This is a genomic window from Janthinobacterium sp. GW822-FHT07A03 (genome assembly GCF_058798815.1).
The window spans coordinates 1-228,224 of the sequence record NZ_JBXAKW010000008.1; the positions used below are offsets into that span (position 1 = coordinate 1).

General features: G+C 64.3%; 202 protein-coding genes, 2 tRNA genes and 1 pseudogene (1 of these 205 running past the window's edge). 106 read left to right on the top strand and 99 right to left on the bottom strand.

Annotated elements, in window-relative coordinates:
- A partial coding sequence (locus tag AC1RJW_RS21790; protein WP_493046826.1) for a hypothetical protein occupies positions 1-218 on the top strand: 218 nt, incomplete at its 5' end.
- 50 nt (positions 219-268) lie between these two features.
- On the opposite strand, the gene AC1RJW_RS21795 is transcribed toward AC1RJW_RS21790, so the two are convergent.
- Together AC1RJW_RS21795 and AC1RJW_RS21800 are read right to left on the bottom strand one after the other, a co-directional pair.
- Positions 269-2,452 (bottom strand): heparinase II/III domain-containing protein, encoded by a 2,184-nt coding sequence (locus AC1RJW_RS21795; protein ID WP_493046827.1) that lies wholly within the window; start codon positions 2,450-2,452, stop codon positions 269-271.
- 235 nt (positions 2,453-2,687) lie between these two features.
- Positions 2,688-2,772 (bottom strand) — tRNA-Leu (locus tag AC1RJW_RS21800).
- A 387-nt stretch (positions 2,773-3,159) separates the two neighbouring features.
- On the opposite strand from AC1RJW_RS21800, the gene rnr reads away from it, so the two are divergent.
- From rnr to udk, 8 genes are all read left to right on the top strand, one after another.
- Complete coding sequence (gene rnr / locus AC1RJW_RS21805) at positions 3,160-5,730, top strand: ribonuclease R (RefSeq protein ID WP_493046828.1); 2,571 nt, start codon at positions 3,160-3,162, stop codon at positions 5,728-5,730.
- A gap of 3 nt (positions 5,731-5,733) precedes the next feature.
- A complete protein-coding gene (gene rlmB, locus AC1RJW_RS21810) occupies positions 5,734-6,477 on the top strand; it encodes a 23S rRNA (guanosine(2251)-2'-O)-methyltransferase RlmB (protein ID WP_034784003.1) in 744 nt (247 codons plus the stop codon).
- Positions 6,478-6,669: 192 nt separating this feature from the next.
- Complete coding sequence (gene cysE / locus AC1RJW_RS21815; RefSeq protein WP_230540977.1) at positions 6,670-7,419, top strand: serine O-acetyltransferase; 750 nt, start codon at positions 6,670-6,672, stop codon at positions 7,417-7,419.
- A gap of 10 nt (positions 7,420-7,429) precedes the next feature.
- A complete protein-coding gene (locus AC1RJW_RS21820; RefSeq protein WP_493046829.1) occupies positions 7,430-8,128 on the top strand; it encodes a YceH family protein in 699 nt (232 codons plus the stop codon).
- Between the two features lie 13 nt (positions 8,129-8,141).
- On the top strand, positions 8,142-8,645 hold the full coding sequence (locus AC1RJW_RS21825) for a DUF2199 domain-containing protein (RefSeq protein WP_493046830.1): 504 nt from the start codon (positions 8,142-8,144) through the stop codon (positions 8,643-8,645).
- Between the two features lie 84 nt (positions 8,646-8,729).
- Positions 8,730-9,269, top strand: a complete 540-nt coding sequence (locus tag AC1RJW_RS21830) for a hypothetical protein (protein ID WP_493046831.1) — start codon at positions 8,730-8,732, stop codon at positions 9,267-9,269.
- A 179-nt stretch (positions 9,270-9,448) separates the two neighbouring features.
- A complete protein-coding gene (locus AC1RJW_RS21835; RefSeq protein ID WP_493046832.1) occupies positions 9,449-9,799 on the top strand; it encodes a VOC family protein in 351 nt (116 codons plus the stop codon).
- Between the two features lie 131 nt (positions 9,800-9,930).
- A complete protein-coding gene (gene udk / locus AC1RJW_RS21840) occupies positions 9,931-10,575 on the top strand; it encodes a uridine kinase (protein ID WP_493046833.1) in 645 nt (214 codons plus the stop codon).
- Between the two features lie 12 nt (positions 10,576-10,587).
- Here the strand turns inward: udk and AC1RJW_RS21845 are convergent, their stop codons facing one another.
- From AC1RJW_RS21845 to AC1RJW_RS21880, 8 genes are all read right to left on the bottom strand, one after another.
- Positions 10,588-11,757, bottom strand: coding sequence for an HlyD family type I secretion periplasmic adaptor subunit (locus AC1RJW_RS21845; protein WP_493046834.1), 1,170 nt, complete (start codon positions 11,755-11,757; stop codon positions 10,588-10,590).
- Positions 11,754-13,898: an ATP-binding cassette domain-containing protein gene (locus tag AC1RJW_RS21850; RefSeq protein ID WP_493046835.1), complete on the bottom strand. Its 2,145-nt coding sequence runs from the start codon at positions 13,896-13,898 to the stop codon at positions 11,754-11,756. The genes AC1RJW_RS21845 and AC1RJW_RS21850 overlap by 4 nt, the downstream gene beginning before the upstream one ends.
- Before the next feature lie 28 nt (positions 13,899-13,926).
- Positions 13,927-15,150, bottom strand: a complete 1,224-nt coding sequence (locus AC1RJW_RS21855) for a TolC family protein (protein ID WP_493046836.1) — start codon at positions 15,148-15,150, stop codon at positions 13,927-13,929.
- A gap of 180 nt (positions 15,151-15,330) precedes the next feature.
- Complete coding sequence (locus tag AC1RJW_RS21860; protein ID WP_493046837.1) at positions 15,331-22,407, bottom strand: hypothetical protein; 7,077 nt, start codon at positions 22,405-22,407, stop codon at positions 15,331-15,333.
- Between the two features lie 40 nt (positions 22,408-22,447).
- Complete coding sequence (locus AC1RJW_RS21865) at positions 22,448-22,693, bottom strand: hypothetical protein (protein WP_493046838.1); 246 nt, start codon at positions 22,691-22,693, stop codon at positions 22,448-22,450.
- Between the two features lie 474 nt (positions 22,694-23,167).
- Positions 23,168-24,169: a hypothetical protein gene (locus AC1RJW_RS21870; protein ID WP_493046839.1), complete on the bottom strand. Its 1,002-nt coding sequence runs from the start codon at positions 24,167-24,169 to the stop codon at positions 23,168-23,170.
- Positions 24,166-25,038: an ABC transporter ATP-binding protein gene (locus AC1RJW_RS21875; protein WP_493046840.1), complete on the bottom strand. Its 873-nt coding sequence runs from the start codon at positions 25,036-25,038 to the stop codon at positions 24,166-24,168. Before AC1RJW_RS21875 ends, AC1RJW_RS21870 begins: the two co-directional genes overlap by 4 nt.
- Positions 25,035-25,415, bottom strand: coding sequence for a GntR family transcriptional regulator (locus tag AC1RJW_RS21880; RefSeq protein WP_139091276.1), 381 nt, complete (start codon positions 25,413-25,415; stop codon positions 25,035-25,037). The genes AC1RJW_RS21875 and AC1RJW_RS21880 overlap by 4 nt, the downstream gene beginning before the upstream one ends.
- A 166-nt stretch (positions 25,416-25,581) precedes the next feature.
- On the opposite strand from AC1RJW_RS21880, the gene AC1RJW_RS21885 reads away from it, so the two are divergent.
- Positions 25,582-27,897 carry an NHL repeat-containing protein gene (locus AC1RJW_RS21885; RefSeq protein ID WP_493046841.1) on the top strand — a complete coding sequence of 772 codons (2,316 nt, stop codon included), beginning with the start codon at positions 25,582-25,584 and terminating at the stop codon, positions 27,895-27,897.
- Here the strand turns inward: AC1RJW_RS21885 and AC1RJW_RS21890 are convergent.
- The 4 genes from AC1RJW_RS21890 to AC1RJW_RS21905 form a co-directional block, all read right to left on the bottom strand.
- Positions 27,894-28,637, bottom strand: a complete 744-nt coding sequence (locus AC1RJW_RS21890; protein WP_493046842.1) for a DUF72 domain-containing protein — start codon at positions 28,635-28,637, stop codon at positions 27,894-27,896. The genes AC1RJW_RS21885 and AC1RJW_RS21890 overlap by 4 nt on opposite strands.
- Positions 28,638-28,706: 69 nt before the next feature.
- The gene (locus tag AC1RJW_RS21895) at positions 28,707-29,453 is read right to left on the bottom strand and encodes a UDP-2,3-diacylglucosamine diphosphatase (RefSeq protein WP_475417831.1); all 747 of its coding nucleotides are present in this window, start codon (positions 29,451-29,453) and stop codon (positions 28,707-28,709) included.
- A gap of 86 nt (positions 29,454-29,539) precedes the next feature.
- The gene (locus tag AC1RJW_RS21900) at positions 29,540-30,031 is read right to left on the bottom strand and encodes a peptidylprolyl isomerase (RefSeq protein WP_071326571.1); all 492 of its coding nucleotides are present in this window, start codon (positions 30,029-30,031) and stop codon (positions 29,540-29,542) included.
- A gap of 73 nt (positions 30,032-30,104) precedes the next feature.
- Complete coding sequence (locus AC1RJW_RS21905; protein WP_493046843.1) at positions 30,105-30,734, bottom strand: peptidylprolyl isomerase; 630 nt, start codon at positions 30,732-30,734, stop codon at positions 30,105-30,107.
- Between the two features lie 278 nt (positions 30,735-31,012).
- Between AC1RJW_RS21905 and cysS the strand changes: the two genes are divergently transcribed.
- From cysS to AC1RJW_RS21960, 11 genes are all read left to right on the top strand, one after another.
- Positions 31,013-32,407 carry a cysteine--tRNA ligase gene (cysS, locus tag AC1RJW_RS21910; RefSeq protein ID WP_493046844.1) on the top strand — a complete coding sequence of 465 codons (1,395 nt, stop codon included), beginning with the start codon at positions 31,013-31,015 and terminating at the stop codon, positions 32,405-32,407.
- Complete coding sequence (locus AC1RJW_RS21915) at positions 32,407-33,120, top strand: DNA-3-methyladenine glycosylase family protein (RefSeq protein WP_493047071.1); 714 nt, start codon at positions 32,407-32,409, stop codon at positions 33,118-33,120. Before cysS ends, AC1RJW_RS21915 begins: the two co-directional genes overlap by 1 nt.
- A 54-nt stretch (positions 33,121-33,174) precedes the next feature.
- Positions 33,175-34,149: an acetyl-CoA carboxylase carboxyltransferase subunit alpha gene (locus tag AC1RJW_RS21920; RefSeq protein WP_034784047.1), complete on the top strand. Its 975-nt coding sequence runs from the start codon at positions 33,175-33,177 to the stop codon at positions 34,147-34,149.
- Between the two features lie 100 nt (positions 34,150-34,249).
- Positions 34,250-35,668, top strand: a complete 1,419-nt coding sequence (tilS, locus tag AC1RJW_RS21925) for a tRNA lysidine(34) synthetase TilS (RefSeq protein WP_493046845.1) — start codon at positions 34,250-34,252, stop codon at positions 35,666-35,668.
- A gap of 196 nt (positions 35,669-35,864) precedes the next feature.
- Entirely contained in the window at positions 35,865-37,112 is a 1,248-nt protein-coding gene (locus tag AC1RJW_RS21930) for an aspartate kinase (RefSeq protein WP_152252529.1), read from the top strand.
- Between the two features lie 110 nt (positions 37,113-37,222).
- Positions 37,223-37,315: transfer RNA gene (locus tag AC1RJW_RS21935), tRNA-Ser, on the top strand.
- Between the two features lie 350 nt (positions 37,316-37,665).
- Positions 37,666-39,711, top strand: coding sequence for a multicopper oxidase family protein (locus AC1RJW_RS21940; protein WP_493046846.1), 2,046 nt, complete (start codon positions 37,666-37,668; stop codon positions 39,709-39,711).
- 67 nt (positions 39,712-39,778) lie between these two features.
- Positions 39,779-41,488, top strand: a complete 1,710-nt coding sequence (locus AC1RJW_RS21945) for a tyrosinase family protein (protein WP_493046847.1) — start codon at positions 39,779-39,781, stop codon at positions 41,486-41,488.
- The gene (locus AC1RJW_RS21950; RefSeq protein WP_493046848.1) at positions 41,485-41,844 is read left to right on the top strand and encodes a hypothetical protein; all 360 of its coding nucleotides are present in this window, start codon (positions 41,485-41,487) and stop codon (positions 41,842-41,844) included. Before AC1RJW_RS21945 ends, AC1RJW_RS21950 begins: the two co-directional genes overlap by 4 nt.
- Positions 41,845-41,891: 47 nt before the next feature.
- On the top strand, positions 41,892-44,039 hold the full coding sequence (locus tag AC1RJW_RS21955; RefSeq protein WP_493046849.1) for a LodA/GoxA family CTQ-dependent oxidase: 2,148 nt from the start codon (positions 41,892-41,894) through the stop codon (positions 44,037-44,039).
- Entirely contained in the window at positions 44,039-45,187 is a 1,149-nt protein-coding gene (locus AC1RJW_RS21960) for an FAD-dependent oxidoreductase (protein WP_493046850.1), read from the top strand. Before AC1RJW_RS21955 ends, AC1RJW_RS21960 begins: the two co-directional genes overlap by 1 nt.
- Before the next feature lie 5 nt (positions 45,188-45,192).
- On the opposite strand, the gene AC1RJW_RS21965 is transcribed toward AC1RJW_RS21960, so the two are convergent.
- The 4 genes and pseudogenes from AC1RJW_RS21965 to tssK form a co-directional block, all read right to left on the bottom strand.
- Positions 45,193-45,648 carry a hypothetical protein gene (locus tag AC1RJW_RS21965; RefSeq protein ID WP_493046851.1) on the bottom strand — a complete coding sequence of 152 codons (456 nt, stop codon included), beginning with the start codon at positions 45,646-45,648 and terminating at the stop codon, positions 45,193-45,195.
- Positions 45,649-46,870: 1,222 nt separating this feature from the next.
- A pseudogene (locus AC1RJW_RS21970) lies at positions 46,871-49,511 on the bottom strand (type VI secretion system Vgr family protein); the annotation flags it as partial.
- A complete protein-coding gene (icmH, locus tag AC1RJW_RS21975; protein ID WP_493046852.1) occupies positions 49,511-50,293 on the bottom strand; it encodes a type IVB secretion system protein IcmH/DotU in 783 nt (260 codons plus the stop codon). The pseudogene AC1RJW_RS21970 and the gene icmH, both read right to left, overlap by 1 nt.
- Before the next feature lie 9 nt (positions 50,294-50,302).
- Positions 50,303-51,649: a type VI secretion system baseplate subunit TssK gene (tssK, locus tag AC1RJW_RS21980; RefSeq protein ID WP_326459056.1), complete on the bottom strand. Its 1,347-nt coding sequence runs from the start codon at positions 51,647-51,649 to the stop codon at positions 50,303-50,305.
- Positions 51,650-51,937: 288 nt separating this feature from the next.
- On the opposite strand from tssK, the gene AC1RJW_RS21985 reads away from it, so the two are divergent.
- From AC1RJW_RS21985 to tssH, 8 genes are all read left to right on the top strand, one after another.
- A complete protein-coding gene (locus tag AC1RJW_RS21985) occupies positions 51,938-52,513 on the top strand; it encodes a hypothetical protein (protein ID WP_493046853.1) in 576 nt (191 codons plus the stop codon).
- A gap of 73 nt (positions 52,514-52,586) precedes the next feature.
- Positions 52,587-53,096 carry a type VI secretion system contractile sheath small subunit gene (gene tssB / locus AC1RJW_RS21990; RefSeq protein WP_493046854.1) on the top strand — a complete coding sequence of 170 codons (510 nt, stop codon included), beginning with the start codon at positions 52,587-52,589 and terminating at the stop codon, positions 53,094-53,096.
- 1 nt (position 53,097) lies between these two features.
- Entirely contained in the window at positions 53,098-54,582 is a 1,485-nt protein-coding gene (tssC, locus tag AC1RJW_RS21995) for a type VI secretion system contractile sheath large subunit (RefSeq protein ID WP_493046855.1), read from the top strand.
- A 33-nt stretch (positions 54,583-54,615) separates the two neighbouring features.
- Positions 54,616-55,107, top strand: coding sequence for an Hcp family type VI secretion system effector (locus AC1RJW_RS22000; protein WP_035817450.1), 492 nt, complete (start codon positions 54,616-54,618; stop codon positions 55,105-55,107).
- Positions 55,108-55,222: 115 nt separating this feature from the next.
- Positions 55,223-55,714, top strand: a complete 492-nt coding sequence (tssE, locus tag AC1RJW_RS22005) for a type VI secretion system baseplate subunit TssE (protein ID WP_326459060.1) — start codon at positions 55,223-55,225, stop codon at positions 55,712-55,714.
- A 2-nt stretch (positions 55,715-55,716) separates the two neighbouring features.
- Positions 55,717-57,561, top strand: a complete 1,845-nt coding sequence (tssF, locus tag AC1RJW_RS22010; RefSeq protein ID WP_493046856.1) for a type VI secretion system baseplate subunit TssF — start codon at positions 55,717-55,719, stop codon at positions 57,559-57,561.
- Positions 57,525-58,610, top strand: coding sequence for a type VI secretion system baseplate subunit TssG (gene tssG / locus AC1RJW_RS22015; protein ID WP_493046857.1), 1,086 nt, complete (start codon positions 57,525-57,527; stop codon positions 58,608-58,610). The genes tssF and tssG overlap by 37 nt, the downstream gene beginning before the upstream one ends.
- Positions 58,611-58,665: 55 nt before the next feature.
- The gene (tssH, locus tag AC1RJW_RS22020) at positions 58,666-61,326 is read left to right on the top strand and encodes a type VI secretion system ATPase TssH (RefSeq protein ID WP_493046858.1); all 2,661 of its coding nucleotides are present in this window, start codon (positions 58,666-58,668) and stop codon (positions 61,324-61,326) included.
- A 27-nt stretch (positions 61,327-61,353) separates the two neighbouring features.
- Here the strand turns inward: tssH and tssA are convergent, their stop codons facing one another.
- From tssA to AC1RJW_RS22055, 7 genes are read right to left on the bottom strand one after another with little or no spacing between them, the layout of a single operon-like run.
- Complete coding sequence (tssA, locus tag AC1RJW_RS22025) at positions 61,354-62,391, bottom strand: type VI secretion system protein TssA (protein ID WP_493046859.1); 1,038 nt, start codon at positions 62,389-62,391, stop codon at positions 61,354-61,356.
- 48 nt (positions 62,392-62,439) lie between these two features.
- Positions 62,440-63,252, bottom strand: a complete 813-nt coding sequence (locus AC1RJW_RS22030) for an OmpA family protein (protein ID WP_493046860.1) — start codon at positions 63,250-63,252, stop codon at positions 62,440-62,442.
- A gap of 2 nt (positions 63,253-63,254) precedes the next feature.
- On the bottom strand, positions 63,255-64,238 hold the full coding sequence (gene tagF / locus AC1RJW_RS22035) for a type VI secretion system-associated protein TagF (protein WP_493046861.1): 984 nt from the start codon (positions 64,236-64,238) through the stop codon (positions 63,255-63,257).
- The gene (tssM, locus tag AC1RJW_RS22040) at positions 64,235-68,026 is read right to left on the bottom strand and encodes a type VI secretion system membrane subunit TssM (protein ID WP_493047072.1); all 3,792 of its coding nucleotides are present in this window, start codon (positions 68,024-68,026) and stop codon (positions 64,235-64,237) included. The genes tagF and tssM overlap by 4 nt, the downstream gene beginning before the upstream one ends.
- Before the next feature lie 53 nt (positions 68,027-68,079).
- Positions 68,080-69,516: a hypothetical protein gene (locus tag AC1RJW_RS22045; protein ID WP_493046862.1), complete on the bottom strand. Its 1,437-nt coding sequence runs from the start codon at positions 69,514-69,516 to the stop codon at positions 68,080-68,082.
- Positions 69,517-69,547: 31 nt separating this feature from the next.
- Complete coding sequence (locus AC1RJW_RS22050) at positions 69,548-69,817, bottom strand: PAAR domain-containing protein (RefSeq protein WP_436499410.1); 270 nt, start codon at positions 69,815-69,817, stop codon at positions 69,548-69,550.
- 11 nt (positions 69,818-69,828) lie between these two features.
- Positions 69,829-70,671 carry a M15 family metallopeptidase gene (locus AC1RJW_RS22055; RefSeq protein WP_493046863.1) on the bottom strand — a complete coding sequence of 281 codons (843 nt, stop codon included), beginning with the start codon at positions 70,669-70,671 and terminating at the stop codon, positions 69,829-69,831.
- A gap of 221 nt (positions 70,672-70,892) precedes the next feature.
- On the opposite strand from AC1RJW_RS22055, the gene AC1RJW_RS22060 reads away from it, so the two are divergent.
- The 5 genes from AC1RJW_RS22060 to AC1RJW_RS22080 all read left to right on the top strand — a co-directional run bounded on the left by AC1RJW_RS22060 (position 70,893) and on the right by AC1RJW_RS22080 (position 78,274).
- On the top strand, positions 70,893-71,669 hold the full coding sequence (locus tag AC1RJW_RS22060; protein WP_493046865.1) for a hypothetical protein: 777 nt from the start codon (positions 70,893-70,895) through the stop codon (positions 71,667-71,669).
- Complete coding sequence (locus tag AC1RJW_RS22065; RefSeq protein ID WP_493046866.1) at positions 71,666-74,560, top strand: type VI secretion system Vgr family protein; 2,895 nt, start codon at positions 71,666-71,668, stop codon at positions 74,558-74,560. Before AC1RJW_RS22060 ends, AC1RJW_RS22065 begins: the two co-directional genes overlap by 4 nt.
- A gap of 2 nt (positions 74,561-74,562) precedes the next feature.
- Positions 74,563-75,378 (top strand): DUF4123 domain-containing protein, encoded by an 816-nt coding sequence (locus AC1RJW_RS22070; protein WP_493046867.1) that lies wholly within the window; start codon positions 74,563-74,565, stop codon positions 75,376-75,378.
- On the top strand, positions 75,372-76,133 hold the full coding sequence (locus tag AC1RJW_RS22075; protein WP_493046868.1) for a DUF3304 domain-containing protein: 762 nt from the start codon (positions 75,372-75,374) through the stop codon (positions 76,131-76,133). The genes AC1RJW_RS22070 and AC1RJW_RS22075 overlap by 7 nt, the downstream gene beginning before the upstream one ends.
- 851 nt (positions 76,134-76,984) lie before the next feature.
- Positions 76,985-78,274 carry a T6SS phospholipase effector Tle1-like catalytic domain-containing protein gene (locus AC1RJW_RS22080; RefSeq protein WP_493047073.1) on the top strand — a complete coding sequence of 430 codons (1,290 nt, stop codon included), beginning with the start codon at positions 76,985-76,987 and terminating at the stop codon, positions 78,272-78,274.
- 54 nt (positions 78,275-78,328) lie between these two features.
- Here AC1RJW_RS22080 and AC1RJW_RS22085 read toward each other — a convergent pair whose 3' ends face one another.
- From AC1RJW_RS22085 to AC1RJW_RS22130, 10 genes are all read right to left on the bottom strand, one after another.
- Positions 78,329-78,685 (bottom strand): hypothetical protein, encoded by a 357-nt coding sequence (locus AC1RJW_RS22085; protein ID WP_493046869.1) that lies wholly within the window; start codon positions 78,683-78,685, stop codon positions 78,329-78,331.
- Positions 78,686-78,687: 2 nt separating this feature from the next.
- A complete protein-coding gene (locus AC1RJW_RS22090) occupies positions 78,688-79,605 on the bottom strand; it encodes a PoNe immunity protein domain-containing protein (RefSeq protein WP_493046870.1) in 918 nt (305 codons plus the stop codon).
- 1 nt (position 79,606) lies between these two features.
- Positions 79,607-80,488: a PoNe immunity protein domain-containing protein gene (locus tag AC1RJW_RS22095; RefSeq protein WP_493046871.1), complete on the bottom strand. Its 882-nt coding sequence runs from the start codon at positions 80,486-80,488 to the stop codon at positions 79,607-79,609.
- A gap of 2 nt (positions 80,489-80,490) precedes the next feature.
- Positions 80,491-81,321, bottom strand: coding sequence for a type VI immunity family protein (locus AC1RJW_RS22100; protein WP_493047074.1), 831 nt, complete (start codon positions 81,319-81,321; stop codon positions 80,491-80,493).
- Positions 81,207-81,629: a hypothetical protein gene (locus AC1RJW_RS22105; protein WP_493046872.1), complete on the bottom strand. Its 423-nt coding sequence runs from the start codon at positions 81,627-81,629 to the stop codon at positions 81,207-81,209. Before AC1RJW_RS22105 ends, AC1RJW_RS22100 begins: the two co-directional genes overlap by 115 nt.
- 218 nt (positions 81,630-81,847) lie before the next feature.
- Positions 81,848-82,948 carry a PoNe immunity protein domain-containing protein gene (locus AC1RJW_RS22110; protein ID WP_493046873.1) on the bottom strand — a complete coding sequence of 367 codons (1,101 nt, stop codon included), beginning with the start codon at positions 82,946-82,948 and terminating at the stop codon, positions 81,848-81,850.
- Positions 82,949-83,011: 63 nt separating this feature from the next.
- Positions 83,012-83,248: a hypothetical protein gene (locus tag AC1RJW_RS22115; RefSeq protein WP_493046874.1), complete on the bottom strand. Its 237-nt coding sequence runs from the start codon at positions 83,246-83,248 to the stop codon at positions 83,012-83,014.
- Positions 83,235-84,260: a PoNe immunity protein domain-containing protein gene (locus tag AC1RJW_RS22120; protein ID WP_493046875.1), complete on the bottom strand. Its 1,026-nt coding sequence runs from the start codon at positions 84,258-84,260 to the stop codon at positions 83,235-83,237. Before AC1RJW_RS22120 ends, AC1RJW_RS22115 begins: the two co-directional genes overlap by 14 nt.
- Positions 84,261-84,262: 2 nt before the next feature.
- Complete coding sequence (locus AC1RJW_RS22125; protein WP_493046876.1) at positions 84,263-86,023, bottom strand: hypothetical protein; 1,761 nt, start codon at positions 86,021-86,023, stop codon at positions 84,263-84,265.
- Entirely contained in the window at positions 86,020-89,196 is a 3,177-nt protein-coding gene (locus AC1RJW_RS22130; protein WP_493046877.1) for a type VI secretion system Vgr family protein, read from the bottom strand. Before AC1RJW_RS22130 ends, AC1RJW_RS22125 begins: the two co-directional genes overlap by 4 nt.
- Before the next feature lie 291 nt (positions 89,197-89,487).
- On the opposite strand from AC1RJW_RS22130, the gene AC1RJW_RS22135 reads away from it, so the two are divergent.
- The 7 genes from AC1RJW_RS22135 to AC1RJW_RS22165 all read left to right on the top strand — a co-directional run bounded on the left by AC1RJW_RS22135 (position 89,488) and on the right by AC1RJW_RS22165 (position 94,679).
- Entirely contained in the window at positions 89,488-90,090 is a 603-nt protein-coding gene (locus AC1RJW_RS22135; RefSeq protein WP_493046878.1) for a hypothetical protein, read from the top strand.
- A 132-nt stretch (positions 90,091-90,222) separates the two neighbouring features.
- The gene (locus AC1RJW_RS22140) at positions 90,223-90,921 is read left to right on the top strand and encodes a DUF2325 domain-containing protein (RefSeq protein WP_493047075.1); all 699 of its coding nucleotides are present in this window, start codon (positions 90,223-90,225) and stop codon (positions 90,919-90,921) included.
- 70 nt (positions 90,922-90,991) lie between these two features.
- Positions 90,992-91,816 carry a TlpA family protein disulfide reductase gene (locus AC1RJW_RS22145; RefSeq protein WP_493046879.1) on the top strand — a complete coding sequence of 275 codons (825 nt, stop codon included), beginning with the start codon at positions 90,992-90,994 and terminating at the stop codon, positions 91,814-91,816.
- A 76-nt stretch (positions 91,817-91,892) separates the two neighbouring features.
- Positions 91,893-92,168: a metal/formaldehyde-sensitive transcriptional repressor gene (locus AC1RJW_RS22150; RefSeq protein WP_282408506.1), complete on the top strand. Its 276-nt coding sequence runs from the start codon at positions 91,893-91,895 to the stop codon at positions 92,166-92,168.
- Positions 92,169-92,178: 10 nt separating this feature from the next.
- A complete protein-coding gene (gene dmeF / locus AC1RJW_RS22155) occupies positions 92,179-93,150 on the top strand; it encodes a CDF family Co(II)/Ni(II) efflux transporter DmeF (RefSeq protein WP_493046880.1) in 972 nt (323 codons plus the stop codon).
- 91 nt (positions 93,151-93,241) lie between these two features.
- A complete protein-coding gene (locus tag AC1RJW_RS22160; RefSeq protein WP_092799573.1) occupies positions 93,242-93,583 on the top strand; it encodes a zinc ribbon domain-containing protein YjdM in 342 nt (113 codons plus the stop codon).
- Positions 93,584-93,647: 64 nt separating this feature from the next.
- Positions 93,648-94,679 carry an RNA methyltransferase gene (locus AC1RJW_RS22165; protein WP_493046881.1) on the top strand — a complete coding sequence of 344 codons (1,032 nt, stop codon included), beginning with the start codon at positions 93,648-93,650 and terminating at the stop codon, positions 94,677-94,679.
- Here AC1RJW_RS22165 and AC1RJW_RS22170 read toward each other — a convergent pair.
- Positions 94,676-95,080 carry a hypothetical protein gene (locus tag AC1RJW_RS22170; RefSeq protein ID WP_493046882.1) on the bottom strand — a complete coding sequence of 135 codons (405 nt, stop codon included), beginning with the start codon at positions 95,078-95,080 and terminating at the stop codon, positions 94,676-94,678. The two genes, AC1RJW_RS22165 and AC1RJW_RS22170, sit on opposite strands and share 4 nt — an antisense overlap.
- A 73-nt stretch (positions 95,081-95,153) precedes the next feature.
- Positions 95,154-95,381, bottom strand: a complete 228-nt coding sequence (locus AC1RJW_RS22175; RefSeq protein WP_493046883.1) for a protein L — start codon at positions 95,379-95,381, stop codon at positions 95,154-95,156.
- A gap of 126 nt (positions 95,382-95,507) precedes the next feature.
- Between AC1RJW_RS22175 and AC1RJW_RS22180 the strand changes: the two genes are divergently transcribed.
- The gene (locus AC1RJW_RS22180; RefSeq protein WP_493046884.1) at positions 95,508-96,185 is read left to right on the top strand and encodes a phosphoribosylanthranilate isomerase; all 678 of its coding nucleotides are present in this window, start codon (positions 95,508-95,510) and stop codon (positions 96,183-96,185) included.
- Here AC1RJW_RS22180 and AC1RJW_RS22185 read toward each other — a convergent pair.
- From AC1RJW_RS22185 to AC1RJW_RS22215, 7 genes are all read right to left on the bottom strand, one after another.
- Positions 96,182-97,090, bottom strand: coding sequence for a LysR family transcriptional regulator (locus AC1RJW_RS22185; RefSeq protein WP_493046885.1), 909 nt, complete (start codon positions 97,088-97,090; stop codon positions 96,182-96,184). The genes AC1RJW_RS22180 and AC1RJW_RS22185 overlap by 4 nt on opposite strands.
- A 234-nt stretch (positions 97,091-97,324) precedes the next feature.
- The gene (locus tag AC1RJW_RS22190; protein ID WP_493046886.1) at positions 97,325-97,864 is read right to left on the bottom strand and encodes a 4'-phosphopantetheinyl transferase family protein; all 540 of its coding nucleotides are present in this window, start codon (positions 97,862-97,864) and stop codon (positions 97,325-97,327) included.
- A gap of 21 nt (positions 97,865-97,885) precedes the next feature.
- Positions 97,886-101,941, bottom strand: a complete 4,056-nt coding sequence (locus AC1RJW_RS22195) for a Pls/PosA family non-ribosomal peptide synthetase (RefSeq protein ID WP_493046887.1) — start codon at positions 101,939-101,941, stop codon at positions 97,886-97,888.
- Positions 101,942-102,089: 148 nt separating this feature from the next.
- On the bottom strand, positions 102,090-102,797 hold the full coding sequence (locus tag AC1RJW_RS22200) for an anaerobic ribonucleoside-triphosphate reductase activating protein (protein ID WP_493047076.1): 708 nt from the start codon (positions 102,795-102,797) through the stop codon (positions 102,090-102,092).
- Complete coding sequence (nrdD, locus tag AC1RJW_RS22205) at positions 102,787-102,987, bottom strand: anaerobic ribonucleoside-triphosphate reductase (protein ID WP_493046888.1); 201 nt, start codon at positions 102,985-102,987, stop codon at positions 102,787-102,789. Before nrdD ends, AC1RJW_RS22200 begins: the two co-directional genes overlap by 11 nt.
- Positions 102,984-104,732 carry a ribonucleoside triphosphate reductase gene (locus tag AC1RJW_RS22210; protein ID WP_493046889.1) on the bottom strand — a complete coding sequence of 583 codons (1,749 nt, stop codon included), beginning with the start codon at positions 104,730-104,732 and terminating at the stop codon, positions 102,984-102,986. The genes nrdD and AC1RJW_RS22210 overlap by 4 nt, the downstream gene beginning before the upstream one ends.
- Positions 104,733-104,854: 122 nt before the next feature.
- On the bottom strand, positions 104,855-105,265 hold the full coding sequence (locus AC1RJW_RS22215) for a hypothetical protein (protein ID WP_493046890.1): 411 nt from the start codon (positions 105,263-105,265) through the stop codon (positions 104,855-104,857).
- Positions 105,266-105,427: 162 nt separating this feature from the next.
- Between AC1RJW_RS22215 and ubiU the strand changes: the two genes are divergently transcribed.
- The 3 genes from ubiU (at position 105,428) to ubiT (ending at position 108,062) form a co-directional block, all read left to right on the top strand.
- Positions 105,428-106,465 (top strand): ubiquinone anaerobic biosynthesis protein UbiU, encoded by a 1,038-nt coding sequence (gene ubiU / locus AC1RJW_RS22220; protein WP_414654798.1) that lies wholly within the window; start codon positions 105,428-105,430, stop codon positions 106,463-106,465.
- Between the two features lie 140 nt (positions 106,466-106,605).
- Positions 106,606-107,502 (top strand): ubiquinone anaerobic biosynthesis protein UbiV, encoded by an 897-nt coding sequence (gene ubiV / locus AC1RJW_RS22225; RefSeq protein ID WP_493046891.1) that lies wholly within the window; start codon positions 106,606-106,608, stop codon positions 107,500-107,502.
- Positions 107,503-107,522: 20 nt separating this feature from the next.
- Entirely contained in the window at positions 107,523-108,062 is a 540-nt protein-coding gene (gene ubiT / locus AC1RJW_RS22230) for a ubiquinone anaerobic biosynthesis accessory factor UbiT (RefSeq protein WP_493046892.1), read from the top strand.
- A 25-nt stretch (positions 108,063-108,087) separates the two neighbouring features.
- On the opposite strand, the gene AC1RJW_RS22235 is transcribed toward ubiT, so the two are convergent.
- Entirely contained in the window at positions 108,088-108,351 is a 264-nt protein-coding gene (locus AC1RJW_RS22235; protein ID WP_077402408.1) for a heavy-metal-associated domain-containing protein, read from the bottom strand.
- A gap of 249 nt (positions 108,352-108,600) precedes the next feature.
- On the opposite strand from AC1RJW_RS22235, the gene AC1RJW_RS22240 reads away from it, so the two are divergent.
- From AC1RJW_RS22240 to AC1RJW_RS22310, 15 genes are all read left to right on the top strand, one after another.
- On the top strand, positions 108,601-109,464 hold the full coding sequence (locus AC1RJW_RS22240; RefSeq protein WP_493046893.1) for a substrate-binding periplasmic protein: 864 nt from the start codon (positions 108,601-108,603) through the stop codon (positions 109,462-109,464).
- A gap of 250 nt (positions 109,465-109,714) precedes the next feature.
- Positions 109,715-111,397, top strand: coding sequence for an aspartate-alanine antiporter (gene aspT / locus AC1RJW_RS22245; protein ID WP_493046894.1), 1,683 nt, complete (start codon positions 109,715-109,717; stop codon positions 111,395-111,397).
- A gap of 56 nt (positions 111,398-111,453) precedes the next feature.
- The gene (aspT, locus tag AC1RJW_RS22250; RefSeq protein ID WP_493046895.1) at positions 111,454-113,142 is read left to right on the top strand and encodes an aspartate-alanine antiporter; all 1,689 of its coding nucleotides are present in this window, start codon (positions 111,454-111,456) and stop codon (positions 113,140-113,142) included.
- A 69-nt stretch (positions 113,143-113,211) separates the two neighbouring features.
- Positions 113,212-114,822 carry a bifunctional aspartate transaminase/aspartate 4-decarboxylase gene (locus tag AC1RJW_RS22255; protein WP_070289784.1) on the top strand — a complete coding sequence of 537 codons (1,611 nt, stop codon included), beginning with the start codon at positions 113,212-113,214 and terminating at the stop codon, positions 114,820-114,822.
- Positions 114,823-114,999: 177 nt separating this feature from the next.
- Complete coding sequence (locus tag AC1RJW_RS22260) at positions 115,000-116,427, top strand: TolC family protein (protein WP_493046896.1); 1,428 nt, start codon at positions 115,000-115,002, stop codon at positions 116,425-116,427.
- Between the two features lie 2 nt (positions 116,428-116,429).
- Complete coding sequence (locus AC1RJW_RS22265) at positions 116,430-117,404, top strand: HlyD family secretion protein (protein WP_493046897.1); 975 nt, start codon at positions 116,430-116,432, stop codon at positions 117,402-117,404.
- A gap of 6 nt (positions 117,405-117,410) precedes the next feature.
- Positions 117,411-118,592 (top strand): ABC transporter permease, encoded by a 1,182-nt coding sequence (locus AC1RJW_RS22270; protein WP_493046898.1) that lies wholly within the window; start codon positions 117,411-117,413, stop codon positions 118,590-118,592.
- Positions 118,589-119,749: an ABC transporter permease gene (locus tag AC1RJW_RS22275; RefSeq protein ID WP_493046899.1), complete on the top strand. Its 1,161-nt coding sequence runs from the start codon at positions 118,589-118,591 to the stop codon at positions 119,747-119,749. Before AC1RJW_RS22270 ends, AC1RJW_RS22275 begins: the two co-directional genes overlap by 4 nt.
- 159 nt (positions 119,750-119,908) lie before the next feature.
- Positions 119,909-121,489: an AAA family ATPase gene (locus AC1RJW_RS22280; protein ID WP_493046900.1), complete on the top strand. Its 1,581-nt coding sequence runs from the start codon at positions 119,909-119,911 to the stop codon at positions 121,487-121,489.
- Positions 121,486-121,959 (top strand): hypothetical protein, encoded by a 474-nt coding sequence (locus AC1RJW_RS22285; protein ID WP_493046901.1) that lies wholly within the window; start codon positions 121,486-121,488, stop codon positions 121,957-121,959. Before AC1RJW_RS22280 ends, AC1RJW_RS22285 begins: the two co-directional genes overlap by 4 nt.
- A gap of 9 nt (positions 121,960-121,968) precedes the next feature.
- Positions 121,969-122,940, top strand: coding sequence for a hypothetical protein (locus AC1RJW_RS22290; RefSeq protein ID WP_493046902.1), 972 nt, complete (start codon positions 121,969-121,971; stop codon positions 122,938-122,940).
- On the top strand, positions 122,937-124,715 hold the full coding sequence (locus AC1RJW_RS22295; protein ID WP_493046903.1) for a VWA domain-containing protein: 1,779 nt from the start codon (positions 122,937-122,939) through the stop codon (positions 124,713-124,715). The genes AC1RJW_RS22290 and AC1RJW_RS22295 overlap by 4 nt, the downstream gene beginning before the upstream one ends.
- A 1-nt stretch (position 124,716) precedes the next feature.
- A complete protein-coding gene (locus AC1RJW_RS22300) occupies positions 124,717-125,310 on the top strand; it encodes a hypothetical protein (protein ID WP_493046904.1) in 594 nt (197 codons plus the stop codon).
- Positions 125,307-126,686 (top strand): phenylacetate--CoA ligase family protein, encoded by a 1,380-nt coding sequence (locus AC1RJW_RS22305; protein ID WP_493046905.1) that lies wholly within the window; start codon positions 125,307-125,309, stop codon positions 126,684-126,686. The genes AC1RJW_RS22300 and AC1RJW_RS22305 overlap by 4 nt, the downstream gene beginning before the upstream one ends.
- A complete protein-coding gene (locus AC1RJW_RS22310) occupies positions 126,683-127,717 on the top strand; it encodes an AAA family ATPase (RefSeq protein ID WP_493046906.1) in 1,035 nt (344 codons plus the stop codon). The genes AC1RJW_RS22305 and AC1RJW_RS22310 overlap by 4 nt, the downstream gene beginning before the upstream one ends.
- 234 nt (positions 127,718-127,951) lie before the next feature.
- Here the strand turns inward: AC1RJW_RS22310 and AC1RJW_RS22315 are convergent, their stop codons facing one another.
- The 11 genes from AC1RJW_RS22315 to AC1RJW_RS22365 all read right to left on the bottom strand — a co-directional run bounded on the left by AC1RJW_RS22315 (position 127,952) and on the right by AC1RJW_RS22365 (position 143,101).
- The gene (locus AC1RJW_RS22315; RefSeq protein WP_077402463.1) at positions 127,952-129,238 is read right to left on the bottom strand and encodes an O-acetylhomoserine aminocarboxypropyltransferase/cysteine synthase family protein; all 1,287 of its coding nucleotides are present in this window, start codon (positions 129,236-129,238) and stop codon (positions 127,952-127,954) included.
- 94 nt (positions 129,239-129,332) lie between these two features.
- The gene (locus AC1RJW_RS22320; RefSeq protein ID WP_493046907.1) at positions 129,333-130,244 is read right to left on the bottom strand and encodes a carbohydrate kinase family protein; all 912 of its coding nucleotides are present in this window, start codon (positions 130,242-130,244) and stop codon (positions 129,333-129,335) included.
- A complete protein-coding gene (locus tag AC1RJW_RS22325) occupies positions 130,241-131,881 on the bottom strand; it encodes an alpha-amylase family glycosyl hydrolase (RefSeq protein WP_493046908.1) in 1,641 nt (546 codons plus the stop codon). The genes AC1RJW_RS22320 and AC1RJW_RS22325 overlap by 4 nt, the downstream gene beginning before the upstream one ends.
- 2 nt (positions 131,882-131,883) lie before the next feature.
- Positions 131,884-132,774, bottom strand: a complete 891-nt coding sequence (malG, locus tag AC1RJW_RS22330) for a maltose ABC transporter permease MalG (protein WP_070218276.1) — start codon at positions 132,772-132,774, stop codon at positions 131,884-131,886.
- A gap of 10 nt (positions 132,775-132,784) precedes the next feature.
- Positions 132,785-134,296, bottom strand: a complete 1,512-nt coding sequence (malF, locus tag AC1RJW_RS22335; protein WP_493046910.1) for a maltose ABC transporter permease MalF — start codon at positions 134,294-134,296, stop codon at positions 132,785-132,787.
- 94 nt (positions 134,297-134,390) lie between these two features.
- On the bottom strand, positions 134,391-135,611 hold the full coding sequence (malE, locus tag AC1RJW_RS22340) for a maltose/maltodextrin ABC transporter substrate-binding protein MalE (RefSeq protein ID WP_493046911.1): 1,221 nt from the start codon (positions 135,609-135,611) through the stop codon (positions 134,391-134,393).
- A gap of 110 nt (positions 135,612-135,721) precedes the next feature.
- Positions 135,722-136,807: an ABC transporter ATP-binding protein gene (locus AC1RJW_RS22345; protein WP_493046912.1), complete on the bottom strand. Its 1,086-nt coding sequence runs from the start codon at positions 136,805-136,807 to the stop codon at positions 135,722-135,724.
- 84 nt (positions 136,808-136,891) lie between these two features.
- Complete coding sequence (locus AC1RJW_RS22350) at positions 136,892-138,529, bottom strand: alpha-amylase family glycosyl hydrolase (RefSeq protein WP_493046913.1); 1,638 nt, start codon at positions 138,527-138,529, stop codon at positions 136,892-136,894.
- A gap of 239 nt (positions 138,530-138,768) precedes the next feature.
- Positions 138,769-139,779, bottom strand: coding sequence for a substrate-binding domain-containing protein (locus tag AC1RJW_RS22355; protein ID WP_176382885.1), 1,011 nt, complete (start codon positions 139,777-139,779; stop codon positions 138,769-138,771).
- A gap of 324 nt (positions 139,780-140,103) precedes the next feature.
- Complete coding sequence (locus AC1RJW_RS22360) at positions 140,104-141,321, bottom strand: maltoporin (RefSeq protein WP_493046914.1); 1,218 nt, start codon at positions 141,319-141,321, stop codon at positions 140,104-140,106.
- 220 nt (positions 141,322-141,541) lie between these two features.
- The gene (locus tag AC1RJW_RS22365; RefSeq protein WP_493046915.1) at positions 141,542-143,101 is read right to left on the bottom strand and encodes an MFS transporter; all 1,560 of its coding nucleotides are present in this window, start codon (positions 143,099-143,101) and stop codon (positions 141,542-141,544) included.
- 107 nt (positions 143,102-143,208) lie between these two features.
- Between AC1RJW_RS22365 and AC1RJW_RS22370 the strand changes: the two genes are divergently transcribed.
- The 3 genes from AC1RJW_RS22370 (at position 143,209) to AC1RJW_RS22380 (ending at position 147,297) form a co-directional block, all read left to right on the top strand.
- Positions 143,209-144,135, top strand: a complete 927-nt coding sequence (locus AC1RJW_RS22370) for a LysR family transcriptional regulator (RefSeq protein ID WP_493046916.1) — start codon at positions 143,209-143,211, stop codon at positions 144,133-144,135.
- A 313-nt stretch (positions 144,136-144,448) separates the two neighbouring features.
- Entirely contained in the window at positions 144,449-145,570 is a 1,122-nt protein-coding gene (locus tag AC1RJW_RS22375) for a patatin-like phospholipase family protein (protein WP_493046917.1), read from the top strand.
- Positions 145,571-145,662: 92 nt separating this feature from the next.
- Positions 145,663-147,297: a methyl-accepting chemotaxis protein gene (locus tag AC1RJW_RS22380; RefSeq protein WP_493046918.1), complete on the top strand. Its 1,635-nt coding sequence runs from the start codon at positions 145,663-145,665 to the stop codon at positions 147,295-147,297.
- Positions 147,298-147,389: 92 nt separating this feature from the next.
- Here the strand turns inward: AC1RJW_RS22380 and AC1RJW_RS22385 are convergent, their stop codons facing one another.
- Entirely contained in the window at positions 147,390-147,758 is a 369-nt protein-coding gene (locus AC1RJW_RS22385) for a hypothetical protein (RefSeq protein WP_070289735.1), read from the bottom strand.
- 415 nt (positions 147,759-148,173) lie between these two features.
- Here AC1RJW_RS22385 and AC1RJW_RS22390 point away from each other — a divergent pair, with 415 nt between their 5' ends.
- The 7 genes from AC1RJW_RS22390 to AC1RJW_RS22420 all read left to right on the top strand — a co-directional run bounded on the left by AC1RJW_RS22390 (position 148,174) and on the right by AC1RJW_RS22420 (position 153,419).
- On the top strand, positions 148,174-148,536 hold the full coding sequence (locus AC1RJW_RS22390) for a zinc finger Ran-binding domain-containing protein (RefSeq protein ID WP_493046919.1): 363 nt from the start codon (positions 148,174-148,176) through the stop codon (positions 148,534-148,536).
- Positions 148,537-148,974: 438 nt separating this feature from the next.
- Complete coding sequence (locus tag AC1RJW_RS22395; RefSeq protein ID WP_493047077.1) at positions 148,975-149,745, top strand: creatininase family protein; 771 nt, start codon at positions 148,975-148,977, stop codon at positions 149,743-149,745.
- Between the two features lie 57 nt (positions 149,746-149,802).
- The gene (locus AC1RJW_RS22400) at positions 149,803-151,080 is read left to right on the top strand and encodes a YncE family protein (RefSeq protein ID WP_493046920.1); all 1,278 of its coding nucleotides are present in this window, start codon (positions 149,803-149,805) and stop codon (positions 151,078-151,080) included.
- Between the two features lie 12 nt (positions 151,081-151,092).
- Positions 151,093-151,698: a pyridoxamine 5'-phosphate oxidase family protein gene (locus tag AC1RJW_RS22405; RefSeq protein ID WP_493046921.1), complete on the top strand. Its 606-nt coding sequence runs from the start codon at positions 151,093-151,095 to the stop codon at positions 151,696-151,698.
- A 71-nt stretch (positions 151,699-151,769) separates the two neighbouring features.
- The gene (locus AC1RJW_RS22410) at positions 151,770-152,141 is read left to right on the top strand and encodes a VOC family protein (RefSeq protein ID WP_493046922.1); all 372 of its coding nucleotides are present in this window, start codon (positions 151,770-151,772) and stop codon (positions 152,139-152,141) included.
- Between the two features lie 27 nt (positions 152,142-152,168).
- Positions 152,169-152,498 (top strand): DUF2628 domain-containing protein, encoded by a 330-nt coding sequence (locus tag AC1RJW_RS22415; RefSeq protein WP_493046923.1) that lies wholly within the window; start codon positions 152,169-152,171, stop codon positions 152,496-152,498.
- A 282-nt stretch (positions 152,499-152,780) separates the two neighbouring features.
- Complete coding sequence (locus AC1RJW_RS22420) at positions 152,781-153,419, top strand: phasin family protein (RefSeq protein WP_493046924.1); 639 nt, start codon at positions 152,781-152,783, stop codon at positions 153,417-153,419.
- 136 nt (positions 153,420-153,555) lie between these two features.
- Here AC1RJW_RS22420 and AC1RJW_RS22425 read toward each other — a convergent pair whose 3' ends face one another.
- Entirely contained in the window at positions 153,556-154,590 is a 1,035-nt protein-coding gene (locus AC1RJW_RS22425; protein ID WP_493046925.1) for an alpha/beta hydrolase, read from the bottom strand.
- A gap of 105 nt (positions 154,591-154,695) precedes the next feature.
- Entirely contained in the window at positions 154,696-155,586 is an 891-nt protein-coding gene (locus AC1RJW_RS22430; protein WP_493046926.1) for a LysR family transcriptional regulator ArgP, read from the bottom strand.
- A gap of 204 nt (positions 155,587-155,790) precedes the next feature.
- On the opposite strand from AC1RJW_RS22430, the gene AC1RJW_RS22435 reads away from it, so the two are divergent.
- A complete protein-coding gene (locus AC1RJW_RS22435) occupies positions 155,791-156,396 on the top strand; it encodes a LysE/ArgO family amino acid transporter (RefSeq protein ID WP_493046927.1) in 606 nt (201 codons plus the stop codon).
- Here the strand turns inward: AC1RJW_RS22435 and AC1RJW_RS22440 are convergent, their stop codons facing one another.
- Positions 156,397-157,824: a coniferyl aldehyde dehydrogenase gene (locus tag AC1RJW_RS22440; RefSeq protein ID WP_493046928.1), complete on the bottom strand. Its 1,428-nt coding sequence runs from the start codon at positions 157,822-157,824 to the stop codon at positions 156,397-156,399.
- A 147-nt stretch (positions 157,825-157,971) separates the two neighbouring features.
- On the opposite strand from AC1RJW_RS22440, the gene trxC reads away from it, so the two are divergent.
- The 4 genes from trxC to AC1RJW_RS22460 all read left to right on the top strand — a co-directional run bounded on the left by trxC (position 157,972) and on the right by AC1RJW_RS22460 (position 160,436).
- The gene (gene trxC / locus AC1RJW_RS22445) at positions 157,972-158,424 is read left to right on the top strand and encodes a thioredoxin TrxC (protein WP_493046929.1); all 453 of its coding nucleotides are present in this window, start codon (positions 157,972-157,974) and stop codon (positions 158,422-158,424) included.
- 71 nt (positions 158,425-158,495) lie between these two features.
- Positions 158,496-159,005 carry a MarR family winged helix-turn-helix transcriptional regulator gene (locus AC1RJW_RS22450; protein ID WP_493047078.1) on the top strand — a complete coding sequence of 170 codons (510 nt, stop codon included), beginning with the start codon at positions 158,496-158,498 and terminating at the stop codon, positions 159,003-159,005.
- The gene (locus tag AC1RJW_RS22455; RefSeq protein ID WP_493046930.1) at positions 159,002-159,748 is read left to right on the top strand and encodes a HEAT repeat domain-containing protein; all 747 of its coding nucleotides are present in this window, start codon (positions 159,002-159,004) and stop codon (positions 159,746-159,748) included. The genes AC1RJW_RS22450 and AC1RJW_RS22455 overlap by 4 nt, the downstream gene beginning before the upstream one ends.
- 94 nt (positions 159,749-159,842) lie before the next feature.
- Positions 159,843-160,436, top strand: coding sequence for a DUF1287 domain-containing protein (locus AC1RJW_RS22460; protein WP_493046931.1), 594 nt, complete (start codon positions 159,843-159,845; stop codon positions 160,434-160,436).
- Here AC1RJW_RS22460 and pdxR (AC1RJW_RS22465) read toward each other — a convergent pair.
- Positions 160,405-161,877 carry a MocR-like pyridoxine biosynthesis transcription factor PdxR gene (gene pdxR / locus AC1RJW_RS22465; protein WP_493046932.1) on the bottom strand — a complete coding sequence of 491 codons (1,473 nt, stop codon included), beginning with the start codon at positions 161,875-161,877 and terminating at the stop codon, positions 160,405-160,407. The genes AC1RJW_RS22460 and pdxR (AC1RJW_RS22465) overlap by 32 nt on opposite strands.
- A gap of 104 nt (positions 161,878-161,981) precedes the next feature.
- On the opposite strand from pdxR (AC1RJW_RS22465), the gene AC1RJW_RS22470 reads away from it, so the two are divergent.
- On the top strand, positions 161,982-162,422 hold the full coding sequence (locus AC1RJW_RS22470; protein ID WP_070218320.1) for a carboxymuconolactone decarboxylase family protein: 441 nt from the start codon (positions 161,982-161,984) through the stop codon (positions 162,420-162,422).
- An 80-nt stretch (positions 162,423-162,502) separates the two neighbouring features.
- The gene (locus AC1RJW_RS22475) at positions 162,503-162,799 is read left to right on the top strand and encodes a hypothetical protein (protein WP_493046933.1); all 297 of its coding nucleotides are present in this window, start codon (positions 162,503-162,505) and stop codon (positions 162,797-162,799) included.
- Between the two features lie 74 nt (positions 162,800-162,873).
- Here AC1RJW_RS22475 and AC1RJW_RS22480 read toward each other — a convergent pair whose 3' ends face one another.
- On the bottom strand, positions 162,874-164,061 hold the full coding sequence (locus AC1RJW_RS22480) for a multidrug effflux MFS transporter (RefSeq protein ID WP_493046934.1): 1,188 nt from the start codon (positions 164,059-164,061) through the stop codon (positions 162,874-162,876).
- A gap of 189 nt (positions 164,062-164,250) precedes the next feature.
- Here AC1RJW_RS22480 and epsC point away from each other — a divergent pair, with 189 nt between their 5' ends.
- Positions 164,251-165,204, top strand: coding sequence for a serine O-acetyltransferase EpsC (gene epsC / locus AC1RJW_RS22485; protein WP_493046935.1), 954 nt, complete (start codon positions 164,251-164,253; stop codon positions 165,202-165,204).
- Positions 165,205-165,306: 102 nt separating this feature from the next.
- Here the strand turns inward: epsC and AC1RJW_RS22490 are convergent, their stop codons facing one another.
- The 6 genes from AC1RJW_RS22490 to AC1RJW_RS22515 form a co-directional block, all read right to left on the bottom strand.
- Positions 165,307-165,786, bottom strand: coding sequence for an META domain-containing protein (locus AC1RJW_RS22490; RefSeq protein ID WP_493046936.1), 480 nt, complete (start codon positions 165,784-165,786; stop codon positions 165,307-165,309).
- Between the two features lie 73 nt (positions 165,787-165,859).
- A complete protein-coding gene (gene bla / locus AC1RJW_RS22495; RefSeq protein WP_493046937.1) occupies positions 165,860-166,762 on the bottom strand; it encodes a subclass B3 metallo-beta-lactamase in 903 nt (300 codons plus the stop codon).
- A gap of 65 nt (positions 166,763-166,827) precedes the next feature.
- Entirely contained in the window at positions 166,828-167,622 is a 795-nt protein-coding gene (locus AC1RJW_RS22500) for a hypothetical protein (protein ID WP_493046938.1), read from the bottom strand.
- A 65-nt stretch (positions 167,623-167,687) separates the two neighbouring features.
- The gene (locus AC1RJW_RS22505) at positions 167,688-169,079 is read right to left on the bottom strand and encodes an LLM class flavin-dependent oxidoreductase (RefSeq protein WP_493046939.1); all 1,392 of its coding nucleotides are present in this window, start codon (positions 169,077-169,079) and stop codon (positions 167,688-167,690) included.
- A 3-nt stretch (positions 169,080-169,082) separates the two neighbouring features.
- On the bottom strand, positions 169,083-169,910 hold the full coding sequence (locus AC1RJW_RS22510; protein ID WP_493046940.1) for a MetQ/NlpA family ABC transporter substrate-binding protein: 828 nt from the start codon (positions 169,908-169,910) through the stop codon (positions 169,083-169,085).
- A 21-nt stretch (positions 169,911-169,931) separates the two neighbouring features.
- Complete coding sequence (locus AC1RJW_RS22515; protein ID WP_493046941.1) at positions 169,932-171,146, bottom strand: acyl-CoA dehydrogenase family protein; 1,215 nt, start codon at positions 171,144-171,146, stop codon at positions 169,932-169,934.
- 254 nt (positions 171,147-171,400) lie between these two features.
- Here AC1RJW_RS22515 and ssuE point away from each other — a divergent pair, with 254 nt between their 5' ends.
- From ssuE to AC1RJW_RS22540, 5 genes are all read left to right on the top strand, one after another.
- A complete protein-coding gene (gene ssuE / locus AC1RJW_RS22520) occupies positions 171,401-172,021 on the top strand; it encodes an NADPH-dependent FMN reductase (protein ID WP_493046942.1) in 621 nt (206 codons plus the stop codon).
- Between the two features lie 24 nt (positions 172,022-172,045).
- The gene (locus AC1RJW_RS22525) at positions 172,046-173,056 is read left to right on the top strand and encodes a sulfonate ABC transporter substrate-binding protein (RefSeq protein WP_493046943.1); all 1,011 of its coding nucleotides are present in this window, start codon (positions 172,046-172,048) and stop codon (positions 173,054-173,056) included.
- A 12-nt stretch (positions 173,057-173,068) separates the two neighbouring features.
- On the top strand, positions 173,069-174,229 hold the full coding sequence (ssuD, locus tag AC1RJW_RS22530) for an FMNH2-dependent alkanesulfonate monooxygenase (protein WP_070218242.1): 1,161 nt from the start codon (positions 173,069-173,071) through the stop codon (positions 174,227-174,229).
- 1 nt (position 174,230) lies between these two features.
- Complete coding sequence (ssuC, locus tag AC1RJW_RS22535) at positions 174,231-175,031, top strand: aliphatic sulfonate ABC transporter permease SsuC (protein WP_493046944.1); 801 nt, start codon at positions 174,231-174,233, stop codon at positions 175,029-175,031.
- Positions 175,032-175,135: 104 nt separating this feature from the next.
- Positions 175,136-175,891: an ATP-binding cassette domain-containing protein gene (locus tag AC1RJW_RS22540; protein ID WP_493047079.1), complete on the top strand. Its 756-nt coding sequence runs from the start codon at positions 175,136-175,138 to the stop codon at positions 175,889-175,891.
- Here the strand turns inward: AC1RJW_RS22540 and AC1RJW_RS22545 are convergent.
- The gene (locus AC1RJW_RS22545) at positions 175,836-176,558 is read right to left on the bottom strand and encodes an HAD-IA family hydrolase (RefSeq protein ID WP_493046945.1); all 723 of its coding nucleotides are present in this window, start codon (positions 176,556-176,558) and stop codon (positions 175,836-175,838) included. The genes AC1RJW_RS22540 and AC1RJW_RS22545 overlap by 56 nt on opposite strands.
- Before the next feature lie 55 nt (positions 176,559-176,613).
- Positions 176,614-177,069: an META domain-containing protein gene (locus AC1RJW_RS22550; RefSeq protein WP_493046946.1), complete on the bottom strand. Its 456-nt coding sequence runs from the start codon at positions 177,067-177,069 to the stop codon at positions 176,614-176,616.
- A gap of 150 nt (positions 177,070-177,219) precedes the next feature.
- Between AC1RJW_RS22550 and AC1RJW_RS22555 the strand changes: the two genes are divergently transcribed.
- From AC1RJW_RS22555 to AC1RJW_RS22575, 5 genes are all read left to right on the top strand, one after another.
- On the top strand, positions 177,220-178,161 hold the full coding sequence (locus AC1RJW_RS22555; protein WP_493046947.1) for a hypothetical protein: 942 nt from the start codon (positions 177,220-177,222) through the stop codon (positions 178,159-178,161).
- A complete protein-coding gene (pdxR, locus tag AC1RJW_RS22560) occupies positions 178,158-179,627 on the top strand; it encodes a MocR-like pyridoxine biosynthesis transcription factor PdxR (protein ID WP_493046948.1) in 1,470 nt (489 codons plus the stop codon). Before AC1RJW_RS22555 ends, pdxR (AC1RJW_RS22560) begins: the two co-directional genes overlap by 4 nt.
- 176 nt (positions 179,628-179,803) lie before the next feature.
- The gene (locus AC1RJW_RS22565; RefSeq protein WP_493047080.1) at positions 179,804-180,940 is read left to right on the top strand and encodes a benzoate/H(+) symporter BenE family transporter; all 1,137 of its coding nucleotides are present in this window, start codon (positions 179,804-179,806) and stop codon (positions 180,938-180,940) included.
- 88 nt (positions 180,941-181,028) lie between these two features.
- Positions 181,029-181,760 (top strand): CPBP family intramembrane glutamic endopeptidase, encoded by a 732-nt coding sequence (locus AC1RJW_RS22570; RefSeq protein ID WP_493046949.1) that lies wholly within the window; start codon positions 181,029-181,031, stop codon positions 181,758-181,760.
- A gap of 35 nt (positions 181,761-181,795) precedes the next feature.
- Positions 181,796-182,338: a gamma carbonic anhydrase family protein gene (locus AC1RJW_RS22575; RefSeq protein ID WP_493046950.1), complete on the top strand. Its 543-nt coding sequence runs from the start codon at positions 181,796-181,798 to the stop codon at positions 182,336-182,338.
- Here AC1RJW_RS22575 and AC1RJW_RS22580 read toward each other — a convergent pair.
- The 7 genes from AC1RJW_RS22580 to AC1RJW_RS22610 form a co-directional block, all read right to left on the bottom strand.
- Positions 182,311-183,252, bottom strand: a complete 942-nt coding sequence (locus AC1RJW_RS22580; protein ID WP_493046951.1) for an acyl-CoA desaturase — start codon at positions 183,250-183,252, stop codon at positions 182,311-182,313. The genes AC1RJW_RS22575 and AC1RJW_RS22580 overlap by 28 nt on opposite strands.
- The gene (locus tag AC1RJW_RS22585) at positions 183,252-183,569 is read right to left on the bottom strand and encodes a DUF3144 domain-containing protein (protein WP_034782889.1); all 318 of its coding nucleotides are present in this window, start codon (positions 183,567-183,569) and stop codon (positions 183,252-183,254) included. The genes AC1RJW_RS22580 and AC1RJW_RS22585 overlap by 1 nt, the downstream gene beginning before the upstream one ends.
- A gap of 71 nt (positions 183,570-183,640) precedes the next feature.
- Positions 183,641-184,135: a gluconokinase gene (locus tag AC1RJW_RS22590; protein WP_493047081.1), complete on the bottom strand. Its 495-nt coding sequence runs from the start codon at positions 184,133-184,135 to the stop codon at positions 183,641-183,643.
- 8 nt (positions 184,136-184,143) lie between these two features.
- A complete protein-coding gene (yfiB, locus tag AC1RJW_RS22595) occupies positions 184,144-184,647 on the bottom strand; it encodes an outer membrane lipoprotein YfiB (RefSeq protein ID WP_493046952.1) in 504 nt (167 codons plus the stop codon).
- 16 nt (positions 184,648-184,663) lie between these two features.
- Positions 184,664-185,923 (bottom strand): diguanylate cyclase DgcN/YfiN, encoded by a 1,260-nt coding sequence (gene dgcN, locus AC1RJW_RS22600; RefSeq protein WP_493046953.1) that lies wholly within the window; start codon positions 185,921-185,923, stop codon positions 184,664-184,666.
- A gap of 8 nt (positions 185,924-185,931) precedes the next feature.
- Positions 185,932-186,513, bottom strand: coding sequence for a regulatory sequestration protein YfiR (yfiR, locus tag AC1RJW_RS22605; protein ID WP_493046954.1), 582 nt, complete (start codon positions 186,511-186,513; stop codon positions 185,932-185,934).
- Positions 186,514-186,708: 195 nt separating this feature from the next.
- Complete coding sequence (locus AC1RJW_RS22610; RefSeq protein WP_493046955.1) at positions 186,709-188,361, bottom strand: Na+/H+ antiporter; 1,653 nt, start codon at positions 188,359-188,361, stop codon at positions 186,709-186,711.
- 175 nt (positions 188,362-188,536) lie between these two features.
- Between AC1RJW_RS22610 and AC1RJW_RS22615 the strand changes: the two genes are divergently transcribed.
- The 4 genes from AC1RJW_RS22615 (at position 188,537) to AC1RJW_RS22630 (ending at position 193,482) form a co-directional block, all read left to right on the top strand.
- On the top strand, positions 188,537-189,835 hold the full coding sequence (locus AC1RJW_RS22615) for a cytochrome c (protein ID WP_493046956.1): 1,299 nt from the start codon (positions 188,537-188,539) through the stop codon (positions 189,833-189,835).
- 41 nt (positions 189,836-189,876) lie between these two features.
- The gene (locus AC1RJW_RS22620; protein ID WP_493046957.1) at positions 189,877-190,344 is read left to right on the top strand and encodes a (2Fe-2S)-binding protein; all 468 of its coding nucleotides are present in this window, start codon (positions 189,877-189,879) and stop codon (positions 190,342-190,344) included.
- A complete protein-coding gene (locus AC1RJW_RS22625) occupies positions 190,337-192,655 on the top strand; it encodes a xanthine dehydrogenase family protein molybdopterin-binding subunit (RefSeq protein WP_493046958.1) in 2,319 nt (772 codons plus the stop codon). The genes AC1RJW_RS22620 and AC1RJW_RS22625 overlap by 8 nt, the downstream gene beginning before the upstream one ends.
- A 161-nt stretch (positions 192,656-192,816) precedes the next feature.
- Complete coding sequence (locus AC1RJW_RS22630) at positions 192,817-193,482, top strand: dienelactone hydrolase family protein (protein WP_493046959.1); 666 nt, start codon at positions 192,817-192,819, stop codon at positions 193,480-193,482.
- 18 nt (positions 193,483-193,500) lie between these two features.
- Here the strand turns inward: AC1RJW_RS22630 and fghA are convergent, their stop codons facing one another.
- From fghA to AC1RJW_RS22660, 6 genes are all read right to left on the bottom strand, one after another.
- Positions 193,501-194,370, bottom strand: a complete 870-nt coding sequence (gene fghA, locus AC1RJW_RS22635; RefSeq protein WP_493046960.1) for an S-formylglutathione hydrolase — start codon at positions 194,368-194,370, stop codon at positions 193,501-193,503.
- Between the two features lie 56 nt (positions 194,371-194,426).
- Positions 194,427-195,290 carry an NAD-dependent protein deacetylase gene (locus AC1RJW_RS22640; protein ID WP_493046961.1) on the bottom strand — a complete coding sequence of 288 codons (864 nt, stop codon included), beginning with the start codon at positions 195,288-195,290 and terminating at the stop codon, positions 194,427-194,429.
- A 48-nt stretch (positions 195,291-195,338) separates the two neighbouring features.
- Positions 195,339-196,010, bottom strand: coding sequence for a signal peptidase I (gene lepB / locus AC1RJW_RS22645; protein WP_493046962.1), 672 nt, complete (start codon positions 196,008-196,010; stop codon positions 195,339-195,341).
- Positions 196,011-196,171: 161 nt separating this feature from the next.
- Positions 196,172-196,417: a hypothetical protein gene (locus AC1RJW_RS22650; RefSeq protein ID WP_493046963.1), complete on the bottom strand. Its 246-nt coding sequence runs from the start codon at positions 196,415-196,417 to the stop codon at positions 196,172-196,174.
- Positions 196,414-196,665 carry a hypothetical protein gene (locus AC1RJW_RS22655; RefSeq protein WP_493046964.1) on the bottom strand — a complete coding sequence of 84 codons (252 nt, stop codon included), beginning with the start codon at positions 196,663-196,665 and terminating at the stop codon, positions 196,414-196,416. The genes AC1RJW_RS22650 and AC1RJW_RS22655 overlap by 4 nt, the downstream gene beginning before the upstream one ends.
- A 225-nt stretch (positions 196,666-196,890) precedes the next feature.
- On the bottom strand, positions 196,891-197,433 hold the full coding sequence (locus tag AC1RJW_RS22660; protein ID WP_493046965.1) for a GNAT family N-acetyltransferase: 543 nt from the start codon (positions 197,431-197,433) through the stop codon (positions 196,891-196,893).
- Between the two features lie 83 nt (positions 197,434-197,516).
- On the opposite strand from AC1RJW_RS22660, the gene AC1RJW_RS22665 reads away from it, so the two are divergent.
- A complete protein-coding gene (locus tag AC1RJW_RS22665) occupies positions 197,517-197,909 on the top strand; it encodes a VOC family protein (protein WP_493046966.1) in 393 nt (130 codons plus the stop codon).
- A gap of 1 nt (position 197,910) precedes the next feature.
- Here AC1RJW_RS22665 and AC1RJW_RS22670 read toward each other — a convergent pair whose 3' ends face one another.
- Positions 197,911-198,495 carry a DinB family protein gene (locus AC1RJW_RS22670; protein ID WP_493046967.1) on the bottom strand — a complete coding sequence of 195 codons (585 nt, stop codon included), beginning with the start codon at positions 198,493-198,495 and terminating at the stop codon, positions 197,911-197,913.
- Between the two features lie 163 nt (positions 198,496-198,658).
- Here AC1RJW_RS22670 and AC1RJW_RS22675 point away from each other — a divergent pair, with 163 nt between their 5' ends.
- Complete coding sequence (locus AC1RJW_RS22675; RefSeq protein WP_493046968.1) at positions 198,659-199,651, top strand: HDOD domain-containing protein; 993 nt, start codon at positions 198,659-198,661, stop codon at positions 199,649-199,651.
- Positions 199,652-199,665: 14 nt separating this feature from the next.
- Here AC1RJW_RS22675 and AC1RJW_RS22680 read toward each other — a convergent pair whose 3' ends face one another.
- The 8 genes from AC1RJW_RS22680 to AC1RJW_RS22715 form a co-directional block, all read right to left on the bottom strand.
- Positions 199,666-200,367 carry an ABC transporter ATP-binding protein gene (locus tag AC1RJW_RS22680; protein WP_493047082.1) on the bottom strand — a complete coding sequence of 234 codons (702 nt, stop codon included), beginning with the start codon at positions 200,365-200,367 and terminating at the stop codon, positions 199,666-199,668.
- A 16-nt stretch (positions 200,368-200,383) separates the two neighbouring features.
- Complete coding sequence (locus AC1RJW_RS22685; protein ID WP_493046969.1) at positions 200,384-201,097, bottom strand: ABC transporter ATP-binding protein; 714 nt, start codon at positions 201,095-201,097, stop codon at positions 200,384-200,386.
- Positions 201,090-202,064 carry a branched-chain amino acid ABC transporter permease gene (locus AC1RJW_RS22690; RefSeq protein WP_493046970.1) on the bottom strand — a complete coding sequence of 325 codons (975 nt, stop codon included), beginning with the start codon at positions 202,062-202,064 and terminating at the stop codon, positions 201,090-201,092. Before AC1RJW_RS22690 ends, AC1RJW_RS22685 begins: the two co-directional genes overlap by 8 nt.
- Complete coding sequence (locus tag AC1RJW_RS22695; RefSeq protein WP_035817692.1) at positions 202,061-202,933, bottom strand: branched-chain amino acid ABC transporter permease; 873 nt, start codon at positions 202,931-202,933, stop codon at positions 202,061-202,063. Before AC1RJW_RS22695 ends, AC1RJW_RS22690 begins: the two co-directional genes overlap by 4 nt.
- A gap of 104 nt (positions 202,934-203,037) precedes the next feature.
- Positions 203,038-204,204 carry an ABC transporter substrate-binding protein gene (locus tag AC1RJW_RS22700; protein WP_493046971.1) on the bottom strand — a complete coding sequence of 389 codons (1,167 nt, stop codon included), beginning with the start codon at positions 204,202-204,204 and terminating at the stop codon, positions 203,038-203,040.
- Positions 204,205-204,264: 60 nt separating this feature from the next.
- A complete protein-coding gene (locus tag AC1RJW_RS22705; protein ID WP_493046972.1) occupies positions 204,265-205,803 on the bottom strand; it encodes a class I adenylate-forming enzyme family protein in 1,539 nt (512 codons plus the stop codon).
- Positions 205,804-205,814: 11 nt separating this feature from the next.
- Complete coding sequence (locus AC1RJW_RS22710) at positions 205,815-206,969, bottom strand: acyl-CoA dehydrogenase family protein (protein ID WP_034782861.1); 1,155 nt, start codon at positions 206,967-206,969, stop codon at positions 205,815-205,817.
- 50 nt (positions 206,970-207,019) lie between these two features.
- Entirely contained in the window at positions 207,020-207,856 is an 837-nt protein-coding gene (locus tag AC1RJW_RS22715) for an IclR family transcriptional regulator (protein ID WP_493046973.1), read from the bottom strand.
- 257 nt (positions 207,857-208,113) lie between these two features.
- On the opposite strand from AC1RJW_RS22715, the gene AC1RJW_RS22720 reads away from it, so the two are divergent.
- Positions 208,114-210,102, top strand: coding sequence for a TonB-dependent receptor plug domain-containing protein (locus tag AC1RJW_RS22720; protein ID WP_493046974.1), 1,989 nt, complete (start codon positions 208,114-208,116; stop codon positions 210,100-210,102).
- A 30-nt stretch (positions 210,103-210,132) separates the two neighbouring features.
- Complete coding sequence (locus tag AC1RJW_RS22725; RefSeq protein WP_493046975.1) at positions 210,133-210,669, top strand: molybdopterin-dependent oxidoreductase; 537 nt, start codon at positions 210,133-210,135, stop codon at positions 210,667-210,669.
- A gap of 52 nt (positions 210,670-210,721) precedes the next feature.
- Here the strand turns inward: AC1RJW_RS22725 and lipP1 are convergent, their stop codons facing one another.
- From lipP1 to AC1RJW_RS22740, 3 genes are read right to left on the bottom strand one after another with little or no spacing between them, the layout of a single operon-like run.
- Positions 210,722-211,651 carry a LipP1 family hormone-sensitive lipase gene (lipP1, locus tag AC1RJW_RS22730; protein ID WP_493046976.1) on the bottom strand — a complete coding sequence of 310 codons (930 nt, stop codon included), beginning with the start codon at positions 211,649-211,651 and terminating at the stop codon, positions 210,722-210,724.
- Complete coding sequence (locus AC1RJW_RS22735; RefSeq protein WP_077402718.1) at positions 211,648-212,514, bottom strand: alpha/beta fold hydrolase; 867 nt, start codon at positions 212,512-212,514, stop codon at positions 211,648-211,650. Before AC1RJW_RS22735 ends, lipP1 begins: the two co-directional genes overlap by 4 nt.
- A 35-nt stretch (positions 212,515-212,549) precedes the next feature.
- Positions 212,550-213,611 (bottom strand): sugar phosphate isomerase/epimerase family protein, encoded by a 1,062-nt coding sequence (locus tag AC1RJW_RS22740; protein WP_493046977.1) that lies wholly within the window; start codon positions 213,609-213,611, stop codon positions 212,550-212,552.
- A 140-nt stretch (positions 213,612-213,751) separates the two neighbouring features.
- On the opposite strand from AC1RJW_RS22740, the gene AC1RJW_RS22745 reads away from it, so the two are divergent.
- The gene (locus tag AC1RJW_RS22745) at positions 213,752-214,351 is read left to right on the top strand and encodes a TetR/AcrR family transcriptional regulator (RefSeq protein WP_289911585.1); all 600 of its coding nucleotides are present in this window, start codon (positions 213,752-213,754) and stop codon (positions 214,349-214,351) included.
- A 25-nt stretch (positions 214,352-214,376) separates the two neighbouring features.
- Here the strand turns inward: AC1RJW_RS22745 and AC1RJW_RS22750 are convergent, their stop codons facing one another.
- Complete coding sequence (locus AC1RJW_RS22750; protein WP_493046978.1) at positions 214,377-214,748, bottom strand: flagellar basal body protein; 372 nt, start codon at positions 214,746-214,748, stop codon at positions 214,377-214,379.
- A 204-nt stretch (positions 214,749-214,952) separates the two neighbouring features.
- On the opposite strand from AC1RJW_RS22750, the gene AC1RJW_RS22755 reads away from it, so the two are divergent.
- From AC1RJW_RS22755 to AC1RJW_RS22775, 5 genes are all read left to right on the top strand, one after another.
- A complete protein-coding gene (locus AC1RJW_RS22755) occupies positions 214,953-216,104 on the top strand; it encodes a dienelactone hydrolase family protein (protein ID WP_493046979.1) in 1,152 nt (383 codons plus the stop codon).
- Positions 216,105-216,215: 111 nt separating this feature from the next.
- Positions 216,216-217,703, top strand: a complete 1,488-nt coding sequence (locus AC1RJW_RS22760; RefSeq protein WP_493046980.1) for an NYN domain-containing protein — start codon at positions 216,216-216,218, stop codon at positions 217,701-217,703.
- Positions 217,704-217,839: 136 nt separating this feature from the next.
- On the top strand, positions 217,840-218,457 hold the full coding sequence (gene trhA / locus AC1RJW_RS22765) for a PAQR family membrane homeostasis protein TrhA (RefSeq protein WP_230505407.1): 618 nt from the start codon (positions 217,840-217,842) through the stop codon (positions 218,455-218,457).
- A gap of 69 nt (positions 218,458-218,526) precedes the next feature.
- Positions 218,527-219,408, top strand: coding sequence for a LysR substrate-binding domain-containing protein (locus tag AC1RJW_RS22770; RefSeq protein ID WP_493046981.1), 882 nt, complete (start codon positions 218,527-218,529; stop codon positions 219,406-219,408).
- 22 nt (positions 219,409-219,430) lie between these two features.
- On the top strand, positions 219,431-219,655 hold the full coding sequence (locus AC1RJW_RS22775) for a hypothetical protein (RefSeq protein WP_493046982.1): 225 nt from the start codon (positions 219,431-219,433) through the stop codon (positions 219,653-219,655).
- Positions 219,656-219,672: 17 nt separating this feature from the next.
- Here AC1RJW_RS22775 and AC1RJW_RS22780 read toward each other — a convergent pair whose 3' ends face one another.
- On the bottom strand, positions 219,673-222,558 hold the full coding sequence (locus AC1RJW_RS22780) for a bifunctional diguanylate cyclase/phosphodiesterase (protein WP_493046983.1): 2,886 nt from the start codon (positions 222,556-222,558) through the stop codon (positions 219,673-219,675).
- 154 nt (positions 222,559-222,712) lie between these two features.
- Positions 222,713-223,489 (bottom strand): spermine/spermidine synthase domain-containing protein, encoded by a 777-nt coding sequence (locus AC1RJW_RS22785; protein WP_493046984.1) that lies wholly within the window; start codon positions 223,487-223,489, stop codon positions 222,713-222,715.
- Positions 223,490-223,641: 152 nt separating this feature from the next.
- On the opposite strand from AC1RJW_RS22785, the gene AC1RJW_RS22790 reads away from it, so the two are divergent.
- Positions 223,642-223,917: a hypothetical protein gene (locus AC1RJW_RS22790; protein ID WP_086139582.1), complete on the top strand. Its 276-nt coding sequence runs from the start codon at positions 223,642-223,644 to the stop codon at positions 223,915-223,917.
- A 37-nt stretch (positions 223,918-223,954) separates the two neighbouring features.
- A complete protein-coding gene (locus tag AC1RJW_RS22795; RefSeq protein WP_493046985.1) occupies positions 223,955-225,106 on the top strand; it encodes a GGDEF domain-containing protein in 1,152 nt (383 codons plus the stop codon).
- Positions 225,107-225,125: 19 nt separating this feature from the next.
- Here the strand turns inward: AC1RJW_RS22795 and AC1RJW_RS22800 are convergent, their stop codons facing one another.
- Entirely contained in the window at positions 225,126-225,464 is a 339-nt protein-coding gene (locus AC1RJW_RS22800; RefSeq protein ID WP_493046986.1) for a hypothetical protein, read from the bottom strand.
- 294 nt (positions 225,465-225,758) lie between these two features.
- On the opposite strand from AC1RJW_RS22800, the gene AC1RJW_RS22805 reads away from it, so the two are divergent.
- Entirely contained in the window at positions 225,759-226,841 is a 1,083-nt protein-coding gene (locus AC1RJW_RS22805; RefSeq protein WP_493046987.1) for a calcium:cation antiporter, read from the top strand.
- 163 nt (positions 226,842-227,004) lie between these two features.
- Positions 227,005-228,224: the 5' portion of a Ppx/GppA phosphatase family protein gene (locus AC1RJW_RS22810; protein ID WP_493047083.1), read on the top strand. Its footprint extends 238 nt past the window's final position; only the first 1,220 of its 1,458 coding nucleotides appear in the window; its start codon is at positions 227,005-227,007; the stop codon falls past the right edge of the window.

Consider the following 228,224-nt stretch of genomic DNA (forward strand, 5'->3'; position numbering starts at 1 on the left):
CGAAGGGACTCGAACCCCTACACCCGAAGGCACATGGACCTGAACCATGCGCGTCTACCAATTCCGCCACGTGGGCATTGTTACTGCTTGCTGCTTGTCGCTGCGTGTTCTGCAGCGAGGACAAAATCATAAGGGCTGGCGCGCATTCGGTCAATCAACATTTTGCACTTTTCTTCAAGAAACACCCTTTTCACCTGAAAAAAGCCATTTCCCTATGAAAGGGAAGATAAATCTGCCTGTTTTTTTAGCGAAAACAGGCATTTGGCGCTTATTGCGGCAGGGTGATGGTTTGTGTGCCGATCTGCAGCAAGCGTCCGCCAGGCACTGTCTGCAGGGAGGTTGGCACCGATTTGCAGCCGATATCGAGCACGATCAGGAACTCCGCCGCCATGGCCGGGGTGGACTTCACGTAGGCGGCGTGCTGCTGGCTTGCCTCCTGCGGCGGATTGGGGGCGTTGAAGCTGGATAATTGTTCCTCGTCTGGCCGTAATGATTGCAGGCAAAGTGAAGCCGTGCCATTTTCTATGCTGGCCCGGCCATTCGGATACAGGTACAGGGTGTTGAGCGCATGCATGTTCCATTCGAAAGTGCGGGCCGTTGCGGAGTTCAGCTTGTCGAGCACCACCACCACGTCGTTCGAGCGCGAATACCATATTTGGCGCTTGGCCAGGCTCAAGTCGTTGCTGTAGGCGGCACTGGCATCGCCTTCCACGTAGTCGAGGTCCGTGCCATGCATGAATGCCGTGATCTTGCCGTTTTTGTAGCGCATCTCGTAGTGGCCGGCGATGAATTGGCCTTTCCCGCCATCAAATGTGATGGCGTTGTGGGCGCGCGACTGGCGGTACCAGCTTTGCGACAGCGGCGATGCGTAGTAGTCCTGGTAGCCGGCTTCGATCAGCAGTGGCTTGCCGCCGCTGTTGATGACCAGGCTGTTTTGATCGCCGTGGCTGTGATTGAAGGCGCCGAACGGACTCGATTTGAAGTAGACGGAAGTGCGGGCGGCGTTGCTCATGTCGCTGTGCATGGCTGCCCAGCCAATGCTGGGAAAGAGCATGGCGTTGGGCGGTGCTTCGGGCGCGACCGTGTCGGCAGGCAGCGGGTAGGGCGCTTGCAGCAGGGTGATGGGACTTTCCTGCGCGCCCGGCTGGCTGCTGTACCAGGCGGCCGCTGGCGTGGCTTGCCGTGCCACATACGCCTTCAGGAGTGCCGGGTCCGGCTTGCTTTCGTGGACATCGCCGAAGACGTGGCGGGGTGCGTTCGGTGGGATGAACTGCATGAAATAGTCAGAAAAGCCGGCCGCCCACGGTTTGTTGAACAGGTTGACGCCGGTGGCTTCGGCCAGCGGCTGCCATAGTTGCAACTGTATATCGGTGGTGTACTGGCCATACGCCGAGCCGTTGGCAAAGCCGCCTTCCGGGCCGCTCCAGACGTGGACGATATGCATGTACGAGCGCACGGCAAAGTCGAACCAGGCTTGCGCTTCCGGCCTGGCGTCGAGCAGCAGGGTTGAGGCGGCGGCAAGGTAGCCGAGTGCCTCGACGCCGTGCGAGTCCATGGGGGACTGGTCCAGGCGTCCGCCGGCGATGGACAGATCCGCGTAAATGGGCGTCAGCCGCTGCGCAGCGACCGACAGCCAGTGCGCGCGGCGGGGCGCATCCAGATCCAGCCACAGGAAGTCGGCCCCCTTGGCAAGTACCAGGGCAATCATGCGCGCCACCTGGTCCTGCGCTTTATAACTGGTGGGTCCATCCGGGCTCAGCGCGGCCAGCTGGTCGCCGCGCAGTATGGCTTCATCCAGATACCTCCGTTCCTGTGTCAGGCGAAATAGCAAGGCGGCCGCTTCCATTTGCCGGATCACGGCGCCGGCGGCATTGGCGATGTGGCTGTACTGGCCGCCATCGTTGGGCGTGGTCCACATGCCATCGTTGACGCTGGCCACGGCCGTGGTATTCAGATTGACTTCGCTAACGAGGCGGCTCAGGAAGGGGCGCCGTTTGATCTCCATGGCGGCATCCCAGGCGCTCGCTTGCGCGAAGGAGGCTGGCAACTGGCGCGGGCGCGGGTGGGCCCGCACGGTGGCCGCCATATCGGACGATTCGGGAACGACAAAATTGCGTGAATTGCTGTTGATGGTAAATGGGCGCTTGTCGGACCAGTCGCGGGACGTGGAAAGCGGGCTTACGCGCCATTCATACTCGCCGGGCGGCAGTGCGCTCGATGGCAGCAGGAAATTGCGCGAGACGGTAAGGCTGCTCGCGGTGCCGCCAACCGGCAAAATCTCCACGATATATTGCGCCGGATAGCTGGCATGGCGCGGCCAGGCAAAGGACGGCGGATTTTGCACCTGCAATTTCACTTGTTCCGGTGCCGGTTTGACGATTTCAGGGCTGCTGGAGCGGGTGCTTACCCAGTCCGCCGCCTGGCTGGCGCCAGCGCCGAGGCTCAATGCCATAAAGCTGTTGAAAAGAATCCGTTGGTGTTTGCCTGGCCTGCATGTCATGACTTCTCTCCGTAATGCCGTTGCCAGTCACGCGTGATGCGTGGCATGGGGAGATGTCAATATACTATTGAATGGAGTAAAAATGTTCTTTTTTTGGCAATTGCTCGAGGCAGGTTGGTGCCGTGCTGCGGAAATGAAAAAAGCCGCAAACTCGTGAAAGTTTGCGGCTTTTTTGCGAATTAGGTAATGGTGCCCACGAAGGGACTCGAACCCCTACACCCGAAGGCACATGGACCTGAACCATGCGCGTCTACCAATTCCGCCACGTGGGCACTGATGCTGCTTTATTACTTGTCGCAAAATAACTTCGCAACAATTCTGCTATTATAACGGCTTGAAGAGTTTTGCGCCAGATGAGCTTTCGCTCCATACTGCACATCAACCCTGTACCGCTTTCCTGCAACTGCATTCCCGTGAAGGTTTGTCGCTGCAAGAGACCGAGATTATAGAGCAATATTTGCCGAAGTCAAATGCATTGCGCAGCTTTTCTCCTTTTTTTCATCGGCGGGGCACTTGTTCGGTTTCCGCTACGCTGTCCGTTAGGCAAACCAAGGCGTCCTCCGGTACACTACCGGACATCACCGTGTCAATATTGACGGTGATGTCATCGGTCTTTGTCTTCCGTTTGATCACTGTCAATAACAACTATAGAAATACTTTTGAGCCAAAATACCCACACCATCCCCAGCCGGGAGGACATTCTCGGCATATTCCGCAGCGTCAGCGCGCCTCTCGACCCACAGTCTCTCGGGAAAACGCTGCAAGTGCATGCCGATTCCATGGATGTCCTGGTCCGTCGCCTGAAGGCGATGGAGCGCGACGGCCAGCTGAAGTCTGACGCCAGCGGTGTTTTCAGCCTGGCCGACCAGAGCGCGCTCGTCGCCGGTCGCGTCATGAGCCACCGCGACGGCTTCGGTTTCGTCATCCCCGACGACGCCAGCGCCGACCTGTTCCTGCCCGAGAAAGAAATGCAGAAAGTACTGCATGGCGACAAGGTCATGGCCCGCATCGTCGGCACGGACCGCCGCGGCCGCCCGGAAGGCACGATCGTCGAAGTCACCTACCGCGCCAATACCCACGTCATCGGCCGCCTGATCCAGGAAAACGGCACCTGGGTCGTGGCGCCGGAAGATCAGCGCATCGGCCAGGACATCCTCGTCACCGGTTCGGTGGGCAAGGCGAAGGCCGGCCAGATCGTCAGCGTCGAGCTGACCGAGCAACCGATGCGCTTCAAGCAGCCGGTCGGCAAGATCGTCGAAGTGCTCGGTGCCCTGGATGACCCCGGCATGGAAATCGAGATTGCCGTACGTAAATTCAACGTGCCGCACATCTTCTCCGCCGCCGCCCTCAAGCAAGCTGAAAAACTGCCGTTCGAAGTGCGCGCCGCCGACCTGAAAGACCGTGTCGACCTGCGCGATGTGCCATTGGTAACCATCGACGGCGAGGATGCGCGCGATTTCGACGATGCCGTGTATTGCGAACCTGTCAAGATTGGCCGCGCCAACTGCTTCCGCCTGATCGTGGCGATTGCCGACGTCAGCCATTACGTGAAGCCGAACGACGCGCTCGATATCGACGCGCTCGAACGCAGCACGTCCGTCTACTTCCCGCGCCGCGTGATCCCGATGCTGCCGGAAAAGCTGTCGAACGGCCTGTGCTCGCTGAACCCGGCCGTCGACCGTTTGACCCTCGTCTGCGACGCCGTCGTCAGCGACAAGGGCGAACTGAAGGCCTACCAGTTCTACCCGGCGGTCATCCACTCGGCTGCGCGCCTGACGTACGACGAAGTCGCTGCCGTGCTGGGCAACACCAAGGGACCCGAAGCGGCACGCCGCGCGGACATCCTGCCGCACCTGCAAAACCTGGAAGCCGTCTACCGCGCCTTGCTGAAGGCACGCACGGAGCGGGGCGCCATCGATTTCGAGACGACGGAAACGTATATCGTCTGCAATAGCGCGGGCAAGATCGAAAAGATCATCCCCCGCACGCGCAACGAAGCGCACAAGATCATCGAAGAGTGCATGCTGGCGGCCAACGTCTGCGCGGCTGATTTGTTGCTGCGTAACAAGCACCCAGGCACCTACCGCATCCACGCCAGCCCGACCAAGGAAAAGCTCACGCAAGTGCGCACCTTCCTGAAACAGGTTGGCTTGAACCTGACGGGCGGCGACACGCCATCGGCATCCGATTACCAGACCCTGATGCAGCAGATCAAGCTGCGTCCCGACGCGGCCCTGCTGCAAACGATGCTGCTGCGTTCGATGCAGCAAGCCGTCTACAGCCCGGACAATATCGGCCACTTCGGCCTGGCCTATGAGGCGTATGCCCACTTCACCAGCCCGATCCGCCGCTATCCCGACCTGCTGACGCACCGCGCCATCAAGGCCATTTTGCAAGGCAAGAAATACGAGCCGAAGCTGTCCGACAAGGTCGTGCTGAACACCAACGTATCGAACGCCACGCGCAAGCAGCAGGCCAAGGACAAGGCCGACGGCAAGCCGAAGAAGACCGATTTGACCATCTGGGACGCGCTGGGCGTGCATTGCTCGGCCAACGAGCGCCGCGCCGACGAAGCGTCGCGCGACGTGGAAGCCTGGCTGAAGTGCTACTTCATGCAGGACAAATTGGGCGAAGAGTTTACCGGCACGATCACCGGCGTGACCACCTTCGGCGTCTTCGTGCAATTGGACACCCTGTTTGTCGAAGGCCTGGTGCACGTCACCGAGCTGGGTACCGACTACTTCCAGTACGACGATGCGCGCCATGAATTGCGCGGCGAACGCACGGGCAAGCGTTATCAATTGACGGACCGTCTGACGGTGCAAGTGGCGCGAGTCGACCTGGAAACGCGCAAGATCGACCTGCGCCTGGTCACCGATGCGGAACTGGCGGGCGAAGAAGCGCCAGCCAAGCCGAACGGCGGCGGCAAGCGCAAGGGCGAGAAGAAATCGATGGTCAAGCCCGGTCCTGCGACCGAGCAGCGCCATGAGATCAAAGCCGGCGGCAACAACGGCGGCAAACCCGGCAATGGTTCCGGCGGCCGTTCCAACGGCGCCAAGCCTGCCGCCAAGGCGCAAGCCAAGGCAGCCCTGAAGGAAGCCCCCAAGGCGGCAGCTCCCAAGGCAGCTGCGCCGAAGGGCGGCAAGAAACCAGCCGCGGCACCCGCTGCGGCGGCACCACGAGCAGCAAAAACTGTATCTGTATCAAAAACAAGCAAGAAGAAACGATAAATAATGAAGAATAAAATGATTTTCGGCTTCCACGCCGTCACCTCGCGTCTGCGTCATGAAGCGTCGTCCGTGGAAGAAATTTTCGTCGATGCCAGCCGCGTCGACGGCCGCATGAAGGACATGATCGCCGCCGCCAAGGCAGCCAACGTGCGTGTCATGCCCGTTGATTCGTCGCGTCTCGATAAAATCGTCGGCACGCGCCGCCACCAGGGCGTGATCGCGTTTGCCTCGCAATTGTCGCTGGCGCGCAATCTCGATGAGCTGTTGGATGCCATCGACGGTCCGCCGCTGCTGTTGATTCTCGACGGCATCACCGACCCGCACAACCTGGGCGCCTGCCTGCGCGTGGCCGACGGCGTCGGTGCACATGCCGTCATCGTGCCGAAGGACCGCGCCGTGGGCCTCAACGCCACGGCCGCCAAGGTCGCCAGCGGCGCCGCCGAAACCGTCCCGTACATCACCGTGACGAACCTGGCGCGCACCATGCGCGAACTGAAAGAGCGCGGCATCTGGCTGATCGGTACCTCGGACGACGGCGAAAAAGGCTTGTACGAAGCCGATTTCACGGGTCCGACGGCCCTCGTCATGGGTTCCGAAGGCGAAGGCATGCGCCGTTTGACGCGCGATACCTGCGACATCCTCGTCAGCATCCCGATGTTCGGCTCCGTCGAGAGCCTGAACGTGTCCGTGGCATCGGGCGTGTGTCTGTACGAAGCCCGCCGCCAGCGCATCGCGAAAGAAGGCTAAAAAACGTCCAGGGCGGCGTTGCATTGCCTCGCCGTACTTGCGTACTGTCTTCGGCAATGCGCCTTGCCCTGAACGTTTTGTAGCGCTTCTTTGATAAGCCGCCGCCCTTGAGGCGGCGGTTGTTTATCTGCCTCTCCGGCAGCACGCCGCCGAATACGCTACCATTTGCATTCCACCTTATCCATTTTCATTATGTTCCACCACCTGCGCGAAGATATCAACAGCATCATTGAACGTGACCCGGCCGCCCGCAATGGCTGGGAGGTGCTGACCTGTTATCCGGGCCTGCACGCCATCGTCATGCACGGCTGGGCGCACTGGTGCTGGACGCGGCGCATGAAATGGGTGGGGCGCTTCATCTCGTATATCGCCCGCATCATCACGGGCATCGAGATCCATCCCGGCGCCGTCATCGGCCGGCGCGTCTTCATCGACCATGGCTTCGGCGTGGTGATCGGCGAGACGGCCGTCGTCGGCGACGACTGCACCATCTACCAGGGCGTGACCCTGGGCGGCACCTCGCTGCACAGCGGCAGCAAACGCCATCCGACCCTGGAGCGGGGCGTCATCGTCGGCGCCGGCGCCCAGGTGCTGGGCAGTTTTACCGTAGGCGAGTACGCCAAGGTGGGGTCGAACGCCGTGCTGCTCAAACCCGTGCCCTCCGGCGCGACGGCCGTCGGCAACCCGGCGCACATCGTGCAAAAGGATGTCAGCGCCCTGCGCGAAGGCAGCACGGCGCATCTGTTTGCCGCGTATGGCGTGACACCCAACGGCGACGACCCGCTGTCGAAAGCCCTGCAAGGCCTGATCACGCACGCCGTGGCGCAGGAACAGCGCATCGAAACCATCCTCGCCACCCTGAAGGCGGCGGGCATCTGCTGCCAGGGCGTGCCTGAATGTGATAAATTCGACTCCGAGCAAATGAACAAGCTGGTTGATTAAGGATACAGGCATGAACACTGATGTGACGGCAGGCGAAAAAAGCAATGACAATCCGAATCTGCTCGCCCCCTTCGAGATCCGCGTGCTGGCCGTGCTGGCCGAAAAGGAAGCGCTGACGCCGGACAGCTATCCGCTCTCGCTCAACGCCCTGACGAACGGCTGCAACCAGTTGTCGAGCCGCGACCCCGTCATGGCCCTTTCCGAGGAAACCGTGTATGACGTGCTGCAGCGCTTGATGCAGCGCAAATTCGTCAACGGCATCACGCAGGCGGGCGCGCGGGTCGCCAAGTACGAGCACCGCATGCGCATCAAGTGGTCGCTGGAACAGGACAAGCTGGCCATCCTGACGATCTTGATGCTGCGCGGCTTGCAGACGGCGGGCGAAATCCGCAGCCGCAGCGGCCGCGTGCATGAATTCAAGTCCGTGGCGGAAGTGGAATCCTGCCTGCAATTTTTGATCGACAAATACCCGCCGCTGGTGGCGAAACTGGCCGTCGCCCCCGGCGCCAAGGAACCGCGCTACGGCCACCTGCTGGGCGGCGAGGAAGCGCTGGCGCAGATCGAGACGGCGGCAGGTTACGCCGGCGCCGTCAGCGCGCCGCAGCAGGGCAGCCGCGTGGCCCAGTTGGAACAGGAAGTACTGCAATTGCGCAGCGACTTCGATGGCCTGGCGGCGCAGTTCGAGGCGTTCCGCAAGCAGTTCGAATAAGCGGTCTTCACGCATGAGTTTTTCCTTCCTGTGCCGCGCCTGCGGGGAGACCCACACGGGCATGCCCAGCTTCGGCGCCGATGCGCCGTGGCTGTACGAGCAGATGGCGCCCGCCGAGCGCGAAACGCGTTGCCAGCTCGACAGCGACGCCTGCATCGTCGACGAAGAACACTGCTTCGTGCGCGCCACCATCGACATCCCCGTGCATGGCTCGGATGAACCATTCAGCTGGGGCGTGTGGGTGTCGCTGAGCAGCGAGAGCTTCGACGCGTGGGATGCCTGTTTCAATGACGCCAGGCGCGCGCACATCGGCCCCTTCTTCGGCTGGCTCAGCACGCAGCTGCCCGTGTATCCGGCTACCCTGAACCTGAAAACCCGCGTGCACCTGCGCGACGACGGCCTGCGGCCCTACCTCGAGCTGGAGCCGACCGGCCATCCGCTGGCCGTGGAGCAGCGCGACGGCATCACGGCCGAGCGGGTGGCCGAGCTGTATGCGCGGCTCGTGCATGGCGCGTGACAAGCCCGCCTCGTGCCGCCATCACAAACTGTCATTCTTATGCGGCGCGCATATGGCGTATCCATCCTCATTCAAAGGAAATTCATGAAATTTGCAATCCGAATCGTACTGGGTCTATCGCTGATCTGTGTCGCCCCCGCATTTGCCGCTGCCACGGCGCCCGCGGCGCAGTCCGGGGTATCCAGCCCGGCACACCTTAAAGCCGTGCAGGATCTGCTTGGCGCGATGCAGATTGAAAAGGTGCTCAAGGGCGTCGCCGCCCGTAGCCGCTATCCTGCCGAAAGCCAGAAGCAGGCAGTGCTGGCCAAACTGGACAAGATTCCGCCTGCGGAGATTTGCCAGCGCCTGGCGCCTGCGCTGACGCGCGCAATTTCCGCCGATACGGCGATCGAGATGACGCGCTTTTATAACACCTCCTACGGCAAGCAGGTGATCTACAAGAAGTACAACTCCGGTGCGCAGCTCATCATGCCGGGCATGACGCCGGCAGTGCCGCCGGAAGAAAAGAAGGAGCGCAAGCGCGCCGCCTATGTCCAGGCCAGCAAGGAGCTTGCGGAGGCTGAGCCGGCGATCGAGCACGAAGCGTTCAAGCTTCTGCAACTGATCAATAAGGAAAAACGCTGAGCTGCCGGGCAATCCGCCTGCCGCCCGTGGGCCTCCGTAAGCGATAGCGGATGCCCGCGCGGCTGAAGTTTGCCTTTGTTGCAATTCAAGGTGGATCGGTGGGACAATGTCTGCGGACGGCCAGGCGCGGAAATGGGAAGGGCAGGCTGAATGTTTTCATCTTGGCATTGAGGGAAAATATGCAAGTCATGCGTATCGTTGCCAATTTTCCCGCGCCGGATCCGGCGCGGGCACGCACCTTTTACGAGGACGTGCTGGGGCTAAGCCTGTTAATGGACCATGGCTGGATCATGACGTACGGTTCGCAAACCCAGATGGGCGTTCAGGTGAGCTTCGCCACGGAAGGCGGCTCGAACACTGCAGTGCCAGACCTTTCCATTGAAGTCGATGACGTGGATACGGCATTTGAAAGAATGGCCGGAGCCGGGTTTCCCATTGAGTATGGGCCTGTCGATGAACCCTGGGGCGTCAGGCGGTTTTTCGTGCGTGACCCCTTCGGCAAGCTCATCAATATTCTGTCGCACACGTAGGCGGGGTATCAACGGCAGCCGGCCGCAGGCAAGCGCCCAGTGGCAAGTATCAGGCTGGCATCACGGGGCTGCGGGTTGCCGTGGATCAAGCGGTCCCTGTCGATCCGGCCCCGTTTCCGGTATCATTCGGCATGAATAATATTTCCTTCCAACCGTTTATCATTGGTGTCGCTGGCGGAAGCGGCAGTGGCAAGTCAACCGTATCACAGCAGGTGCTGGCGTCGTTCGGCGCCGACATGGTCTCGGTCGTGATGCAGGACGATTACTACTGCGACCAAACCCATCTCTCCCCGGAAGTCCGGCGCCAGCAGAATTACGACCATCCGCAGGCGTTCGAGTGGCCCTTGCTGGTGCAGCACATCCAGGCCTTGCGCAATGGCGAGGCGATCGAGATGCCGGAGTACGACTTCACGCTGCACAATCGTTCCAGCAGGACCATTCCCGTCAAGCCGGCGCCGGTGATCGTCATCGAAGGCCTGTTTGCCCTGTATGACGAAGACTTGCGCGACATGATGTCGCTGAAGATCTTTGTCGATACGGCCTCCGACGTGCGCTTCATCCGCCGCATGCAACGCGATATCACGGAACGCGGCCGTTCCGTGGAAAGCGTCATCGAGCAGTATCTGGAAACGGTACGCCCCATGCACAAGCAATTCATCGAACCCACCAAGCGCAATGCCGATGTGATTTTGCCGCATGGCGCCAACGGTCCCGCGGTCGACATGATCACGGCCAAGGTGGCCAGCGTCATCGGCCGCCTGAAGCCGGCCGGCTAAAAGCAGGCTGCTTCAGCGCTCCCCCATTGACTCTGAAAACGTCTTGGTGATCGGTTTCGTCAGGTAGCGCAGGACCGTCTTGCGGCCCGTGTTGATTTCCACGGTGGCCGTCATGCCGGGCTGAATCAGGATCGGCTCGCCATTCTTGCCCATCAGATTGCGCCCGCTGGTCTTGATCTGCACGCGGTAGTAGGGCTGTTCGTTGCCCTTGTTATCCTCGCTCAGGGTGTCGGCGCTGATGTAGCTGACGGTGCCGCGCAGGCGCCCGTAGATGCCGTAGTCGTAGGCGTCGAGTTTCACGGCCGTGGGCAGGCCCGGCTTGATGAAGGCGATGTCGGCCGGTTTCACTTTCGCCTCGATGATCAGGTCATCGTCCGTCGGCACGATCTGCAGGATTTCCTCGCCCGGCTTGGCCACGCCGCCCAGGGTGGTAAGCCGCACGTTGCGCACGATGCCGTCCGTGGGCGCGTAAATGTCGGTGGAACCCAGCTGCTCCTTGCGCTGCGTCACCGTCTGCAGCACGCCGGCCAGGTCTTCCTGGGCTTTCACCAGGTCCGTTTGGCTGTCTTGCAGGTATTTGTTGCGCCGGTTGGTGATCTGCGCCTGGATGTCGACCACCTGCCGCCGCAGTTTCAGCACCTCGGCGCGGCTCACGTCCCCCGTTTCCAGCAGCGGCAGATTCATTTCCAGCTCCTCCTTGATCAGCTTCATGGCGCTGTCCAGCGAGCTTACTTCCGCCTGCACGGCGCCCTGGCGCTTGCTGAACAGGGCCAGCTGGTTGGCGCGAAATTCCGGAAACGCCTGCAGTTCGGGCGGGAACTTCGGCGCGCCGCCAAACACCTCGGCCTGCAGGCGCGCCACGGCCGCCTTCAGCCCGGCCGCCTTGGCCGTGCTTTCCAGGTAGCTCGTCTCGGCCCGCGTGCGGTCGAAACGGGCCAGCAATTCGCCCTTTTTCACGACGCTGCCTTCATGCACGCGCAGTTCGGCCAGCACGCCGCCGTCAGCCACCTGGATGATCTGGTTGCGCGAACTGGCGATCACCTGGCCGTTGGCGCGCGTGACCTGGTCCAGCTCCGCCCACGACGCCCAGGCGATGACGCCCGCCAGCGCCGCCGTGCAGCTCCAGATCAGCACCCGGCCGCGCTTTGCTTCTTCCTTCGTTTCGACCTTGGCCAGTTTCATGCGACGGCTCCTTGCGGCGCGGGCGTGGCCACCGGCGCCGTTGCGAGACTGGGCACGGCCTGCGGCTTGCCCGACAGCTTGGCCAGGACAACGTCGCGCGGGCCGTCCAGCAGTATCCTGCCCGCTTGCAGCACCACCAGACGGTCCAGCAGGGGCAGCAGGGCGTTCTTGTGCGTGGTGGCGACCATGGTCACGCCTTCGGCCGCCAGTTCGCCCAATAAGCCCACGATGCGCGCTTCCGTCTTCGCATCCATGGCGCCCGTCGGCTCGTCGAGCAGCCAGATGCGCGGCTTGGCCAGCAGCAGGCGCGTGACGGCGATCAATTGCCGCTGGCCGCCCGACACGCCCCGTCCGCCCTCGGTAATGGCCAGCGCCAGTCCCCGTGGCTGGCCCAGTATCAGCTCGATCAGGCCCGTGCGCCTGGCCGCCGCCAGGATCGCTTCCTCGCCCGGGTCGGCCAGCCCCAATAACAGGTTGTCGCGCAGGGTGCCGCTGAACAGCCGCGTTTCCTGCGGCAGGTAGCCGACCATTTCGCGCACCACGGCCGGCGCCAGCAGGGCCATGTCGACGTCGCCCAGGTAGACCTTGCCTTCGGCCGGCTGGTACAGGCCCGAGGCCAGTTTCAGCAGGGTGCTCTTGCCCGAGCCGATGGCGCCCACCAGGCCGAGCCGTTCGCCGGGATGGATGGCCAGGCTTTCCACTTCCAGCGCCACCTTTTGCGCGCCGCCATACGTAAAGCGGATGCGTTCGAAGCGCAAGCCCGTATCGAGGCTGCGCGGCGTCAGCGCGAACTGCGCGTTGTCGGCTTCGTTGGGCAGGCTGATGACCTGTTCCAGGCCGTCGATCGAGGCGCGCGCATGCGCCCACTGCACCATCACGGCGGGCAGCTGCACGATGGGCATCAGGGCGCGGTTGCTGATGATGGTGCACGCCATCAGCGCGCCCATGGTCATCTGGTTTTCGGCCACGAACCAGGCGCCCATGGAGATCAGCGCCACGTTGGTCAGCTGCTGGAAGGCGGCCGTGATGTTTTGCGACAGGGCCGCATAGTCGCGGATATTCTGCTCCGCGTGGCTGCTCTCGGCCACCAGTTCGGCCCAGCGCGCCTGCATCATCCATTCTGCGCTGCTGCCCTTGAGCGTTTCGACGCCGTCGACGGCTTCCACCAGCAAGCCGGCCTTGCGGTTGCTGGCGTTGAGGTTCTTGCGCGTATGGCTCTGGATGGCGCGCTGGAACATCAGGCCGCACACGAGGGCCAGCGGCAGCGCTACCAGCGGCACCACCACCAGCCAGCCGCCGATGATGGTGATCATGGCGAGGAAAATCAGCGCGAAGGGCACGTCCGTGAGCACGAACAGCGATGTCGACGTGAGCACGCCGCGCACCATTTCAAAGCCTTTTACCTGCGCCGCCAGGGTGCCGACGGAGGCGGGGCGCGCCTCCATGCGGATGCCCAGCATGCGCTGGAAAAACCACTCGGACAATTCATGGTCGACGTCATTGCACGAGTGGTCGACGATGCGGCTGCGCACCTGCTTGAGGATGAATTCCAGGCCGATCGACAGGGCCACGCCCACCACCAGCACCCACAGCGTGCTGAAGCTCTGGTTCGGGATCACGCGGTCGTACACCTGCATGGAAAACAGCGAGGTGGCCATGGTCAGCAGGGTCACCAGCGCGGTGGCCAGCACGGCGTCGACAAACACGCTTTTCTTCAGCCACAGGGCGTTGCGCACCAGCCCCAGGGCGCCGGGGCGGGCGCCGCTTTTTTCGCTGCGGCGCGGCAGTCCCACGCAAGCCAGGCCTGCCAGCGATTCGAGCTGCAAGGCGCGGCCGTCGATGCCTTCGCCGCGCCAGGCGCCGTCGGTGCCGCGCGACTGCAGCAAGCCCCAGCCCGTGCTGGCGCTGTAGACGGCAAACGGCAGCTCGCCTGGCGTCGGCTCGTGCAGCGGGCGCGCCGCGCCTTCCAGGCCGGCCGCCTGCCAGATGGCGGTCAGGACCATGGCGGGCGCGCCGCTGTCATCGACGTCGTCGAGCTGGCGCTGCAGGTCGGCCAGGCGTGCGGCAGCCAGGTGCTGGCCCGTCAGACGGGCGGCTCGCTCGATGAGTGTCAGCAAGCCATGTTTGATGGAGGTATCCACGCTGTCTCCTGTGTGCATCATGTCGGTGTCAATTCGTGCGTGCCATGCCTGCCGGCGCCGTGCGCCCGGCCAGGGTGCCTGTTTGCGCGGCCAGGCGCAGGCTGGCGGCAATCGCCTGCGCGCGCATGTCTTCCAGCGAAAACTGCGCCTGGGTTGCTTCGCGCACGGCGTTGAGCACATCGTTCCAGCTCTTGCGGCCGATCACGTACTGGCGTGCATACGATTCGAATACCTGTGTCGAGGTGGTGCTGGCCTCGCCCGCATTGCCCAGGCGCTGGCGGCTCGCCTCGGCCTCGTTCCAGTCCAGCGTGAAGCGCTCGCGCACGTCGCGCTCGGCCGCATCGTGCGCCGCGCGCGCGCCTTCGCGCCGGGCCACGGCGGCGTCCACGCCGGCCTTGGCCGACAGGCCGGCGCCCGGCTGCGCCTGCAGCACCAGCATGGCGCGCGTGCGGTTGTCGGCATTCATGCCGCCCGTAGGCTTTTCCATGCGCAGCACGACTTTCGGCATGTAGGCCGAGCGCTGCAGGGTGATCTCGGAATCGGCGGCCTGCGCCTCGAAATCGAGGCGGTGCAGGGTGGGGGAGTAGTCGATGGCCTGGCGCATGACCCGCTCCAGGCTGGCGTCGGGCAAGGGCTCGCCCACGCCGATGCCCGCGCCGGTGACCAGGCGCACCGGTTTGCCGGCCAGTTGCGACAGCTGCGCCAGCGCGTTTTCCTGCGCCTGGCGCGCGTTCGATACGTCGTTGGCCGCCTGGTAGGCGCGCGATTCGGCCAGGCGCTGGTCCGTTTGCGAGCTGACCGACTGCACCACGCGGCGCTTGATCATGTCCAGCAGACGCTGGTGCTCGGCCAGGCCTTCTTCTGCCGAGCGCACGCGGGCCGTCTGGCGCAACGCCTCGGTGTAGGCGGCGATCACGCGCAGCGAGAGGGCCAGGCGTTCTTCCTCGATGGCCGCGCCGGCCGCGTCGACCCGGCTGCCGGCGGCATCGATGCCGGCGTCGATGCGCCCGCCGCTCCACAGGGGCTGCTCGATGCGCACCACGCCGCCCGTCTCCCGGGAACCCGTGGGGACTTCGGCCGACAGGCTGGGGAAGCGCTGCCACTGCGCGCCATCGAGGTCGGCGCGCGCGGCCGCCTGCGCCGAGCGCTTGCCCTGCACGGCGGGATGGCTTTGCAGCGCCTGCTGCAAGACCTGGTCGAAACTCCAGGCCGTGGCACCCTGGGCATGGGCGAAGGAACTGATGGATGCCATGGCAATGGCCGCCAGCAAGGCCGCGCCACGTGGCAGTAAAAACAATGCTGGGAAACCGCGTAATCTCATCCCGTATTTTTCCGGCCCATGGCCTGACGCATTTCAAGGTATGGGCGGGAGCGCGCTGCTGCACGCTCCCGCTGCCGTGCCAGGCGCGGCGCCTGGCGTGGGACCACGCCGTCAGACCACGAAGTTGGCTGCCGTCAGCTGCGTGATGTTCACGCCGCTGAGCAGCACCAGCGCCGTGTCGATGGCATTGGCGTTGCTCAGGTCACTCGAGTGATACACCGTCACGGCGCCGCTGTTTTGCGCATCGGCGATGACGATGTAACCCTGTCCCGACAAGACGCTGTTGTCGGCCGCGATGGCGCTGGCCGCCGCGCCGATCGACACGGACGTGCCGTCGAAGATGAACAGGTTGTTGTTGCTGAAGTCCGTGCCCACGTTGACGCCCACGGCCACCGACGCCGTCAGGTGGGCGATGGCCGACATGTCGATCACGTCGCCGCCGGCGGCCGGCAGGCCCGTGCTGAAGTCGGCCACCGTCAGCGGATTGTGCAGGGCGTTCTGGCTGAGCACGAACAACTGGCTCGCGTCCGTCAGGTCGGCGTGGGCCTGGGCAGCAGCCGCCGCCGCGGCATCGGCGTTCGCCGCCACCGTCAGCGAGCTGGCGTCCGTCAGGTCCGCCTGCGCCTGCGCCTGCAGGGCGGCGGCTGCTGCCGCATCGGCTGCCAGGTGCAGGGCGTTGGCGTCCGTCAGGTCCGCTGTATGGGCCGCCGCCAGCGCCGCCGCCGCTGCCGCATCGGCGGCCTGCGTGAGCGCCACGGCATCGGTCTGGTCGGCCAGCGCTTGCGCGGCGGCGGCGTGGGCCGCGTCCGTCGTCGCCACGACGGCCAGGGCATTGGCGTCGGTTTGCGCGGCGATGGCGTTCGCTTGCGCCAGGGTGACGTCGGCTGCCTGTGCATCGGCCTGGGCCTGTGCCGCCGCCGCGTCATCGGCATATGCGGCGTTCGCGTTGGCATGTGCCTGCGCCGCAGCCGCCGCCGCGCTGGCGGCGGCGGCATCGTCTGCCTGCGCCGCTTGCAGGGCCAGCAGGGAAGCGGCTGCCTGCGCCTGTGCCAGTGACGCCGCTGCATCGTCGGCATGCGCGGCCAGCGCGGCTGCCGCCGCATTGTTGGCGTTGAGCGTGGCAGCCGCCGCAGCCGCATCGTCGGCCTGTGCCTGCTGCGTCAGGGCCAGCGAAGCGGCGGCCTGGGCGGCAGCCGCCGCGGCCGCGTCGTCGTCGTTCTGCGCCGCGGTGGCCGCTGCCAGTGCGCTGGCAGCCGTTGCCGCCGTGCTCACGGCCAGGGCATCGGCTGCGACGGCGGCCGTGTGCGCGGCGGTGGCGGCGGCGGCATTGGCCGCGGCCTGATTGGCTGCCGTGTCGTCGGCCTGCGCCGCCTGGGCTGCGAGCAGCGCCGCTGCCGCTGCGGCGGCGCTGGCGGTTGCCGTGGCGTCGGCCGCTGCGGCGGCCGTGGCTGCCGCTTGCGCGAGCGCCGCGGTGGCGGCGGCATCGGCCGCCGCCTGGTCGTCGGCGACGGCGGCGTTGTGCGCGGCCTGGGCGTTGGCCGCGTTGGCCGCTGCCAGCGCGGCTGCCGCGTCATCGGCTTGCGCTGCCTGCGTGGCTGCCAGGGTGATGGCTGCCGCGACGGTCGCTGCCGCTGCCGCAGCATCGGCGTCATGCGCGTTTTGCGCCGCCAGCTGGGCGGCCGCTGCCGCGGCCGCGGTGGCGGCGACGTTGGCGTCGGCGGCCAGGGCCGCGTCCAGCGCCAGCTGCGCATTGGCGGCGGCTATGGCAGCCGCTGCCGCGGTGGCGTCGTCCGCCTGGGCATTGAGGGTGGCGGCCATGGAAATGGCCGCTTGCGCTGCCGCAGCTGCCGCGGCGGCATCGGCATTTTGCGCTGCGACGGCCGCCGTATGCGCGGCCGTCGCATTGGCTGCCGCGGTGGCGGCGGCTGCATCGTCGGCCTGGGCCGCCGCCAGCGCCGCGTGGGCGGCTGCCGCATTGGCATTGGCCTGGGCCGCGGCATCGGCCGCACTCTGGGCGGAGAGAAGGAGGTTCAGTTTCAGCGTCCTGTCATTGTCCGCATCCGTGGCGTTGACATCGGCCGTCACGGCGGCGTTCAGGTTGGCAATGGCCGCGTTGAGCGCGGCATGGGCGTTGAGGGCCGCCGTGTCGGCCAGCTGCGCCGCCAGGGTGGCCGCCGCCGAGAGGGCGGCCGTGTGCGCGGCATTGGCGGCGGCATCGTCGGCGGCCAGGGCTGCGCTGGCGGCGTTCAGTGCATTGTTGGCCGCCGTGGCAAGCGCCGCCAGGGCTGCATCGGCCACCAGCGCGGCGTCCGCAATGAGCTGAGCCGCTGCCGCAGTTGCCGCCGTGCTTGCCGCGGTGGCGTCGTCGGCCAAGGCGGCATTGGTGGCAGCGAGCGAGGCGTTGGCCGTCAATATCGCCGCGTTGAGTGTGGTCGTGGCGGTATTCAGCGCTGCTTGCGCGTTGCTGGCTGCTGTCGCTGCGGCGCTGGCGGCGTTGTCGTCTGCCAGGGCCTGGTTCAGCGCGGCCAGCGCGCTCGCTGCCGTTGCCGCGGTCGTGCTGACGGCGAGATCGGCGGCCTGGGCTGCCTGCGTGGCTGCCAGCGAGATGGATGCCGTGAGGGCGGCGGCAGCGGCGGCGATATCGTCCGCTTGCGCATGCTGCGTGGCGGCGGCCGAGATGGCGGCCAAGGCGGCAGCAGCAGCGGCAGCCGTATCGGCGGCGGTAGCGGCAACTGCGGCGGCCGTGGCATTGGTGGAGTTCAGCACGGCCGCAGCGGCCGCCGCATCGTCGGCCAGGGCCGCGTTCAGGGAAGCGAGCGCGTTGGCGGCGATGGTGGCGGTGCTGGCGGCGGCACTGTCGGCCAGTTGCGCCGCTTGCGCGGCCGCTTGCGAGACGTTGGCGACGGTGGCCGCCGTGGCGGCTGCCAGATCGTCGGCGACGGCGGCGGCAGTGGCCGCGCTTGCCGTCACGGCTGCCGCGGCCGTGGCTGCCGCATTCGCATCCGCCTGCAAGGCCGCATTCAGGGCCGCCAGGGCATTGGCGGCCGTCGCTGCCGTCGCGGCGGCGGCGGTATCGGCCGCTTGCGCAGCCTGGGCCGCTGCCAGCGAGGTGGCGGCCACGCCGGCGGCGGTCGCCGCGAGCGTATCGTCCAGCTGCGCCGCCGTGGCTGCCGCCTGCGAGGTCAGGGCCAGGGTGGCGGCGGCGGTGGCGGCATTGTCGGCCGCGATTGCATTGTTCAGGGCGGTCAGGGAAGCTGCCGCCGTCGCTGCCGTCGAGGCGGCAGCCGCATCATCGGCTTGTGCCGCCAGCGCGGCGGTGTGCGACAAGCCGGCCGTGGTGGCGGCGACGGTGGCCGCCAGCGCCGCCACCAGGTCGAGCGGATGAGCGGCCGAATACGCGGCCAGGGCGGCGGCATTCGCGGCGTCGTTGTTGGCTACTGTGGTGAGCGCGGCGGCATCCGTCAGGGCGGCCTTGGTGGCGGCCACGGTGGCGGCCGTGACGTCGAGCGTGTGGGCCGTGCCCAGGAGGACGGCGTCGGTGAGGCCGGCGACGGTGGCGGCGGCCGTGGCGGCCGTGGCATTGACGGTCGCGACCAGGCCCAGGGCGACGGCGTCCGTCAGGTTGGCCGTGGTTTGCGCGGCGGTGGCGGCGGCCGCATCGACGGTCGCCGTCAGTCCCAGAGCGACGGCGTCGGTCAGCGCGGCGGTGGCGGCAGCCGTGTTGGCGGCGGCCGTGGCAGCCGTCGAGACGGTGCCCAGTGCAACCGCATCGGTCAGGTTGGCAACGGCGGCAGCAGCGCTGGCGGCCGTATTGGCGGCCGTCGACACGAGGCCCAGCGCCACGGCGTCGGTGAGGTTGGCCGTCGTTTGCGCCGTGGCGGCCAGCGCCGCATCGGCCGTGGCAACCAGGCCCAAGGCCGTGGCGTCGGTCAGCGCGGCGGTGGCGGCAGCCGTATTGGCGGCGGCGGTGGCTGCTGCAGAGAGCGTGCCCAGGGCCACGGCATCGGTCAGGTTGGCAACATTCGTTGCCGTATTGGCGGCGGCCGCGGCGGCCGTGGCGAGCAGGCCCAAGGCGGCGGCATCGGTCAGGTTGGCCGTTGCCTGCAAGGCGGTGGCGGTGGTCGCGTCGGCCGTGGAAATGAGTCCCAGCGCCGTGGCATCCGTCAGCGCCGCCAGGTTGGCGGCGGAGGTGGCGGCCAGCGCATCGGCGTTCGAAATGAGGCTCAGTGCGATGGCATCGGTCTGACCGGCGGTCGTGATGGCCGCGGCTGCGGCCGCATCGGCGGTGGACGAGACCAGGCCCAGGGCCACGGCGTCGGTCTGGTTGGCAACAAATTGTGCCGTGGTCAAGGCGTTTTGCGCCAGCGTATTGGCGGCCGTCAGGGTGGTGACAGCCGTCTGTGCGGCAGTTGCAGCGGCGGCATCGGTCGTGGAAATGATGCCCAGCACACCGGCGTCGGTCAGCGCTGCCGTGGCGGCGGCAGTCGCGGCGGCGGCCTGTGCCGCGGCCGCAGCACTGACGGCCGAAATATCGATCCCGCCCAGCAGGGCGGCCGTTTCCGCCGCCGAGACGGCAGCGGCCGCCGTGCTGATGAGTGCTCCGGCGTCGGTCAGGTCGGCGGTGACTTGCGCAGCAGCGGCCGCCAGCGCATCGGCGGCGGAGACGCCGGCAAGGATGGCGGCATCCGTCAGGCCGGCGGTGATGTCGGCATTGTCGGCATCGAGCTGCAAGGCATTGACGGTGGCCGTCAGGTCGATCACGCTGGTCTGGCCGGCCGTGACGCTGGCCGCCAGGGCGGCGAGGTTGGCCAGATTGAAGGCATTCAGGGCGACATTGACGTCCAGCAGACTGGCTTGCGCATTGGCGGCCACCGCGTCGGCATCGGCCTGGTCGGCCGCTTGCTGCAGGGCGACGACATCGGTCTGGTCGGCTACTGTCTGGGCATTGGCGGCGTCGCTGGCGGCGGCCGCGTCGGCGGCAGCCAGGGCCGCGGCATCCGTCTGGTTGGCCGTCGTTTGCGCGGCCAGCGCGGCGGCGGCATCGGCGTCGGAAATCACCTGCAGGGCGGCGGCGTCCGTCAATGCCGCTTGCGTGGCGGCGCCGGCGAACGTGCTGGCGGCCGCATCGGCCGTGATTTGCAGGGCGGCCGCGTCGCTCAGGCCGGCGGTGACGACGGCATTCGCCGCGGCCGTGACGGCAAGGGCCGCGGCGGCGTCGAGTGCGGCGGCATCGCTGCTGGCGGCCAATGCGGCGGCGGCTGCTGCGGCAGCGTCGGCATCGGAAATCAGGGCCAGTGCGGCCGCATCCGTCAAGCCGGCCTGGAGTTGTGCGGCATTCGACGCGGCAGTGGCGGCGTCGGCGATCAGGCCCAAGGTGGGCGCATCCGTCATGTTCGCTTGCGTCTGTGCATTGGCGGCATTCGTCGCGGCGGCATCGGCGGCCGCTTGCAGGGCGACGGCGTCGGTGGCGTTGGCGATCGAGGCGTCCCAGGCGGCAACGCCGGCGGCGGCGTCCGCTGCCATGCTCAAGGCGACGGCGTCGGTGAGGCCCGCTTGCGTTCCGGCCGCGGCGGCCGCATTCACGGCGGCGGTGGCTGCGATGCCCAGTGCCGCGGCGTCGCTGGCATTGGCGTCTGCCGCCGCATTTGCTGCCGCGGTGGCGGCGGCGTTCGATGCGGCAGCCAGGGCGGCGGCATCGGTGGCGGCGGCCAGGCTGGCCGCGGCGGCGGCATTGGCGGCATCCGCATCTGAAATGAGGGCCAGGGCGGCGGCATCGGTCAGGCTGGCCTGGATGCCGGCCGCGACGGCGGCATTGGCGGCGGCGCTTGCCGCCAGGTCCAGTGCGGCGGCGTCCGTGGCATTGGCCAGCGCCGTGGCGGCAGCGGCAGCGGCGGCATCATTGGCCGAGATGACGGCCAGCGCCGCGGCATCGGTCAGCGCTGCCTGGGTGTTGGCTGCGTTGGCGACGACGTCGGCCGCATCGGCGATGGCTTGCAATGCCGGGGCGTTGGTCTGGTCCGCCTGCGTTTGTGCCGCATCGGCGGCGGCGTGCGCGGCGGCGGCGTTGGCGGCAGCCGTGGCGGCAGCCGCATCGTCATTTTGCGCCGACGTGGTGGCGGCCTGCGACAAGGCGGCAGCGGCGGCGGCGGCGGCCGCCGCGTTATCGTCATTCGTGGCGGCACTGGCGGCGGCCTGCGCGGCGGGCACGGCGGCGGCCGTGCTGGCCGCCAGCGTGTCGTCGCTGGTGGCGCTATTGGCGGCGAGCAAGGCTGCTGCCGCGGCAGCGGCGGCTTGCGCCGCCAGCTGGTCGGCCAGGATGGCCGCATTCGCAGCGGCCAGCGACGCTGCTGCCGTGGCTGCCGCCGCGGCAGCGGCGGCGTCATCGGCCTGGGCATTGGCGGCGGCCGCCGCGGCCGCGGCGGCGGCCAGCACGGCGGCGTCGGTCACGACGGTGGTGCTGGACTGATTCCCCGTGCCACCCTGTCCGCCGGTCGAGCCGCCCGTGCCACCGGTACCGCCAGTACCCGTTCCTCCCGTGCCCGTGCCACCGGTGCCGCCCGTGCCCGTTCCTCCCGTGCCTGTGCCACCCGTACCGCCCGTGCCCGTGCCTCCGGTTCCCGTACCGCCCGTGCCGGAACCGCCAGCAGCGGCGCCTCCGCCTCCGCCGCCACCTGCCGCGGCGGCGACCAGGCCAAGGCCGCCGAGCGCACCCAGCACGCCCAATCCGCCCAGCCCGCCCGCAGCGCCCGCACCCGCGCCGGCGCCCGCCGATGCCCCGGCGACATCCACCACACTGCCGCTGGGGATGCCGGCGGCGCCCGCACCTGTGCCCGCAGCGCCTGCGGCGCCGCCATTGTTATCGCTTTGCGGCGTGCCGAGGTCGGCGCCAGCGTTGCCGGCCTGGCCTGCGGCCGCGCCACTGCCACCGGCGGCCAGGGCCGCTGCTGCCACGGCCGCGGCCGTGCCCAGGGCGGCGGCATTGCCGTTATCGGCGCTGCCCGTGACTTCCACGACATTTTCAGGCGGCATGGTCGCGCTGGCATCGGCCCCTTTGAGCAGTTCATCTTCGTCATACTGCTTGCGCTCGCCGGTTTTCGGGTCGACGGCTTTTTTTGCGGGCGTCGCGATCTTGGCGCCAGCGCCTTCGGCATTGACGGGAACTTGTGCTGGATTTGGGGTGGTGGCCATTTGAAAATCTCCGGAAAAGGTTATGTGTTCGATCAATCTTTTAAAATAATAAAAAATTAATAATCTGCTTCGTTTCCTTGCTTGCTCCGGCGAGGCTTGGGCCGAGGTCGAACTCTGGTGTTTCCGATGCTGATAGTGGCAAGTAAAACATAATTGGAAAAAAAACGCTGGGGCAAAAGAGCGCTACTTCAACAATATTGAAAATATCATTTTCATATTTGTTTTGCGTATCGCCGTTTTCTTGTATTTTGTTGCGCCGGCAAAGGACTTGTGCGGCCAGATGCACTGGCAGGCGGACGCCTTTTTATGTGGCATGCACTGGATCCCACTCTGAGAATAGTTTCAATTTTGAAACTTCCAATTTCATTTTGATCATTTTCCATGACGCTATTCTGTCCGGCGTTACGCACGATAATTCTCACGGATTGTCACGCGATGACTTTTTCAGGCTGAATTTTTTGCCGTGTTACCGTATTTCTGCGCCTTTTATCCAAAAAACCATCTTGCTATCGAATTGCTAGTTGTTGTTTTTTCGGCTGACGATTATCAAATGTGATTGGTAATAAAATACGATAGAAATAATTATTTGTAATTTTTATATCGGACTAATACTATCGAATAAATAGTCGTGATGTCGCGGGCGCGATTTTTCATAATAACTATCAGTAAGGTAGTTATTATTTCAGAGGGGTGGGTGGCATAAAAATGGAAAACGCCCCGGCGGGCGGGGCGTTTTTTATGGGGCAGCGAGATTGCGCTGTCAGCCTTCCTCGCGCCAGCGGCGCAGGCGGATGGCGGCGTAAATCAGTGCCGCGCCTGCCGCCGCCCCTAGCCAGGCGGATGGCAAGGCCAGGCTGGACCAGGAATTGCTGAATACATCGATGCGCGTCATGTGCGATCCCCCTTCTGCCAGGGCGTGCATGTGCGGCAGCAGTCCCGGCTCGAACAGATACCAGCTGCCGGGGAGGGTGCCCAGCAGGGCGCGCCCGATGACGTTCATCTGTATCCAGTCGATGCCGCTTTCCGTCTGCGTCAGCTTGCCGGCCCAGACGGCCAGGATGAGCAAGAGCAGCGGCACGCCGACGGCCCACAGGAAGACTTTCGACCTGGCCCAGCTCGATACCATCAGCAGCCAGCCGACCGTCGGCAAGGCCCACAGACAATACACGGGCAGCAAGCCGAACACGCGCAGCGGTCCCAGGTACAGGCCGGGGGTAGCGAGCAGTTCGGCAAACACGTGGATGCCGTTGGCCGCCAGCACGCCGCTCAGGATCAGGACCAGAAGCAGCGAAGTCACGCTGGCGGCAGCGGCCACGATCAGCGGTGCGACGAGCAGGGCGATGGCCGCTTTCGACAGCACCGTCTGCGCATCCGAGATGGGCAGCGATTTCCAGAACAGCACGCTGCGGTCGCGGCGGTCGTCATGCAGGGCGCTCAGGCAATAGAAAAACACCAGGAAGCCCAGCGCCAGGAACAGCGGCGCCGCCGCGTAGGTATAGTTGTTGGCAACGGCGTCGATGATTTCCGTACGGCGCGGACCGAAGGTGCGGGTGTTGAAGACGGTGCTCCAGGACACTTCCTCGCCATTGACGATGAGCGCCGTGCGCATCTTGGTCTTGGCGATGGTGCCTATCGTCATCAGGGCGCCCAGCACGGTCATGACGATGCCGATCAGGGCGGGCGTCCACACCAGCATGCCCTTGTGTTCCCACAATTCACGCCGGATCAGCCATTGCATCTTGTTGGCAGGGGAAATACTCATTGGTACGATCCTTTCATGGTCGCGACAAACAGGTCAGCCAGGCTGGGTGTGCGGACTTCGCCCAGGGCGGCCAGCTGGGTGCGGGCGACGCCGTCGAACAGCATCACCGACTTGCCGAACACGCTGCGTTCGCTGATCGGCTGCAGGGCGCGCGCCGGATTGACGTGCTGCGGGCCCACCATCACCTCGATATAGCGCTCGCCCACTTCTTCCATGCTCGAGGCCAGCACGATCTTGCCGTCGCGAATGAACATCAGGTCGCTCAGGATGTGTTCCACTTCCTCGATCTGGTGCGTGGTGATGACGATGGTCTTGTTTTCATCGAAATAGTCTTCCAGCAAGTTCTGGTAGAACTGCTTGCGGTACAGAATGTCCAGGCCCAGGGTCGGCTCGTCGAGCACCAGCAGTTTGGCGTCGATGGCCATCACCAGCGCCAGGTGCAGCTGTACCACCATGCCTTTCGACATGGCCTTGACCTTCATCTTCGGCGCCAGCTTGGTGTGCGCCAGGTAGCGTTCGGCCTTGCTGCGGTCGAAACGTGGATGCACGCCAGCAATGAAATCGATGGCGTCGGCCACGCGCAGCCAGCCCGGCAGGATGGCCACGTCGGCGATGAAGCACACGTCGTCCATCAGCGCGTCGCGCTGCACGCGCGGATCGCGCCCCAGTACCGACAGCTCGCCATCGAAGCCCGTCAGGCCCAGGATGGCTTTCAGGGTGGTGGTCTTGCCTGAACCGTTCGGCCCGATCAAGCCGACGATGCGCCCCGGCGCGATATCGAAGCTGATGCCGTCGATGGCGACCTGCTTGCCATACTGCTTGCGCAGGCCGCGTGCGCTGATGACGCTGTCCTTGTTCAATGCATTCATGCGCTCTCTCCATGTGCGCCACTGTCGCGGCTCGCCTGCAATAGTTGCTCGAGGTTAAGGCCCAGTTGCGTGATGCGTTCCAGCATCGCCGGCCATTCTTCGCGCATGAAGCGCTCGCGTTCACTGGCCAGCAATTTGTCGCGGGCGCCTTCCAAGACATACATACCGAGTCCTCTGCGTTTTTCCACCAGGGCATCGTCGACCAGTTCCTGGTAGGCGCGCGAAACCGTGATGGGATTCAATTGATAATCGGCCGCCACCTGGCGCACCGAAGGCAGGGCGTCGCCGGACTGCAGCACGCCATCGAGCATCATGCCCACCACTCTGGCCTTGAGCTGGCGGTAGATGGGGCTATTGTCGTTCCATTCCGCGCTCATGGGATGCGCTCCCACAAGGGCGGGGCGGTGCGGCGCGTGAAAAATGCTGTCGGCATGGTGGCTCCGTGATGTATTGAGTTGGTGTTGTAGTTAACTATAACAGTGAAAATGCAAATGTCAACAGTTTGACGCTTTCCAACCATGTGGAAACTATAATATTGCGTGTTTGAAAAAATTATTTGATAGCTTCTGGCGAAAATCATCGCCAGTTACCATGAAAGCAGCAATGATTAATCGATATGACGAATTGCACAATCTGTTTAGGCGTGTCGGCTGTAGCGTCGCCCTGCTGGCCGGACTGAGCGCATGTGGCGGCGGTTCCAGCGGTGGCACGGCCACGCCAGTGCCACCAGTCGAAACATCAACTTACTTGTTGGGTGGCACGGTTAGCGGCCTGCTGCCTGGCACCAGCGTCGTGCTGACGAACGGCGTGGATAAGGTGACCGTTACGGCTAACGGTCCCTTCAGCTTTGCCGGCAAGCTGGCGGCAGGGACGGCTTATCAAGGCAAGGTCGACAGTGCCTCCGAGGGGCTAGGCTGCAGCATCGCGCAAGGCTCGGCAACGATGGGCAATGCGGATGTCGGTACGCTGGTCGTGCGTTGTCTGCCTGTCGTGCTCGCCGGGATGCAGGAGAAAATCCAGCGGCTGGCAGGTATGGTCAGTGATGCCGCTGGCAACTACTATATCGCCGATGCGGGCAATCAAGTGATCCATAAACTGGGTACCGACGGCACCTTGAGCGTGTATGCGGGCGTGATGGGCAAGCGTGGCGTAGATGACGGCCCGGTGTCAAGCGCCACGTTTTCCTTTATCGAGGGTTCCCGTCTGGCAATTGATCGCCAGGCGAATCTTTTTGTGAGTGACTACTGTCACGCCGTGTTGCGCAAGATCACGCCAGCAGGCATGGTTAGTACGGTTGCTGGCCAGCGGCGCAGCAGTTGTGAGGCTGATGATCTTGAGCCGGCGTCTGCGTATGTTGATGGACAGAAGGACCAAGCCCGCTTAGGTTTGCCGGGCAGCTTGGCCATCGATGTGAACGGTGATGTATTGCTGGTCGATGCACACAAAAATACCATACGCCGCGTCACGGCAAATGGTATGGTCAGCACCCTGGCATGGACATTTGCTCCTATGCCTGAAGTCAGCAGCGACTTTCAACGCGTGGGCCGACTTGCGCTCGATTCCGCTGGCAGCGTTTATTTTGCCGATGCCACCGGTTCTTATCTATTCCGCATCCACAATGGCCTGGCGGTCAAGGTGGCGGGGAACCGCTCGCAGAATTCTTCTGTCGACGGTACCGGTGGCGCTGCCAGCTTTTTCCGCATTCGCGGCATGCAGTTCAACCGCGATGGCGAGTTACTGCTGGCCGATGGCGGCAGCATTCGGAAAGTGCAGGCAGACGGCAGGGTGAGCACCGTGCTCGGTGCTGGCATGCCTGATGCGAACGGTCAGGCGCCAGGTTTCAAGCAGCTCAATGATATGCTGCTCGATCCGTCCGGCGCCTTGGTCGTGTATGACCTGGGCCGACATATGCTGCGCAAGCTGGAGCGCAATGGCGTACTGTCAACGGTGCCTGCCTTGCCGGGACATATCGGCCTCGTCGATGGCGTTGGCGCTGCCGCGCGCTTGACGTTGGGCTACGCGCGAGCCGTCGTGGCGGATGCGGCGGGGAATGTCTACCTGGCCGACGACGTCAACAAGGTCATCCGTCGCGTGACGCCCGATGGCGCGGCCAGCCTCTTTGCGGGGATGGCGGGCAAAGACGGCCGTGTCGATGGAGCGCGCGGTACCGCGACCCTGCAGGGGCCGGTGGCCATGGCATTTGACAGGGAAGGCAACCTGTATTTTGCTGACCAATATCATGGCATGCCATGGCTTGTCTTACGCAAGATCAACAAACAGGGTGAGGTATCCAGTATTGCGGAATTGCCGGTTTCGTATGGCACGCGCTTCGCGCTGGCGGTCGATCAGCAAGATAATGTTTATTGGGTGAATAATGCAGGCAACGGCATTTACCGGCGTCCGCCGGGCGGCGAGTTCGCCTTGTTGATGCCCTTCGAGAATGCCATGAAGGTATTGAATGGAAAGCTTGGCACGCGTGACTATATTTCAGCGGCCAGCCTGGCCGTCGACCGCCGCGGAGCGCTCTACTTTGAAGACATCCAGCATCATGTGATCTTCAAAGTGGCGCAGAGTGGGGATGTCAGCCATTTTGCCGGCACCTCCTTGCGGAGCGATGGAAAGGATGGTCCGCCGGGAACCGGAAGCCTGATGGCAGGTGACTATTTTCCATTGGCAATAGATGCCAACGACAATCTGTACACGGGTGGTCAAGACGGCATACGCAGAATCGACAGTGCCGGTGTCATTTCTACGCCGCAACTAGGCTGGGGTTCTCCTGTACTGAGCACTTTCGCCATCGGTAACGGTGTGTTCTATGGCTTTACCGCCCAGGCCCTGATCCAGACGCCCTTGCCCTAGGTGCACGGTTGCGCGGCTGACGCATCCCTCAGCCGCGCCTGCAAGTCCAGCGCATTGCACAGGGCGGCCCCGGCCGCCGTATTGTCGAAGATGCACCAGCTGTTCGCTGGCGGCCGTGCGGCCAATTCATTGGCCAGGGTCGCCAGGTAGTCGGCAGGATAGTCCGAGTAGTAAATCCGCGGGCTGCCGTGCAGGCGCACGTAGGCGGCATCCGTGGTCGGCACGTGCAGCCCCGGCTGGCCGGCGGGCGGATCGGCGCGTACGCGTGTGATGGCCTGCTGCGTGAGCAGCTCGGTCGCCTCCGTTTCGAACCAGCTGGGATGGCGCGCCTCGCAAGCGAGCATGCCGTCGAAGCGCTGGCGCAGTGCATGGAAAAATGCGCTGGCCTCGGCCCCCTCGAAACGCAGGCTGGGCGGCAGCTGGACCAGCACGCAGCCCAGTTTATTTCCCAACTGCAATATCTCCCCCGCAAAGCGGTCGAGTTCCGCCGTGCCCTCGCGCAAACGCCGTTCGTGCGTGATGCTGCGTGGCAATTTCACGCTGAAGCGGAAATGCTCGGGCACGCTGGCGGCCCAGCGCGCGTAGGTTGACGGCTGGTGCGAGCGGTAGAACGAGCTGTTGATTTCCACGCAATCCAGCACCTGGGCATAGCGCTGCAGGTGGCTGCCATCGAGGGGAAGGTGGCTGGCGGCGGCGCTGGAGATGCTCCAGCCGGCCGTGCCGATATAAACAGTGTGCATGGCGCCATTACAGCAAGGCCAGGCGGGCGCGGCTATCGGACAAACGCCCGTGCTGCGGTCGGCGCAAGCCTAGTCGATGATGTCGCCGCTGAGATCGTGGCGCGTGATGTTGCCGCGCGCATCGATGGCGATCCAGCCGCCGCGCTGCGGTTCCACGTCGCATTCCCAGTCGGGCAGGACATAGCGCAAGGTTTCGTCAACTTTATGCACGGCAGGGCGGTGCGTATGGCCGTGGATCATGACGGTGCTCGCGTGTTCGGCAAATACTTGGGCGACAGCGTCGGGGGTGACATCCATGATGTCCATGGATTTTTCGCCATTGTGCTCGCGGCTGCTTTGACGCAAACCGTCGATGATGGCCTTGCGCTGCGCCAGCGGCATGGACAGGAACTGCTTTTGCCAGGCGGGCTGGCGCACCATGGCGCGAAACTCCATGTAGCTGACGTCTTTCGTGCATTCGGCGTCGCCATGCAGCAAGACGATGCGCCGGCCGGCAATCGTGGCCACGTGCGGTTCGCTGAGCAGGGTGGCGCCGGCGGCGGCGGCAAAGCCGGAGCCGACGAGGAAATCGCGGTTGCCGGCGATCCAGTAGACGTGCACGCCAGCATCGCTGACGGCGCGGATGGCAGCCGTCATGCGCGCATTGAACGGGTCTTCCAGGTCATCGTCGCCGGCCCAGTATTCGAACAGGTCGCCTAATAGATACAGTGCCTGCGCATATTGCGCATGGTGTTCCAGAAAGGAAAGAAATGCCGCGCTGGTGCGCGGGTGCGAGCTCTGCAGATGCAGGTCGGAAATAAAGAGTGCGGCAGGCATTGTCATCGTTCAACGCTCCCAAAAAGTGATGTACATGGAGAGGCGCCAACGCGGCAATGCCTGTTATTCATGATGCCAGAGCCGAATTACGCGGCTTCTACTTTTTCGATGATGACGTCGGTCACTGGCACGTCGGCGAACATGCCGGCGCGCGAGGTTTTCACGGCGCGGATGGCGTCGACGACTTCCTTGCCGTCGGTAACTTTACCGAACACGGCGTAGCCCCAGCCGTCCTGGCCTGGATAGTCGAGGAAGCTGTTGTTCTTGATGTTGATGAAGAACTGGGCCGATGCCGAATGCGGATCCGACGTGCGGGCCATGGCCAGGGTGTAGGTATCGTTTTTCAGGCCGTTCTTGGCTTCGTTTTCCACGGTGGTGTCGGCAGGCTTCTGTTTCATGCCTGGCTCGAAACCGCCGCCCTGGATCATGAAGCCGTCGATGACGCGGTGGAAAATCGTGTTGTCGTAGTGACCGGCTTTCATGTAGGCCAGGAAGTTGGCAACCGTTTTCGGCGCTTTCTCGGCGTCCAGTTCAGCGGTGATCTTGCCCAGATTGGTGGTGATGATGACGGAGGTCATGATGATCCTTAATAAATTGGATGAATAATTGATTCAGCGGCGCCGGGCAGGCCGGCGCCGCAAAAACGCTATTTTACAGTTTTGCGGGCGCTGTTTTGAGTAAAGTCGCCGATTCGATCACGACGGGGGTGACGGGCACGTTCTGGTGCGGTCCCTTGTCGGCCACAGGCACGGCCTTGATCTTGTCGACCACGTCCATGCCTTTGATGACTTTGCCGAACACCGTGTAGCCGAAGCCGTCGCGGCCAGGGTAGTCGAGCGCGCCGTTGTCGTTGACGTTGATAAAGAATTGCGCGGTGGCCGAATGCGGGTCGCCCGTGCGCGCCATGGCGATGCTGTAGGTGACGTTTTGCAAGCCGTTTTGCGCTTCATTCCTGATCGGCGCCTTGGTGGCTTTCTGCTTCATGTTCTTGTCGAAGCCGCCGCCCTGTATCATGAAGCCGTCGATGACGCGGTGAAACACGGTACCCTTGTAATAACCGCTTTTGACGTACTGCAAGAAATTGGCCACGCTTTTCGGGGCTTTTTCCTGATCCAGTTCCAGCACGATCTCGCCCATGCTGGTTTTCAGGGCCACGTGCGGCGTGGGGTCGAGGGCGGTTGCCGGAGCGGCCGCCACGACGGCGCTGCCCAGGGTCAGGCCGGCAAACAGGGTGCAAAAGCGGGCCAGGAAAGACAGGCGTTTCGATTTGGTTTCTTGCATGAAGGCGTCCTTGATCGTTATTTTTCTCTAAACTTGCTTTAATTGTAAAGAACTGAAAATTCGGTTGAACATCGTAAAAACCTGATTCATATCGGGCCAGTATGGTTTTTATCAATGTTATACTTGACCGCTAACGCCCCAATTCTAACAAACAAGAACAACAATATAGCGGGTCGACAGTTTTCGGCGCACACGGCAGTTCAGTGGCGCGGCACCCCCGGTGTCCGCGCCTGTCTGTCGTTTTGCCAGGCTGGCGGCCGCTCCACTTGCAAAGTACGATGAGCAATCTAAAGATTTACAACACCCTGGCTCGCGAGAAGCAGGTATTCGTCCCGATGGAAGCGGGCAAGGTACGCATGTACGTGTGCGGCATGACCATCTACGATTATTGCCATATCGGCCATGCGCGCATGATGATGGCGTTCGACGTCATCTACCGCTGGCTGAAAGCCTCCGGCTTCGACGTCACGTATGTGCGCAATATTACGGACATCGACGACAAGATCATCCGCCGCGCCGTGGAAAACGGCGAGACGATTTCCCAGCTGACGACGCGTTTCACCCAGTACATGGATGAAGACACGGCCGCGCTGGGCATCCTGACGCCGGACCATACGCCGCGCGCCACCGAATACGTGCCGCAGATGCTGCGCCTGATCGAGCAGCTGGAAGCGAAGGACCTGGCCTACCAGGGCGCGGACGGCGACGTGAACTACGCCGTGCGCAATTTCCCCCACTACGGCAAGCTGTCGGGCAAGTCGCTCGACGACCTGCGCGCGGGCGAGCGTGTCGACGTCAACACGGGCAAGCGCGATCCGCTCGACTTCGTGCTGTGGAAGTCGTCGAAGGAGTCCGAGCCGGAAGAAGTCAAATGGGATTCGAAGTGGGGCAAGGGCCGCCCGGGCTGGCATATCGAATGCTCGGCCATGTCCTGCGCCTTGCTCGGTGAACAGTTCGACATCCACGGCGGCGGCGCGGACTTGCAATTTCCGCACCACGAAAACGAGATCGCCCAATCCGAAGGCGCGTTCGGCCACACCAGCGTGAATTACTGGATACATAATGGTTTCGTGCGCCTGGACAATGAAAAGATGTCCAAGTCGCTCGGCAATTTCTTCACCATCCGCGAAGTGCTGCAAAAATTCGATGCCGAGGTGATCCGCTTCTTCATCCTGCGCGCGCACTACCGCAGCCCCCTGAATTACTCGGACGTGCATCTGGACGACGCGCGCCTGTCGCTGACGCGTCTGTACACGGCGCTGGCCGACGTGGCGGTGGAAGAGGGCGCCATCGACTGGAGCGAAGCGCATGCCGTGCGCGTGCGCGAAGCGATGGACGATGATTTCAACACGCCGCTGGCCGTGGCGGCCCTGTTCGACCTGGCGACGGAAGTCAACAAGAGCAAGTCGCCCACCCTGGCGCGTCAATTGAAGGGTCTGGCGGGCGTGTTCGGCTTGCTGGAACGCACGCCGCAGCAATTCCTGCAGGCAACTGTCGGCGCCGCCGGCGGCCAGGACGAGGCGGCCGGCATCGAAGCGGCGATTGCGGCGCGCAGCGCGGCGAAAAAGGCGCGCGACTTTGCCGCATCGGACAAGATCCGCGCCGAATTGTTGGCCGCAGGCATCATTCTTGAAGACAAGCCTGACGGCTCGACCAACTGGCGCCGCGCATGATGCCAACGTCCAGGGAAAACGGGGAAGCGCCAGTAGTCGCTGCGCAGGTGATCCAGGTGCCGCACTACTGGGAAGAGGCGAAGATCGAGCTGATGAAGCGCGACCGCATCATGAAAAAGCTCATCCCGCAATTTGGCGACCTGCACCTGGTCGGCCACAGCGACCCGTTTACCACCCTGGCCCGTTCGCTGGTGGGCCAGCAGATCACGCCCAAGGCGGCGGATGCCGCCTGGAAAAAGCTGCTGCTGGCTTGCCAGAAATGCACGCCTTCGCAAGTATTGAAGGCAGGCGCCGAGCAATTGTCCGCTTGCGGCTTGTCCAAACGCAAGACCGAATACATCCTCGACCTGGCCGACCATTTCAAGGCCAAGCGCGTGCACGCGAGCCAGTGGGACCAGATGGATGACGAAGCCGTCATCGCCGAACTGGTGCAGATCCGCGGCATCGGCCGCTGGACAGCCGAGATGTTTCTGATATTTAATCTGCTCCGGCCGAATGTCTTGCCGCTCGACGACCCTGGTTTGATCCAGGGCATCAGCGTCAATTACTTCTCCGGCGAACCCGTTTCCCGCAGCGATGCGCGCGAAGTTTCCGCCAATTGGGAACCGTGGCGCACCGTGGCGACGTGGTATCTGTGGCGCAGTCTCGACCCTGCAGCCGCCCCTGCCGCACCCGATGCAGCCCCCGGCGCCCCAGCCGGTACGGTAAAATAAACATAGATGACGCCGCGCGCCCTGGCGCCGTGGCCGGTAAAACCTGGAGGTACAATGACTAAAACGACTTTCCTCAATTTTGAACAGCCGATAGCGGAACTCGATTCCAAGATCGAAGAGTTGCGCTTCGTGCAAGACGATTCGGCCGTCGACATCTCGGAAGAGATCGACCGCCTGGCCAAGAAGAGCCAGCAGCTGACCAAAGATATCTACGCCAAGCTGACGCCATGGCAAGTGGCGCAGATCGCGCGTCACCCGCAACGCCCCTACACCATGGATTACGTGAATGAAATCTTTACCGATTTCCACGAATTGCATGGCGACCGCAGCTACGCGGACGATCTGTCCGTCGTCGGCGGCCTGGCCCGCTTCAATGGCCAGCCGTGCATGGTCATCGGCCACCAGAAGGGCCGCGACACGAAGGAGCGCGCCATGCGCAATTTCGGCATGCCGAAACCGGAAGGCTACCGCAAGGCCATGCGTCTGATGAAAGTGGCTGAAAAGTTCAACCTGCCCATCTTCACCTTCGTTGACACGCCAGGCGCCTTCCCCGGCATCGACGCGGAAGAGCGCGGCCAGTCGGAAGCCATCGGCCACAACCTGTACGTGATGGCCGAGCTGAAAGTGCCGCTGATCGCCACCATCATCGGTGAAGGCGGTTCCGGCGGCGCGCTGGCGATCGCCGTGGGCGATGCCGTGCTGATGCTGCAATACTCGACGTATGCCGTGATTTCGCCGGAAGGCTGCGCCTCGATCCTGTGGAAGAGCGCCGAGCGCGCCTCCGACGCGGCCGAAGCGCTGGGCCTGACTGCCCACCGCCTGAAAGCCATGGGCCTGATCGACAAGATCATCAACGAACCGCTGGGCGGCGCCCACCGCGATCCGAAACAGATGGCGACCTTGCTCAAACGCGCACTGGCCGACACCCTGCGCCAGTTCCAGGGCATGAAAACCAAGGACTTGCTGGCCGCGCGGCATGAAAAACTGCTGAGCTACGGCAAGTTCAAGGAAACCACGCCGAGCGAGTAAATCATCGCCGGCGCAGGCCGGCAGCAAGAACACCGGGGACAGGCAGCCAGACGACAGGAGTCGTTTGGTCACCTGTCCCTCTTTGCATTCCTGGAGTATTATGAAAAAGCAACAAACCGCCACCGTCGCCGATATCTTCGCCCGCGCGCTGGAAACCTGCGGACCACAAGCCGGCGAGACGGTCGGCATCGCCCTCAGCGGCGGCCTCGATTCCGCGGCCCTGCTGCACCTGGCGCATGCCTGGGCGCAAGAGCACGGCGTGGCCTTGCACGCGTTTCACGTGCACCACGGCCTGAGCCCGAACGCGGATGCCTGGCTGGCGCACTGCGAGCAGGCGTGCGCCGGCATGGGTGTCGCCTTCGAGGCGCGCAAGGTCACCCTGGAAAAGAACGCGAAGACGGGCACGGAAGAGGCGGCCCGCAAGCGCCGTTATGCGGCCCTGGGCGAGCTGTGCGCCGCGCACGGCGTGCGCCTGCTGCTGACGGCCCACCACCAGGATGACCAGGCGGAAACGGTGCTGCTGCAATTGCTGCGCGGCTCGGGCACGGCGGGCCTGTCCGGCATGGATGGCGCCAACAGTGCGCCCGAGCTGCTGGGCAACCCGGACCTGGTGATGGCGCGCCCCTTGCTTTCCGTGTCGCGCAAACAACTCGAAGCGTATGTGGCGAGCCATGCGATCGCGCACGTCCACGACGAATCGAACGACGATCCCCGCTTTGCCCGCAATGCCCTGCGGCACCAGGTGATGCCCGTGCTGGCGCAGGCGTTTCCCGGTTTCCAGGAGCGTTTCGCCCGCAGCGCCCAGCATGCGCAATCGGCACAGCGCCTGCTGACGGAACTGGCGACGCAGGATTTGGCAATGTGCCTCGATGGCGACTGCATCGAACTGGCGAAATTGCGGGAATTAAGCGCGGACCGCTGCTACAACCTGCTGCGCCACTGGTTCGGCACGCGCGGCTTGCGCATGCCGTCGACGGCATGGCTGGCGGAAATGCTGGCGCAATTGCTGGAGGCGCGGCCCGATGCGCAACTGCTGGTCACGCATCCCGAATGCCACGTGCGGCGCCACCGCGACCGTTTATATCTGACGCCGAAGCTGATTGAGCTGGCCGGCATGCGCGAGCGTGACGACGCGGGCATTCCCGGCCTGGAAAAGGCCAGCCAGCAATTTTCCTGGAAAGGCGAGGCGAGCCTGGCGTTTCCCGCGTATGGCGGCGTGCTGCATTTCGATGCGGTGGAAGAGGGAGGGCAAGGTATCGATATTGCCTGGTTGCAAGCTCAAACCTTGACCATCGACTTCCGCCAAGGCGGCGAGCGCCTGAAACTGGCCTTGAACCGTCCCACCAAGAGCTTGAAATACCATTACCAGGCGTTCGACGTGCCCGCCTGGGAGCGCGAACGCCTGCCCCTTGTCTGTGCGGCGCAACAATTGCTGTATGCGGCTGGTATTGGCCTCGATTGCCATTGTCTGAGTCTGCTGGATCGTCCCCGCGTCGCCCTGCGCTGGGTGTCCTGCTGAGCGCAGGGGCAGCTGCCACGGCCGCTCTCGGGGTGGCCGGCAAGTGGCTGCTCAAGCCAGCTGGACTGCATGAATTGGTTATTTCCATATACGCAATCGGTATGAGCTAATGCGCTTTTTAGCTTGTTATTTTGCATTGCGGCATGTAGAGTAAAGCCCTCCTTTTTTATTCTTCTTGAGCGGAAACTTCACTCTTATGGCTTTAATCGTCCACAAATATGGCGGTACGTCGATGGGCTCGACTGACCGTATCAAGAATGTCGCCAAGCGCGTTGCCAAGTGGCACGACGCTGGGCATCAAATCGTGGTGGTGCCATCCGCCATGTCGGGCGAAACGAACCGCCTGATTGGACTGGCCAAGGAAATCATGGATCAACCCGATCCCCGTGAACTTGACATGATCGCCTCGACAGGCGAACAGGTGTCCGTCGGCCTATTGTCGATGGCACTGCTGGCGATCGGCAAACAAGCCGTATCCTATGCTGGCTGGCAAGTCGCGATCAAGACCGATTCCGCCTTTACCAAGGCACGCATCCAGTCGATCGATGACGAAAAAGTCAAACGCGACCTCGATGCGGGCAAGATCGTCATCATTACCGGTTTCCAGGGCGTCGACGAGCACGACAACATCGCGACCCTGGGCCGCGGCGGTTCCGATACCTCGGCCGTGGCGATCGCCGCCGCCATGAAGGCGGCCGAATGCCTGATCTTCACGGACGTCGACGGCGTCTACACGACCGACCCGCGCGTGGTCTCCGAGGCGCGCCGCCTGAAGACCATCACCTTTGAAGAAATGCTGGAACTGGCTTCGCTGGGTTCCAAAGTGCTGCAAACGCGTTCGGTGGAATTCGCCGGCAACTACCGCGTGCCCACGCGCGTGCTGTCGTCGCTGACCGACCCGATGTTGCCGCTGGAAATAGAAGCCAATTCAGGCACCCTGATTTCGTTTGAGGAAGATACAAACATGGAACAAGCAGTCATCTCCGGCATCGCCTTCAACCGCGATGAAGCCAAAATCACCGTGCTCGGCGTGCCCGACCGTCCAGGCGTGGCGTACCACATCCTGGGACCGGTGGCCGACGCGAATATCGAAGTCGACATGATCATACAGAATCAGTCGGTCGACGGTAAAACGGATTTCACCTTCACCGTCTCGCGCGGCGAATACACGCGTGCGCTGGCCGTGCTGGAAGCGAACCGCGAAGCGCTGGGCGCGGCCAGCATCACGGGCGACGCGAAAGTGTCGAAACTGTCCGTCGTCGGCGTGGGCATGCGCAGCCACGTGGGCGTCGCATCGCAAATGTTCCGTACCTTGTCGGAAGAGGGCATCAACATCATGATGATCTCCACTTCCGAGATCAAGATCTCCGTGCTGATCGATGAAAAGTACATGGAACTGGCCGTGCGCGCGCTGCATAAAGCGTTCGAGCTGGAAAAAGCTTAAATATCCAAAAATATTGCCCCACGCCCTTGACCAAAGGGGGGGCAATCGATATTATGACGTTCGTCGCTGCAGCGCAGTTAGCTACAGAGACATAGTTGAGTAATCAGCTAGGAGACGTGGCCGAGTGGCCGAAGGCACATCCCTGCTAAGGATGCATACGGCTTATACCTGTATCGTGGGTTCGAATCCCACCGTCTCCGCCAGAATCAAATAAAAAAGCCTCCCCTGCGGGAGGCTTTTTTATTTGTCTGGACGGAACGGTGGGATTCGAAGGACTGGGCCGTGCCGGCCCAGTCCTCTCCGAATCGCCCATCTGCCGCGCTCCGCGCGGCCCCGTTGGCCGCACAGCGGCCAACGCCGTCCCCTCATCTCAGGCACTAGCGGCAAGCGCTCCCATCGCATCAGCCCACAATCAGTGCCCCTCACAATAAAAACAACAAGTGACTTAGTGTGAGTATTGACTCTTTGTCATTATGGATAATAGCAATGTTACTAATAAAAAATACGCATGCCCAGCCATGCTTCCATTGCCGAGTCCAATCGAGGAGTTGTCATGTCCTATCGTCTTCCCCGCAGGCGCACGCTGCTGTGCCTGGCCGCCATGCCGTTTGCCTTGGGTAGCGCCTTCGCCGCGGAAAGCACCGTCAATCGGAATCTCGACCTGAATCTGAAGTCCGTGCCGAACCTGGAGCTGCGCCTGTTGCAGGAGCCGCCAAAGCTGAAGACGCGCGCCAGGCCCGCCAACCGCGCGGCGAGCAAGCGCGACGAGTTTGAAAAGTCGTATGACATGTACATCCGCTATGCCAACGGCACCATCTATAACCCGACCACGGCCAAGCATGACAAGGTGCGCCTGCGTTCCTACCAGCAGACGAACGGCCTGGCGCTCGATGGGCGCGACGAGAATGCGGCCACCTTCATGGCGCCCACCGTGGTGATGGCGCCGGGGCAAACCGTGCGCTTCAAGTTGTATAACCAGTTGCCGGCGCTGCCGGCCGAGCAGTGCGCCACGGCCGATACCAATGCGCCGCGTCCGCGCGGCTGCTTCAACGACACGAATCTGCACTCGCACGGCCTGTGGGTCTCCCCTTCGGGCAATAGCGACAATGTGTTGATATCGATCAAGCCGGGCGTGGATTTCGAGTATGAATACAATATTCCCATCGACCATCCGGCCGGCACGTTCTGGTATCACCCGCACCAGCATGGCGCGACGGCGATGCAGGTCGCCAGCGGCATGGCCGGCGCGCTGGTGGTCGAAGGCGACCGTTATCCGACGGCGACAGCGAATGGCGACCTCGATGTGATACTGAAACAATTCCAGCCGGACGATGGCAGCGGCAGCGCTGGCGAGGTGATGCTGCTGCAGCAAATTCCGTATGACTGCCCCAGCAACAGCCTGACGCCGACGAAGCCGTGCCCCACGGATGGGGTAGGCGTGCTGGAGGATTTCGATCAGGTCGAAGATCCGGATGCCTGGCTGATGTCGGGCCGGTACACCTCCGTCAACGGCAAGGTGCAGCCGGTGCTGAAGATGAAGACGCAGCGCCTGTACCGCTGGCGCATGATCGATACGGGTTTCCAGGCAAGCGTGGTGCTGCGCATCCGCCGCGCCAACGATCCGCAAAAGCTGTTCCAGGCGCTTGGCGTGGCGAACCAGGACAAGGATGTGATGGATTTGTGCAATGGCGAGGACGTCACGCAATTCGAGGTGGCCAGCGACGGCTTGACGCACGACAAAATCATCCCCAAGACTTTGAATTACCTGCAGCCGGGCTACCGCAGCGACATCCTGTTTTCGCTGCCGAAAGCCGGCGCGTATTGCGTGTATGCGGAAACCAACGTCAATAACATGACGACGATGCATGACGTCAACAACACGCGCCTGATCGCCGTGATCGCCGCCAAGACCAATGCCAAGGCGTCCGCCCGCGCCAGGGCGGGCGAATCGCCGCGCGATTTCCTGCTGGCCGAGTTGCGCAACGCCGTCAAGAGCCTGCCCGGCGTCCAGCTGCCCGATAGCGTCAAGAACACCATCCTCGGGGACCTTGAGAATGGACTCAAGCTCGGCAAGTTTGTGCCGCACGCCAGCTTCAGCGAAGCGGCAAAGGAAGCGATGCGCGGCAAGAAGAAGGAGTATGCGACCTTCAATATCGCCAAGGTGGATGGCAAGTTCCGTTTCATGGTGGAAGGCAAGCCGGAAGACTCGCCGACACCCGAGATGAAGTACGTCTATGATCCGCACCGCATCGACCACACGCTGGTATTGGGCACCGAGCAGATTTGGGAGCTCGCGTCGAAGAAGGGCAATCATCCCTTCCATATCCACGTCAATCCTTTCCAGATCATCGGCATCACGCGCACCGACGGCGGCACGGTCGACGCGCAATACAAGGACTTGATCGGCACGTGGAAAGACACCTTGCTGGTGATAAAGGACCACAAGATCGAGATCGCCACGCGCTATCAGCGCTACATCGGCGAATACGTGCTGCATTGCCACATCCTTGAGCATGAAGACCAGGGCATGATGCAAAACGTCAAGGTGGTGCTGCCGGATGGCAAGGGCGGCGGCGACATGGGCGGACACGGCCACTGACCGTTCCTGGCGGGAGTGCGCCTGGCGCGTTTCCGCCTCTCCCAACCTGCCTCTGGAGCGTCTGCCCATGTTACGCATGAAAACCTTGACCCTTTCCCTGCTGGCCGGCTGCGCGCTGGCCGGCGGCCATGCCGGCGCCGGCACGGGCGAGCTGGCTGTCGCCCGCTGCCTTCCCGCGTTGCCGGACCAGGCAGAGCAGGGCGGCGCGCGCATCGTGCGCTACCGCAAGAATATCGATGAACTGACCCCGGCCGAGCTTGGCGCCTTCAAGCATGCGGTGAGCGAGATGAAACGCAAGAGCCAGGAAAACGTATACGACCGGCGCGGCTTCCTGTGGCAGGCCTGGGTGCATAACTGCCCCTCCGTCGACGTCTTCAACGACCGCCAGGCGGCCTTGCCCGGCGACAGGCTGAAACAGCTGCTGGGCGCTCCGACGCGCAACAGCTGCGACATTGCCTATTTTCTCGACAAGGTGGCGACCGAGGACAACGCGCACGAGGAATTCCCGGGCGAGTGCGAGCACCAGAAGAACACCTTCCTGCAATGGCACCGGGCGCAACTGTACTTTTATGAGCAGGCGCTGCAGGCAGCCGACCCGGACGGCGAACGGGGCCCCAGCACGCGCGACGTCGCGCTGCCGTACTGGAATTTCACCCGCAAGCCCAGCGGCGTGCGCTATCCGAAAGCGTTCGAGGACGTCGATTCGCCGCTGTACGATGCCACGCGCAACAAGGAAGGGCTGGACAGCTCGCTGGCCACGGCCTCGCCCAATTTGCTGGCCTACCAGATCTACTACATGGATTGGGCCGATTTCGGCGGCGACGAATACGGCAGCCTGGGCGGCGGCAACCTGGAGACGAAGATCCATAATCACATGCACGCCACCTACATGGGCGGCAATATGGGCGACAACGTCACGGCCGGCCTCGATCCGCTGTTTTACGCCTTCCATAATTTCCTCGATTACAGTTTCGAGAAGTGGCTCGACGAGCATGGCGATGCCGGCATACGCGGCAGCGGGCGCACGGCGTTCATGCGCAGCGAACAGGACGCCAGCCTGCCCCGGCCCGTCGGCTGGAGCGCCGGCAGCGGCGACGACCCGCGCAGCGATTCGGGCGACTACACGGCCAACATGGGCCAGGCGGAACTGTACTTCGATACCCTCCGGCAGGGCTATGCCTTCCAGCCGCGGTATGGCGGCGAGTTTGCCCGCAAGAAAGATATCCAGGCCTTGATCGACCGGCACCAGCAGGCGGGCTTCGTGTTTGGCGACAACCAGAAAAGCCTGTTCGCCGCACTGCTCAGCGACGATGCGGCCGATGGCGCGGTCGCCAGGCCCGATCTCACCGTCACGGCTGCCTACAACATCCCGGCGCGGCCGGTGGCCAGGGACAAGCGGGCCAATATGGTGCTGGACCGTGCGGATGCCGAGGAAGACTACAGTTTTCAGGCGGATATCTACCTGTATCCCGTCAACGTGAGCGCGCGCATCGGCGACAAGTCGTTTCGCGACCGCTACCTGGTCACCAGCACCAGCCACTGGGCCTTGTCCGGCGCCCACCGGCATGACAAGTACGTGATCGAAACGGATATTACCGGCATCGTCGACAGCCTGGTCCCCAAAAAACACGGGCAGGCCTGGCGCATCACGGCGGCCATCACCACCAATGACAAGGGCCGCGGCCTGATCCGGCAAGGCGATTTTTCCACGCCCGTGATCCAGGTCGTCGACCGCCGCAAACCTGCCGAACCCACGTATGAGGAGAGCAAGCCATGAGCGAACGGATCAGCTTCAAGCGCGATGTGCAGGGCCTGTTTTCCCGCTATGTGGCCGACATGAACAAGGTCAAGCTGTCGAATCCCGCATCGACGGGCGTGCAGCGCCTGTATCTGAACGACTATGCGAGCGTGAAGGCGTTTGCCTGGCAAATCCAGGTGGCCATCCACGGTTACGACTATGACAGCCGCAACGAAAAATGGCTGGTGGAGGCCGTGCATCGCCTGCGCGCACCGGGAGGGCGGGAAGGCGAGTATGTCAAGTCCGCGCCGCACCCGATGCCGCCCGACGGCCCGATGCCGCAGGAGGGCATCGACATCTTCGACCAGTGGGTCAGGGACGGCATGCAGCCGTGACTCTTGGTCCAACCGGCACAGACACCCTTGATGATCAGGAGTTCAGCATGGCATACACAGGTTTGAGAATTCACCCGGCCATCGGCATCGCCCGCGTCGGCAACAGCGAAGCATATTATCTGGGCCCGGAAAGCCTGGCCGGCATGCCGCTCGATGGCCAGGATGGCACGGGAGGCTTGCCGATACGGCCCGGTACGGAAGACACGACCATCGCGAGCACCGAGTTGCGCGACGCCAGCGGAAAGCTCAAGCGGCAGGCGGCCCGCTTCCGGATTTACCAGTATGCTTTCGACGCAGCGGACGGCGTGGAAAGCTATCCGCTGGGCAGGCGGGGCGCGGCGGCCGAAGTGGCCATCGGCAGCATGGTCGGTGGCAAGATCGTCAAGGACATCGTCTGGACCGTGCATCTGGCCAACAAGAAAGCCAATAGCTGGGTGGGAGGGGAAGGCGTGGCGCCCTTCGAGCATGGCCGCCAGCCGGACATGCGCAACAAGGACTTCATCGGCGACGACCTGCAGCGCCGCACACTGCTGGTCATCGACGCGGGGCCGCGCACGGTGCAGGCATCGCGCCAGGCGCTGGTGCAGTTCGATGCGGCCACCGAACCTTCCTGCGCGGATGCCGCCAGCGGCGCCGTGCACCCCTTGCCCGCCTATCCTGTGTCGTTTCCCCGCGGCGGGCCGCCTGGTGCGGATGGCGGTGCACCGGGCGCCATCATCGCCTCGCTGGGCGCCATCTCGACGGAAAGGAATGGCCGCCTGCTGGTGCTGGGCGGCTATGGCAAGGCATGCGGCTTCGATGCGCAAGGCAATTATTCGGCCGCCGCCGTCCTGCACGACAATGTCAACAACGATAACTGGTTCGATGACGTGGCCGATGGTCCCGTCACGGCCATGCTGCTCTTCGCCGACGGCACGGCGCGCAGCGTCGAGGGCAGCGCCTGGGTGGTATCGAGCGACCCGTCGTACGCGCCGCAAACGGCGAACGTCGTAACGCTGTGGGATGACCTGTATTGCACCTGGCTGGAAAAGATGGCGCTGCAGCCCGCCGTCTATGCGGATGGCAGTTACCAGACGGGTTACCGGAGCAATTTCGGCACCGATGTCCGGCCCATCCTGCGCGCGGCCTCGTTGCAGCGATGGACGACCAGCCTGCCGGCCAGGGCGATCAAGGAGCACGACTTGCTGGGCAAGATGACGGCGGAAGGCCTGACCTACCCGATCATGAATTTCATCCGCCATCCCGACCAGACGGGGGCGCCGTCGCTGCGGCCGCAAATGCCGCTGTCGCTGGGCGATGCGGGCAGCAGCCTGCTGACCCTGACCCGGGCCCAGTATTTTTTCATGGATCAGTGGGCGCATGGCCGGTATGTGGCCGACAGCGGCAATTTCCTGCTGGGCGCCGGGGAAGCGCTCGACCGTACCGTCCTGTTCAATTGCCTGGGCGGCCGCTACAGCCCCGGCATCGAGATGGGCTTTATCGTGCGCGACCCGGGCCTGTACCGGCAGGCGTGGCGGCGCCATGATGCCGGCGGCCCGTTCCGCATCAATGCACAGCCTCTCGATTACCGGGCCGCCGTCAGGGACCAGCCCTTCCTCGGCGCCGGCTATATGCCGCTGCGCGGCGGCGAGGTGCAGCCCGGCGACGTGTCGAAGTTCATGGCCCTGCCGTGGCATACCGATTACAACTCGTGCGCCACGCATCTGCCCGATCCGAATCCCGGCGGCAAGGTACTCAATAACCAGCAGGCGATCGATGCGGCCACGGCGATCAAGGGCAATGGCTACAACACCTTGCTGTATTCCTCCTGGCCGGCGCAGCGGCCCGTGGCCGTGTACACGTACGACGATGTCGTCGCCAACGGCGGCGAATTGACGACGCCGCGCTACTCCGTGCGGGGCAAGGGCACGCGGGCCGATGAGGTGCCGTCGAGCACTCCGGAAGATGCGGAAATCGACCGGCCCGCCATGCATGTTGGCCGCTACCAGGACCGCGCGCAGTTCCTGCTGAACTGGCACCGCATCGGCGTGGTGGTGCAAAGCACCGCGATTGCGTGCAAGGCTGGCGAGAAGGCCATCTGCAAGGATTACTACCTGGAAGTCGAAAGCCTGTTTGACAGCGACGAAAGCAACCTGGTCGAGTATTGGCGCAATACGGCCATCGACAAGGTGTACCGGCCGAAGCCGAAGCCCTGATGGCGGCGGTAACGGATAGTCCCGGCGCGGCAGGGCCATCGCGGCAGCGCTACCGGGTCGTCATCGTCGGCGGCGGCCCTGCCGGCTGCGCCTGCGCGCTGGCGCTGGCGCAGCATGGCGTGCAGGACGTGCTCGTGATCGAGGCGGCGGGCGACTACGCGCCATTTCGCATCGGCGAGAGCATTCCGCCCGAAGCCAACCGTCTGTTCCAAGCGCTGGGCATCGCGCAGGATTTTTTCGCCGAGGCGCACGCGCCTTGCCATGGCAGCTGTTCCTGGTGGGGCAGCGACAAGCGCGGCTACAACGACGCGCTGCTGCATCCGCTGGGCCACGGCTGGCACCTGGAGCGTTCCCGTTTCAATGGTTTCCTGGCGCGGCAGGCGCGCTTGCGTGGAACGGAAGTGCTGTTGCGCGCCAGCCTGGTCGCGTCGGCGCCGGTGGAAGGCGGCGGCTTTGCCCTGGAATTGATACTGGGCGATCCGGCGCAGCCGCGCCCGGCCGCCATCCATGCCGACCTGGTGGTCGACGCCAGCGGCACGCGCGCCGTCTTTGCGCGCCAGCGGGGCAGCCGCAAGGTGGAAACGCTGCCGCTGGTCTGCCTGGCCATGCGTTTCGCCGCGCCCGATGCTGTCCGATCCGGCTTGACGCACCTGGAAGCCGTCGAACATGGCTGGTGGTATGGCGCCCATCTGCCCGACGCCACCTTGCTGCTGGCGTTCTACAGCGATGCGGCCACCGTCAAGGCGCGGCGCCTGCAGCATGCCGGGCACTGGCTGGCATGGCTGGCGGCCGCGCCCAACACGGCCGCGCTGGTCCGCGGCACGCTGCCGCTGGCGGGCGGGGTGCAGAGCTTCCCCGCGCCGTCCTACTGCCTCGACCAGCTGCATGGCGACGGCTGGCTGGCCATCGGCGACGCCGCCTCGGCCTATGATCCCGTCACCTCGCAAGGCATCGTCAAGGCGCTGGCCGACGGCATGGCGGCCGCCGGCGCCATCGCCGGCCACGCCACCCTGGGCGCGGTGGCGCACACGGTGGCGCAGCGCCATGCGCAGTACCTGCAGCTGCGCCAGCAGTATTACGGCTGGGAGCAGCGCTGGCCCTCCGCGCCATTCTGGCGCCGGCTGCATGCCGGTGCGCAGGTGCGCTAGCGGTCTTATCGCCGCTGCGCCTCGCGTTCCAGCGTATCCTTGCCGATGATCTTCAGACTGGCGCCGCCCTTGAAGGGCAGCGCTTCCTCGCTGCCCGCCACCTGGATGCCGGCCGAGACGCCGATTTCGGCCGTCACGTCGACGAACTCCTTGCGGAACAGCAGCAGCTCCGTATTCTTGATGATGGTGTGCAGCGCCACCGACTGGCCTGGCCCGATGGGGGTGAAGTCACGCTTGAGCGCGTGCTTCGCCAGGCCCGTCTTCAATACCTGGCTTTGCTCGCTCACGTTGTCGATCAGGCGCAGGTTGGGGCCGCGCTGCTGAATGTACTCGAGCGGATACCCGACCGCCGCCGTGCCGGTATTCTTGATGAGCACCTCGATGCGCATGTCGCTGCCCGTGAAAATGCAGGCGGGATTGTCGAGGCAGTGGGCGCTGATGGAAAGAACGTCGTTCGGCATGGCGTTTCCTGTGAGTTGAATGGACAGCGCAAGCAGCGCGCTTAGGAGCCGTTCAGGATGATATCGCATTTGATTTTCCGTCCTATTTTCGTGCGCAGCAATTCCTGCACTTCGATGGCGATCTGCCAGGCATGACGGTCGCGGATGATGACGGAACCGGCCGAATTCATGATGTTGGCAGCGGCCGGTTCCGGTTCCTCGTCATCCGACAGCGACGGCACGGGCGCGTCCCAGGTGCCGTCCGGTTTTTTGTACTTGACGGTCTCGTCGTCGCCCGCCACGTACGAGTATTCGTCCGGCAAGCCATAGCAGTGACCGAATTCATGCGCGTGCGTCTGTCCATCGGTCGAGGCGGAGACGTCGATCACGGTACCCGTCACGCCCTCGCGCTCGTAGCGCTTGTGGATCTGCATCAGGTAATGCTCGTTGCTCTCCACATACACGACGCGGTAGATGATGGGCAGCGTGCGCGTGCCGCATTCCGGGTCGCTGATCTCCATCCGGAATTTATTGTTCCAGTGGCTTTCCAGGCCTGTGGTGGCGATGCCCTTGACGTACTTGATGACGGCGGCGCGCTGCTTGGCCCGCGTGGCGGCCTGCGGTGTGCCCCGCTCGCGGTCTTCCAGCGCCTGGTCGGCCGGCTCGAGTACGGTGATCACCTTGACGCGCAGTTCGGCGATGATGCCGGTGTTCGATTTGACGGGCACGTAGATCTTGTAGCGCACGGTGTCGAAATAGTTGTGCGGCGCGCCGTTGGCGCCGAAGGTGTTGTTATAGCGCGGTACGCTGGAGACGGAGATCTCCTTTTCATAGTCCTCGATCCAGCAGGCAGGCCGCTTGATCAGCACTTCCTTGCGCTTCTTGTTGTCGACGGGGCTGGTGCTCGAGGTGCCCGTTTCCTTGAATTTCGGCTCGGGTTTGGGCGGCGCCTTGGCCGTCGTGCCGGGCGCCGGCCCCTTGGCGCGCGTGTCCGGGCCGGGCGCCGGCGCAGGGGCAGGGCTGTCCGGCGTTTCGGGCAACTGGCCCGGCGATTTGAGCAGCTCGATCACCAGCGCCTCGACGGCGGCAGCCGCCACGATGTGGGTCAGGCCCCTGGCGTCCGTCATGCCCGTTTCGATGGTGCCGTCGGCGCGCTTGACGCGATACGGCTGGCGCGCCATGAGCTCGCCCGTGTCGCGGTCTTTCAGCAAGAAGCCTTCGTCGAACAATTTCAAGCGGCTGTCGGGCAACGGCGGCAGGCCGGCGGCGGCACTGGCGCCGCCGTTGAAGACGTGCTGGCCGCCCTTGACCGTAAAATGCCCGGGGCAGCGGAAGGTGATGTCGCCGCCTTCGAGCGTGATCGACGATTGTCCCGCCTGCAGGACGATTTTCTGGTTGGCCTTGATGTCGATGCTGTCGCTCACGGAAATTACCGTGACGGCTTGATCGGCGAGGATTTCCAGCTGGTCGGTATGCGCTTCGAGCGAGACGGGGCCGTTGCCGGCGACGGCCTTGATGCCGCCTTCCTGGCTGAACAGCGTGGCCGCGTTGGCCGCCACCGAGGCGACCGTCTGGCCGGCCGTCATGTGCAGGTCGGCCTGCGCCGTCCAGTGCAGCTGCTGGGCCGCGAACAGCACGGTCGACGCGGGCGTGGCCCAGTTGATGCTGGTGGGCGACTCCATCAGCACGAGCGGCTGGGCGTAGCGTTCCACGGGCTGCGCCGTATCGGGTTCGCGCGTGCCGCTGCCCGCCTTGCTCGCTTCCTGGCCGCCCACATTGGCCTGGTACTTGCCGTCCTGCTGCGGGTCGATTTGCGCCGCCATGTCCAGCTGCGCCTGGTTCGCCTCCTTGCTGACGAGCGCTTTTTGCTGGCTTGCCGACGTTGCCACCGTCTTGCTCAGTTCACAGGCGCCGCGCAGCAGGGCCAGCGCTTCCTTGGTGTCGAGCTGGCTCGACGCCACGCCGGCACCCAGGCGCGCGCGCGCCGTGGTCGAGATCAGCATGCCTTCGCCTGCGCGCAGCATGGCCCAGGCATCGGTGCGCAATTCAAAGCCGCTGCCGCGGTAGCGGCCCCGCTGCGCCGAGCTGGCGCCTTGCTGCACCAGGTAGCCCAGATTGAGCTCGGTGGCGGCGCTGCTCGAAGCGAGCCGGGTGCGCAGCTGGCCCCGGGTATCGTCGAGCACCCACTGGTTGTAGCCGGCGCCGTCGAAATTGTGGCTGTGCATGCCTGACAGGACGCCTGCGTGGTTGACGCCCGCATCCTCGCCGGCCGCATACGGCGGCGCGTCGCTGCCCGTGTAGAGCTGGGCGACGACCAGCGGGCGGTCCATGTCGCCTTCGATGAAGTCGACCAGCACTTCGGTGCCGAGGCGCGGCGTGAATTGCGAACCCCAGTTCGGGCCGGCCAGCGCTTCGGCCACGCGCACCCAGGCGCCGGACGCCTCGTTGCCGGGTGCGTTGCCCTGCTGGTCGGTGTTGTGCGCCAGGCCGCCCGGATTGGCGGCGCTGCCGCGCTGCCAGGCAAACTGGATGCGCACCTGGTGGTCGCGGCCCGTGGTGGCCACGCTGTCGGCCAGGCCCACCACCAGCGCCGTCTGCGGCCCCAGCGCCACGGCTGGCGTGCGCGCGGCTGTGGCGCGCGGCACGATGGCCACGCTGGCGCGCACGCAGCCGAAGCGGTTGCGGTAGGTGCCCGGTTCGATCTGGCCGGCGATCCGGTCGGCCACGCCGCCCAGGCCGGCCATCCTGGCCAGCTTCGACAGCATGCCGTCCAGGCTGGCGCCGGCCGGTCCCGCATTGTTGCGCGCCTGGTGCTCGGCCCACAGCACGGTGAAGTCGTTGGCGCCATCGGCATGCTGCTCGTGCTGCAGCAGGCGCATGGCGTGGCCGGCGGCCAGGCGGCGCACGGCGCCGGCGCCGTCGAACTGCTTGTTGTCCAGTTCCAGCGCTTGCAGCATGCGCTCGCTGTGCGGCCCGGCTGCCGCGCGGTCGGCATGCCGGCGCTCGCCGGCGCCGTCATACACGGCCAGCTGCGGCAACTGGCCGGCCGCCAGGCTGGAGACCTGCTCGGCGGCGGGCGCCGTCACCTGCTCCGGGTGCCAGCTGCTGATGCTGACGGCATTCGACTGCACCTGGCGGCGCGCGCCGAAGCGGTCGATGGCGTCGTCCGTATCGGTGGCGCGCACGCCGTGAAAGCGCATCTCGGCGCCGCCCGGGGTCTGCGGCGCGGCGGCCTTGCTGTCGAAGATCACCAGTTTGTGTCTGGCCTGTGCCTGGCCATCGCCGCCTTCCTGCGCGCCGCCGGGCTGGTCGTGCTCGAAGCGCCAGCTCAGGCCTTCGGCGGCCAGCAGGCGCGCGAAGAAATCGAAGTCGCTTTCGCGGTACTGGGTGCAGATGGCGCGCGTGGCCAGCGCCTGGCTGACGTCGAATTCGAAGCGTAGCTGCGGGTAGTCGGCCAGCAGCTCGGTGACGATGTCGCGCGCATGCTTGTCCTGGAAAATATAACTGTCGCGGCGCAGCCGCAGCAGGGCCAGTGCCGGCTCGAGGCGCAGCCGGTAGCGCGCCACGCCGCCGTCCGCGCCCAGCCAGGCGCAATCGGTGCAGATGCCGTGCCAGGCGCGCTGGCTGCCGTCGGGCTGCAGCAGGCCAAGCGTCATTTCCTCGCCGATGAAGGACGCCAGGTCCAGGTTGGCCGCGGTACTCAGGGCATCGACCTCGAAGCGGAACAGTTCATTGACGGCCTCGCGGCCCTCGAACTGTTCCGCCATCAGCGATTCGGGCTGTCCGGACTGCTGGGCCGTGGCCAGTGTGATGAGTCGTGCATGCTGGCTCAGACCTGTGCCGAACTGGCCCGTTGCCGCGGGCGCTGGTTGTGCGCCGTCCATCACGGCAGGGTAATGCTCAGGTTAGCCACGCGCGGCGCCAGCTTGACGATGTCGCTGTAGGCATTGATCTGCGCTTGCGTCTGTTTGGCCAGCATGGTGCGCAGCCCCAGGTAGCCCAGCGCGCAGATCAGGGCGAACACGGAACACAGCACCCATGGCGGCACGTTGTTGCGCAGCTTGTGGATGATCTGGTCGGGTCGCTCGGCATGCGGGGCGAAGCCGGTTTTCTTGCCCTTCATCTGGGCGATTTCGTCGCCCAGGCGTGCCGTCAGGTAGTTGAGTTTTTCCGGACCTTCCATGATGTAGCGGCCCTGGAAACCCAGCAGCAGGCACATATGGAATACCTCGAGCGCCTGCAGGTGGGCGCTGCCGCGCGCGCGCAGCGCTTCGAGACGGATGAAGAAGTTTTCGCCGGCCAGCTGGTCGCCGAACAGCACCAGCTGCAACGGCCGCCGCGCCCATGCGTCGCGGATGTCGTAGGGCGAGCGCAGGATGATTTCATCGACGGCCGCGCAGAACGCATATTTTGCGGCGTCGATATCGTCCGCCGACGCCCCCTGTTTTTTCGCGCCGCGGCTGAATTCATCGAGGAAGTGCGTCATCTTGCTGATGAAATCGGCATTGTCTTGCGGCCCGCTGCCGTTCTTCAGCATGAACAGGGCGTAAAACCCGTCGTACAGTAAGTCCATCAAGGTGTGTTCGGTGCCGGGACCGGCAGCCATGCCGGAGGCATAGCCGGCCTGGCTGCCGGACATCAGGGAAGGGGGAGCGCTGGCGTGCATCGTTGGACCTCAGGAAGTGACGGCGACAAGTTCGAGTTTCAGTTCACGCATGCCGGAAGGGACATAGACCAGCAGCGACTGTGCCTGCAGCATGCGTTCGTACATCTGGCCCTTGGCGTCGATGGTGAAGTAAAACATGTCGGGGCGCACGGGCACGGCGGCCGGCACCTGCGGCGCATGCTGCAGACGCACCCCGGGCAGGGCGGACAGGACGAATTTTTCCACGTCGTCCGGCGCGCCCACCTTGAAGCGCAGCGGCACCACGTCGACTAGTTCCACGCCGGCCATGTCGGCGGACACGCCCAGGTAGAACGTCGTCTTGGCATCGATCTTTTCCGAGTCCAGCTTGCCGTGATGGTAGGACGGCTTGGTTTCCGTCAGCGCGATGGCGAAGTATTTCGACGAGATCACGGTGTCGAGCAATTCGCGGATCATGGCGTGCAGCTGGGCGAACGACGGTCCGGGATCGGCATGCCGGTACGGCGGCAGATCGGCCAGCGCATGGCTTCTTGAAAAGGTCATCAAGCCGCCGGCCAGGGCCAGCAGCTGTTCGTACAGCCGCTCCGGATGCAGCGCCGGATGATGGAAGTAATGGCTGAGCGAGGCGTAGGCCGCGCTGGCCGTATGCAGCAGCCAGAACGAGGACATGTCGCCGGAACGGAATTCGATCACGCTCTTGCTCGGCTCGCGGTGATGGCCATACAGCGCGTTGACCTTGGCCTGCAGCGCGTCGATCAGGCGGCGCAGCTGCAGGAACAGCAGGGGCGCGCTGCGGATGGACAGGCTGGGGGGCACGAAGGAGGGGTCCTGCTCGAAGCCGCCCGTCGACAGGCGCCGCAGGCGCAGCAGGGGGAAGCTGACGTAGGAATCGCGCGGCTCGGAATCGGCGACCAGGCGCAGGGTTTTTTTCAGGTAGGTCAGTTCGGCCTGCGCGGCCTGGGTGTACAGGTCGGGCGTACTGAGATTGGCCTGGGCGTAGCGCGCCGCGTTGTTGGGCTGGCCGCTGGCGGCGAAGTTGCCGCCGAATGGCTTGAACGCCGGCAAGGCGGCGTGGAAGGTCACCGATTGCAGTGACGACGGCAAGTTGCCCAGGTCGAGCGCGTCGGGCAGTTCATCGCTTCCGGCCGCATTGTAGATTTCGCCGTCCTGGAAGACCAGCGACAGTTCCAGCAGGCGCAAGCTGTTGTTGGCCAGCGCATCGCGGTCGATCTGCAACTGATTCACTCCCCACGCATACGGGTGCAGCGCCTTGACGCTCTCGTGCAGGCGCTGTTCGTGGTACTGGTCTTGCTGCTGGAAATGCTGGGGCCGCAGGAACAGCCCTTCGCCCCATAACAACTTGTTTGCCATGCTCATGGATTGCCCTCTATGCCAGACACAGTGAGGCGCGCGGCAGCGACTGAGATCATGCTTCGCATCGCGCAACCTGGTGCTTTTTTCGCAACTGCAAGAACCTTAACATTATCTTGAGGAATGGTGCGTACTGTACGTTTTTAGCGTGGGTAGTGTGAGTTTTCGCGTATTTTCTATTGAACACAGTGAATTTTCAAATCATGTTACGCTCCGAAAAATGAACAATTAGCAACCATAAAAAGCAACTTTTCAATCGTCAAAACAGTCCTCTTTTTTGAAGGAAAGCTCAACATGACACGTTCGGTTTCGCTACGCACTCTTGCCGTTATCGCCTGTGCTTTCGCCCTCGGCGCCTGCAGCACGGCACCGGTGGCCAAAGCGCCGCTCGTCGTGGCGCCGCCGACGCTGGAAGAGCTGATGGCCAAGGCCACGCAGGCGGTGGACACGGGCAACAAGGCGGCGGCGCTGGCGCTGTGGCAGGAAGCCGCCGCCGCTGCGCCCGCCGACAAGCAGCCCTGGGTGCGCATGGCGCAAAGCCGCTACGATGCCGGCCAGTATGGCGAAGCCATCCTCAATGCCCAGGAAGTGCTGGTGCGCGATCCTGCCGACAAGCTGGCCAACAGCGTGATCGCCATCAGCGGACTGCGCCTGTCGACGCGGGCGCTGGCCGACCTGAGCCGTCAGAACAACCTGTCCGGTCCGCTGCGCGCGGAATCGCAGGACCTGGCCAAGCTGCTGCGCGAGAGCCTGGGCGAAACGGTGCTGGTGCCGCCGCCGGACAAGCCGCCCGTGCGCACGTCCCGCAAGCAGCCAAGCAAGCGCACTGCCGATGAAGGCAGCGCCAATCCATTCAATGCCCTGAAGTAGCCAGCCAGGCACAGGTACGCCGCAGTTCAACAGGCGCATCGCCGATGCTGCCAACATTTTGGAAGGGGATGTCATGTCGAAGAAAGATAGTGTGCAGAAGCGTTTGCAAAAGGTACGCCCGCCACGCGTGCAGATGACCTATGACGTCGAGATCGGCGACGCCATCGAAAACAAGGAGCTGCCCTTCGTGGTGGGTGTGGTGGGCGATTTCGGCGGCAATTCCGAACTCGAGCAGAAGCGCCTGAAGGACCGCAAGTTCGTCGATATCGACCGCGATAATTTCGATGAGGTGATGAAGGGCATCGAGCCGCGCGCCAGTTTCCGCGTGCCCAATGAGCTGGGCGCCGATGGCGGCCAGTTCGGCGTCGAGCTGAAATTTCGCGCGATCGCCGATTTTCGCCCGGAAGCGGTGGTCGAGCAGGTCGAGCCGCTGCGCAAGCTGCTCGAGGCGCGCACCAAGCTGGCCGACCTGCGCAACAAGCTGGCCGGCAACGACAAGCTGGAAGACATCCTGAATGACGTGCTCAACAGCACGGAAAAACTGGCCCAGCTGGAACAACACTCCCACGTCAGGAAAGATTGATATGTCCGCACAACTGACCCCCGCATTGAGCGCTGCCGGCGCCGCCGAAATCGACTTGCTCGACCAGATCGTCGAGCAGAGCAAGGTGGCCAAGTCCAGCGTCGAACACGCCCGCGCCAAGGACCTCATTTCCGAACTGGTCAGTCAGGTCATGGAGGGCACGGTGGTGGTATCGAATAACCTGGCCGCCACCATCGATGCCCGCGTGGCCGAACTGGACCAGCTCATTTCTGCGCAGCTCAGCGCCATCATGCATGCGCCCGAATTCCAGAAGCTGGAAAGCAGCTGGACGGGCCTGCATTACCTGGTGAAGAACACGGCCACCGGCACGAATCTGAAGATCAAGATGATGAACGCGACCAAGCGCGAACTGGTCAAGGATTTCCAGAGCGCGCTGGAGTTCGACCAGTCGACCATGTTCAAGAAGGTCTACGAAGAGGAATTCGGCACCTTTGGCGGAGCGCCGTTCGGCACCTTGCTGGGCGACTTCGAATTCAGCCGCCAGCCGGAAGACATGTATTTCATCGAGCAGATGTCGCATGTGGCTGCCGCCGCGCACGCGCCGTTCATCTCGTCCGCGTCGCCGGAACTGTTTGGCCTGGAAAGCTATAGCGACCTAGGCAAGCCGCGCGACCTGGCCAAGGTATTCGACACGGTCGAGTATGCGAAGTGGAAATCCTTGCGCGAATCGGAGGATTCGCGCTACGTGGGCCTGACCTTGCCCCGCTTCCTGGGCCGGCTGCCGTTCAATCCGCTCGATGGCGCCACCGTCGACGGCTTCAATTTCGTCGAGGACGTCGACGGCACCGACCACCAGAAATACCTGTGGTGCAATGCCGCCTACGCTTTCGGCACCAAGCTGACGGCCGCCTTCGAGGATTACGGCTGGTGCGCGGCGATCCGCGGCGTGGAGGGGGGCGGTCTGGTGGAGGATTTGCCGACGCATACCTTCAAGACGGACGAGGGCGAGGTGGCGCTGAAATGCCCGACGGAGATCGCCATCACGGACCGCCGCGAAAAGGAATTGAGCGACCTGGGCTTCATCTCACTCGTGCACTGCAAGAATACGGACTATGCCGCGTTTTTCGGCGCCCAGTCGGCGCAGAAGGCGAAAAAATACAATACCGACGCCGCCAATGCGAACGCGGTGCTGTCGGCGCAGCTGCAATACATCTTCGCCGTGTCGCGCATCGCCCACTATATGAAGGCCATGATGCGCGACAAGATCGGCAGCTTTGCCGCCGCCTCCAACGTGGAAGATTTCCTCAACCGCTGGCTGACGCAGTACGTCTTGCTCGACGATAACGCCAGCCAGGAACAGAAAGCCCAGTTTCCGCTGCGCGAAGCCTCGGTGCAGGTGGCGGAAGTGCCGGGCCGGCCCGGCGTGTACCGCGCCGTGTCCTTTTTGCGTCCGCATTTCCAATTGGACGAATTGTCCGTTTCACTCCGTTTGGTCGCGGAGCTTCCGCAGTCGACCAAATCGTAATGTATTTTTCTTTACACCCTTGAAAGGAATGACATGGCAATCGACGTATACTTGCAAATTGATGGCATCAAAGGCGAATCCACGGATAACAGCCACAAAGATTGGATCGAATGCAAGTCGGTCCAGTGGCAAGTTCTGCAACCCAAATCGGCGACCGCCTCGACGGGCGGCGGCCATACTGCCGAACGTACCGAACACAAGGATATCGTCATCGCCAAGATGGCCGATCTCGCCAGTCCCTTGCTGCTGCAGACTTGCTCCTCGGGCAAGACCATCCCGAAAGCCAAGCTCGAGTTCCTGCGTGCCGACGGCCAGGGCGAGCGCATCAAGTACTTTGAAATCGAACTGGAAAATGTGATGATCAGCAGCGTGGCGCCATCGGTGGCCGCGGGCGACATTCTCGGCGAAGACCTGGCGCTCAAGTATTCCAAGGTCAAGTGGAAGTACACCCAGCAAAAAGTCGGTGGCGGTTCGGGCGGTAACACCTCCGGCGGCTGGGACCTGTCGGCCAACAAGACGGCCTGACCGAATCCGACCGTACTTGACCGTCCCTGACCGCGTATGCCAGCGGCGCGCTGCCGCCGCTGGCTTTCCTGGCCGCCGGCAGCGGTGTCCACGCCACCCATGAAACGGGAAGCCCATGAAAGGTTTTACGCCAGGCCTGTTCGACCGCCTGATGGATACGCCCGTGCACGGCGCCTCCAGCGGCACCGTCTCGCGCCTCTCGCTCGAGGACTTGAAAGACACCGTGGCGCGCGATCTCGAAGCGCTGCTCAACACGCGCGCCGTGCTGCCCGAGGCGCTGCTCAAACCCTTTCCCGAGTGCGGCAAGTCGATCATCACGTATGGCTTGAACGATTTCGCCGGGCTTAGCCTGTCGAGCACGGACGACCGCGCCTATATCTGCCAGTGCCTGGAAAAGGCCATCGCCCGCCACGAGCCGCGCTTGCGCCAGGTGCGCGCATCGCTGGAAATCGAGGAAGGCTCGATCAACCGCCTCAATTTCGCCATCAGCGCGCTGCTGGTGGTACATGCGGCGCACGAACCGGTCAGCTTCGACGCCATCCTGCAGCCGTCCAGCCTGCATTACACGATCAGCAAGGGGCGCCGCGCCGCGCCCACGGGAGCCTGACCTTGGAAGAATTGCTGCCCTATTACGAGCGCGAACTGGGTTTCCTGCGCCGCTATTCGCGCGAGTTTTCCGAGCGTTACCCGAAGATCGCCGGGCGCCTGCTGATGGGCGGCGAGGTGTGCGAAGACCCGCATATCGAGCGCATGATCCAGTCCTTCGCGCTGCTCAATTCGCGCATCTCGAAGCGCATCGACGACGATTATCCCGAATTCACCGAAGCGCTGTTCGAGGTGCTGTATCCGCATTATCTGCGGCCGTTTCCCTCGTGCTCGATCGCGCGCATGGATTACGGCGCCGCGGCGGCGCAGCTGACGGCGCCCGCGGAAATCGCCCGCGGCACGGAGCTGACGACGCGCCCCGTGAAAGGCGTGGCCTGCACCTTCCGCACGGCCTACCCCGTGACGGTGGCGCCGCTGGCGCTCACGCAGGCGGCGTTTTCCGCCATTATCGAGGCGCCGGAACAGGTGCTGTTGCCCGCGAATGCCACCTCGGGCGTGCGCATCACCATCGAGTCGAGCGCCGCGCAGCTGGCGCTGGGCCAGCTGGGACTGGCGTCGCTGCGCGTGTTCATCGATGGCCAGCCCTCGTTTTGCGCGGCGCTGCGCGACGCCCTGTTCATGCGCACCGTGAAGGCCTACGCCGAGGCGGACGGCAGCGGCAGCTGGGTCGCGCTCGACGGCATTCCGCTGCGCAGCGCCGGCTTTGCCGAGGACGATGCGCTGATCCCGTTTTCTGCCCGCTCGCATCCTGCCTACCGGCTGCTGACCGAGTATTTCTGCTTTCCCGAGAAATTCAACTTCTTCGACATCGACCTCGGCGCGCTGTGCGCCGCGCTGCCGTCCGGCTGCCGCCGCATCACCTTGCACCTGGCGCTGAGCGGCCTGCGCACCGATTCGAACACGGCGCGCCTGCTGGGGACGATGAGCACGCACAACCTGTTGCTGGGCTGCACGCCGGTGGTCAACCTGTTCCGCCAGCGCGGCGAACCGATCCGCCTCACGCACACGGCCGCCAGCTATCCCGTGCTGGCCGATGCGCGCCGCGCCTATGCGTTCGAGGTGCAGTCCATCGACTCGGTCAAGCTGGTGCGGCAGACGCCGCAGGGCGAATCCGTGGTGGAATTCCGTCCATTCTATTCGCTGCGCCATGGCGAAACCCCGGCCAGGGATGGCCACTACTGGGTCATGCGGCGCGACGAGATCATCGCCGGCAAGAGTCCCGGCTACGAGACGCAGATCTCGATCGTCGACATCGATTTCGATCCCGCCGCGGTGGAAACGGATACGCTCAGCCTGGAACTGAGCTGCACCAACCGCGACTTGCCGGCGCAGCTGACCTACGGCTTGCATGGCGGCGACCTGTTCCTCGAAGGCGGCTCCAGCGTGCGCAGCATCAGCCTGCTGCGCAAACCCAGCGAGTCGCACCGTTTCGAACGGGGACGGGGCGCCCACTGGCGCTTGATTTCGCATCTGGCGCTGAACCACCTGTCGCTGGCCGGCAGCGGTCTGGAAGCGTTCCAGGAAATGCTGACCCTGTACGACTTGCCGCGCTCGGCGACGTCGCAGCGGCAGATACGCGGCATTACCGCCATCGCCCACCAGGCCGTCAATGCCTGGCTGCCAGGCAATCCCTTCGCCTGTCTGGTGCGTGGCGTCGAAGTGCGGCTGACGATAGACGAAGAGGCCTTCGTCGGCAGCGGCATCCACGCCTTTGCGCATGTGATCGAGTGCTTCCTGGGCTTGTATGTGCATGCGAACAGCTTCACCCAGCTGGTGGTGCTGGCAAAAAAATCAGGAGAGGAGCTGTGGCGATGCAAACCACGCAGCGGCGATTCGAGCCTAGTGTAATCGAGCGCCTGTTTGCCCAGCCTTGCCGCTTCCAGTATTTTCAGGCGGTACGCATGCTGGAGCTGTGGCTCAGGCGCAATGGCTTGCCGCACGATGATGCGGTGGCCAGTTTCCTGCGCTTCCAGAATTCCATCTCGCTCGACTTCGCCCCCAGCCAGCTCGAGGCGCTGGCGTCCGAACCGCGCGAACTGGCCACGGACGCCGACGCCCTGGGCGCTGCGCTGCGCAGCGGGCAGCTGAAATACGTGCGCGTCACGCCGGCCTTCATGGGCTTTCTCGGCGTCGCCGGCGCGCTGCCGCTGCACTATACGGAACGCATCGCCACGCACCAGCTGTATGAAAAGGACGAGGGGCCGCGCGCCTTCCTCGACACGTTTTCGAACCGCGCCCTGGCCCTGTTCTACGAAGCGTGGCGCAAGTACCGGCTGGAGCTCAAATACCAGCTCGACGGCAAGGACCAGTTCCTGCCGCTGCTGCTGTCGCTGGCGGGACTGGGAAACGCCTCGCTGCGCCAGCGCCTGGCGGGCGACGGCACGGGCGTGCTCGACGAATCGGTGGGCTACTTTGCCGCCGCCATGCGCCACCGGCCGCCGTCGGCCGTGCTGATCGGCCAGGTGCTGTCCGAGTATTTCGGGCAGCGCATCGCCGTCAGTCAGTTTGTCGGCTGCTGGTACGACGTGCCGCGCGAGCAGCAAAGCACGCTGGGCGGCAGCAACGCCTTGCTGGGCGCGACCGCCATGGTCGGCGCGCGCGTCTGGCAGCGCGACCTGCGCCTGCGCCTGACCATCGGCCCGCTGGCCCGCTGTCACTTCGACGCCTTCCTGCCTGGCGGCGCGGCCGCTCTCGCGCTCGAGAAGATGCTCGCCATGTTCACCGGCCTGTGCCTGGAATACGAGGTGCAGCTGGTGCTGCGCGCCGCCGACGTGCAGGGCATTGCGCTGGCGGAGCCGCGCAGCGGCGGGCGGCTGGGCTGGGACAGTTTCCTGATCACCGGCGGCGAGGCGCAGGACCGCGCCGATGTCCGCTATGAACTGCATGCGCTGGCTTGAGCGCGCGCCACTGCATCGATTTCGCCCACTCTCACCCGACAAGGACCGCCGCCCCATGAGCATCAACCTGAAAACATTGATCAGCAAGTTGAACGACACCTGCCGCACGGCCGCCACGCGCGCGGCCAGTCTTTGCGTCGGCCTGGGGCAGTATGAAGTCGACCTGGAGCACGTCTTCCTCGCGTTGCTGGAGCAGCCGCGCAGCGATTTCGTGCTGATTGCCCGCAGGAGCGGCGTCAGCGTGAGCATGCTGGAAGCGGATTTGCGCGCCGAAGTGGCGCGCCTGCAGACGGGCAATGCGCGCACGCCCGTGTTTTCCGTGCGCCTGCCCAAGCTGTTCGAGCATGCCTGGCTGATCGCCTCGCTCGATTTGCGGGCCGGGCGGCAGGTGAGCATCCGCAGCGGCCATTTGCTGCAGGCGCTGCTGACCGAGCCGGAACTGGCGCAGCTGGCCTACCGGGGTTCGGCGCTGTTCCACGAATTCAAGCTCGACGAGATCAAGCACGGGCTCGACAAGCTGACCGAGGGCTCGCAGGAAGCCGGCGAGGCGGCCGCGGGGCAGGAGGCGGCGGGCGATGCCGGCGGCGATCCCGTGGGGGAGCTGGCCGGCGGGGCGGCGGCGTCGAAAACGCCAGCGCTGGACCAGTTCACGGTCAACCTGACGGCACGCGCGCGCGCCGGCAAGGTCGATCCCGTGATCGGGCGCGACATGGAAATCCGCCAGGCGATCGACATCCTGATGCGGCGGCGCCAGAATAACCCGATCCTGACGGGCGAGGCCGGTGTCGGCAAGACGGCCGTGGTCGAGGGCCTGGCGCTGCGCATCGTGCAGGGCGACGTGCCTGAGATCCTGCAGGGCGTGGAGATCCACACGCTGGACATGGGCCTGCTGCAGGCCGGCGCCAGTGTCAAGGGCGAGTTCGAGAACCGCCTGAAAAACGTCATCGCCGAAGTGGGCAAGAGCGCGCACGCCATCATCCTCTTCATCGACGAGGCACACACGATGATCGGCGCCGGCGGCAGCGCCGGCCAGAACGATGCGGCCAACCTGCTGAAACCGGCGCTGGCGCGCGGCGAGCTGCGCACGATCGCCGCCACTACCTGGGGCGAATACAAAAAATATTTTGAAAAGGATGCCGCGCTGGCGCGCCGCTTCCAGGTCGTCAAGATCGAGGAGCCGAGCGAAGAGCTGGCGTGCGCCATGTTGCGCGGCATGGCGCCCCTGATGGAGCGGCATTTCAAGGTGCGCATCTTCGACGAGGCGATCACCGAGGCCGTGCGCCTGTCGCACCGCTACATCGCGGGCCGCCAGCTGCCGGACAAGGCCATCAGCGTGCTCGATACGGCCTGCGCCAGGGTGGCGCTGGGGCAGAGCGCCACGCCGGCCCTGCTCGACAGCGTGGCGCGCCGGCGCGAGCGCATCGATGCGGAAGCCTCGGCCCTGGCGCGCGAGGAGAGCGGCGGCGCGCGCCATGGCGCGCGGCTGCAGCGGCTCGACGCCGAACGCGGCGCCGCCACGCAGGAGCACGCGCAGCTGGCCGCGCGCTGGGACAGCGAAAAGGCGCTGTCGGAACAGATCCAGGCGATCCGCCGGCAGCTCGAGGACGGCACGCCGGCCGACGCGGGCCAGGGGCGCGAGCTGCTGGCGCTGCAGGCCGAACTCGCATCGCTGCAGGGCGAGACGCCGCTGGTGACGGTGCAGGTCGATGGCCACGTGGTGGCGGAAATCGTCGCCGGCTGGACCGGCATCCCGCTGGGCAAGATGGTCAAGGATGAACTCAAGACGGTGCTGCGGCTGAAGGATTTGCTGCAGGAGCGCGTGCTGGGCCAGCCCCACGCGATCGAGGCGGTGGCGCAGCGCGTGCGCACGGCGCGCGCCAACCTGGACGACCCGGACAAGCCGAAGGGCGTGTTCCTGTTCGTCGGCCCATCCGGCATTGGCAAGACGGAAACGGCGCTGGCGCTGGCCGACGTGCTGTACGGCGGCGAACGCAAGCTCATTTCCATCAACATGAGCGAATATCAGGAAGCCCACAGCGTGTCGGGGCTGAAGGGTTCGCCGCCCGGCTATGTCGGCTACGGTGAAGGCGGCGTGCTGACCGAAGCGGTGCGCCGCAATCCGTACAGCGTGCTGCTGCTCGACGAGGTGGAAAAGGCGCATCCCGATGTCATGGAGCTGTTTTTCCAGGTCTTCGACAAGGGCGTGATGGACGATGCCGAGGGACGCGAGATCGATTTCAAGAATACCATCATCATCCTGACCTCGAACGTGGCGTCGGCCACCATGATGCAGGCGTGCCTGAACCTGCCGGCGGAGCAGCTGCCGACGCCGGAGCAACTGGAGCTGGCCATCCGCCCGCAACTGCTGAAGGTCTTCAAGCCCGCATTCCTGGGGCGCCTGAAGGTGATTCCCTATTATCCGATCGGCGACGACGTGCTGGCCCGTATCATCGGCCTGAAGCTGGGCCGGATCGCCGCCCGCATCGCCGCCAATCACCAGGCCGAGTTCCTCTACGACGAGGCGCTGGTCGAGGCGGTGCTGGCGCGCTGCACCGAAGTCGATTCGGGCGCGCGCAATGTCGACAATATCCTCAATGGCAGCCTGCTGCCGGAAATCGCCGAAGCCGTGCTGGCACGCATGGCGGAAGGGCAGGGCATCAGCCGTATCAAGGCCAGCGCCGGCAAGCAGGGGCAGTTCCGGTATACGATCAAATAGGCGTCACGCCGGCAAGCGTCAACCAGCTCAATGGCCGCTGCCGGGCGCGATGCCCAGCAGCTCCTCGATGTGGGCCAGCGAGGCGCCGTCCTTGACCACGCCGCGCAGCCATTCGTGCAGGTTCTGCTCGCCGGCGTCGGCGGCCTTGTCGGCGAAGTACGAGACGGGGCTGTGCGGCTCCGTCTGGCGGAAGTACTGCGCCACCTGGCGCAGCTGCGCCAGCGCCTGGGCGCGGCTGTGCAGTTCGCCGGGCGCCGCCGGCATCGGCGCCGGCACGGCGGCCCCCGCCGCCTGGCCGGCGGCCGGCATCGGCGCGGCGGCTGCGCTGGAGGCAGGGGTAGCCGCGGGCGCGGCAGGCAGGGCCAGCTGCATCGCTTGCAGCGCCTCGCGCGCCATGGAAAAGCCCGGGCTGTCCTTGCCCAGGCGGATATCGGCGACCTGTTCCAGCTCGGCCAGCGCGTCCAGGCAGAACTGGGCGTCGGCGGCAAATGCGGCGCGGAACTGTGCCGACGTGCCGCGCCGCGCCGCCTCCATATCCACCAGTTTCGTGCCGTTGACGCCATCCTGGTTGCTGGCGGCCCGCTTGCGCGCCGTCTCGAACTCGACCGTCGACCAGCCGCCCGACTGCTTGTCCGTCAGCGCCATGGCGCGCACGAGCGACGGCGTGCGCGCCAGGATCCAGCCCAGGTTGCCGATGCGCTGCTCGTGGTCGTCGCCATCGGGCTGCGGGTACAGGCCCAGGTCCCAGTACTGGCGCAGCAGGCCCGCCAGCAGGCGATAGCCTTCGCCCAGTCCGCGCAAATGGTCTTGCCTGGCACTGGCTTCGGCCAGCCAGGCGCCGAGCCGCAAGTCCTTGCTCTTCTCGCCCAGCAGGGCGGCGCAGCGCTGCAGTACGAAGGCCCAGTCGGCCTCCTTCAGGTCGGTGACCCATTCGCCCTGGTCGAGCGTGGGGTCGTCGAACTTGCGCGCCTGGCCGATGGCGTCGAAGTCGGTGGAGAAGGACAGGTCGACGCCGCATGGCTGCTCGGCGCTGATGGGAAGTAATAGCTGGTCGGCTGAAATCATGTGTGTTCTCGGCTGTGGGACGGAAAGCTTGCTGGCGGCGTGGCGGCCTTACTGGATCATGCGAAATTCGATGCGGCGGTTGCGTGCGCGGCCATCGGCGCTGTCATTGCTGGCGATGGGACGGTCCGGGCCCTGTCCGGAAGCGCTGAGCAGGTCGCCGTCGATGCCCTTGCCGGCCAGGTAGGTCTTGACCGCCTCGGCGCGCGCCTGGCTCAGGTTCTGGTTGCTGGCACGCAGTCCCAGGTTGTCGGTGTGGCCGATGATGTCCACCTTGCGGCCGGCCAGCTTGTGCAGCGCCGTGCTCATTTCGTCGAGGATGGCGCGGCCCGACGGCGTCAGCGTGGTCTTGCCGCTCTCGAATTCGATGGTGCGGTTGGCCAGCGCGCCGTCGAGGATGCTCTGCTCTGAGGCGGACACGCGCAAGCCGTTGTTGACCGTGTACGTGGGATTGAGGCTGGTGGCGAAGTCGCTGGCGATCTTTTGCCGCTGCGCCTCGTTGGCCACCTCGCCGCGCACGCTGACCACGCTGCCTTCGATCTTCAGCTGGCCGCGGCGGATCTGCTTGAGGTCCGCTGTCAGCAGCTTTTGCACATAGGCGTTCCAGTTTGCCGGCTGCGCCACCTGGCCGACGGCGATCTGGTCGACGACCTTGTCGGCGCCATACAGTTCGCGCAGGCGCACCAGCACCGCGGCCTTGGCCGCTTCGTCCGGCACCGTGCCGCTGGCCAGTACCTGGCCAGGTTGCGGCGTGGCGGCGACTGGCACCGAGACAGCGGCGGGCGGCGCGGCGGCGCTTTGCGCGCCGGCGCCGGACGGCGCGCACGCGAGGCTGAGAAGGATGGCAAGGCGGATGTGGCGCATGGTCAGGTCCCGATGAAGGCGGCACGAAACGTGTCGTGCGCCGATTTGAGTGACAGGTTGGCCTGCGCGAGGTAGGCCGAGGCTTTCTTGATGGCGTAGTCGCTGTCGGCATGTTCCTCGACCCAGGCCAGGTCGTCGAAGGCGATGTGGTGTTCCAGCGCCGCCTGCGGTTCCATGATGGCGTGCAGGGTTTGCGCCGAGGCGCCGCAAAAGCCCAGCACCAGCGCATGGCGGCCGCGGATGCGGGTGATGAACAGCGCCAGTTCGAAGTCGGCGCGCGCCAGGAACGGGGCGATCAGGTGCATCCAGAAGGCCGCCACCAGGTTGCGGTACAGGGGGTCGGCCGGCAGCGGCAGTTCCAGGCTTTTCTCCAGCCGGCTGGAACTGCTGGCCATGACGGGCTGCAGCAGCATGCCCAGGGCCAGCAGCACCTGGCGCACGGAGCCGCCAAAACCCGTGGGCGCCAGCAGGGCGTCGAGCGCGCCCACCGTCTGCAAGCCGAGGAAATCGTCGAAGGCGGCGTCGTAGGCGCTGCCGCGCAAGTCCAGCTCGATGCTGGCGCCCGCGGCGGCGGCCGGCAGCGCGGCACCGGCCGCCGCGCCGCGCATCTCCACGCTCAGGGCGTCGAGGCGGTTCCACAGGCGCGACAGCACCAGCGGACTGGTCGGCACGAAGCCGGCCGGCTGCGCCACTTCCATGGCGCCCATCATCAGGAAGGGAAAGCGGCGCGACGAGGCATCGCTGCTGGCGGCGATATGCCCGGCGATGGCGCGGCCGCGGCGCGGGCCGATGAAGGCGAAATGCAGCGGAGGCAGCGCATCGTAGGTGAGCTTCCAGCGCGCATCGGCCGTCATCAGTTCCATCGCGTTGGCCAGCCACTCATCGAGCATCTTCAGCAGGGCCGGGTTGTCGCCGTGCTTGATGAAGTCGCCGCGGCTGGGGATCTTGCCGAAATAGCCGATCTGGGTAACGGTAGGGCGGCTCATGGCGTGTTCCCGGCGATGGCGGTGGCCGTTTCCGGCGCGCCGATGGCGACCGATTCCGGCAGTTTCAAGCCGCGGAAACCCTGGTTGCCGGCGGAGGCCGGCGCCGGCGCGGCAGCGGCCACGATCTTCAGGTTGGCCACCACGGTGACGCCGCTGTTTTCCCAGCTCAGTTCGAATACGCCGCCTTCCTTGCGCGTGCGCCTGGCCGAGTCGATCATCTTCTTCAGGCCGAAATGCCCGGGTTCGTTCAGCAGCACCACGGTGCGTCCTTCCGGCGTGATGGCGCTGATGCGCGAGCCGGGCACGCCCTGCGGGTTGGGCCAGACCATGTGCACCCAAGGCTGCGGCTGGCCGCGCCAGCGCAGCGCCTGGCCATCGATCTCGATCGTATATTCGGTGGCGCCGGGCGCGCTCAGCGCCTGCAGGTCGAAGCGCGTCTGTGCTTCGGCGGCGCCGGCCGCCGTGGCCACGCCGTTGGCGCTGAGCGGCGCGACCCAGCCGGGCAGGCTGGCCACCACCGGCGGCGCCAGGGTGATGCCCATCGCGGCCCAGGTCCTGGCGCTGATGGCGTCGCCGCGCCGCACGACGAGCGGGCCGATGGTGGTGTTGAAGAACTTGGCGATGGCGCCTTCCGGGCCGAATACCTGGCCGATGTCCGCATTGCTCGCCTCGACGCGCGAGTCGGGCGCAAACGGATATTTCGGCGCCAGGGTTTTCTGGAACGGTTCGAGCACCTGGGCCAGCCATACCTTGTTGATCTCCGTCTCGGTGGGCTTGACGATGACGGCGAAGGTCTGCATCAGCGGGCGTACCAGCAGCGGGCGGATGGCCTGCTTTTGCTGGTCGCTCATGCCGGTCAGCATCTGCTCGTCCACGTACTTGAGCGCGTCGGCCAGCTCCGAGCCGCTGCCGTCGAGCGTCTGCTGCATCAGCTGCTTGGCGCCGGGGCCCGTGTCGCCCTGGTTCTTGATCTGGTTGAGGCGCACGCGCAGCTTCGACAGGGCCGCCAGGTAGCCGCGCACGGGCGAGGCTTCCTTGTCGCGCGCCACCACCAGGCGCGCCACGCCGGAAAATTCGCGGCCGACGGGCCCCATCGGCATGGTGCCGCCGGCCTGGCCAGCCGCCGTGGCGGCGGGCTTCTGGCGCAGCACCGTTTCGCGGAACCAGTCCATCGCCCCGCGCTGGGCGCGCTGCAAGCCCTGGCCCAGCAGCGAAGGGTTGTCCCACGAGGTTTCCTGGTACACGGTCTCGATCAGCTTGTTGAGGGGCGAGGCTTGCGGATCGCCGAGGCGGTTCATGGCCTGCGCCGCGTTGTCGAAACCGTTCAATTCGCGGATGCTGACACCCTGGATGAATTTCTGCCATTCCCTGGCGTAATCGGTCTTGTACAGTTCCAGCAGCGCCTTCTGGATCTGTTCCGGGCTGCCTTCCAGGGTCAGGTCATCCTTCGACGCCGTCTTCAGTACCCAGTCGGCGCTTTGCAGCTCGCGGTTGGCCGCTTCCTGGAACGCCTGCTGGATGTATTTTTCCCAGGCGTCGCGCGTGAAGGTGCCGGGGATGGCGTAGCTGCCCAGCACCAGTTCCTTGTCCTGCTCGCCAACGATGCGCGCCACCGTCATCGACGGGAAGCGCGTGGCGGCGCGCGCCTTCACGTCCGCATACACGCGGTCGCGCGCCGGCATGCCGCGCACCACGCGACGCAGGCTGTCGCGCGACTGGTCGGCCAGGGCCCGCTTGTTCTCGATCTGCGGCCAGGACGGGTCGTCGATCTGCGTCAGGTAGAACGAGATCAGGCCCTCGGCGCTGCGGATCATCTGTTCGCGCGGCATGTTGCCCCGGTTGGCGTCGAGCCAGCCGCGCCAGTAGCGGGTCAGCTGGTCGTTCAGGTGGCCGGCCTCGGCGCGCGATTTGTCGCCCAGCATCAAGTAGGTTTTCAGGGCATTGTAGGCATCCTCCACATTCGTCGGCGCGGCATCCTTGAAGGGCTGTGTGCCGACTGCCGTAGCGGCTGTGGTGGCGGCCGTCGTGCCGGCCGGCACGGCGCCGGCGGCTGGCGTCACCGCTGTCGCCGGCGCGGCCGGCACCGCCGTCAGCGGCTGCAGGCGGTCGGCGCCGGCGTTCACTTCCGCGAGGAACGATTCCAGCGACTGCGCCACCGGCGCGAGCATGACTTCCTTGAGGCCGGAAAAATACTCTTCGCGCAGTTTGCGCTCGAGCAAGTCACCCTGGTACAGGCCCAGGCTGAGCGCCAGCGGCCGCTTGCTGCGGTACGCTTCCAGCTGCTCGATGCGGTCCTGCAGGATTTCCAGGGCCTGGAAGCGCGACTGCAGGTCCAGGCGCTTGTCCTGCACCTTGATGGCCTGCTCCAGGTCGGCCTGCACGTTCGCTGCCAGCTGGCGGTTGGCCAGGTAGGACCAGCTCCAGCCGCCCAGCGCCAGGCCGGCCAGCGCGATGGCGGTAAAAAACGTGGCATAGCGCAAGCGCGTCTTGCGCGGACTGGCGTATTGCGCCACCAGTTCCCTGTCGGCGAAGATCACCTTGCGAAACAGGTTCAGCAGGAAGTAGCCGTGCTGGTCCTGGACCTGCACCGTCTTGTGTTCCTGCGGCTGCGGCTTGAGGTCGAAGCGCTGCGCCACCCGTTCCGACGAGGCAGAGACGGAAGCGCCTTCCTGCAGGGCGCTGGTGAAATAGAAACCGCGGAAGACGGGCTTGAACTGGAAGGGATTTTCTTCGAACAGCGTGGCGATGAAGGCGCGCAGCGGCCCCTTCACGGAACTGAATTCCAGCGGGAAGGTGAAGACGCCGGGCGGCATGCGCTCGCGTCCCAGCAGCGACATGCTGGCCAGGCTGAGGTCCTTCAGACCATCGTACAGCTCGTCGAAGCGCTGGTCGAACTGCTCCAGCACGTCCTGCTTCGAACTATTGACGCTGTAGGGCAGGGTGGCGCCCCAGACCTTGTCGCGTTCGGCGCGCTCGGCATCCTGGAAAAATTCGCTGAAGCCCGTGATCAGGTCGGCCTTGGTGAAGACCACGTACACGGGCGCATGGACTTCCAGCCTTTCCGTCAGTTCCTGCACGCGCTGGCGCAGGTTCTTGGCCAGTTCGATGGCGAATTCCGGCTTGCTGCCGGTCAGCTCGGCAATGCTGACGGCGATGATGATGCCGTTGATCGGCGCGCGCTTGCGGTGTTTTTTCAGCAGGCCGAGGAAGCCGAACCACTCGGCGCGGTCTTCATCGTTGATGGCGTAGCGCCCGGCCGTGTCGAGCAGGATGCCGTCGGTGGTGAAAAACCAGTCGCAGTTGCGGGTGCCGCCCATGCCTTGCACGATCTTGCTGTCGACAAAAGGAAACTGCAGGCCAGAATTGGCTATCGCCGTGCTCTTGCCGGCGGCGGGATTGCCGATGATCATATACCAGGGCAGTTCATACAGCGCGGCATCGCCCGACAGCTGGCCCAGCCGCGATGTCTTGATGGTAGTGATCGCTTCCAGCATGCGCTTGCGGATGGCTTCTGTTTCCTCGCGCTGCACCGGGCCAGCCTTGGGCGCGGCACCGGCCGCCTGCTGTTCCAGCATGCTGTTGAAGCTGGCGCCCTCGCGCCGGCGCCGGCGGCGGCGCAGCCACCACAGCACGGCGCCCAGCAGCGCCGCCGCGGCCAGCAAGGACAGCAGCCCGATGGCCGGCCAGTCGAAGATGACGGCGCATGCGCACAGCAGCAGGATGGCGGCCGCGATGCCGAGGATGAGCAGGCTGGTGCGTGAGGTCAGGAAGTGCCGGAATCGTTGCATCATAGTTTTATAGTGTGCAAACCGTTAATGTGCGTGGAGGGGACGTCGTCGTATCAGGTGGCGCTGTGACTGTTTTCCGCGGGTGGCCCGATGACGAGCGCGCCGCGCTGGAGCGGATCGAGATTGCTGAGGCATAAAACCTGCGCGCCGTCGTCGGCCGCCGCTTGCCGCGCCATGGCCAATACGGCCAGCGTGGTGACGGCGCCGCACTGGCCGCATGCGGCGCCGACGCCCAGCACCTGCTCGCCCAGGTCCAGCTGGGGCAGCAGGGCGCCGGCGCACTGCATCAGTTCGAGCATGCGGTTGGCGCGCTGGTCGGTATCGGCGCTGACCAGCGCGATGCCGGCCGCCCCCTCGTCGCCCGCTGCCGCCAGCGCCTGCCTGCCCAGGTCCGCCAGCATGCTCTTGTCCGTTTTTCCCTGCTGGCTGTCGCCTTGCGGCAGTTCGCCCGTGGCGGCGCGGTGCAGTAGCACTGGCGCCGGCTCGTCCAGTGGCGCCGCTGCGCCGGGACTGGCCAGCAGCAGGCCGGCCGCGCCTTCGCCGGGAATCTGTCCGTTCGCCTGGCCGGCGCTGAACAGCTGTCCCTGGCTCGACAAGGCATGCACGCGCAGTTCGCCCAGGCAGGAATCGCAGGCCAGTACGATGGCCAGGCAGGGCGGCTGCGTCGGCGCGTGTACGGCAAGCTGGTTCAACAGGGCAAACGGCGCCGGCTGCCGGGTGCCTGGCTCGTCAGCCGGCAGCAATGTCTGCGCTGGCCAGCCCTGCTCGCGCGCCAGGTGGCGCAGCCAGGCGTCGCCGGCCTGGCGCTGGGCGGCGCTCCACGAGGCCGGCATCAGCGGGTGCAGCCGCAGCATGGGCGGCGCGCTGGCCGGCGACGCCGCTGTGCCTGCGGACAGCGCATGCTGCAGCGCTTCGTCCAGCAGGTCGGCCAGCACGTCGGCGCCCAGGGCCAGCGCGCGCAGGTCTTCCGGATTGAAGGGGAAGGGATCGCTGGCCAGGCCGGCCTGAGGATGCTCGCGCAGCCAGGCGGCCAGCAATTGCTGCTGTGCCTCTTCGTCGATGCCCTCCACCCTGCCGCACAGCAGGGGATAGCCGTCTTCGTCGAGGAGCTCGTCGTCGAGCGCGGGGCGGGCTTGCCGGGAGCGCATGGCAGCCAGCAATTCTGCCGGCGTCGCGCCGCCCGGCATGCGCAGGCTGGCGGCCACGATCTGCAGCGGCGCCGGTAAAGCGGGCGGGGCTGCCGCCTCGGCCTGGAGTGGGGCGGAAAGGCCGGATGCCGCGGCCAGCGCGGGCCCGGCCAGCAACCTGAGCAGCAGTTTTTTACCCAGCCACAGCATCAGCAGCAGTGCCAGCGGCAGCGCCAGCATGGCGCCGGCCAGTTCGCCCGGCGCCGGCATGCGCGTGCTGTCGCGCCAATAAGCGATGGAACCCGTCCAGCATAGCGCAAAGACGGACACGGTCAGCAGGCAGCGTCGCAGCCAGGGGCGCATCAGCGGGCTCCTCCGCATACGGGCAGCGCCATCATGCCTGGTCGGTGGTGGCTTGCTGGCTGGCGATCAGCAGCGCGCCGCAGCTGGTCTTGTCGCCGTGGCGGGCCACTGGCTTGCCATCGACGATGAGGCTGGGGTCGCCGCTGACGATGGGGCACACGCCATGGCCGGGCAGCGGACAGGCCACCTTGTCGCCGACCCGCGCCATGCCGATGCCGCCGCTGTCGCTCACCGTCGATGCTTCCAGCACGGTGCCGCCATGCGATGTCTTGTCGCCTAATCTGATTACCGGACCCGCCATACGCGCTCCTCTCAGTGTTTTTTCATTACGCCGGGCAGGCGCAGTTCGGTATGCCCGAAATCCATCATTTTCCAGCGTCCGCCCCAGGTCATGCCGACCGATTCGGCCACTTCGCCATACAGCTGATAGCCGCGCATGGCCCACGGGTCCTTCTCGGAAATGACCAGCTTGCCATTGCGCAGGAAGGCGCAGTCGGCCGCCAGACCGTACTGGTGCCAGCTTTGAAAGGCGGCCGCGTTGCTCACGTTGGGTCCCATGTCCGTCAACATGGTTTGCCGCTCGGGACTGCGGTAGCCTTCCAGCAGCGCCATCTCGTAGCCATGCTTTTCTTTCATGATCTTGAAGACCAGCAGCAGGCGCTGCGCGTATTCCACATTCAGCAAGGTCCAGTTGCGGCTGGCCGATACCAGCAGCGGGCGTTCCTGGCGCACTTCTTCCGTGGCAAACACCCGCGGCGGCAGGTCGACGGGCGGCACCAGCTGCTCGCCCTGCAGCAGGCTGGCCACCTGCGTATTCATTTCCCGCGTCGACACATCGTAGGCGCCCAGCATGGACTTGCTGTCGGCCATCAGGGCCATCAGGGTCGGCAGGCTGATCGCGGCCACGCCCGCGAGACACAGCAAGTAATGACGGCGCAGCAGATCGGCGGTGCGGGCCAGCAGCGTGGCGCTGCGCTGTCCCAGGCTGGCCATGCCCGTCTGCCGGCGCCTGGCCACGCGCTGCAGGCAGGCGGCGAGGCGCTGTTCCGCGCCATCGACGGCGTGCAGCACGAAATCGCGTCCGGCCGGAAACAGGACCAGCCAGCTGATCAGGCATGCCAGGATGAAATACAGCGCTACCGCGAGTAGGAACACGCGAACCTCAATCAAAAAATGTTTGGCTGCGGGGAACTGTGCTGTCCATCGGACGAAACCAGGGAAACGATGGATATTGCCTGGAAGTATATCTTACAAAACTGATAATTAAGGGCGGTGTATTTCAATTGTGCGGGGGGTGCGCACTGTTGATTTTATGGCACGCGTCATGATTTTGTTGAATAGCGTAAAGTCTTGCAAATATTACAGGAGCGCACATTTTGCGAACTCATGACGATAGCCCCCGGCTCCCGGCCCGGCCCAGCCTGTTGACGCAGGCGCAGCAGGCGGAGGCCGACCGTAACCGTATCCTGACCACGCTCGAGGGGGGCGATACCGGCTCGTCCGTCAGGGCCAGGCGCGGCAGCCTGGCCCTGCGCGGGGGCATGGGCGCGGCGGCCGCGCTGCTGCTGTTATTGGCCGCTGGCGTCTGGCTGGGCCAGCGCGGGGAGCGGACTGGCGACAACGGTGCGCCGGCGGCGCCGGTTTCCCTGGCCGTCGCGGTGGCAGCGCCGCCGGCCGTCGCCAGCATCCATGACGAGGCGTCGCCTGGCGCAGCCGCACCGCAGCAGAGCCTGAGCGACATGCTCGATGCTGGCGCGGACGCCACTGCCGCTGCTGCCGGGAACGCGAGTGCCGCGCACCCCGGCGATGTGCTGAGCAAGGCGCTGGAAACACCGTCGCCACCGGCCGCTGCAGGGAAACAGGTGGCCAGGGCGGCTCGCCCTGAAGCCAAAAAAACGCCGGCGAAAAACCCTGCGGCAACACCCGTCCGCCGCGCGGAAGACAGCGATATCGCCTTGCTGTCGGCCCTGCTGGCTCACGCGCAGGCCGCGCCGGCGCCGAAGAAAACCGTTTCCGGTCTGTCGGCCAAGTTGCGGCAATGCGCGGCGCTCAAGCGCGACGCTGCCGTGGCGTGCCGCGCGCGCGCCTGCCAGGACCATGACGATGACGCGCAATGCAAGGCCGGGCAAGCTATCGCGAAAGGCAGCAAATGAGTGCCGCCAGCGCCGATCAGGTCAACGCTTCCCTGGCTGGTTTCAGCAGCGTGACGCGCTTGTATGAGCTGTCGCTCGACGGCGGCGAGGGCGGAACGGCACAGTGGCTGGTGGAAGCGTTTGCCGCCGACGAGCAGTTGCAGGCCGTGGGCGTGCGCGACGTCATCGTGCTGTCGACAGATGCCAACGTGGCGCTGGTGCCGCTGCTGGGCAAGCCGGCCGCGCTGCACGCCAGCCTGGCCGATGGCAGCCGCGCCGTCTTCAGCGGCTATATCAGCGAGGCGGCGATGCTCGGCAGCGACGGCGGGCTGGCCCGTTTCCGGCTGCGCCTGACGCCGTGGCTATGGCTGTTGAGCCAGGTACGCAACAGCCGTGTCTGGCAAGACAAGAGCGTGATCGAGATCGTCGACAGCGTGTTCCAGGCCTACGCGCCGCAAGCCGACTGGCGCTGGAGCGGTGACACGGGGCCGTTCATGGCCGAGGCGCAGCCGCGCAGCTATTGCTGCCAGTACCGCGAGTCGGATCTGGCCTTCGTCACGCGACTGTTGAGCGAAGAAGGTCTGGCCTGGCGTTTCGAGGAACACGATGGCGGTCATTGCCTGGTACTGTTCGCCGACAGCAGCGCCGTGAGCGCGGTGCCGGAGGATGCCAGCAGCGCGCAAGGCGGCGGCATCCGTTTTCATGGCGCGCGGGCCATGGAACAGGCCGATTCCGTCCAGGCGCTCAGCCGGGCACGCGCCTTGCGCACGGCGGTGGCGACCGTGCTCAGCTACGATTACAAGGCCAAGAAAGCCGTCAGCGCCAGCGTGCCGACGCGGCTGGCGCCGGGCGGCAAGAACGCGCCCGCGCTGGAAAGCTATGACACGCCAGGCCAGTATTTCTATGCCGATGCGGCCCAGGCCGAACGCTATGCCTTGCTGCAGATGCAGGCGATCGAAGCGCGCGGCGAACGCTGGCAGGCGCGTTCAACCGTGCGTACCTTGCGTGCCGGCACGCGCTTTACCTTGACGCAGGGACCGTTGCAGCAGGACGGCGCCGAGGCGCCGGCGCTGGTCGTGCTGCGCGTGTGCAGCGTGGGCGTGAATAATTTGCCGGCACCCGCCAGGCAGGGCCTGGCTGAACTGTTCGGCCCGATCCCGGAACTGTTGCAGGAAACCTTGCAAACAGCGTTCGCCGGCCTGGCTTCGCCGTCGATGGGCGTGTCGCCTCTCGACCAGATGATCGCGCAAGCTGTCGAGAGCGGCTATGCGAACCATGTTGACGCCATCGCGGCCGATACCCCATGGCGGCCGCTGCAGGAAGGCGGCGACCTGCGCCACCATCCGAAGCCGACGGCCTGCGGCAGCCAGAGCGCCATCGTCGTCGGTGCCGACGGCAGCGCCAGCGCCGGCGGCGGCAGCGAGATCCATTGCGACAGGCTGGGCCGGGTGCGCATCCGTTTCCACTGGCAGCAGGAGGGTAGCGCCACGTGCTGGGTACGCGTGGCGCAGCGCGCGGCCGGCGGCGGCATGGGCAGCCAGTTCCTGCCGCGCATCGGCCAGGAAGTGCTGGTGCAATTCCTGGAAAACGATATCGACCGGCCCCTCATCGTCGGCGCCCTGTACAACGGGCAGGGCGAGGGCGGCGTCGCGCCCACGCCGGGCGGCATCACGGACAAACCCGCGGACGCCAGCGTGTTCGCGCCGGCGCGCGACCATGCGCCCTCGGCGCAGGGCAATGTGGCCGGCGGCAACAGCCCGCTCTGGCATGGCGCGGCCGGTGGCAGCGCCGGCCACCGCAACGGCGCCGCGCAATGGGGCATTCGCAGCAAGGAATTCGGCGCCGCCGGCTACAACCAGCTGCTGTTCGACGATACCGACCAGCAGGGGCGTATCGAGCTCAAGAGCAGCCATGCGGCAAGCGCACTCAATCTTGGCCACCTGATCCATGCGGCCGACAATTACCGGGGCAGCCTGCGCGGCATGGGCGCCGAGCTGCGCACCGACGATTACGGCGCCGTGCGGGGCGGGGCCGGGCTATTGATTTCCAGCTACCTCGTCAACCATGACGCGCAGGCGCGCGATCCGGCCGGCGACAATGCGCCGGGCATGGTCTTGCTCAAGCAGGCGGCCAAGCTGGGCGAAACCTTCAGCGCCGCCGCCGTCACGCACAAGACGGTCGCGTATGCCAGCCACCTGGGCGCGGCCAAGGCGAATACCAGCGTGCTCGACGAGAAGGCTGCGCCCCTGCAAGCCTTCCTCACCAGCGCCTCCGGCATGCTGAGCCGGGACAGTACGGCAGCCGCCCGGCGCGACGCGGCGGGCAAGCCGATCAGTCCCGGCGACGACAAGCTGCCGCACAGCAGCGACGCCATCATCGCCATCGCCGCCCGCGCCGGCCTGGGCGTGTTGGCGGGGCAGGATATCCAGCTGGCGAATGGCGAAACAGCCTCCCTGATGAGTGGCCAGGACACCCAGTTCGTCGGCGGCGGCCAGCTGCGCGTGCACAGCGGCCAGACCATCGGCGCGCTGGCTGGCGTGGTCAAGGCGGGCGAGAACAATACCGGCCTGCAGCTGATCGCCGCGAAACAGGCGATCGAGTTCGAGGCGCAGGCCGACGTGCTCAACGTGCAGGCGCGCGAGGAAGTCAATATCGTCAGCGCCGCCGCGCACATCGACTGGGCGGCGGCGAAAAGCATCCGCCTGTCGACGGCGGGCGGGGCGAACATCACGATCGAGGGCGGCAACATCACCGTGCAATGTCCCGGCAAGATCACGGTGCATGCCGGCAAGAAGAGTTTTATTGGTCCGGAAAGCATGGCGTATGCGATGCCCGGTTTGCCCAGCAGTATCTGCGTGGAGTGCCTGAAGAAGTCATTGATGGCCGGCTCCGCCTTTACCATGGCAGGATAACGATGCTGATCGCCCCTTATGCCGACGGCTGGCAGGCACATCTTGACACTTTGGCGCGCGAGGCCACGCAGGGGCAGGCGCGGCTGTATCTCTTGTTCGACGGCGTATTCCTGCCGGGACTGCACCGCAAGCTGGCAGCGTGGTCGCCTTCGCTGCTGTTCGAGGCGCTGCCCGGGTGCACCGACGCCACGCGCGATGTGTCGCCGCTGCTGCTGGACTATGCTGCCGTTTTCTCCGCCGCCCCTGAGGCGTCGTGGCTGGCGCGTTGCAGCGGCTGGCCCATGCTGAGCGCCATCGCCACGCGGGAAAGCCAGTCGGAACTGGCCGCGCGCCTGGCCGCCTGGTGCATCATCGAGGCGGATGGACAGCGCTTCAATTTCCGTTTTCCCGATACGCGCCGGCTGCCCGCCATCCATGCCGCGCTGACAGGGGAGCAGCAGGCGCAACTTGCGGGACCTGCCGTCAGCTGGTCGTACATCGCCCGCGACGGCCATTGGCGGCAATTGCCCGTGCTGCGGCAGGACAGCGTGCATGCCGAACGCCCGGTGGTGCTGAGCGAACAGCAGTTTGCCAGCTTGGTCAGTGACAGTGAAACCGATGAAATACTCGCCGTGCTCTACGAGCGCGGCCATGACCACAGCCAGGACCGCCATGGCGCCTACCTGCTGGTGGCGCAAGCGTTGGCCGCCATCGAGGGCGAGCCGCTCGATACCTATGACAAGGCCGACTGGTGCGAGCGCTGGCTGCGGCGCGGCGCAGTGCCCGATGCCGTGCCGCGCTCGCAAACCCGCCTGCAAGCAGCGGGGCAAGCATGGTGAGCGTTCGAACATCCGCCAGCAGGGGCTTGCGCGCGCTGGCACTGGGTATGCTGTTGCTGCCCATGCTGAGCGCCTGTGCCGGTAAGGACGTGCCCGTCAGCATACACGGCGTCAATTACAGCGGCGAGATCTTCAGTTACGTCATCGTTGATCCAAAGAACGAGGCGAACAGGGGCGGCGGCGAGCTGATCGACCCGTATGCCGCCGGCGGCACCGTCTGCTGCTATGACCTGCCCCGGCGCTGGCGCTCGGGCATCCAGGTGCGGGTCGACGCCACCCACTGGCTGCCCAGGAAGGCCGATGGCAGCTTGCCGGAAGTACAGCAGACTCAGTTGCTCGAAGTACCCGCGTATGCCGATGGCAAGCCGGGCGAGCTGTGGGTGCTGCGCGACGCCGATGGGAAGCTGAGCATCGTTACCAGCGATTATCAGCCCGACCACACCAGCTGGCCGGGGAAAATCAAGGGGTGGCCGGTGCCGTCGCTGGAATATCGGCGAGAGAAATGGGATGTCTACATTCGGCATGAAGAGGGCGGCGTGAAATTGTGGGAAAAGCTGCTTGAGCAGATGCGGCTGGCACCGTCCGAGCATGCCAGGGAAGTGTGGGCATCCGAGCGCAAATCGGACCCGAAGGCGTTCAGCGACTATACGGGACCCGACGATGCGCGCTTTCATGCGTATTTGCGCGCGGACTATGCCCGTTTGCTGGCGGGCAGCCGAAGCAAATTGGAACAGTTAAAAAAGGAACGTCCATGAGTTTCAGACTGATCGAGCCCGTCCCGGCGGAGTTTTCCAAGGCTGCCGATTTCGATACCTTTTTTTCAGACATTGATGCGAGAAAAATACGCAAGACGGCGGAAGAGATCGAGAAGTCTGCCGCCAGCCCTCCCTGCGCAACCTGCAAGACCAACCTGTTTTTTGGATTTTTCTTTGACGGCACAAAAAATAACTATATTCAGGCCGACGCCGGGAAGAATCACTCGAATGTCGCCCGGTTATATGACTGTTTTCCCGGCCTGAGCACGCCGACAGTGCTGCCCGCTGTTACCGATTGGGCACACGAAAAGGCGGCGTATTCACATTTCTTCAAGGTGTATATTCCTGGCGTGGCGTCGCCGTTCGAGCAGATCGGCGATAGCGGCGCCGGCTTGCAGCTGACGCGGGGCGCCGCTGCCGGTTATGGCGGCGAAGGCCGTATTCTGTGGGCGCTGCTGCAGGCAATTAATAATATACACCGCTATTTTCTGAAAAAGCCCCTGCTATCGCCCGACGAAACAAGGTCGATCCTGAATAGAATCGTGCTCGACAGGGCACGGCGGCGCCTGATGCAGCCGCGCCGCCGCTTTGAAGCGGAAATGCCGAATGACGAGCAAAATGAAAAGACGCGTCTTGAATTTGAAAAAATCCTCAAGCGCCTGCATGCGGCAATCGCCGTGCACATGCCCGATAAGTACGGCAATGCCAGGCAAAAAGATCCGGCAACGGTAAAAAAAATCTTCATTTCCATTTTTGGTTTTTCGCGCGGCGCCACGCAGGCACGGGCCTTTCTCAACTGGCTCATGTCGATGTGCACGCTCGATGCCCGCATGTGCAAGAAAGAGGGCGTGATGACACTCGGCGGTTTCGAGGTGGCATTCAACTTCCTCGGCTTGTTCGACACGGTGGCATCCGTCGGACTGGGCAATACCCTGGGTAACAGCCTGATGGGCAAGATGTTCGATGGCCATGGCGGCTGGGCCGATACCGATGACAGCCTGCGTATTCCCCAGGGCATACCGTGCTTGCATCTTGTCGCCGCGCATGAATTGCGGCGCAGCTTTCCGCTCGACTCGATCTCCGTCAAACAGGTGCTGCCGCCCAATTGCGATGAAGTGGTCGTCCCTGGCGTGCACTCCGATCTCGGCTGCGGCTATATGCCCGGCGAACAGGGCCGTGGACTGGACAGGATGGGGGGCGACATGCTGTCGCGCATACCGCTGATCTATATGTACCGGGCAGCCCGGCTGGCAGGCGTGCCCCTGAAGCTGGAATTTGCCAATGACGTTGCCAAGGAGCGCTTCAAGCTCGCGCCGGAAACGATCACGGCATTGAACGCCTATCTGGCCACGTGCAAGGTCAAGACGGGCACCTTGACGGCCATCATGCGTGAACAGGGCAAGAATCATATTTTGTGGCATAGATCACGGCGGCCCACCAGCAAAACCCCGCTGGAATCGACGGCCAGCTTCGGTCGCGCTTCCAATTTTGACAAGAATGATTTGCACAGCGCCAACCTGGAATTTGAGCAGGAAATCCAGGTGTTCGAAAAATGGATGGCAGAGAAAGGCAAGGGTTTCAAGCCGCAGGCACAGGAACCTGGCTTTGACAATGACCACGACAATGAATGGGAAGAGATCGCGACGTGGTGGACCAGCGCGCCGCCGCTTGGTGCGGAGACGCTCAATTTCTTTGATAATTATGTGCACGATTCGCGTGCGTGGTTCAAGCTGATTCCCGGAAATCCAGACAATGAAGGGGACCTGATCGAAAAGTTGAAAGCCATGAATGCGAAGCGGAAAAGGGTGGAACAGTTCAATATTCGCGAAGCAAAAGACCACGAAGAGCGGCAAAAGATGATGGCGCGCGCCTATGGCATGAAGTCGACTACCGGTCTGCAACAATTTACGCCGGTAAAAGATGGCCTCGACGATGCGCAGCGCAAGGCGGCGGAGGAGTTCGAACGCACGGGCAAGATCCCGCGCATGAAGACGGAAGGGCGCGAACCGTTCGATTCAAGCTGGGCCAGCTATGGCCTGTCCGGCAAGGCCGGGTATTTGCGCTACCGTAAGGTGTACAGCGGCTACGACAGCGTGCTGATATCGAGCAATCGCCAACCGACGGAAGAGGCCGTTGCCTGATATGGCACGGTGCCCGGTGCTGCATGGAGTTGATGCCGATGGCAAAGATATGGCTTAGGTAGCCGGTATCCGAGCGGCCATAGCGCAAGTAAATGTCACCGGGCGTGCGGTATAGGTGGCCGATGTCTGCGATTCCAGTATCGTGGGATATAGCACGCGCAGATCGGCTGTCGTATGGCCGGCGCTGTAAGCCAGGCTGAGCAGGTCGATGCCATCCCATGCCCGCTGGCGCGTGGCCGTCATGAAGTTTTCTGGCGGGATATTTTGCAGTACTTCGGCAGGCTGTTGCAAGCCTGCCTCCACCATGTCGAAGCACTCGTCCTGGCTGTCTTTGCTTTCAAGGTAAATCGAGTAGGACAGCAGCGGTTCCCTGCGCCTGGCCAAAAAAGTGTGTTCGTTCAGAGTCTGCATCCTTACTCCCGAAAATCCGTGTCATGGCAGGGCTGTTTGCCTTCGACATATCCGACATCGCCCGTCTCATTCATACCTATGCTGGTATAGCGGTTTTCCTCGCGCAGTGCACGTCCATACGCAACGAGATCTGTCGGATAGGCGAAATGATCGATATCGCTGTCATCGAGGTCAAACACAAAGGCCATTGCACCGGCTTCAAATGCCCAGTAACCGTAATAGGGAGCGTAGCCTTCGTCGCTAATGCGCAGATGGCCGTTGTACCAGCGTGGATGATCCTTCATGGCAGGGTACCACTGCGTCAAATACTTTTTGATTTGCGTTTGTGCCGCATACTCGTCGTTTTCATATACCGTCTGCAACAAAGTATCGTATGGCTGGCCCAGTATGCAGGTATCGAGGGCCATTTCATCGTCCACATACGCGCCAATCAGCTGTTCGAACAGGCCGTCCTGTCCTCGGTGACTGCGAAATATGCGGATGATGCGCATGACCGAGCGCTGATCGCGCAATAATATGGCGACACTTAATAATTGCAGCGTATCTTCATAATCGGACAGGTCGCCGAAATTTGGCGCTGCCCTGTATCGGTATGGGCCATATTCGGGATATTGCGACAAGATTTCCTCTTGTCGATACTGATCGGCTTCGTTCCATTCCGAAAACCTGTCCACGATATCTGACAGCCGTGGCGCAAGTTTCTCGATTGGCACGCCAGCGGTGTAATCGAGCATCCAGATCCAGAAATTTTCAAGATATAAGAAATGGTGCGCCAAACTGATGTCGTCAGCGAATTCAGCTGATTCCTTGTTTTTCAGCTGAACTTGTAGCAGGGCGCGTGAATTCTCCAGGGTTTTCTCATATAGTTCCTGACAAAGGAATTGTTGGCGACGACGATCATCAAATGGTGGATTTTTCATTCTATTCGCCGGGTTCTCGTTTGGCCGATGGTTTCATTTCCAGGCTGGTATGACGGCCTTCTTCCCATAGTTTTCGCGCATAGTCGACCAGGTCTTTGGGGTAGACCAGATGGTCGATCTGGCTGTCGTCCAGGTCGAGCATAAAGACGGCCGCCCCCGCTTCGAAGGCCCAGTAGCCGTAATAGGCGGCATAGCCTTCCTCGTTGATGTTGAGATGCTCATCGTACCAGCGTGGATGATTTTTCATGGCCGGATACCACTGTTTCAAATATTTCTGAAGCAGGGCTAAGGCAGCGTTGTCGTCTTCTTCATAGAATACTTGCAGCAGGGTGTTATAGGGCTTGCTGATAATGCAGGTTTCCAGGTCTTGATTGTCCTCGACATAGGCGCCTATCAATTGCTCGAACAGCCCATCGCGGCCACGGTGGCTGCGCAGTACGTGAAGGATGCGTAGTACTGAACGTTGATCGCGCAGCAGGATGGCGATGCTGAGCAGTTGTAGTGTGTCTTCATAGTCGGAAAGGGTGGAAAACTGCGGCGCACCCTCGTATTCATATGGCCCATCTTCTGGAAAATCGAGCGCCAATTCCTGCTGATAGAGTTGATCCACCTCGTTCCATTCTTCAAATTTATCCACGATGTCTGCAATGCGCGGCGCCAGTGCATCAATCGGCTTACCAGCCGTATAGTCGAGCATCCAGATCCAGAATTCTTCTAAATACAAAAAATTATGAACGGAAGCTTTTCCCTGCATTGTGTCGGTTATTCTTTTATTTTCGAGTTCAACATCTATTATCGCGAGTTGATTTTTTCTTGTCTTCGTGTATAGATCCTCGTAAAGGAATTGCTGGCGGCGGCGCCGGTCAAATGGCAGAAGTTCCATTGTTATTTTCCCTTAGATCTATTATTTTTCAATGGCTTCTCCGCTGGCGCAGCGACATCCTGGCCGACGTCATCGCGGCGCTGACGCAACTCGGCACTGGGCCAGTCGCTGTCGGCGTCGAAGCGCCGCATCCAGCGCAGCGAGTCGGCATCATTGAAGCGTTCGTTGGGGTCGCCGTCCCACTGGGCGCCGCTTAGCAGGCCCATATGATCATGACGTATCGGTTTGAGTAATTTATTTAGTAAGACCGGCAGCGCCGGGACACCATCTTCGACTGGGTAAAGCGAAGGTTCGTCGCCTAATTCAATCCACTGCCCCATGCTGAGTTCTTCTATTTTGATGTTCGGATGATTGAGGCTGAGCTTAAGCTGGTCGCGGGTGATATCCAGTTTCTCGCGCCAGGTATCCGACAGCAGAAAGCCCCACGTGGGGGGGCGGATGCCTAGTGTCAGTTCACCGTGCATCCCGAGATAATCATCGATATCAAGCCCGTAGAAATGAGGTGTCAGAGCACGTTCCCAGACAGAGACTTCTGACCGGGAGCCATACGCCAACGGCGTCGCCATGGCAAAGCCGCTGTATACCTGCGCAGCATCAAGGATTCCAGCCGTTTGAAGGACAAATTGTCTCCAGGCGTCTTTATTCTCGCGCCACCATGACCAACGATAGTAAAACTGAATCGACGAATAGGTTCTGTTTGATGGCACCGCGTTGTCGTTCATGTAATCCCGAACTTTCCAAAAGTATCCTGCCGTGGCAGGAGAGGAAATATGTTTTTTTTGATCGGTAAAATTGAATGCGAAATAGTCTGTTTTTTTGTTTTTCGAGCAAATTCACGCAGATCGGGTAAGCGCTTTGACCCGTAAGGGTGAGGACGTTCCGAGTCGGGATGCGTGCCGATAAGATAGGAATTTCCTGTCAGGCGCTCAAATTCCTCATGTATATCCACCATCAGTAATGATGTATCAAGATGATGCTTGCTGTCGTACAGAAAATAAAAGCTGACAAAAGGGCTGACATTATGCGTGATCTGATCATTTCCATAAGATGAATTCGGCCACTCCTTGAGATCGGAAGCAAATCTTTTGATATCGTCAGTGCCAAGAAAACTGTCCGCTGCACTCATTTTTTCGCCTTCCACTGCGTCGTTTCTTCATGCGTTCAGGAAGCGCCACACCGTCAAGCCATAGGCGGCGTCCAGATTGCTCATGATCTCGCCTTGTTCCAATCTGCTGGTTGGCGGCGTAATGTCCAGCGCTTGCCACTTACCGGCTTGCGGGCAGGCCTCGTCGGCGTAGGCGCACAATTCCAAAGGCTCGGCGCTGGGCCAGTCGCTGGCTGTGCGAGATGGAAAATTGGCTATTGTTCTTCACTCCAATGCCAAATTGTTTCGCCGTATGCCGCATCGTCAAAAACAGGCATTATTTGGCCTTGCTCAAAATGGCTACGGCTGTGTAACTTTGCTGGGGTTTCCCAGAAGCCAGTTTGGGGGCAGGGCTGGCCACCCTCGACACGCCCTTTTTGTATCAGCGGTTCTGTATCGAGGCTGGTATAGCGGCCTTCTTTCCGTAGCTGGCGCGCGTAATCGACCAAGTCCTTGGGATAGACCAGATGGTCGATCTGACTGTCGTCCAGGTCAAGTAAAAAAACCGTCGCACCCGCTTCAAACGCCCAGTAACCGTAATAGGGCGCGTAGCCTTCGTCCCGGATTCTCAGATGCCCGTCGTACCAGCGGGGATGATCTTTCATAGCTGGATACCACTGTTTCAGGTATTTTTGGAGCAGTTTGAGTGTATCTCTCTCATTATTTTCATAGAAAACCTGAAGCAAAGTATCATAGGGCTTTTTGAGAATGCAGGAATCAAGATCTTGCTTATCCTCGACATATGCGCCAATCAATTGCTCAAATAATCCATCCTGGTCACGGTGACTGCGTAGCACGTGGATGATGCGTAAGACCGACTGTTTATCGCGCAGTAATATCGCAATACTGAGTAGCTGTAGCGTGTTCTCATAATTTGCAAGGGTGGAAAAGTCTGGTGCTCCGTTGTATTCATACGGCCCATAATCCGGAAACTCAAGCGCCGCTTCCTGCTGACAGAATTGATCGATCTCATTCCATTCTTCAAACTTATCCACGATGCCGGCGATAAGCGGCGCCAGTGTATCGATCGGTTCACCCGCTGTGTAGTCCAGCATCCAGATCCAGAACGCTTCCAAATACAAAAACTGGTGCAACACAGAGTTTTCCAACGTTGATTCTACTATCTTTTTATTTGCAAGCCGGACTTCAATTAATGCGAGTAGATTTTCTCGAGTTTTAGTGTAAAGCTCGTGATAAAGGAATTGATGGCGATTGCGCCGGTGAAATGGTAAAACTTTCATACCAACAAACCTTTTTTCTTGGATAAACAGTATTCGTGTCAAAGCGGGTATGCGCGAGTTGGAACCGCAATGCATGATTGCCTTTTCCAGTCGAGCATCAGGTTGATGGTCTCAAACATCAGTACAGTCGCTGTTTCTTCATGCGTTCAGGAAGCGCCACACCGTCAAGCCATAGGCTGAATCCAGATTGCTCATGATCTCGCCTTGTTCAAATCGCCGGGTTTGCGGCGGAATGTCCAGCGCTTGCCACTGACCGGCCTGCTGGCAGGCCTCGCCGGCGTAGGCGCGCAATTCCAAAGGCTCGTGCCATGACGCAGCTCGGCGCTGGGCCAGTCGCTGGCTGTGCGAGATGGAAAATTGGCTATTGTTCTTCACTCCAATACCAGATGGTTTCACCGTATGCCGCATCGTCAAAAACAGGCATTATTTGGCCCTGCGCGAAGTGGCTGCGGCTGTGTAATTTTGCTGGGGTTTCCCATAAGCCAGTTTGGGGGCAGGGCTGGCCACCGTCTACGCGTCCCTTGCGCATCAGTGGTTCTGTTTCCTGGCTGGTAAAGCGGCCTTCTTCCCATAACTGTCGTGCATAATCGACCAAGTCTTTGGGGTAGACCAGATGGTCGATCTGGCTGTCGTCCAGGTCGAGTATAAAGACGGTCGCCCCTGCTTCGAATGCCCAGTAGCCATAATAGGCGGCATAGCCTTCCTCGTTGATGTTGAGATGCTCATCGTACCAGCGTGGATGATTTTTCATGGCCGGATACCACTGTTTCAAATACTTCTGGAGCAGGGCTAAGGCAGCGTTGTCGTCTTCTTCATAGAATACTTGCAGCAGGGTGTTGTAGGGCTTGCTGATAATGCAGGTGTCCAGGTCTTGACTATCCTCGACATATGCGCCTATCAATTGTTCGAACAGCCCATCGCGGCCACGGTGGCTGCGCAGTACGTGAATAATACGTCGCACCGAACGCTGATCGCGCAGCAGGATGGCGATGCTGAGCAGTTGTAGTGTGTCCTCATAGTCGGAAAGGGTAGAAAACTGCGGTGCACCCTCGTATTCATATGGCCCATCTTCTGGAAAATCGAGCGCCAATTCCTGCTGATAGAGTTGATCCACCTCGTTCCATTCTTCAAATTTATCCACGATGTCTGCAATGCGCGGCGCCAGTGCATCAATCGGCTCACCTGCCGTATAGTCGAGTATCCATATCCAGAACGCTTCCAAATACAAAAACTGGTAAATGACAGTTTGACTTTGCGTTGAGTCGGCCACTTTTTTATTTGCAAGTTGGCCTTCAATCAGTGAGAGTTGATTTTTTCTGGTTTTAGTATAGAGCTCCTCATAAATGAATTGTTGGCGTCGGCGTTCATGAAATTCTGGAATTTTCATTTTTACTTTCTCCGTTTTCTCTTTCCTGAAGCTGTTTTGCTTGATTTATTCTTGCCTTCTTGCTGTTCCTGCTGATCGGCTGGTTTTTTGGACGTTGCGTTTTCGAGGCTTCTACGTCTTTTGTCTATGCGATCGATTTCCATATAATTGAATGTGTCGCTTATTCCATGAGTTTCTTTGTGTTTGTCATGTATTTTTATATTGTAATGATCGCCTGATGCAAGTAGCTCCAATGTCGCTTCAAGATGGTCGACAACTCCAGGTGCTGCTGCTAGCTTGAGCTTGCCATGTGGGTGGGCTGCCGTCACGAACGGATTGGAGAGTGCGGTATTTCCCAGTATTAGATATGTCCAACGATTTTTTAAATTTTTCTCGGATTGCATGACACCGGCTTTGGTGCTGTTGGTAAGCCATTTTTTTCCCATTTGCGTGCCCTTTATACGTTCACCGAGCAAAGTCCATAGCATCAACTGTCTGTCGTTGAGGGATGCTGGGGGGCGTGGGATATTGCCACGTTCCACCTCTTTTTTCAGCCGCTGGAACAGCGTGTAGGCACTGCCACTAAATTTTGCTTCGATGAAATGGAATGTGTCACTATTCGTCTGCCAGATGGTATCCACACCATTCTGTGCCATTTTTTTTAAGTCTTCTGGTACAAGCTCTGTCGGGCGTCTGTGTGCGTTATCGGGGCCAACAATGCGCGGGTAGTCAAAGCGCCATTTTCCATTAACGTTACCGTGTGGCCAGGCCGTGGTTTTTTTAAGCACGTGTTCCATATGATAATAATCTGCCATATGCTCGCCGAGGAGGCCCTTTGGCCCTAATTTCACTTCGGACAGCAATTGCCGAATCGGTCGCGACGTATTCTTGACCGGCGCGGTACCGCCGTCGCTGCTCTGGCGGTGCGAGTCGGCCACGGGTTTGTGTTCCTTGCCCTTGCCCGGCGAATCCCGTTCTTTGGTTTTTGCTTTGGCATCCACGCCCTTGGACTTTTTATCTGAGCTTGTCGTGGACGATTTGAACTGGGCGTTGGCGCTGTGCGGATGCGCGTTGCCTGGCTTGTGGTTGTGCCTGGCTGCCATATTGGCGCCGGTGCCGGCTGCGACGGCGATTTTTTTTGCCGCCCATAACGCGTCTTCGCCCAGCATGTCCTCGATCAAGTCCTGCAGCGCCTTGGCGCCTTGCGCAATGCCGGCCTTGAGCGGGCCGCGCACCGCTTCGACTTGCGGTTTCATGTCGCGCGCCAGATGCTGCAAGTCCGACGGCAGCCACCAATGGCTGGTCGACAGGTAGCCGAGCAATTGCACGCAATTGTCCAGCGCGCTCATCGCCGTGCTGATTGCCAGCTGGGTGTTTTGCGCCCACTGGAAGGTTTTCAGGAATTTGATCGCGGCGCCCTTGCTCTTGCCCAGCATCGCTTCGATCATGACATTGCCGCCAGCGGCCGCCGCGCCCATCTCCTTGCGGTACTTGCGCAAAGGCTTGATGATGGTCTTGAACAGGCTGCCGACTTCCGGAATGCAGCCGAACGCCGCCAGCGCCATGTCGACCCAGTCATCGCGGGTCGCGCGCGACACGCCTTTCCTGCCGACCCGGTAGATCATGCCCGAGACATCGCGCACGTCCATCACCTGGTCAACCACGGGGATCAGGGAAATGGCGCCGCCGACGATCATGGCGGCCTTGCCCTGGTCATCCTCGAAGTCGCCCAGGATCAGGTCCTTGAAAAACTCGACAATCTCGTCGACAAGATTCTGGCTCATGGCTTGGGCTCCGGCTTACTGTTTTTTCGGGCTGCCTCCAGCAATGCGGATGCCTGTTTCATCTGCTGCCTCGCTTGCTGCAAACGGGGTTCCGCTACCAATGGGGGCGCCACCCAGTCGCGCTGGTCTTCGCCATATTCAATGTGATAGGCGCCGGGAGGAATGTTTTCGAGGCGGGCATGGCCCTTGTCGTTGAGCAATCCACTGAGGGAAGTGCCATTGGCGAACGTGATTTTGTAGGGCGAGTTCATGACAGGCTCGAGATCGCCATAATGCAGGTTCAGCTCGACTGCCCGGCCCAGGTCGGCCGCATTCGGCATCGCCGGCAAGGTGGGCTGGCTGCTTGCCGGCCCCGTCAATTCCTTCATGCTGGCGTTGAAATCGATTTTTCCGGGGCCGTGCAGCATGATGTTGCCGCCTTCGAGGCGGATGTACGCGCCCTGGGCCGTCATCAGGATGTGCTGCTTGGCCGCCGCCGTGACGCTCTTGGCGGTGCTGCTGACGGTGATGGCCTTGTCCGCCGTCAGCCGTGTCGCATCGGACTGGCTTTGGCTGCTGATCTTGCCACTGGCCGCATGCAGGCGGATGCCGGTTTCCTGGTTCGGCTTGTCCTTGCTGCTGGCCTTGCCGTAGGTGAACAGGCTGATGCCCTTGCCCAGCGCGTACAGGCTGTTGCCCTGCGCTGCAAAGTTGAGATCGGCGCCCGCCGCCAGGCTGCCATTGCCGCCGGCGACCAGCACGGCGCTGGCCGGCGTGGTGGCGGCGATGCCGGACGGGCTCGACAATTGCAGCAGCGGGTCGCCATACGCGCTGGCCTGGCCTTCGCCGCCCGCCGCCTGCTGGCCCTGGCCCTGGCCCTGGCCCGCAGCGGCGGCGCCCTCGGCCGTCGCGCCCAGGACCTCGATGCTGTGCTGCATCTGGGCGAGGGCGGGGAGTTGGGCGGCTTGGGGCGGCGTCTCCGGCTGGTCCGGCGTGGCTGGGGGCGTCGGGGCGGCTGTCCCGGCGGTATCCGGGCTGGCCATCTCGAGCGCGAAATGTTTTTGCGCCTGCTCAGCCAGCGAGGTCTGCAGTTGCAAGCTGTGCGTGAGCTGTTCCAGCGCTTCCTTCGCATCCATGTGGCTGGCGCTGGCGTCGCGGCCATGGGTCGACAGCAGCATGCCCGCTCCCGCGCGCAGGGCGGCGCTATGTTCCGTTTTCAGCTCGGCGCCAAAGCCGGCCGGCGCCAGCCGCTGGTTGTCGCTCTGATGGCGCAAATGGCCCAGGTTCAGTTCGGCCGTACCCTGGTGGGGGCCGGCATGGCGCTGCAAGGCGACGCGGCCCTGGCCCGGACTGTCGTCGAACACCAGCTGGCTGTAGGCGCCGCCGCCGCCCTGGCTGGTCTGCATGGCTTGCGTCTTGATGCCAGACAAGGCCGCCGGGTGGGCATGGGCGCCGGCCTGGCCGGGAAACCAGGCCGGCGCATTGCCCGTCGCTGCGCCCGTGCCCTGGCTGACCTGGTTGTTTTGCGCGTCGGCCTGGCCGCGGCCGTTGTACAGCGTGCCGATGACGACGGGGCGGTCGATATTGCCTTCCAGGAAATCGACGAGCACTTCCTGGCCCACGCGGGGCAGGGCGTTGCTGCCCCAGTTGGCGCCGGCAACGGGGGCCAGCGGCGTGGCGACCCTGACCCAGGTACCGGCGCTATCGTCGCCGGGCGCGCCCGTGTGGCCGTCGGCGGCCGGATGCGCCAGCCGGCTATGGCTTTGCGCACCCCGTTGCCAGTGGAATTGCACCTTGATGCGGTGGTCGCGGTCCGTATGCAGCTGGGCGCCGGCCGGGCCGACGACGATGGCCGTCTGCTGGCCCATGATGACGGGGCGCGGATGCAGCAGCTGGCCGTGGTCGTTGGCATAGCTGCTGCGGTAGGGAATCTTGCTGCGGATGGCGTCGATGCGGTTGCGGTAGGGCGGGCGTTCGCTGATGGTGTCGCCGACGGCATGCAGGCTGCCGGCAGCCTCTTCGCCGATCAGCGCGTCGAGCAAGCCCCGGCCGAAGCGCTGCAGCAGTCCGCCGCCCAGTTCCGCATCGAGGTTGTTATGCATCAGGTGCACCGTGCGGGTGACGAGGAAGGTCGCTGCGTCGCCATCGCCCGCCGCGTCCGTTTGCGCCTGGCCGCTCAGGGTGAAGGTGGTGCCGGGTGCCAGGGTGCGCACGGTGCCGGCGCCCGTAAATACTTCCCTGGCCGCCGTCAGCGCTTGCAACTGGCGCTCGGCAAGCCGTTGTCCGTGCTCGCGCGACGGGTAGGCATAGGCGCCGGGGGCGTCGCGGCTGACCAGTTCCATCGTCCCGTCCCTGGCGCCAGCGGCGCTGATGGGGCGCTGGCCCAGCGCGCGGTAGTCCCAGCTGGACAGTTCGATGCCGTTGGTCTGCTGGCGCAGCTGCATGCGCCAGCGGTCCATCGTGTCTTGCGGCATGACGGCGCCTGGCTGGCTGTAGGCGATGCCGGACTGGGCGTTGGGCTTGAAGCTGCCGTTGTGGTCGGCGATGACGAGGGTGTGGCTGCCCAGGCTGGCGCTGCCCGCGTCGCCCGTGTGTTCGGCAAAATAAAACAGGCCTTCCTCGCTCATCAGCCGCTCGGCAAAGGCCCAGTCGCTTTCCTGGTACTGGCTGCAGATGCTGCGTTTCGGATAGGCCGCGCGGTCGAGCAGGTCGAAGCGCCAGGCCGGCGCCAGCATGCCCTGGCCCTGGTAGCGGGCAAAGACGACTTCGAGGATGTCCGGTACCGCCAGGTCCTGGAAGACGCGGCTGTCGCGGCCGTGGGCCAGGAAGGCTGTCCACGGCTGCATGGTCAAGTTGTAGCGGGCAAAGCCGCCATTCGCGCCCGCCAGCTCGGCCGCGGTGATATGGCCATGGAAAGGGCGCCAGTCCCCGGTGCCGGCGGCCGTGCGCAATTCCAGCAGGATGGGCTGGCCGATCAGCGACTTGAGGGGAATGGCTGCGTCGAGCGACAGGGCGGCGATGTTGAAGACATAGCCCAGTCCGAGGCCTTCCTCGCCGCGCACGCATTCGGCCAGCAGCGTGTCCGGGCCCAGGGGCGTGCTCAGCTTCAGCAGGCGCGTGGCCTGGCTGAAGCCGGTGGCGACGGGCGACGCAGCAGGTGACGGCGATGTGCTTGCTTGGACCAATTCGGACATTGATTGGAACTCCGTGTGGCGAAATGAGCGTACTTGCAATTAATTCAATGACTTGCTTATAAGATTACACCTTAGAAATAGTGATTTAACAAGCGCGATTCAATTGAATCGTGTGGCGGGGGCCGTCGTCCGATGGCCGTGCGGGCCATTTTCTCCCCATCAGGTAGAGTGCAGTTCTTGCCAATTCCACCATTGGCAAAAAATGTGCAAAATATTGCCTATAGATAACGCGATGGCGTGCCGTGCCTGTTTTCCGGCTGCCATCGCCATCCCACACAAGCAGGAGCGAGAATGAATACGAAGCAATGCGCGGCCGCCGCCGCGCTGTGTGCCAGCCTGTCGCCCGCCATGGCGGCATCCCCCGCGACGCCGCCATTCCTTGATGTGCTCGCCTATCAATATGCCGCCTGCGTCAAGCCCGCCTATCACCAGGCCGACCTGCTGCTGCAGGATGGTGCGGGGCGTTACCAGATCGACGTCAAGGGCGAAACCTACACGGTCGAATTGCAGGAACGCATGGGTTTTTCGCTGCAGGCGGGGATAGGCGGGTCCGTGGCGGCCGTCGTCAAGCTGGACCGGCCGCCAAAGGGGCAGTTTGAAGAGCAGGCGCGCTGGCGCGAGCGCTGGCTGCGCGATGTGGCCGAGCGCAGCGGCGTGGTGCTGGAAGAGCGGGCGCTTGCCGGCGGCGCGCGCCTGCTGGCCGTGAACAAGGGCGAAATCAAGGGGAACTATGTGGGCCAGTCCCTGCTGGTCGATCCGGCACGGCAGTTGTTCATCGATATGGCGTGGCCGAACACGTTGGACATCTATCGCGGCCCCGACGGTTTGCGGCATGTGCGGCAAGTGCAGGACGACGTCTGGAAACGCCTGCTGTCCTGCCCGCCCGCCGCGTGACGCCGGCGGCCAGCGCATACCCCTGCTGCGTGCATGTGCATACACAAATAGTAATGATTCTCATTTATAATTCACGACTATGGGGTGGTGATGGGCCGGCGCAATGGCGCCATGCGTGTGAAGGAGGGCATGATGGGCAGTATGGATGGCAACGAGGATTTGATCGCGCATGAGCATCGCGTGCTGATGGGCGAATATGGCCGCGCGCAGACGCGCTGCAGTGCGCAGCTGGCCGCGCAGGCGGCCCGAATCATGCAGCTGGAGTCGGAATTGATGCGCGCGCGGGCGCAGGTCGTGATCCGCGATACGCAGCTGGCGCTGGCGCGCGACGCGCTGGCCGAACTGGCGGCCAGCGTGCCGGGCTTGCCGACGCGTGCCCGGCTGGCCCGCAAGGTCGAGTGGCTCGGCGAGCGCGTGCAGGACCTGATGCGCGAGCTGCTGCGCCTGCAATGGCTGCCCGCGCCTTCCATCGTGCCCGCGCCAGCCTTGCAGGCCGACGTGCGGGAAAAAGCCGTGCTATATGTGGGCAACTATTCAAGCCTGACGCCGGGCCAGGACGCGGGCGGTGCCAACGTGGCGCAGCTGGCCATCGAACAGGCGGGTGGTCGCTTCCTGCATCACGCGGGCGGCGACGATGGCGCCGACGACGCGGCGGCGCTGGAAGCGGGTCTGGTGGCGGCCGACCTGGTGATCTGCCAGACGGGCTGCGTCAGCCACGATGCCTACTGGCGCGTGCATGACCACTGCAGGCGCACGGGCAAGCAGTGCGTGCTGGTGGACCAGCCGCAAGCCATGCATTTCGTGCGCAAGGAGGCGCTGGCCGCTTTTTGATGCCGGATTAACGCCTGCTTAATCCGCATGGGGCAGAATGGCCATCCATTCGATGTCATAGCGAGCGCCCATGCTGTCCCTGCAAATCGGCCCCCTGGCCCTGCCCACGGGCCTGGTCCTGTTGATCGTTTCCCTGTGCGTCGCTTACGGCGTGGCGTGGTGGCTGCGGAAGTACCGCCGGCTGCCGGACGCCGGCCCGCTCGTTTCCGAGATGCTGATCGCCGGCCTGCTGGCGGCGCGCCTGGCGTTCGTGTTGCGCTGGCACGAACAGTATCTGGCCGCGCCCGCGTCCATCCTGAATATCCGCGACGGCGGCTTCCTGGCGCCGGCCGGCATCGCCGCCGCGCTGGCCATCGCCGCGTGGCGCTGCCGGCGTCCCGCCATGGCGCTCATGCGCCGGCCGCTGGCCATCAGCGTGGCCTGCGGTGCGCTGGCCTGGGGCGTGTTGAGTGCAGGGATCTCGCTCGCCTGGGACAAGCCGGCGGCCTTGCCGGCCGTGGCGCTGCAGACGCTGGGCGGCACGTCCACCAGCCTGGCGGCGCTGGCCGGCGGCAAACCCATGGTGGTCAACCTGTGGGCCAGCTGGTGCCCGCCATGCCGGCGCGAGATGCCCGTGCTGGCCGCCGCACAGCAGGCGCGCGCCGATATCGTCTTCGTGTATGCGAACCAGCGCGAGGATGCGGCGGCGGCCAGCGCTTTCCTGGACAGGAGCGGTGCGACCCTGCGCAATGTGGTGCTCGACAGCGAGGCGGCGCTGGGCAAGGCGGCCGGTTCCTCGGCCCTGCCCACCACCCTGTTCTATGACGCGCAAGGGCGCCTGGCCGATACGCACCTTGGCGAATTGTCCGACGCTTCGCTGGCCAGCAAGCTGCAGAAGATCGCGCCCGTTCCCTGAGGCGGGTATGCCTTGTTGACGTAGCTGTAGCAGTTTCTGATAGTATACCCCCCTATAGTATTTATCGGAGTGCATCATGGGCCACACGACACACAACAAGACCAGGCTGCTCAATCGCGTCAAGCGCATCCGCGGCCAGGTGGAAGGCCTGGAGCGGGGCCTGGAAGAGGGCCGCGACTGCGGCGAAGTGCTGCAGCTGATCGCCGCCGTGCGCGGCGCCGTCAATGGCCTGATGGCCGAAGTGATCGAAGAGCATTTGCGCGAGCACGTGGCCAGTCCCGATATCTCCGGCGAGGAGCGGGCCAGGGGCGCCGACGACATCGCGGGCATCCTGCGCACCTACCTCAAATAAGGAGATCGTCATGAAAACGCAATCCCTCAACGAAGACCTCTCCGCCTGGCAGCATGAACACGTCTTTGGCGCCGCCAGCGACAAGGCTGAACGTCGCGCGCGCATCGTCATGTGGATCACGCTGGCCACCATGGTGCTGGAAATCGTCGCCGGCTGGTGGTACAACTCCATGGCCCTGCTGGCCGACGGCTGGCATATGAGTTCGCACGCGCTGGCCATCGGCCTGGCCGCGTTTGCGTATGCGGCCGCGCGCCGCTATGCGCGCGACCCCCGCTTTGCCTTCGGCACGTGGAAGATCGAGGTGCTGGCCGGCTATACGAGCGCCATCCTGCTGCTGGGCGTGGCCGTGCTGATGGTGGCCGCTTCCGTCGAGCGCCTGTTCTCGCCGCAGCCCATCCACTATCCGCAGGCGATGGCGGTGGCGGCCTTCGGCCTGCTGGTCAATCTCGTGTGCGCGCTGATCCTCGGCGGGCACCACGACCATGACCACCACCATGGCCACGATCACCATGACCATCACGGGCACCACGACCACCATGGCCATGGCGAAGACCTGAACATGAAGGCCGCGTACATCCACGTGCTGGCCGACGCCGCCACGTCCGTGCTGGCCATGCTTGCGCTGGCCGGCGCGTGGGCTTACGGCTGGCAGTGGCTCGATCCCGTGATGGGCATCGCGGGCGCCGTGCTGGTGGCGCTGTGGGCGAAAAAGCTGATGCAGGAGACGGGCAAGGTCTTGCTGGACCGCGAGATGGACCACCCCGTGGTGGCGGAAATCCGCGAAGCGGTGGAAGTGGAAAGCGCCGGCGACACGCCGCGCATCGTCGACCTGCATGTGTGGCGAGTCGGCAAGCAGCTGTATTCCTGCGCCTTGTCCGTCGTCAGCCGCGACGCCGGCCTGACGGCGGCCCAGCTGCGCGCGCGCATCGGCATCCACGAGGAAATCGTCCACAGCACCATCGAGATTATTCGCCGTCCTTGACAATGATGGCGAAAAAAGCCCGTTGATGCGGGGCGTAGGCCGTATAATGTCGGCTTTTACAGCACGCGCTGTTCACCAGACAGAGAAGAAAATGAGCACATTACCACCATGCCCGCAATGCCAATCCGAATTCACGTACGAAGACGGCAGCCAGTTGATCTGCCCTGAATGCGCGCATGAATGGTCGGCCACGGCTGGCGAAGCCGTGGAAGAGGGCGCCAAGGTGTACCGCGATGCGGCCGGCAATATCCTGCAGGACGGCGACACGGTGAGCGTCATCAAGGACTTGAAATTGAAGGGCGGCGGCGGTGTCGTCAAGATGGGCACCAAGGTCAAGAACATCCGCCTGGTCGACAGCGACCACGATATCGACTGCAAGATCGACGGCTTCGGTTCCATGAGCCTGAAGACGGAGTTCGTCAAGAAGGTGTAACGCTTTTACCTGTAACACGGCGCGCTGGCTTCATTCCTGCGCGCCGTTTTTTTATTCAGAATCCATGCAAATCGACCATCTGCGCCAGCGCCTGCGCGCCTTGGGCGCCAAGCCCCTGCACGAACAGCGCGTGCTGCGCGACTGGATACAGGCGCAGCCGCACGACCAGGGCCGGCGCCGCGCCGAAGATTTTTTGCCGCTGCCCGTGCGCGACGCCTTGCCTGCGCTGGACGCCGAATTGCAGGGCATGCTGACGCTGCTCAGCACCCATCCGGGCGCCGACGGGGCGGCGCGCCTGCTGGTGGGGCTGCACGACGGCCAGACGGTGGAAAGCGTGCTGCTGCCGCGCGACGGCCTGTGCGTGTCGAGCCAGGTCGGTTGCGCCGTCGGCTGCCAGTTCTGCATGACGGGCCGCGACGGCTTGATCCGCCAGGTGACGAGCGGCGAGATCGTCGCGCAGGTGGTGCTGGCGCGTACCCTGCGTCCCGTGAAAAAAGTCGTCTTCATGGGCATGGGCGAACCGGCGCATAACCTGAACAATGTGATGGAAGCGATTGAGCTGCTGGGCACCGAGGGCAATATCGGCCACAAGAACCTCGTGTTTTCCACCGTGGGCGACCCGCGCGCCTTCGAGCGCCTGCCGCAGGGGCGGGTCAAGCCCGCGCTGGCCCTGTCGCTGCACACGACCAAGCCGGCGCTGCGTGAACAGCTGCTGCCGCGCGCCCCAAGGCTCACGCCGCGCGAACTGGTGGACTTCGGCGAATCGTATGCGCGCCTGACCGGCTACCCGGTGCAGTACCAGTGGACCCTGATGGAAGGCGTCAACGATGGCGAGGACGAGATGGATGGCATCGTGGCGCTCTTGCAGGGCAAGTACGCGGTGCTCAACATGATCCCGTACAACACCATCGATGACTTGCCGTTCAAGCGCCCCAGCTGGGACAAGGCGCGGGCGATTGCCGCCGCCTTGCACGCGCGCGGCGTGCTGACCAAATTGCGCGATTCGGCCGGTCAGGACGTGGAAGGGGGATGCGGGCAGTTGCGTGCGCGTGAGGCGAAGGGCAAGGTTATTCCCATCCGTACTAGCGCCGCCTAAAGTCCGCCCAGCAAATCGTTCTCATTCAATATCGCAAACGCAATCTCGGGATGCTCGGCCAGACAGCGCCGCACGGCGGCGGGAATGGCGGCGCGCGTCTTGCGGCACAGGCCGGGCCGCTCCAGCAAGCGGATCTGGAAGCCGCGCACGGTGCGCACTTCGCCGCTGCCGGGCGCAATCTGCAATTCCACGCCCAGGTTGCTCTTCAACAGCAGCTGCAGCTTCTGCAGTTGCGCATACGTGGCGATGCCCTCGATGTGCGCCAGCAGGCGCTTTTCTTCCGTCAGGTTCAGGCGCAGGATGGACAGGTCCGCCTGCGGATCGCCGAGCAATCGCTCGCGTTCGCAGTCGCACAACTGCGGCGGACACTCCTTGCGGATTTCAAAATCGACGATGCGCATGCTGGTGTTCCAGTGACGTTCCAATGGCGATCCGGGATAAATCAAGTATCGTCCGCCGCCTGGCGCATGTCAATCAGCGCGGGCTGACGATCAGGCGCCAGAGGATGGGGCCCTGCTCGCTGTTGTGCTGGTGGTGGTTTTGCGGCGGCATGACGTGGCCTTCCGTCGACACGATCTCGTGCGCGCAGCCGTCGCAGCGGTAGATGCCCGAATACGGCACGGCTTCGCCGGGCGAGGTCAGTTCATCGAAGCGCGGGTGCATGGAGCGCGCCACGTAGCTGGGGTTCTTGTAGTCGGCCATGGATTCCTCGGGATGTGGGCAGGCCCCCATTCTGGCACACAATCGTGCGCGGCCTTGACGGCGTGCCTTGGCGTGCGCGCCGCCCTGTGTTGTAATGTTGATCATCCCGACGGAGTACGCAAGGCCATGAGAACCCGCATCAAGATCTGCTGCATCGCTTCCATCGACGAAGCGCAACTGGCCATTGCCGCCGGTGCCGACGCGCTGGGCCTGGTGGCTGCCATGCCGTCCGGCCCCGGCCCGATTCCCGACGCGCGCATCGCGCAGATCGCTGCCTGGACGCCGCCTCCCGTGGCCACCTTCCTGCTGACGTCCGAGACGACGGCGCAAGCCATCGCCGCACACGTGCGCGCCACACAGCCGTCCACCGTGCAGATCGTCGGCCATATCGATCCGCGTGAAGTCGAGGAACTGGCGCGCCTGCTGCCGCACGTGCGGCGCGTGCAGGTGATCCACGTGGAAGGCCCCGAGGCTTTGGCGCTGATCCCCGCCTACGCGCCCCATGTGCATGCCTTTTTGCTCGATTCGGGCCGCCCTGGCGCTGCCGTACCGGAGTTGGGCGGCACGGGCCGCACGCACGACTGGTCCGTCAGCGCGCGCTTCGTGCGCGCCAGCCCCCGTCCCGTCTTCCTGGCCGGCGGCCTCGATGCGAACAACGTGATGGAGGCGCTGCGCCAAGTGCGCCCCTACGGCATCGACCTGTGCTCGCGCGTGCGTACGGACGGCAAGCTCGATGTCATGAAGCTGGCCCTGCTGATGGCGGCCGTGCGCGACGCGGATGCGGCGCTGTATGCGGAAGGCTAAGCCGCCGTTGCCAGCGCGTTCATCTCGCGCACGAACGCTTCCGTAAACGCGGCCACCATGCCGCTGGCCGCGCGCGGCGAGATCAGGCCGACGACGGAATGCGATTCCTCGTCCGGCAGGGCAATGAAACGCACGCCGGGCGGCGCCACCAGGCGCATGCTGTCGGGGACGATGGCGATGCCCATATTGGCTTCGATCAGGTTCAGCTGCGAGGTCTTGCGCGACAGGGCGCGCGCCGCCTTCGGGAAGAATCCCTGCGCCAGGCACAGGCCCGCCACCAGGTAGCTCAGGCCCCCCCGGTCCTTGTGCGGGATCGAGACGAAGGCTTCGTCGCGCAGGGCGGCAATCGTCGTGCGCTCCAGCGCGGCCAGCGGCGAGGCCGACGACACGGCCACCACCAGCTTTTCCGCAAACAGGTCGCGCACGACGATGTTGGCGTGCTTGCGCAGGGTCGGCAGGCGCACGAGTCCCAGGTCGGCGCGGCCTTCCTCGATGTCCGCTGCCTGGTTTTCCGACGAGCCTTTCGACACGTCGAGCGAAACGCCGGGAAACTGCGCCAGCAGCCGGTTCAGCACGGCGCCGATGGCGGGTGTGAGGGTGACGGAGCTCGAATGCAGCAGGCGGATGATGCCTTGCGCCCCTTGTCCCACGTGGCGCGTCTGGCGCACGGTTTCCTCGATGTCGTCGAGGATGCGCTTTGCCCGCTCATAAAAGACCTGTCCGGCGGGCGTCAGCTCGATATGGCGCGCGTCGCGCGTGAGCAGCAGGGCCTGCACCTCGCTTTCCAGCTCCTTGATTTGCCGGCTCAGGGCCGACTGCGCGATGTACAGCTTTTCCGCCGCGCGCGAGTAACTGCCCGCATCGACGACTTCGACAAAGTAGCGGAACTGTTTGATGGAAATCAATCGTATGCCTTTTCGAGATCGGAGACTGCCTGATTTGATATTAGCCTTGCCCCGGCGTTCACGATACAGTGGATTGATCTGCTGTCACTGCAAAGGAAAGACCATGCTGGAATTGCTCGGGGTGCTGGGAGTACTTATCAGTATTATCGTAAAACTGATTTTCGTCCAGATCGGCGCGGCTGATGACGGTAAAGAGGATTGATAGGGAATTAACCCAACAGCGTGAAGCTGGGGTCAGACCCGTCGGGTCTGACCCCGGATTGTCGCTAACATTGCCACGAAATTTTGCGGAGTCTCCACGGCTTGCAAATGACAATTCAATGCCACCCCATCCCACTCCGCCAACTGCTTGCCGGCCCACTTGAGCGCCGCCTCGCGCGCCGTCCATGCCTGCGCCAGGCGCAGCGGGCGCTGGTCGGCAGGGCAGGCGGCCAGCTCCTGCGCCACCTGCGGCCCCAGGTAATCGCGCGCCAGATGGAACCAGTCGGCAATGTCCTGCACCCGCATCACGTCGATGCCGACGGGACCATGCAGGTCGATGGCAGCCAGCGACAGTCCCTCGTCATGGCTGAACGACAGGCCGGCCGGGCGGCCAGCCAGCAGCAAACGGGGAGGAGTACCCGGCGTCGACTCCACGGAAATCGCCTCGATGTCCAGGTTTTGCCACTGCGCCGCCGCTTCGCGTACGGCCTGGCGCAGGTGCGCGCGCGCTTCCGTGCGGGATGGCGGCGGCACGATGCCGATCGCCAGCACGCCGTCTCTTGACAAGAGCACCGTAAAATCCATCAGCTGCAATCAGCTACGCAAAGGCGCGGCCGGGCAGCCCGCCCAGTTGCTGCCGGCGGGGATATGTTCGCCCTTCATCACCAGGGTCAGCGGTCCCAGGCGCGCATTGTCGCCCACCTTGGCGCTGTACAGCACGGAGCTGCGCGGGCCCATGTAGACGCGCTGGCCGATCTCCACGTGGTCGATCTTCATCACGCGGTCTTCGAACAGATGCGTTTGCGGGCAGGTCAGCGCATTCAATTCGCTGTAGTCGCCGATGTGCACGCAGTCGAATTCCGTGATGTCCGTCGTGTCCATGTAGACGCCGCGGCCGATCTTGCAGCCGAACAGGCGGAAGGCCAGCGGCAGCCAAGGCGTGCCGCGCAGGTAGCGCATGAAGTTGGGCACCGCGATGCCTTCATACAGGTTGGTCACGCCTTCCGAAATCCACACGAACGGCGTCCACATGGGCGCCGCGTGCTTGCGGTAGCGTCCCAGCAGCAGCCACTTGAACAGCACGACGACCAAAAAATTGCCGATGCCGTAGGCGATGCCGGCGATCGCCAGGTCGCCCACCACTTCGCCCCAGCGCCCGGCGCCCGCGATCGGCATCACGTCCAGCACCAGCGTATAGCCGACGGCGATCACCACGGCGTGCGGCGCGACGATGCGGAACGCTTCGATCAGGCTGCGGCCCAGGCGGCGCAGCAACGACGGCTTGAACGTCAGGTGCTCGGCAAAGCCGCTGACCTGTTCGCGCGCGGGCAGGTGCATGGGCGGGGAGCCCAGCCAGGTATCGCCGCTGTGCATCTGCTCATTGCGCGGCGCGTGCGTGTGCACGCCGATCAGCACATGTTCGGGCAGCACGGTGCCGTCCGGGATATAGCTGCCGTTGCCGACAAAGCTGCGGTGCGAGACGACGGTGGGGCGCATGGTCATCCAGCCGCCGTCGATCTGCTCGTCGCCCAGCATGACGGCGTCGGCGATGAAGGTGTCGTCGCCCAGGGTCAGCATGTCGGGCACGACGCCCAGGGCCGTGGAAATCTCTGCGCCCTTGCCCACCTTGGCGCCCAGCAGGCGGTACCAGTACGGCGCGTACACGGTGGCGTAGATGCCGTGCAGGACGTTCAGACTCGATTCCTGGATATGGCTGACCAGCCACTTGGCGCAATAGATATTGCTGTGGACGGGCGAGCTGCCCGGCTTCAGGCGTGGCAGCGCGCCCCAGCGGATGGCGGCCGACAGCAGGGCCGTGAGCACGATCAGCACGGCGCTGGCGGGAAAGGCCAGCAGGAAGTAGCGGGCCAGTTGGGTGGTCACGTCGCGCCCCTGCAGCCACGGCATCATTTCGCGCTCGTCGAACCAGTCGATCAGCACGAAGCTGGGGAAGACGGGCATGAAGAACAGCACGGCGATGAGGACCATGCCGAAACAGAAGAACACGGTTTCGCCCGTCAGGCGCAGGCGCGAGACGGCGGGGCGCGGCGGCTGGCTGGCCCGGTCGTAGGGGCCGATGTCGCGCGCGGGCGAACCCGTCCAGACGCGGCCGGCCGGCACCGAGGCGCCGTCGGCCAGCGCGGACTGTCCCTCGAGGTGGCCGAAGGCGCCCACCTGGGTATTGCCTTCCAAAATCGCGTAAGAGCTGATGCAGGCATCGTCGCCGATGCTGATCCGGCCCAGCAGCAAACGGCCCCGTTCCACCCTGGCGTTTTCAAAGTTGACGGCATTGCCTACGCTGACGTTGTCGCCGATGGACAGCAAGTCGGGCGCGCGCAGGGTCATCGAGCCGATGACCACTTCCTTGCCCACTTTCGCGCCCAGCCCGCGCAGCCACCAGCTGTTCAGGGACGAGCCGCTGAGCAGATACGCGGGCGCCGATTCGACCAGGCGGTCGGCCAGCCACCAGCGGTAATACGTGACGCCCCAGAGCGGATAGCTGCCCGGTTTCAGACGCCCTGCGATCATCCACTTGCCTGCAATCGCAATGGCAAATTCGGCCAGGGTCGCGAGCAAGAACACGCCGATGGAGGCGGCGATGGCGCGCGGCACGGTGTCGCCCGTGTCGCCCGTGAAGAAGTGATAGGTGAAGAAGGGCGCCATCCACTGCGCCATGCGCAGGGTGACGAGGCCCGGCACGGCCGCCGCCTGCGCCGCGCCGCAGACCCAGCGCTTCCAGGCCGACGGCGGCGTCCAATCCGCTTCCGGCGTGGCCAGCGCGGGCGCCTCGTTCAGCACGGCGGCGATCTTGCCGATCTGCCGGTTCTGGTAAATGTCGCGCACCGTCATGTGGGCGTAGGCCGGATCGGCGCGCAGGGCGGACGCCAGGCGCGCGGCCAGGAACGAGTGGCCGCCGAGGTCGCTGAAGAAGTCCAGCTGGCGCAGGATCGCCTGGCCGGGGAACAGCTTGGCCAGCGCCGCGAACAGGGCCGCTTCGGCCGGCGTATCCGGCACGTCCGATTCGCCAGCCTCTCCGGCCGGCGGCGCGGACAGGGGCATGGCTTTCAAGGCCTTCCTGTCGATTTTTCCCGAGGTCAGGCGCGGCATCAGCGGCAGCAATTCAAAGCGGCCCGGCACCATGTAGGGCGGCAGGTGCAGGTTCAGGGCCGCGCGCAGGGTTTTCGCCGCCAGGGCGTGTTCGGGCGCATCGTCGCTGCCGACGATGTAGGCCACCAGCTGGTCGATGCCGTCATCCTTGCGCAGTAGGACTGCCACCGTGCCCACGCCGGGCTGCTGCGCCAGCACGGCTTCGATTTCGCCCAGCTCCACGCGGAAGCCGCGTATCTTCACCTGGTCGTCGGCGCGGCCCAGGCAAAGCACCTGGCCGTCCGGGTCGATGCGAGCCAGGTCGCCCGTGCGGTACAGGCGCGCGTCATCGTCGCTGGTCGCCCACGGGTTGGGCAGGAATTTTTCCACCGTCAGGTCGGGCCGGCCCAGGTAGCCCTCGGCCAGGCCGGGGCCGATGATGCACAATTCTCCCGTTTCGCCGCGCGCCAGCAATGTCAAGGGACGGTTTTCTCCCGGCTCGGCCACCTGCAGCACCAGCAAGCCGTAGTTGGGCAGCGGCGTGCCGATGGTGACGGGTTCGCCGGGGCGCAGCCGCGCCAGGCTGCACGAGACGGTCGCTTCCGTGGGGCCGTAGGTGTTGAACATGGCGCGGCCCGGGCGCGACCAGCGTTCGACCAGGGATTCGGGGCACATCTCGCCGCCCAGGTTGATCAGGCGCAGGCTCGGTACTTCCTCGGCGAACAGGGCCAGCAGGGTCGGCACGGCATGGAGCACGGTGACCTTGTTCTCGGCCAGCGCGCGCGGCAAGGCTTCCGGGTCGCCCGAGATCTCCTTGGGACCCAGCCACAGGGTGGCGCCCACCAGGTAGGCGATCCAGATTTCCTCGAACGACATGTCGAAGGCGACGGAAAAGCCCTGGTAGACGGTGTCGGCTTGCGTCACTTCCAGCACGGCGTTTTCGCTGCGCAGGAAGTGGCAGATGCTGCGTTGATTGATCAATATGCCCTTGGGCTTGCCCGTGGAGCCAGACGTGTAGATGACATAGGCCGGGTGTGTTGGCTTGACATCGCCGCGCGGGGGCAGCAGTTCGCCCGGCGCGGCGGGGGCCAGCAGGCTTTCCGCCGTCCACACGGGGCGCTGGACGCCGGCCAGCTCCAGGCGCGGCGCGAACTGTGCGCAGCTGACGACGCCGGCCCCGTTGGCGTCATCGAGGCACACCTGCAGGCGCTCGACGGGCGTGTCTTCATCGACGGGCAGCCAGGCGGCTCCCGCCTTGGCAATCGCCGCCTGCATCAGCAGCAGATGCGCGCCGCGCGGCAGCCACAGGCCCACGATGTCGCCGGGCTTGACGCCGGCCGCCACCAGGCGCGACGCTGCCAGGCCCGCCTGCGCATCGAGTTCGGCATACGTGATGCGGCGTTCGCCATCGATCAGGGCGATTTGTTGCGGGCAGCGGCGCGCCGTCGTTTCCAGCAAGTCGGCCAGCACTTCCTCGCGCAGCAAATCCGGTCGCGGCGGGCCGTACAGGATGTCGGCGTGGGTGGAAGGGGTGTCTGGGCTGACTGCGGTGAAATCGTTCATGGATGATGCTTATCTGTAATGCTGTGTGAGGAATCGAACGGGCTGCGCGTGGTGCGCGGCACAGTTGATACATTACAGCACGCAAGACATTTCAGCGTTGCAGAACGGGGAATTTTGCGGGACTTTCAATAATTATGTGGCTGCACGATCAACTGCCATGATTACGGAATGTAAAACGGGGAAACATGGCGCCGATTTGCTGCAGAATCTGTGCCGATGGATAGCCGTGCAGGGGGCGGCCGGCCAGCGCCGCATCGAGGCAGCCTTCGGCGCGGAACTGCTGCAGCACGTAGTTGTCGACGCCCTTGGCGGCCAGGGCGGCGGCCAGGGCCAGCAGCTGTGCATCGGGCAGCAGGTCCGGGTGCACGGTGCTGCGGCATTCGTAGGCGACGCCGCTCGCGAGGATGGCGTCCAGGCAGGCGCGCGCCGGCTCGCCGCTGCCGGCCACGCGGGTCACAAGACGATAGTCGGCAAACGGCGCCTTGATGTCGAAGCCCACCCAATCGACGAGGGGCAGCACTTCCTGCAGGCGCTGCGGATAGATGCAGGCCGTGTGCAAACCGACGCCGAAACCCAGCGCCCTGACGTCCAGCATGGCGCGCCCCAGCGCCGGGTCCATGCACGCTTCGCCGCCGCTGAAGACGACGGCGTCGACCAGGCCCACGCGGCGGCGGAGCCAGGTCAATACCTCCTGCCACGGCATGGCGCCCTCCGGCGTGCGCGCCTGCAGGTGCGGATTGTGGCAATAGCCGCAACGCCAGGGGCAGCCCTGCACGAAGACCACGGCCGCCAGCTTGCCCGGGTAGTCGGTGGCGGAAAAGGGCGTCAAGCCGCCCACTTTCAGTTCAAGCGCCATGGCAGGCGGGCTGGCCAAGCCGGGCGCCCGCTTCCGTAAAATACTGGCGTTCGTGGAATTCGCCCTGCTTGCCGATGTTGAACGAGGCGACGGGGCGGTGATAGCCCATCACGCGCGTCCAGATTTCGCAACGCTGGCGTTCCGTATCGAGCAGGGGGATGGCGGGAGTGAAGTCGGGACGTGCATTCATGGCGTTTCCTCAAGTGATGGAGCAATGTGGGCCTGCTTGCGGGCGATCAGTTCCGCGTCGCAGGTGGGGCAGAATTCGTGTTTGCCGGCCAGGTAGCCGTGGCGCGGGCAGATGGAAAACGTGGGCGTGACGGTGATGTAGGGCAGCGAAAAGCGGCTCAGGGCGCGCTTTACCAGCTCGCGGCAGGCGTTTGCGTCCGACAGCGCTTCCGTCATGTACAAATGCAGCACCGTGCCGCCCGTGTACTTGCGCTGCAGCGCGTCCTGCAATTCCAGCGCCTCGAACGGATCGTCCGTGTGGCCGACGGGCAGCTGCGAGGAGTTCGTGTAATACGGATTGTCCTGCGTGCCCGCCTGCAGGATGGCAGGATAGCGCTTGCGGTCTTCGCGGGCGAAGCGGTACGTCGTGCCTTCGGCCGGCGTCGCTTCCAGGTTGTACATATGTCCCGTCTCTTCCTGGAATTGCACCATGCGCGCGCGCACGTGGTCGAGCAGGCGGATCGCCAGCGCATGGCCCTCGGGACTCGTGATGTCCCAGGCGTCGCCGCTGAAATTGCGGATCATCTCGTTGATGCCGTTCACGCCCAGGGTGGAAAAGTGGTTGCGCAGGGTGCCCAGGTAACGCTTCGTGTACGGGAACAGGCCTTGCTGCATCAGTTCCTCGATGGTGCGGCGCTTGATTTCCAGGCTGGTCTTGCCCAGTTCCAGCAGGCGGTCGAGGTCCGCCATCAACGCCGCTTCGTCGCCGCGCCACAGGTGGCCCAGGCGTGCGCAGTTGATGGTCACCACGCCCAGGGAACCCGTTTGCTCGGCGGAACCGAACAGGCCATTGCCCCGTTTCAGCAGTTCGCGCAAGTCCAGCTGCAATCGGCAGCACATGGAGCGGATCATGTTCGGCTTGAGCTCCGAATTGATGAAGTTCTGGAAGTAGGGCAGGCCGTAGCGGGCCGTCATTTCGAACAGGCGTTCGGCATTTTCGCTATGCCAGTCGAAATCCCCGGTGATGTTATAGGTGGGGATGGGGAAGGTGAAGACGCGGCCCTTGGCGTCGCCCGCCATCATGATCTCGATGTAGGCGCGGTTGATCATGTCCATTTCCGCCTGAAGCTCGCCATAGCTGAAGTCCATCTCCTGGCCGGCGATGACGGGAATCTGCTCGCGCAGGTCGTCCGGGCAGACCCAGTCGAAGGTCAGGTTGGTGAACGGCGTCTGCGTGCCCCAGCGCGATGGCACGTTGAGGTTGAAGATCAGCTCCTGCATGTACTGGCGCACTTCTTCGTAGCGCAGGCTGTCCTTGCGGATGTAGGGCGCCATGTAGGTGTCGAAGGAGCTGAACGCCTGCGCGCCGGCCCATTCGTTTTGCAGGGTGCCGAGAAAATTGACGATCTGGCCGATGGCGCTCGACATGTGCTTGGGCGGACCCGATTCGATCTTGCCGGGCACGCCGTTCAAGCCTTCGTGCAGCAGGGTGCGCAGCGACCAGCCGGCGCAATAGCCGGCCAGCATGTCGAGGTCGTGGATGTGCAGGGCCGCTTCGCGGTGCGCGGCGCCCACTTCCGGCGGATACACCTGGTCCAGCCAGTAGTTGGCGATGACCTTGCCCGACACGTTGAGTATCAGGCCGCCCAGCGAGTAACCCTGGTTGGCGTTGGCGTTGACCCGCCAGTCGCGCCGCTCCAGGTATTCATTGATGGACGCGGCGACATCGACCTGGCCGCGCGTGGGGGAAACTGCATTTGTCGTCATGAAACCTCCAATAAACACAACATGCGGTGTTTTTATGGAGATTAATCACTAAATATAGTGGCGTCAAAGGGTGCGTGCAGTTGCGTGGCGAATCCTTGATGCAGGTGAAAAAAGCATCCTGGTTACGTTTTCGCACGCCCCTGGCGCAGGATGAAGCAGCTCAAGCCAAAGTACGCGGCGGCGCAGACGGCGATGCTGATGACGGACGCGGGCAGCACGTGCATCCAGATTTCCAGCGCCGAGAAGGTGCTCCAGCTGGCCACGCGCGCGTCGAACGTGACGTAATTGGCCAGCAGCCAGTAGGCGGCCAGCAGGCCCGTGCTGATGGCGGCCTGGCGCGGCGCCGGCATGGCGCGGCGCGCAAAGACGGCTTGCAGGAACAGCAGCAGCACGCCCGGATACGCGCCCAGCACCTCGGGCGACAGGATGGACAGTGCCTCGGCGTCGTAGCCTTCCGTGGGCGCGGCCCATTGCACTTGCAGCACGGTGAGGAACAGGGTGAGCAGGAAGATCAGCAGCGGTTTGCGGGGCATGGCGGACAATCGAAGACGAAGAAAAGGGGGGCATTTTACAGCCAGGTCAAGCAAGTTGAACGCGCGCCAGCCATGCATGCATTCCTTCACCTGCGTCAAGGACTGGGCGGCATGGGCGGGGCTATAGTCTGCACCCTGAGCCGATACAGGACTGAGAACACCATGATGCTTGAATCAACCACCGCCACCCGCGTGGCCGGACCGCTGGAACTGGTCTGCCCCGCCGGCAGCCTGCCTGCCTTGAAAGCGGCCGTCGACAATGGCGCCGACACCGTATACCTGGGATTTCGCGACGCCACCAATGCGCGCAATTTCGCCGGCCTCAATTTCGACGAGAAGGCCATCGCCGAAGGCGTGCGCTACGCCCACCAGTACGGACGCAAGGTGCTGCTGGCGCTGAATACCTATCCGCAGCCGCACAACTGGGCCGTGTGGCGCAGCGCCATCGACCGCGCCGCGCAAGCCGGCATCGACGCAATGATCGTGGCCGATCCGGGCCTGATGGCCTACGCGGCGCAGCACCACCCGCAGCTGCGCCTGCATTTGTCCGTGCAGGGCTCGGCGACGAATTACGAAGCCATCAATTTTTATCACGAACACTTCGGCATCGCCCGTGCCGTGCTGCCGCGCGTGCTGTCGATGGCGCAGGTCGAGCAATTGATCGCCAAGACGGAAGTCGAGATCGAGGTGTTCGGCTTCGGCAGCCTGTGCGTGATGGTCGAGGGACGCTGCGCGTTGTCGTCATATGCGACGGGCGAGGCGCCGAACACGCACGGCGTGTGTTCGCCGGCGAAATCCGTGCGCTGGCTGGAAACGCCGAACGGCCTCGAATCGCGCCTGAACGGGGTGCTGATCGACCGCTATGCGCCGGGCGAAAACGCCAGCTATCCGACCCTGTGCAAGGGGCGTTTCGAAGTCAACGACGAAGAGTATTACGCCATCGAGGAGCCGGCCAGCCTGAATACGCTGGCGCTGCTGCCGCAGCTGATTGCCATGGGCGTGCGCGCCGTGAAGATCGAAGGGCGCCAGCGCAGCCCCGCGTATGTCGCGCAGGTGACGCGCGTGTGGCGCGAAGCGATCGACGCCTGCCGCGAAGGCAATGCGCGCTACGCCGTCAAGCCGGGCTGGATGGCGGCCATGGACAAGCTGGCCGAAGGCCAGCAGCACACACTCGGCGCCTACCATCGCTCCTGGAAATAGCAAAACCTACTGCGCGTCCCGGGGCGCGGCCTGCGATGCTCACCGCCTCGGCGGCCCCGTGCTAAAGCACGGCTGCGCTTCTCGGCCCCGCCGCGAGCCACTCGCTACGGTTTTGTAACTTAAAAAATATTGGAAAAGGCATGCTAAAACTCTCTTTGGGTCCCTTGCTGTACTACTGGCCGCGCAACACCGTTTTCGAGTTTTACCAGCAGATCGCCGGCACCGCCGTCGATATCGTGTACCTGGGCGAAACCGTGTGCTCGCGCCGGCATGAGCTGCGCCTGGCCGACTGGCTCGATATCGCCGACATGCTGGCCGCCGCCGGCAAGGAAGTGGTGCTGTCGACGCAGGCGCTGATCGAGGCGGGCGCCGAACTGGCGACTTTGCGCCGCATCACGGGCAACGGCCGCTACGGCGTCGAGGCCAACGACATGGGCGCCGTGCACTGCATGGAAAAGGGCGCGTCCTTCGTCGCCGGTCCCCATTTGAACCTGTTCAATGGTCCCAGCCTGCAGCTGCTGGCGCGCCTCGGTGCGCGGCGCTGGGTGATGCCGCTGGAAATGGGGCAGACGGCGCTGGCCGAGATGCAGCGCCAGAAACCGGAAGGGCTGGAGACGGAAGTATTCGCCTACGGCCGCATGCCGCTGGCGTTTTCCGCGCGCTGCTTCACGGCGCGCAACCGCAACCTGCCGAAGGACGATTGTGGCTACAGCTGCCTGGAAGAGCCGGACGGCCTGCTGCTGCGCACGCGCGACGAAGTGCCCTTCCTTGTGCTGAATGGCACGCAGACGCAGTCGGCGCTCGTCTACAACCTGGTGCGCGAACTCGATGCCATGCGCGACATGGGTGTGACGGTGGCGCGCATCAGCCCGCAGGCCATGCATACGGAACAGGTCATCGCCATCTTCGACCGCGCCCGGCGCGGCCAGGTCAGCGGCATCGGCGCCCAGGCCCAGCTGGCGGCCTGCCAGCCTGCCGGCGCCTGCGACGGCTACTGGTACGGCCAGCCCGGCATGGAACAGCACGCCGCCCATTGAACGCCTCGAAAGGAAGCACCATGCAAGATCAACTGGAAAGATTGCCCGTCCCGGCCCCGGCCCCGGCCAAGCCCGGCATGAGCAAGCCCGCCATGTCGTACCGGCTGCCCGAAGCGCTGGCCGAATTGCTGTCCAAGCTGCCGCCATATCCCGCCTCGTGGCTGTTCGTGCAAGGCTTGAACCGCCTGCTGGCGCCGCAATTGCCGGATGACGTGCGCTGCAGCCTGGAAGGGCGCAGCCTGCGCTTGCGCCTGCTCGATGCGGGCATCGCCTTCGATTTCGAGTGGCAGGGCACGGTGTTCGTGGCGGAACGCTATGTCGACGTGCCGGACCTGTGCATCGCCGCCAGCGTGCATGATCTGATGCTGCTGGCGCGGCGCCAGGAAGATCCGGACACCCTGTTCTTCAGCCGCCGCCTGAGCCTGGAAGGCGATACGGAACTGGGCTTGCTGTTCAAGAATACGCTCGATGCCATCGAATTGCCGCCATTCGACCTGCAGGCGCTGGGGCCGCGCCGCGTGCTCGCGCATCTGCGCGACCGGGGCGCGCGGGAAGGCTGAGCGGGGAGTGGGCGGCAGCAGGCGTTCAGTGGCGGCAGTGGCCGCAGGCGCCGCTGCACGAGGCCAGCTGTTCTTCATCCGTCGCCTCGCCCATGAAGCCGGCGTCGTTGACGGCGGCCAGCAAGCGTTCCTGCGTGGCCAGCCGTTCGTCGAATTGCACCGTGGCGCCGTGGCGCGCCAGCGAGACGCAGACGGTGGCCACGCCCGTGACCGCCTCAAGTGCGCCCGTCAATCTGTCGGCGCAGCCTTCGTGATCCATTCCAATAATATTCAAGCGCGCTGTCTGCATGGGTTCCTCTTGTTTTTCAGATAAAAAAACAGCGTAGGCGAGGGGCCCGCTTGCCGTCCAGAGCCGCACGCAAGATTTATTTTCTATTTGCGGTTTTATTGATCTGGATTAATTCTTACCCCTCCAGTCCGGCCTGAAACTGCTGTTGTTTTGTACACAGTTTCCATAATCCAGTCGACAAGCGCGCTCTGCTGCGCGATACTGTCATTCTGATAAGAATGCTGATGAACGCACTGGAAAGGAGGGGCCATGCAGCGCCGCCCCCTGCTCAAGCTTGCCGCCCTGTGGCCGTTGGGCGCTGCGGCCGCCGGCACGCCGCTGCCGCTCGTGTATCCGCGCCACCAGGCGTTCGATGATCCGCAGCAAGGCTATGTGACGGCCTTGCTGCAACAGGCGCTGGCGCGGTCGGGCCAGGCGTATGCCTTGCGCCGTTCCGAACTGCGCATGGTGCAGACGCGCGCCATGCAGGAAATCGCCATGGCATCGGGCAGCGTCGATGTCGTCTGGGCCATGACGAGCCGCGCGCGCGAAACGCAATTGTTGCCGATACGCATCCCTATCGATCGCGGCCTGATCGGCTGGCGCGTGGCCCTGATCCAGGCGCGCCAGCCGCAGCTGTTACGGGGCGTGCGCAGCATCGCTGCCCTGGCGCGGCTGTCGGCCGGCCAGATGCGCGACTGGCCCGACTCCGCCATCCTGCAGGCGAATGGCTTGCGCCTCGACACCTCGAGCACCTACGAAGGCCTGTTCCAGCAACTGGCGGCGGGGCGTATCGACTACTTTCCCCGTTCCGTGATCGAGGCGCAAAGCGAGCTGGCCAGCCATGCGCAATTGCCGCTGGCGCTCGATGCCCACCTGGTCATCCGCTACCCGGCCGCGCTGTACTTTTTTGTCGGCAAGCACCGGCCGGAACTGGCCCGCCACATTGAAACGGGATTGGAAGCCATGCTGGCCGATGGCAGTTTCGCGCAGCTGTTCCAGCGCCATTTCGGTCGCCTGGCGGACGGTCTGAAGCTGTCCCAGCGGTACGTGCTGGAGCTGGTCAATCCCGACTTGCCGGAGGAGACGCCGCTGGCGCGCAAGGTACTTTGGTATCGTCCAAAACATTACTAGTGGTTTTGTTGATCGGTGTCAAACAGGTGCTCCAATCGTGCGCAGGATGTTTGATGAAACGCAAGGCGAGTTCAACAGAACACCTGTTGACACTTGTAAATTTTTCACCGAATATGATTCCTCGTAACAACATTTCCCCGGCACGGGCCTCCATGGCTGATGCTGCGCGGGACCCTGTCCGCCCGTTCAACCGCCAGCGCCTGCCAGCCCGAGAACGGGTAACCAACCGTCTCTTTTCGAAGGTTTGCCCATGCTCGATTCGATCGCGTCGGTATTGCACCAGGTTCCAGAATTGGCCTTGTTCCTGGCACTGGCCCTGGGCTACGCGGTAGGGCAGATACGCTTCGGTCCCATCCAGCTCGGCGGCGTGTGCGGCACCCTGATCGCCGCGCTGCTGATCGGCCAGCTGGGCATCACGCTGGACGCCAGCGTCAAGAACGTTTTCTTCATGCTGTTTATCTTTGCCCTCGGCTATGCGGGCGGTCCCCAGTTCTTTGCCAACCTGAATGCCAAGGGCTTGCGTCTGGGCATACTCTGCCTGATCGAAGTCGTGGTGGTGCTGGCCCTGGTGCTGCTGGCCACGCGCTTCCTGGGCCTGGACCAGGGCACGGCGGCCGGCATGATGGCGGGCGCGGCGACGGAATCGGCCGTCGTCGGCACGGCCACGGACGCCATCTCGAAGCTGGCCTTGCCGGCGGCACGCATCGCCGAGCTGCAAGCCAATGTGGTCACTGCGTATTCCATCACCTACATCTTCGGCCTGATCGCCATCGTCATCGTCACCAGCCAGATTTTTCCGCTGTTGTTGCGCGTCAACCTGCGCGAGGAAGCGGACAAATTATGGGAAAAGATGGGCGGCGCGCAAACCGATGGCGATGGGGTGCAGGCCACGCCGGAAATGGTGGGCCGCGCCTACCGCATCAGCCGCGGCGCGGGGCGCCGTCTCGATGCCTTGCAGCATATTTTTGCGGGCCGCGCCAGCATCACGCGCGTGCGCCGGCATGGCAAGGTCTTGTCTTTGGAACCCACATTGCGTTTGCGCAATAACGACGAAGTGCTGGTGATTGGCCACCGTCCCGCGCTGGTGGCGGCCGAAGCCATCCTGGGCGAGGAATTTGCCGATACGACGGGCTTGAACATGGCCGTCTCCGCCGTCGAAGTGGTACTGCAGCAAGCCGCGCTGGTGGGCCAGCCCTTGCGCCAGCTGGCCTTGCCCACCGGTGTGCACGTGGCGGCCGTCGTCCGTGGCGAGCACAGCATGCCCCCCTTGCCCGACCTGGCCCTGCAGCGCGACGACGTGCTGCGCCTGTACGGCACGACGGAAGGACGCGAACTGAACACGGCGCTGGCCGCCATCGGCAAGCGCGTGCCCACTGGCGACCGCAGCAATATCGTCTATGCCAGCATCGGCATCGTGCTCGGTGTGTATATCGGCGGTTTTACTGCCAGGCTGGGCGGCATTCCGTTTTCGCTGGGCACGGGCGGCGGCGCCTTGCTGACGGGCCTCGTGTTCGGCTGGTACCAGGCGCGAAAGCCGGGCATGCCGGGCATCCACCCCAGCGCGCTCGACATGATGAAGGATATCGGCCTGGCCACCTTCATCGCTTGCGTGGGCCTGGCCTCCGGGCCGCAGGCGATCGAGCTGATCCGCCAGTACGGCCTGTCGCTGCCGCTGATGGGCGTATTGATCGCCGTCATCCCCGCTTCGCTGTCGTTGCTGGTAGGCCACTTTTTCCTCAAGCTGGAAGCGCCCGTGCTGCTGGGCGCCATCGCTGGCCAGCAGTGCAGCACGCCGGCCTTGTCGGCCGTGCAGAACGCGGCCGGCAATTCCACGCCCTTGCTGGGCTACACGATCACGTATGCGATCTCGAACGTGGTGCTGCCCCTGCTGGGGCCGCTCATCGTGGCCCTGGCCGGCTCGGTCCACGCATGAGCAGCTTGCAAGAGCACAGGCAGTAAAGAATTCCTTCAACACGAAAGGCGGTCCGCATGGAATGGTTGCATGAGTTATTCAAGAAGTCGCCCGAAATTGCCTTGTTTCTCTCCCTGGCAGTGGGCTACTACATCGGCAAGATCAAGTTCGGCTCGTTCCAGCTGGGCGGGGTCGCCGGTTCACTGCTGGTGGCGGTACTCGTCAGCCAGGTAGGCGTGGCCATCGATCCCGGCGTCAAGTCGGTGCTGTTTGCCCTGTTCATCTACGCGGTCGGCTATGAAAGCGGGCCGCAGTTCTTCAATTCCCTGGGGCGCCAGTCCGTGCGCGAAATCATCCTGGCCGTCGTGCTGGCCGTGACGGCGCTGCTGACGGTGGTCATCCTGGCCAAGGTGTTCGGCCTGGACAAGGGCCTGGCGGCCGGCGTGGCGGCGGGCGGCTTGACGCAGTCGGCCATCATCGGCACGGCCGGCGACGCGATCACCAAGCTGGGCCTGGCGGCCGACGAGGTGGCGCGTTTGCAGGGCAACGTGGCCGTCGGCTATGCCGTCACCTATGTGTTCGGCTCGTTTGGCGCCATCATCGTCTGCGTCAATATCTTGCCTAAGCTCATGAAACGCACCATCCGCGAAGATGCGATCAAGGCGGAAACGGCGCTGCAGGCGGGCGTGCAGGTACTGGGGCCGGGCCAGACGCCGGCCGTGCCTGACCTGATCGGCCGCATCTACGACGTGGGTCCCGGTGCCGGGCGCTCCGTGGCGGACATCGAAAGCGCCAATCCGAACACGGCCATCACCATCGAGCGCGTGAAACGCAATGGCCAGATCATCGACGTCAGCCCGGACCTGGTGCTGGCGGCCGACGACATCGTGCTGCTGGTGGGCCGCCGCGAAGCGATGCTCAGCGTCTCTTCCCAGCTGGGCAAGGAATTGCTTGCCGTCGAAGGCATGGAGCTGGTGATGCAGCGCCGCGACATGGTGCTGACCAACAAGGCTTACCACAACAAGACGGTGGGCGAAATCCGCAGCGCGACGGCACCGGGCGTGCGTCACGGCATCTTTGTCGTGCAGCTGAGCCGCATGGGCAAGATATTGCCCATGCAACCGGAAACCGTGGTGCAGACGGGCGACGTGGTGACCATCTATGGCGCCGAGCAGGACGTCAAGCGCGTGGCGGCCGAAGTGGGCTACATGATCGTGCCGAGCGCCAAGACGGATTTCGTCTACATGGGCGCCGGCCTCGTCGTCGGTTTGCTGGTGGGCTTGCTGGTGGCGCGCATCGGCTCGATTCCGCTGACCCTGGGCAGCGGCGGCGGCGTGCTGCTGTCGGGCCTGGTCTTCGGCTGGTTCCGCGCCAAGCGCCAGACGTTTGGCTACATGCCCAGCGGCGCCGTGCAAATCCTCAAGGATCTGGGCCTGGCCGGCTTCGTCGCCGTCGTCGGCCTCACGTCGGGCCTGCAAGCCGTGCAAACCGTGCGCGAACACGGCCTGACGCTGTTCGGCGTGGGCGTCGTGGTGACCATCCTGCCGATGATTCTGACCATGCTGATCGGCCGTTACATCTTGCGTTATGACAACGTAGCCGTGTTCGCGGGCGCCTTGTCCGGCTCGCGCAGCGCCAATCCCGCGTTCGGCGAAGTGCTGAACGCGGCGCAAAACTCGATTCCCACCGTACCGTTCGCCATCACGTATGCCTTGGCCAACGTTTTCCTGACCTTGCTGGGGCCGCTGATTGTGGCCTTTGTCTGAGTCTGCATGTATGTGCAAGAACCTTTGCAAGAACCCTCGAAATTATCAGTCTGATAAGGAGTAGCAAAAATGGATTTCAGTAACCCAAGCAAACTCGCCCTGTTGAGCCCCTTCGAATTGAAGGATGCGCTGATCCAGACGGCCAAGCAAAGCAACCGCCTGATGCTGAACGCGGGCCGCGGCAACCCGAATTTCCTGGCCACCACGCCGCGCCACGGTTTCTTCCAGTTCGGCCAGTTCGCCATGACGGAAGCGGAGCGCTCGTATGTGTACATGGACGACGTGGGCGGCTTTCCCACGCGCGAGGGCATCGAGGCGCGCTTTGAAATCTTCGTGCGCAAACACGAAGGCAACCCGGGCGTGCATTTCATCGAGGCGGCCGTGTCGTATGTGCGTGACCAGCTGGGCTTGAGCGCGGGCGATTTCATCTATGAGATGTGCGAAGCCATCCTCGGCTGCAACTATCCCGTGCCGGACCGCATGCTGCGCCTGTCCGAGAAAATCGTCGGCCAGTATATCCACCGCGAAATGATCGGCGACCATCCCTTCGTCGGCAATTTCGACATGTACGCGGTCGAAGGCGGCACGGCGGCCATGACCTACCTGTTTGCCAGCCTGAAATCGAACCACATCATCCAGGAAGGCGACACGATCGCCCTGGGCATGCCGATCTTCACGCCGTACATCGAGATTCCTCAGCTCAATGATTACAAACTGAACACCGTCCACATTGATGCGCCGCAATCGAACAATTGGCAATTCACAAAGAAAGAGCTGGACAAGCTGCTGGACCCGAAAGTGAAAGCTTTCTTCCTCGTCAACCCCAGCAATCCGCCTTCCGTCAAGATCGACGACGAGACCCTGGAATACATCGCCAAGATCATCAAGAAGCGTCCGGACCTGATCATCTTGACCGATGACGTGTACGGCACCTTTGCCGACAATTTCGTCTCGCTGTTCGCCATCTGCCCGTTCAACACCATCCTCGTGTATTCGTTCTCGAAATACTTCGGCGCGACGGGCTGGCGCATGGGCGTGGTGGCCACGCATGAGAACAATGTGCTCGATGACAAGATCGCCAAGTTGCCGGAAACCATCAAGAAACAGCTGGATGCGCGTTATCACTCCATCACGACGGAGCCGCGCCAGCTGAAATTCATCGACCGCCTGGTGGCCGACAGCCGCACCGTGGCGCTGAACCACACGGCCGGCCTGTCCACGCCCGTGCAGGCGCAGATGACTTTGTTCTCGCTGTTCTCGCTGATGGATGAAGAGCAAAAGTACAAGCAGTCGATGAAGCGCATCGTGCTGCGCCGCAAGGAAGCGCTGTACCGCGAACTGGGCTTGCCGATGGTGCACGACGCCAATTCCGTGCGCTACTACCACCTGCTGGACATGGAATCGCTGGCCGCGCAGATGCATGGCGTGGAGTTTTCGCAGTGGCTGCTGAAAAAGCTGAAACCGAACGAAGCGCTGTTCCGCCTGGCCGAGGAAACGGGCGTCATCCTGCTGCCGGGCCGCGGCTTCGGCACCACGCATCCGTCCGGCCGCGTCTCGCTGGCCAACCTGAACGAATACGACTACGCGAATATCGGCCGCGCCATCCGCAGCATGGCGTCCGAGTTCTTTGCCGTGTTTGAAAAGGAAAAGGAGAAGGGCGGCAAGAAGGCGAAGAAGTAAGCCGCCAGCCGTTTCCCTGAATAAAACGGGCGCCCCGCAAGAGGCGCCCGTTTTTGCATGCCAGCCGTAGTAACCAATAGTGCAGGCTGGAATAGACATCCGTGGATATAATTGCTATTGTGAAAGTATAAACATGGCAACCCCGTGCTTTCCCCTCATTCATTGACTGGACGCTACATGGGCAGATTGCAAGGACATTTATTACTCGCCGGCGCGCTGGCGGCATTGCTGCCAGCGCTGCCGGCCCAGGCGCAAACGCCGGCCGGCGCGCCTTTGAGTTTCAGCGAAGCGCTGCAGCAGGCGGCAGCGGCTTCAGGCGCCGTGCAGGGCGCCGCGCTCGACGTGCGCGCGAAAACCCTCAAGGCGGAGGCGCTGTCGAATATCGATGGCCCTTCCGTCGACTTGACGGCGTTTCGCGGCCGCCTGTCGACGGACTTGAGTATCGATACGAGCGGCTTGTCCGGCGTGGTGGGCGGCATCGAATCGGTGCTGCCGCCGATTCCCGGCTTGCCCACGCCGCACATTCCCAATTCCCTGAACCGCGAAGTGGTGACGGACCTGACCTCGTTCGGCTTGCTGGGCATGTGGCCCATCTACACGGGCGGGCGCCTGGACGCCGTCAAGGGCCTCGCATCGAGCCTGACCCTGGCCGCCCAGGCGGAGCGTACGGAAGCGGAAGAACAGCTGGCGACCCTGGTGGCGCAGCGCTATTTCCAGTTGCTGCTGGCCAAGCGGGTGGTGGCCGTGCGGGCCGAAGTGACGGCCGGCGTGACGCAGCATCAGCGCGACGCGGCCAGGCTGGAAAAGGGCGGCCTGATTTCGCGCGCGGAACGCCTGCGTGCCGACGTGGCTCTGGACAGCGCCCGCAGCGACGAGGCGCAGGCGCGCAGCGACGAGGAAATCGCCCAGGTGGCGCTTGACCGCTTGCTCGCCGTCAACACGCAAGTGCGGCCCAGCACGCCATTGTTCGTCAACAGCTTGCCGGTGGGCACCTTGCAATCGTTCATCAGTACGGGCATGCGTGAAAATGCGAACTGGAAAAAGATCGACAGCAAGCGCGTGCAGGCCGAGCAAGCCTTGAAGCTGCATGGCAAGGAATACGCGCCCACCGTGTTTGCCATCGGTAACTACAACTTGAATCGCGGCAGCGAAAAACTCGTGCGCTCGAACTGGGCTGTCGGCCTGGTCGTGTCCGTACCGCTGGTGCACCGCATCAACACGGGCAAGATGATCGCCGCCGCCAAGCTGGACCAGGAGCGCGTGGAAGTGGTGGCGCGCCAGGCCGAGCGCGACATTCCCACCCTGATCGAAAAGAACTGGCGCGCGCTGGAAAACGCGCGCATCCAGTACCTGTCCACGGCCTCGTCGGTGGAACTGGCGCGCGAAAATATCCGTTTGCAAACGGTCGCCTTCCAGCAAGGGCAAGTGACGTCGCTGGAAGTGGTCGACGCGCGCCTGAACCTCGCCAAGGTCGAGACCCAGCGCGCGCAGACGGCCTATAACTATGTGATGGGGCTGGCGCAATTGCTGGAAGCGACGGGCGAGACGCAGCGCCTGGGCAGCCTGGCCGCCGCGGCCGATATCCAATTACCTGTGGACAAATAATAATGAGCATCTCCAAAAAACCCTTGGCCATAGTCGCCGCCATCATCGTCCTGGGCTTTGTCGGCTGGGGCTTGTACCAGGCGTTTCAGCCGCAGCGCCTGCCTTTGCAGGGGCAGATGGATGCGCAGGAAGTCAATGTGTCGTCGAAAGTGCCGGGCAGGGTGGGCGAGCTGTACGTCAAGCTGGGCCAGACGGTGCCGAAAGGCGAGCTGCTGTTCCAGCTGACGAGTCCGGAAGTGGATGCCAAGGTCGCGCAAGCGACGGCCGCCACGCAAGCGGCCGATGCCGTGGCGCAAAAGGCGCAAGCGGGGGCGCGTCCGGAAGAAATTGCCGCCGCCAAAGCCAACTGGGAGCGGGCGCAAACGGGCGCCACCATCGCCAAGACCACGTACACCCGCGTCAACAATATGTACGAGCAAGGCGTGATTGCCCAGCAGAAACGCGATGAGGCGCAAGCGCAATGGCGCGCCGCCGACCAGTTGGCGCAAGCGGCACGCGCCCAGTTTGATATGGCGCAAAAGGGTGCCCGTCCGGAAGACAAAACGGCCGCCGCCGCCCAGGCGCGCCAGGTGGGCGCCGTGCTGACGGAAGCGCAGATTGCCCTGGCGGAAACGAAGATCGCCGCGCCCGTGGCCGGGCAGGTCAGCAAGATCCAGATACAGCCCGGCGAACTGGCGCCGCAAGGCTTTCCCGTAATTACCTTGGTGAACCTCGATGACGCCTGGGCCGTGCTGCAGGTGCGCGAAGATGAAATGGCCGCGTTTGCCATGGGCAGCACGCATACGGCCAATGTGCCGGCCCTGAAGCAGCAAGTGAGCTTCAAGGTCAGTTCCGTGGCCGTGCTGCCCGATTTCGCCACGTGGCGCGCGGCCCGCCCGGGCGGCACGGACTTGCGCACGTTTGAAATCCGCCTGCGCCCCGCCATCAAGGTTGAGGGTTTGCGTCCTGGCATGTCGGTCGTGTTTCCACCGCTCTGATAGCCGATGAGTGAGATTGACAAAGAGCAGCCGGCGGCGCTGGCACGCGAGTGGCGGCGGCTGCGCGGCGACTTCTGGGACTTCGGCATGCTCAGCTGGATTCCAGTCGTGCTGTGCGGCATGCTGTGGCTGGTATTTTCTGCCGGTATCGCGCGCGACTTGCCCATCGTCGTCATCGATAACGACAACTCGACCTTGTCGCGCCAGCTGACGCGCTGGCTCGACGCTTCGCCCGGCATCGCGGTGGCGGCGAAAGTGGCGTCCAGCGACGAAGCCCTGCACCGGCTGCGCGAACGCACGGCGTTCGGCTACCTGCTGATCCCGAACGATTTCGAACAGAAACTGCTGGGCGGCCGCCAGGCCACCGTGCAATGGCTGTACAACGCGCAGTTTTCCTCGCACGCGGGCGCCTTGCTGCGCGACGTGCGCACGGTCAGCACGACCTTGTCGGCCGGCATCGAGATGACGGCGCGCGTGAAAAAAGGCATGTCGGGCGTGCAGGCGGCGGCCCAGTTCGAACCGATACGCACGACACTGAACAGTTTATATAACGAGAACATCAGCTATGAAGCGTTTCTGACCCTGGCCCTGATGCCGGCCATGCTGCAGATTTTCATCGTCGTCGCCGTCGTCACGTCCATCGGACGCGAGTTGCGCGACGGTACGGTGCCGCAATGGCTGGCCTCGGCCAACGGCAGCTGGCTGCGCGCCGTCGGCGCCAAGCTGTTGTTTCCCGTGATCGCCTACTGCGCGCTGGCGCTGCTGTACTTGCTGTTCTTCAGCCTGGCGCGCGGCTGGGCCGTGGCGGGCAGCTTGCCGGCCTTGCTGCTGAGCATGCTGCTGCTGGTGCTCGCGTATTGCGGCCTGGCCACCTTGCTGATCGGCGCCACCCTGTCCCTGCGCCTGGCCCTGTCGGGCGCGGCATTTATTACCGCACCGGCCTTCGCGTTCGCGGGCCAGGCCTTCCCCTTGATGGCCATGCCGGCGCCCGCGCGCGCCTGGGCGGAAGCCTTGCCGCTCACGCATTATCTGCAATTGCAAACGAAATACTGGCTGGCCGGCGCGCCGTGGCGCTATGGCGTGCAGGAAATACTGATCTTGGCCGGCTTTGCCATCGGCTGCGGCGCCGTGGGCGTATTCCTGCTGGCGCGCCGCGCGAATATGCCGGCGGCCTGGGGGCGCGCATGATCTGGCCGGCTTTTATCGCCACCTGGCGCGCCATGCTGACGGACAAGGGCGCGCTGACCTTGCTGTTTATCGGCGGCATCATTTACTCGTTCTTCTATCCTTTGCCATACTCGACGGAAATCGTCCAGCGCGTGCCCGTGGCCGTCGTCGACCAGGACCGCAGCGCCATGTCGCGCCAACTCACGCGCTTTGCCATGGCCCATCCCTCATTGCAGGTGATCGCCGTCACGCCGGACTTGCCCGTCGCGCAGGATTTATTGTGGCGCGACCAGGTCATGGGCGTGCTGATCCTTCCCGACGGTTTGCAGACGGACGTGCTGGCCGGGCGCGCCGCCCATGCACAGGTGGCGGGCAATGGCTTGTATTTGATGCTGAACAAGGTGGCCTTGAATGGCCTGGCCGAAGTGGTGGGCACGGTGTCGGCCGGGATCGAGCTCAAGCGTTTGGGCGCCGGCACGCCATCGACCGTGCAGGCCAACCAGCAGCGCTCGCCCATCGCCTTTGACGCCGTACCCCTGTTTAACGTCAAGGAAGGCTATGGCGCGTATGTCGTGCCGGGCGTGGCGACCTTGATCGTGCAGCAGACCTTGCTGATCGGCATGACCATGCTGTTCGGCACCTGGTATCAGCGCAAGAGCTTCCCCGTGGCCGGCCGGCGCACGGCGGGCGGCTACGCGGGCATGCTGCTGGCGTTTTCCTGCGTGGCCTTCCTTAACTGCTGCTATTTCTTCGGCTTTGTCTTCTGGTTCCAGGATTACCCCCGTGGCGGCAACTTCGGCGGCATGCTCTTGCTGCTGGTGCTGTTCTCGCTGGCGGAAGCGGCCTTCGGCATGCTGCTGGGCATGCTGTTCCGCACGCGCGAGCGGGGCACGCAGCTGATGATCGCCACCTCGATGCCGGTGCTGTTCCTCGCGGGCCTGACCTGGCCCGTGTCGTCTATGCCCGTCGTGCTGCAATGGCTGCGCTGGCTGCTGCCTTCCACGGCCGGCATCCAGGGTTTTGTTGCGCTAAATCAAATGGGCGCCTCGCTGCATGAAATCCGCCATGAAGTGGCGGGCTTGCTGGCCTTGCTGCTGGCCTGCGTGGCGCTGGGCTGGTGGCGCTGGCGCAAGCTGGAGGAAACGGTTGTCGATTTGAACAAGGCCGAAGGCACTTGATATGTAATAATTTCATTTCCACATTAAATAACAACGCCTGACAAAACCGTAGCGAGCGGAAGGAAGTTGTGGTCGAGAAGCGCAACTGTACGAACGTACAGTGAGCATCGCAGGCCGCAAATTACGACGCGCAGTAGGTTTTGACAGGCGTTAACCAAAATGTCTGCATTCAATTTGTTCCAGCGCCTGTCCCAGGCCCCCACCAAGCCCAAGGCCGCGCCCGCCGCGCGGCAGTTCGACGTGGCGGATTTGTACCAGGGACCCATCGCGCTGGGCGCAGAAGGCGAGGCGCAAGCGCGGCCGTTCGATGAAAAGCTGCGCCAGGCGTATTTCTGGATCGTCAACCACGCCATCATCAGCCCCCATTACGATATCGAGTACAACGACGGCCCGTCGCAGACGTATTCCGTGGGCGACAGCCGCCGTACGCTGAATTTGCCGTCGGCGCAAAGCTATTCCAGTTTTATTTTGCTGCCCCTGCTGACGTTCGCCACGCGCCGCAAATGCCTGTTTGTGGGCGGGCCGGGGCGGGGCAAGACGGCCAGCGCCTTGCTGATGGGCGTGCTGGCCGGTTCCACCGTCAAGGAGGTTAAACGCGCGATGCAGCACGGCCACCCGCAGATGACGGTGGCCGACTTGCTGGGTAATCCCTTGCCTGCCGACCTGGTCAACGCGCAAAGCATGGACGATATCCGCATCGCCTGGCGCGCCTGGCTGGGCATGCGCGTGAAAATCGTCGATGAATACAACCGCATCCCCACGCGCACGCAAAGCGCGCTGCTCACCGTGATGGGCGACAATTACGCGGAAGTGCTGAACCATATTTACGAGTGCCCGGAAGCGGCCTGGTATCTGACGGCCAACGACGACCAGGGCGGCGGCACGTATCAGGTGATCGAGGCGCTGCGCGACCGGGTCGACGTGACGGTGCAGGCGCTGGCGTTCAATCCCCGCTTCCTGAATGAACTGCTGCTGCGCGTGGAAGAAAACGTGCGCCCCGAAGAGCTGGTGCCGCCCGATATCATCTTCACGGAAGGGGAAGTGGACCAGATCGGCGAGGCGATCCGCCAGGTGGGCGTGCCCGATGCCGTGCGCCGCCGCCTGGAATTTTTCGCCAGCCAGTTCGAGCTGTTCGAGACGGCCGGCGGCCAGTTCGAATACATGACCAAGGATACGGCCCGCCTGGCCGGCGCCGACCGTGGCGCCGCGCAGGCGGCCGACAACGGGCGCGACCGCCTGAAGGACCTCGGTTGCCAGACCCTGAACGGCATCTCCGTGCGCACCCTGATGGCGCTGTTGATCTACGCCAAAGCCATGGCGTATTTTCGCGGCAATGGCGAGGTGGCGCTGGAAGACTTGCGCCAGGTGCTGCCGTTCGTCCTGCATAACAAGCTGCAGCCGGACCCGGACGCGCCATTTTTCGCGCTGCCGGAAAACGCGGCCTACCGCAGCGACAGGCTGGGCTGGCTGCGCCGCCTGTTCGATTTGTCCAACGATGAATTCAACCGCCTGGACCTGGACCGCGACGATCCCGTGGGCGCGCTGTCGGCCGAATTCGACCTGGGCCTTGACGGCGTCAGCGAACGCGAAACCCTGGCGCGCCTGAACCGCATCGAAAAGCTGATCGGCGAACGCACGAAAGGGCGCAAGCTGTACGGCCCCCTGTACGACGATTTGCTGAAACTCAAATACCTGCATCAGCGCTATACGAATTACCGCAGCTGGCTGCGTTCGCAATGAATATCCATCGTTGTCAAGGCTTCCTGGACGCGCTGGCTCTACTGAATAGTGAAGCCAGCGACCTGTGCGCCAGCTACGAATTATCACGCCTGCCCGATGCGCCGGATCTCGCCACGGCGCTGGGCCTGCGCGTCGAGGATTATGCCTTGAACGTCGTCGCACCCGCACGCGACTTGCCGGCCCCTTTGTGGCATATCAAGGCCGCGCCGTGCGCGCGCGCGCACCTGGAGCTGTTGTGCCAGCGCTGGTTTTTCTCGTCGCGGCACATGCAGGCGGCGCCGCCGGGACGCTTCCGCGCCCAGCTGGTGGCCGCTTTCCTCGAATCGCTCGATGAGGCGCTGGGCGGGTTTTCCCTGCACGCCGTGACGATGACGCCGCCCTCCGGTTTCTGGTACGCGATCCACTGGGACGAGATCGCCTTCGAGTCAGGCGATGAACGCTATCTGCTGCACTTTTCGCACAGCGACTGACGGGCCGCGATGATCTCTCCTGCCTTTGCCTCGCTACTTGCCAGCGGCCGCGCCCAGTTCAATGCGCGCGCAGCGGAAGCGCGCCGGCGCTTTCCTTCGCTCGACATGGCCGCCTTCGGCGCCTTTTTGCACGATGGCGTCGATCCGCTGGTGGTCGCCGTGGCCGCCGCCGCGCCCGAGCGCGTGGGCAGCATGACCCTGGCTGCCTACGACATGGCCCTGGAACTGGTGGGCCATGGCCTGGCCGGTCCGGCCGCGAAAAATCCCTTCCTCAATACCGTCTGGCGCGAGCTGGCGCCATCGTTTGCGCCGCTGCTGGCGACGGCGCCTGTCGACGTGCTGGGCATGCTCAGCAACGCCGCCATCCACCTGGGCGGCGTGGCGGGCGCGCGTCCCGCGCAGTGGCAGCGCGAGCTGGCCGCCCTGGCAGCGCAGATCGCCACGGTGGCGCAGCTGCGTGCCGTGGGCCAGGTGCTGGCCTGGCGCGCGGGCGTTGCGCATTTTCGCCAGGGGGCGCTGGCCGCCGCCGACACCTTGCCGCCCGCCTTGGTGCTGGCCGCCTTTGGCGAGCCGGGTGCGCAATGGCCGCAGGTGCATGCGCAGTTAGTGGCGAATCCATGGCGCGGCAATGCGGACGGCAGGGAGTTCGGCAGCTTCACAGGCCTCGGTGGCGGCTTCGGCACGCCGCCGCAAGTGCGCGCGACAAAAGATGGTTTTGTCGTGCGCAGCGCCGAGCGCCATTACCTGCTGGTGGCCGACGCCTATGGCACCGTGCTGCACAGCGCCACGGCGCAGGAGTTTGATCAGGCGCAAACCGGCACGCCATCGGCCGTGCGTCTCGATGGGGCGATCCTGCATATCGGCGCGCGCCGCATCGAACTCGATGTGCCGGCCGGCGACATCGCCATCGCCGCCAATGCGCACACGCTGGCCATCACGTCGCCCTGGACGCACGCCATCCGCCTGCTGCCGCTCGCATGAAGAAGGATGCTGCCCCCGCCCTGATCGACGCCTGGCGCGCCGCCTGGCCCGAGGCCCTGGCCGTCTGGAGCAAGTTCACGCGCTTGCGTGACCCCAGCCTGTGCGCCAGCCACGTCGAGGCCAGCAAGCAGGGCCTGTCCGGCAGCTTCGCCATGATCCGCCTGCTGGACCAAAGCGTGGTGGTGGACTTGCCGCTGGTGACGGAGCTGGGGCTGGACGGCTATGCGCTGGAAATCCTCGCCCATGAAATCGGCCACCACATCCTCGCGCCGGGCAGCGCCGGCGACCAGTTCCGCCTGCTGGCGCGCATGCGCCGCGCCTTGCCCACCCTGGAGCAGCACGCGCCCATGGTGGCCAATCTGTACACGGACCTGTTCATCAACGACCGTCTGCAGCGCCAGGCGAATCTGCGCATGGCCGACATCTACCGCAAGTTGCAGCAGGGGCGCACGGCGCAAGCTGACGCCAAAAGCGGCGGCGTGTGGACCCTGTACATGCGCATCTATGAAAACCTGTGGCAGCTGGAAAAGGGAGAGCTGGGCGGAGCAGGGGCTGAGAACGAGGCGGACGAACGCCTGGACACGGATGCCTGGCTGGGCGCGCGCCTGATACGCGTGTATGCGAACGACTGGATGCTGGCGGCGGGCCGCTTTGCCACCTTGCTGCTGCCCTACCTGGTCGACGATACGGACGCCCTGGGCCCCAGCCGCTATCTGCAGGACACGCGCGACGCGGCCCGCGGCTGCCAGACGTATGGCGCGCAGCAGATCGAGGATGACGAGGAGGGCGGCGCCATCCACCCGGTGCACGACAAGCGCATCTCGGGCCTCGATGGCGAAGAACCGCAAGCCGAGGCGCCGGCCAGGCAGGGCGGCGGGCAGCTGCGCGAGCCGTTCGAGCTGGGCGACATTCTGAAGGCCTCGGGCATCGACCTGAGCGACCATGAAATCGCCATCCGCTACTACCGCGAGCGGGCCTTGCCGCATCTGGTGGCGTTTCCCAGCCGCCCCGCGCCCGAATCGCAGGAGCCGCAGATGGAAGGGCTGGAAGCGTGGGAAATCGGCGATCCGCTCGAGGAAATCGACTGGCTGCAGTCCGTGATGCAGTCGCCGCGCCCCGTACCGGGCGTGACCACCGTGCGCCGCGTGTATGGCCGCGAACCGGCGCGCGCCATCGACGCCGTACCCGTCGACCTGGACATGTACGTGGACAGTTCCGGCTCCATGCCGAACCCGCAGGCGCACACATCGTTCCTGACCCTGGCCGGCGCCGTCATCGCCTTGTCCGCCCTGCGCGCCGGCGCGAAAGTGCAGGTGACCCTGTGGAGCGGCAAGAACGAGGTGATGCAGACGCCCGGTTTCGTGCGCGATGAAGACCTGATCCTGGGCGTGCTGACGGAATTCTTTGGCGGCGGCACCTGTTTTCCCATCCATTGTCTGCGCAAGACCTATGCGGCCAGGCGCGAACGGCCAGCGCACATCCTGATGATTTCCGACGACGGCATCACCACCATGTTCGACAAGGATGAACTGGGCAACAGCGGCTGGGATATCTCGGCGAAAGCGCTGGCCCAGGGCGGCGCGGGCGGCACCATGGCCCTGAACCTGGCGCGCGACTGGGATGGCGCTGCGAGCCACAAGTGGCTGCAGCAGACCTATGACGACCTGAAACGCGCGCGCCGTGAACAGGGCTGGGATATCCACGCCGTCGAGCGCTACGAGGACTTGCTGGACTTTGCGCGGGCGTTCAGCCGGCGCCACTATAGACAACCATGACATGCAGACTCCCGGACCCCACCTCGAAACCCTGACCCACCGCCTGGCCGACACGCCCGTCGAATTCCTCGCCGAACCCCGCATCGCCGGCGTCGCCAATGCGCAGGCAGTGGCGGTGGCCGCGCTGGTCAACGACATTGTGCTGCTGCATGGCGCGCGCGCGCCGGCCGCCTCCCTACAGGGTTTTGTCGGCGCGCAGGTCAAGGCCGACCGCAACCGCCTGGCGCTGGCCATGATCCTGTGCTGGCTGCTGGCCGACGAGTGGTTCATCAACCAGCAGTTGCCGCAGCATGATCTGCTGCAGGTGCTGGGCGAGGCGGCGCGCGAACTGGCCGCCAGTACGCCGGCCCACCAGTTCACGCAAGACCCCGAGCGGCGCGAGGAACTGGCGCGCATCGTGCTGGCGCGCCTGGGCTTTCGGCCCCGCGATGAAAGCGTGGCGCAGGCCACGGACAGATTGTCCGCCATCAGCGGCACGGAGCGTCGCCGCCTGCTCGAAGCGAGCCGGCTGGCCGAGCAGCGCGCGCGGGAAATTCGCGAGGCGCTGGCGAAGAAGGCGGCCGAGGAATCTGCCGACAAGTGGTCGCGCGAATGACGCTCGCTGGCAAACCTGACGTCAACCTGCCGGGCGGTGCCTGGGAATCGGACCGCGACTACTGTCCCACCCTGACGCCGGCGGGCGCGCGCATGCTGGAAAAGCTGCGCAGCCATCCTTGCGCGCCCCGCTACCGCAACCGCAGCGGCAACAAGCTGCTGGCCGAGGAAGTGGCGGCCTTGCACGCCTACGAGCAGGAAGTCATGCAGGCGGCGATCGGCTGGAGCGCCGCCGAGCCGCCACCCTGGCTGGCGGAGTTTCTCAGGGCGACCTACGCCACGGTGCCGCATTATCGCGCCTGCGGCTCGCCCCCCGCGCGCCTTGCGGACGTCGCGCCCATCAGCCGAGCCGAACTGGCGCACGATATCGCCGCCTTCGTGCCCGACGATGCGGACCTGGCGCGCATGATCAACTTCCAGACGACGGGCACCACGGGCCACCCGCTGCTGATCGCCTCGCACCCGCTGGTGGCGGGGCGCTATCTGGCCTTCCACAAGCGCGCGCTGCGCCGCTTTGGCGTGATCCTGCGCCATGGCGCGGGCCAGGTGGGCGTGATGCTGCTGGGGCACCAGCGCCGCTGCTTCACCTATGTTTCCGTCACGCCCACGATGGGTGAATCGGGCCTGGCGAAGATCAACCTGCACCCGGATGACTGGCACCAGCCTGAAGACCGCGCGCGCTACCTGGACGCCATGGCGCCCGAACTGATCGCGGGCGACCCCATCTCGTTTGCGGAGCTGCTGACCTTGCCCATGACGCACAAGCCGGCCGCGCTGCTGTCCGTCTCGATGATGCTGTTGCCCGGCATGCGCGCGCGCCTGGAAGCGGCGTTCGGCTGTCGCGTGCTCGACATCTATTCGCTCAACGAAGTGGGGCCGGTCGCCGTTTTCGACGAGCGGGCGGGCGGTCACGTGCTGCTGCAGCACCGGCTGTACGTGGAAATCCTCGACGCGGATGGCCGTCCCGTGCCGGATGGCGCGCGGGGCGAAATCACCGTGACGGGCGGTTTTAACTTTTGCCTACCCCTCGTGCGCTACCGCACGGGCGACTACGCCTCGCTGGCGCATGGCCCCGACGGTCCCGTGCTGGTGGGACTGGCGGGCCGCAGCCCCTTGCGCTACAGGACCATCAATGGAGAATGGATCAATAATATCGACATCACGCACGCCCTGAAGCCGCTGGCCATCGCCCTGTTCGGCGTGCATCAGCACGGCGACGGCGCCGTCGCGCTGCGCCTGGCGCCGGGCGCCATGCCGCAGGCTGACCGTGCGCGCGCCTTGCTGGCGCCCTTTTTCGGCGCCATCACGGTCGAGACCTTGCTGGCGGAAGACAAGATCATTCAATACACCTCGGATTTGCGGGAAGCGGCAGCATGAACCTCCATAAGCGCGGCCTCGTGGTCGGCAAATTTTGCCCGCTGCACCTGGGCCATGAACTGTTGATACAACGCGCCACGGACGGGTGCGAGGAACTGCTGGTGGTCAGCTATACCAAGCCTGAATTTCCCGGCCTGGGACCGGCGCGCCGGGAAGGGTGGTTGCGGGCGCGGTTCCCGCAGGCGCGCATCGTGGTGCTCGACGATGCGCGCCTGGCCGCCCTGTGCGCGGCGCGCGGCATGCCAGCGCGCGCGCTGCCGCACAACGACGCCGATGGCGACGAGCACCGCCATTTCATGGGCTGGCTGTGCTGGACGGTGCTGGACTTGCCCGTCGATGCCGTCTTCACCAGCGAAGAGTATGGTCCCGGCTTCGCGCAGGTGCTGGAACGGCATTATGCAAGCGGGCCGGTGGCGCACGTCAGCGTGGACCAGGCGAGGAGCCTGGTACCCGTGTCCGGCACCCTCGTGCGGCAAGATCCGCAGGCGCACGGCGCCTTCCTGTCGCCCGTTGTGCGCGCCGATTTTGTCACGCGCGTGTGCGTGCTGGGCGGTGAATCGAGCGGCAAGACGACCCTGGCGCAAGCGCTGGCGGCGCATTTCGAGACGGCCTGGGTGGCCGAATACGGCCGAGAGTTATGGGAGCGCCAGGATGGCGTATTGCACTATGACGATCTGCTGAAGATCGGCCGGGAACAGCTGCGCCGTGAAGCGCAGGCGCTCCTGGCTGCGCGGCGCTGGCTGTTTTGCGATACGTCGCCCATGACCACGTATTTTTACTGCGTCGAGATGTTCGGCAGGGCCGAGCAGGAACTGGCCCAGCTGGCCGAACACCGCTACGACCTGATGCTGCTGTGCGCCCCTGATTTCCCCTTCATCCAGGACGGCACGCGGCGCGACGAGGATTTCCGCACGCACCAGCATGCGTGGTATCAGGCCGAACTGGCGCGGCGCGGGATTGCCTTTGTCAATGTGTCGGGTTCCGTGGACGACAGGATCAGTCAGGTGGCGAAGGTACTGACGGGACCTTAATGGCGGATGCTTGGCGTACGCGGCGGTGTCGGATTACGCTGCGCTAATCCGACCTACGTTGTTGCCACGGCGGCGCACGCGGATACCGCAGCGTAGGTCGGATTAGCGGCGCATGCCGCGTAATCCGACGATATTGCTATAGCGCCCGCCGGGCAGGTTGGTGATGCTGGCGCGGCCACCTGACTGAACATGGCGCCGATTATGGCATGAAGTCCCCTCCGGGGGGCGTGTGCCTCAGGCTGCGTTCAAGGCCTGTTCCAGGTCTTCGCGCAAGTCGTCGATATGCTCGATGCCCACGGACAGGCGCAGCATGTCTTCGGACACGCCCGCCTTGGCCAGTTCCTCTGGATTGAGCTGGCGGTGCGTGGTGGACGCCGGGTGGGTGGCCAGCGACTTGGCGTCGCCGATGTTGACCAGGCGCGTAAACAGCTGCAGGGCGTCGAGCACGCGGGCGCCGGCCGCGCGTGGATCTTCGCCGGCGGCCAGTTTCAGGCCGAAGGACAGGATGCCCGAGGCGCGGCCGCGCATGTATTTTTTCACCAGCGCGTGATCCGGGTGGTCTTCCAGGCCCGCGTAATTGACCCACGCGACTTTCGGATGGTTTTTCAGGTGTTTGGCCAGGGCCAGCGTGTTGTCGCAGATGCGGTCCATGCGCAGGGCCAGCGTCTCGATGCCCTGGATCAGCTGGAAGGCGGAGAGGGGCGAAATGGCCGCGCCCATATTGCGCAGCGGGACGACGCGCGCGCGGCCGATGAAGGCGGCGGGGCCGAACGCTTCCGTGTAGACGACGCCGTGGTAGGACACGTCCGGTTCGTTCAGGCGCTTGAAGCGCTCCTTGTGTTCGGCCCAGGGGAACTTGCCGCTGTCGACGATGGCGCCGCCCACGGTGGTGCCGTGGCCGCCCAGGTATTTGGTCAGCGAATGGACGACGATGTCTGCGCCATGCTCGATGGGGCGGAACAGATAGGGGCTCGGCACGGTGTTATCGACGATCAGCGGGATGCCGTGCGCATGCGCGATTTCGGCCAGTTTCGCCACGTCCGTCACATTGCCCAGCGGGTTGCCGATCGATTCGCAGAAGATGGCCTTGGTGCGCGCGTCGATCAGGGCGGCGAACGTCTCGGGCTGGCGCGCATCGGCGAAGCGCACTTCGATGCCGATCTGTGGCAGGGTGTGGGCAAACAGGTTGTAGGTGCCGCCATACAGCTGGCTGGCGGAGATGAAATTGTCGCCCGCTTCGGCGATCGTCTGGATCGCGTAGGTGATCGCGGCCATGCCCGATGCGACGGCCAGCGCGGCCACGCCGCCTTCGAGCGCCGCGACGCGCTTTTCCAGCACGTCCTGCGTGGGATTCATGATGCGCGTGTAGATATTGCCGGCGACCTTGAGGTCGAACAGGTCGGCGCCATGCTGGGCATTGTCGAAGGCGTAGGCCACCGTCTGGTAGATGGGGACGGCGGCGGCCTTGGTGGTCGGGTCGGGGGTGTAGCCGGCGTGCACGGCCAGGGTTTCGATTCTCATGTGGTCTCCGGTTCGAATGGGCTGCGGTGGTCAAATCCGCAGCCATTGTGCCATGCGCCCGTTAGCTGGTTGCTACGCTTGATAGAATATTAAGTCATAAGCTAGTGCTGTCTTGATATAAGTCATGCAGCTCTTCACGCCCGATGAAGCGCTCATGCGTGCCATGCTGGGCGCAGGCAAACGCGCCGCCGATGGCGCCGCGGCGCATGGCTTCGTCCAGGCCCGCGCCGCCCAGCCAGGCGTGCAGGAAGGCGGCGACGAAGGAGTCGCCGGCGCCATTCGTGTCCACCACGGGCAGCTTCAAGCCCGCCGCCGGAGTGTGGCGCACCTCGCCGCTGGCGCGTTCCAGCAGGTAGGCGCCGTGCGCGCCGGCCATGGCGATCACCGCCTGCGCGCGGCCTTCCGCGACAATCGCGCGCATGACGGACTCCGTGCGCTCGCCCAGCGCGGCCGTGCTGAGGAAGACCAGGTCGGCGCGCAGCGCGAACACCTTGTGGTGCGGGTTGACGCCATCCCAGTCGTGCAGATCGGTCGACACCGTCGTGCCGCACGCTTGCGCGTCGTCAAACAGTGCTGCCACCCAGCCCATGATGGAAAAGTGCGCGTGGCGCGCCGGCCCCAGGTAGGGAAGATAGAAAGCGGCGGGCATGCGCACGTCTTCCGGATGGCGGCCGTCGTACAGCGACAGCCGGCGCCCCTGCGGGTCGACCAGGTTGACGCTGCGCCGCGTGCCCGAGGGTTCGACGAGGTGTGAAAAATCGAGTTTGGCTTCCTTATAACGCTGCAGGATGGCCGCGCCTTGCGCATCGTCGCCGATGAAATCGATGAACTTGCAGCGCAAGCCCAGTGCGTGGCAAGCGAGCGCCACGCCATTGCCCGTGTGTGCCACGTAGTCGCGGATGGGCGGCACGTGCAGCGAATCGGCCACGGGCAATTGCAGGTCGGGGACGCGCACGATGGTGTCGATGCCGGCGCCGCCAACTACTAAAATGTCATAGGTACTCATGGTGCTGCCTTTTCTAACAGGACGGTGCCGGCCGCGTTCACAGCGACGGCACCATCTTTGACGGTGTAGGTGTGATTGGTGTAGGCGTCGCGCAGCAGGGCGCCATCGGTGAACACGCCGTGCACCTTCAATGCCAGCGCGCCTTGCGCTTCGGGCACGGCGATGATGGCGTCATCCGGCGTCACGCGCGCAAACGCATACGGTTTGTCCTGGATCAAGCGATGCTCGCCGCGCGCCAGGGCAGGGTGGCGCAGACGGAACTGGCCCAGCTTGCGCGCATGCGCGAGAGTGGCCGCATCGAGCGAGCCCCAGTTCATGCTTGACCGCGTCGCCTGCTGTTCGTCGCCGATGGGCGCCGCGCCAGGCTGGCGCGCGCTTTCATCGCCATAGAACAGCTGCACGCCGCCCGGCGCCAGCAGCAGGGCGCTCAAGCCGTGCTTCAATTGATCGCGCGGGAACAGGCTGGTGTCGTGCGAGGAGATGTACGACAGGATGTCGTAGCGAGGGGCCGGGCTCTTGCCCAGCAAGCCCGCGTACTGGCGGTACACGCCATCGATGCTTTTCCAGTCGCCGCCCGCGCGGCCTTGAAAATCGAAATTGATCATCGAGTCGAAGCCGGCGTCATGCCAGCTGCTGCGCTCGGGCCCATGGCCCCACGCTTCGCCCGTCATCCAGAACGGAGCGTCGTCGATCTTTTGTTCGGGATGGCGCGTCTTCCAGTCCTTCAATGCATCGCTGGCCGCCGCGCGCAGGGCCAGCCAGCTGGCCGGCTCCACGTGCTTGACGGTGTCGGCCCTGAAACCGTCGACGCCGAATTCGCGCACCCAGTCGGCCAGCCAGTGCACCAGATAGCCGCGCACGGTGGTGCCGGGCAGGGGCACAGCGCGCGTGTCGCTTTTACGTTGCAGGATGGGCGGCAAGCCCACGGCCTTGCCGCTTTCCGTGCGGAAGTCGGGCAGATACGCCAGCTGCATGGTGTAGTCGTCCTTGCCGCCGTCGGGATAGCCGGGCAAGCCCGCACGCACCCAGTCCGGACCCCACCATTGTGCGAAATCAAAGTTGTTATAGTCGATGTAGCTATGATAGTCGCGCAGGGTGGCTTTTTCATGGCCGGGCCACAGCACGGGCACTTTATATTCGGCCAGGGTGCGCAAGTCCGCGTAGCCGGGATGGTTCAGCACCACGTCGAACAGCACGCGGATGCCTTGCGCGTGGGCCGTGGCGATCATCTCGCGCAATTCTTCGCGCGTGCCCATGTTGGCGTCCATGGTGGTGTAGTCGAGCGCCCAGTAGCCATGGTAGGCGTAGTGCTGGAATTGCTGCTTGCCGCCCACCACCCAGCCGTGGATCTGCTCGTACGGCGCCGTGATCCACAGGGCGTTGACGCCCAGGTCGCGGAAATAGCCGGCTTTCAGCTGCTGCGTGATGCCGGCGATGTCGCCGCCGTGAAAACTGCCCACGTCGCCGCCTTGCGGGTCGGCGGCGCGGCCGTAACTGTGGTCGTTGCCGGGATTGCCGTTGGCGAACCGGTCCGTCACGGCAAAGTAGACGATGGGGTTGTCAGCAAAGCTGAGGCTCCCTGCCTGCGCCGAAGCGCTGAGTAACAGGGCGGCCAGCGTAGTCAGGGAGCGTCGCATGGTCAGCCCTTCACGCCGCCAGCCGTCAGGCCGGAGATCATCCACTTCTGCGCCAGCAGGAACACGGCCGTGATGGGCAAGCCGGACAAAATGGCTGCCGCGGCGAAGTCGCCCCACAGGTATTTTTGCTCGTAGAGGAACAGTTTCGAGCCGACGGCCAGGGTCAGGTTGTTCTGTTCATGCAGCAGCACGGACGCGATCGGGTATTCGATGATGGCGCCAATGAAGGACAACAAAAACACCACCATCAGGATGGGCACCGTCATCGGCAGCAGCACGTAGACGAAGGCCTGCCACTGCGTGGCGCCATCGACCTTGGCCGCTTCCTCGATCTCGACGGGGATGGTTTGATAGTAGCCCTTGATGGTCCAGATATGCAGGGCGATGCCGCCCGTGTAGGCCAGCACCAGGCTGCCGTGGTGGTCGATGCCCAGCCACGGCACGTAGCTGCCCAGCACGTCGAAGATGGCGTAGATGGCCACCAGGGCCAGCACGGCGGGGAACATCTGCAGCAGCATCAGCGCGGACAGCGTCTGCGACTTGAAGCGGAACTGCATGCGCGCGAACGCATACGCGCAGGTGGTCGACAGCAGCACGGTGACGGTGGCGCTCATGCTGGCCACCTTGATGGAGTTCCACAGCCACAGCAGCACGGGGAAGTCCGGCTCGACGAGGGCGCCGTTGGGCGCCTGGTAGGACATGCCCAGCGCCAGGCGCCAGTGCTCGAAGCTGATCTCGGGCGGGATCAAACTGCCCGAGGCGAAGTTGCCTGGCCGCAATGAAATCGACAGGATCATCAGGAAGGGGAACATCACCAGCGCGATCAGCGCGATCACGGCGACATGGGCCGCCAGGATGCGCCAGCGGTTGGAACGGTCGACAACGATAGCCATATGCTGTCCTTTATGCTTTGTTCATGCGCGTCAGGCGCATGTTGACCAGCGAAATCGCGGCCACGAGGAAGAAGATCAGGGTCGAGATGGCGGCGGCCAGGCCAAAGTTCTGGCCGGAATCCTCGAACGCGATGCGGTAGGTGTAGGACACCAGCAAGTCCGTCGTGCCGGCCGGTAACGTTGTATCGAGGAAATCGGGACGCCCGCCCGTCAGCAAGCTGATCAGCACGAAATTATTGAAGTTGAAACCCAGGCTGGCCACCATCAGCGGCGTCAGCGGCTTGATGATCAACGGCAGGGTGATCTTGAAGAAATTCGTCAGCGGTCCCGCGCCGGCCAGGGCCGAGGCTTCGTACAGGTCCGACGGGATCGCCTTGATCAGGCCCATGCACACGACCATCATGTAGGGGTAGCCGAGCCAGGTGTTGACGATCAGGATCATCGCCTTGGCCAGGGTGGTGTCCGAGAACCAGGCGGGCTTGATGCCGAACAAGGCATCGAGCACGAGGTTGATTTCGCCGAAATTGTTATTAAATAAACCTTTGAAGACCAGGATGGAAATGAAGCCCGGCACGGCGTAGGGCAGGAACAGCAGGGTGCGGTACAGGCCGCGGAAGCGCAGCGCATCCCAGTTCAGCAGCACGGCCAGCACCATGCCCAGGCCCGTCGTGGTGGCCACGCTGATCAGGGCGAAAACGATGGTCCAGACGAAAATACGCAGGAAGGGGCCGCGGAACGCTTCATCGGAGAAAATCTTGACGAAGTTGGCGAAACCGACATTGACCTTGAAGCCCGGTTCCAGTTTCGTGCCATCCGGCATTTCATAAAAGCCCGTCTTGAAGTTCGGCGTCACGAGTTCGCCCGTGGCGACTTTTTTCAGGGTCTTGTCGGGCAATTGCTTGTAGACATGCGCGACGGGGCCGAATTCACGCAAGCCCACCATGCGCAGCTCGATCCTGTTCGGCAGGATGAGCGTCAGCAGCTTCAAATCCTTTTGCAGGGCGATGATGTCCTTGATGGGCAGGGCAGGGGCCAGCACGGGCGCCTGCACGGGGTCCAGCGGCGCCACTTCCACCTTCAGGGGCACGGCGCGCTTGAGGGCCAGCGGTTGCGTCAGCAGCACTTCGCCCGTGTCCGGGCTTTCCAGGCGCAAACGGTATTCCTTGTTGTCCGGGTGCACGGTCAGCGCGTAGCCCGTGCTTTCCACGCGTTGCGTCTCGTCGAGCAGGTATTGCGTGGCCCTGTCGTAGGTGAGCAGGTTGCGCGAACTGAAATTGGTAAAGCCGATCGACACCGTGTACACCATCGGCAACAGCACGAAGACGATGACCGCCGTGATGCCGGGAAACAGATAACGGTAGGCATAGGCGCGCGGCGACGTGAAGACAAACGTCGTCAGGGTCAGCAAGCCGAGGAAAACGGCGGCCAGCATGGTCTGGCCGGAAATGTACAACATGAAAAGCAGATACAGACCCAGCGCCATGCTGATGGTCAATACCGTAGGGCCGATAAACTTGCGCACGATGGGATACCTGTGAAGATGGTGAAAGACCTGGGAGGCATGCGCGCCAGTGGCGCGCATGCCGATCCCGCAGGGGCAAGCCCCTTGAGATGACTTAATTCGCCGTCGTGATCCGCTTCGCCGCCGCGTCCAGGCCATCCTTGGTCGTCTGACGGCCTTGCGTGATGTTTTCCAGCGCCGATTGCATCGACGACCAGAAGCGGCCCATTTCCGGGTTGTTCGGCATCGGGCGGCCCGCTTGCGCGCTTTCCATCGTCGCCTGGATGTTCGGATTGGCTTTCAATTCCGCGAACAGCACCTTGTTCGCCGGCGTGCCCAGCGGGACGTCGGCATTGATGGTTTTCAAGCCGTTGAGCTGCAGCATCTGGTTTTCCAGGAATTCCGTCGCCAGGTCCTTGTTCGGGCTGGCTTTCGAAATCATCGCGCCCAGCACGCCCACGAATGGGGTGGCTGTCTTGCCTGCCACGGTAGGGATCGTTGCTACGCCGAAATTGATCTTCGATTTGCGCGCGTTGTCCCAAGACCATGGACCGTTGATCATCATGGCGATCTTGCCCTGGTTGAAGCCCGCTTCCATTTCCGCGTAGCCCGCGCCCTTCGGCATGGCGCCGCTGTTGATCAGGGTCATCAGCGCATTCACGCCTGCCTGCGAACCGGCATTGTTCACGCCCGTCTTGGCTGCATCGTAGCGGCCGTCGGCCTTGACTTCAAACGGGAAGCCGCCGCCCGCGCCCAGCAGCGGCCACGTGAAATAGGTATTCGTGTAATCCCACAGGATGGCTTTCTTGCCTTGCGCGGAGAGTTTCTTGTCCAGCGCGGCGATTTCCTCGAAGGTCTTTGGCGGATTCGGCACCAGGTCCTTGTTGTAGACGAGGGCGACGGCTTCGATGGAGATCGGGTAGCCCCAGGTCTTGCCGCTGACCGTGAAGGCGTTCCACGCCAGCGGCAGGATGGCGGCGCGCGCTTCCTTGCTTGGCGTCAATGGTTGCAGCAAGCCCGCGTCGATCCAGGTGCCGATGCGGTCATGCGGCCAGATCCAGATGTCCGGGCCCTTGCCGGCGGCGGCCGCCTGCTGGAATTTGTTCGGCGCATCTTCCGGGTGCTCGACGACGACCTTGACGCCCGTCTTCTTGGTGAATTCCTCGCCGACCTTGGCCAGGCCCTTGTAGCCTTTGTCGCCATTGATCCAGATCAACAGGGTGCCTGCTTCGGCCGCGTTCGCCATGCTGACGGCGGCCAGGTTGCCGATGCCGGCCAGGGCGGCGGCGATCAGGGTGGTTTTGATGAAGCTGCGTTTCGGGTGCGTGAAGGACATGTCAATCTCCAGTATCTTTTTTTATGCTAAGTTTATGTTGAGTATCAAGGCTGAAACGATGCAACCAGGCCAGGCGGCGCCTGTAGCGCCTGGCCCCTAAAGCGGATAGATCAGGTGCGGGTCTGGCCGTGCTCGTCGAACACGTGGACGCGGGCGGGCGCCACCTGCAGCGCCACGGACTGGCCAATCGCCCAGTCCGTATCGGCATCGGCGCGCACCACCAGCGGTTCGTCGCCGCCCGGTACCTGCACATACAGATAGCTGATGTCGCCCAGTTTTTCCACCGCCTGCACGGTGGCCGTGATGGCGGCAGTGGCGCCGGGCGCGCACGCCTGCACGTGCTCGGGGCGCGCGCCGATGGTGACGGGGGTGCCGCTGGCCAATGGCTGCGTCAACGCCGCCTGCAGCATGCCGCCCGCATTCGTGGCGATGGTGGCCACGCCGTCGACGACACTGTGGATCTTGCCTTTGAGGAAGTTCATGCGGGGCGAACCGAGGAAGCCGGCCACGAACAGGTTGGCGGGATGGTGGTACAACTCCAGCGGCGCGCCCACCTGCTCGATGCGGCCCGCGTTGAGCACGACGATGCGGTCGGCCAGGGTCATCGCCTCGACCTGGTCATGCGTGACGTAGATCATGGTCGAGCGCAATTCGCGGTGCAGATTCGCCAGTTCGATGCGCATCTGCACGCGCAGCGAGGCGTCCAGATTCGACAGCGGTTCATCGAACAGGAAGACGTCGGGCTTGCGCACGATGGCGCGGCCGATGGCCACGCGCTGGCGCTGGCCGCCCGACAAATCCTTGGGTTTGCGTTCGAGCAAAGGTTCGATGCGCAGGATCTGCGCGGCGCGCTGCACGGCGTCGGCAATCTGTACTTTACTCATCCCAGCCAGTTTCAGGCCGAAGGCCATGTTTTGTGCCACGCTCATGTGCGGGTACAGGGCGTAGCTCTGGAATACCATGGCGATGCCCCGCTTGGCGGGCGGCACGTCGTTCATGCGCGTCTTGCCGATGAACAAGTCGCCGCCGCTGATTTCTTCCAGGCCGCAGATGCTGCGCAGCAAGGTGGATTTGCCGCAACCCGACGGGCCCACGAAGACCATGAATTCGCCATCGGCGATCTCCAGGTCGATGCCGTGCAGGGTTTGCACGTCGCCATATGCCTTCTTCAGCCCTGCTAATTTCAGTCCTGCCATGTCGTCCTCACTGTGTCTATCCGTCCCCGCTGATGCGCGGGGCTCGTTATTGTAATTGGCGGCATGGCCGCCAATGCCTGCGATTTACGCCAGGGTGCCGAACCAGCCGCCATGCGGGGGCAGGCTGATCTGCTGGCCATCCTTGCTACCCGGCAAGCCGTGACCGGCCAGGTCGGCCGCTGGCGCCGCAGCGGGCCAGGCGAACGTGACCGCTTGCGTGCCCAGGTTGAAGGCGGCCAGCACGGACGGTTGGCCCGGCAAGTCGCGGCGCAGGGCCAGCACGGGTTCCGGCGCATCGAAGAAGACGATGTCGCCGCGTAGCAATTGCGGCAGGGTACGGCGCCAGGCGAGGATATTCTGCGCAAACTGCAATGGGGACGCGGAATCGTTTTCTTCGACATCCACCGCGCGCGCCAGGTGTTCCGGCGGCACGGGCAGCCAGGGTTTTGCCGAACTGAAGCCGCCATGCGGCGCATCGGCCACCCACGGCATCGGCGTGCGGCAGCCGTCGCGGCCCTTGAACTGGGGCCAGAACGGGATGCCGTACGGGTCTTGCAGGGCCTCGAAAGGAATGTCCGCTTCCGTCAGGGCCAGCTCGTCGCCCTGGTACAGGCACGGCGTGCCTTTCAAGGCCGCCTGCACGGCCAGCACCACCTTGGCCAGCGACGGCGACGGGTTCTCGCCGCCCCAGCGCGTCATGACGCGCACGCTGTCGTGGTTGCCCACGGACCAGGAAGCCCAGCCGTCGGCCACTTGCGCCTCGAACTCTTCCACTTGCGTGCGGATGTGCGCGGCGGAAAACTCCGCCGTCAGCAGGTTGAAACTGTAAGCCATGTGCAGCTTGTCGGCGCCCGTGTAGGCGGCCATGGTGGCCAGCGCATTGTCGTCGCCCACTTCGCCGATGGAAATGGCTTGATATTCGTCAAGCACGGCGCGCACGCGCTGCAGATAGGCGATGTTTTCCGGCTGCGTCTTGTCGTACACGTGCGCCTGCATGCCGTACGGATTGATGGCCGACACGCTGCTGGCGTCGCGCTGGGCGGCGGGCGGATTGTCGCGCAGCAACTGGTCGTGGTAGGGGAAATTGCAGGAATCGAAGCGGAAGCCGTCGACGCCGCGTTCCAGCCAGAAACGCAGGTTGTCCAGCTGCGCCTGCTGCACGGCCGGGTTGTGGAAGTTCAGGTCGGGCTGGCTGGCGAGGAAGTCGTGCAGGTAGTACTGGCCGCGGCGCGGCTCCCATTGCCAGGCGGAACCACCGAACACGGACAGCCAGTTGTTCGGCGCCGTGCCGTCCGGTTTCTGGTCGGCCCATACATACCAGTCGGCCTTGGGATTGTCGCGGCTGGAACGGCTTTCCACGAACCATGGATGGACGTCGGACGAATGCGACAGCACCTGGTCGATCATCACTTTCAAGCCCAGTTCATGGGCGCGCGCCACCAGGCGGTCGAAATCGGCCAGGGTACCGAACATGGGGTCGACGTCGCAGAAATCGGCCACGTCGTAGCCGAAGTCTTTCATCGGCGATGTGAAGAAGGGCGAGATCCAGACGATATCGGCGCCCAGGGCGGCGATGTAATCGAGCTTGGAGGTGATGCCGGGCAAGTCGCCGATGCCGTCGCCATTGCTGTCGAGGAAGCTGCGTGGATATACCTGGTAGATGACGGCGCTGCGCCACCAGTCGGCGGGCAGGTTGGCGAGATTGTTCTGGATGGTCGGCATGAATGATTTCTTAAAAGTTGCCTGTAGCCTTGGCTATCAGGGCGGCGCTGCTGGTTGGTAGGCGAACGTCTTATTTTAAAATTCAAAGCGCTTTGGGTATGAAATGAGTATAGTTCAAAGCGCTTTGAAAAGTAAAGCGATACACGCGCCAGACATACGATTTTTTTATGAGGGTGATTCAGGACAACAAGACTGCGCCGCCGGCCAGGCGGCCGGCGGCATGGAGGGGCGGAAAGCGCCTAGTGCGGCACGGGCCCGGCCGACTCGCCCGGCAACAGTTCGCACGGCCACAGTTCCTGCAGGTCGGTGACGGGCGTGCCGTCCATCAGGGCCAGCAGCATGTGGATCATCTTCGCGCCGGCGCCGCGCGGGTCGGGCTGGACGACGGTGGTGACGTTATGGCCGGCCAGGGAATCTTCCATCACGCCCCAGACGATCAGCGACATTTCGCTGCCGATGGCGATGCCCGCGTCGAGCAGGGCGCGCACGGCACCCACGCCCGACATATGGTTGTCGACGATGACGGCGGTGGGGCGGGGCGAGCGGGCCAGCAGGCGCTGCATGGCCTGGTAGCCGGCGCGGCGGTCGTGCGCGTTGTCGACCAGGTTGTCGGGATCGACGGCCAGGCCGCCCGCCTGCATGGCGTGCTGGAAACTCTCGACGCGCTGGCGCACGAAGTTCAGGTCCGGCGTGGCGCTGATCAGGCCGATGCGCTGGTGGCCCAGCTGCGCCAGGCGCTCGACGGCCAGGCGCATGCCCGCTTCGTTGTCGTAGTCGAACCACGCATGCGGCTGGTTCAGCTGCGTGCGGCCATGCGCGACGAACGGCATGCCCTGCTGCGCCAGGTAGGCGATGCGCTCGTCGAACGGTTTCGTGCGCCCGACGATCAGTCCGTCGATGCGGCGGCCCTTGACCATGCGTTCATAGGTGTGGAATTCATTGGTGGCCGAGGCGGGCGCGATCATCATGTCCATCTGCTGCGCTTCCAGCGCTTCGGACATGCCGCCGACGATGTCGATGAACATGGGGTCGGCCAGGTCGTTCGGCATCAGCGGGTAGATGATGCCGACGATGTTCGTGCGCCCCACGGCCAGGCTGCGCGCCATGGGATTGGGGCGGTAGCCGGCCGCCTGCGCGGCGGCCAGCACCCGCTCGCGCGTGCGTTCGCTCACTTCCGGATAGCCATTCAAGGCGCGGCTGACGGTGGTTTCGGATATTCCTAGCGTTTTGGCGAGATTTTTGAGGTTCATGGATGCTGCAGTTGGGGTCTATCCAGGGTGGATCGGGAGCGATGCGGTGCGATGACGGGTAGTTTATCTGATAAATGCCGGAATGATCAGGGTAGTGACCGGGGGCATGACAAGCGGCGGCAACGCCCAAAAAAATACGCGGGCAAACCCAGGGGCGCCCGCGCTAAAAGAGGATACTGCTGAAACACTACAGTGAAGCTGCCGGCCATCGCGTGCAGCGGCGAAATGGTGGGTCCGGATATTACTTGCCCCTGAAAGAGCGGGCGGTGTTGCTGCCACCGGCAAGCGTCCGGGGACGCTTGCCAAAGTCCTAGAGTCCCGCGCTTACCACCAGCTTTCCACCTGGAAACCCATCGAGCTGCCATTGGTCTTGCCGCCAAACACGCCCGTCGACGACAGCGCCGATTCGGCCGCGGCGGCCGACTGGGCTGCCTTGTTCCATTTGGCGTAGGTGTAGAAGGCGCGCAGCACGGGGCGCGACCAGAAGCTGTTGCCGGCCGACAGTTGCGGCGCGAAGGTCAGCTTGGTCAGGTTGCGGCTTTCGCCGCCTTCCGGCTTGACGATGTCGTGGCCCAGTTCGACGGCCAGGCTGTAGTTGTCCGTGAAGTGGTAGACGGGACGCGCGCCGATCGACGTCCACTTGCTGCTCACGCCTGCCGTTTCCTTGTCTTCGTAGACGAAGGTGCCCATGCCGGACCAGGAACCCTTGGGCTGGATCATGATCTGTTCCGTCAGGCGCGTGACCTTGTCGTCCTTGTCGGCGCCCAGGCTGAAGCCGCCCGTGTTGGCGGCGCTGCCCTTGCCGAACTGCAATGCCACCTTGTTGAAGCCGCCCAGCAGGTTGCCTTGCGTATGCATAATGGTCAGCAAGTGGCCGCTGGCGACGGGGGCTGCGCCTTGCGCGTTGCGTTTCTGGTTGAATTGCAGGCCCAGGGTCAGTTCGCCGTCCGGGTTGACCTTGATGCCGGAAAAACGCAGGTCATGGGACAGGCCCATGCGCTTGCTGTCGCCGTCATCGGCCGTGCGCACGATGGCGTAGGCCAGCTTGGCGGCGCCCAGGTCGATGTTTTCCAGGCCGGCGCCCGGGCCGCTGTTGTTCCAGAAGTAGTAATCGGTGATGTGCACGTCCTGGCGGTCGTAATAGCGCTTGCCCACCCAGGCGCGCGCTTCGGCGAAGGCGCCCGAGCCGATCTTGTCGGCCACCACGTTCATTTCGCGCCACGACGGGTCCGATTGTTCCCAATCCTGGTTCTGGTTGACGGAAAACGCCACCAGGGTATTGATGCGGAAGGTGGTGCCGTTGGCGGCCTTGAACGCTTCGCCGCCGAATTTCAGCTCGCCGTAGGTTTCGCACTCATTGCCCAGACGATACTTGGACGAGGCGCCGGCCAGGCCGAAACACGCTTCCTTGCCGCCTTCGCTGCTGGTGCCGAAGCCCGAGCGGATGTAGCCGCCGAAATCGATCGGCAGGGCAGCCTGGGCCGACGCGCTCAAAGCCATGAGCACTGCCGCTGGCAACGCTTTCAAGAAAAATTTGTTCATTGTGTCTCCAGTGTTTTTATAGGTGTGGGATCGGCGCGCATCAACTTGCACAACCAAAGCGCTTTAACTATGTTTCAAAGCGCTTTGAGTATAGTTCAAAGCGCTTTGATAAGTAAACTCGTTTTGTCTTTTCAATTCGTCGGAAACTTTTGAGGTGTTGCGGAGAAACATCAAAGGCGGGCGACGGCGCGTGGGCGCCGTCGTGTACGACAAGCGGGAATCAGGAGGGAGTGTCGCAGGCGGGGAGTGGGGCCGAGTCCGTTGCCGCAGCGGCAGGATGACGCAAAAACGCCAGGATCAGCAGGGCCGAGGCCGTGGTAATGCTGGCCAGCACATACAGCAAGTGGCGGAAGGCCGTGCCATACGCTTGCGCCAGTTCGGCGGCGCCTGTCTGCGGCAGCAGGCTCGCCGCATGGCGCAGCTCGCCCAGCGCCAGGAAGGGGCCCGCGTGCGCCGCCTGTTCCGCGCCGATGCCGGCAAGGTCGGCGTGGCCCAGCGCCGCGACAGTAAACGTGCCCAGCAGCGCGCTGACGATGGCCAGCGCCAAGCCTTCGCCCGCCACGCGGGTAGTATTGAAAATGCCGGCCGCCATGCCGGCCCGTTCGACGGGCACGACGCTGATGGCCAGGCCATCCATCAAGCCCCAGGGCAGGCTGATGCCGCAGCCGATCAGCAGCAGCGGCCCCAGCAAGCTGGCGGACGACTGGCCCGGCGCGCAGGTCGACAGCCACAGCAAGCCGCCCGCCGCCAGCAGCAGGCCGCTGGCGCAAATGTGCGCGGCGGCAAGGCGCTGCGCCGCCATGCCGGCCAGGACCGGCAGCACCAGCATGGGCGCCGACAGGGCGATCATCATGCGTCCCGCTTCCAGCGCGCTGTAGCCTTCGATGCCGATGAAACGGGCCGGCAGCAGCACCAGCAGCACGACAAAGGAAAACGCGGGCGCGGCGGCCAAGAGTTGCACGCCGGCAAAGGCGGGCAGGCGGAACAGGGTCAAGTCCAGCATGGGCCGCGCCGCGCGCCGCTCCACGCGGATGAACGCGGCCAGCAGCAAGGCCGCGCCACCGAACAGCGCCAGGCTGGCGGCGCTGCCCCAGCCACTGTCGGGCGCCTGCAGCAAGCCATAGGTAAACAGGGACAGCGCGCCCGTAAACGTCAGGGCGCCGGGCCAATCGACGCCTTGCGCCTGCGGGTCGCGCGTTTCGCGCATGGCGCGCGCGGCGGCCAGCAGGGCGGCCAGACCGGCCACGGCCGTCGCGATGAAGATGGCGCGCCAGCCCGTGCGGGTGATCAAGGTGCCGGCCAGGAAGGGGCCGAAGGCCAGGCCCACGCCGAAGGCCGTGCCGATCAGGCTGAAGGCGCGCGCGCGGGCCGGGCCGTCGAATTCCTGCGCCAGGGCCGCCAGTCCGCTCGACAGGGCCATGGCGCAGCCCAGGCCTTGGACGGCGCGCAGCACGTCGAGCCATAGGATGCCGGGCGCGGCCGCCAGTGCCAGCGCGGCGGCGGAAAACACGCCCATGCCTAGCAAGAACACGCGCTTGCGGCCATAGCGGTCGGCCAGCGCGCCGGCCACCATCAGGCAGCCGCCAAAGCTGAGCATGAAGGCATTCGTGATCCAGGCCAGCGCCAGTGGCGTGCCGTGCAGGTCGGCGGCGATGGCGGGAATGGCGATGGCCGGCCCCGTAAAACTGAGCGGCATGCATAGCGCGGCGAGGCAGACGGCGGCCAGCACGAAGGCGCGCCGGGATGCGGAGGCAGGCTGCATGCGGTGATTCGTATCCATGGGAATGATTCCAGAAAGAGGGAATCCGATGATAATATGGATGTAATCTATGAAAAAGTGGCTGAAAATCCACTCATAACGGAAAAATATTCCCTAATCATGAAGACATGGATAATCTGAACGGCATTGCCGCCTTCGTGCGCGCGGCGGAAACGAGCAGTTACGTGGCGGCCGGGCGGCTGCTCGGCGTGTCGGCCTCGGCCGTAGGCAAGAGCGTGGCGCGGCTGGAAGAAAAGCTGGGCGTGCGCCTGCTCAACCGCAGCACGCGGCGCATCAGCCTGAGCAACGAGGGCGCGCTGTTTTACGAGCGCTGCCAGCGCATCCTGGCCGACCTGGGCGATGCCGAGGCGGAACTGTCGCACCTGGCCGAGGCGCCGCGCGGCAAGCTGCGCGTCAGCTTGCCCGTGATCGGCTACCGCATCATCCTGCCCCTGCTGGCGGATTTTACGCACCAGTACCCGGAGATAGAGCTCGACCTCGATTTCAACGACCGCCTGGTCGACGTGGTGGCCGAAGGCATCGACGTGGCTGTTCGCAGCGGCACCTTGACGGATTCGCGGCTGATGGCGCGCGAACTGGGGCCGTTTGCCTTTGCCATCGTGGGCTCTCCCGCGTATTTCGCCCGCCACGGCGTGCCGGCCACGCCGCGCGCGCTGGAAGAGCACGCCTGCGTGCGCTACAAGTTTCCCACCACGGGCAAGTTGCAGGAATGGGCGCTGCAGCGCGGCGAGGGCGACAGCGGCGGCGAGTTGCGCTTGCCGACCGCCTTGACCTGCAACAATATCGAAGCGCTGATCGGCGCCGCCACGCAGGGCGTGGGCCTCGCCTATTTGCCTGACTTTATCGTGCGCGACGCCATCGCGCGCGGCGAATTGCAAGCCGTGCTGGCCGACTGCTTGCTGTACTCGAGCAAGTTCTGGGTGCTGTGGCCGTCCAGCCGCCACCTGTCGCCCAAGATTCGCGTCTTTGTTGACCATTTGTGTACCCACCTGCATTTTTCCTCGCCCGCCCCCGACCCTGCATCCTTCCCTTGATGCCCCTGGCCGCCGCGCTGGCGGCTGGTTGGGGAATATTCCTACCCCGAAGAGATTAATCCTAACGCCGCGCGATTTATATTTGCTGCGCTGCATCAGTGTATGCCGCACAGCATCAACTTATACCCTTCCTGAATACCGGTTATTCGTTATGGAAATTGCCATAAGGAATTTATTTATGTTAATTTCATATCTGTTTCTGCAACATTGCATCGCTTCGGCGGTTGCCGGGACATGTGCAGGATTAGGCGCCATAAGCGTGTAGTAACCAACAATTAAGGGATGGTAACCCCGTTCCGTTCAGGGAGTGTGCATGAAGACAGTGATAACGACGCCGCCGAATCCGGCGCCAGCCGCGACCGCGAAACCGGCACGAAAAACGGGTTTGCTGCTGGGTGGCGGCGCACCAAATTCCACCCTGATCGCCGGCGCGCTGGCCGCTTTCCTCGACGAGGGCATCGAGTTCGACGTCATTTCCGCCTCGGGCGCCGGTGTGTTGATGGGCTTGCTTTACACGACGCCGCACGAGGCCACGCCGCGCCAGGCCTTGCAAAGCTGGGCCGACACGGGCGTTGCCGACAGCATCTACAAGATGATCCCGATCAACTACAAGGTGTTCCAGAAGCCGGGCATGCACGCGAGTACATTCCGCGACGCTTTCCAGCCGCCGGCCAACAATCCTTTTTTCCAGGCGTTCCAGCAAACGTTTGCGGGCATTCCCTCGGCCTGGTCGGACTGGGGCAAGCTGATGGTGTCATCGCTGTCGCCGTCGGACCTGTCGGCGAAAAGCCTGGGCCTGTGCGCGCATTTGCCCTTCCTGGAAAAAGCCGTCGATTTCTCGGGCGTGGCGCGCATGCGCCCCGATTTCTACATCAATGCCTATAACCTCAGCGAGCACCGCATGCAAATCTGGGGCAAGCACGAGATTGAACCGATCCACGTGCGTGCCGCGCTGTCGTTTCCTTTCCTGTATGCGCCGACGACCATCGCCGGCGACGACTACATCGAAGGCGCGGCGCTCGACACGCTCAATTTCGACCCGTTTATCGAAGGCAAGGGCGAGCACCATGACGCCGATACCCTGGTCATTCTCGACATCCTCGGCGACGAGCGCTTGCTGCGCAAGCCGCGCAACCTGTACGACGCCTGGGTGCGCTCCATCATCACGCCGCTGGTGAAGATTTCCAAGAGCGAGCTGCGCCTGTTTGAGATCGAGCACAACACGGATGCGCGCACGGGCCAGCCCAAGCGGCGTCTGCTGAAACTCGACTTGATGGGCGGCATTCCGGAACAGCATTGGCCCGACACCCTGGACTGGTCCAGCTCGAACATGCAGCTGCTGTTCGACGTGGGCCACAAGGCGGGCCTGGCGTTTTGCCGCCAGCATGGCGACTTGCTGCGCCGCACGCCTGACGCTGCCCCGCTGGCGGCCTAAGCCCGCGCCGCCTGCAACCGGTCCCGGCCACCTGATCGGCAGCTACTCATCCCGCCTGGCCTTGCCAGGCCACCTTTTTACTGTGAAACACCATGAATATCACCAAGCAATTAATCCTGACCCTCACCATCGCCTTGCTGGCCCTGCTATTGCTGGGCGCCGGCGGCGCCATCCAGCTGCAGCGCGCCCAGGAGCGCTTTGACACCGTGCAAAACCGCATCATTCCCAGCATCCAGGGCTTGAATGCGGCCAAGGGTTTCCTGGCCGACTCGCGCCTGGCCGGCTACCGCTTGTCCGTGTTCTCCAACCTGGCCGACAAGACGGCGCTGGACAAGGCCGTGGCCGACGCCAACACGAATTTCGACAAAGTGATTGCTACCTACCGCGCCGAGCGCCTGTACGACGCGACGGACAGCAAGATGCTCGACGCCGACCAGGCCGCCATGGAAGCCTACCGTCGCGCGCTGGTGCCATTCTTTGCCGCCGCCTATGCGGGCGACATGGATGGCGTGCGCGCCACCTTGCTGGCCGGCACGCCGCTGGCCATCACGGCCGCCGCCGCGAAAAAGAGCATGGATGACCATATCGCCTACAACAACAAGCTGGTCGACGACGTGAAGGCCGAAAGCCTGGCCGCCTACGATACGGCGTTCAACACCATGCTGGCCGTGCTGGGCGTGGCCGTGCTGTTGACGGGCGCGCTGGCCTGGCATATCTACCGCACCATCAGTGGCGGCCTGGGCAATATCGAACATACGCTGGAGAGGGTCAGCGCCTCGCTGGACCTGTCCGCCGCCATGCCCGTCGAGCGCATGGATGAAGTGGGCCGCACGGCCACCGCCTTCAACAAGTTTCTGGAGCGTATCGTCGGCGTGATCGCCACCGTGCGCGCCTCGGCCGATACGGTCAGCGTGGCGGCGGCGCAGATTTCCGCCGGCAACGCGGACCTGTCCGTGCGCACGGAGCAGCAGGCGTCGTCGCTGGAAGAAACGGCCTCCAGCCTGGAAGAGCTGACCTCGGCCGTGCGCCAGAATACGGACAATGCGCGCCAGGCGAATACCCTGGCCGTGTCCGCCTCGGACGTGGCGCGCAAGGGCGGCGCCGTGGTGGCGCAAGTGGTGGGTACGATGGGCTCGATCAACGAATCGGCGAAGAAGATCGCCGACATTATCGGCGTGATCGACGGCATTGCCTTCCAAACCAATATTTTGGCGCTGAATGCGGCCGTCGAAGCGGCCCGCGCGGGCGAGCAGGGCCGTGGCTTCGCTGTGGTGGCCACCGAAGTGCGCAACCTGGCGCAGCGTTCGGCAGCGGCTGCCAAGGAAATCAAGGGCTTGATCGAGGATTCGGTGGATAAAGTCAACACGGGCAGCGCGCTGGTCGACCAGGCGGGCTCGACGATGGAAGAAATCGTCGCCAGCATCCGCCGCGTGACGGACATCATGGGCGACATCGCCAACGCCAGCCACGAGCAAAGCGCCGGCATCGAGCAAGTGAACCAGGCCATTTCGCAAATGGACCAGGTCACCCAGCAAAACGCGGCCCTGGTGGAAGAGGCGGCCGCAGCCGCATCCTCGCTGCAAGACCGCGCCGTCGAGCTGGTCGACGTGGTGGCCGTATTCCGCCTGCGCGGCGATGCCAAGGAAAAATCATTGAAGGTGGCGGGCGGCTTGCCGGCCCCGGCCCCGCGCCGCGCCGCGCAACCGGAGCGCCGCATGCTGGGATGAGCTCGGGCATGCGGTATGTCATTGTCAGGTGCCGGAAGGCTTCCGCACCTGCTTTGACGCATCGACGCCATATTCCCAAGTAAACGTTTTTTCTATTTATTAATCAATAATATAAATGGGATTTTGAAAAAGCTGGAAATGGCCTCGCCAAACGGTTTGGATGGAAACTCAACGATGTTCCTCCCTGTTTTTTGACGAATCTGGTTCGCCAAATCGTGAATATCGCTGGCCTCATTTCCATGCAGACGCCTGCCGTTTACTCCCCCCATCATGCCCGCAGAATGGATGGTTTCGAGGTCGTCTATATATGCCTGTCGTTGGACGTTGTTCATGTAGAGCGTCTGCTTATAGATTGATGACTTTGCAGCTTGTTCGTTTTCCGCATCCCAATCGAAGTCAACAAAGGCCAAAGCAGAGCAGAAGGTCAGATAAATAAGGAAAGCAGTTGATATTCTTTTCATTGAGAGGATGGTTTTAATCAGATTCAATCTGAAGATAAGGAAGGGATGCCATCAACGATAGCAAATTTTCCACATGGAAACATCACACATTGTCACATTCGCGTAAACGCCAGTATGCGTGACTGCGGTGCAGACTAATAAATTTGCCGGGATTGAGTATTTGCCAATATCCGCAACATCCACGATGCCAATCTTATCGTGTCTTCATAAAGCAGAACCGGAGCAGGCAGTTTATGCAGCGCTCCCACTGCCGCATTCCATTGCAGGCTTTGGGCGCAAGCTTGGGTTGCCCAAACTAATGTGAAAATAAATATGGTGCCATGCCAAAGTTTCAGATATTGGTATCGCGTTACGTGTTGGCGGAACATTTTTAGAAAAATAGCTAACAGGCATGTTATATTATATAAGTTGCCTCTTGGAAATTGTATCCTCGGCCACGTTATATCAATTTACCATTTTTCTTTTCCGGCCGCCAATGACTTGCCCAGTGTGTAATGCTCAAAATTCAGCCATGAGTGCACGTTGCCTCGAATGTGGAACCATCCTTATACAAGAAGCAATTGCCCGTCCTGAAGCGTTGCAACAAACCGTGGACAATCTGGATCGGCGCATGTACATCGGCTACGGCGGCTTGGCAGGTTTCGTCGTTGGCATGGGCAGTTGGATGGTTATTTCTCAGGATGAGGCAGAGATCAAGGGCTGGCTTTTGATCTCTGTTATGGCGGGCGCCGCACTGGGCCGTTTTATTGCATGGCGCAGGCGCAATACGCTTGAGTAAATTCGAGCGAACTACCTGCGGTTGTTGTTGACGGGTAGTGGCGTTGTCGTGAAACGTAATAAGCAAACGTAATAAGCAAACGGCTTTTCGGCAATTTCTAGCGCGTCGGCATGCCCTTCCTGATCAGGCACGGCGTTCGCTGTTAATGCGGACGACGCTGCGCCATTCGCTGCCCCAAGTCAATTCCTCGCAAACTGCCGCGTCAAATTAACGTGCCCTTCCCGTCATGATGGAATACAATTCCTGCGTGGCAGCCAGCTTGCCTGGCAAGGCCGGGCACGGCGTCACGTTTTGACCTCGGAAAGATGTTGGCTTATGACTCTGCAGTTCTCCCAGCGAACGGTGCCCTGTGCGCCATCCACGCTTCCTATTTCACGCAAGCCCCTCGTTCCCCTGTTCGTCCTGACGTTTTCGGCTCTGCTGCTCACGGCGCCCGTCATGGCGGCCGCGCCTGCCAGCGGCAGCGTCATGCTGGAAGAACTGACCAGCACGGAGCTGCGCAGCCGTATCGATCACGGCGCCACGACCGTGCTCGTGCCGATCGGTGGCGTCGAGCAGAGCGGGCCGTATATCGCGCTGGGCAAGCACAATGTGCGCGCCGGCTTGCTGGCGCGCCAGATTGCGCAAAAGCTGGGCAATACCATCGTCGCGCCCGTCGTTTCCTACGTGCCGGAAGGCGCGATTTCGCCGCCGGCCGGCCACATGCGCTTCGCCGGCACGATTTCGATACCGCCCGCCGCCTTCGAAGCCGTGCTGGAAGGGGCCGCCGCCAGCCTGCGCCAGCATGGCTTCCGCGACATCATTTTCCTCGGCGATCACGGTGGTTACCAGAAGAACGAGCAGAATGTGGCCAACAAGCTCAATCGTGCGTGGGGAAAAGATTCCACCGCCAAAGATGCGCGCGCCCACGCCTTGCTCGATTACTATGACATCACGCAGTCGGCCTATATTGCCGAACTGCAGAAGCGCGGCCACAGCAGCGCCGAGATCGGCCTGCACGCGGGCTTGGCGGACGCGGCCTTGATGCTGGCGACGGATCCGTCGCTGGTGCGCAGCGAGGCCATGGCGCACGGACCGAAGCCCGGCGTGGCGGACGGCGTGCGCGGCGACGCCACGCGTGCCACGGCAGAACTGGGCCAGATCGGTATCAAGCTGCAGGTGGACACCTCGGTGGCTGCCATCAAGCAATTGCTGCAACGAAATAAGTAAATCTTCCGCCGGAAGTGTCGAACTTCCGGCTTTTGCAACGAAATGACGCGAAAACACATGAAAACATCTCAACGACGCACCATCGTTACCTTGTCCGCCCTGGCTGCCGCACTGGCCGGCCTGGGCGTGGCCAGCCAGGTCATCGGCGCCAGCCCGCCAGCCCCTGCCGCTGTCGCTGCGGCGCCGGCTGCCGCCTATTCGCCGCTGCCGGGCATGCCGCCGCTGGTGGACCCGAAAAACGTGTACGGCAGCATCGCCAGCAGCAATATGAGCCCCGTCGTCAAGGATCACTTGCGCCGGGTCTACGTACCCAATTTGCGCTCGAACGACGTCTACGTGATCGACCAGGACAGCCTGAAAGTGGTCGACAAGTTCAAGGTCGGCAGCGGCCCGCAGCACGTGGTGCCGTCGTGGGACTTGCGCACCCTGTGGGTGGCGAACAATGCCGAGCGCACGGACAAGGGCAGCCTGACGCCGATCGACCCCTTGACGGGCAAACCGGGCAAGGAAGTCCCCGTCGATGATCCCTACAATATGTATTACACGCCGGACGGCAAGTCGGCCATCGTCGTGGCCGAAGCGCGCCACCGCCTCGATTTCCGCGATCCGAAGACCATGGCGGTGCAGTATTCGATCGACACGCCCCAGTGCGGCGGCATCAACCATGCGGATTTCTCGAACGATGGCCGCTACGCCATGTTCACCTGCGAGTTCGACGGCACCATCGCCAAGATCGACCTGGTGGGCCGCAAGGTCGACGGCTATCTGAAATTGCAGATGCCGGCCAAGCGCTTTGCCGAGTCCGGCCCCGTGGGCGGCCCGGCGAATGAAATTTGCAGTGTCAAGAAGGGCATGCCGCAAGACATACGCATTTCGCCGGACGGCAAGAAATTCTTTATCGCCGACATGGACGCCGACGGCGTGCACATCGTCGATGGTGCCACCCTGAAGGAAATCGGCTTCATCCAGACGGGCGTGGGCGCGCACGGCCTGTACCCCAGCCGCGACGGCAAGAAATTGTACGTGGCCAACCGCGGCACGCACCGCATCCACGGCAAGCCGAAGGGCAAGGGCAGCGTCAGCGTGATCGATTTCGCCACGGAAAAAGTCGTGTCGAACTGGCCGATTCCCGGCGGCGGCAGCCCCGACATGGGCAACGTGAGCGCCGATGGCAAGTATCTGTGGCTGTCCGGCCGCTTCGACGACGTGGTCTACCGCATCGACACGGCCACAGGCGACGTTTCCAAGGTGAAAGTTGGCCAGGAACCGCACGGCCTGACCGTCTGGCCGCAGCCGGGCCGTTATTCGCTGGGGCATACGGGCAACCTGCGCTAAGCGGGGCGGCGCATGAAAATCGATTCGCTGGAGCAACTGCGCGCGCATTATCCGGCCGCGCAGGGGAGGGCGCTGAGCAAGCAGCTCGACTACCTCGACCCGCATTGCATCGCCTTCATCGGGCTGTCGCCGTTCGTCGTGCTGGCCACGGGCGGGGCTGGCGGCCAGCTCGACGCCTCGCCGCGCGGCGGCGCGCCCGGTTTCGTGCACGTGCTCGATGCCCATACCTTGCTGTTGCCCGATGCCAAGGGCAATAACCGCCTGGACAGTTTCAGCAATATTGCCGAGACAGGCAGGGCGGGATTGCTGTTCATGATCCCCGGCGTCGATGAAACCTTGCGCGTGAATGGCGAGGCCAGCCTCAGCGACGATGCGGCGCTGCTGGCGTATTTTGACGGCGAGCGCAACCCGCCGCGCCTGGTCATGCGCCTGCGCGTGGCCGAGGCTTACTTGCACTGCGCCAAGGCCCTCATGCGTTCGCGCCTGTGGGACAGCACGGCGCAAGTCGAACGCTCCGTCCTGCCGACGATGGGCCGGATGATCGCGGAGCAGACGGGCAGCAGCGGGCCGCAGGAAACGCAGGCGCAGATGGTCGCCCGCTACGCGCAGGATCTGTAACCTTGATTGCTTAAAAGGCAATTTTGGCGCATGCTGCGCTTCCTTTCCTACTACCTGCAAGGAGCGCCATCATGATTCTTGATCACATCGGTTTGAATGTCAGCGATGCACAGGCCAGCAAGGCCTTCTTTTCGGCTGCCCTGGCGCCCCTGGGCGTGTCGGTGGTGATGGAAGTGCAGGGCTGGGTTGGCCTGGGCAAGGATGGCAAGCCCGATTTCTGGTTCGGCGTGGGCGCCGTGCCGCATGCCGGCATGCATCTCGCCTTTGCGGCGGACAACCGTGCCCAGGTGGATGCGTTTTACCAGGCCGCGCTGGAAGCGGGCGGCAAGGATAACGGCGCCCCCGGCATCCGCGCCATGTATCACCCGAATTACTACGGCGCCTTCGTGCTGGGGCCCGATGGCCACAATGTCGAAGCCGTTTGCCACCATCCCGAGCCTTGAGGCCGGTGATTACCTGAAGAGAGCAGCATGAAGCACAGCGCCACCCTGTTTGCCGACGATGCCGGCCGCTATGCCTACGTGAAAGCGGGCTTTTCCTGGCCAGCCCTGTTCCTGGGCTCGTTCTGGGCCGTCGCCAAGCGCCGCTGGTGGCTGTTGCTGCTCATGCTGGCGATGGATGCCTGCCTGTGGTTCGGCAGCCATCTGGCCAGCGAACTGCGCATCGGCCCGATGATGCTGCTGATGGGCGGCGCGGAACTCAGTTACCTGCTGGCGCGTGGCTGGTATGGCAACCGCTGGCTGGAAGCGTCGCTGCGCAGCCATGGCTACAAGCCTGTCGTGCCGGGTGCTACTGGTTGAGCCTGCCTGACACAGATTTTCCTTTCCGTTACTGACGTTTGCCAAAGGCAAGCCGTCCAGCTCAAACTTTTTGCGCAGCCTCGCGCACCTTTGATCCAGATCATGCCTCACCTGCGGTGCTCACGTAGCCTTGGGACTCGCGTTGCAAAGCATCTTCCCACCAATCGGATATGTTTTTTCGCGTTTCGTGGCGTAGCCCGGTCGTCTGCCTAACCGTTCGACAGCCGGTGGTGTCGCCATCTGTGTTTATGTCCACCCAACCGCTATTTAATGAGGAACTCCATGTATCCATATTCCCGTAATGTTACCCCCGCCGCCAAGAACCACCTGGAAGCGCAACTGGCTTTCTTCAATGGCCTGTCGAAGTCGCTGTTTCAGTCGATGCAGCACTTCAGCGACCTGAACATGCAGCTGGCACAAGGCTTGCTGGAAGAAGGCACGGTCACCAGCCAGAACCTGCTGACGGTCGAGCGCGCTGAAGATGTGTTCCAGGTGGCTGCCGCCTCGGGCCAGCCAGCCGCCGAGCAATTGCGCAAGTACCAGCAACAGGTATCGCGCCTGGCGGCCGATACGCAGGTCGAACTGGCCAATGTGGCAGAGCGTCATGTGAATGAAACGAGCCGTACCGCCAAGGCTCTGGCTGAAGAAGTGGCCCGTACGGCGTCGGAAGAAACGGAGAAAAACGTGCGCAAGCAGCAGGAAGCGATGCAGCGCATGGCCGAACCGTTCCAGGCCTACCAGCAAAACGGCGCCAACCGCGACCAGCAGCGTGGTGCGCAAAGCCGCGACGGTCAAAGCCTGCAAAGCGCCAGCCACCAGGGCAGCCAGCAGTCGTCCGGCAGCGAAAGCTCGGCCAGCGGCAGCGTATCGCAAGCGGGCTCCGCACAAAGCAAGAGCAGCAGCGCCAGCCGTAAAGAGTAAGCACGAGGCTGCTGGCGGCTGATGGCCCATCCCGGAGGCCGAGCTCCGGGGGAAGGCCAGGCGCCGTCAGGCAGCGTTATGCCTGCATGATGCGTGCTTGAATCATGCAGGCCGGTTTGGGCAGAGCGCCCGCCCTTCACGGGGCGGGCGTTTTGTCGTCAGCGCGCGCCGCGGCAGCGTGCATGGCGGCGCCCCGCGCCATTACCGGGTGCTGCTGCGTGGCTGTGGGCGCTGGCATGGCCGTGCCTTGCGGCATGCCCGCGTTGCCCGCTGCGTCGTCCGCCGTTTTGTCCGGCTTGCTGTTGGCGTCGATAAAGGTGCTCACGGCCTCGAGCGTGGGCGCCAGCCTGCGCAACGGTGCGGCCAGCGTGGCGATCAGGGTGGCGTGGCCCACGTGGTCGAAATAGGTTTCCGTCACGGGCCGGTGCAGCGCCCGCAAGGCCTTCGCCAGGCCCCCCGTGTTGCGTTGCGGATTGACCAGCTTGTCCTGGCCGGGCTGGGGGGCGATCAGCAGGGCGGGCGGGGCGTCGGCCGTCACGTGATGGATGGGCTGCGAAGAGGCGGGCGTGTCCGGGTAAAAGAAGACGGGCCGGGTCGTGGGATTTTCGATGGGCAGGAAATCATACGGGCCGGCCAGGCCTATCCAGCCCCGCAAGTCCTGCGGGCGCATGCCGTGGCGCGCCAGCAGGCTGGCGTCGAGCGCCAGCATCGCCGCATTGTAGGCGCCGGCGCTATGGCCCATGACGAACAGACGCGCGGGGTCGCCGCCATGGCGGCTCGATTCCATCGCGGCCCAGGCCACGGCGCGGGCCGCATCCTGCAAAATTTCGGGGTAGTGCACGTCCGGATACAGCCGGTAGTCGGCGATCACGGCCAGGTAGCCGCGCGCAGCGAGCGCGTGGCCAACGAAGGCATAGTCGGCGCGCTCGCCCGTCGTCCAGTTGCCGCCATAAAAGAATACCACCACGGGCACGGGCCCCGTGCGGATCTTGGGGGCGTAGACATCGAGTTTCTGTCGAGGCAGGGGGCCGTAGGCCAGGTTCCGCGTCACGTGCGAGGCGCTGCCGGACGACAAGGCATTGATCGCCATCAAGGGCGAGCAGGCGGCCAGGCCGGCAGCGAGCGGGATGGCCGCCAGCAAACCGAGCATGGTGGTGCGCAGGATCGTCATGCTGGCTCCCGATGGTGATGGTGGATGCTTGCAGTGTAGGCCAGGCAGGGCAGGGCGCGCACGGAGAAGTTGCTCTTTATTATGGATAACTGCCGCATGCGTCTATCAATCCTGCAACAGCCATTTGCGCGCCGTGGCGATGACGGCGTCCGACAGGGTGCGCGTGAGCGGCGTCTGGATATCCCAGGCATGCCAGGTCAGGGGCACGTCGAGCGCCTGTCCTGCCGCCACGTCGACCAGCCGGCCGGCGGCCAGCGCCGTTTCCGCCTGCAACAGGGGCACCATGCCATAGGCATAGCCCGCTTCGATGAAGCGCACGAAGTCGCGCGCCGAACCGAGCACATGGTGCGGATAGCGGCCCGTGTAGCCGAGGCGGTGCTGCAGATAGCGCTCGTGCAGCGCATCCTTGCTGCCGAACGTGATGGCGGGTGCCTGGCTGACGGCTTCCACCGTAAAACCGTGGGGAAACCATTGCCGGGCGAACGCGGGCGAGGCCACGCACAGGTAGCGCATGCCGCCCAGCGGCGTGGCCGTGGTGCCGGCCACCAGGTCGTTGGCGCTGGTGACGCAGGCAAACACGCGCCCTTCGCGCAGCTGGCTCAGGGTATGGTCCTGGTCGTCGAGGCGGATGTCGAGCAGGCACGACGGCGGCGAGAGCAGCGGCCCCAGCGCTTCCGGGATCCATGTGGCGGCGCTGTCGGCGTTGACGGCGATGGCCAGTTCCGGCAATTGCGTGGTGGGACCGGGCTGGGCGTCGAGCGCTGCTTCGAGCAGCTTGACTTGCCGGTAGTGGGCGATCAGGCGCTGGCCCGCTTCCGTGGGCAGGGGCGGGTGGCTGCGGATGATCAATAAAGTGCCTTCCAGGTTTTCCAGGGTGCGGATGCGCTGCGACACGGCCGGCTGGCTGATCGCCAGCGCCTGCGCGGCTTTTTCAAAGCTGCCCAGGCCGATCACGGCGTCGAGGGCGGCCAGTCCACGGTAATCGACGACGCGCATAAGTTTCTCTTATATATGGTTAGAATCATTCATTATACTTATATTTACTTTTTCTTTACACTGTTGAAATAGGGTAACAACTCCACTCTCCCGCGCGGTCCCCCTGGTTCCGCACCACCCTCCACCTACCTCTGATGACTTTGCCGTTGCCGGCAGAGCGTGGGCGGCCGTGCGCGTGATGGAAAGCAATGGAAAGGAATCGATATGGACAGCGCAATTTTCTTGAAAGGCATGGGGCTCGGGGCGAGCCTGATCGTGGCCATCGGCACGCAAAACGCCTTCTTGCTCAAGCAGGGCTTGAAGCGCCATTACGTGCTCACCTGCATCCTGGTCTGCCTGGTGTGCGACGCCATCCTGATCACGGCCGGCGTGGCCGGCATGGGCACGTTCATTGCCGACAACCCCAATTTCCTGCTGTGGGCCAAGGCTGGCGGCGCCACCTTCCTGATCGCGTATGGCTTGCGCGCCGCCAAGTCGGCCTGGCGTCCAACGGCCATGACGGTGTCGGCCGCCAAGTCGCCCGAAGGCTACTGGGCCGTGATCGGCGCGGCGCTGGCGTTCAGCCTGCTGAACCCGCACGCCTTCCTCGACACGGTGATCCTGCTCGGCTCGATCGGCGGCCAGCATGAAGGCGTGGGACGTTTCTACTTCGCCGGCGGCGCCATCATGGCTTCGGCCCTGTGGTTCTTCCTGCTGGGCTTTGGCGCCCGCTACCTGGCGCCGGTATTTGCCAAGCCCATCGCCTGGCGCGTGCTCGACGGCATCATCGCCCTCGTCATGTGGGCCATCGCCGCCTCGCTGTTCCTGTAATCAGCGGGTCAGGAAGTTCAATACGCGGCTGGCCAGCTTGCCATACGGCGGCCGCAGCAGTGTCAAAGGGCTGTAGCGTGCCTGGTAGAAGACGGGCCGCAGCTTGCTGAAAGTGTGAAAACCTTCGACGCCGTGGTAATGGCCCATGCCGGACTCGCCCACGCCGCCGAAGGGCAGGTCGTGCTGGCCCACGTGGAACAGCGCATCGTTGACGGACACGCCGCCCGACATCACCGTGTCGATCAGCAGCTGCACCGTCTGGTTGTCGTTGCTGAACGGATAGATGGCCAGCGGGCGCGGTCCCCCGTTGATGCTGGCGATCACGGTCTCCAGCTTCGTATAGCCGCGCAGCGGCAGGATGGGGCCGAAGATTTCCCGCGTCAGCAGCAGGCAATCTTCGGGCGCGTCGAGCACGATGTGCGGCGCGATCTTGCGCGTGGCGCGGTCATATGCTGGCCCCGGCAGCAGCGAAATCACTTGCGCGCCCCGCGCGCGTGCTTCGTCCAATGCCTGCAGCAGGCGCTCGAACGACGGCGCATCGATGATGGAAGTGTAATCGGGTGTGTCCAGACGTGGGTAGCGTGCGGGCACGATCCGGCGCGCATGCTCGACGAAGGCTTCGATGCCGGTCTCGGGCAGCCAGGCGTGGTCGACGCTGGTGCAGATTTGTCCCGCATTCAGGTACTTGACGAACAGGATGCGCTCGGCAGCCGTGCGCACGTCGAAATCGGCGCAGACGATGGCCGGCGCCTTGCCGCCCAGCTCCAGCGTGACGGGGCAGAGATTGTGCGCGGCGGCGGCCATGACGGCGCGGCCCGTCTGGCCGGAACCCGTAAACAGCAGGTGGTCGAATGGCAATTGCGAAAACGCAATGCCCACGCCGCCCGTCTCGTCAAAAAGCTGCAATTTTTCCGGCGGGAAATAGGCGGGCATGGTCTCGATCAGCAGCCGCGCCAGGTGGCGCGAGTTCTCGCTCATCTTGACCATGGCGCGGTTGCCGGCGGCAAAGATGTAGGTCAGGGGCACCAGACTCAGGTTGACGGGGAAATTCCACGGCACGATGACGCCTACCACGCCCAAGGGCTGGGGCAGCACGCGGTTGCGGGCGCCCGGAAAATTGCGCCAGTCCACGCTGCGGCGCTGCGGCTGCATCCACTTTTTCAACTTTTTCAGTACGTGATCGATGCCGTCGATGGCGGGGAATATCTCCGCCAGCAAGGTTTCATGGTGGGAGCGGTTGCCATAATCGGCGCTGATCGCCGCGCACAGCGCTTGTTTGTGGTCGCGCAGGTAGCGCTGCAGGGTTTGCAGGTCGCGCTTGCGCTCGGCCAGGGGCGGCACGGGGTGGGCCAGACAGGCGGTGCGCTGCAAGGCCAGGGCGGCAGCGAGTTCGGCGTTCTGCGCCATGTTTATGGTGACATCAGGCATGTTTCTCCTTGGCCGGCCGGGCAATACGCGCGCCGTTCCAGCGCACTATAGGCGAGTATTGGCAAATGTGCCGCCAGCAAGCCGACGCTGCTGCACGATACCCCGTAAAATGTCCGTCAACTTGACGCTACGCTTTCCAGGAATGCCATGACCTCGACCACGCCAGACTCCCTGCACATCGTGTGCCCCCATTGCGACGCCGTCAACCGCCTGCCGGCCGCCCGCTTGATTGAACAGCCTACTTGCGGCAAGTGCCAGAAGGAGCTGTTCACGGGCCAGCCCGTGGACCTGGCCAGCGCCCGTTTCCTCAAGCATATCGAACGCAGCGACATTCCCGTGCTGGTGGACTTCTGGGCGCCATGGTGCGGCCCGTGCCGCAGCATGGCGCCATTCTATGTGCAAGCGGCCAGGACGCTGGAACCGGCGTTTCGCGTCGTCAAGGTGAACACGGAAGCGTCACCGGACCTGGGCAGCCGTTTCAATATCCGCAGCATTCCCACCCTGGCCCTGTTTCGCAGGGGTGTGGAAGTGGCGCGCCAGCCGGGTGCCATCGACGCCAACGCCATCATTGCGTGGGCGAGGGACAAGGCGCGTTTCTGAGTCCAAATGGAAAACCCTTGAGGTTTTCCATTTGACATTTAATATGGTGCCATATTATATTGCGCCATATGATAAAACTCGAACAGAAATACACGGCCTTGCTCGGTGACGTGCAGCGCCGCGCGCCCGGCCCCGACATGCCGGCATCCGTCGGACGCTTGCGCCTGTGCTTTGAAGTGCTGGGCCTGGCATCGGCCATCGATGGCGATTGCGCCGCACGCCTCGGCCGGCATGGCTTGTCGGAAGGCAAGTTCGTGCTGCTGGCCCTGCTGCGCGACGTGCCCGATGGACTCTCGCCGCACGAACTGGCCGAGCGGGCCGGCGTGACGCGCGGCACCATCACGGGCTTGCTCGATGGCCTGGAGCGCGACGGTTTCCTGGCGCGTCACGCGGACCAGGTCGACCGGCGCAAGCTGCTGGTGCGCCTCAGTGCCAAGGGGGAAGGCGCCGCTGCCACCCTGGTCGATGAGCACGCGCAATGGATCGCCAGCCTGTTTGCCGATTTCACGCCGGAAGAAATGCAATTATTGAGTGCGCTGCTGGAAAAAGCCTGGCGCAAGACGGACCGGGGTGCAGCATGAGCCGTGGCGTCGCCGATATCGCCCCCGTGCGCCTGGCCCTGCTGAACCAGGGAGCGGTGGCCAGCGCCACCCTGACGGAAGGGCTGGCCATCGATTTTGCCCAGCTGCTGGCTGCAGCCGTGCCCGCTATCGGCGCCGCCCGGCTGGAGCGGATGCGCGCGCAGGCCGCCGCGGGCATCACCGGGCGCATGGCCTTGGCGGCGCAATTGCTGCTCGATGCCGGCGCCGACCTGGCGCTGCTGCAGGCACACCCGTCCGACACGGTGCGGGGCTGGGTCTGCTTTGCCATCGCCACGCAAGCAGGCTGGCCCTTGCCGCAGCAGCTGGCCGCCCTGCGGCCGCTGGCCGACGACGGCCACTTCGGCGTGCGCGAATGGGCCTGGCTGGCGCTGCGGCCCCGGCTGGCTGCGCATTTGCTGGATGCCATCGCGCTGCTGGCGCCGTGGACGGCGGACTCGTCGGAAAGAGTGCGGCGCTTTGCCTGCGAAGCGCTGCGCCCGCGCGGCGTGTGGTGCGCGCATATCGCCCGGCTAAAGGAAGAGCCGCAGCTGGCCTTGCCCCTGTTGCAGCCCTTGCGCGCCGACCCGGCCGTCTACGTGCAGGATTCCGTGGCCAACTGGCTCAACGATGCGGCCAAGAGCCAGCCGGACTGGGTGCGCAGCCTGTGCGCGCAATGGCTGCAGGACAGCCCCGTTGCCGCCACGGCACGCATCTGCAAGCGGGCGCAGCGCTCGCTGGCCTGACGTTTCAGCGCCAAGCCGATTGCCTGGCGCTGAAGCGGCGCTTTTCCCGCGCATAGGGTAAAGTTTGCTGTATTGCCACAATTACCTGACTGTCATGCCGTTCAAACTGCTGTCCACTGTGTTATTTGCCCTGTTGCCATTGGCGCTGCACGCCGCGCCGGCACCCGGCCCGCAAGCCCTCGTCGCCGCCGCCCGCAGCCAGGTGGGCGTGACCGTGCAGTACGACCCGCGCTACGAACGCCTCGCCTATCCGGGCGGCGACGTGCCGCTCGAGCGGGGCGTGTGCACGGACGTGGTCGTGCGTGCCTACCGTAGACTTGGGCAGGATTTGCAGGTGCTGGTGCACGAAGACATGCGCAAGGCATGGCAGGTGTACCAGCAGCAGGGACGCTGGCAGATGAAGGGGCCGGACCGCAATATCGACCACCGCCGCGTGCCGAACCTGGGGACCTACTTTGCCCGCCACGGCACCAGCTTGCCGCCAAGCAAGGAAGCGAACGCTTACCGTGCGGGCGACATCGTCACCTGGCGCCTGCCGCGCAACCTGACCCATATCGGCATCGTCAGCGACAAGCAGTCGTGGAGCGGCGTGCCGCTGATCATCCACAACATCGGCGAGGGCGCGCGCGAGGAAAATATTTTATTCAGCTATCCGATTACGGGGCACTATCGCTGGCAACCCCGCTGAGAGGCAAGGGCGCCATCTCTTGCAGGATCGCCAGCACGATGGCCAGCGCCGTGTCGATATCGAGCTTGTCGATGGCGCCATAGCCGAGAAACAGGCCTTCATGGCGGGCGGGCCCGTGATAAAAGCTGGCCAGCGCATACAGGCTGACATCGGCCTGGCGCGCGCGGCGCAGCAATTCGGCGATATCGAGGGGCGCCTGCGCCAGCGCCGCCACGTGGAAGCCGGCGCTGGCCGGCACCAGGCGGAACCATGGCGCCAAGGGGCCGTTGAACCAGTGCAGCAGACGCTCGCGCCGCCCCGCATAAATGTCGTGGCAGCGGCGGATATGCCGCAGCAAATGGCCATCGCCGATGAACTTGGCCAGCGCATGCTGGCCCAGGCTGGCCGTATGGCAATCGCTCAGGTATTTCACCGTCTGCATGGCGGCCACGATGGCTTGCGGCAGCACAACATAGCCCAGGCGCAATTCCGGTAGCATGATCTTGGAAAAGCTGCCCACATGGGCCACGATGCCGTAGCGGTCCATGCTTTGCAGCGCATCCTCGGGCCGGCCCTCGTAGCGGAAGGCGCTGTCGTAATCGTCCTCGATAATGATGGCGCCCAGCTGCTGCGCCCGTTCCAGCAAGGCATGGCGGCGCGCCATGCTCATCGGCATGCCGAGCGGAAATTGATGGGCGGGCGTGACATAGATCAAGCGCGTGCCGTCCGGGATTTGCGCGACGATGAGGCCATCCTCGTCCACTTCGACGCCCACCACGCGCGCGCCCTGGCTGGCGAACACGGCGCGCGCCACCGGGTAGCCGGGTTCTTCCACGGCAACCGTGTCGCCCGGCTCGAGAAGGGTCAGCGCGAGCAGGTGCAAGGCTTGCTGCGCGCCGCTGGTGACGAGCACCTGTTCCTCGGTGCAATGGATGCCGCGGCTGAAGGCGGCATGGCCGGCAATCGCCGCGCGCAAGGCAGGCAAGCCTTCCGCGGGGCCATAGCGGCCGCGCGCCTGGCCACCCTGGCGCAGCGCATGCAGCATGCAGGCGCGCCATTCATCCTGCGGGAAATGCGCGGGCGTGGCGCGTCCGCCGATGAAGGCGTAGCGCGCCGGCGTTTCCTGGCTGGCGCGGCGCAAGGGCGTGGGCGTCGCTTCCCAGCGGGCGATGCGCTGTGCGCTGGCCAGCGGCGCGCTGGCGTGGCGGCGCTGCGGCGAGGCATGCGGCGTTTGCACGAAGCTGCCCACACCGATTTTTCCTACCAGCAGTTTTTCATAGCCCAGCTTGTCATACACGTCGGACACCGTCTTGCGCGACAGGCCCAGCTGGCTGGCCAGCAGGCGCGAGGGCGGCAATTGCTGCCCATCCGTCAGCCGGCCCGAGCGGATCGCTTCGCTAAGCTGGCGGTACAGCTGGCCGCCCAGGTCGCGCGTGCCGTCGATCAGGATATGTAATTCCATGGTGTGTCTGCTGGTGGTCTGCTGTTTTTCGGGGGGATTGGCCTGCCGCGCGCTCCTCTTGCGCTTCTACAATAATGCATCTCTACTTTATCAAGGAATGCATCATGACACAGCAACGACTCGATTTCACGCAAGCCTCGCCCGACGCCGTCAAGGCCATGTACGCGCTGGAAGCGGCCATCGCCAAACTGGGCGTGGAACACTCGCTGCTGGAGCTGATCCGCCTGCGTGCCTCGCAAATCAATGGCTGCGCTTTTTGCGTGGACATGCACACGAGCGATGCGCGCAAGGCGGGCGAAACGGAACGCCGCTTGTACGCCGTGTCCGTCTGGCGCGAAACGCCGTTCTTTACGCCGCGCGAGCGGGCCGTGCTGGCCTGGACGGAAGCGCTGACCCTGCTGCCGCAAAGCCAGGCGCCCGATGACGTGTATGCGGCGCTGGCGCAGCAATTGACACCGGCGGAAATGGTCAACGTCACCCTGGCCATCGGCTCCATCAATACCTGGAACCGCCTGGCCGTGGGCTTTCGCAAGATGCCTGAATAAGCTCTTTGTTCGTTCGCGAACAGACGCCTGGCTGCTGCCTGCGTAGGCTGGCAGGACGATTGATCAGCCAGGGAGCAGCCATGCAAGTACATATCGGGGAAGGCGCCGAAAAGACGCCGCAGCAGGAGGAAGAGGCGCGCCGCGAATTCATCGCCGAACTGTGGCGGCGCTTCGAAGCCTTGCAGGAATGGGCCGTCAGCCACTGGCCGGACCAGCAGCACCCCCTCAGTTCCGCCGACTTCGTCGAGACGCGCAAGGAAATCTTGAGTTTGCGTTCGCCGGCAGGTTCCTTGAAACAGCCGGCGCAGCAGCATGCGGCGGAACCGGAGCAGGGCGGGGCGCAATATCTGGATGTGACGCCGGCGCCTTGGCCGTAGGTCGGATTCGCCGACTGCCGGGGGCAGACCCGCCGGGTCTGACCCCAGTTTTTGCTGGATTGGTATGCGTGACTTTATTTCGCTGCGGTTTCTGCGGAATTGTCTTGCGCAAACACCCAGCAAACCAAACTCACCAGCAGCCCCGCCATCACGCCATACGCCAGATTCAGGGCGCTGTCGAACAGCAGCGGCGCCACCAGGCCCGAGACCAGCGCGAACAGCAGCATCTGGATGAACGATTGCATCGACGAGGCCAGGCCGCTGTTGTTGGGGAAGTGGTTCAGGGCCATCAGCGTCATCGGCGGCATGGCGATCGACAGGGCGAACGAGTAGAAGAACAGCGGCAGCACGGCCCACGGCACTTCGGCGGCAAAGAAGTAGTTATAGCCGATGTTGGCCAGCGCGGCGACCAGCATCAATATGAAGCCGGCCCAGATCATCTGGCGCTGGCTGTAGCGGTGGGCGATTTTCGCCGACAGGGCCGAACCGAACACCATGCCGCTGATCAGCGGAATGAACAGCCAGGCAAACGCCGTTTCGGGCAAATGCAGGATGTTGATGATGAAGTAGGCGGCCGAGCCGATGTACAGGGCGAAGCCGCCAAAGGCCGCGCCGATGGCCGTCGACAGCAGCAGGAACTGGCGGTGGCACAGCACTTTCCAGTAATTGACGGCGATGCCGCCCAGGTGGAAGGCGTGGCGCTGCTCCTTCGGCAGGCTTTCCGGCAGCGCGCGCCAGACGACGACGAACATCAGCACGCCGAACGCCGTCAGGAACCAGAAGATCCAGCGCCAGCCCAGGCTGACCTGCAGCCAGCCGCCCAGCACGGGCGCGATGGCCGGCGCCAGCGCGAACACCATCATGATGTGCGAGAGGATTTTCTGCGCGGCGGCGCCCGCATAGCGGTCTTGCACGATGGCGCGGCCGATCACGGAACCGGCGCCCGCGGAGAGTCCCTGCAGCACGCGCCAGGCCAGCAGCCAGCCCAGCGACGGCGCCAGCGCGGCGCCCACGGAGGCGATCACATACAGCACCAGCGAGACGAGGATCACTGGACGGCGGCCGAACGAATCGGACAGGGTGCCGTAAAACAGCATCATGAAGGCGAACGTGAACAGGAAAAAGCTCAGGGTCTGCTGCACCAGCAGGGGGCTGGCATTGAAATCTTGCGTGATGGCCGGGAAAGACGGCAGATAGGTGTCAATTGCAAGCGGTCCGACCATCGCCAGGCCCGCCAAAATCCAGGTTAATAATTTAGTCATGTTGAAGAGTGTTTTTGTTAGTCCGTCATTTTACGCTAGCGGCGGGAATCGGGTCCGGCGCCGCGGCGGTTTGCCATCCATATGCGTTTTTCGCATATAAAACCTTGGAATTCTTCGTTTGCATCGCTAGTCGCTGCCGCTAAGCTGGGGCGACCCGGCCTGTTTGCCGTTTTTTGGAAGTGATACGCCATGCACAGCATTTATCCCGCGGCACCTGCCGACGACACGGTCCAGTGGAACCTGGGGCCCGTGATCCAGGCCCTGCGCAGCTCGCGCGAAGACAAGCACAAGATCCGCCACAACGGCAGGGTGCGCGAACTGCCGTCGCGCGAAGCCTTGACCACCATCGTCAACGGCCTGTCGGCGGCCCTGTTCCCCACGCATTACGGGCGGCCCAACCTGACGGATGAAAGCATCGACTACTTTGTCGGCGATACGCTGAACACGACCCTGAACCGGCTCAGCGAGCAGGTGCGGCGCGGTTTGCTGTTTTCCGCACCGGCGCACGCCGTGCCGGCCAGCGACGAGGGGGATGCCGCCAGCGACGACGCGGCCCTGGCGCAGCAGGCGCGCGACATCACGCGCGCGTTCGCCGCCAGCCTGCCCGATATCCGCGCCCTGCTGGTGTCGGACGTGCAGGCCGCCTACGCGGGCGACCCGGCCGCTACCTCGGTGGCCGAGATCATGCTGTGCTATCCGGGCACCATCGCCATCTTGTACCACCGCCTGGCACACCAGCTGCATGCGCTCGGTGCACCGTTCCTGGCGCGCCTGATCGCCGATATCGCCCACACCCTGACGGGCATCGACATCCACCCGGGCGCACGCATCGGCGCATCGTTCTTCATCGACCATGGCACGGGCGTGGTGATCGGCGAGACAGCCATCATCGGCCAGCGGGTGCGTTTGTACCAGGCCGTCACCCTGGGCGCCAAGCGTTTTCCGGCCGACGCTTCCGGCGCGCTGATCAAGGGCACGCCGCGCCACCCCATCGTCGAGGACGACGTGGTGATTTACGCGGGCGCGACCGTGCTGGGGCGCATCACCATCGGCGCGGGATCGACCATCGGGGGGAATGTGTGGCTGACGCAGAGCGTGCCGCCGAATAGCAATGTATCGCAGGCGCAGATGCGCAACGATTGAAGAGTGGCCGAGAAAACGTCCATGGAGGCGTTGCAGCGCCTTGCCCTGGACGTTTTTCGGGCACTCTTCAAGCCGGGCGTGGCGCCTGGCTTTGCAAAAACCTTACTTCACCGTCAGCGCTTCATAGCGGGCCACGGGCACGCCATCCTTCAGCAGCAGCAATTCCTGGTCCGCGTAGCGGTAGCCATTGACTTCGCCCAGGGTGGTCAGGAGCTCGCGTTCGAGGTCCATGTCCTGCGGCTGGCACATCATCATGGTGCCGGCCATCTGCCCGAAGCTCAGGGTGCTGACGCCGTCGCTGGTGTAGCCGCCCATCATCTGGTTGCAGCCGCTGTGGCCGCTGGCGCGGCCTTCGGCCAGCAGCAGGGTCACTTCACGCTGTTCCGGCGCCTTGCGCGCGACTTTCTTGCCCTTCAATTCCTTCAGTTTCCACTGCGTGTCCGTCAGCTTCGGCGCCGGCTTGGCGGGCAACGTGGCGCCTGGCGCTGCTGCGGCGGCGTCGCTGCGCACGGGCGTTTGCGCGCAGCCGGCGGTGATGGCGACGATGGCGGCGAGGGGAATCAGTCTGGCGATCTTGAACATGGCATTTCCTTCTTCAAATGAATGGCGCCAGATTAGCAGATACGCGCCGCGCCAGCGTGCACGGTTGACAAGTTCACGGCTGCTTTTCCTGCTCCAGCCGCGTCTCGAGCAAGGTGCGCGCCGCCGCCACGTAGACGCGGCAGGCCTGCGGGTCGACAAAGGCGTCGCTGCCGCCCGTGGCGCTCGCTTCCAGCCGTTCCCACAATTGCGACGCTTCCGGATGCGCCGAAATGAGCACGTCGCAGGGCAGCTTTTCCAGGGTCTCGAAGCTGCGGCGCAGGTCTGCCACCGCGTTCGGATACTCGCTGCTGGCGCTGAACCTGAAGCCGGGGCGCGAGACGGCGTTGATGCTGTCCGCGTAGACCATGTTCAGGCAGCGGGGGCCGTCGCACGATTGCCACGTCCAGCTCAGGCCTCCGGGCGTGTGGCCCGGCGTGGCGTGCGCCGTCAGTTGAATGGGGCCGACATTGAACTGGCCGCCGTCGCGCGCCAAACGCATGTCCTTCACGGGCGGGTACTTGGGCAGCGCGTGGTATTGCGGGTCGTCCGGCCCCACTTCGCCCGACGCCAGGTCCAGCGCGGCCGACGGGCTGGCGGCCACCAGCGCATTGCTGCGCCGCTGCAGTTCGGCCAGGCCGCCCGCATGGTCGATATGGCCGTGCGAATTGAGTATCAATTTGATATCTTTGATGCGAAAACCCAGCGCGGCGATATTGGCAATGATCTTCGGCGCCGATTCCGGCAAGCCGCCGTCGATCAGCACATGGCCTTGCGGCGACGTGATGAGTACGGAACTGAGGCCTTTCACGCCCACATAATAGGTATTGCCGAAGATGCGGAACGGCGTCTGATCGGCATTCCAGGTGGCGCAAACTTCGCAATCCGGCGTCGGCAGCGTGGCTGGCGCCTGCGCCTGCGCGGCGGGGCTGGCCAGCAGCAGGGCCAGAACCAGCGCGCGTGGTGGTGTGGGGGGCATTGCAATCCTTATCCGTGTTGCCAAGGTGGCGTATGCTGACATGGAACGGGGCTGGACGCAAACGATTACGGGGCGGCGGGCGGCGCGCCGGCGGCCTCCTGCTGGTACGCCAGTTCGATCAGGGTATCGTCCGCATAGCGGGAGTCGCCGATGGGCGACAGGAAGGAATGTCCCTCTTTTTCCACCTTCAGGGCGACGCGGCGCTCGCCATCGAGCAGGGTGGCGCTGGCGAGGGCCAGGTCGCTGCGGGTACCCATCTTGAGCTGTTCGGCGGAGCACCAGTCGGTGGTGCGCAGCAGGGTGCCGACGAGGGTGCGTATCCAGAACGGGATCTCTTTCTTGGCGATGGCAATCGTCACCTGGCATTGCAGGCGCAGGTCGCCCAGGCGGCGCATGCCGGCCGGCACGCCGTCGCTGTGGATGACCGGCTGCCAGCGATACTGGCCCTTCTTCTTGTTGGTGATCAGGTCCGCGTCCTCGCTGTCGGCCTGCGCGCTGCGCGGCAGCGTAAAACTGCCGTCGGCGGCCAGGGGCAGGGCAATCGAGGTTTCGTTGCCGGCGATGCGCAAGGCCAGGTCCTGCATGGCGTCGGCCGGGGCGCGGCTGCCCGCGACCAGCTGGAAGCGCACTTCGCGCGCCCTGGGGGCCAGTGCATGGTAGGCGTCGAAGGCATCGAGGCCGGCCGCCATCACCCGGTACGATTTCAATTCCGGATTGCGGATGCTGTTGATGTGGATCGACTGGCCGGCATCGGCCCGCGCTTCGGCCGGTGCGTCCGCTTGCGCCGCGGCGTGGCTGGCGGCCAGCAGGGCGAAGAGCAAGGCCGGAGAGCGCTTGCCGCGAAAAGAAAGGAGGTGCACGTCGTCGCCTGTCTGTTTTTGATATGACAAGCTAACATGATTGACAACGCTTGTCACCGGCGCCGTCAGGCCGCCGCCAGCGCTTCCTCGCCGGGTGCGATGCTGACCTGGCGGCCCGCGTGATCGTCCGGCAGGCGCGGGCCCTGGCCGAAGACCTTGTGGCGCAGGGTGCCTTCCTCGTAGCTGGTGCGGTAGCGGCCGCGCCGCTGCAGTTCCGGCACGATGTGGGCCACCACGTCGGCCATGCTGTCATGGGCCACGGCGAAGGCCAGGTTGAAGCCGTCGATGCCCGTTTCGTCCAGCCAGCTTTCCAGCTGGTCGGCCACCTGGCGCGCATCGCCTACCAGCACGGGGCCGCGCCCGCCCAGGCCGATGTATTCGGCCGCCTCGCGCACCGTCCATGTGCGATCCGGGTCGGCCTGGCTGAAGGAGGCCAGCGCCGAGCGGCCGGCCGGGGAATCGATGTAGTCGATGGTGGCGTCGAGCGGATAGCGGCTGAAATCGACGCCCGTCCAGCCCGACAGCAGCACCAGCGCCGCCTCGATGTTGACGTGGCGCAGATAGTCGGCGTGCTTGGCGCGCGCCTCGGCTTCCGTGGCGCCCGTGATGACCAGCGCCTGCGCGTAGATCAGCAGCGCGTCGCCATCGCGCCCGCTTTGCCGCACGGCGGCGCGCAAGTCGTCGGCATAGCGCTTCACCACCGTCTTGCTGGGGCCACTGACAAACGTGGCTTCCGCGTGGCGCGCCGCAAAGCGCGTGCCGCGCGGCGAGGTGCCCGCCTGGTACAGCAGCGGCGTGCGCTGCGGCGACGGCTCGCACAGATGGATGCCGGGCACCTGGTAGTGGCGCCCGGCATGGTTGATCGGATGCACCTTGGCCGGATCGGCGTAGATGCCGCGCGCCTTGTCGTTGACGACGGCGTCGTCGTCCCAGCTTTTTTCCCACAGCTTGTAGACGACTTCCAGGTATTCGTCGGCCAGGTCGTAGCGCTCGTCGTGACCCAGTTGCTGTTGCAAGCCCAGGTTGCGCGCCGCGCTGTCGAGGTAGCCGGTGACGATATTCCAGCCGATGCGCCCACCCGTCAGGTGGTCGAGGGTGGAAATGCGCCGCGCGAACGTGTACGGATGTTCGTAGGTGAGGGCGCAGGTGACGCCGAAACCCAGGTGCGTGGTGGCCTGCGCCATGATGGGCACCAGGGCCAGCGGGTCGTTCAGCGGCACCTGCACGCCGTGTTCCAGGGCCGCATCGAGGCTGTTCCGGTACACGTCATACACGCCCAGCACGTCGGCGAGAAAAACTGCGTCGAACAGGCCCGCTTCCAGCAGCCGCGCCAGTTCCGTCCAGTGCGCAGGATCCGTATAGCGGTGGCTGCGGTCGCGCGCATGCGTCCACAGGCCCGGCGACTGGTGGCCGACGGTATTCATCTGGAAGGCGTTGAAGCGTATCGTCTTGGCCATGTCTTATTTTGCTGCCGTTTGCAACGCTTGCTGGTAGTCGGGTTTCGAGTAGCCGGCAAAGTGTTTATTCGTGATGTCGAGGAATTCGCGCGAGCGGTAGGCGGCCGCCAGGTCCTTGGCGAACTGCTTGTCCTTGTCCGCCGTGCGGATGGCCACCAGGTTGATGTAGTTGGGCGAGATTTTCTCGGCCACCAGCGCGTCCGTCAGTTTCAGCCCCGACGCCAGCGCGTAATTGCCGTTGATGAAGGAGTAATCGGTGTCGCCCAGCGAGCGTGGCAGCTGCGCCGCTTCCAGCGGCAGCAGCTTGATTTTCTTCGTGTTGACGGCGATATCCTTTTCCGATGCGCGCACGGGGTCGAAGCTGGCGCGCAGCTTGATCCATCCCAGTTGGTCGAGCAGCACCAGCGCGCGCGCCTGGTTGGTCGGATCGTTCGGCAAACCCACCGTCGTGCCTTCCTTTACGTCGTCCAGGGTCTTGTGCTTCTTGCTGTAGATGGCGATCGGCGCCGTGGGGATCGTGATCAGGTCCGTCAGCGCCAGCTTGTGCTCCTGCGCGAATTTCTTCAGGTAGACGATGTGCTGGAACACGTTGGCGTCCAGCGAACCTTCGGCCAGCGCGAAATTGGGCTGGATATAGTCGTTGAATTCCACCAGCTTGACCTTGTAGCCCTGCTTTTCCAGGATAGGCTTGATGCCCAGCTTGATCTGGTCCGCGTACGGCCCGGCGCTGGTGCCGATGGTGATCTCTTTCGGGTCCTTGGCGTGGGCGAAGCTGGCCGTCAAGGCCAGGGTCAGGGCGGTGAGGAGGATGCTGCGGCGGGCGATGGTCATGCGGGCTCCTTGGTGAGTGAATTATGAATATGCGGTCGGTTCGGGCACCGTGCCGGTCAAGGCAAAGCGTCCCAGGTCGCGCAGCTTGTAGTCGATGGGGTCATGCAGGGTATGCACGCGCACGTTGCGCCAGTAGCGGTCAAAACCGTATTGGGCCGAGGTGGAACGGGCGCCCGTCAGTTCGAACATCTGGCTGCTGATCTCCAGTCCCGCCTTGTGCGCCAGGCATTTGGCTTCGGCTACGGCCACGGCCAGCAAGCCCCGTTCGCGCGCCGTCACCAGCGCGCCCTTGTGGAAGACCTTTTCCAGTTCCTGCGCCGCCGCGTCGGCCAGCACCTGCGCGGGGCGCAGCAAGAGCCACAGCTGGCCGTAGCGGTGCTGGATCAGAGGGTCGTCCGTGGCTTGCGCCACGCCCGAGGCAAACCAGGCTTTCGCCTGCTCGGCCGTGTAGCGGCGCGCCGCCTCGAACGCGCCTTCGGCGATGCCCAGGTACAGATTCGCCATGATCAGCTGCGCGATCTGCGAGCGCACGGTGGCTTGCGGGGTGGCCGCTTGCGCGGGCGCCTGCAGCACCAGCTCCCGCGGCAGGGCGACTCCTTCAAAGTGGACATTGCCGCTGTCCGTCTGGCGCTGGCCGAAGGCGTCCCAGTCCGCCTGCACGCTCACGCCATCCTGGCGCGTGGGCAGGGCGGCGATCAGCGCCGTCTGCGTGGGCGCGTGCCAGGCGGAGACGGTCAGCCAGTCCGACCCCACGGAACCGGAAGAAAAGCTCTTGATGCCGTTCAGGAGGTAGCCGTTGGCGCTGTCGGTGGCGGTGGTCCTTTTGTCGAGGGGATTCAGGGCATTACCCCAGAACAGGCGTTCGTCGACGGTGAGCGTCAGCAGGCGGCGCTGCTGCTGCGCGCTGCCGTACAACTGCAAGCCCGCCAGTTGCAGATGGTGGAAGCCGAAGACATGCGCCAGCGCGCTGTCGGCCCGCGCCAGGATGCGGATCACCTGGTACACGAGAGGCCACGACGCGCCCTGGCCGCCGAATTCCACGGGAATCGACAGGGTCAGCAAGCCTGATTCGCGCAGCCATTCGCGTTCCTGCGCCGCATGGCCGCCGGCCTGGTCGCGGGCATTGGCCGTTTCGGCCAGGCGCGCGGCCAGCGCGGTGGCGATGCTGATGGCGTCCTGCAGGGGTTCTGCTGCGGGTGGGGCAGGTCGGGTGGCATGGAGAAAAGCGCTAGACATGGGACGGATTCCGGAAAGACGATGACGCCGATATTGCACCGCCAGGCGCGCGCCGTACACGAAGAAAACCGCGCATGGATATGCGAAAAAAGCCATGTGGGGATGAGCGCCTTCGCTTGCGGGGCGTCAGGCCCGGATAGACAAAAAACGCATATCGAAGCGCGAAAGCATTCGTTTTGCCGGGTGGCTGATGGCGATAGGCTGCAAGCATCCAAGCAACGCCACTTTCGACAACCTACAGGGACGGGCATCACATGAGCATCTTGTTATTGGGCGGCAGCCCGCAAATCCCATCGAGTTCCAGCCGTTTGCTGCTGCATATCGGTGAACAGCTGGCGCTGCAGGGCCACAGCTACGCCAAGCTGCATGTGCGCGACTTGCCGGCGCGCGCCTTGCTGCTGGCCGACTACGACGACGCGGCAATCGCCCGCGCCGTGCGCGCCGTGGCCGACGCCGACGCCATCGTGATCGCCACGCCCATCTACAAGGCGTCGTATACAGGCTTGCTGAAAGCCTTCCTCGACCTGCTGCCGCAAGATGGCCTGGCCGGCAAGCTGGTGCTGCCGCTGGCCACGGGCGGCGGCCATGCCCACACCCTGGCGCTCGACTATGCGCTGCGCCCCGTGCTGCATGCGCTGGGCGCCAAGCAGGTCTTCACCAGCATCTATGCCAATGCGCAGCAGCTGGCGTGGCACGAAGAGGGCGGCTTGAGCCTGGACGTGCCGATTGCCGCGCGCGTGCAGGCCGGCATCGAGGAGCTGTCTGCCGGCCTGTTCGTGCTGCAGGGCAGGCGTCCGCCCGCGCCGGCAGAAGTCCCGCATCCCGTGCGTTCGCTGCAAGACCAGCCGTACGCCCCGCAATTTCACGCCGCCTGATTATTCACCGACCAAGGAACCGTCATGACACACCGCCACGCACAACGCATCTCGCGCCGTACCACTCTGGGCCTGCTGTTTGCCGCCGCTGCCGGCGTGATGGCGGCCGGCATGCCGGCCGCAGCGCAGGCGCAGGCCAAGGGAGAAGTACAGGTGCAGGTGCGCATCGGTTACCAGAAATACGGCACCTTGACGTTGTTGAAGGGGCGCGGCACGCTGGAAAAACGCCTGGCCGAGCAGGGTGTGGGCGTGAAATGGACGGAATTTCCGGCCGGCCCCGTGCTGCTGGAAGGCTTGAATGTGGGCAGCATCGATTTCGGCACCGTGGGCGAGGCGCCGCCGATCTTTGCCCAGGCCGCCGGCGCCAACCTGGTGTATGTCGGCAATGAGCCGGCATCGCCCGCCAGCGAAGCCATCGTCGTGCCCAAGGGGTCCGGCCTGCGCACCCTGGCCGATTTGAAGGGCAAGAAGGTGGCCTTGAACAAGGGCTCGAACGTGCATTACCTGTTGTTGAAAGCGCTGGAAAAGGCCGGCGTCGCGTACGCCGACATCCAGCCCGTGTTCCTGCCGCCGGCCGATGCGCGCGCGGCTTTTGAACGGGGCAGCGTGGACGCGTGGGCCATCTGGGACCCGTTCCTGGCGGCCGCCGAAAAGCAGCTGGGCGCCCGCGTGCTGGCCGACGGCAAGGGCCTGGTGGCGAACTACCAGTTCTACCTGGCCTCGCGCACGTATGCGGAAAAAAATCCCGAAATCCTGCGCATCGTGCTCGACGAAGTGGCCAAGGTCGATGACTGGGGCCGCAACAACCCCGATGACGTGGCGACGATCCTGTCGGCGCAGACGGGGCTGGGCAAGGAAGTCGTGGCGCTGGCCGCCTCGCGCTATGCGTATGGCGTCAAACCCGTGTCGCCCGATGTCATCGCTTCGCAGCAAAGGGTGGCCGACGCCTTTTCCAGCTTGAAGCTGATCCCGAAACCGATCGTCGTCAAGGACGCGCTGCTGCCGGCGCGCCAGCTGGCCACCAGCGCAAAATAAGGAACAAATATCATGTCATTGAATGTCTTCTGGTTTATCCCTACCCATGGCGACAGCCGCTACCTGGGCACCTCGCAGGGCGCGCGCCCCGTCGATGCCGATTATCTGCGCCAGGTGGCCGTGGCCGCCGACACGCTGGGCTACGACGGCGTGCTGCTGCCCACGGGCCGCTCCTGCGAAGACGCGTGGGTGGTGGCGTCGTCCTTGATCAGCGTGACGCAAAAGCTCAAGTTCCTGGTGGCCGTGCGCCCCGGCCTGTCCACGCCCGGCCTGGCCGTGCGCATGGCGTCCACGTTCGACCGCCTGTCCAACGGGCGTCTCCTGATCAACGTCGTCACGGGCGGCGACCAGGGTGAGCTGGAAGCCGACGGCCTGTTTGCCGACCACGCCAAACGCTATGAAATCTCCGATGAATTCATCAAGGTGTGGCGCGCCACGCTGGCGGGCGAGGGCGGCGCGGCCGGCTACGATTTCGAGGGCAAGCATATCCAGGTGAAGGGCGCGAAAACCCTGTATCCGCCCGTGCAGAAGCCGTATCCTCCCCTGTATTTCGGCGGTTCGTCGGAACCCGCGCATGAACTGGCGGCCGAGCAGATGGACGTGTACCTGACGTGGGGCGAGCCGCCCGCCGCAGTTGCCGAGAAAATCGCCGACATCCGCGCGCGGGCAGCAAAAAAGGGCCGCACGGTCCGGTTTGGCATCCGATTGCACGTGATCGTGCGCGAAACGAACGAGGCGGCCTGGCGCGCGGCCGATGAACTGATCAGCCACCTGGACGACGACATCATCGCCAAGGCGCAGGCGGCGTTCGGCAAGATGGATTCCGTGGGCCAGCAACGGATGGCGGCCCTGCATGGCGGGCGGCGCGACAAGCTCGAAGTGTCGCCGAACCTGTGGGCTGGCGTGGGCCTGGTGCGCGGCGGCGCGGGCACGGCCCTCGTGGGCGACGGTCCGACCGTGGTGGCGCGCATGCAGGAATACGCGGACCTGGGCATCGACACCTTCATTTTCTCCGGTTATCCGCACCTGGAAGAATCGTACCGCTTTGCCGAACTGGTGTTTCCGCTGCTGGGCAAGGGCAAGGCCGTGGGTGAGCAATCCTTGAGCGGCCCCTTCGGCGAAGTCATGGCCAGCAATATCGTGCCGGCCGCGCCGCAGAAAAAGGCGGCCTGAGATGGCGACGGCCACCGTCAAGAGGCTGCCCGGCACGCCCTGGCCTTCGCTGCGTCACGCGCTGGCACCGTGGGCCTTGCCCGTGGCGCTGCTGCTGGCCTGGCAGCTGGCGGCGCAGTGGGGCTGGCTGTCGAGCCGCATCCTGCCCGAGCCGTGGGCCGTGGCGAAGGCCTTCTGGCACCTGGCCGCGTCGGGCGAACTGTGGCTGCACCTGAAGACGAGCTTGTGGCGCGCGACGGTGGGTTTTGCCGTCGGCGCGGGACTGGGCTTGCTGCTGGGCCTATTGACGGGCAGCTTCCGCCACGCGGAAACCCTGCTCGACACGACATTGCAAATGGTGCGCAACATCCCCGCACTGGCCCTGATCCCGCTGGTGATCCTGTGGTTCGGCATCGACGAGACGGCGAAACTGTTCTTGCTCGCCGTCGGCGTCTTCTTTCCCGTCTACCTGAATACCTTCCACGGCATCCGCTCGGCCGACCAGGGCTTGATCGAAATGGCGAAAAGCTATGGCTTGTCCGGCTGGCCTTTGTACCGCGACGTGATCCTGCCGGCCGCCATGCCCTCCATCCTGGTCGGCGTGCGCTTTTCGCTGGGCCTCGTGTGGGTGCTGCTGATCGTCGCCGAAACCATCTCGGCGCAGGCCGGCATCGGCTACATGACCATGAATGCGCGCGAATTCTTGCAAACGGACGTGGTGCTGGTGGGGATACTGCTGTACGCCTTGCTGGGCAAGCTGGCCGATTTGTTCTCGCGCCGGCTGGAACGCCACTGCCTGCGCTGGAATCCCGCCTACCGCTAATGATTGAAGAGGACACCATGCTGCTCGCCCCCATCCAGATCGAAACGGACTTTTTGTCGCATTTCGTGCAGTACGACCCGGCCAGCGCGCCGCCGCAGGCGAAGATGGCGCCATCCACCCCTTTGCAACGGCGCGGCGTTCCCCTGGAGCTGACGAAGCTGAGCAAATCCTACACCAGCCGCCCCGTGCTGAAAAACGTCGACCTGCAGCTGGAAGCGGGCGAATTTGTCGCCATCGTGGGACGCAGCGGCTGCGGCAAGAGCACCTTGTTGCGCGCGATCGCGGGGCTGGAAAGCATCGATGAAGGCAGCGTCGCCATCGGCAGCGGTGTCGGGGCGCCCGACATCCGCATCATGTTCCAGGAATCGCGGCTGCTGCCGTGGAAGACGGTGCTCGACAACGTGGCCCTGGGGCTGCCCCGTTCCGTCGGCGCGGCGGCCGCCTCGCTGTGGACCGTGGGCCTGGCCGAACGGGCGGATGACTGGCCGTCGGCCCTGTCGGGCGGACAGAAGCAGCGCGTGGCGCTGGCGCGCGCGCTCGTGCACGAGCCGCAATTGCTGCTGCTCGACGAACCCTTGGGCGCGCTCGACGCCCTGACGCGCATCGAGATGCAGCAGCTGATCGAGTCGCTGTGGCTGGCGCGGGGCTTTACGGCCGTGCTGGTGACGCATGACGTGGCCGAAGCGGTGGCCCTGGCCGACCGCGTGCTGCTGATCGAGGATGGTCAGATCACCTTGGACGTGCGGGTGGACTTGCCGCGCCCCCGTCAGCGCGGCACTGCGGCTTTCGCCTCGATCGAGCAGGCTATCTTGTCGCGGGTGCTGCAACCGCAGGGTCAGATGACTGCGCCAGCACGATGAAACCATCGCCATCGACGGTCGCCACGATGTTCTCATAGCTGGCGATGGCCGGGTGGCGCGTGGCCAGCGGGTGCGCATGCGTGGCGGTGACGACGATGACCTTAGCTCCGGCCGCCTCGCCCGCTTCGATGCCGACCGACGCATCCTCGAATACCAGGCAATCGACGGGCGCCACGCCCAGTTTTTGCGCCGCCAGCAGGTAGCAATCGGGCTTTGGCTTACCGGCCTTGACGTCTTCCGCCGTCACCATGATGGCGGGAATGGGCATGCCGGCCGCCTTCAGGCGCGCCGTTGCCAGCGCGCGCGGCGCCGAGGTGACGATGGCCCATTGCGCGGGCGGCAGTGACGTCAAAAAACGCAGCGCGCCCGCGATTTCGACAATCCCTTCCACATCGATGATTTCCGCATCCGTGATGCCCTGCGATTCGCGCTGCGCGTCCACGCCGGGCAAGCGCAGCTTGGCGATGGTGTCGACCGAGCGCGCGCCATGGATGGTGGGCAGAAAGGCCGCCACGTCGAGGCCCTGGCGCTGCGCCCACGTGCCCCAGATGCGTTCGGCGGCGGCGATGGAATTGATGACGGTGCCGTCCATGTCAAAAAGAAAAGCCCGATAGCGGCCGGCGGCCGATGGCGTTGGGGATGACGACGGCGAGGGCAGTGCGGACATGGCTTCCTTCCAATTGATGGGCTGGAAGCCATTGTAACGGCAGCCGGTTTTTATTTCACAGGTAGACCGATTCAAACTTGGCCACGGGCGCGCCATCCTTGAGCAGGATCAGGTACTCGCCATCGAAACGGTAGCCCGTCACGCTGTTCAAGTTGGCCAGCACGGCGCTTTCCAGCTGCATCACGGGCGGTGGGCACGCCATGCGCGTGCCGGCCAGCTGTGTGAAGCGCAGGGCCGTGCCGGCAAGTGTATAGCCGCCCATGACGCGGTTGCAGCCCGTAAAACCTTGGACCTTGCCATCGTCGGTGAGGGTGATGCGCACTTCGCGCTCCTGCTCCGGCGCCATCGTCACGGGGGCGCCATCGAGTTCCGTCAGCTTCCAGTAGGTATTCGTCAGGCTGTACGTGGGCGCCAGGCCGGTGTCCTGCCTGGCGCTGTCGGATGTGGAGGCGCAGCCGCCGGCCATGGCGATGGCGGCGGCGAGGCACAGGTATTTCAGGCGATGCAGCATGGGATGCTCCTGTGATGGGTGGTATGCCTGCAGCCTAGCAGATTTTTCGCGCCGGCCGGCGTACCGCAGCGGCGATTGTTTCCATTTTGCCAGTCCTGGCATTAAACTCATGCTTTCTATTGTTTTAACCTTGATCGGGGAGCGGGGCCGATGCTGCAAGCGCAAGCGCTGGATAATCGACTGGTCGCCACCACTGGCGACGACGTGCTGGTTGACCGCATCGTGCCCGGCGCGGCGCTGGTCATCGCCTTCGGCTTCGTCTCGTGGACCACGCGCCCCGCCTTCGATTTTTACGGGCGCCTGAGAAAGCTCGAGCAGGCCAGCGGGCAGCATCTGAACAAGATCCTCGTGCGCGATTCGGGTAATGCCTGGTACCACCGCCGCATCGCGGGGCTGGGCAGCCATGTCGATGAATCGGCGCAAGCCCTGCGCGAGCTGGTGCAGCGCATCGCGCCAAGTAGCATCACCACCCTCGGCCAGTCCATGGGCGCGTATGCGGCCGTCATGTTTGGCTTGCTGCTCGATGCGCAGCAGATCGTCGCCTTCGGGCCCTTGTCCTTCCTCGACGTGCAGCAGGCGCGCTTGTACCATGAGCTGCGCTGGCTGCCCGTGATGGAATCGCTGGCGCAGGACCCACCAGCCTCCGGCTATTACGACCTGGCGGCCCTGTGCCGCGCCAGGGCGACGGACAATACGCAGCTGCACCTGCTGTTCGGCACGCGGCCGGACGTGGCCAACGGGGGAGGCGGTGCCAGCGCCAGCGAATCGGTGAACCTCGATGCCATGCACGCGCAGCGTCTGGCGCCATTTGGCCGCTGCACCCTGCATCCGTTCCCCCACTCGGGCCATGCGGTGGTGCAGCACCTGATCGACACGAAGCGCATCAACGGCTTGCTGGCCAGCTGCATACTGGGTCTCACGCTGGAAGATGAACCGATGCCGGACATCAGCCGCGAGTGGCAGGACTGGGTGGCGGAAAACCTGCGTTTGGGCTGCGCCGGCGAACAGCTGGTGGCGGTGCTGCAGCAGCACGGCTTTTCGCTGGCCAGCAGCATGGCGGCCGTGGATGCGGCCCGCGCCAGGGCCATATGACGCCGCAGTTCGAACTCGACACCTTGAAAATCCGCCTCGCCGCTCCCGAACTGGCGGCGCTCGACCTGCGCGTGCGGGTGCAGCGCGCGCTGCGCCAGCTGATACTCGATGGCGTGCTGGCGCCCGGCCTGCGCCTGCCGGCCACGCGCGCGCTGGCGCAGTCGCTGGGCGTGTCGCGCGATACGGTGGAAATGGCGTATGCGCAGCTGCGTCTTGATGGCTATCTGCGGCGGCAGGCGGGATCGGGCAGTTTCGTCTCGCCGACGATAGGCGCGAGCTTGCTGGGCAAGTCTGCGACGACGCTGCCGTCCTTGTCCGCGCAGCCGGTGGCGCTCAGCGCCCGCGGTGCGCGCATTCTCGCCAGCGGCGGCGTGGCCGACCAGCAAAGCGTGAAGGCTTTCGCCACGGGCTTGCCGGAAACGCGGGCTTTTCCCGTCGACGTGTGGGAGCGCTTGCGGCGCCAGGTCGCCAGCGAACACCACGTGCTGCTGCACGGCGACCCGCAAGGGGCCGAGCCGCTGCGCCAGGGCATCGCCGACTATGTGAATCTGGAGCGGGGCGCGCGGGCCACGGCTGGCCAGGTGCTGGTGCTGAGCAGCACGCGCCAGGCCCTGTACCTGTGCGCGCAGGTGCTGGCCGACGCGCATGGCCCCATCCTGATGGAAGATCCCGGCTATTTCGGCGCGCGCAAGGCGTTCGAGATGGCGCAATTGCAGGTGGTCCCCGTGCCTGTCGATGCCGATGGCCTGTCCATCGACCACCTGCGGGCGGACCGCAGCGGGGCCAACACGATTTACGTCACGCCGTCGCATCAATACCCGACGGGCGCCACCCTGGCGCTCGAGCGCCGCCTGGCCCTGACCGCCTGGGCTGCGGAACGCCAGGGCTGGATCATCGAGGACGATTACGACAGCCAGTTTCACTATGCGGGCTTGCCGACGGCTTGCGTGCAGGGGCTCGACACGCAGCAGCGCACGATTTACCTGGGCACCTTCGCCAAGTCGCTATACCCGGGCCTGCGCATCGGCTACATGGTGCTGCCGCCCGCGCTGGTGAAACCGATGACGCATGCGCGCAGCATCCTCGATGGCCATACGCCGCAGCTGGACCAGCTGACACTGGCCCGTTTCATCGCCGACGGCCATTTCGCGGCCCATGTGCGCGCCATGCGCAAGGTCTATGCCGTGCGCCGCGATGCGATGGCGCAGGCCGTGCAGCGGCACTTGCCGCACGTGGTCACGGCGCAGCTGCCGCCGGGCGGCTTGCAGATGCCCTGTCTGCTGCACGAGGGCAGGGACGAGCTCGATACGCTGCGCCTGGCGGCGCAGGCGGGCATCGTGCTGCCGGGCCTGAGCCGGCTGTATGCGACGCCGCCGGAGCGCGGTGGCTGGCTGCTGGGCTTTGCGGCGCTCACGCCGCACGAGATCGACAGCGGCATCGTCCGCCTGGCGCGCGCGCTGGGGTGAGCGCGCAAGTGGTCTGTTGTATGTGAGTAAATTGGCCTGCCTGGGCAGTCCATGTGAAAGTTAAGATGCCTTTTTGAACCTCAGGCAAGGGCACACGCATGCAGACAAGTTCCACACCTTCGGCCGTAACCGGCAGCACGGCGCAGGCGCGCTGGCGCGACCTGGCATCCCCCATCATGGCGGCCTTCATCTCCGTCCTCGTCAACTATGGCGGCACCTTCGTGCTGGTGTTCCAGGCGGCCCAGCTGGCCCAGCTGAGCGCCGCGCAGACGGCGTCCTGGGTTTGGTCGCTGAGCATCGGCGTGGGCGTGACGGGCATCTGGCTCAGCTACCGCTACCGCGCACCCATCATCACGGCCTGGTCCACGCCCGGCGTGGCCTTCCTGGCCACCGTCATGCCGCACACGCCGTATGCCGAGGTGATCGGCGCCTATATCATTTCCGCCATCGCCTTCATTCTGCTGGGCATGTCCGGCGCCTTCGAGCGCCTGGTGCGGCTGATACCGGGCGGCATCGCCGCCGGTTTGCTGGCCGGCATCCTGCTGCAGTTTGGCGTGAGTGCGTTCGGCGGCGCCAGCGCCGATCCCGTGCTGGTGGTGGTCTTGCTGCTGTCGTACGCCGTGCTGCGCCGTTTCACCGCACGCTTTGCCGTGGTGGGCATCATGCTGATCGGCCTGGCCCTGCTGCTGGTGCAGGGGCGCATCGATGCGCAAGGTATCGAACTGGCCCTGGCGGCGCCCGTGTTCGAGATACCGCGCTTTTCCGCGGCGTCCCTGCTGGGCGTGGCGCTGCCCCTGTTCCTGATCACCCTGACGGGGCAATACATGCCCGGCATGCTGGTGCTGCGCAATGACGGTTACTCCGTCAGCGCCAATCCCATCCTGACGGTGACGGGCCTCGGTTCGCTGCTCATGGCGCCGTTCGGCGCGCACGCCTTCAATGTGGCCGCCATCACGGCCGCCATCTGCACGGGCAAGGATGCCCACGCGGACCCGTCGAAGCGCTATGTCGCCGGGCTGGCGTGCGGCGTGCTGTACATCCTCGTGGGCGTCTTTGGCGTCACCCTGGCCAGCCTGTTCATGGTCTTGCCGCGCAGTTTCATCACGGCGCTGGCGGGCCTGGCCTTGCTGGGCGCCATCGGCAACAGCCTGGCGCAGGCGATGGCGGACGTGCGCATGCGCGAAACGGCCTTGATTACTTTCCTGGCCACGGCCGCGAACGTGACCCTGCTGGGCGTGGGCGGCGCCTTGTGGGGACTGGCGGCGGGGCTGGCGGCGCATGGGCTGATGCATGGCTGGCGCAAGGCGGCTTGACAGCGGCATAGATAGGTTGCCCATATTGCCAGCTGCCGCATACAATTGCTGCGCCTGTGCCCGTTGGCACTACCGAACGATCCGAACGATGCCCGAGATCACTTCCCTGGCGCAGTACCTGCTGGCGATCATGCCCGCCTTCCTCGTCTGCACCGCCTTGCTGTTGGCCGTGCCACGTACTGTACCGCTGCTGCGCGTGCTCGTGCATATTCTGTTTTTCGTGCTGGCGCGCGACGCGATGACGGCGCACGGCTACTGGCAGGTGGCTGCGGGCGGCTTGCGTTTCACGGCGCCGCCGCCGGTCTTGCTGGCGCTGGGCGCCATGTCGCTGGGGCTGGTGGCAAGCACGTGTTGGCTGGAAAGCGAGGTGCGCCGCCAGATCCGCTGGTTCGGCATGCGGCCAGCCCTGTCCGTGCTGCTGGGCATGGCCGGCGCGTGCGTGATCATTGCGCTGGCGACGGGCTTGAAAGCCATGTTCGGCTTGCCGTCGCTGGCGCCCGTCGCGCCATCCACGCTGCCCTTGCTGCTGGGCTTTGCGCTGGCGGCCAACTGTTATGAGGAATTGCTGTTCCGCGGCTTGCTGCAGCAGCAATTGCGCGCCTGGCTGCCGGCCCGGCGCGCGGCGCTGGTGTCGGGCTTGCTGTTTGGCCTGTGCCATGCTTTTCTTGCCACCACCGTGACGCAGGTGGGCGCGCCCATCCTCGTGTTCACCGTGATCGAGGGCGTGGTGGCGGGGCTGGTATATTGCCGTGCCGGCTTGCTGGGGGCATCGCTGGCGCATGGCCTGGCCATTTTTGCGCTGGCGGCCGGCTGGGTGTGAAACCTGTTGTTTAATATCAAAGAAACGAGAAGACAATGCCTGTAAGTTCCTACCTGAATACCCGTCCCGTGCTGGGCGAAAGAGTCTATCTGCATGACACGGCGCAAGTGATTGGCGATGTGCAGATCGGCGACGACTGTTCCATCTGGTGCAACAGCGTGCTGCGCGGCGACGTCAACCGCATCGTCATCGGCGAGGGCAGCAATATCCAGGACTTTTCCATGGGCCACGTGTCGCACAAGAATGCGGCCAAGCCCGATGGCTCGCCCTTGACCATCGGCAAGTATGTGACCATCGGCCATTCCGTGATCTTGCACGGCTGCACGATTGGCGACGAATGCCTGATCGGCATGGGCAGCATCGTCATGGATGACGTGGTGGTGGAAAAGCACGTGATGCTGGGCGCGGGCAGCCTGGTGTCGCCGGGCAAGGTGCTGGAAAGTGGCTACCTGTACGTGGGCCGCCCCGCCGCCAAGGTGCGCCCGCTAACGGAAGCGGAGATCGCCTACCTGCGCTATTCGGCCGAGCATTACGTACGTGTCAAAAACAATTACCTGGCAGGTGGCGACGAGGCCTGACCGCCAGCGCCATCAAGGCGGCGCAATTCCGGCCGCGGCGCCAGGTCTTGCGGCAGGCGCAGGGCTGACACCAGGCCCAGGCGCCGCAAGAGCAGCAGCACCCACCAGCCCGGGTCCCATTCGCCCGGCAGCAGGCCCAGCCTGGCCGAGCCAGGATACGCGTGATGGTTGTTGTGCCAGCATTCGCCCATGGTCAGCAGCGACGTCAGGCGGATATTCTTGCCTTGTACGGCGGCGCCGTCGACATGGAAGTGCATTTGGCCATGGTTGTGGGCGAAATAGCCGATCAGCCAGTGACCGAGCACGCCGGCGCTGACCCGCGCGCACACGCCCCAGCAAACCAGGCCCCAGCCGCCCCAGGCGAAGCACAGCACGGCCCACGGCAGTTGCTGCAGCATCCACGTTGCTTCCAGGAAAATGTAGAAACGGCCGTGCGCGATGCGCGGTTCGATGGCGATGTGCGGCGGATGGTCGAGATCGAGGCGGCAGTGCAGTTGCCACCAGGCATCGCGCCAGAAACCGGCGCCGTGGCGCAGGTAGGGATGACAAGCGGGCAGGCGCTGGGCGTAGTCGCGCAGCTCGTGTTGGCGCAGCAGGCCCAGCGGGCCACTGAGGCCCACCAGCACGCCCAGGTAGACGAGTATATATTCCAGCCATTGCGGGCATGCAAAGCTGTCGTGGATCAGTTTGCGGTGGCTGCCCAGCGAATGGCCGAACAGCAGGACGATGGCCGTGCCGGCCGCAAACAGCAGCAAGCCGGCCCAGCTGAAGAAGCACACGGCGCCCGTCACGGCGCCGGCCAGCATGGCTAGCAGCCACAGCGATTGCACTGGCGCATAGCGCACCGTGCCGTCGAGGACGCTGCCCGCGTGGGTGGCGCGGGCGCGGTGGCTGTCCAGGCTGGCTGCGGACATCAACCCTTGGGGGCCGACGACGGTTGCGTGTACTTGTCGAAGTTGGTGATGTAGTCGTTGAAGTTGTCGGTCAGCATGCGCTTGTACTGCTCCGTGAAGAACGCCACGGCGCCTTCCTTCTCTTCCTGCATCTTCGCCACGTCGTTGCTCTTGCTGGCGACGAGGAAGGCGTTGAAGCGGGCGGCTGCGTACAGCAGCGAGGTGGCCACTTCATTGCCGCCGCTGTGCATGCATTGTTCATTGGCCAGGGCGATGACCTGGTCGGCGCGTTCCCAGAATTCCGGGCCCGGTGCTGGTTTTGTCGTTGGTGTGCTCATAAAAATCCCTCATGAAAGTGCGCGCCAGTCTACACAGGGGCCCGCGGGCTGTCCAGCCGCGCGGCTGCCTGTCAGGGCGCTTGCAGGATCTGTGCGACCAGCACGGCCAGCGGCTGGCGGATGTCGAGCACGATGCCGGCTTCGTCCGCCTGCAGGGGCTGCAGGGTGGCCAGCTGGCTGTCGAGCAGGCTGGGCGGCATGAAATGGCCGGGGCGCTGCAAGCGGCTTTCCAGCACGGCGCGCGGGCCGTCCAGGTGGGCAAAGCGCAGGGCCGGGTCGCCTGCGCGCAGCACGTCGCGGTAGGCCCGTTTCAGGGCCGAGCAGGAGACGACGAGGCCGCTGCCTTGCGCGCGGGCCGTGGCGATGCGCTGGCGCAGGGCGGCCAGCCAGCCGGCCCGGTCGGCATCGTCGAGCGGGATGCCGGCGGCCATCTTGGCCACGTTTTCCGGGGAATGCACGTCGTCGCCTTCTACGTAGGGCACGTGCAACGCGTCGGCCAGCAGGCTGCCGACGGCGCTCTTGCCGCAGCCGGACACGCCCATCACGACCCAGCGCACGGCGGGCACGCCCACGTTCAAGGGGCCGAGACGATGATGGTGACGCGGCGGTTTTCCGCCTTGCCTGCCTTGCTGGCGTTCGAGGCCACGGGCTTGCTCATGCCCAGGCCCTTGACGATGATGTTATCGCGCGCAATGCCGGTCGCCCCCATCGCATCGGCCACCATATTGGCGCGCGCCAGCGACAGTTTGTTGTTGTAGGCTTCCGTGCCTTCGTTGTCCGTATGGCCTTCCACGCGCATGTGCGTGATGCCCACTTTCAGCAGGGCGGCGCTGATTTTCTGGATGGCGCTGCGGCTGGGCGGCGTCAGCTTGGCGGCGTCGAATTCGAACAGCAGCTTGTCCGTGAAGCTCAGTTCCCAGCCTTCGTCCGTTTGGCGGAAGCCCTGTTCCTTCAGGGTGGCGATCTGTTCCGCATTGAACGGAGATTTCACTTCAGGCGTGCTTTGGCAGGCGGCCAGCAGGCCCACGAAGAACAGGCCGAGGAAGCCGAGACGTAATTGCTTGTAGATAAATTGCATGGTGTTGCTCCTTGGTTCAGGGGTGAGTATGGGGGTGTGGCAGCCGCGCCACCTGGCGCGTGCCGCGCTGCGCCTGCTTGGCGCGGTACATGGCCTCATCCGCCGCGCCCACCAGCGAGACGGCGTCGATGGCGTGATCGGGGAAGACGGCCACGCCGATGGTCAGCGAACTGACGATGCTGTTGCCTGTCGGCAATTCAATGGCTTGCGCCATGGCGGCGATGATGTTGTCGGCGATGTGCATGGCGTCGCTGCTGTTGCGCAGCGGCTTGAGCAGGATGGCGAATTCGTCGCCGCCCAGGCGCGCCACCAGGTCGCCCTCGCGCAATTGCTGCTTGATGCGCGCGGCGATCGTCACCAGCACGCGGTCGCCCGAGGCGTGGCCGAAGGTATCGTTGATGTATTTGAAACGGTCGCTGTCGAGGAACAGCACGGCCACCTTGCCATTGCCGATCCGCGCTTCGAGGATGGCGCGTTCCAGCTCCGCTTCCATGAAGGCGCGGTTCGACAGGCCCGTCAGGCTGTCGTGGTTGGCGCGGTGCGACAGCGAGGCGTTTTCCTTTTGCAGATGGCTTTGCCACGCTTCCAGTTCGTCGAGCAGGGCGTTGAAGTCGTCATTGATCTGGTTCAGTTCGGCGATGTTGGCCGGCGGCACGCGCAGTTCGAACGAGCGGTCGCGCCGCACGCGGTGGGCCGTTTCCGCCAGGTGGCGCAGGGGCGACGTGATCTCCGTTTCCATGCGGCGCGACAGGCGCACGGCGACGACCAGGCTCAGCACCAGGCAAGCCAGCAGGCAGGTCAGGCCGCTGAGCAGGAAGGGCAGCAGGCTGCGGCTGTGCGGCACCAGCTTGATGCTGCCGATGACCTGTTCATTGCGCGTGATGGGGAACGACAGCGAATCGGGCAGCATCCAGCCCGTCAGCGCGCGTTCGATGTAGTAGCGGGTGCCATGCTCGCCCCGTTCCCAGCGGGCCAGCACCGTGCCGGCCTTGTCGCTCACCTGCGCCTGGTCGATGTCCTCATTGACGCCGATCAAGGCCAGCGCTTCCCTGGCGGCGAAGGAGTCGCCAAAGACGACGGCCCCTTCCACCGTGTAGCTCATCGAACGGGCCACCAGGCGCAGGTTCTGGTCCGAATACACGCGCAAGGCCAGCAGCGCCACGGCCGTCAGGGTCAGGCCGGCCGCCAGCACGGCGATCAGCGACACGCTCAGGTGGGCGCGCCGCAGCACGCTGTCGAGCGTGGGGCGGGGCGGGCGGGCAGGCTTGTTGCTCATGCGGGCGTTCATGGCGGCGGTCCCTTGCGACGTGCAATTTGCAAGGCGTTCGGATGCACGCGCAGGCCGCTGCGGGCGATGGCGTCGAGGTTGACGTCAAAACCGATCTGCGCCTCGTTCAGGCGCAGGCAGAACATGGTGCCCACGGCGCACGATGTGCCGGGTTCGGCGACCGACAAGATGGGTTTGCCGATGATCTGCGCCAGCAGATGCTCGCGTTCACCCTCGGGCAGGCTGCCCATGTAGACGACGTCGCATTCGCTGGCCGCGCTTGCCAGCGCCGGGTTTTTCACGCGGATGCGCGGGCCCAGGCTGGAAGCGGGCGTGTCGACGATGGCCGCCCCGTAGCGGGGTGTGCCGAGCATGCAGACGCGCACTTCCTGGCGTGCCACGGGCCAGCGCACATAACTGATGATGCCGAACAAGACCTGGGCCACCTCGGCGGGACGCCTGGCGTCGGCCGCCGCGCCCGTTTGCGCCCACGCCGCGCATGGCGCCAGCGCACTGCAGGCGAACAGCGAGGCCAGCAGGACGACGGCGAGCAGGACGGGCGGCGCGGAGCGCTGCCGGTGGCGGGGGGAGGAGGGCACGGCGTCGGTGTCTTTATGCGGGTCGGGTGGCTATTCAAATAATTACTCAGCAACACAGACTCTACGGAAGTCCATGTCGAAAGTAAATCATGGCGCTACGCCATACAACCTTGCATTATAAACACGAATGTTAAAAATTGCATTCTTTGCCATGAGAATTACTTACCAACACTGCTTTGGCGCGCCAGAGTGTTGCTATTCTTCCAATGTCGCTTCCAGCAAGTCGATTTCGCGCAGCAGGCGCAAATGGATGGTGTCATCGAGTTCGCCCGAAATGCGGCGGCGGAACAGTTCATCGCGCTCCGCATTGAGCGCTTCCAGGCGCAGCGCCCGTTCGGCCTTGGCCAGTTCCTGCAGCCGCATCGCCTCGTCGTTGCTGCTTTCGCCATACGCGAGGCGGCGCCGGTAGGCTTCGATCAGGCGATTGGCCGCTTCCGTGACAACTTGCTGCTTGTCATTCTTGTCGATGCCTTCGCAGACTTTTTCCAGCCGCGCGATGGCTGCTTCGGCGGCAGCGGCGCGGGCATTGCGCTCTTCCGTCGAACGGCGCGCGGGCGGCGCGAACACCAGGCCCTTGGTCAGCAGGGGCAGAGTGACGCTGGCCAGCAACAGCGACAGCAGAATCACGCCCATGGCCAGGAAGATGACGAGGTCGCGCGCGGGGAAACGATTGCCGTCGGGCAAGAACAAGGGCAGGGTCAGGATGCCGGCCAGGGTCAGCGCGCCGCGCACGCCCGCAAACGACGCCACCAGCAGCAGGCGCAGGCTGGGGCGCGCCAGCAGCGCCGCGTCCTTCGCTTCGCCCGCCATTTTCTTGTGGTGCTTGAACAGGGTCAGTTTCATCGAGATGAAGACCCAGATGAAGCGCATGAAGGTCAGCCCCACCGTGATGGCGATGACGAACAGGGGCAGTTTCCAGGCGCTGCCGGCGCCCACTTCCATGGAGGCGGCGGGCAAGCCGGCCACGGTGGCGGGCAGCTGCGCGCCGAGCATGACGAAGATCACGCCATTCAAGACCAGTTGCACGGTATCCCACACGGCCTTGCGCTGGGTGCGCGTGGCGGCCAGCGGGCGGCCGATCAGGTCGGCGTAATGCATGGACACGCCCGCCGTGGCGGCGGCCAGGATGCCGGAGCCGTGGATTTGCTCGGCGCCCAGGTAGGCGGCGAACGGGATCAGGATGCTGATCAGGATTTGCAGGCCCGGCTCTTCGCCAACCTTGCTCACCAGCCATTTGTTCGCCAGACCCACGCCCCACGAGATGGCCAGGCCGATGACGATGCCGCCGCCTGCTTCCTGCAGGAAACTCAGCGAGGCGGCGCCGATGGAGAAGCCACCCGTCATCATGGCGCCCACGGCAAACGTGAAGCAGACCAGGCCCGAAGCGTCATTGAGCAAGGATTCGCCTTCGAGGATGTGCATCAGGCGCGGCGGGATGGGATTGCCTGCCGCGATCGCCGAGACGGCCACCGGGTCCGTCGGCGACAGGATGGCACCGAGCGCGAAGGCGACGGCCAGCGGCACGCTGGGGATCAGCCAGTCGATGAAAAAGCCCATGCCCAGCACGGTAAACAGCACCAGGCCGATGGCCAGCATCAGGATCGAGCGCGCGTCGGAAAAGAAGGCGCCCTTGGGAATGCGCCAGCCATCGAGAAACAGCAGCGGCGGAATGAAGAGCAAAAAGAAAATGTCGGGATCGAGCGGCACTTGCACGCCAAACACGGCCAATCCCGTGCCGCCGGCGATCTGGATCAGGGGCAGCGGCAGCTTGACCCAGCGCGAGCGGGCGAGAAAGCCGCACAGGACGACGGTCAACACGAGAATGAGGATGATGGTAACGGTATGCATGAAGGAGCGGCGGCGTGCTGAAACGGTGATTATAAGGTGCAGCCTGCCTGCGGCACGACCTGCGTGTCATTGCGTACATACAACAAGTCACAATCGCGGTAAGATTGTCACAATCGCCTGCCGCCGCCGTCCGTGCGCGGCCGGCGTATGCTTATCCTTTTACCGGACTCCTGTTTTGCTCAAGAAAATCTTCACCGGCCTGCTGCTGTCGCTGGCATTGCTCATCGTCGCGGCCCTGGCCGCGTATCTGTATTACTGGCGCCCCGCGCTGGCGCCCATCGATCCGCCTGCCGCCACGGCATTTTCCCCGCAAGTGGTGGAGCGGGGCCGCATCCTGGCGGGCATGGGCAATTGCGCCGCCTGCCACACGGCCAAGGGCGGCGCCGAGTACGCGGGCGGCCACGGCCTGGCCACGCCGTTCGGCACGATTTATGCGACGAACATCACGCCCGACCGGCAAACGGGCATCGGCCGCTGGTCGCTGGCCGCCTTCCAGCGGGCCATGCGCGAAGGCGTGGGCCGCGATGGCGCGCATTTGTATCCCGTCTTTCCGTACACCCATTTCAACCTGGTCTCGGACGCCGACCTGACGGCCCTGTATGCGTATTTCATGACGCGCCCGCCCGTGTACGCGGCCGCGCCCGCCAACAGCGTGCCGTTCCCCTTGAACCTGCGTCCCTTGCAGGCGGCCTGGAAGTTGCTGTTTTTCAAGCCGGCCAGCTTTCAGCTTGATCCCGCGCAAGGGCTGGACTGGAACCGGGGCCGCTATCTGGCCGAAGGCCTGGCCCATTGCGCCGCCTGCCACACGCCGCGCAATGCGCTGGGCGCCGAGCTTGCCGGCTCGGCCTATCTGGGCGCGTCCATCGACCATTGGTACGCGCCGGCCTTGAGCAGCGCCAACACGGCGCCGTTGCCGTGGACGCAGGACGAGCTGTACGCCTTTTTGCGCACGGGGGCGACGGCCCTGCACGGCGTGGCGGCCGGACCCATGTCGGCCGTCGTGCACGAAGGCATGGGCGCGTCGCCCGATAGCGATATCCGCGCGCTGTCCGTGTATTTTGCCGGCGTGGCCGGCGCAGCGCAGCGCAAGGTGGATGCGGACGCCGTGATCAAGGCCGGCATCGACCGTTCGCAGCGCGTCAGCCTGGTCGACAACGACCGTGGCGCCAGCCTGTACGTGGCCGCCTGCGTGGCGTGCCATTCGAACAGCGATGGAAAACCCGCGGCCCTGCGCCCGGAACTGAGCCTGAACAGCGCCGTCAGCGCGCCCGATCCCGCCAATCTGATCCAGGTGATATTGCACGGCAGCGGCAAGGACGAGGCCATGCCCGGCGTGCTGATGCCGGGCTTCGCCGCCTCGCTGACGGACAACGACGTGGCCCAGCTGGCCGCCTATCTGCGCCGCAGCCGCAGCCACCAGCCGGCCTGGACGAACCTGGAAGCGGCCGTGGCGCGCGCGCGTGCCGGCAAGTAAATATGAGAGTTTCTTATGTACGACACTTATTTATAACACTTATGTATAACATGACCGTGAATGGCCAGCCCTTCGGCACCGAGGCCGATGCCGAGACACCCCTGCTGTGGGTGCTGCGCGACGAAGTCAACTTGAAAGGCGTGAAGTTTGGCTGCGGCATCGGCATGTGCGGGGCCTGCACCGTGCACGTGGATGGCCGCGCCATGCGTTCGTGCATCACGCCGGTTGCCGCCGTGGCCGGCTGCGCCATCACCACCATCGAAGGCCTCTCGCCCGATGGCACGCACCCGCTGCAGCGCGCTTGGATCGCCACGCAGGCGCCCCAGTGCGGCTATTGCCAGTCGGGACAGATCATGCAGGCGGCCACCTTGCTGCGCGACTATCCGCAGCCGACGGATGCGAATATCGATGCCGTCATGAGCGGCAACCTGTGCCGCTGCATGGCGTACGTGCGCATCCGCAAGGCGATCAAGCTGGCAGCCGGCATGCAGGAGGCGTCCGGTGTTTAAGTTGCCGAAAGAAAATTCAAATACTCATCCTCCGTCGCCGGGCCGGCGCGGTTTCCTGATCGCCGCCGCCGGCACGGGGGTTACGCTGGCTTTCCTGCGCGCCGACAGCTCGTTGGCCGCCGGCAAGGTAGCGCCCGTGCCGCCCGTCAAGTCTGCCGCGCCCGTGTTCGATCCCAGCATCTGGTTCGAGATCGACGTCGATGGCATGATCACCGTCAATATCGCCAAGGCGGAAATGGGCCAGCATATCGGCACGGCCCTGGCGCGCATCGTCGCCGAGGAGCTGGAAGCGGATTGGAGCAAGGTACGCCTGCATTACGTGGACACGGACCCGAAATGGGGCTTGATGGTGACGGGCGGCAGCTGGTCGGTCTGGCAGAATGTCGATCCGCTCAGCTGTGCCGGTGCGGCCGGACGTCTCGCGCTGGTCGAGGAGGGCGCGCGCCTGCTGCGCGTGCCCGTGTCCGCCTGCCACGCCCGGCTGGGCGTTGTGCATGGCCGGGGGCGCTCGATCAGCTATGGCGACATCGTGCGCCGTGGCAAGCTGGCGCGCCAGTACACGCCCGAGCAACTGAAAGCTATCGTGCTGAAAACGCCGCAGCAGCGCAGCCTGATCGGCCAGCAGGTGCAGGCGCTCGATATTCCGGCGAAGACGAATGGCACGGCCGTGTACGGCATCGATGCGCAGGTGGAGGGCATGCTGTATGCGCGTCCGAAGATCCCGCCCACGCGCTACGGCTCGAAAGTGGTGTCCATCGACGACTCGGCGGCAAAAAAGGTGAAGGGCTATTTGCGCTCGTTCGCCTTGCAGGACCCCAGCGGCACGGTGCCCGGCTGGGTCATGGTGGTGGCCGAGACCTATGCGGCGGCCATGCGCGCGGCCGACCTGGTGCAGGTGAAATGGCGGGCCGGCGCGGCGGCCCACGTGTCGGAGCAGGATATCCTCAACTACGCCGCCAAGCAGCTGGCCGATGCCAGCCTGGGTGCCCGCGTGGTCGACGATGATGGCGTGGAGCAAGCGTTCAAGGATGCCAGCCTGCAATTGGAACGCCATTACACGACCAGTACCGTGCTGCATTTCCAGCTGGAACCCGTGAATGCGCTGGCGCAGGAAATCGACGGCGTCTGGCACATTCATGCGGGCAATCAGTGGCAATCATTGATCCTGCCCGTGCTGGCGCAGGCGTTGAAGGTGCCTGAGAGCAATGTCATGCTGCACACGTATCTGCTCGGCGGCGGTTTCGGGCGGCGCCTGAACGGCGATTATTGCGTGCCGGCCGCGCTGGCGGCGCAAGCCGTGGGGCGGCCCGTCAAGATGATCTGCACGCGGGCCGACGATGCCCGTTTCGATTCGCCCCGCTCGCCATCCGTGCAGCATGTGCGCATGGCGTTCGACGACGCCGGCAAGGTGTCGGCGATGGTGCACGAGGCCAGCGCGGGCTGGCCCACGCAAGCGATGATTCCCGCCTTCCTGGCCAAGGATAAGCAGGGCCATCCTTACGACCCGTTCGCCATCGCCGGTGCCGACCACTGGTACGCGGTGGGCGCGCAGCGCGTGCGGGCCGTGTCGAACGACTTGGCCAACAGCAGTTTCCGCCCCGGCTGGCTGCGTTCCGTGGGGCCGGGCTGGACGAATTGGGCTGTGGAAAGTTTCATGGACGAGGCGGCGCAGGCGGCCAAGGTCGATCCGCTGGCGTTTCGTTTGTCCTTGCTGCAGGCGACGGGGCGCAATGCGGGCAGCGCGCCGAACGCCGTCGGCGGCGCCGCGCGCCTGGCCCACGTGCTGCAACGGGTGGCGGACAAGGCTGGCTGGGGCACGGCCATGCCGCCCGACACGGGCCTGGGCATCGCCGCCACGTTCGGCCAGGAGCGCGACATGCCCACCTGGACGGCCTGTGTTGCCCGGGTGAAAGTGGACCGCAGCACTTGCATGGTGAAAGTCGAAAAATTGTTCATGGTCATCGATGCGGGCAGCATCGTCGATCCGGACGGTGCGCTGGCGCAGGCGGAAGGGGGTGCCCTGTGGGGCGTGAGCATGGCCTTGCATGAAGGCACGGCTTTCCTGAATGGCGAAGTAAAGGATACCAACCTGAACACTTACACGCCCCTGCGCATGGCCGACGTGCCCGAGCTCGACATCGAATTCGTGGCCAGTACGGCAACCTCGACGGGCATGGGCGAACCGCCCACGACGGCCGTGGCGCCGGCCATCGGCAACGCCATCTTTGCCGCCGTGGCCTCGCGCGTGCGGCATTTGCCGATCCGCCCGGAAGCCGTGCTGAAGGGGCTGGACCGGCACGGCGCCGTCTGATGCGGGCGCAGGGCAAATTTGACGTGCGCCGCGCGTGAACGGACGCAGGCTGGTACACTGAGGCTTGCCGCTCAGGGCGCGCAGGCGGTGCCCGGTCCGGCAAGATCAACGCAACAGCAGCTTGATGTCAGTCCGATTTCAGCTCGATAGCGGAGGCAGCCATGCAAGAACAATTTGTCAGCATCACGGCCGATGAACTTCAAATGGACGGCGTGCTTGAAATGCCCGAGCGGCCCGTGGGCATCGTCCTGTTTGCCCACGGCGCGGGCGCCGATAGCGACTACCTGGGCGCCTCCAGCCACGCCACTTCCCAGGATTTTTTGCGAGCGGGCATCGCCACCTTGCGCTTCGACCAAGGCGGTGTCGAGCCTGGCGGCGGCAGCAATGGCCATGCCTATTTCGTGCGCAGCGATATCGTGCTGCTCGCGCGCCAGCTGGAAAAAGCCCTGGGCTGGCTGCAAGTCGACTCTTCCACGCGGCGCTTGCCCTGCGGTCTGTATGGCTATGGCACCAGCGCCGCCGTCGTGATGCAGCTGGCAGCCTGGCGCAGCGCGGAAATCGCCGCGCTGGCCGTCTGCGATGGCCAGGTGGAAATGGCGGGCAAGGTGGCGCTGGAAAACGTGCGCGTGCCATCGCTGCTGATCGTGGGCGGGCGCGATCCCGACGTGGCTGGCCTGAACCGCATGGCGTTTGCCACCTTGCGCTGCGACAAACAACTGGAACAGATCGCCGCTCCTGGCGGCCCCGACACGCGCCACCAGGCGGCCCTGCTGGCCACGGACTGGTACATGCGCCATTTCAACGGGCATACCAGCACGGCGCAGTAACCCAATCAGGCAGGTGCGTCAGGCAAGGGCGCGCAGATTCCGCGCATGGAAGCGCACGTGCTCTTCCATGAAACTGGCGATGAAGTAATAGCCGTGGTCGTAGCCGGCATGGCGGCGCAGCCGCAAGGGCTGGCCGGCGTCGCGGCACGCCGCTTCGAACACTTCGGGATACAGTTGTTCGGGCAGGAATTTGTCGGCCAGGCCCTGGTCGATCAAGATGCCGTTAGGAAATAGTGGCGGCCGGCCCTGCAGGCCGCGCATCAGCGCGCTGGCGTCGTACTGCTGCCAGCTGGCCGCGTCGCTGCCCAGGTAGCCCGTAAACGCCTTCTTGCCCCACGGACATTGGCTCGGCGCGGCGATGGGGGCGAAGGCGGAGACGGAGCGGAACACATCTGGATTGCGCAGGGCCAGCACCAGCGCGCCATGGCCGCCCATCGAGTGGCCGAAAATGCCCGTGCGTTGCGCATCGAGCTCCAGTTCCTGTTCCAGCAAGGCGCGCAATTCCAGGATATAGCTGTACATGCGGTAGTGGCTGCTCCAGGGCGCCTCGGTGGCGTCCACGTAAAAGCCGGCGCCCGCGCCGAAATCCCAGGCATCCGTCTCGCCCGCGATATTCGCGCCACGGGGGCTGGTGTCGGGGGCGATCAGGATCAAGCCTTCCTCGGCGGCCACGCGCTGCGCGCCGCCCTTGATCATGAACGTTTCTTCCGTGCAAGTCAGGCCCGCCAGGTAAAACAGGGCGGGGCGTTTGGTGGTGACCACGCTGCCCGGCGCCGTGTCGGGAATGAAGGCCGAGAAACGCATGGGCAGGCCGATGGCTTGCGCGTCGTGGCGATAAAAGCGTTGTACGCCGCCAAAACAGGCGTGTTCACTCAACAGTTCCAGCATGAATTCTCCTCGTTAATTGCACAGTATAGCCAGAGCGGCGCAGGACCGGCAGGGGCTCAGCCCAGCATGGCCGCTAATGCAGGCAAGATGTCTTGTGCCGGGGCATCGGTCTTGAATGCCAGCAAATGGTCGGCGCGCGTCTTGCCCATGTTGATGGCGGCCACGGGTTTGCCCGTCTCGGCCGCCATGCGGCACAGGCGAAAGCTGGAATACACCATGACGGACGAGCCGACCACCAGCAGGGCGCTGGCCGCGTGCATCTTGCGTTCGGCCTCGGCCGCGCAGGCGGCGGGCACGCCATCGCCGAAAAACACCACGTCGGGCTGCAGGGTGCCGCCGCAGCGAGGGCAGGCAGGCACGTGGAAGGTGGCCAGCTGCGATGGCTCCAGCAAGGCGTCGCCGTCGGGCGCGGGCGTGGCCGTGGCGCCCAGCAGCTGCGGATTGTCATGTTCCAGCATGTCCTGGATCAGGCGGCGCGTGTGGCGGGCCCGGCAATCGAGGCAGATCACGCCATGTATGCTGCCGTGCAATTCCGTGACGGCGGCGCTGCCAGCCTGCTGATGCAGGCCATCCACGTTTTGCGTGACCAAGCCGCCGATGCACTGGCGCTGTGCCAGTTGCGCGATGGCCAGGTGGCCGGGATTCGGCGTCGCGCGCGCCATGGTGGGCCAGCCCACCATGCTGCGCGCCCAGTAGCGGCGGCGCACGGCTTTCTGGCGGCGAAAGTCGGGGCCTTGCACGGGAGCATTACCGCGCCGCACGCCGTCCGCGTCGCGGTAATCGGGAATGCCGGACGCCGTGCTGATGCCGGCGCCCGTCAGCAGCAGCACGTCGGGATGGCGCCGCAGGAACTGCGCCAGCTGCTCGAGGGCGGCATCGTCGCTGGCAGGCTGCTGGCTGGATGAGGGAAAGTTTTGCATGATGCGCCATGCTAACCGAAAAGCAGGGCGCCGTTGCGAGGGAGAGGTTTACTCGAGCTTCATGCCGAAGCGCTGCAGCCGCGGCTGCCAATGCTCCTGAATATCGGCCGAGACGAGGATGCGCTCGGCCTTACCGATCAGCAATGCGCGGGGCACGAAGCCGAAGTAGCGCGAATCGGCGCTGTTGTCGCGGTTATCGCCCAGCATCAGAAAATGGTCGGCCGGCACCGTCACAGGGGCAAAGCTGCGCGCGGCGCCCGCGATTTGCGGCAAGACCTGGATGCGGTGCTGCTCGGTCAGGTTGCGCTCGCTGATGCGCTGGGCCGTCAGCTGGCCCACGTGGGCGATGGTTTCGGGCGCCGTATCGAGCGCCGTGTACTGGGCGGGCTGGCCATTGATGACCAGCTGTTCATTGCGCATTTCCACCGTGTCGCCTGGCAGGGCGATGATGCGCTTGATCAATCGCGTGCCGTCTTTCGGCGAGGAAAAGGTGACGATGTCGCCACGCTGCGGGTCACCCAGGCGCTGCAGCACGATGTCGGTGAGCGGCACTTTCAGGTTGAAGGCCAGGCGGTTGACGAAGACCACGTCGCCCTCGAGCAGGTTGGGGCGCATGGATGCCGACGGTATGGGATTCCAGTCCGCCACGGCCGTGCGGAACACGCCGAACAGCAGGAGAAACATCAAAAAACCTTTGTTGGCGCGCATCCATGTGCTCATGTCGGTTCTTTCGCTGGGCTGTGCCCGTGATGGGGAAGGAAGGCGCCATTGCTGCTGGCGCCATATCACGATGCACGGCGAGACTGAAGCCAGTCTTAAATCAAGCGCATGCGCGGCCGATGGCGCGACTGTTGTTGCGTGCACGCATCATCACGCCAGCCTCAGGGATGGCGGCACGGCGCTTGCGTATCGTCGTTGCCGTTCGGCAGGCGCTTGCCGTGCATGTCATCCCACAATTCGCCCAGCGCCACCAGCAAGCCGCCGGCCACGAGGGGGATCGCCACCAGCCATGGAATGCTGTCGAGCCAGGGACCCAGCAGGATGGCTGAGGCCACGGCGATGACGAAGGCGCTGCACCAGAAGCGGCGCGGATGCCTGAGCGTGAACAGGTAATGAAGGTGCTTCATACGTCCTCCTTGGTGAGCATGCGGAACAGCCGGGCGGCCAGGATGCTGCTGACGGCAATGACGATGCAGCCGTCCAGGAAAAACAGTACCTTGCCCACCAGATGCATGCCCTGTGTCAGGTAGGCGGGCAGTTCCTGCGCTTCCGCCCATTGCGTCATGCGTGCCAGCACGATGGCGGCGGCAAAGATGACGAGGGCCAGCGCCAGTACCAGCAGAACGTGTTCGAACAGGCGCTGACGCAGTTTCATGTTGGACTTGGCTAGGCAGGGGAAATTCCCTAACCTTGACGTTATCAGTCCAATATCGCCGTGCTTTGCGCTGTCACAAAAGCGCGCCCGATAGGATGAAAACGGCGTTGACGCCGGAAAATGTGCTTATGTGAAGGACTTGATGACAGCGTCCAGCCTGACCTTCAGCGACTTGTCGCGCGCCCGGATGGCCGGTATTGCGCGCCGAGCAGCAACTGCTCGGCTTTATTCGATGCCGGCGCCGTCGTTGCGCCGTTCAAAATACAGCAAGTCCGACCAGTCACCCTGGAAAAGCATGGCTTTTTCCGAGCGCCCGTACTGGTGAAAGCCGTTGCGCTGCATGACGGCGACCGAGCCCAGGTTTTGTGGCCGCGCCGTCGCTTCCAGGCGCCACAGTTCCAGTGCGCCGAATGCTTCTTCCAGCAGCAGGGCCACGACGCGCGTGGCGTAGCCGCGTCCGCCGAACCGTTCGCCGATGCGGTAACCGAGCGCCGCCTTGTTGAAATACGGGCGCGTGACGGCCGTCAGGTTGACCCGGCCGACGATCTGTCCGTCCAGCTTGGCCAGGTACTGGTGTGCTGTGTCTTTTTCGCGCTCGCGCTGCGCCTGCTCGATGGCGGCGGCGATGCCTTCGGGCGTGTAGTAGGACGGTGCGCGCGCCGTGACCCAGGTTTCAAAATAGGCGCGGTTGTCCAGTTCGAAGGCCAGCAAGGCGGGGAGGTCGGCGCTGGAGGGGGGAAGCAGCTGGAGGCGGTCAAGGTCTGGCATGGGATCTGGTCCGAAAGAGATGCGCCATTATAATCAGCTGGCGCACTTCGCCGCACACGTGCTTGAATTCATGAAGGAGCAGCATGCTGTCCCATCTCTGCCTTGGCACTAACGATTTTCCCTGCGCCTACGTCTTCTACACGGCCCTGCTGGGAGAGCTCGATTTGATCGAGAAATTTCATGATCCGGCCAAACCTTGGGCGGGATGGATGGCGCGGGAGGCGCCGCGTCCCCTGTTCGTGCTGACGGCGCCGCATGACGGCTTGCCGGCGACTGCCGGCAATGGCCAGATGACGGCCTTGCTGGCGGCCAGCCGCGCGCAGGTGGACCGATGCTACCAGGCCGTGCTGGCGCTGGGCGCCGTGTGCGAGGGACCGCCCGGCTTGCGCCCGCATTACCACGATAATTACTATGGCGCCTATTTCCGCGACCTCGATGGCAACAAGCTGTGCGTCTGCTGCCACGGCGGGGAATGATTCAGCGCGGGCCCCAGACGTCGTCTTCCGTCCAACCCAGTTCCGCAAAATCCTGCGCCCGCTCGTCCGCTTCGCCGGCGCAATAGAATTCGTCGAGCTGCGGCGGCGCGATGCGCGTGCCCGCCAGCATGGCGTGCACCTGCCCCCGGTGGTGAATCTGGTGCTGGAACACATGCGCCAGCATGCGCTGGCGCGTGTCCACCTGCGGCGTGTCGCGCAAGATCGTCACGGGCCGCGCCAGGTCCGCATCGCACAGGCTGCGGCAATGGGCGATCAGGCGCAGATCCGAGGCGCGCTGGGCCGCGTGCAGGGCCGCGCAATCGGTGAACGGCTCGTCCTGTTCAAAAAAGACATAGCAGTCGGGATGGGGCGCTTCGCCGCGCAACTCGCGTTCGAGCGCGTCGAGATAAAACCAGTCGCATGTGAGGATGTGGTTCAGCGTGAACTGGATGGTGGGAAAAAAACTGACGCGCGTGGCCTGGAACTCGGCCTGGGTCAGCTGCCCGCAAGCTTTCAGCAGGCGGTGGTTGGCCCAGGCGTTGTTGTACGCCTGGCTGGTGAGGTAGTGCGCAAGTGGATTGTTCATGATGGATCGTTTGTCGGGCAGGGAAGGGTTCATGTCGTGCCACTTTAGCATGTTGCGGCAGGTGGACAAAACGGTCACGCCCGCCGCACCGGCGCTGCTGTCATCAAGTAAAATCGCGCAGCGGATTTCGCGATAGTGATGCATATAGGGCTGGAAGAACAAAATGGGTTGGATAGGAAAATTACTGAACGGCGGCGACGACAAAAACAAGGCGGCGCCCGTCATGGCAGCGGCGGCGCCCGAGATGGCACGGCAGCCAGCCACCATCACCGAAATCGATGCCATCTACTACCGCTGGCTGGCGGCCGCCGGTTCGGCGCAGGCGTCAAAGCAGGCCGAACAGCAGATTCTGGACGAATTGACACGCCTGGTCCGTGAGCCGATCGCTGGCGCTGCGCTGATACCGCGCATTCCGGCCATCATTCCCCAGTTGATGCGGACCTTGCAAGATGAAAACATGAGCGCGGCCAAGCTGTCAGCCCAGCTGGGACAGGACGTGCTGCTGGTCGCCGAGGTCTACCGCGAAGCGAACCGGCCCTGCTACCATTCGCGCTACAACGCCAGCCCGTCGATCAACAACATGGAAGGCGCCATCATGCTGCTGGGGCAAAACGGCATGCGCATGCTGCTTGCCCGCGTCGCCTTCCGTCCCATCGTCAGCATGCAAAGCGGCGGCCTGACCATACGCACGGCGCCGCTGATCTGGCGCCAGTCCGAGAAATGCGCGCTGGCGGCCAACCTGCTCGCGCCGGCCATGCAGGCCAATGTCTTCGACGCCTATCTGGCGGGACTGATGGCCAATGTCGGCCTGGTGGTGGCATTCCGGCTGATCGACCAGATGCATGCGCCCGATGCCTTTCCGCAATCGGACGCCTTCATCGCCCAGGTGTTTGCGCAAGCGCGCATCTTGTCGGTGCGGATTGCCGAATTATGGGAGTTTCCAGAATCCGTGACCCGCGCGATCGGGCAGGCCGGCGTCGATGCCCACGCCGATGCCGATCCGCAGGCGCAAGCGCTGGCGCTGGGCGACCGCTTGAGCAAGCTGCGCATGCTGGTCGATACTGGCCGCTTTCCCGCCGACGATCCCTTCGTGACGGCAGGATTCGGCAAGAGCGAGCTGCAGGTGTTCGACAAACTGGCCGACGACGAGGAGTGACGGCTGTATGCCGCTCAGCGCGCGAAATACAGTGCGTGCAGATGTTCGAGGTCGACCTCATCGGCTTTTTGCGACAGCGCCACCTTACCGCTTTGCATCAGGTAGACGTGATCGGCCACGCCGACGGCGCGTGCCGTGTTCTGCTCCACTAAAATGATGGTGCGCTTGCCGTCGTTCAGGCGCGCGAGGATCTCGAACAGCTCGTTGACCACCAGCGGCGCCAGGCCCAGCGACGGCTCGTCGATGATCAGCAGCGACGGGGCCGACATCAGCCCCCGCGCCATCGCCAGCATCTGCGCCTCGCCGCCGGAGAGCGAGCCGGCCAGCTGCTTGCGGCGTTCGTGCAGGCGCGGGAACATGGCGTAGGCTTGCTCCAGGCGCGCCGGCATGTGGCCGCGGTGCTCCTTCGGGAAGGCGCCCATGATCAGGTTTTCTTCCACGCTCATGTCGCGAAACGTCATGCGCCCTTCGGGGATCATCGTGACCCTCGCATCGCTCATCTTCCATGTCGGCGTGCCGTTGATGGCCACGCCGTCGAGCGCGATGCTGCCCGCGCCCACGGGCAGCAAACCCATGATGGCGCGCAGCAAGGTCGTCTTGCCGGCGCCATTCGGGCCGATGATGGTGGTCAGCTTGCCCTTCTGGATCGACAGCGACACGTCCCACAGCACGTTGATGGCGCCATAGCCGGCGCGCAGATTACTAATTTCAAGCATCGTTTCGGGCATCGCTTCAAGCATGGACTGCTCCCGTATAGCTTTCGATGACGGCCGGATCGCGGAAGACGGCATCCGGCGTGCCGTCGGCGATCAGCTGGCCAAAATTGAGCACGGCCACGCGCTGGCACAGATTGCTGATGGTCTCGATATCGTGTTCGATCATGACGATGCCCACGCCAAAGGCGGCATGCAAGTCCTTGAGCATGCCCATGAAGCGGCGCTTGCCGTTCGTTTCCAGGCCTGCCAGTACTTCATCTAACAGCAGCAGTTTCGGATTGGTGGCCAGCGCCTTGGCCACTTCCAGCGCTTTCAATTCCGTCAGCGCCAGTTCGCTGGCCGCGTCGCGCCCGGCCTTGTCTGCCAGGCTGGTGAAATCGAGGATTTCATTGATCTTGCGCATGTCCACCTTGCCGGTGCCGAAGCGCTGGGCCACGACGAGGTTTTCGCGCACCGTCAGTTCATGCATCGGTTGCGGAATCTGGAAGGTGCGGCCCAGTCCCAGGCGCGCGCGCTGGTACATGGGCGTGGCCATGATGTCGCGTCCCTCGAAGCGGATGCCGCCGCCGGTGGGGCGCACCAGGCCGGAAATGGCGTTGAACAGTGTGGTCTTGCCGGCGCCGTTCGCGCCCACCAGGCCGATCACGTCGTGGCTGCCCACGTTCAGGGTGACGCTGTCGACGGCCGTCAGGCCGCCGAAGCGCACGGACACATTATCGAGTTCAAGCATGTGCTTTCTCCTTCGCTTTGAACATGTTTTTCAGCCATTTTTGCAGCAGCGGCAGCAAGCCGTTCGGGCTGAAGACGATCATCGCCACCAGCAGCACGCCCAGCACCAGCTGGTGCCCGGTCGGAATCAGCGACTTGAAGATCAGCTGGTCGACCAGGTAGACCACGACGGCGCCCAGCACGGGGCCGAGGATGGTGCGGTAACCGCCGAAGATGGCCGCCACGATCGGTAACGTGACCCACAGGCTGTTGAAGGCGTAGTCCGGCTCGAGGAAGTTGATGTAATGGGCGTTGAAGGCGCCGAACAGGCCCGCCATGAAGGCCGACACGAGCAGCATCGCGCCTTTCAGCAAGGTGCTGTTGACGCCGACGACGCGCGTGGCGTCCTCGCTGTCGTGCATGGCGCGCAGGGCGATGCCGTAATGGCTGGCGCGGATGCGGCCGTAGGTCAACGCGCAGCACACCACCAGGGTCAGCACCACCAGGTAGGCGCCCGTCTTGCTGGCCAGATCGAAGCCGAAGACGGTGGGTAAAGCCGGGATATTGTTGATGCCGCCGGCGCCGCCCGTCACGGCACTCCATTCCGTGGCCAGGATGCGGAAGATGTGCGCGTAGGCGAGGATGGCCAGCGCAAAATACGGCCCGCGCAGCCGCAGCACGGGCAGCATGATGACGGCGGCGATGGCCGCGCCCGCGCCGCCCAGCAGCATGGCGGCAAACACGGGCACGCCCAGTTTCACGGTGGTCAGCGCAGAGACATACGCGCCCACGCCGAAGAACGCCGCGTGGCCGAAGCTGACCATGCCGCCCAGGTTGCCCAGCAGGGCCCAGGACATGGCCACGCCGCCGATGATCAGGGCCGCCACCACCATGCTCATCACATACTGGTTGGCGCCCAGGGCCAGCGGCACGGCGACATACGCGGCCAGCAGCAGGCCGGCCGTTGAAATTAGTGTCGAGTGCTTCATCCGCGCCTCCGTTGTGCGCCGAACAGGCCGTTCGGCATGATGAACAGCACCAGCAGGAACAGCACCATGCCCGACAATTCCTGCAGCGCGGAGCTGGCCAGGGTGACGGTCAAGGCTTCTGCCACGCCCAGCAGCACGGCGGCCAGCAGCACGCCCGGAATCGAGCCGATGCCGGCCAGTACCGTGATGATGAAGGCTTTCACCGTCAGCGCGCCGCCGTAGGCCGGCTGGATCACGCCATAGCTGAACAAGGCGACGCCCGCGAAGGCGGCCAGGATGCCGGCGACCAGAAACGACACCAGTTCCGTGCGGCCCGGGTCGATGCCCATCAGCTTGGCCGCGTCGCGGTTGCTGGACACGGCGCGCACGGCGCGGCCATACCAGCTGGTGGACAGCCAGCGCCACAGGGCCGCCATCAGCACCAGGCTGACGCCAAAGAAGATCACTTCGCTGCGCATGCTGAAAAACGGGCCGATCTCGAAACCTTCCTGCAGCCAGCTCGACGACGTCGAACGGATGTCGGCCTTCCAGACCAGCAAAATGAAATTGGTGAGGATCACGCCGATGCCGTAGGTGAGGATCAGCGAATTGATTTCGCGGTCCTTCTTGATGCGGCTGACGATCAGGTAGACGCCCACGGACGTCAGGCTGACGATCACCAGCGCGATGGGAATGGCGAACATGGGCCCCAGGCCCAGGCCGGACTCCACGCTGTAGGCGATGTAGGCGGCCAGCAGCACCAGTTCGCCGTGCGCCAGGTTGATCACTTTCATGGTGCCGAAGACCAGCGCCAGTCCCAGTGCGATGAGGGCATAGGAGCCGCCCTGCAGCAGGCCAGAATACAGGGCCTGCAAGATTAATTCTGTCATGTCGTCATCCCGTCAGACAGCCTTGGTGCATCGGGAAGATGCGCCAGGGCAGCCGTTCATCGGTGCACGCCCGGCGGGCGCGCGCGTGTGCAGCGGGAGGCTGCTTACCAGGGCAGGGCAGGATAGTTCAGCTTGCCCGTCGCGTGCTCCTTTGGCCAGACGATCACCACCTTCTTGTCCTGGTGCTGCGCCATGCGGTGCACGAAGTTCTGGTTGTCGCCGTTGGCGGCGAACTGCACGCGACCGATCAGGGTTTCGCGGTCCGTCTTGCGCATTTCCTCGGCCACGCCGCCTTTCTTGAGCGTGCCCTTGTCGGCCGCGCGCGCGATCGCTTCGAACAGCAGCATCGACTGCACATAGCCGAACTGGCCCAGGTAGTCCGGCTCCTTCTTGTACAGCTGCTTGTAGGCGTCGCTGAAGGCCTTGCCGTCGGCCGTCTTGAATTCGGTCGGGAAGGGCAGCAGGGCCGTGCCGAAGACATTCGGCATCAGGTCGGGGAAGTCGGCCGCCATTTTCGGCGTGGCCAGCGACCACACGCCCACCATGGCCTTGATCTTCGGTTTCAGCACGCGGGCGGCGCGGATGATGCCCACGTAATCGTTTTCGTAGCCGACCATGGCCACGACTTCCGATTTGTCCTGCAGCTTGATCTTGTTGATGATGGGCTTGAAGTCGGTAATGGCCGGATCGAACGAGTGCGTCGTCACCTTCACGCCCTTGGCGGCCAGGGCCTTTTCCACGTCCTTGGCCAGGCCCGTGGTGGCATCCTTGGTCGAATACACGATGGAGACGGACTTGGCGCCCACATCCTGCAGCAGTCCCAGCATGGCTTTTTCGTAGCCGGCCGTGTTATTGATGCGGAAAAAATTCTTGCGTCCGCTGGCCACCAGGCTGTCGTCCACGCCGCCCGAGGTGATGTAGACGAGGCCCAGTTTATTGGCCGTGTCCGAGGCGGGCGAGATATTGTTCGAGCCGTAGCCGCCCGTGATGGCCACCACGCCCTGGCTGGCCAGCTTTTCCACGGCGGCGATGGCCTTGGCGGGCGCCGATTCGTCGTCGACGGTGATGATCTTGATGGTGTGCTTGCCGTTGGTCTTGTTGAATACCTCGGCCGCGACCATGATCCCTTCCTGCATGCCGGCGCCGACCCGCGCCAGGTTGCCCGTCAGCGGGATTTCCGCGCCGACCAGGAATTCGTCGGCGCTGGCCTGTGCCATCCAGGCGCTGGCAACCAGCGCTGCCATGGCGATGCGTGTGTAGGTGCGTTTCATCGTGTCTCCTCCGGTGATGTGGCTTGGTTTTATTGTCGGGTCTGCTACTACATGGTCAACTTATCGTGCATTCTGCGCCATTTGCCGCAGCTGCCCCTTTAAAATCTTGCCCGTGGCGGCTGCCGGCAGCGCTTCCATGACGATGATGGCGGACGGGCACTTGTACGGCGACAGGGTCTGCGCCAGCCATGCCTGCAATTCTGCCACGCTGGCGGGCTGGCGCGGGTCCAGCTCCACGTAGGCGATGACATCCTCGTTGCCATCGGCCAGGGTGCGCCCGACCACGGCCGACTGCACCACGGAAGCGTGGGCGTTCAGGGCCGTTTCCACTTCCAGCGGATACACATTGAAGCCGGAGCGGATGATCAGTTCCTTGGTGCGTCCCACGATGAACAGCGCGCCGTCCGGGTCCTGGCGCGCCATGTCGCCCGTATTGAGCCAGCCGCCGTCGCGCATGGTAGCCGCCGTCATGGCCGGTTCGCGGTAATAGCCGGCCATGATGTTCGGCCCGCGTATCCACAGTTCCCCCGGCTCGCCCGGCGCCACATCCTTGCCTGCTACGTCCACCACGCGTACTTCCACGCCGGGGATCGGCATGCCCACGGAGTCGTCGCGGCGCGGCGTTTCCAGGCGCGTCTGGCTGATGGTGGGGGCGCTTTCCGTCATGCCGTAGCCATTGTGCAGCGCGGTGCCGAGCAGCTTTTCCACCTCGTGCTTGAGCGACGGCGCCAGTGGCGAGCCGCCCGCATACGCAAAGCGCAGCCGCGTGGGCAGCGGCGTGTCGGCGCCGCCCAGGGTTTGCAGCAGCTTGGCGTACATGGCGGGCACGCCCTGCACGATGGTCAAGCCGTCGTCCTTCAGAGCCGAGAGCAGGCCGTCGACGGAAAAGCGCGGCACCAGGTACAGCGCGGCGCCCGCATACAGGGTGCCCAGGGCCACCGAGGCCAGGCCGTACACGTGGGAAATCGGCAGCACGCCGTAGGCGCGGTCGGTGCTGCTCAAGCCGCGCAGGGTGCTGGAGACGGCGGCGATGAACAGCAGGTTGCGGTGCGTGAGCATCACGCCCTTCGACTGCCCGGTGGTGCCCGTCGTGTAGATCAGTGCGGCCACCTGTTCGTTGCCGGGCACTGTGTCTTCCGCGAGGGCCGCCTCGTTCAGGTCGCCAGCCAGCAGCTCGCCCATGCCGTCGACCGTGGCGCTGGCCGCGCCCAGACGCGCCGCATGCGCGGCCGCTTCCGGCGAGGCGCCGGCCAGGAACAGCACGCGCCGCGCCGAACTGTGCGCAGCGATGGTGTCGATCTCGCGCGCCGACAGGCGGGCATTGACGTTGACGATCCACGCGTCGATGCTGGCGGCGGCAAAGATCAGCGCCACCTGCAGCGCACAGTTCTCGCCTACCACCATCAGGCGGTCGCCGGCGCGCACGTCCAGTCGGCGCAGCAGCTGCGCGGCGCTGTCCACACTGTGCCGTAGCTGGGCGTAGCTCCAGCTGCGGCGCCCTTCATGCAGCGCGGGCGCGTCGGGCGCGCGCGCCGCCCAATAGATGGGGATGGCCGACAGGCGCGCCGGCAAGTGGGCCAGCAGGGCGGGAATGTCCATCGCGGCCTCCTTCACTTTTGCGCTGCCTTGATCATGTTGCGGGCGATGACGATCTGCTGGATCTGCGTCGTGCCTTCGTAGATGCGGAACAGGCGCACGTCGCGGTAGAAGCGTTCGGCCGCGTATTCGCTGATGTAGCCGGCGCCGCCGTGGATCTGCACGGAGCGGTCGGCGACTCTGCCGCACATTTCGGAGGCGAACAGCTTGCAGCACGATGCTTCCGTCGAGATGTCTTCCTTGTTGTCGCGCCGGCGCGCGGCGTCCAGCACCATGCTGCGCGCCGCGTAGATTTCCGCCTTGCTGTCGGCCAGCATGGCCTGGATCAACTGGAACTCGGCGATGGGCTGGCCGAACTGCTGGCGCTCCATCGCGTAGGCGAGGGCGTCGGCCAGCATGCGCTCGGCCGCGCCCACGCAGACGGCGGCGATGTGCAAGCGGCCCTTGTCGAGCACCTTCATGGCAGTTTTAAAACCCACGCCTTCCTTGCCGCCGATGATGTTCGCGGCCGGAACGCGGCAATTTTCGAAGATGACGTCGCAGGTATGCGCGCCTTGCTGGCCCATCTTCTTATCGATCTTGCCTAAAGAAAGGCCCGGCGTATCCTTTTCCACGATGAAGGCGGAGATGGCCGAGGCGCCGCGCTTGACGGGGTCTGTGCGGGCCATGACGGTAAAGATGCTAGCTTCGGGGGCGTTGGTGATATAACGCTTGCTGCCGTTGAGGATGTAAAAGTCGCCATCGCGCACGGCCGTCGTGCGCAGCGAGGCCGCATCCGACCCCGATCCCGCTTCCGTCAGGGCGAACGAGCCGATGATCTCGCCGGCCGCCAGCTTGGGCAGATAGTATTGTTTTTGCGCTTCCGTGCCATCGATCACGATGCCTTGCGAGCCGATGCCGTTGTTCGTGCCGATCAGCGAGCGGAAGGCGGGCGAGGTGCGGGCGATCTCGAACGCGACGCGCACTTCCTCTTCCATGCTCAGTTCCAGGCCGCCGTAGGCTTCCGGGATGGACAGGCCGAACAGGCCCAGCTCGCGCATCTGCGCCACGATGGCGGGCGGGATCGTGTCCGTCTCGGCCACCAGCGCCTCGTTCGGCACCAGCACTTCGCGCACGAAACGGGCGATGCTGTCGAGCAGGATGTTCAGGGTTTCTTCGTCGCGTATCATCGGGTTCCTCGGCGCTTTGATGTGATCTGTTGTTGAGAGGGGCGCGCAGTCTAACCGCGGCCCAGGTTTTTTTCCACTGTCTTGACCAGGGCGACCAGGCGCGGTCCCAGGTCGGACTCGAGCTTTTCGCGCGACAGCAAAAAGGCGGGGCCGCCGCAATTGAAGGCCATCACCTGTTCGCCATCCGCGCCCAGCATGGGCACGCCCACCGCGTGCACGTCGTTCTGCCACTCGCCGGCCGAGATGCAAAAGCCCCGGTCCTGGTAATCCTTGAAGCCTTGTTCGATGCCGGCCTTGATGCGCGGCCAGCGCTCCGTCTCGTGCATCCGCGCATGGTCCATCAGGTAGTCGCGCTCGGTCTGCGGCAGGATGCACAGCAGGGCCTTGCCCATGGCGGTCGTCATCAGGGGAATGCGCGAACCGACGTCGAGGCGCAGGGTGACGTTGGCGCTGCTGCGGCACGTTTCCACGTACACCATGCTGAGGCGGTCGCGCGTGCCCAGCGACACGGACGCCTGCGCATGTTCGGCCAGTTCCTCCATCAGCGGGCGCGCCATCTTGCGCACGTCCAGATTGGACAGCATGCGGTAGCCGAGGGCCAGCACGCCGGCGCCCAGCTGGTACTTGCCCAGGCTGTCCGAGTAATTCAGGTAGCCCAGTTTGGTGAGGGTGTAGGTCAGGCGCGAAATGGTGGGCTTGGGGATGCCCGTGCGCTTGGCCATGTCCGCGTTCGACAGATAGACTTCGCCGGGGCGAAAGCACCGGAGCACTTCCAGGCCGCGCGCCAGTGCGTTGACGAACTGGCGGTCCTTGCCTTCCTCGTCATCGCTGAAGACGATGAGTTCCGGATCTGCTGCGGCCTGAATATTTGTTATATTTGCATTCATTTTCGAACTCCCTGGAAATCAGTTTGCCTAGCCAAATTGGACGTGTCAATCGTTTTATGAAACATTCGTTCGCACAGCGAAATGGTGCGGTGCATGAATTTCTCTCGGAAAATTGACCTGCGCCGCTGTTTCTGGCCTTGTTGCTTGAGCATCGCTATATACATCTGTATATTGCGCCGTTGGATGACGGCCGCCGCATGCGCGGCCGCTTTTTTGCATATCGCTATATAAGCTGATATATAACGGAAGAGAACAACATGACGATGGTGAAACAGGTAATGGCAGGCGCCGTTCTGCTGGCGCTGGCGCAGCAGGCTGCTGGCAAGGAAGACGTGGATGCAGCGGCGCCGTTCGTGCTGGGCACGGTGACGGTGATCGGCCAGCGCGAGCAGGCAGGCCAGATGGAACAGCAGGTGGGCTCGCAAGTGAGCCGCGCCGAGATGCGCCGCTTTAACCGCGACAACGTGGGCGACGCCTTGAATTTGCTCTCCGGCGTGTCGCTGTCGACCAATTCGCGCAACGAGAAAACCGTCGCCATCCGCGGCTTCGATGCGCGCCAGGTGCCGCTGTACATCGACGGCATACCCGTCTATGTGCCATATGACGGCTACGTCGATTTCAACCGCTTTACGACGGCCGACCTGGCCGCCATCCAGGTAGCGAAAGGCTTCAGTTCCGTGGCCTACGGCGCCAATACCCTGGGCGGCGCCATCAACCTGGTGTCGCGCAAGCCGACGGCTTTGATGGAAGGCGATACGTCAGTGGGATTCGGTTCGGGCAGCGAGCGCCAGGTGTCGGCCAACGTGGGCACCAACCAGGGCCTGTGGTATCTGCAGGCCGGCGTGTCGTATATCGACAGCGACGGCTTTCCCATGTCGTCCGATTTTCGCCCGACGGCCACGGAAGACGGCGGCATGCGCAACAATTCCTACCGCAAGGATCACAAGCTATCGTTCAAGGTGGGCCTGACGCCGGGCGGCGCGCGGGCGGGCGACGAGTATGCACTGAGCTACTACAAGCAGCATGGCGAAAAGGGCCAGCCGCCATCGACGAATCCCGCCGGCGCGCGCTACTGGCAGTGGCCATACTGGAACAAGGAAAGCGTGTATTTCGTCTCGCAGACGCGCCTGGGCCAGCAGGAACGCCTGAAACTGCGCCTGTACCACGACAGCTACGACAATGAAATCACGTCCTACACGAACGGCAGCTACACGACCCTGAAGACCAGCGGCCAGGGCAGCGTCAGCGGCGGGCGCAGCATCTATAACGACCGCACGAACGGCGGCGCGGTGGAACTCGAATCGTTCCGCCTTGCCGCGCACAGCCTGCGCCTGGTTGCCAGCTACAAGGCCGACGAACATCAGGAGCTCGATGTCAAGGGCGTGCGCACCACCTGGTACAAGGATGCCCTGTGGACCCTGGGCGCGGAAGACAGTATCGCCCTCAATGCGGCGACGGAACTGTCGCTGGGCGCCTCGCGCAACGTGCTGCGCCCGGACACCGTCTACAGCGCCGGCAATGCGTATACCTTGCCGCACAATCAATCGGCTACCGACCTGCAGGCGGGCCTGTTCCATAAAGTGGGTTCCGAGGCGCGCGTGTATGCCACCGTGGCGCGCAAGTCGCGCCTGCCGACCCTGAAGGACCGCTATTCGCAGCGCCTGGGCACGTATATCGAGAATCCGGCGCTGCGCGCCGAGGAAGCGCTCAATTATGAAGTGGGCTACCAGGGCGCCGTGCAGGGCGCCAAGGTGGAAGCGGCCCTGTTCTACAGCGACGTGAAGGACAAGATCCAGAGCGTGGCGAATGTGGCGGGCGTGCGGTCGCAGATGCAGAACGCGGGCAGGGCGCATATCAGCGGCGTGGAAGTCGGTTTGCGCGGCCGCGCCGGCGCCTGGCTGGATTGGGGCGGCAACTACACCTATACCGACATGAAAAACGTCAGCGACCGCGCCATCCGCCTGACGGACGTGCCGCGCCACAAGCTGACGGCGCACGCCGTGCTGCACGCGGCGCGCCAGGTCGACGTGGTGGCCATCGCCGAATCGAACAGCGGACGCTGGGTCTCGAACACGCTGGCACTGGGCGGCTTTACCACCATGAACCTGAAAGCCGTGTACCGGCCCTTGCCGGCCTTGAGTCTGGAAGCGGGCGTGAGCAACCTCGGTGACCGCAATTACGCGCTGGCCGATGGTTTTCCCAGTGCGGGCCGCAGCTGGCTGGCCAATGCGCAATACCAGTTCTGATTTTTTGACTATTCAATGAAAGGACACAGCATGTTGAAGACAATACTGGCGGGCCTCGTTTCGGCCGCACTGCTGGCGGCGGCACCTGCCTGGGCCGACCCGGCGCCAGCGCGCGACAATATGAGCCACGCGCTGACCGTGACGGGCATGGTGGAAACGCCGCTGGCCCTGAAGGTGGCCGACCTGCGCCAGCTGCCCCCGGCCAATGGCGGGGACATCGCCGTCACGCGCCACAACGGCGACAAGGCCGAGACCATCACCAGTTACAAGGGCGTGCGCCTGCGCGACATCCTGGACAAGGCGGTGCTCGATGCGCCGGGGCACAACGACGTCAAGAAGCTCGCCATCATCGCCACGGCCACCGACGGCTATGCCGTGGTGTTTTCCTGGGGCGAGCTGTATAACGCACCGGCCGGCGAGGGTGTGATTGTCTACTACGAAAAAAACGGCAAGGCGCTCGACGACAACGATGGCGAGATCGCCCTCATTTCGGCCAAGGACATCCGCACGGGCCCGCGCCACGTGAAGTGGCTGAACGGCATCGAGGTGCGCAAGCTGGCGGAATGACGCGCAGCTGATGGAAAAAACGCGCCGTGGAGCCATCCCCGGCGCGTTTTTTTTATGCCGCCAGCGCTTGCCGCATGGCTTTGCCCGCCACGTCGAACAATCCCCGCGCCGCTGGCGTCAGGCCCAGCATGTGCATCGACGCATGGATCATGCCGTCGAGCTGCACGTATTGCGCCGCCACGCCGTCGTCGCGCAAATACCGCGCATAGGCCTCGCCCTCGTCATGCAGCGGGTCGTACTCGCATACCAGCACCGTCGCCGGCGGCAAGTCCTTGAGCGACGCGGCCTGCAGGGGCGCGGCGTAGGGCTGCGCGCCGTCAGCCGGCTCGTTCAGGTAGGCCGACCAGCAAAAGCGCATCGCTTCCCGCGTCAGCGAATGCCCTTCCGCATAGCGCTGGTAGGACGGCGTGTCGAAGGCGAAATCGAGCGCCGGGTACAGCAGCAGCTGGTGCGCCAGCGCGGGGCCGGCCTGGTCGCGCGCCATCAGGGCGGCGGCCGCCGCCAGGTTGCCGCCCGCGCTGTCGCCGCCCACGGCCAGCCGTTTCGCATCGATGCCCAGCATCTCCGCCTCGTCGGCGACCCAGCACAGGGCCCGGTAAAAGTCGTTCAGTGGCACGGGAAACTTGTGCTCGGGCGCCAGCCGGTAGTCGACGGAAACGATCACGCAGCCGGTGGCGTTGGCCAGCGCGCGGCACGGATTGTCGTACAGGTCCAGCGAGCACAAACACCATCCGCCCCCATGCGCGAAGACGATGGCCGGCAAGGGCTGACCCGTGTCCGCGCCGGCAGGCACATAGGCACGGACGGTCAGCGCATGCTCGCCCGGCACCACGTAATCGGTAATGGACGTCACGTCTTCCAGGGGGCCGTGCAGCTGGCGCAGTCCCGTTTCCGTGGCGGCGCGCAGGTCCGCCAGCGAGGCGGGCGGCGGCGCATCGTTTGCCAGCGCCAGGAAGGCCGCTACTTGCGGATCGAGGCTCATGCGGCTTCTCCGGCCAGGAACGGCAGCAGGTGGGCGATGAACGCTTCCGGCTGTTCTTCCATGATGAAGTGGCCGCATTCGGCGACGATGGCGCCTTTCAAGATGTCCGCCTTGCCCTGCATGGTCAGCAATGGCGCGTCATTTGTCGCATGGTCGGCGCCAATGGCCAGCACGGGCATGGCCAGACTCTTTTTCGCCCGTTCCAGGTTTTGCCGGATGGTTTCGGGAATGGCGCGGTAGTAGGCGAAGCCCGCGCGCAGGGCGCCCGGCGTGGCATAGGCGTCCGCATACACGTCGACGGCCACCTTGTCGCGGCGGTACGACCAGCGGTCCAGGATGAAGCGGATGTATTCGCGCTCCTTGCCCGCTGTGAGCATTTCCGGCAAGTCCAGCACCTGATTGAACATGAAGTGCCACAGGAAGATGTTGTCGGACGGCGCGACGAAGATCGGCGGCGCCGGCGCCAGGCCCGGGATCACGGCTTCCGTCAGCGCCAGTTTCGTCACTGCCTGCGGGAAGTCGCTGGCCAGCGCATAGCCGACCCACATGCCGATGTCGTGGCCCACCACGTCGTACTGCGCATGGCCCAGGGCCAGCATGGCGCGGTGCAGGGTGGCGGCAACGGCGCCCGTGTCGTAGCCGCCGGCCGGACGTTCCGAGTGGCCGCTGCCGGGCGGATCGATGGCGATCGCCTGGTAGCCCTGAGCGGCCAGCGCCGCCATCACGTGGCGCCAGGCGTACCAGGTTTGCGGCCAGCCGGGGATCAGCAGCACGGGTTTGCCTTCGCCGGCGATGACGCAATGCAGGCGCTGGCCGTCGATGCGCACGTAGTCGTGGGTGTAGCTGTCTTCATTCTGATGCATGGCAAGTCCTTGTATTGATTCAGTTAATTGGTTGATTAGTTGTGCGCGATGCCGAGCAGGGTGTTGATCTGCTGCGCGCTGACGGGGGCGCCGGCGAAATCGTCGAAGATCTTGTCGGTCACGGGAATGATGTGGGCGTTGATGAACGCCACGCCTTCGCGCGCACCCACCTCCTGGTCCTTCAGGCAGCATTCCCATTCCAGCGTGGCCCAGCCCGCGTAATCGTTCTGCGCCATCTTCGAGAAGATGGCCTTGAAATCGACCTGGCCGTCGCCCAGCGAGCGGAAGCGCCCGGCGCGGTTTTCCCACGACTGGTAGCCGCCGTAGATGCCTTGCCGCCCCGTCGGATTGAACTCCGCATCCTTCACATGGAACATGCGGATATGGTCCTTGTATATATCGATGAATTCCAGGTAGTTCAGCTGCTGCAGCACGAAGTGGCTGGGGTCGAACAGCATCTTGCAGCGCGGATGGCGGCCCACGCGCTCGTAGAACATCTCGAAGCTGATGCCGTCGTGCAGGTCTTCGCTCGGGTGGATTTCGTAGCACAGGTTGACGCCCTGTTCCTCGCACACGTCGAGGATGGGCAGCCAGCGGCGCGCCAGTTCGTCGAAGGCCGCTTCGATCAGGCCGGGCGGGCGCTGCGGGAACGGGAACAGGTAGGGCCAGGCGAACGAACCGGAGAACGTGCCCATGTCGGTCAGGCCCAGGCGTTTCGACGCCATGGCCGCCAGTTTCACTTGCTCGATGGCCCACTCGGTGCGCGCGGCCGGCTGGCCGTGCAGATGTGCCGGGGCGAAGCTGTCGCACAGCGCGTCGTAGGCCGGGTGCACGGCCACCAGCTGGCCGAGGATGTGCGTCGTCAGTTCGCTGATGACCAGGCCATGGCCGGCCAGCATGGCAACGAGGTCGTCGCAGTATTGCTGGCTGTGCGCGGCCTGTGCCACGTCGAACAGGCGTGCATCCCAGGCGGGAATCTGCAGGGCCTTGAAGCCCATGCCTGCCGCCCATTCGGCGATGGCGGGCAGGGTGTTGAAGGGCGCCGTGTCGGCGGCGAATTGTGCCAGGTGCAGGCTTGGTCCTTGGATGGTTTTCATATCGGCTCCTATTGTTTGTCGATCGACAAAGAATAGGCGAAATTCTTGGCGCGGTCAAGCCCGGGATGCAAAATAAATCGCGAACGCGCCGTGGGCGCCAGGCGTTATACTGGCCGCCACTTCGCAAGCAGAGGATAAAAATGGCAGGAAGACCGAGGGAATTCGACCGCGCGCTGGCGCTGGCAAAAGCGCGCGACGCGTTCTGGACGCGCGGCTACGAAGGCGTATCGATGGCCGACCTGGTGGCGGCGCTGGGCATCGCTTCGGCGCGCATCTATGCGGCGTTCGGCTCGAAGGAGCAGCTGTTCCGCGAAGCCGTGGAACTATATGAAACGGGCGAGGGCGCGTTTGCCGTGCACGCGCTGGCGGCCAGCCTGAATGTGCGCGACGCCGTGGCGCGCATGCTGGAAGAAGCCGTGCTGCTGTATACGCGCAGCGGCCAGCCGCAAGGCTGCATGGTGGTCACGGCCGCCACGAACACGAGCGCGGACAACGCGGGCATCGCCGACTGGCTGGCGCAGCACCGCCGCGCGCGCACGCAAGCCGTCATCGAGCGCCTGCGTGCGGCGCAACTGGCGGGAGAATTGAAAGAGGAGGCGGACGTGCAGGCGCTGGGCGACTACTATGCGGCGCTGCTGCATGGCCTGTCGGTGCAGGCGCGCGACGGCATTCCCGCCGAGCGGCTGCTGGCGCTGATCACGCCGGCCATGGCGCCGCTGGCGCTGGAAATGAAAAACTAGACTATTTTTTCGATAGCCGCAGTAGTCAAGTCTTGACGTCGATCAGGCTGCCCAGTGCCTGGTCGGCCGCCTTGACGACATTTGCCGATAAATTAAAGCCGGCCTTGTAGACGAGATTATCCGTCAGTTCGGACGCGAGGCCCACGCCGTTCGGCCGGCTTTCGGCCGCCTTGGCCGCATTTGCATTGGCGCCGCTGACGCTTTCGCCTGCGGCCAGCTTGCGCCCTTCGACGGAGAGGGTGACGCCCGTGCCGGCCGGGCTGGCTTCCTGGAACTCGGCTTGCTGCGGCTGGAAGCCCGGCGTATTCGCATTGGCGATATTGTTGGCGGCCACATCCAGCGCGCGCTGGTTGGCGGTCAGCCCCGAGGTACCGGTGGTGAGGGCGGATATGGACATGGCAACTCCTTCAGAATACGCCCAGTTTACTCCCGTCAGCGGAAAAAGTGGTTGGTGCAAGGCAACAATTGTTCCCGCAGGTGCTTGCCGCAAAAAATATGTGCGTCACGTAATTTTTTTATATTGTTCTGTGGCATTTCACTGTCTAGACTGGCAGGGAAGTCATCCACGGAGTGCGCCATTTTCCACCTGCTTCGCCCTATTTTGCTGGGTTTGCTGCTCAGCCTGCCTTGCCTGCCCCTGAAAGCCCAGCTTGTTCCCTCGCAGCTACCGCTCGATGCGCGCCTGAACGAGCAAGTCATCATGGTGCCGGCCGGCGACGGCTTGCGCGAGACGCTGGAGACGACGGTGTTCCGTCCCCCCGGCTCCGGCCCGTTTCCCTTGCTGCTGATGAATCACGGCAAGCAGGCCGGCCCGGCCCGGCTGCAGCAGCGCGAGCGCTTCATCTATATGGCGACCGAGTTCGTGCGCCGTGGCTATGCCGTGATGCTGCCCATGCGCGCCGGCTTTGCGCGCTCCACGGGCGCCTACCGCGATTTCGGCTGCGACATGCTGGGCAACGCCCAAGGCCAGGCGCGCGACATGCTCGCCGCACTCGCGTATGCGCGCCGCCAGAGCTGGGTCGACCCGCAGCGCATCGTCGTCGCAGGGCAGTCGTATGGCGGCATGGCGGCGCTGGCGCTGGCCACGCGGGTGCTGCCCGGCGTGCGCGGCGTGCTCAATTTTTCCGGCGGCTTGCGCGTCGACATGCCCGGCTGCGACTGGCAAGGGGCGCTGGCCAAGTCCTTCGCCACCCTGGGCGCCTACAACCACATTCCCAGCCTGTGGCTGTATGGCGCGAATGACTCGTATTTTTCGCCGGCGCTGGCGCGGCGGCTGTTCAATTCCTTTACCGGTTCAGGCGGCCGGGCGCATTTGCTGGCCTATGGCCCGTTCAAGCGCGACGCCCACCTGACCCTGGGCAGCCGCGATGGGGTGGCCGTGTGGCTGCCCGCCACCGAGCGCTTCCTGCAGAAAATCGGCATGCCGGTGCGCCAGGTCTACCGCGTGGCCGATGCGCCGTCGCCGCCCGCCACGCATTTCGCGCCGCAGGACGATATCGCCGCCGTGCCCTACCTGGAAGAGCAGGGCCGCGCCGCGTACCGCGTCTTCCTGGAAAAAACCGCGCCACGCGCCTTTGCCTTGTCGGCCAGCGGCGCCTGGGGCTGGGCCGAGGAGGGCGAAAGCCCTGATGTGCGCGCGCTCGCTTCGTGCCAGCGCCGCAGCAGCCTGCCATGCCAGCTGTATTCGGTCGATGAAAGCGTTGTTTGGCCGGTCGCCGGCGCCAGCGCGAGCGCCGCCGGCGGCGCGCAATAGGCTGCCGCGCACGATAGTTGTCGCCGAAACGGGGGATGGGCGAATATACTAGGCGAAAAGGGAGGCGTTGCGCTTCCCGTCCGCCCTTATCATCAGCGAGAATTCACCCTTATGGCGTCATCCCCAGAAAACCTCAGCATGGCCGTGTTTTGCGACTTCGAGAACGTCGCGCTCGGCGTGCGAGATGCAAATTACGAAAAATTCGATATCAAGCCCATCCTCGAACGCTTGCTGCTCAAGGGCAGTATCGTTGTCAAGAAGGCATATTGCGACTGGGACCGTTATAAAAGTTTCAAGGGCACCATGCATGAGGCGAACTTCGAACTGATCGAAATTCCCCATGTGCGCCAGTCCGGCAAGAATTCGGCGGACATCCGCCTCGTCGTCGATGCACTGGACCTGTGCTACACCAAGGCCCACGTGAACACCTTCGTCATCATCAGCGGCGATTCCGATTTTTCGCCGCTGGTGTCGAAACTGCGCGAAAACGCCAAGCAGGTGATCGGCGTGGGCGTCAAGCAGTCGACCTCGGACCTGCTGGTGGCCAACTGCGACGAATTCATTTTCTACGATGACCTGGTGCGCGAAAGCCGCCGCACGGCCGCCAAGCGCGACGCGCGCGAAACCCCGGCGGCCAAGCGTTCGCCCGACGAAGAAGTGCGCCGCAAGGAAAAATACGAGTCGCGCAAGACGGAAGCGATCGAAATGGCCGTCGCCACCTTCGACGCGCTGGTCTCGGAGCGCGGCGACAGCGGCAAGATCTGGGCCTCGATGCTGAAGGAAGCGATCAAGCGCCGCAAGCCGGACTTCAGCGAATCGTATTACGGTTTCCGCACCTTCGGCAACCTGCTGGAAGAAGCGCAGACGCGCGGCTTGCTGGAATTCGGCCGCGACGAGAAATCGGGCGCCTATGTCTACCGCAGCAGCGGCCTGGTGCCTGTCGCTGCGCCCGTGAACGGGGAAGTCGCCAGTGAGGTCATCGCCAGCGGCGAAGCCGGCGCGACGGCGGAAGAGGGCAATCACCGCGAAGGCGGCAGCCGCCGCGATTCGCGCCGCAATGGCCGTGGCGGCCGCAAGCAGAACGAGCAGCGCCGCGGCGAGTCCGCGCCACAGGCTTTCGTGCCGGTGGCCGACGCCGAAACAACCGTCGTCGAGCAATATGCGCCGGCGCCGCAGCCGGAGGTGGTGCATGAAGTGGCCGAAGCCGCAGTCGAGGTCGTAGCGGAAGAGGGCAACGCCAAGCGCGGTTCGCGCCGCAATGGCCGTGGCGGCCGCAAGAATGGCGATGGCGCCCGCGAAGCGCGCGCCGAGGTGGTCGAAGTGGCGCCAGCGCCTGAACCGGTGCCCGAGCCAGTAGCCGAGGCCGTTGTGGAAACCGTCGTCGAAGCGAAGCCGAAGGCCAAGCCGCGCACGCCGGCGCGCAAGACGGCAGCGGCGAAAAAGCCGGCCAAGAAGGCGGCCGACGCCGTGGCGGAAGCGGCGCCCGTGATTGAAGCGGCGCCGGTAGAAGTGGCCGTCGTGGCGGAAGATAAGCCGGTCAAGGCGCCACGCAAGACCCCGGCGCGCCGTCCCGCGCGCAAGAAGGCGGAAGCGGCTTGATAGTTTGAGAAGGAACAAGCGGGGCGGCAATCGCATGCGCCCCGGCTTTTCCTGTGCCTGCCTTGCGCAAACCGCGCACCCCGATCTCCCCAAGCGTGTAGGATGAGCCTGTTTTTAACGCAGCGGGCGGTCAAGCATGTACCACGGTGAACGGTTCAACAGCATTTCCCATACGGTGGGCGCCGCGCTGGCGGCCATCGGCGGCGTCATCCTGATCGTCGCGGCGGCCCGCACGGGCGATCCCTGGAAAATCGTCAGCTGCAGCGTGTATGCGGCCATGCTGCTGACCCTGTACCTCACTTCCACCCTGTACCACAGCGTGCGCGGCAAGGCCAAGGCCGTGCTGCAGCGGCTCGACCATTGCGCCATCTACCTGCTCATCGCGGGCACCTACACGCCCTTCATGCTGGTCACCCTGCGCGGGCCGTGGGGCTGGTCGCTGTTCGGCGTCGTCTGGGGCCTGGCGCTGTTTGGCATCGTGCAGGAATATGTGTACGCGAAAGGCGCGCGCATCCTGTCGCTGGTGATTTACGTGGCCATGGGCTGGCTGATCGTCATCGGCATCAAGCCGCTGCTGGCGGCGCTCGAGTGGAACGGCTTCCTGTGGCTGGTGGCGGGCGGGCTGTGCTACACGGGCGGCATCGTCTTCTATGCCACCGATCACAAGCTGCGCCATGGCCACGGCATCTGGCACCTGTTCGTGCTGGCTGGCAGCAGCTGCCATTTTATCGCCATTTTGTTCTACGTTGCCTGACGTTGCCTGTGGTCATCACTGTTGCCGCGATTCCATTATAATGATGCGATATGTGAAATTAAGGCAATAATGGATATCAACTCGGACGACCTGAAAATCTTCGTCACCGTCATCGACAGCGGCACCCTGAGCGCGGCCGCCGTGCATCTGGGACAAACCACCTCGGGCGTCAGCCGGGCCCTGTCGCGCCTGGAAGACAAGCTGGCCACCTCGCTGCTGACGCGCACCACGCGGCGCATGGAGCTGACGGAAGAGGGACAGCTGTTCCTCGACAAGGCGCGCGCCATCCTCGCCTCGATGGAAGACGTGGAAGAGTCGATCCGCATCCGCCGCCAGAAGCCGGCCGGGCGGCTGTCCGTCGATGCCGCCTCGCCCTTCATGCTCCACTGCGTGGTGCCCCACGTGGCCGAATTTCGCGCCATGTATCCGGACATCCGCCTGGAGCTGACCAGCAACGACCAGATCGCCGACCTGCTCGAGCACCGCACCGATATCGCCATCCGCATCGGCGCCCTGGTCGACTCGACCCTGCATGCGCGCGCGCTGACTGCCAGCCCGCTGCACGTGCTTGCCACGCCCGCCTACCTGGCGCGCCACGGCGAACCGGCCACGCCGGAAGCGCTGTCCGGCCATGCGTTGCTGGGTTTTGCCCAGTACGACCTGGGCAACAGCTGGCCGCTGCGCCACGAAGCGGGCAACAGCCTGCAGATCGTGCCCGCGCTGGCCGCCTCCAGCGGCGAAACCCTGCGCCAGCTGGCCCTGCACGACCAGGGCATCGTCTGCCTGTCCGACTTTATGACGAAGGACGATATCGCCGCCGGCCGCCTGGTGAAAGTGCTGCAACCGTTCTACACGGGCTACCGCCAGCAGATCCATGCCGTCTACTACCGCAACACGCAGCTGGCACAGCGCATCAGCTGCTTTCTCGAGTTCCTGCAGCACAAGCTGTAGGCCGGGCATGAAGGAGAAGGGCATGGAGTGTCCCACCTGCGGCGAATACGGCGACCTGATTCTTGCGAAAGTCAGAAAGACGGGGCAGGAGGTGGTCGTTTGCACCGAATGCGACAACCTGTGGGCCAAGCCGGGCAGCGCGCCCGACATCGACGCCAGCGAGGGCGTGGCAGAGTTTCTGGCGGCAGCCGGCCTCGCTGACGACTGGAAGGAACTGGAATTGCTCGCCAGGCCGCCGCCGGGCTAGCCTGCGCGGACGCCGCGTCAGGCTATGGCGTTCACTTCCTTCGTTTCTGCCCGCAGCAGCAGTTCCACCTCGTGCGCCGGCAGCGGGTGACTGAAGTAATAGCCTTGCGCCTCGTCGCAGCCATGGCGGCGCAGGTAATCGAGCTGCTCGGCCGTTTCCACGCCTTCGGCCACCACGCGTAGTTTCAGATTGTGCGCCAGGGCGATGATGGAGACGACGATGGCTGCGTCGTCCGCGTCGCGCGCCACGTCGCCGACGAAACTGCGGTCGATCTTCAGCACGTCGATGGGGAAGGTGCGCAGGTAGGCGAAGCTGGAATAGCCGGTGCCGAAGTCGTCGATCGACAGCTGCACCCCCAGCGCCTTCATGTCGTGCAGCTGGCTGACGGCCAGCGCCACGTCGTGCATGAACAGGCTTTCCGTCAGTTCCAGTTCCAGGCAGGCGGGCGGCAGGCCCGTTTCCAGCAGCACTCCGGCGATCGAGGCGACCAGGTTCGGCTCGTTGAACTGGCGCGCCGACAGGTTCACGGCCAGGCGCAGCGTGTCCAGCCCCGCCGCATGCCAGCGTTTCACCTGCGCGCACGCTTCGCGCATGACCCAGGCGCCGATCGGCACGATCAGGCCCGTATCTTCCGCCAGCGCGATGAAGCGCTGCGGCGCCACCATGCCCAGGTCCGGATGCTGCCAGCGCAGCAGCGCTTCCACGCCGACGATGCGCCCGCTGGCCAGGTCCACCTGCGGCTGGTAATGCAGCACGAACTGCTCGCGCTCCAGGGCGTTGCGCAGCGCCGTCTCGATGCGCAGGCGCTCCAGGGTGGCCTGGTTCATGGCCGTCGTGTAGAACTTGATGTTGTTGCGGCCCTGTTTCTTGGCGCAGTACATGGCGATGTCGGCCTGCTCGATCAGGTTCTGCGTCTCGCCATTCAGGGTCACGTCGCCGGGAGCGTCGTAGCGCGACATGTCGTAGACGGCTACGCCGATGCTGCAGGTGACGAAGAATTCCTTGCCATCCAGCAATACCGGCTGGGCCACGGCATCCATCACGCGCTGCACGATGGCGGCGCTGAGCGCTTCGTCGGCCTGTTCGCACAGGATGGCGACGAATTCGTCGCCCGACAGGCGCGCCACCGTATCGGTTTCGCGCAGGCTGGCCTGCAGCCGCGTGGCGATGGTTTTCAGCAGCAGGTCGCCGGCCTTGTGACCGAGGCTGTCGTTGACGAACTTGAAACGGTCGAGGTCGATCAACAGTACCCACAGTGCGCGGTTCTTGCGGCGCGACAGGGCCATCGCTTGCGCCAGGCGGTCGCGCAGCAGGGCGCGGTTGGGCAAGCCCGTCAGCACGTCGTGGTGGGCGATGTGCTGGATTTGCTGCTCGGCCAGCTTGCGCTCCGTGATTTCGGAACCCGTGCCCCGGTAGCCGCGAAATTCACCGAGCTCGTTGAACAGCGGTTCGCCATTGATGCTGAACCAGCGCAGCTGGCCGTCACGGTCCTGCATCGCATATTCGAGGTTGGAAAAGGGCAGGTGCGCTTCCAGGTTGGCGATATGCTGCTTGCCCCAGCGCGAATTGCGCATTTCCGGGTTGTTGTCCCAGCGCGTCATGCCGATGAAGCGTTCCAGCGGCATGTTCGACTTGTCCGTGAAGCCGCTGGTGATGTGGGTGAAGCAGAAGTTGGCGTCCTGTTCCCAGTACCAGTCCGAGGACAGGGCCAGCAGGCGGCGGAAGCGTTTTTCGCTTTCCTGCAGGGCGCGCTCCGTGCGCTGGCGCGCCCGCACGTCGGCGCTGAGCAGTTCGTTGCTGCGCTTGAGGTCGGCCGTGCGCTGTTCCACCAGCAGCTGCACGCGGCGCGAGCGCTGCGTCAGCGACTGCACGAAGGCGGCCGTCAGCATGCTGAACAGCAGGCCCGTGATCAGGGTGAACAGGGAACCCAGATGGTCGGTCAGGAAAGGGCGCGGATGGGCCACCACGCGCACATGCCAGGGCCGGCCGGCGGACACAAAGGCCCGGTCATACTGGCTGTGGTAGGCGAAGTGCAGCCAGCGCGGCAGCGATTCCCAGGCACCGCCCGGCTCGGTGACAGGCGCCCGGCCATGCTGGAAGATCATCTGGCGCGGGTCGGCGCCGGCGTCGGCGTAGACGCTGAGTTCAAGCTGCGGGTCGCCCAGCAGGTCGGCGCCGGCGAGGATTTTCTGCACCAGTTCCCCGGCCCGCACGATGACCGCCGTATCGCCGATCAGTGCCGCGCGCCGCTGCTGCACCGTCTGCAGGGGCACGCCGTGGCGGTACACGGGACGCACGATGACGAAGCCCTGCTGCGGTCCCTGCGCCAGGGCCAGCAGGCCGGTGGCGGTGGTCTGGCCGCTGATGATCGCCAGCTCCAGCGCGCGCGCCAGCACGCCGTTCGGGCTGACGTTCAGGCCGAAGGCAGGGCGGTTGCCCTGCAAGGGTTCGAGGTAGTCCACCACCAGGTAGCTGGCGCGCGTCGTCGCGGGCACGATGACGCCATCGCGCATTTCCGTCATGGCGTAATTGGGTGCGATGCGCCGCAGCCCGGCCTCGAAGGCGTCGCGCTGGGCATGCGGCACGATACGGTGGAAATTGAAGGCCTGGATGAACGGGTGGCGCTGCAGCAGGGGCGTGGTGAAGGCATGGAACTGCTCGCGCGTGACGGGCACGACGGCGGCAAACAGCTGGTTCGTCGTGGTCAGCACCTCGACCGCGTCGTCGAGTCCCTGCTCGATGGCGGCCACCCTGGCGCCGGCGCGCTGCTGCAGGCTCAGGCTCATCTTGTCGTATTCGAGCTGGCTGATGGCGGCAAACAGCACGCTCGTCACGCTGACGCCGCAGGCGAAGGTCAGCGCGGCCGCGGCGGAAATCGACAATGGCAGGCGGCCACGCAGCATGGTTTTTCCTATCTCACTTCATGGACACTTGGGTTCGGCGGCGCCTGCCGGCCCCACGCAGGCCGTAGTTTGTCATAAACCACATCCATCATGCGAATTTTGCACCAAAACACTGCTATTAAGCAACAATATATATGGCCGGGGAAGATGACTTTCAGTCGCTGCCCGCGTCGGACTGGCGGCGCAAACGCCACAGCTGCCATGCCGGCAGCCAGCGGTTCAGGAACGCCAGGCCCGCCATCCGGCGCCAGCGCACCAGGCGCACCACGCGCACGGCGCGGCCGTCGGCGCCTTGGCCTTGCTCCGGCTTGGCGGCAAAGACGATGCGGTTGTTGCCGGCGATGCCGTCGAAGTGGCACACGGCGCCGCGGAAGGTGAGCATCAGGCGCGCCAGCATGGCGGGATAGTGCTCGTCATAGCTGAACAGGTTGGCCACCAGCACGCCGCCGGGCAGCAGGGCGCGCAGGCAGTCCGCATAGAAGCGCGCGCTGCCCAGGGCGGGCGGCAAGCCCGTTTCGTCGTAGCCGTCGAGCAGCAGCACGTCGGCGCAGCCCGGATGCTGGCGAATATAGCTGACGGCATCCGTTTCGATGATGCGCAGGCGCGCGTCGTCGGGCGGCAGCATGAATTGCTCCCGCAGGGCGATCACGTCGGCGCGCAATTCCAGCACCGTGATGCGGGTGTCGGGCAGGTGGCGGTGGCAGAATTTCAGCAGCGAACCGCCGCCCAGGCCCACCATCAGGATATGCCGGGGGCGCGGCACGAACAGGGTAAAGCACATCATGGCGCGCGCATAGCGCAGCAGCAGATGGTCGGGGCGCGACAGCAGCATTTCGCTCTGGATCATGCCTGGCTGGAATTCCAGGCGGCGCCGGTCGCCACAGGTATGCACCTGCGGGGCAAGTGGGGTGGTGCTTCTGTTTTCCGGCATGGGACGACTTCGCTGAGTGGACTGGGGGAGATGCTTTGTTGCATTCAGAGAAATCTGATAAGCTCCCGTGAGCATACCCGATTAATCCGCGCCGAGCATGCGTAACGGCGCGCGGCGGCACGGCCGCGCAGTCGGGCACCATGGAGACAAGCATGTTTTTGGATCACCCCATCATTACGGCGACGAACAGTTTTACGGAGCCTGACCGCATCGAGCGGCTGACGCGCGTGTACGGTTACGCGGCGGCGCTGGCCGACCAGGCCGCCAATCTCGGCTTCATTGAAAAAGTGGCGCAGATCCACGACCACAAGGGCACTCTCATCGTGTTCTGGCACGAGGCGCCCAGCGACGTGGAAAAGCAGTATTTCGTGCAGGCGTGGGCCAGCAAGATCGGCGACGGCAGCACGAATGTCGAACACGAAATCTGACACAGCGTGCCGCGGCGGCGCGGCGATGGCGTAGCCCATGGATATCAAGACCCTGGTACTGGCCCTGGCGCTCGGCAACCTGAGCCTGTGCGCGGCCCTGTTCTTCTTCGAATACGAGCGCAAGAAGTCGCTCAGCATGTCCACCTGGGCGGTGGCCAAGCAATGCCAGGCCATCGCCTGGTGCCTGCTGTATTTCCGCGGCGTGCTGCCCGATTTCCTCTCCATCCTGCTCGGTAACAGCCTGCTGTTTGCCGGCATGGCCCTCGATGCGGGCGCGTTGTGGCAGGCGGCCGGGCGCAGCGGCTGGCGCCGCTACATATTGCCGGCGCTGGGCGCGGCGATCGGGTTGTTTGCCGCCTGCTACCTGTTCGACGTGGCGCCGCTGCTGCGCAGCGCCGGCGGTTCGCTCATCGTGGCCGGCTTTTTCCTGGCCGGCGTGGCCGCGCTGTGCCTGAAATGGCGCGAGGCGAGCATGCTGCGCCGCTTCCTCGTCGTCAGCATGGGCATCTTGTCGCTGCTGATCGCCGCGCGCGGCGTGCTGGCCGCCGTCGTCCCCGGTTTCGATGCGGAGCTGATGCAGCTGGCCGGCTTCGGCGCCCTGTACCTGATGATGCTGACGAACGCTTTCGGCTATCTGCTGCTGTCGCGCGAAAAACTGGGCGGCGAGCTGGCGCGCCTGGAGGTGCTCGACGCGGCTACGGGCGTGCCGAACCGGCGCGGCTTTTACCAGGCGCTGGCGCCATGGATGGCGCTGGCGCGCCGGCCCGGCTTGCCGACGGCGCTGGTGGTGCTCAATATCGACCACTTTAAAAGAGTCAACGACAGCTATGGCCATCCGGTAGGCGATGCGGTGCTGAAAACCATCGTCGACACCTGCCGCCAGCAGTTGCGCGACAGCGACCTGATGGGCCGCCTGGGCGGCGCCGAATTCGCCATCCAGTTGCCGCGCACGACCCTGGCCGATGCGCTGATGGTGGCCGAGCGCATCCGCGCCGCCGTCGAGGCGCTGCCCGTCAAGACGGAACGCGCCGTGCTGCAGCTGACGGCCAGCCTGGGCGTGACCACCATCCGCGCCGAAGACAGCACCGTCAGCCTGTTCAAGCGGGCCGACGAGGCGCTGCAGGCGGCCAAGCAGGCGGGCCGCAACAGGGTGGTGGAAGCGCAGGGCACCAGCACCCTCGATATCTAAACCGGATTAATAAACCGGATTATTTCTTGCGCGAGCCCAGCCAGCTGGGTTCCTTGCCGCATTCCTTGGGCAGGAACAAGGCGTCGAGGCCGGGATCGCAGCGCCGGTCAGGCGCCTTCATCGGCTCGACGGTGAGCCATTCGCTCTTGGGCAGTATCTTTTCTTCGCGCGGCGCCACGGGCGGCGCGGGCGGCAGGCTGTCTTGCCAGCGTGACTCTGCGGCAGGAGCGGGCGGGGTGGCCCAGTTCGCATCAACCTGCGCTTCGCGCACCGGCGGTGTGTCCGCGTGCGCGGCGGCGCACAGCAGGCTGCCCGCGAAGACGAACATGCGCATGGCGGTGCCGTTTATTGAAATCATGGTTAGTCCTTGGTCGGTGCCGGGAGGGCGTGCCCTGCAGTATGACGGCTTCAGGAAGCAAAAAGACAAGAAAATTGCAACGACATGTTACCAAAGGGACTATAGTTACTGGTAGCAAGCAGGTGCACTGCAGCAAGGCGCTCGCACGGTGAGCAAGGCGCGGGGTGCCAGTGCCCGAGCGTGTGCATTCCCTAACTTTCATTTAAGCTAAGCAAGTTATGCTGTGGGGTGCAGGCTAGGCTCCTCTTGTCGTCCGCACCGCAGTTCCCCTTTCTTACTCTTGCCAGGCCCACAATGAAAATGCTCAAATCCCTGCCTGTATGGCCGCTTGCCGCCCCGCTTGCCGGCTGGCTGTTCCTGTTCGGTTCCACCTTCAATGTCGGCGGCTTCTACCAGATCCTGCTGGTGGCTGGCCTGATCGGCAGCGTGCTGGCCGCCGTGTACCACGCGGAAGTGGTGGCGCACCGCATCGGCGAACCGTATGGCACCCTGGTGCTGGCGCTGGCCGTGACCCTGATCGAGGTGGCGCTGATCGTCTCGCTGATGCTGGCCGGCGGGCCGGAAACGACAGGGCTGGCGCGCGACACCGTGTTTGCCGCCATCATGATCATTTTGAACGGCATCGTCGGCATCTGCCTGCTGCTGGGCGCCGGGCGCCACCGCGAGCAGAGCTTCGGCCTGCTGGGCGTGAGCGCGTCGCTGGCCACCCTGGCAGCCATCGCCATCCTGACGCTGGTGCTGCCGAACTACACCTCCAGCGCCGCCGGCCCGTTCTACAATTCCAGCCAGCTGATCTTCATCGCCGTGATCTCGCTGGTCCTGTACGGCACTTTCGTGCTGGTGCAGACGGTGCGCCACCGCGATTACTTCCTGCCCAAGGAAGCCGTTGGCGATGAAGAGGTGCATGCGGCGCCGCCGACGCCCACCGTCGCCTGGGTCAGCGCCGGTGCGCTGCTGGTGTGCCTTGGCGCCGTGGTGTTGCTGGCCAAGTCGCTGGCGCCCGCGCTGGAGACGGCGATTGCCGCCATGGGCGCGCCGAAAACCCTGGTCGGCATCGTCATCGCCGCCATCGTGCTGCTGCCCGAAGGCCTGGCCGCCGTGCGCGCCGCGCGCGCGAATCGCCTGCAGACGAGCTTGAACCTGGCGCTCGGCTCCGCGCTGGCCAGCATCGGCCTGACGATACCCGCCGTGGTGGTGGTGTCGCTGGCCACGGGCCTGACGATTACGCTGGGCCTCGATATCAAGTCGACCGTGCTGTTGCTGCTGTCGCTGATGGTCGCTACCCTGTCGCTGGGCACGGGCCGCACCACGGTCATGCAGGGCACGGTGCACCTGGTGATTTTCGCCGTCTATTTATTCACCACAATCGTGCCGTAAGCCGCCGCACAACTGCCGTTTTGTCACAATCCTGTCACGCCGCTGTCATACGATGAGGGTAGTGTGGTAGGATTTTTAAATCGTTTAAATGATTTATATAGTTTAGCAACTGAATTTGCCAACTTTTTCAGTTGGCACAGTAATGACAAGACAAGAGGCCAGTATGTATGCAGCGGTGGACCTGGGGTCCAACAGTTTTCGTTTACACGTCGGCAAGCATGATGGCGACACCATCCGTGTGGTCAAGAGCGTGCGCGATCCGATACGCCTGGCCGCCGGCCTGGACGCCAATGGCGACCTGACCGAGGCGGCCATGCAGGGCGCGCTGGCCTGCCTGCAGCGCTTTCGCGCCATCCTCGCCGGCTTCGAACTCGATGCCGTGCGCGTCGTGGCCACGTCGGCCATGCGCGTGGCGCGCAACGGCGCCGTCTTCCTGCCGCTGGCCGAGCAAGCCATCGGCTACCCGATCGAGATCATCTCGGGCGAGGAAGAGGGGCGATTGATCTACATGGGCGTGGCCAATGCGCTGGCCATTCCCGGCGAACGCCGGCTGGTGATGGATATCGGCGGCGGTTCGACGGAGCTGATACTGGGGCGCGGCAACGATATCGAACGTGTCGAGTCCTTCAGCCTGGGGACGGTCAAGCAAAGCCTGTCGTTCTTCATCGGCGGGCGCATCGACGCGCCGTCGTTCGAGGCGGCGATCCTGTCGGCGCGCAGCCATTTCGAGGATGCCGCGCCGCCGTACCGTCCGCAGCACTGGAAGACGGCCTATGGCTCTTCCGGCACCATCCGCACGATTGCCGACATCATCGCCCGCAACAAGCTGGGCGACGGCTTGCTCACCAGCGTCAGCCTCGATGCGCTGGCGCGCCGCTTCATCGAACTCGGTCACACCAGCCGCATCGACATGCCCGGCCTGCGCCCCGACCGCGCCAGCACCATCGTCGGCGGCCTGGCCATCTTGATCGGCCTGTTCCGCGAACTGGCCATTCCCGCCATGACGCCGATCGAGGCGGGCCTGCGCATGGGCGTGATGTGGGATTTGTACCTGCGTTCGACCAAGCGCGACCGCCGCGAACAGTCGGTGCAGGGCTGCATGGAGAAATTCCATATAGACCAGCAGCGCGCCGGCCGGGTGGCCGAGCAGGCGCTGGCCATGTACGCGCAGCTCAAGCCCACGTCCGACGCCCTGGTGAAATGCCTGCGCTGGAGCAGCCTGCTGCACGAAGTGGGGCTGGCCGTGTCGCAGACGGGCTACCACAAGCACGCATCCTACATCGTGGAAAACGCGGACTTGCCCGGTTTTACCACGCGCGAACAGAAGACCATGAGCCGCTTGATCCTGGCGCAGAAGGGCAACTTGCGCAAGATCGGCGAAGT

Bases quoted from the DNA above. Each gene is read 5' to 3' on its own strand.
- ubiT (WP_493046892.1), top strand. From the start codon at position 107,523: ATGCAAGATCAACTGGAAAGATTGCCCGTCCCGGCCCCGGCCCCGGCC.
- rlmB (WP_034784003.1), top strand. From the start codon at position 5,734: ATGAAGAATAAAATGATTTTCGGCTTCCACGCCGTCACCTCGCGTCTG.
- AC1RJW_RS22000 (WP_035817450.1), top strand. From the start codon at position 54,616: ATGGCAATCGACGTATACTTGCAAATTGATGGCATCAAAGGCGAATCC.
- AC1RJW_RS22080 (WP_493047073.1), top strand. From the start codon at position 76,985: ATGACACTCGGCGGTTTCGAGGTGGCATTCAACTTCCTCGGCTTGTTC.
- AC1RJW_RS22725 (WP_493046975.1), top strand. From the start codon at position 210,133: ATGTTGAAGACAATACTGGCGGGCCTCGTTTCGGCCGCACTGCTGGCG.
- AC1RJW_RS22540 (WP_493047079.1), top strand. From the start codon at position 175,136: ATGGCGCCATCCACCCCTTTGCAACGGCGCGGCGTTCCCCTGGAGCTG.
- AC1RJW_RS22745 (WP_289911585.1), top strand. From the start codon at position 213,752: ATGGCAGGAAGACCGAGGGAATTCGACCGCGCGCTGGCGCTGGCAAAA.
- AC1RJW_RS22565 (WP_493047080.1), top strand. From the start codon at position 179,804: ATGGCGGCCTTCATCTCCGTCCTCGTCAACTATGGCGGCACCTTCGTG.
- tssA (WP_493046859.1), bottom strand. From the start codon at position 62,391: ATGATTTCAGCCGACCAGCTATTACTTCCCATCAGCGCCGAGCAGCCA.
- AC1RJW_RS22090 (WP_493046870.1), bottom strand. From the start codon at position 79,605: ATGAAAAATCCACCATTTGATGATCGTCGTCGCCAACAATTCCTTTGT.
- AC1RJW_RS22705 (WP_493046972.1), bottom strand. From the start codon at position 205,803: ATGGACATTCCCGCCCTGCTGGCCCACTTGCCGGCGCGCCTGTCGGCC.
- AC1RJW_RS21855 (WP_493046836.1), bottom strand. From the start codon at position 15,150: ATGGCATCCATCAGTTCCTTCGCCCATGCCCAGGGTGCCACGGCCTGG.
- AC1RJW_RS22270 (WP_493046898.1), top strand. From the start codon at position 117,411: ATGAGTGAGATTGACAAAGAGCAGCCGGCGGCGCTGGCACGCGAGTGG.
- AC1RJW_RS22460 (WP_493046931.1), top strand. From the start codon at position 159,843: ATGCCGTTCAAACTGCTGTCCACTGTGTTATTTGCCCTGTTGCCATTG.
- lepB (WP_493046962.1), bottom strand. From the start codon at position 196,010: ATGAGCACATGGATGCGCGCCAACAAAGGTTTTTTGATGTTTCTCCTG.
- AC1RJW_RS22570 (WP_493046949.1), top strand. From the start codon at position 181,029: ATGCCCGAGATCACTTCCCTGGCGCAGTACCTGCTGGCGATCATGCCC.
- ubiU (WP_414654798.1), top strand. From the start codon at position 105,428: ATGATGCTTGAATCAACCACCGCCACCCGCGTGGCCGGACCGCTGGAA.
- aspT (WP_493046894.1), top strand. From the start codon at position 109,715: ATGCTCGATTCGATCGCGTCGGTATTGCACCAGGTTCCAGAATTGGCC.
- AC1RJW_RS21985 (WP_493046853.1), top strand. From the start codon at position 51,938: ATGACACGTTCGGTTTCGCTACGCACTCTTGCCGTTATCGCCTGTGCT.
- AC1RJW_RS22510 (WP_493046940.1), bottom strand. From the start codon at position 169,910: ATGACCATCGCCCGCCGCAGCATCCTCCTCACCGCCCTGACCCTGGCC.
- AC1RJW_RS22075 (WP_493046868.1), top strand. From the start codon at position 75,372: ATGGTGAGCGTTCGAACATCCGCCAGCAGGGGCTTGCGCGCGCTGGCA.
- AC1RJW_RS22240 (WP_493046893.1), top strand. From the start codon at position 108,601: ATGCAGCGCCGCCCCCTGCTCAAGCTTGCCGCCCTGTGGCCGTTGGGC.
- AC1RJW_RS22200 (WP_493047076.1), bottom strand. From the start codon at position 102,797: ATGGCGCTTGAACTGAAAGTGGGCGGCTTGACGCCCTTTTCCGCCACC.
- AC1RJW_RS22170 (WP_493046882.1), bottom strand. From the start codon at position 95,080: ATGCGCATCGTCGATTTTGAAATCCGCAAGGAGTGTCCGCCGCAGTTG.
- AC1RJW_RS22630 (WP_493046959.1), top strand. From the start codon at position 192,817: ATGCAAGAACAATTTGTCAGCATCACGGCCGATGAACTTCAAATGGAC.
- AC1RJW_RS21870 (WP_493046839.1), bottom strand. From the start codon at position 24,169: ATGAGTATTTCCCCTGCCAACAAGATGCAATGGCTGATCCGGCGTGAA.
- AC1RJW_RS22660 (WP_493046965.1), bottom strand. From the start codon at position 197,433: ATGCCAGACCTTGACCGCCTCCAGCTGCTTCCCCCCTCCAGCGCCGAC.
- AC1RJW_RS21930 (WP_152252529.1), top strand. From the start codon at position 35,865: ATGGCTTTAATCGTCCACAAATATGGCGGTACGTCGATGGGCTCGACT.
- AC1RJW_RS21880 (WP_139091276.1), bottom strand. From the start codon at position 25,415: ATGAGCGCGGAATGGAACGACAATAGCCCCATCTACCGCCAGCTCAAG.
- AC1RJW_RS21940 (WP_493046846.1), top strand. From the start codon at position 37,666: ATGTCCTATCGTCTTCCCCGCAGGCGCACGCTGCTGTGCCTGGCCGCC.
- AC1RJW_RS22760 (WP_493046980.1), top strand. From the start codon at position 216,216: ATGGCGTCATCCCCAGAAAACCTCAGCATGGCCGTGTTTTGCGACTTC.
- AC1RJW_RS22135 (WP_493046878.1), top strand. From the start codon at position 89,488: ATGAATACGAAGCAATGCGCGGCCGCCGCCGCGCTGTGTGCCAGCCTG.
- AC1RJW_RS22650 (WP_493046963.1), bottom strand. From the start codon at position 196,417: ATGAAGCACCTTCATTACCTGTTCACGCTCAGGCATCCGCGCCGCTTC.
- AC1RJW_RS22775 (WP_493046982.1), top strand. From the start codon at position 219,431: ATGGAGTGTCCCACCTGCGGCGAATACGGCGACCTGATTCTTGCGAAA.
- AC1RJW_RS22795 (WP_493046985.1), top strand. From the start codon at position 223,955: ATGGATATCAAGACCCTGGTACTGGCCCTGGCGCTCGGCAACCTGAGC.
- udk (WP_493046833.1), top strand. From the start codon at position 9,931: ATGAATAATATTTCCTTCCAACCGTTTATCATTGGTGTCGCTGGCGGA.
- lipP1 (WP_493046976.1), bottom strand. From the start codon at position 211,651: ATGAGCCTCGATCCGCAAGTAGCGGCCTTCCTGGCGCTGGCAAACGAT.
- AC1RJW_RS22145 (WP_493046879.1), top strand. From the start codon at position 90,992: ATGCTGTCCCTGCAAATCGGCCCCCTGGCCCTGCCCACGGGCCTGGTC.
- AC1RJW_RS22380 (WP_493046918.1), top strand. From the start codon at position 145,663: ATGAATATCACCAAGCAATTAATCCTGACCCTCACCATCGCCTTGCTG.
- AC1RJW_RS22695 (WP_035817692.1), bottom strand. From the start codon at position 202,933: ATGACAGAATTAATCTTGCAGGCCCTGTATTCTGGCCTGCTGCAGGGC.
- AC1RJW_RS22325 (WP_493046908.1), bottom strand. From the start codon at position 131,881: ATGCGACGCTCCCTGACTACGCTGGCCGCCCTGTTACTCAGCGCTTCG.
- AC1RJW_RS21965 (WP_493046851.1), bottom strand. From the start codon at position 45,648: ATGCCGAACGACGTTCTTTCCATCAGCGCCCACTGCCTCGACAATCCC.
- yfiB (WP_493046952.1), bottom strand. From the start codon at position 184,647: ATGCAATTTATCTACAAGCAATTACGTCTCGGCTTCCTCGGCCTGTTC.
- AC1RJW_RS22405 (WP_493046921.1), top strand. From the start codon at position 151,093: ATGAAAATCGATTCGCTGGAGCAACTGCGCGCGCATTATCCGGCCGCG.
- cysS (WP_493046844.1), top strand. From the start codon at position 31,013: ATGAGCAATCTAAAGATTTACAACACCCTGGCTCGCGAGAAGCAGGTA.
- AC1RJW_RS22430 (WP_493046926.1), bottom strand. From the start codon at position 155,586: ATGCGCGTCGTCGATTACCGTGGACTGGCCGCCCTCGACGCCGTGATC.
- AC1RJW_RS21845 (WP_493046834.1), bottom strand. From the start codon at position 11,757: ATGAAACTGGCCAAGGTCGAAACGAAGGAAGAAGCAAAGCGCGGCCGG.
- AC1RJW_RS22175 (WP_493046883.1), bottom strand. From the start codon at position 95,381: ATGGCCGACTACAAGAACCCCAGCTACGTGGCGCGCTCCATGCACCCG.
- AC1RJW_RS22280 (WP_493046900.1), top strand. From the start codon at position 119,909: ATGTCTGCATTCAATTTGTTCCAGCGCCTGTCCCAGGCCCCCACCAAG.
- AC1RJW_RS22375 (WP_493046917.1), top strand. From the start codon at position 144,449: ATGAAGACAGTGATAACGACGCCGCCGAATCCGGCGCCAGCCGCGACC.
- AC1RJW_RS22130 (WP_493046877.1), bottom strand. From the start codon at position 89,196: ATGTCCGAATTGGTCCAAGCAAGCACATCGCCGTCACCTGCTGCGTCG.
- AC1RJW_RS22580 (WP_493046951.1), bottom strand. From the start codon at position 183,252: ATGTCCGCAGCCAGCCTGGACAGCCACCGCGCCCGCGCCACCCACGCG.
- AC1RJW_RS22545 (WP_493046945.1), bottom strand. From the start codon at position 176,558: ATGTCCGCACTGCCCTCGCCGTCGTCATCCCCAACGCCATCGGCCGCC.
- AC1RJW_RS21875 (WP_493046840.1), bottom strand. From the start codon at position 25,038: ATGAATGCATTGAACAAGGACAGCGTCATCAGCGCACGCGGCCTGCGC.
- AC1RJW_RS22690 (WP_493046970.1), bottom strand. From the start codon at position 202,064: ATGAAGCACTCGACACTAATTTCAACGGCCGGCCTGCTGCTGGCCGCG.
- AC1RJW_RS22110 (WP_493046873.1), bottom strand. From the start codon at position 82,948: ATGCATTGCGGTTCCAACTCGCGCATACCCGCTTTGACACGAATACTG.
- AC1RJW_RS22555 (WP_493046947.1), top strand. From the start codon at position 177,220: ATGCTGCAAGCGCAAGCGCTGGATAATCGACTGGTCGCCACCACTGGC.
- AC1RJW_RS22165 (WP_493046881.1), top strand. From the start codon at position 93,648: ATGCAAATCGACCATCTGCGCCAGCGCCTGCGCGCCTTGGGCGCCAAG.
- AC1RJW_RS22750 (WP_493046978.1), bottom strand. From the start codon at position 214,748: ATGTCCATATCCGCCCTCACCACCGGTACCTCGGGGCTGACCGCCAAC.
- AC1RJW_RS22140 (WP_493047075.1), top strand. From the start codon at position 90,223: ATGGGCAGTATGGATGGCAACGAGGATTTGATCGCGCATGAGCATCGC.
- AC1RJW_RS22425 (WP_493046925.1), bottom strand. From the start codon at position 154,590: ATGACGATCCTGCGCACCACCATGCTCGGTTTGCTGGCGGCCATCCCG.
- dmeF (WP_493046880.1), top strand. From the start codon at position 92,179: ATGAAAACGCAATCCCTCAACGAAGACCTCTCCGCCTGGCAGCATGAA.
- AC1RJW_RS22420 (WP_493046924.1), top strand. From the start codon at position 152,781: ATGTATCCATATTCCCGTAATGTTACCCCCGCCGCCAAGAACCACCTG.
- AC1RJW_RS22515 (WP_493046941.1), bottom strand. From the start codon at position 171,146: ATGTCTAGCGCTTTTCTCCATGCCACCCGACCTGCCCCACCCGCAGCA.
- ssuE (WP_493046942.1), top strand. From the start codon at position 171,401: ATGAGCATCTTGTTATTGGGCGGCAGCCCGCAAATCCCATCGAGTTCC.
- AC1RJW_RS22065 (WP_493046866.1), top strand. From the start codon at position 71,666: ATGAGTGCCGCCAGCGCCGATCAGGTCAACGCTTCCCTGGCTGGTTTC.
- AC1RJW_RS22365 (WP_493046915.1), bottom strand. From the start codon at position 143,101: ATGGATACGAATCACCGCATGCAGCCTGCCTCCGCATCCCGGCGCGCC.
- AC1RJW_RS21905 (WP_493046843.1), bottom strand. From the start codon at position 30,734: ATGCAAGAAACCAAATCGAAACGCCTGTCTTTCCTGGCCCGCTTTTGC.
- AC1RJW_RS21820 (WP_493046829.1), top strand. From the start codon at position 7,430: ATGAACACTGATGTGACGGCAGGCGAAAAAAGCAATGACAATCCGAAT.
- AC1RJW_RS22785 (WP_493046984.1), bottom strand. From the start codon at position 223,489: ATGCCGGAAAACAGAAGCACCACCCCACTTGCCCCGCAGGTGCATACC.
- AC1RJW_RS22710 (WP_034782861.1), bottom strand. From the start codon at position 206,969: ATGATACGCGACGAAGAAACCCTGAACATCCTGCTCGACAGCATCGCC.
- AC1RJW_RS22435 (WP_493046927.1), top strand. From the start codon at position 155,791: ATGGACAGCGCAATTTTCTTGAAAGGCATGGGGCTCGGGGCGAGCCTG.
- AC1RJW_RS22285 (WP_493046901.1), top strand. From the start codon at position 121,486: ATGAATATCCATCGTTGTCAAGGCTTCCTGGACGCGCTGGCTCTACTG.
- AC1RJW_RS22120 (WP_493046875.1), bottom strand. From the start codon at position 84,260: ATGAAAATTCCAGAATTTCATGAACGCCGACGCCAACAATTCATTTAT.
- cysE (WP_230540977.1), top strand. From the start codon at position 6,670: ATGTTCCACCACCTGCGCGAAGATATCAACAGCATCATTGAACGTGAC.
- ubiV (WP_493046891.1), top strand. From the start codon at position 106,606: ATGCTAAAACTCTCTTTGGGTCCCTTGCTGTACTACTGGCCGCGCAAC.
- AC1RJW_RS21915 (WP_493047071.1), top strand. From the start codon at position 32,407: ATGCCAACGTCCAGGGAAAACGGGGAAGCGCCAGTAGTCGCTGCGCAG.
- AC1RJW_RS22045 (WP_493046862.1), bottom strand. From the start codon at position 69,516: ATGCGCCCCTGGCTGCGACGCTGCCTGCTGACCGTGTCCGTCTTTGCG.
- AC1RJW_RS22030 (WP_493046860.1), bottom strand. From the start codon at position 63,252: ATGCGCCACATCCGCCTTGCCATCCTTCTCAGCCTCGCGTGCGCGCCG.
- AC1RJW_RS22360 (WP_493046914.1), bottom strand. From the start codon at position 141,321: ATGAACAAATTTTTCTTGAAAGCGTTGCCAGCGGCAGTGCTCATGGCT.
- AC1RJW_RS22085 (WP_493046869.1), bottom strand. From the start codon at position 78,685: ATGCAGACTCTGAACGAACACACTTTTTTGGCCAGGCGCAGGGAACCG.
- AC1RJW_RS22295 (WP_493046903.1), top strand. From the start codon at position 122,937: ATGAAGAAGGATGCTGCCCCCGCCCTGATCGACGCCTGGCGCGCCGCC.
- fghA (WP_493046960.1), bottom strand. From the start codon at position 194,370: ATGCTGGAACTGTTGAGTGAACACGCCTGTTTTGGCGGCGTACAACGC.
- tilS (WP_493046845.1), top strand. From the start codon at position 34,250: ATGAAAAAGCAACAAACCGCCACCGTCGCCGATATCTTCGCCCGCGCG.
- AC1RJW_RS21950 (WP_493046848.1), top strand. From the start codon at position 41,485: ATGAGCGAACGGATCAGCTTCAAGCGCGATGTGCAGGGCCTGTTTTCC.
- epsC (WP_493046935.1), top strand. From the start codon at position 164,251: ATGCACAGCATTTATCCCGCGGCACCTGCCGACGACACGGTCCAGTGG.
- AC1RJW_RS22610 (WP_493046955.1), bottom strand. From the start codon at position 188,361: ATGCATACCGTTACCATCATCCTCATTCTCGTGTTGACCGTCGTCCTG.
- AC1RJW_RS22700 (WP_493046971.1), bottom strand. From the start codon at position 204,204: ATGAAACGCACCTACACACGCATCGCCATGGCAGCGCTGGTTGCCAGC.
- AC1RJW_RS22235 (WP_077402408.1), bottom strand. From the start codon at position 108,351: ATGCAGACAGCGCGCTTGAATATTATTGGAATGGATCACGAAGGCTGC.
- AC1RJW_RS22470 (WP_070218320.1), top strand. From the start codon at position 161,982: ATGACACAGCAACGACTCGATTTCACGCAAGCCTCGCCCGACGCCGTC.
- AC1RJW_RS22150 (WP_282408506.1), top strand. From the start codon at position 91,893: ATGGGCCACACGACACACAACAAGACCAGGCTGCTCAATCGCGTCAAG.
- AC1RJW_RS22505 (WP_493046939.1), bottom strand. From the start codon at position 169,079: ATGGCCAAGACGATACGCTTCAACGCCTTCCAGATGAATACCGTCGGC.
- AC1RJW_RS21890 (WP_493046842.1), bottom strand. From the start codon at position 28,637: ATGCACACTGTTTATATCGGCACGGCCGGCTGGAGCATCTCCAGCGCC.
- AC1RJW_RS21830 (WP_493046831.1), top strand. From the start codon at position 8,730: ATGAAATTTGCAATCCGAATCGTACTGGGTCTATCGCTGATCTGTGTC.
- AC1RJW_RS22410 (WP_493046922.1), top strand. From the start codon at position 151,770: ATGATTCTTGATCACATCGGTTTGAATGTCAGCGATGCACAGGCCAGC.
- nrdD (WP_493046888.1), bottom strand. From the start codon at position 102,987: ATGAATGCACGTCCCGACTTCACTCCCGCCATCCCCCTGCTCGATACG.
- pdxR (WP_493046948.1), top strand. From the start codon at position 178,158: ATGACGCCGCAGTTCGAACTCGACACCTTGAAAATCCGCCTCGCCGCT.
- bla (WP_493046937.1), bottom strand. From the start codon at position 166,762: ATGCCCCCCACACCACCACGCGCGCTGGTTCTGGCCCTGCTGCTGGCC.
- AC1RJW_RS22480 (WP_493046934.1), bottom strand. From the start codon at position 164,061: ATGACTAAATTATTAACCTGGATTTTGGCGGGCCTGGCGATGGTCGGA.
- AC1RJW_RS21960 (WP_493046850.1), top strand. From the start codon at position 44,039: ATGGCGGCGGTAACGGATAGTCCCGGCGCGGCAGGGCCATCGCGGCAG.
- AC1RJW_RS22350 (WP_493046913.1), bottom strand. From the start codon at position 138,529: ATGCCGACCATCCAGAACAATCTCGCCAACCTGCCCGCCGACTGGTGG.
- AC1RJW_RS22525 (WP_493046943.1), top strand. From the start codon at position 172,046: ATGACACACCGCCACGCACAACGCATCTCGCGCCGTACCACTCTGGGC.
- AC1RJW_RS22800 (WP_493046986.1), bottom strand. From the start codon at position 225,464: ATGATTTCAATAAACGGCACCGCCATGCGCATGTTCGTCTTCGCGGGC.
- AC1RJW_RS22670 (WP_493046967.1), bottom strand. From the start codon at position 198,495: ATGAACAATCCACTTGCGCACTACCTCACCAGCCAGGCGTACAACAAC.
- AC1RJW_RS21825 (WP_493046830.1), top strand. From the start codon at position 8,142: ATGAGTTTTTCCTTCCTGTGCCGCGCCTGCGGGGAGACCCACACGGGC.
- AC1RJW_RS22195 (WP_493046887.1), bottom strand. From the start codon at position 101,941: ATGAACGATTTCACCGCAGTCAGCCCAGACACCCCTTCCACCCACGCC.
- AC1RJW_RS22050 (WP_436499410.1), bottom strand. From the start codon at position 69,817: ATGGCGGGTCCGGTAATCAGATTAGGCGACAAGACATCGCATGGCGGC.
- AC1RJW_RS22370 (WP_493046916.1), top strand. From the start codon at position 143,209: ATGGATAATCTGAACGGCATTGCCGCCTTCGTGCGCGCGGCGGAAACG.
- AC1RJW_RS22575 (WP_493046950.1), top strand. From the start codon at position 181,796: ATGCCTGTAAGTTCCTACCTGAATACCCGTCCCGTGCTGGGCGAAAGA.
- AC1RJW_RS21900 (WP_071326571.1), bottom strand. From the start codon at position 30,031: ATGACCTCCGTCATCATCACCACCAATCTGGGCAAGATCACCGCTGAA.
- AC1RJW_RS22305 (WP_493046905.1), top strand. From the start codon at position 125,307: ATGACGCTCGCTGGCAAACCTGACGTCAACCTGCCGGGCGGTGCCTGG.
- AC1RJW_RS22400 (WP_493046920.1), top strand. From the start codon at position 149,803: ATGAAAACATCTCAACGACGCACCATCGTTACCTTGTCCGCCCTGGCT.
- AC1RJW_RS22415 (WP_493046923.1), top strand. From the start codon at position 152,169: ATGAAGCACAGCGCCACCCTGTTTGCCGACGATGCCGGCCGCTATGCC.
- AC1RJW_RS22440 (WP_493046928.1), bottom strand. From the start codon at position 157,824: ATGCCTGATGTCACCATAAACATGGCGCAGAACGCCGAACTCGCTGCC.
- AC1RJW_RS22675 (WP_493046968.1), top strand. From the start codon at position 198,659: ATGGGTTGGATAGGAAAATTACTGAACGGCGGCGACGACAAAAACAAG.
- AC1RJW_RS22475 (WP_493046933.1), top strand. From the start codon at position 162,503: ATGCAAGTACATATCGGGGAAGGCGCCGAAAAGACGCCGCAGCAGGAG.
- AC1RJW_RS22790 (WP_086139582.1), top strand. From the start codon at position 223,642: ATGTTTTTGGATCACCCCATCATTACGGCGACGAACAGTTTTACGGAG.
- AC1RJW_RS22455 (WP_493046930.1), top strand. From the start codon at position 159,002: ATGAGCCGTGGCGTCGCCGATATCGCCCCCGTGCGCCTGGCCCTGCTG.
- AC1RJW_RS22275 (WP_493046899.1), top strand. From the start codon at position 118,589: ATGATCTGGCCGGCTTTTATCGCCACCTGGCGCGCCATGCTGACGGAC.
- AC1RJW_RS22125 (WP_493046876.1), bottom strand. From the start codon at position 86,023: ATGAGCCAGAATCTTGTCGACGAGATTGTCGAGTTTTTCAAGGACCTG.
- AC1RJW_RS22215 (WP_493046890.1), bottom strand. From the start codon at position 105,265: ATGCCCCGCAAACCGCTGCTGATCTTCCTGCTCACCCTGTTCCTCACC.
- tssG (WP_493046857.1), top strand. From the start codon at position 57,525: ATGCAAACCACGCAGCGGCGATTCGAGCCTAGTGTAATCGAGCGCCTG.
- AC1RJW_RS22680 (WP_493047082.1), bottom strand. From the start codon at position 200,367: ATGCTTGAAATTAGTAATCTGCGCGCCGGCTATGGCGCCATCAACGTG.
- tssH (WP_493046858.1), top strand. From the start codon at position 58,666: ATGAGCATCAACCTGAAAACATTGATCAGCAAGTTGAACGACACCTGC.
- AC1RJW_RS22550 (WP_493046946.1), bottom strand. From the start codon at position 177,069: ATGCTGCATCGCCTGAAATACCTGTGCCTCGCCGCCGCCATCGCCATG.
- tssB (WP_493046854.1), top strand. From the start codon at position 52,587: ATGTCGAAGAAAGATAGTGTGCAGAAGCGTTTGCAAAAGGTACGCCCG.
- dgcN (WP_493046953.1), bottom strand. From the start codon at position 185,923: ATGAGCAACAAGCCTGCCCGCCCGCCCCGCCCCACGCTCGACAGCGTG.
- AC1RJW_RS22740 (WP_493046977.1), bottom strand. From the start codon at position 213,611: ATGAAAACCATCCAAGGACCAAGCCTGCACCTGGCACAATTCGCCGCC.
- AC1RJW_RS22070 (WP_493046867.1), top strand. From the start codon at position 74,563: ATGCTGATCGCCCCTTATGCCGACGGCTGGCAGGCACATCTTGACACT.
- AC1RJW_RS22310 (WP_493046906.1), top strand. From the start codon at position 126,683: ATGAACCTCCATAAGCGCGGCCTCGTGGTCGGCAAATTTTGCCCGCTG.
- AC1RJW_RS22395 (WP_493047077.1), top strand. From the start codon at position 148,975: ATGGCGGCCGCGCCTGCCAGCGGCAGCGTCATGCTGGAAGAACTGACC.
- AC1RJW_RS22685 (WP_493046969.1), bottom strand. From the start codon at position 201,097: ATGCTTGAACTCGATAATGTGTCCGTGCGCTTCGGCGGCCTGACGGCC.
- AC1RJW_RS22290 (WP_493046902.1), top strand. From the start codon at position 121,969: ATGATCTCTCCTGCCTTTGCCTCGCTACTTGCCAGCGGCCGCGCCCAG.
- AC1RJW_RS22265 (WP_493046897.1), top strand. From the start codon at position 116,430: ATGAGCATCTCCAAAAAACCCTTGGCCATAGTCGCCGCCATCATCGTC.
- malE (WP_493046911.1), bottom strand. From the start codon at position 135,611: ATGTCCTTCACGCACCCGAAACGCAGCTTCATCAAAACCACCCTGATC.
- AC1RJW_RS21895 (WP_475417831.1), bottom strand. From the start codon at position 29,453: ATGCCTGCCGCACTCTTTATTTCCGACCTGCATCTGCAGAGCTCGCAC.
- AC1RJW_RS22620 (WP_493046957.1), top strand. From the start codon at position 189,877: ATGTATAACATGACCGTGAATGGCCAGCCCTTCGGCACCGAGGCCGAT.
- AC1RJW_RS21795 (WP_493046827.1), bottom strand. From the start codon at position 2,452: ATGGCATTGAGCCTCGGCGCTGGCGCCAGCCAGGCGGCGGACTGGGTA.
- AC1RJW_RS22095 (WP_493046871.1), bottom strand. From the start codon at position 80,488: ATGGAACTTCTGCCATTTGACCGGCGCCGCCGCCAGCAATTCCTTTAC.
- AC1RJW_RS21835 (WP_493046832.1), top strand. From the start codon at position 9,449: ATGCAAGTCATGCGTATCGTTGCCAATTTTCCCGCGCCGGATCCGGCG.
- AC1RJW_RS21955 (WP_493046849.1), top strand. From the start codon at position 41,892: ATGGCATACACAGGTTTGAGAATTCACCCGGCCATCGGCATCGCCCGC.
- AC1RJW_RS21945 (WP_493046847.1), top strand. From the start codon at position 39,779: ATGTTACGCATGAAAACCTTGACCCTTTCCCTGCTGGCCGGCTGCGCG.
- AC1RJW_RS22735 (WP_077402718.1), bottom strand. From the start codon at position 212,514: ATGCATCAGAATGAAGACAGCTACACCCACGACTACGTGCGCATCGAC.
- AC1RJW_RS22780 (WP_493046983.1), bottom strand. From the start codon at position 222,558: ATGCTGCGTGGCCGCCTGCCATTGTCGATTTCCGCCGCGGCCGCGCTG.
- ssuC (WP_493046944.1), top strand. From the start codon at position 174,231: ATGGCGACGGCCACCGTCAAGAGGCTGCCCGGCACGCCCTGGCCTTCG.
- pdxR (WP_493046932.1), bottom strand. From the start codon at position 161,877: ATGGAATTACATATCCTGATCGACGGCACGCGCGACCTGGGCGGCCAG.
- AC1RJW_RS22720 (WP_493046974.1), top strand. From the start codon at position 208,114: ATGACGATGGTGAAACAGGTAATGGCAGGCGCCGTTCTGCTGGCGCTG.
- AC1RJW_RS22210 (WP_493046889.1), bottom strand. From the start codon at position 104,732: ATGACGACAAATGCAGTTTCCCCCACGCGCGGCCAGGTCGATGTCGCC.
- AC1RJW_RS22805 (WP_493046987.1), top strand. From the start codon at position 225,759: ATGAAAATGCTCAAATCCCTGCCTGTATGGCCGCTTGCCGCCCCGCTT.
- AC1RJW_RS22300 (WP_493046904.1), top strand. From the start codon at position 124,717: ATGCAGACTCCCGGACCCCACCTCGAAACCCTGACCCACCGCCTGGCC.
- AC1RJW_RS22320 (WP_493046907.1), bottom strand. From the start codon at position 130,244: ATGAGTACCTATGACATTTTAGTAGTTGGCGGCGCCGGCATCGACACC.
- AC1RJW_RS21860 (WP_493046837.1), bottom strand. From the start codon at position 22,407: ATGGCCACCACCCCAAATCCAGCACAAGTTCCCGTCAATGCCGAAGGC.
- tagF (WP_493046861.1), bottom strand. From the start codon at position 64,238: ATGAGCCGCCCTACCGTTACCCAGATCGGCTATTTCGGCAAGATCCCC.
- AC1RJW_RS22260 (WP_493046896.1), top strand. From the start codon at position 115,000: ATGGGCAGATTGCAAGGACATTTATTACTCGCCGGCGCGCTGGCGGCA.
- AC1RJW_RS22770 (WP_493046981.1), top strand. From the start codon at position 218,527: ATGGATATCAACTCGGACGACCTGAAAATCTTCGTCACCGTCATCGAC.
- aspT (WP_493046895.1), top strand. From the start codon at position 111,454: ATGGAATGGTTGCATGAGTTATTCAAGAAGTCGCCCGAAATTGCCTTG.
- tssC (WP_493046855.1), top strand. From the start codon at position 53,098: ATGTCCGCACAACTGACCCCCGCATTGAGCGCTGCCGGCGCCGCCGAA.
- icmH (WP_493046852.1), bottom strand. From the start codon at position 50,293: ATGCACGCCAGCGCTCCCCCTTCCCTGATGTCCGGCAGCCAGGCCGGC.
- tssK (WP_326459056.1), bottom strand. From the start codon at position 51,649: ATGAGCATGGCAAACAAGTTGTTATGGGGCGAAGGGCTGTTCCTGCGG.
- AC1RJW_RS22255 (WP_070289784.1), top strand. From the start codon at position 113,212: ATGGATTTCAGTAACCCAAGCAAACTCGCCCTGTTGAGCCCCTTCGAA.
- AC1RJW_RS22160 (WP_092799573.1), top strand. From the start codon at position 93,242: ATGAGCACATTACCACCATGCCCGCAATGCCAATCCGAATTCACGTAC.
- AC1RJW_RS22490 (WP_493046936.1), bottom strand. From the start codon at position 165,786: ATGTTCAAGATCGCCAGACTGATTCCCCTCGCCGCCATCGTCGCCATC.
- trxC (WP_493046929.1), top strand. From the start codon at position 157,972: ATGACCTCGACCACGCCAGACTCCCTGCACATCGTGTGCCCCCATTGC.
- AC1RJW_RS22585 (WP_034782889.1), bottom strand. From the start codon at position 183,569: ATGAGCACACCAACGACAAAACCAGCACCGGGCCCGGAATTCTGGGAA.
- AC1RJW_RS22355 (WP_176382885.1), bottom strand. From the start codon at position 139,779: ATGAACCTCAAAAATCTCGCCAAAACGCTAGGAATATCCGAAACCACC.
- AC1RJW_RS22665 (WP_493046966.1), top strand. From the start codon at position 197,517: ATGCTGTCCCATCTCTGCCTTGGCACTAACGATTTTCCCTGCGCCTAC.
- AC1RJW_RS22655 (WP_493046964.1), bottom strand. From the start codon at position 196,665: ATGAAACTGCGTCAGCGCCTGTTCGAACACGTTCTGCTGGTACTGGCG.
- AC1RJW_RS22345 (WP_493046912.1), bottom strand. From the start codon at position 136,807: ATGGCAGGACTGAAATTAGCAGGGCTGAAGAAGGCATATGGCGACGTG.
- tssM (WP_493047072.1), bottom strand. From the start codon at position 68,026: ATGCAACGATTCCGGCACTTCCTGACCTCACGCACCAGCCTGCTCATC.
- trhA (WP_230505407.1), top strand. From the start codon at position 217,840: ATGTACCACGGTGAACGGTTCAACAGCATTTCCCATACGGTGGGCGCC.
- AC1RJW_RS22180 (WP_493046884.1), top strand. From the start codon at position 95,508: ATGAGAACCCGCATCAAGATCTGCTGCATCGCTTCCATCGACGAAGCG.
- AC1RJW_RS22715 (WP_493046973.1), bottom strand. From the start codon at position 207,856: ATGAATGCAAATATAACAAATATTCAGGCCGCAGCAGATCCGGAACTC.
- AC1RJW_RS22640 (WP_493046961.1), bottom strand. From the start codon at position 195,290: ATGCAAAACTTTCCCTCATCCAGCCAGCAGCCTGCCAGCGACGATGCC.
- AC1RJW_RS21920 (WP_034784047.1), top strand. From the start codon at position 33,175: ATGACTAAAACGACTTTCCTCAATTTTGAACAGCCGATAGCGGAACTC.
- AC1RJW_RS22315 (WP_077402463.1), bottom strand. From the start codon at position 129,238: ATGAGAATCGAAACCCTGGCCGTGCACGCCGGCTACACCCCCGACCCG.
- ssuD (WP_070218242.1), top strand. From the start codon at position 173,069: ATGTCATTGAATGTCTTCTGGTTTATCCCTACCCATGGCGACAGCCGC.
- malG (WP_070218276.1), bottom strand. From the start codon at position 132,774: ATGGCTATCGTTGTCGACCGTTCCAACCGCTGGCGCATCCTGGCGGCC.
- tssE (WP_326459060.1), top strand. From the start codon at position 55,223: ATGAAAGGTTTTACGCCAGGCCTGTTCGACCGCCTGATGGATACGCCC.
- AC1RJW_RS22385 (WP_070289735.1), bottom strand. From the start codon at position 147,758: ATGAAAAGAATATCAACTGCTTTCCTTATTTATCTGACCTTCTGCTCT.